At 54.4% G+C, this 230,686-nt stretch carries 198 protein-coding genes, 4 tRNA genes, 3 rRNA genes, 1 pseudogene, 1 riboswitch and 1 other annotated feature (2 of these 208 running past the window's edge); of the genes and pseudogenes, 122 read left to right on the forward strand and 84 right to left on the reverse strand.

Annotation, left to right across the window (positions count from 1 at the left end):
• Positions 1-196 carry the 3' end of a protein CreA gene (creA, locus tag ECL_RS03915; RefSeq protein WP_013095506.1) on the forward strand. 278 nt of this gene lie to the left of the window's left edge, so the window shows 196 of its 474 coding nt (coding positions 279-474); its start codon lies beyond the left edge, outside the window; the stop codon is at positions 194-196.
• Between the two features lie 45 nt (positions 197-241).
• Here creA and arcA read toward each other — a convergent pair whose 3' ends face one another.
• Positions 242-958 carry a two-component system response regulator ArcA gene (gene arcA / locus ECL_RS03920; RefSeq protein ID WP_003856501.1) on the reverse strand — a complete coding sequence of 239 codons (717 nt, stop codon included), beginning with the start codon at positions 956-958 and terminating at the stop codon, positions 242-244.
• Positions 959-1,053: 95 nt separating this feature from the next.
• On the opposite strand from arcA, the gene yjjY reads away from it, so the two are divergent.
• From yjjY to ECL_RS03955, 7 genes are all read left to right on the forward strand, one after another.
• Positions 1,054-1,194: a YjjY family protein gene (yjjY, locus tag ECL_RS03925; RefSeq protein WP_001541509.1), complete on the forward strand. Its 141-nt coding sequence runs from the start codon at positions 1,054-1,056 to the stop codon at positions 1,192-1,194.
• Positions 1,195-1,593: 399 nt separating this feature from the next.
• A complete protein-coding gene (locus ECL_RS03930) occupies positions 1,594-2,280 on the forward strand; it encodes a tRNA/rRNA methyltransferase (RefSeq protein ID WP_013095507.1) in 687 nt (228 codons plus the stop codon).
• A gap of 211 nt (positions 2,281-2,491) precedes the next feature.
• The gene (gene thrL / locus ECL_RS03935) at positions 2,492-2,560 is read left to right on the forward strand and encodes a thr operon leader peptide (protein WP_015572623.1); all 69 of its coding nucleotides are present in this window, start codon (positions 2,492-2,494) and stop codon (positions 2,558-2,560) included.
• Positions 2,499-2,616, forward strand: a sequence feature (Thr leader region). Its footprint overlaps the gene before it by 62 nt.
• Before the next feature lie 24 nt (positions 2,617-2,640).
• Positions 2,641-5,103 carry a bifunctional aspartate kinase/homoserine dehydrogenase I gene (gene thrA / locus ECL_RS03940; protein ID WP_013095509.1) on the forward strand — a complete coding sequence of 821 codons (2,463 nt, stop codon included), beginning with the start codon at positions 2,641-2,643 and terminating at the stop codon, positions 5,101-5,103.
• Position 5,104: 1 nt separating this feature from the next.
• Positions 5,105-6,034 (forward strand): homoserine kinase, encoded by a 930-nt coding sequence (gene thrB / locus ECL_RS03945; RefSeq protein ID WP_013095510.1) that lies wholly within the window; start codon positions 5,105-5,107, stop codon positions 6,032-6,034.
• Between the two features lie 3 nt (positions 6,035-6,037).
• Positions 6,038-7,324, forward strand: coding sequence for a threonine synthase (gene thrC / locus ECL_RS03950; protein ID WP_013095511.1), 1,287 nt, complete (start codon positions 6,038-6,040; stop codon positions 7,322-7,324).
• Positions 7,325-7,567: 243 nt separating this feature from the next.
• Entirely contained in the window at positions 7,568-7,861 is a 294-nt protein-coding gene (locus ECL_RS03955) for a DUF2502 domain-containing protein (RefSeq protein ID WP_013095512.1), read from the forward strand.
• A 32-nt stretch (positions 7,862-7,893) separates the two neighbouring features.
• Here the strand turns inward: ECL_RS03955 and yaaA are convergent, their stop codons facing one another.
• Both yaaA and ECL_RS03965 read right to left on the reverse strand, forming a co-directional pair.
• Positions 7,894-8,667 carry a peroxide stress protein YaaA gene (gene yaaA, locus ECL_RS03960; RefSeq protein WP_013095513.1) on the reverse strand — a complete coding sequence of 258 codons (774 nt, stop codon included), beginning with the start codon at positions 8,665-8,667 and terminating at the stop codon, positions 7,894-7,896.
• A gap of 66 nt (positions 8,668-8,733) precedes the next feature.
• Positions 8,734-10,164, reverse strand: coding sequence for an alanine/glycine:cation symporter family protein (locus tag ECL_RS03965; protein WP_013095514.1), 1,431 nt, complete (start codon positions 10,162-10,164; stop codon positions 8,734-8,736).
• Between the two features lie 262 nt (positions 10,165-10,426).
• On the opposite strand from ECL_RS03965, the gene tal reads away from it, so the two are divergent.
• From tal to ECL_RS03980, 3 genes are all read left to right on the forward strand, one after another.
• On the forward strand, positions 10,427-11,380 hold the full coding sequence (gene tal, locus ECL_RS03970; protein ID WP_013095515.1) for a transaldolase: 954 nt from the start codon (positions 10,427-10,429) through the stop codon (positions 11,378-11,380).
• Between the two features lie 110 nt (positions 11,381-11,490).
• Positions 11,491-12,078 carry a molybdopterin adenylyltransferase gene (gene mog / locus ECL_RS03975; protein WP_013095516.1) on the forward strand — a complete coding sequence of 196 codons (588 nt, stop codon included), beginning with the start codon at positions 11,491-11,493 and terminating at the stop codon, positions 12,076-12,078.
• A 122-nt stretch (positions 12,079-12,200) separates the two neighbouring features.
• Positions 12,201-13,523 (forward strand): MFS transporter, encoded by a 1,323-nt coding sequence (locus tag ECL_RS03980; RefSeq protein WP_013095517.1) that lies wholly within the window; start codon positions 12,201-12,203, stop codon positions 13,521-13,523.
• On the opposite strand, the gene satP is transcribed toward ECL_RS03980, so the two are convergent.
• Complete coding sequence (gene satP / locus ECL_RS03985) at positions 13,500-14,066, reverse strand: acetate uptake transporter (RefSeq protein WP_013095518.1); 567 nt, start codon at positions 14,064-14,066, stop codon at positions 13,500-13,502. The genes ECL_RS03980 and satP overlap by 24 nt on opposite strands.
• A 297-nt stretch (positions 14,067-14,363) precedes the next feature.
• Between satP and dnaK the strand changes: the two genes are divergently transcribed.
• From dnaK to nhaR, 4 genes are all read left to right on the forward strand, one after another.
• Positions 14,364-16,277 carry a molecular chaperone DnaK gene (dnaK, locus tag ECL_RS03990; RefSeq protein WP_013095521.1) on the forward strand — a complete coding sequence of 638 codons (1,914 nt, stop codon included), beginning with the start codon at positions 14,364-14,366 and terminating at the stop codon, positions 16,275-16,277.
• Positions 16,278-16,364: 87 nt separating this feature from the next.
• Positions 16,365-17,510, forward strand: coding sequence for a molecular chaperone DnaJ (gene dnaJ / locus ECL_RS03995; RefSeq protein WP_008502040.1), 1,146 nt, complete (start codon positions 16,365-16,367; stop codon positions 17,508-17,510).
• A 173-nt stretch (positions 17,511-17,683) separates the two neighbouring features.
• Positions 17,684-18,859: a Na+/H+ antiporter NhaA gene (nhaA, locus tag ECL_RS04000; RefSeq protein WP_013095522.1), complete on the forward strand. Its 1,176-nt coding sequence runs from the start codon at positions 17,684-17,686 to the stop codon at positions 18,857-18,859.
• Between the two features lie 56 nt (positions 18,860-18,915).
• The gene (nhaR, locus tag ECL_RS04005; RefSeq protein WP_013095523.1) at positions 18,916-19,815 is read left to right on the forward strand and encodes a transcriptional activator NhaR; all 900 of its coding nucleotides are present in this window, start codon (positions 18,916-18,918) and stop codon (positions 19,813-19,815) included.
• Between the two features lie 57 nt (positions 19,816-19,872).
• On the opposite strand, the gene rpsT is transcribed toward nhaR, so the two are convergent.
• A complete protein-coding gene (gene rpsT / locus ECL_RS04010) occupies positions 19,873-20,136 on the reverse strand; it encodes a 30S ribosomal protein S20 (protein ID WP_003856458.1) in 264 nt (87 codons plus the stop codon).
• Between the two features lie 101 nt (positions 20,137-20,237).
• Here rpsT and ECL_RS27630 point away from each other — a divergent pair.
• The 10 genes and pseudogenes from ECL_RS27630 to ECL_RS04060 all read left to right on the forward strand — a co-directional run bounded on the left by ECL_RS27630 (position 20,238) and on the right by ECL_RS04060 (position 32,517).
• Positions 20,238-20,456 (forward strand): annotated as a pseudogene (locus ECL_RS27630) (DUF2575 domain-containing protein).
• 7 nt (positions 20,457-20,463) lie between these two features.
• The gene (gene ribF / locus ECL_RS04020) at positions 20,464-21,390 is read left to right on the forward strand and encodes a bifunctional riboflavin kinase/FAD synthetase (RefSeq protein WP_020688470.1); all 927 of its coding nucleotides are present in this window, start codon (positions 20,464-20,466) and stop codon (positions 21,388-21,390) included.
• 45 nt (positions 21,391-21,435) lie between these two features.
• A complete protein-coding gene (gene ileS, locus ECL_RS04025; protein WP_013095526.1) occupies positions 21,436-24,252 on the forward strand; it encodes an isoleucine--tRNA ligase in 2,817 nt (938 codons plus the stop codon).
• Entirely contained in the window at positions 24,252-24,752 is a 501-nt protein-coding gene (lspA, locus tag ECL_RS04030) for a signal peptidase II (protein ID WP_013095527.1), read from the forward strand. The genes ileS and lspA overlap by 1 nt, the downstream gene beginning before the upstream one ends.
• 117 nt (positions 24,753-24,869) lie before the next feature.
• Positions 24,870-25,319 (forward strand): FKBP-type peptidyl-prolyl cis-trans isomerase, encoded by a 450-nt coding sequence (gene fkpB, locus ECL_RS04035; RefSeq protein WP_013095528.1) that lies wholly within the window; start codon positions 24,870-24,872, stop codon positions 25,317-25,319.
• Between the two features lies 1 nt (position 25,320).
• The gene (gene ispH / locus ECL_RS04040) at positions 25,321-26,271 is read left to right on the forward strand and encodes a 4-hydroxy-3-methylbut-2-enyl diphosphate reductase (protein ID WP_013095529.1); all 951 of its coding nucleotides are present in this window, start codon (positions 25,321-25,323) and stop codon (positions 26,269-26,271) included.
• Positions 26,272-26,476: 205 nt separating this feature from the next.
• A complete protein-coding gene (dapB, locus tag ECL_RS04045; RefSeq protein WP_013095530.1) occupies positions 26,477-27,298 on the forward strand; it encodes a 4-hydroxy-tetrahydrodipicolinate reductase in 822 nt (273 codons plus the stop codon).
• A 454-nt stretch (positions 27,299-27,752) separates the two neighbouring features.
• Entirely contained in the window at positions 27,753-28,901 is a 1,149-nt protein-coding gene (gene carA / locus ECL_RS04050) for a glutamine-hydrolyzing carbamoyl-phosphate synthase small subunit (RefSeq protein WP_023620045.1), read from the forward strand.
• An 18-nt stretch (positions 28,902-28,919) separates the two neighbouring features.
• Entirely contained in the window at positions 28,920-32,144 is a 3,225-nt protein-coding gene (gene carB / locus ECL_RS04055) for a carbamoyl-phosphate synthase large subunit (protein ID WP_013095532.1), read from the forward strand.
• A 139-nt stretch (positions 32,145-32,283) separates the two neighbouring features.
• Positions 32,284-32,517 carry a YgdI/YgdR family lipoprotein gene (locus tag ECL_RS04060; protein ID WP_013095533.1) on the forward strand — a complete coding sequence of 78 codons (234 nt, stop codon included), beginning with the start codon at positions 32,284-32,286 and terminating at the stop codon, positions 32,515-32,517.
• 47 nt (positions 32,518-32,564) lie between these two features.
• On the opposite strand, the gene ECL_RS04065 is transcribed toward ECL_RS04060, so the two are convergent.
• Complete coding sequence (locus tag ECL_RS04065; protein WP_013095534.1) at positions 32,565-35,108, reverse strand: autotransporter family protein; 2,544 nt, start codon at positions 35,106-35,108, stop codon at positions 32,565-32,567.
• Between the two features lie 746 nt (positions 35,109-35,854).
• Here ECL_RS04065 and kefF point away from each other — a divergent pair.
• From kefF to folA, 3 genes are all read left to right on the forward strand, one after another.
• A complete protein-coding gene (gene kefF / locus ECL_RS04070) occupies positions 35,855-36,385 on the forward strand; it encodes a glutathione-regulated potassium-efflux system oxidoreductase KefF (protein ID WP_013095536.1) in 531 nt (176 codons plus the stop codon).
• Positions 36,378-38,243: a glutathione-regulated potassium-efflux system protein KefC gene (kefC, locus tag ECL_RS04075; protein WP_013095537.1), complete on the forward strand. Its 1,866-nt coding sequence runs from the start codon at positions 36,378-36,380 to the stop codon at positions 38,241-38,243. Before kefF ends, kefC begins: the two co-directional genes overlap by 8 nt.
• Before the next feature lie 114 nt (positions 38,244-38,357).
• On the forward strand, positions 38,358-38,837 hold the full coding sequence (folA, locus tag ECL_RS04080; protein ID WP_008502023.1) for a type 3 dihydrofolate reductase: 480 nt from the start codon (positions 38,358-38,360) through the stop codon (positions 38,835-38,837).
• A 39-nt stretch (positions 38,838-38,876) separates the two neighbouring features.
• On the opposite strand, the gene apaH is transcribed toward folA, so the two are convergent.
• The 6 genes from apaH to lptD are packed head-to-tail and all read right to left on the reverse strand — an operon-like array spanning position 38,877 to position 45,606.
• The gene (gene apaH / locus ECL_RS04085) at positions 38,877-39,725 is read right to left on the reverse strand and encodes a bis(5'-nucleosyl)-tetraphosphatase (symmetrical) ApaH (protein ID WP_013095538.1); all 849 of its coding nucleotides are present in this window, start codon (positions 39,723-39,725) and stop codon (positions 38,877-38,879) included.
• 4 nt (positions 39,726-39,729) lie between these two features.
• Positions 39,730-40,107: a Co2+/Mg2+ efflux protein ApaG gene (apaG, locus tag ECL_RS04090; RefSeq protein ID WP_013095539.1), complete on the reverse strand. Its 378-nt coding sequence runs from the start codon at positions 40,105-40,107 to the stop codon at positions 39,730-39,732.
• Between the two features lie 3 nt (positions 40,108-40,110).
• Positions 40,111-40,932: a 16S rRNA (adenine(1518)-N(6)/adenine(1519)-N(6))-dimethyltransferase RsmA gene (gene rsmA / locus ECL_RS04095; RefSeq protein ID WP_013095540.1), complete on the reverse strand. Its 822-nt coding sequence runs from the start codon at positions 40,930-40,932 to the stop codon at positions 40,111-40,113.
• Positions 40,929-41,915, reverse strand: a complete 987-nt coding sequence (pdxA, locus tag ECL_RS04100) for a 4-hydroxythreonine-4-phosphate dehydrogenase PdxA (RefSeq protein WP_013095541.1) — start codon at positions 41,913-41,915, stop codon at positions 40,929-40,931. Before pdxA ends, rsmA begins: the two co-directional genes overlap by 4 nt.
• Complete coding sequence (gene surA / locus ECL_RS04105) at positions 41,915-43,201, reverse strand: peptidylprolyl isomerase SurA (RefSeq protein ID WP_013095542.1); 1,287 nt, start codon at positions 43,199-43,201, stop codon at positions 41,915-41,917. Before surA ends, pdxA begins: the two co-directional genes overlap by 1 nt.
• A gap of 53 nt (positions 43,202-43,254) precedes the next feature.
• Complete coding sequence (gene lptD, locus ECL_RS04110) at positions 43,255-45,606, reverse strand: LPS assembly protein LptD (protein ID WP_013095543.1); 2,352 nt, start codon at positions 45,604-45,606, stop codon at positions 43,255-43,257.
• A gap of 239 nt (positions 45,607-45,845) precedes the next feature.
• Here lptD and djlA point away from each other — a divergent pair, with 239 nt between their 5' ends.
• Complete coding sequence (djlA, locus tag ECL_RS04115) at positions 45,846-46,664, forward strand: co-chaperone DjlA (protein WP_013095544.1); 819 nt, start codon at positions 45,846-45,848, stop codon at positions 46,662-46,664.
• Positions 46,665-46,695: 31 nt separating this feature from the next.
• Here djlA and rluA read toward each other — a convergent pair whose 3' ends face one another.
• The 6 genes from rluA to araB form a co-directional block, all read right to left on the reverse strand.
• Positions 46,696-47,355, reverse strand: a complete 660-nt coding sequence (gene rluA, locus ECL_RS04120) for a bifunctional tRNA pseudouridine(32) synthase/23S rRNA pseudouridine(746) synthase RluA (protein WP_013095545.1) — start codon at positions 47,353-47,355, stop codon at positions 46,696-46,698.
• Between the two features lie 12 nt (positions 47,356-47,367).
• On the reverse strand, positions 47,368-50,274 hold the full coding sequence (gene rapA, locus ECL_RS04125) for an RNA polymerase-associated protein RapA (RefSeq protein ID WP_044158873.1): 2,907 nt from the start codon (positions 50,272-50,274) through the stop codon (positions 47,368-47,370).
• A gap of 128 nt (positions 50,275-50,402) precedes the next feature.
• Positions 50,403-52,760, reverse strand: a complete 2,358-nt coding sequence (gene polB, locus ECL_RS04130) for a DNA polymerase II (RefSeq protein ID WP_013095547.1) — start codon at positions 52,758-52,760, stop codon at positions 50,403-50,405.
• A gap of 74 nt (positions 52,761-52,834) precedes the next feature.
• Entirely contained in the window at positions 52,835-53,530 is a 696-nt protein-coding gene (gene araD, locus ECL_RS04135; RefSeq protein WP_013095548.1) for an L-ribulose-5-phosphate 4-epimerase, read from the reverse strand.
• An 86-nt stretch (positions 53,531-53,616) separates the two neighbouring features.
• The gene (araA, locus tag ECL_RS04140) at positions 53,617-55,119 is read right to left on the reverse strand and encodes an L-arabinose isomerase (RefSeq protein WP_013095549.1); all 1,503 of its coding nucleotides are present in this window, start codon (positions 55,117-55,119) and stop codon (positions 53,617-53,619) included.
• 10 nt (positions 55,120-55,129) lie between these two features.
• Entirely contained in the window at positions 55,130-56,839 is a 1,710-nt protein-coding gene (gene araB / locus ECL_RS04145) for a ribulokinase (protein WP_013095550.1), read from the reverse strand.
• A 336-nt stretch (positions 56,840-57,175) separates the two neighbouring features.
• Here araB and araC point away from each other — a divergent pair, with 336 nt between their 5' ends.
• Positions 57,176-58,021: an arabinose operon transcriptional regulator AraC gene (gene araC, locus ECL_RS04150; RefSeq protein WP_013095551.1), complete on the forward strand. Its 846-nt coding sequence runs from the start codon at positions 57,176-57,178 to the stop codon at positions 58,019-58,021.
• A gap of 128 nt (positions 58,022-58,149) precedes the next feature.
• Positions 58,150-58,917, forward strand: coding sequence for a DedA family protein (locus tag ECL_RS04155; protein ID WP_013095552.1), 768 nt, complete (start codon positions 58,150-58,152; stop codon positions 58,915-58,917).
• Here the strand turns inward: ECL_RS04155 and thiQ are convergent.
• From thiQ to sgrR, 4 genes are all read right to left on the reverse strand, one after another.
• On the reverse strand, positions 58,907-59,608 hold the full coding sequence (thiQ, locus tag ECL_RS04160; RefSeq protein ID WP_013095553.1) for a thiamine ABC transporter ATP-binding protein ThiQ: 702 nt from the start codon (positions 59,606-59,608) through the stop codon (positions 58,907-58,909). The two genes, ECL_RS04155 and thiQ, sit on opposite strands and share 11 nt — an antisense overlap.
• Positions 59,592-61,202 (reverse strand): thiamine/thiamine pyrophosphate ABC transporter permease ThiP, encoded by a 1,611-nt coding sequence (gene thiP, locus ECL_RS04165; RefSeq protein WP_013095554.1) that lies wholly within the window; start codon positions 61,200-61,202, stop codon positions 59,592-59,594. Before thiP ends, thiQ begins: the two co-directional genes overlap by 17 nt.
• Positions 61,178-62,161: a thiamine ABC transporter substrate binding subunit gene (gene thiB / locus ECL_RS04170; RefSeq protein WP_013095555.1), complete on the reverse strand. Its 984-nt coding sequence runs from the start codon at positions 62,159-62,161 to the stop codon at positions 61,178-61,180. Before thiB ends, thiP begins: the two co-directional genes overlap by 25 nt.
• Before the next feature lie 31 nt (positions 62,162-62,192).
• A riboswitch (TPP riboswitch) is annotated at positions 62,193-62,293 on the reverse strand.
• A gap of 36 nt (positions 62,294-62,329) precedes the next feature.
• Complete coding sequence (sgrR, locus tag ECL_RS04175; RefSeq protein WP_013095556.1) at positions 62,330-63,985, reverse strand: HTH-type transcriptional regulator SgrR; 1,656 nt, start codon at positions 63,983-63,985, stop codon at positions 62,330-62,332.
• 88 nt (positions 63,986-64,073) lie between these two features.
• Here sgrR and sgrT point away from each other — a divergent pair, with 88 nt between their 5' ends.
• From sgrT to ECL_RS04190, 3 genes are all read left to right on the forward strand, one after another.
• Positions 64,074-64,226, forward strand: coding sequence for a glucose uptake inhibitor SgrT (gene sgrT, locus ECL_RS04180; RefSeq protein ID WP_013095557.1), 153 nt, complete (start codon positions 64,074-64,076; stop codon positions 64,224-64,226).
• A 121-nt stretch (positions 64,227-64,347) separates the two neighbouring features.
• Positions 64,348-65,526, forward strand: a complete 1,179-nt coding sequence (locus tag ECL_RS04185) for a sugar efflux transporter (RefSeq protein WP_013095558.1) — start codon at positions 64,348-64,350, stop codon at positions 65,524-65,526.
• Positions 65,527-65,742: 216 nt separating this feature from the next.
• Complete coding sequence (locus ECL_RS04190; RefSeq protein WP_010427008.1) at positions 65,743-65,895, forward strand: Hok/Gef family protein; 153 nt, start codon at positions 65,743-65,745, stop codon at positions 65,893-65,895.
• A gap of 91 nt (positions 65,896-65,986) precedes the next feature.
• Here the strand turns inward: ECL_RS04190 and leuD are convergent, their stop codons facing one another.
• The 5 genes from leuD to leuL form a co-directional block, all read right to left on the reverse strand.
• Entirely contained in the window at positions 65,987-66,592 is a 606-nt protein-coding gene (leuD, locus tag ECL_RS04195; protein ID WP_013095559.1) for a 3-isopropylmalate dehydratase small subunit, read from the reverse strand.
• Positions 66,593-66,602: 10 nt separating this feature from the next.
• Positions 66,603-68,003 carry a 3-isopropylmalate dehydratase large subunit gene (gene leuC / locus ECL_RS04200; RefSeq protein WP_013095560.1) on the reverse strand — a complete coding sequence of 467 codons (1,401 nt, stop codon included), beginning with the start codon at positions 68,001-68,003 and terminating at the stop codon, positions 66,603-66,605.
• A 2-nt stretch (positions 68,004-68,005) separates the two neighbouring features.
• Positions 68,006-69,097, reverse strand: a complete 1,092-nt coding sequence (gene leuB, locus ECL_RS04205) for a 3-isopropylmalate dehydrogenase (RefSeq protein ID WP_013095561.1) — start codon at positions 69,095-69,097, stop codon at positions 68,006-68,008.
• Entirely contained in the window at positions 69,097-70,668 is a 1,572-nt protein-coding gene (gene leuA, locus ECL_RS04210) for a 2-isopropylmalate synthase (RefSeq protein WP_013095562.1), read from the reverse strand. Before leuA ends, leuB begins: the two co-directional genes overlap by 1 nt.
• A 91-nt stretch (positions 70,669-70,759) precedes the next feature.
• Positions 70,760-70,846 carry a leu operon leader peptide gene (gene leuL / locus ECL_RS27935; RefSeq protein ID WP_071830037.1) on the reverse strand — a complete coding sequence of 29 codons (87 nt, stop codon included), beginning with the start codon at positions 70,844-70,846 and terminating at the stop codon, positions 70,760-70,762.
• Between the two features lie 636 nt (positions 70,847-71,482).
• On the opposite strand from leuL, the gene leuO reads away from it, so the two are divergent.
• From leuO to mutT, 23 genes are all read left to right on the forward strand, one after another.
• The gene (gene leuO, locus ECL_RS04220) at positions 71,483-72,427 is read left to right on the forward strand and encodes a transcriptional regulator LeuO (protein ID WP_013095563.1); all 945 of its coding nucleotides are present in this window, start codon (positions 71,483-71,485) and stop codon (positions 72,425-72,427) included.
• Positions 72,428-72,806: 379 nt separating this feature from the next.
• Entirely contained in the window at positions 72,807-74,531 is a 1,725-nt protein-coding gene (ilvI, locus tag ECL_RS04225; protein ID WP_013095564.1) for an acetolactate synthase 3 large subunit, read from the forward strand.
• Between the two features lies 1 nt (position 74,532).
• Entirely contained in the window at positions 74,533-75,024 is a 492-nt protein-coding gene (gene ilvN, locus ECL_RS04230; RefSeq protein WP_008501994.1) for an acetolactate synthase small subunit, read from the forward strand.
• Positions 75,025-75,203: 179 nt separating this feature from the next.
• Positions 75,204-76,208, forward strand: a complete 1,005-nt coding sequence (cra, locus tag ECL_RS04235; RefSeq protein WP_013095565.1) for a catabolite repressor/activator — start codon at positions 75,204-75,206, stop codon at positions 76,206-76,208.
• 604 nt (positions 76,209-76,812) lie between these two features.
• Entirely contained in the window at positions 76,813-77,271 is a 459-nt protein-coding gene (gene mraZ / locus ECL_RS04240) for a division/cell wall cluster transcriptional repressor MraZ (protein WP_013095567.1), read from the forward strand.
• 2 nt (positions 77,272-77,273) lie between these two features.
• Positions 77,274-78,215, forward strand: a complete 942-nt coding sequence (rsmH, locus tag ECL_RS04245) for a 16S rRNA (cytosine(1402)-N(4))-methyltransferase RsmH (RefSeq protein ID WP_013095568.1) — start codon at positions 77,274-77,276, stop codon at positions 78,213-78,215.
• Positions 78,212-78,577, forward strand: coding sequence for a cell division protein FtsL (ftsL, locus tag ECL_RS04250; RefSeq protein WP_008501989.1), 366 nt, complete (start codon positions 78,212-78,214; stop codon positions 78,575-78,577). Before rsmH ends, ftsL begins: the two co-directional genes overlap by 4 nt.
• Positions 78,578-78,592: 15 nt before the next feature.
• Complete coding sequence (locus tag ECL_RS04255; RefSeq protein WP_013095569.1) at positions 78,593-80,359, forward strand: peptidoglycan glycosyltransferase FtsI; 1,767 nt, start codon at positions 78,593-78,595, stop codon at positions 80,357-80,359.
• Positions 80,346-81,833, forward strand: a complete 1,488-nt coding sequence (gene murE / locus ECL_RS04260) for a UDP-N-acetylmuramoyl-L-alanyl-D-glutamate--2,6-diaminopimelate ligase (protein WP_013095570.1) — start codon at positions 80,346-80,348, stop codon at positions 81,831-81,833. Before ECL_RS04255 ends, murE begins: the two co-directional genes overlap by 14 nt.
• Positions 81,830-83,188 (forward strand): UDP-N-acetylmuramoyl-tripeptide--D-alanyl-D-alanine ligase, encoded by a 1,359-nt coding sequence (gene murF, locus ECL_RS04265; RefSeq protein WP_013095571.1) that lies wholly within the window; start codon positions 81,830-81,832, stop codon positions 83,186-83,188. The genes murE and murF overlap by 4 nt, the downstream gene beginning before the upstream one ends.
• Positions 83,182-84,264 carry a phospho-N-acetylmuramoyl-pentapeptide-transferase gene (gene mraY, locus ECL_RS04270; protein ID WP_008501985.1) on the forward strand — a complete coding sequence of 361 codons (1,083 nt, stop codon included), beginning with the start codon at positions 83,182-83,184 and terminating at the stop codon, positions 84,262-84,264. The genes murF and mraY overlap by 7 nt, the downstream gene beginning before the upstream one ends.
• Before the next feature lie 2 nt (positions 84,265-84,266).
• The gene (gene murD / locus ECL_RS04275; protein WP_013095572.1) at positions 84,267-85,583 is read left to right on the forward strand and encodes a UDP-N-acetylmuramoyl-L-alanine--D-glutamate ligase; all 1,317 of its coding nucleotides are present in this window, start codon (positions 84,267-84,269) and stop codon (positions 85,581-85,583) included.
• Positions 85,583-86,827: a cell division protein FtsW gene (ftsW, locus tag ECL_RS04280; RefSeq protein WP_013095573.1), complete on the forward strand. Its 1,245-nt coding sequence runs from the start codon at positions 85,583-85,585 to the stop codon at positions 86,825-86,827. Before murD ends, ftsW begins: the two co-directional genes overlap by 1 nt.
• Positions 86,824-87,888 (forward strand): undecaprenyldiphospho-muramoylpentapeptide beta-N-acetylglucosaminyltransferase, encoded by a 1,065-nt coding sequence (gene murG / locus ECL_RS04285; RefSeq protein WP_013095574.1) that lies wholly within the window; start codon positions 86,824-86,826, stop codon positions 87,886-87,888. The genes ftsW and murG overlap by 4 nt, the downstream gene beginning before the upstream one ends.
• Positions 87,889-87,946: 58 nt before the next feature.
• Positions 87,947-89,422: a UDP-N-acetylmuramate--L-alanine ligase gene (murC, locus tag ECL_RS04290; protein ID WP_013095575.1), complete on the forward strand. Its 1,476-nt coding sequence runs from the start codon at positions 87,947-87,949 to the stop codon at positions 89,420-89,422.
• Positions 89,415-90,335 (forward strand): D-alanine--D-alanine ligase, encoded by a 921-nt coding sequence (locus ECL_RS04295; protein WP_013095576.1) that lies wholly within the window; start codon positions 89,415-89,417, stop codon positions 90,333-90,335. Before murC ends, ECL_RS04295 begins: the two co-directional genes overlap by 8 nt.
• Position 90,336: 1 nt before the next feature.
• Positions 90,337-91,179 (forward strand): cell division protein FtsQ, encoded by an 843-nt coding sequence (ftsQ, locus tag ECL_RS04300; RefSeq protein ID WP_013095577.1) that lies wholly within the window; start codon positions 90,337-90,339, stop codon positions 91,177-91,179.
• Complete coding sequence (gene ftsA / locus ECL_RS04305; RefSeq protein ID WP_006173845.1) at positions 91,176-92,432, forward strand: cell division protein FtsA; 1,257 nt, start codon at positions 91,176-91,178, stop codon at positions 92,430-92,432. Before ftsQ ends, ftsA begins: the two co-directional genes overlap by 4 nt.
• 63 nt (positions 92,433-92,495) lie before the next feature.
• Complete coding sequence (gene ftsZ / locus ECL_RS04310) at positions 92,496-93,647, forward strand: cell division protein FtsZ (protein ID WP_008501978.1); 1,152 nt, start codon at positions 92,496-92,498, stop codon at positions 93,645-93,647.
• Between the two features lie 101 nt (positions 93,648-93,748).
• Positions 93,749-94,666 (forward strand): UDP-3-O-acyl-N-acetylglucosamine deacetylase, encoded by a 918-nt coding sequence (gene lpxC / locus ECL_RS04315; protein ID WP_013095578.1) that lies wholly within the window; start codon positions 93,749-93,751, stop codon positions 94,664-94,666.
• A gap of 280 nt (positions 94,667-94,946) precedes the next feature.
• On the forward strand, positions 94,947-95,450 hold the full coding sequence (secM, locus tag ECL_RS04320; protein WP_013095579.1) for a secA translation cis-regulator SecM: 504 nt from the start codon (positions 94,947-94,949) through the stop codon (positions 95,448-95,450).
• 59 nt (positions 95,451-95,509) lie between these two features.
• Complete coding sequence (gene secA / locus ECL_RS04325) at positions 95,510-98,215, forward strand: preprotein translocase subunit SecA (protein ID WP_013095581.1); 2,706 nt, start codon at positions 95,510-95,512, stop codon at positions 98,213-98,215.
• A gap of 56 nt (positions 98,216-98,271) precedes the next feature.
• Positions 98,272-98,664, forward strand: a complete 393-nt coding sequence (gene mutT, locus ECL_RS04330; protein ID WP_013095582.1) for an 8-oxo-dGTP diphosphatase MutT — start codon at positions 98,272-98,274, stop codon at positions 98,662-98,664.
• Positions 98,665-98,698: 34 nt separating this feature from the next.
• Here mutT and yacG read toward each other — a convergent pair whose 3' ends face one another.
• From yacG to coaE, 3 genes are read right to left on the reverse strand one after another with little or no spacing between them, the layout of a single operon-like run.
• The gene (gene yacG / locus ECL_RS04335) at positions 98,699-98,893 is read right to left on the reverse strand and encodes a DNA gyrase inhibitor YacG (protein ID WP_003856332.1); all 195 of its coding nucleotides are present in this window, start codon (positions 98,891-98,893) and stop codon (positions 98,699-98,701) included.
• A 9-nt stretch (positions 98,894-98,902) separates the two neighbouring features.
• On the reverse strand, positions 98,903-99,646 hold the full coding sequence (gene zapD, locus ECL_RS04340; protein ID WP_013095583.1) for a cell division protein ZapD: 744 nt from the start codon (positions 99,644-99,646) through the stop codon (positions 98,903-98,905).
• Complete coding sequence (coaE, locus tag ECL_RS04345; RefSeq protein ID WP_013095584.1) at positions 99,646-100,266, reverse strand: dephospho-CoA kinase; 621 nt, start codon at positions 100,264-100,266, stop codon at positions 99,646-99,648. Before coaE ends, zapD begins: the two co-directional genes overlap by 1 nt.
• 228 nt (positions 100,267-100,494) lie before the next feature.
• On the opposite strand from coaE, the gene ECL_RS04350 reads away from it, so the two are divergent.
• Positions 100,495-101,538: a GMP reductase gene (locus ECL_RS04350; RefSeq protein WP_013095585.1), complete on the forward strand. Its 1,044-nt coding sequence runs from the start codon at positions 100,495-100,497 to the stop codon at positions 101,536-101,538.
• Between the two features lie 32 nt (positions 101,539-101,570).
• Here ECL_RS04350 and hofC read toward each other — a convergent pair whose 3' ends face one another.
• The 4 genes from hofC to nadC all read right to left on the reverse strand — a co-directional run bounded on the left by hofC (position 101,571) and on the right by nadC (position 105,647).
• Positions 101,571-102,755 (reverse strand): protein transport protein HofC, encoded by a 1,185-nt coding sequence (gene hofC, locus ECL_RS04355; RefSeq protein WP_013095586.1) that lies wholly within the window; start codon positions 102,753-102,755, stop codon positions 101,571-101,573.
• Positions 102,745-104,127, reverse strand: coding sequence for a type II secretion system protein GspE (gene gspE / locus ECL_RS04360; protein WP_013095587.1), 1,383 nt, complete (start codon positions 104,125-104,127; stop codon positions 102,745-102,747). The genes hofC and gspE overlap by 11 nt, the downstream gene beginning before the upstream one ends.
• A 12-nt stretch (positions 104,128-104,139) precedes the next feature.
• Positions 104,140-104,577, reverse strand: a complete 438-nt coding sequence (ppdD, locus tag ECL_RS04365; RefSeq protein ID WP_013095588.1) for a prepilin peptidase-dependent pilin — start codon at positions 104,575-104,577, stop codon at positions 104,140-104,142.
• A 176-nt stretch (positions 104,578-104,753) separates the two neighbouring features.
• Complete coding sequence (gene nadC / locus ECL_RS04370; protein WP_013095589.1) at positions 104,754-105,647, reverse strand: carboxylating nicotinate-nucleotide diphosphorylase; 894 nt, start codon at positions 105,645-105,647, stop codon at positions 104,754-104,756.
• 87 nt (positions 105,648-105,734) lie between these two features.
• On the opposite strand from nadC, the gene ampD reads away from it, so the two are divergent.
• Together ampD and ampE are read left to right on the forward strand one after the other, a co-directional pair.
• Positions 105,735-106,286 (forward strand): 1,6-anhydro-N-acetylmuramyl-L-alanine amidase AmpD, encoded by a 552-nt coding sequence (gene ampD / locus ECL_RS04375; protein WP_013095590.1) that lies wholly within the window; start codon positions 105,735-105,737, stop codon positions 106,284-106,286.
• A 9-nt stretch (positions 106,287-106,295) separates the two neighbouring features.
• A complete protein-coding gene (ampE, locus tag ECL_RS04380) occupies positions 106,296-107,150 on the forward strand; it encodes a beta-lactamase regulator AmpE (protein WP_013095591.1) in 855 nt (284 codons plus the stop codon).
• 18 nt (positions 107,151-107,168) lie between these two features.
• Here ampE and ECL_RS04385 read toward each other — a convergent pair whose 3' ends face one another.
• The 3 genes from ECL_RS04385 to aroP form a co-directional block, all read right to left on the reverse strand.
• Positions 107,169-108,119 (reverse strand): glycoside hydrolase family 43 protein, encoded by a 951-nt coding sequence (locus ECL_RS04385; protein WP_013095592.1) that lies wholly within the window; start codon positions 108,117-108,119, stop codon positions 107,169-107,171.
• Complete coding sequence (locus tag ECL_RS04390) at positions 108,112-109,524, reverse strand: glycoside-pentoside-hexuronide (GPH):cation symporter (RefSeq protein WP_013095593.1); 1,413 nt, start codon at positions 109,522-109,524, stop codon at positions 108,112-108,114. Before ECL_RS04390 ends, ECL_RS04385 begins: the two co-directional genes overlap by 8 nt.
• Positions 109,525-109,690: 166 nt before the next feature.
• Positions 109,691-111,061, reverse strand: a complete 1,371-nt coding sequence (gene aroP / locus ECL_RS04395) for an aromatic amino acid transporter AroP (RefSeq protein ID WP_013095594.1) — start codon at positions 111,059-111,061, stop codon at positions 109,691-109,693.
• A 537-nt stretch (positions 111,062-111,598) separates the two neighbouring features.
• On the opposite strand from aroP, the gene pdhR reads away from it, so the two are divergent.
• The 4 genes from pdhR (at position 111,599) to lpdA (ending at position 118,679) form a co-directional block, all read left to right on the forward strand.
• Complete coding sequence (pdhR, locus tag ECL_RS04400; protein ID WP_013095596.1) at positions 111,599-112,363, forward strand: pyruvate dehydrogenase complex transcriptional repressor PdhR; 765 nt, start codon at positions 111,599-111,601, stop codon at positions 112,361-112,363.
• 123 nt (positions 112,364-112,486) lie between these two features.
• Positions 112,487-115,150, forward strand: a complete 2,664-nt coding sequence (gene aceE, locus ECL_RS04405; RefSeq protein ID WP_013095597.1) for a pyruvate dehydrogenase (acetyl-transferring), homodimeric type — start codon at positions 112,487-112,489, stop codon at positions 115,148-115,150.
• A gap of 14 nt (positions 115,151-115,164) precedes the next feature.
• Positions 115,165-117,057, forward strand: coding sequence for a pyruvate dehydrogenase complex dihydrolipoyllysine-residue acetyltransferase (gene aceF, locus ECL_RS04410; RefSeq protein WP_013095598.1), 1,893 nt, complete (start codon positions 115,165-115,167; stop codon positions 117,055-117,057).
• 197 nt (positions 117,058-117,254) lie between these two features.
• Positions 117,255-118,679 (forward strand): dihydrolipoyl dehydrogenase, encoded by a 1,425-nt coding sequence (lpdA, locus tag ECL_RS04415; protein ID WP_014830669.1) that lies wholly within the window; start codon positions 117,255-117,257, stop codon positions 118,677-118,679.
• Between the two features lie 52 nt (positions 118,680-118,731).
• Here lpdA and ECL_RS04420 read toward each other — a convergent pair whose 3' ends face one another.
• Positions 118,732-119,523 carry a DUF2950 family protein gene (locus tag ECL_RS04420; protein WP_013095600.1) on the reverse strand — a complete coding sequence of 264 codons (792 nt, stop codon included), beginning with the start codon at positions 119,521-119,523 and terminating at the stop codon, positions 118,732-118,734.
• A 10-nt stretch (positions 119,524-119,533) separates the two neighbouring features.
• Entirely contained in the window at positions 119,534-121,078 is a 1,545-nt protein-coding gene (locus tag ECL_RS04425; protein WP_013095601.1) for a DUF3300 domain-containing protein, read from the reverse strand.
• Positions 121,079-121,498: 420 nt separating this feature from the next.
• Here ECL_RS04425 and acnB point away from each other — a divergent pair, with 420 nt between their 5' ends.
• Together acnB and yacL are read left to right on the forward strand one after the other, a co-directional pair.
• Positions 121,499-124,096 (forward strand): bifunctional aconitate hydratase 2/2-methylisocitrate dehydratase, encoded by a 2,598-nt coding sequence (gene acnB, locus ECL_RS04430; protein WP_013095602.1) that lies wholly within the window; start codon positions 121,499-121,501, stop codon positions 124,094-124,096.
• A gap of 189 nt (positions 124,097-124,285) precedes the next feature.
• Positions 124,286-124,648 carry a protein YacL gene (yacL, locus tag ECL_RS04435; RefSeq protein WP_013095603.1) on the forward strand — a complete coding sequence of 121 codons (363 nt, stop codon included), beginning with the start codon at positions 124,286-124,288 and terminating at the stop codon, positions 124,646-124,648.
• A 47-nt stretch (positions 124,649-124,695) separates the two neighbouring features.
• Here the strand turns inward: yacL and ECL_RS04440 are convergent, their stop codons facing one another.
• From ECL_RS04440 to ECL_RS04455, 4 genes are all read right to left on the reverse strand, one after another.
• Positions 124,696-125,667: a hypothetical protein gene (locus ECL_RS04440; RefSeq protein WP_013095604.1), complete on the reverse strand. Its 972-nt coding sequence runs from the start codon at positions 125,665-125,667 to the stop codon at positions 124,696-124,698.
• A gap of 18 nt (positions 125,668-125,685) precedes the next feature.
• The gene (locus ECL_RS04445; RefSeq protein WP_013095605.1) at positions 125,686-126,135 is read right to left on the reverse strand and encodes a lysozyme; all 450 of its coding nucleotides are present in this window, start codon (positions 126,133-126,135) and stop codon (positions 125,686-125,688) included.
• Positions 126,128-126,835: a DUF2589 domain-containing protein gene (locus ECL_RS04450; protein WP_013095606.1), complete on the reverse strand. Its 708-nt coding sequence runs from the start codon at positions 126,833-126,835 to the stop codon at positions 126,128-126,130. The genes ECL_RS04445 and ECL_RS04450 overlap by 8 nt, the downstream gene beginning before the upstream one ends.
• A 79-nt stretch (positions 126,836-126,914) precedes the next feature.
• The gene (locus tag ECL_RS04455) at positions 126,915-127,592 is read right to left on the reverse strand and encodes a DUF2589 domain-containing protein (RefSeq protein ID WP_013095607.1); all 678 of its coding nucleotides are present in this window, start codon (positions 127,590-127,592) and stop codon (positions 126,915-126,917) included.
• 310 nt (positions 127,593-127,902) lie between these two features.
• Between ECL_RS04455 and ECL_RS04460 the strand changes: the two genes are divergently transcribed.
• Entirely contained in the window at positions 127,903-128,523 is a 621-nt protein-coding gene (locus ECL_RS04460; RefSeq protein ID WP_013095608.1) for a LuxR C-terminal-related transcriptional regulator, read from the forward strand.
• 67 nt (positions 128,524-128,590) lie between these two features.
• On the opposite strand, the gene speD is transcribed toward ECL_RS04460, so the two are convergent.
• The 3 genes from speD to ECL_RS04475 all read right to left on the reverse strand — a co-directional run bounded on the left by speD (position 128,591) and on the right by ECL_RS04475 (position 130,717).
• Positions 128,591-129,385, reverse strand: coding sequence for an adenosylmethionine decarboxylase (gene speD / locus ECL_RS04465; protein WP_013095609.1), 795 nt, complete (start codon positions 129,383-129,385; stop codon positions 128,591-128,593).
• Positions 129,386-130,255 carry a polyamine aminopropyltransferase gene (gene speE, locus ECL_RS04470; protein WP_013095610.1) on the reverse strand — a complete coding sequence of 290 codons (870 nt, stop codon included), beginning with the start codon at positions 130,253-130,255 and terminating at the stop codon, positions 129,386-129,388.
• 114 nt (positions 130,256-130,369) lie between these two features.
• A complete protein-coding gene (locus tag ECL_RS04475; protein WP_014830675.1) occupies positions 130,370-130,717 on the reverse strand; it encodes a YacC family pilotin-like protein in 348 nt (115 codons plus the stop codon).
• A 145-nt stretch (positions 130,718-130,862) separates the two neighbouring features.
• Between ECL_RS04475 and cueO the strand changes: the two genes are divergently transcribed.
• Positions 130,863-132,422 carry a multicopper oxidase CueO gene (gene cueO, locus ECL_RS04480; protein ID WP_013095612.1) on the forward strand — a complete coding sequence of 520 codons (1,560 nt, stop codon included), beginning with the start codon at positions 130,863-130,865 and terminating at the stop codon, positions 132,420-132,422.
• A gap of 131 nt (positions 132,423-132,553) precedes the next feature.
• Here cueO and ECL_RS04485 read toward each other — a convergent pair whose 3' ends face one another.
• Positions 132,554-134,944 (reverse strand): glucose/quinate/shikimate family membrane-bound PQQ-dependent dehydrogenase, encoded by a 2,391-nt coding sequence (locus ECL_RS04485; protein WP_013095613.1) that lies wholly within the window; start codon positions 134,942-134,944, stop codon positions 132,554-132,556.
• A gap of 208 nt (positions 134,945-135,152) precedes the next feature.
• Here ECL_RS04485 and hpt point away from each other — a divergent pair, with 208 nt between their 5' ends.
• Positions 135,153-135,689, forward strand: a complete 537-nt coding sequence (gene hpt, locus ECL_RS04490) for a hypoxanthine phosphoribosyltransferase (RefSeq protein WP_013095614.1) — start codon at positions 135,153-135,155, stop codon at positions 135,687-135,689.
• 59 nt (positions 135,690-135,748) lie between these two features.
• On the opposite strand, the gene can is transcribed toward hpt, so the two are convergent.
• The gene (gene can / locus ECL_RS04495; RefSeq protein ID WP_013095615.1) at positions 135,749-136,411 is read right to left on the reverse strand and encodes a carbonate dehydratase; all 663 of its coding nucleotides are present in this window, start codon (positions 136,409-136,411) and stop codon (positions 135,749-135,751) included.
• Between the two features lie 107 nt (positions 136,412-136,518).
• Between can and ECL_RS04500 the strand changes: the two genes are divergently transcribed.
• The 4 genes from ECL_RS04500 to ECL_RS04515 all read left to right on the forward strand — a co-directional run bounded on the left by ECL_RS04500 (position 136,519) and on the right by ECL_RS04515 (position 140,067).
• Entirely contained in the window at positions 136,519-137,445 is a 927-nt protein-coding gene (locus tag ECL_RS04500; protein WP_013095616.1) for an ABC transporter ATP-binding protein, read from the forward strand.
• Positions 137,442-138,212 carry an ABC transporter permease gene (locus tag ECL_RS04505; RefSeq protein WP_013095617.1) on the forward strand — a complete coding sequence of 257 codons (771 nt, stop codon included), beginning with the start codon at positions 137,442-137,444 and terminating at the stop codon, positions 138,210-138,212. Before ECL_RS04500 ends, ECL_RS04505 begins: the two co-directional genes overlap by 4 nt.
• Before the next feature lie 103 nt (positions 138,213-138,315).
• Positions 138,316-138,756, forward strand: a complete 441-nt coding sequence (locus ECL_RS04510; RefSeq protein ID WP_013095618.1) for a PTS sugar transporter subunit IIA — start codon at positions 138,316-138,318, stop codon at positions 138,754-138,756.
• Positions 138,757-138,819: 63 nt separating this feature from the next.
• A complete protein-coding gene (locus ECL_RS04515; protein ID WP_044159517.1) occupies positions 138,820-140,067 on the forward strand; it encodes a polysaccharide deacetylase family protein in 1,248 nt (415 codons plus the stop codon).
• A 1-nt stretch (position 140,068) separates the two neighbouring features.
• Here the strand turns inward: ECL_RS04515 and ECL_RS04520 are convergent, their stop codons facing one another.
• The 16 genes from ECL_RS04520 to thpR form a co-directional block, all read right to left on the reverse strand.
• Positions 140,069-141,145 carry a fimbrial protein StkG gene (locus ECL_RS04520; RefSeq protein ID WP_013095620.1) on the reverse strand — a complete coding sequence of 359 codons (1,077 nt, stop codon included), beginning with the start codon at positions 141,143-141,145 and terminating at the stop codon, positions 140,069-140,071.
• Positions 141,146-141,169: 24 nt separating this feature from the next.
• On the reverse strand, positions 141,170-141,805 hold the full coding sequence (locus ECL_RS04525; protein ID WP_306497511.1) for a fimbrial-like protein: 636 nt from the start codon (positions 141,803-141,805) through the stop codon (positions 141,170-141,172).
• Positions 141,805-142,347 carry a fimbrial protein gene (locus ECL_RS04530; RefSeq protein WP_013095622.1) on the reverse strand — a complete coding sequence of 181 codons (543 nt, stop codon included), beginning with the start codon at positions 142,345-142,347 and terminating at the stop codon, positions 141,805-141,807. The genes ECL_RS04525 and ECL_RS04530 overlap by 1 nt, the downstream gene beginning before the upstream one ends.
• Before the next feature lie 24 nt (positions 142,348-142,371).
• Positions 142,372-142,950 carry a fimbrial protein gene (locus ECL_RS04535; protein WP_013095623.1) on the reverse strand — a complete coding sequence of 193 codons (579 nt, stop codon included), beginning with the start codon at positions 142,948-142,950 and terminating at the stop codon, positions 142,372-142,374.
• Positions 142,951-142,963: 13 nt separating this feature from the next.
• Positions 142,964-145,543: an outer membrane usher protein gene (locus ECL_RS04540; RefSeq protein WP_013095624.1), complete on the reverse strand. Its 2,580-nt coding sequence runs from the start codon at positions 145,541-145,543 to the stop codon at positions 142,964-142,966.
• 65 nt (positions 145,544-145,608) lie between these two features.
• Complete coding sequence (locus ECL_RS04545; protein ID WP_013095625.1) at positions 145,609-146,346, reverse strand: fimbrial chaperone; 738 nt, start codon at positions 146,344-146,346, stop codon at positions 145,609-145,611.
• Positions 146,347-146,408: 62 nt separating this feature from the next.
• Complete coding sequence (locus tag ECL_RS04550) at positions 146,409-146,996, reverse strand: fimbrial protein (RefSeq protein ID WP_013095626.1); 588 nt, start codon at positions 146,994-146,996, stop codon at positions 146,409-146,411.
• A 395-nt stretch (positions 146,997-147,391) separates the two neighbouring features.
• Positions 147,392-147,772, reverse strand: coding sequence for an aspartate 1-decarboxylase (gene panD / locus ECL_RS04555; protein WP_003856284.1), 381 nt, complete (start codon positions 147,770-147,772; stop codon positions 147,392-147,394).
• Positions 147,773-147,828: 56 nt separating this feature from the next.
• Positions 147,829-148,680: a pantoate--beta-alanine ligase gene (gene panC, locus ECL_RS04560; RefSeq protein WP_013095627.1), complete on the reverse strand. Its 852-nt coding sequence runs from the start codon at positions 148,678-148,680 to the stop codon at positions 147,829-147,831.
• A gap of 11 nt (positions 148,681-148,691) precedes the next feature.
• Entirely contained in the window at positions 148,692-149,483 is a 792-nt protein-coding gene (gene panB / locus ECL_RS04565; protein ID WP_013095628.1) for a 3-methyl-2-oxobutanoate hydroxymethyltransferase, read from the reverse strand.
• Between the two features lie 122 nt (positions 149,484-149,605).
• Positions 149,606-150,085, reverse strand: coding sequence for a 2-amino-4-hydroxy-6-hydroxymethyldihydropteridine diphosphokinase (folK, locus tag ECL_RS04570; protein WP_013095629.1), 480 nt, complete (start codon positions 150,083-150,085; stop codon positions 149,606-149,608).
• Complete coding sequence (gene pcnB / locus ECL_RS04575) at positions 150,082-151,479, reverse strand: polynucleotide adenylyltransferase PcnB (RefSeq protein ID WP_072193776.1); 1,398 nt, start codon at positions 151,477-151,479, stop codon at positions 150,082-150,084. Before pcnB ends, folK begins: the two co-directional genes overlap by 4 nt.
• 42 nt (positions 151,480-151,521) lie before the next feature.
• Positions 151,522-152,412 carry a tRNA glutamyl-Q(34) synthetase GluQRS gene (gene gluQRS / locus ECL_RS04580; RefSeq protein ID WP_013095631.1) on the reverse strand — a complete coding sequence of 297 codons (891 nt, stop codon included), beginning with the start codon at positions 152,410-152,412 and terminating at the stop codon, positions 151,522-151,524.
• 59 nt (positions 152,413-152,471) lie between these two features.
• Positions 152,472-152,927, reverse strand: coding sequence for an RNA polymerase-binding protein DksA (gene dksA / locus ECL_RS04585; RefSeq protein WP_013095632.1), 456 nt, complete (start codon positions 152,925-152,927; stop codon positions 152,472-152,474).
• A gap of 176 nt (positions 152,928-153,103) precedes the next feature.
• On the reverse strand, positions 153,104-153,808 hold the full coding sequence (sfsA, locus tag ECL_RS04590; protein WP_013095633.1) for a DNA/RNA nuclease SfsA: 705 nt from the start codon (positions 153,806-153,808) through the stop codon (positions 153,104-153,106).
• The gene (thpR, locus tag ECL_RS04595; protein WP_013095634.1) at positions 153,798-154,352 is read right to left on the reverse strand and encodes an RNA 2',3'-cyclic phosphodiesterase; all 555 of its coding nucleotides are present in this window, start codon (positions 154,350-154,352) and stop codon (positions 153,798-153,800) included. Before thpR ends, sfsA begins: the two co-directional genes overlap by 11 nt.
• A gap of 73 nt (positions 154,353-154,425) precedes the next feature.
• On the opposite strand from thpR, the gene hrpB reads away from it, so the two are divergent.
• The 6 genes from hrpB to fhuB all read left to right on the forward strand — a co-directional run bounded on the left by hrpB (position 154,426) and on the right by fhuB (position 165,722).
• Positions 154,426-156,855, forward strand: coding sequence for an ATP-dependent helicase HrpB (gene hrpB / locus ECL_RS04600; RefSeq protein WP_013095635.1), 2,430 nt, complete (start codon positions 154,426-154,428; stop codon positions 156,853-156,855).
• A 143-nt stretch (positions 156,856-156,998) separates the two neighbouring features.
• Entirely contained in the window at positions 156,999-159,524 is a 2,526-nt protein-coding gene (mrcB, locus tag ECL_RS04605; RefSeq protein WP_013095636.1) for a bifunctional glycosyl transferase/transpeptidase, read from the forward strand.
• A 231-nt stretch (positions 159,525-159,755) separates the two neighbouring features.
• Positions 159,756-162,005, forward strand: coding sequence for a ferrichrome porin FhuA (gene fhuA, locus ECL_RS04610; RefSeq protein WP_013095637.1), 2,250 nt, complete (start codon positions 159,756-159,758; stop codon positions 162,003-162,005).
• Positions 162,006-162,055: 50 nt separating this feature from the next.
• The gene (fhuC, locus tag ECL_RS04615) at positions 162,056-162,853 is read left to right on the forward strand and encodes a Fe3+-hydroxamate ABC transporter ATP-binding protein FhuC (protein ID WP_023620747.1); all 798 of its coding nucleotides are present in this window, start codon (positions 162,056-162,058) and stop codon (positions 162,851-162,853) included.
• Entirely contained in the window at positions 162,853-163,743 is an 891-nt protein-coding gene (gene fhuD, locus ECL_RS04620) for a Fe(3+)-hydroxamate ABC transporter substrate-binding protein FhuD (protein ID WP_013095639.1), read from the forward strand. The genes fhuC and fhuD overlap by 1 nt, the downstream gene beginning before the upstream one ends.
• Complete coding sequence (fhuB, locus tag ECL_RS04625; protein ID WP_013095640.1) at positions 163,740-165,722, forward strand: Fe(3+)-hydroxamate ABC transporter permease FhuB; 1,983 nt, start codon at positions 163,740-163,742, stop codon at positions 165,720-165,722. The genes fhuD and fhuB overlap by 4 nt, the downstream gene beginning before the upstream one ends.
• Before the next feature lie 95 nt (positions 165,723-165,817).
• Here the strand turns inward: fhuB and hemL are convergent, their stop codons facing one another.
• Positions 165,818-167,098: a glutamate-1-semialdehyde 2,1-aminomutase gene (hemL, locus tag ECL_RS04630; protein WP_013095641.1), complete on the reverse strand. Its 1,281-nt coding sequence runs from the start codon at positions 167,096-167,098 to the stop codon at positions 165,818-165,820.
• Positions 167,099-167,275: 177 nt separating this feature from the next.
• On the opposite strand from hemL, the gene clcA reads away from it, so the two are divergent.
• Together clcA and erpA are read left to right on the forward strand one after the other, a co-directional pair.
• A complete protein-coding gene (gene clcA, locus ECL_RS04635) occupies positions 167,276-168,676 on the forward strand; it encodes a H(+)/Cl(-) exchange transporter ClcA (protein WP_023620753.1) in 1,401 nt (466 codons plus the stop codon).
• A gap of 85 nt (positions 168,677-168,761) precedes the next feature.
• Positions 168,762-169,106, forward strand: a complete 345-nt coding sequence (gene erpA / locus ECL_RS04640; RefSeq protein WP_013095643.1) for an iron-sulfur cluster insertion protein ErpA — start codon at positions 168,762-168,764, stop codon at positions 169,104-169,106.
• 93 nt (positions 169,107-169,199) lie between these two features.
• Here the strand turns inward: erpA and ECL_RS04645 are convergent, their stop codons facing one another.
• From ECL_RS04645 to mtnN, 3 genes are read right to left on the reverse strand one after another with little or no spacing between them, the layout of a single operon-like run.
• Complete coding sequence (locus ECL_RS04645; protein WP_013095644.1) at positions 169,200-169,823, reverse strand: TRIC cation channel family protein; 624 nt, start codon at positions 169,821-169,823, stop codon at positions 169,200-169,202.
• A gap of 27 nt (positions 169,824-169,850) precedes the next feature.
• Positions 169,851-170,651, reverse strand: a complete 801-nt coding sequence (gene btuF, locus ECL_RS04650; protein ID WP_013095645.1) for a vitamin B12 ABC transporter substrate-binding protein BtuF — start codon at positions 170,649-170,651, stop codon at positions 169,851-169,853.
• On the reverse strand, positions 170,644-171,342 hold the full coding sequence (mtnN, locus tag ECL_RS04655; protein ID WP_013095646.1) for a 5'-methylthioadenosine/S-adenosylhomocysteine nucleosidase: 699 nt from the start codon (positions 171,340-171,342) through the stop codon (positions 170,644-170,646). Before mtnN ends, btuF begins: the two co-directional genes overlap by 8 nt.
• Before the next feature lie 82 nt (positions 171,343-171,424).
• Here mtnN and dgt point away from each other — a divergent pair, with 82 nt between their 5' ends.
• The 3 genes from dgt to cdaR all read left to right on the forward strand — a co-directional run bounded on the left by dgt (position 171,425) and on the right by cdaR (position 175,818).
• Positions 171,425-172,939 (forward strand): dGTPase, encoded by a 1,515-nt coding sequence (gene dgt, locus ECL_RS04660; protein ID WP_013095647.1) that lies wholly within the window; start codon positions 171,425-171,427, stop codon positions 172,937-172,939.
• A 131-nt stretch (positions 172,940-173,070) separates the two neighbouring features.
• The gene (degP, locus tag ECL_RS04665) at positions 173,071-174,507 is read left to right on the forward strand and encodes a serine endoprotease DegP (RefSeq protein ID WP_013095648.1); all 1,437 of its coding nucleotides are present in this window, start codon (positions 173,071-173,073) and stop codon (positions 174,505-174,507) included.
• Positions 174,508-174,660: 153 nt separating this feature from the next.
• Positions 174,661-175,818, forward strand: coding sequence for a DNA-binding transcriptional regulator CdaR (gene cdaR / locus ECL_RS04670; protein ID WP_013095649.1), 1,158 nt, complete (start codon positions 174,661-174,663; stop codon positions 175,816-175,818).
• A 104-nt stretch (positions 175,819-175,922) separates the two neighbouring features.
• Here cdaR and ECL_RS04675 read toward each other — a convergent pair whose 3' ends face one another.
• The 4 genes from ECL_RS04675 to map all read right to left on the reverse strand — a co-directional run bounded on the left by ECL_RS04675 (position 175,923) and on the right by map (position 180,814).
• Complete coding sequence (locus ECL_RS04675) at positions 175,923-176,312, reverse strand: DUF3461 family protein (protein ID WP_008501916.1); 390 nt, start codon at positions 176,310-176,312, stop codon at positions 175,923-175,925.
• 111 nt (positions 176,313-176,423) lie between these two features.
• Entirely contained in the window at positions 176,424-177,248 is an 825-nt protein-coding gene (gene dapD / locus ECL_RS04680; protein WP_013095650.1) for a 2,3,4,5-tetrahydropyridine-2,6-dicarboxylate N-succinyltransferase, read from the reverse strand.
• A 32-nt stretch (positions 177,249-177,280) separates the two neighbouring features.
• Positions 177,281-179,956 carry a bifunctional uridylyltransferase/uridylyl-removing protein GlnD gene (gene glnD, locus ECL_RS04685; protein ID WP_013095651.1) on the reverse strand — a complete coding sequence of 892 codons (2,676 nt, stop codon included), beginning with the start codon at positions 179,954-179,956 and terminating at the stop codon, positions 177,281-177,283.
• Positions 179,957-180,019: 63 nt separating this feature from the next.
• Positions 180,020-180,814, reverse strand: coding sequence for a type I methionyl aminopeptidase (gene map / locus ECL_RS04690; RefSeq protein WP_013095652.1), 795 nt, complete (start codon positions 180,812-180,814; stop codon positions 180,020-180,022).
• Positions 180,815-181,135: 321 nt separating this feature from the next.
• Here map and rpsB point away from each other — a divergent pair, with 321 nt between their 5' ends.
• From rpsB to tilS, 20 genes are all read left to right on the forward strand, one after another.
• Positions 181,136-181,861: a 30S ribosomal protein S2 gene (gene rpsB, locus ECL_RS04695; protein WP_013095653.1), complete on the forward strand. Its 726-nt coding sequence runs from the start codon at positions 181,136-181,138 to the stop codon at positions 181,859-181,861.
• A gap of 117 nt (positions 181,862-181,978) precedes the next feature.
• On the forward strand, positions 181,979-182,830 hold the full coding sequence (gene tsf / locus ECL_RS04700; protein WP_008501911.1) for a translation elongation factor Ts: 852 nt from the start codon (positions 181,979-181,981) through the stop codon (positions 182,828-182,830).
• A 151-nt stretch (positions 182,831-182,981) separates the two neighbouring features.
• A complete protein-coding gene (gene pyrH / locus ECL_RS04705) occupies positions 182,982-183,707 on the forward strand; it encodes a UMP kinase (protein WP_003856194.1) in 726 nt (241 codons plus the stop codon).
• Positions 183,708-183,874: 167 nt separating this feature from the next.
• The gene (frr, locus tag ECL_RS04710; RefSeq protein ID WP_008501909.1) at positions 183,875-184,432 is read left to right on the forward strand and encodes a ribosome recycling factor; all 558 of its coding nucleotides are present in this window, start codon (positions 183,875-183,877) and stop codon (positions 184,430-184,432) included.
• Between the two features lie 95 nt (positions 184,433-184,527).
• Positions 184,528-185,727, forward strand: a complete 1,200-nt coding sequence (gene ispC, locus ECL_RS04715; protein WP_013095654.1) for a 1-deoxy-D-xylulose-5-phosphate reductoisomerase — start codon at positions 184,528-184,530, stop codon at positions 185,725-185,727.
• A gap of 186 nt (positions 185,728-185,913) precedes the next feature.
• A complete protein-coding gene (gene ispU, locus ECL_RS04720) occupies positions 185,914-186,672 on the forward strand; it encodes a (2E,6E)-farnesyl-diphosphate-specific ditrans,polycis-undecaprenyl-diphosphate synthase (RefSeq protein ID WP_028028110.1) in 759 nt (252 codons plus the stop codon).
• Between the two features lie 12 nt (positions 186,673-186,684).
• Complete coding sequence (cdsA, locus tag ECL_RS04725) at positions 186,685-187,542, forward strand: phosphatidate cytidylyltransferase (protein WP_013095657.1); 858 nt, start codon at positions 186,685-186,687, stop codon at positions 187,540-187,542.
• An 11-nt stretch (positions 187,543-187,553) separates the two neighbouring features.
• The gene (gene rseP, locus ECL_RS04730; RefSeq protein ID WP_013095658.1) at positions 187,554-188,906 is read left to right on the forward strand and encodes a sigma E protease regulator RseP; all 1,353 of its coding nucleotides are present in this window, start codon (positions 187,554-187,556) and stop codon (positions 188,904-188,906) included.
• A gap of 31 nt (positions 188,907-188,937) precedes the next feature.
• Entirely contained in the window at positions 188,938-191,355 is a 2,418-nt protein-coding gene (bamA, locus tag ECL_RS04735) for an outer membrane protein assembly factor BamA (RefSeq protein ID WP_013095659.1), read from the forward strand.
• A gap of 122 nt (positions 191,356-191,477) precedes the next feature.
• The gene (gene skp, locus ECL_RS04740; RefSeq protein WP_013095660.1) at positions 191,478-191,972 is read left to right on the forward strand and encodes a molecular chaperone Skp; all 495 of its coding nucleotides are present in this window, start codon (positions 191,478-191,480) and stop codon (positions 191,970-191,972) included.
• A gap of 3 nt (positions 191,973-191,975) precedes the next feature.
• On the forward strand, positions 191,976-193,001 hold the full coding sequence (gene lpxD / locus ECL_RS04745; RefSeq protein ID WP_013095661.1) for a UDP-3-O-(3-hydroxymyristoyl)glucosamine N-acyltransferase: 1,026 nt from the start codon (positions 191,976-191,978) through the stop codon (positions 192,999-193,001).
• Positions 193,002-193,105: 104 nt separating this feature from the next.
• A complete protein-coding gene (fabZ, locus tag ECL_RS04750; protein WP_010426706.1) occupies positions 193,106-193,561 on the forward strand; it encodes a 3-hydroxyacyl-ACP dehydratase FabZ in 456 nt (151 codons plus the stop codon).
• Between the two features lie 3 nt (positions 193,562-193,564).
• Positions 193,565-194,353, forward strand: a complete 789-nt coding sequence (gene lpxA / locus ECL_RS04755) for an acyl-ACP--UDP-N-acetylglucosamine O-acyltransferase (RefSeq protein ID WP_013095662.1) — start codon at positions 193,565-193,567, stop codon at positions 194,351-194,353.
• A complete protein-coding gene (gene lpxB, locus ECL_RS04760) occupies positions 194,353-195,501 on the forward strand; it encodes a lipid-A-disaccharide synthase (RefSeq protein WP_013095663.1) in 1,149 nt (382 codons plus the stop codon). Before lpxA ends, lpxB begins: the two co-directional genes overlap by 1 nt.
• Positions 195,498-196,094, forward strand: coding sequence for a ribonuclease HII (gene rnhB / locus ECL_RS04765; RefSeq protein ID WP_013095664.1), 597 nt, complete (start codon positions 195,498-195,500; stop codon positions 196,092-196,094). Before lpxB ends, rnhB begins: the two co-directional genes overlap by 4 nt.
• A 38-nt stretch (positions 196,095-196,132) precedes the next feature.
• Complete coding sequence (gene dnaE, locus ECL_RS04770) at positions 196,133-199,615, forward strand: DNA polymerase III subunit alpha (RefSeq protein WP_013095665.1); 3,483 nt, start codon at positions 196,133-196,135, stop codon at positions 199,613-199,615.
• A gap of 12 nt (positions 199,616-199,627) precedes the next feature.
• A complete protein-coding gene (accA, locus tag ECL_RS04775) occupies positions 199,628-200,587 on the forward strand; it encodes an acetyl-CoA carboxylase carboxyl transferase subunit alpha (RefSeq protein WP_013095666.1) in 960 nt (319 codons plus the stop codon).
• Between the two features lie 100 nt (positions 200,588-200,687).
• The gene (locus tag ECL_RS04780; RefSeq protein WP_013095667.1) at positions 200,688-202,820 is read left to right on the forward strand and encodes a lysine decarboxylase LdcC; all 2,133 of its coding nucleotides are present in this window, start codon (positions 200,688-200,690) and stop codon (positions 202,818-202,820) included.
• 65 nt (positions 202,821-202,885) lie between these two features.
• On the forward strand, positions 202,886-203,275 hold the full coding sequence (locus tag ECL_RS04785) for a VOC family protein (protein ID WP_013095668.1): 390 nt from the start codon (positions 202,886-202,888) through the stop codon (positions 203,273-203,275).
• 58 nt (positions 203,276-203,333) lie between these two features.
• Entirely contained in the window at positions 203,334-204,620 is a 1,287-nt protein-coding gene (gene tilS, locus ECL_RS04790; protein ID WP_044158883.1) for a tRNA lysidine(34) synthetase TilS, read from the forward strand.
• A 28-nt stretch (positions 204,621-204,648) separates the two neighbouring features.
• Here tilS and rof read toward each other — a convergent pair whose 3' ends face one another.
• Both rof and ECL_RS04800 read right to left on the reverse strand, forming a co-directional pair.
• The gene (gene rof, locus ECL_RS04795; RefSeq protein WP_044158886.1) at positions 204,649-204,909 is read right to left on the reverse strand and encodes a Rho-binding antiterminator; all 261 of its coding nucleotides are present in this window, start codon (positions 204,907-204,909) and stop codon (positions 204,649-204,651) included.
• On the reverse strand, positions 204,896-205,096 hold the full coding sequence (locus ECL_RS04800) for a YaeP family protein (protein WP_008501889.1): 201 nt from the start codon (positions 205,094-205,096) through the stop codon (positions 204,896-204,898). Before ECL_RS04800 ends, rof begins: the two co-directional genes overlap by 14 nt.
• A gap of 196 nt (positions 205,097-205,292) precedes the next feature.
• Here ECL_RS04800 and ECL_RS04805 point away from each other — a divergent pair, with 196 nt between their 5' ends.
• Genes ECL_RS04805 through nlpE form a run of 3 tightly spaced genes read left to right on the forward strand, consistent with a single transcriptional unit; the run spans position 205,293 to position 206,989 of the window.
• Complete coding sequence (locus ECL_RS04805; RefSeq protein ID WP_013095672.1) at positions 205,293-205,838, forward strand: YaeQ family protein; 546 nt, start codon at positions 205,293-205,295, stop codon at positions 205,836-205,838.
• Positions 205,835-206,257 carry an alternative ribosome rescue aminoacyl-tRNA hydrolase ArfB gene (gene arfB, locus ECL_RS04810; protein WP_013095673.1) on the forward strand — a complete coding sequence of 141 codons (423 nt, stop codon included), beginning with the start codon at positions 205,835-205,837 and terminating at the stop codon, positions 206,255-206,257. Before ECL_RS04805 ends, arfB begins: the two co-directional genes overlap by 4 nt.
• 33 nt (positions 206,258-206,290) lie before the next feature.
• Complete coding sequence (nlpE, locus tag ECL_RS04815; RefSeq protein WP_013095674.1) at positions 206,291-206,989, forward strand: envelope stress response activation lipoprotein NlpE; 699 nt, start codon at positions 206,291-206,293, stop codon at positions 206,987-206,989.
• Between the two features lie 48 nt (positions 206,990-207,037).
• On the opposite strand, the gene proS is transcribed toward nlpE, so the two are convergent.
• The 6 genes from proS to metN form a co-directional block, all read right to left on the reverse strand.
• Positions 207,038-208,756, reverse strand: a complete 1,719-nt coding sequence (gene proS, locus ECL_RS04820) for a proline--tRNA ligase (protein WP_013095675.1) — start codon at positions 208,754-208,756, stop codon at positions 207,038-207,040.
• A gap of 111 nt (positions 208,757-208,867) precedes the next feature.
• Positions 208,868-209,575, reverse strand: coding sequence for a tRNA (N6-threonylcarbamoyladenosine(37)-N6)-methyltransferase TrmO (gene tsaA, locus ECL_RS04825; protein WP_013095676.1), 708 nt, complete (start codon positions 209,573-209,575; stop codon positions 208,868-208,870).
• Entirely contained in the window at positions 209,572-209,976 is a 405-nt protein-coding gene (rcsF, locus tag ECL_RS04830) for an Rcs stress response system protein RcsF (RefSeq protein WP_023621752.1), read from the reverse strand. Before rcsF ends, tsaA begins: the two co-directional genes overlap by 4 nt.
• 106 nt (positions 209,977-210,082) lie before the next feature.
• Positions 210,083-210,898: a methionine ABC transporter substrate-binding lipoprotein MetQ gene (metQ, locus tag ECL_RS04835; RefSeq protein WP_013095678.1), complete on the reverse strand. Its 816-nt coding sequence runs from the start codon at positions 210,896-210,898 to the stop codon at positions 210,083-210,085.
• A gap of 41 nt (positions 210,899-210,939) precedes the next feature.
• Entirely contained in the window at positions 210,940-211,593 is a 654-nt protein-coding gene (locus tag ECL_RS04840; protein WP_003856130.1) for a methionine ABC transporter permease MetI, read from the reverse strand.
• On the reverse strand, positions 211,586-212,617 hold the full coding sequence (metN, locus tag ECL_RS04845) for a methionine ABC transporter ATP-binding protein MetN (protein ID WP_013095679.1): 1,032 nt from the start codon (positions 212,615-212,617) through the stop codon (positions 211,586-211,588). The genes ECL_RS04840 and metN overlap by 8 nt, the downstream gene beginning before the upstream one ends.
• Before the next feature lie 188 nt (positions 212,618-212,805).
• Between metN and gmhB the strand changes: the two genes are divergently transcribed.
• The 8 genes from gmhB (at position 212,806) to dkgB (ending at position 219,896) form a co-directional block, all read left to right on the forward strand.
• On the forward strand, positions 212,806-213,372 hold the full coding sequence (gene gmhB, locus ECL_RS04850; RefSeq protein ID WP_013095680.1) for a D-glycero-beta-D-manno-heptose 1,7-bisphosphate 7-phosphatase: 567 nt from the start codon (positions 212,806-212,808) through the stop codon (positions 213,370-213,372).
• A 371-nt stretch (positions 213,373-213,743) separates the two neighbouring features.
• A 16S ribosomal RNA gene (locus ECL_RS04855) occupies positions 213,744-215,283 on the forward strand.
• 69 nt (positions 215,284-215,352) lie between these two features.
• Positions 215,353-215,429, forward strand: a tRNA-Ile gene (locus tag ECL_RS04860).
• 36 nt (positions 215,430-215,465) lie between these two features.
• Positions 215,466-215,541: transfer RNA gene (locus ECL_RS04865), tRNA-Ala, on the forward strand.
• A gap of 171 nt (positions 215,542-215,712) precedes the next feature.
• A 23S ribosomal RNA gene (locus tag ECL_RS04870) occupies positions 215,713-218,617 on the forward strand.
• A gap of 64 nt (positions 218,618-218,681) precedes the next feature.
• Positions 218,682-218,797, forward strand: a 5S ribosomal RNA gene (gene rrf, locus ECL_RS04875).
• The 16S, 23S and 5S rRNA genes sit together here with 3 tRNA genes alongside, the layout of an rRNA operon.
• A gap of 55 nt (positions 218,798-218,852) precedes the next feature.
• Positions 218,853-218,929 (forward strand) — tRNA-Asp (locus tag ECL_RS04880).
• 163 nt (positions 218,930-219,092) lie between these two features.
• Positions 219,093-219,896 carry a 2,5-didehydrogluconate reductase DkgB gene (gene dkgB / locus ECL_RS04885; RefSeq protein ID WP_013095681.1) on the forward strand — a complete coding sequence of 268 codons (804 nt, stop codon included), beginning with the start codon at positions 219,093-219,095 and terminating at the stop codon, positions 219,894-219,896.
• Between the two features lie 29 nt (positions 219,897-219,925).
• Here dkgB and yafC read toward each other — a convergent pair whose 3' ends face one another.
• Complete coding sequence (gene yafC, locus ECL_RS04890) at positions 219,926-220,831, reverse strand: DNA-binding transcriptional regulator YafC (RefSeq protein WP_013095682.1); 906 nt, start codon at positions 220,829-220,831, stop codon at positions 219,926-219,928.
• Positions 220,832-220,935: 104 nt separating this feature from the next.
• Between yafC and ECL_RS04895 the strand changes: the two genes are divergently transcribed.
• The 3 genes from ECL_RS04895 (at position 220,936) to ECL_RS04905 (ending at position 223,896) form a co-directional block, all read left to right on the forward strand.
• The gene (locus ECL_RS04895; RefSeq protein WP_013095683.1) at positions 220,936-222,111 is read left to right on the forward strand and encodes an MFS transporter; all 1,176 of its coding nucleotides are present in this window, start codon (positions 220,936-220,938) and stop codon (positions 222,109-222,111) included.
• A gap of 137 nt (positions 222,112-222,248) precedes the next feature.
• Positions 222,249-223,046 (forward strand): endonuclease/exonuclease/phosphatase family protein, encoded by a 798-nt coding sequence (locus ECL_RS04900; RefSeq protein ID WP_013095684.1) that lies wholly within the window; start codon positions 222,249-222,251, stop codon positions 223,044-223,046.
• Positions 223,047-223,122: 76 nt separating this feature from the next.
• Positions 223,123-223,896, forward strand: a complete 774-nt coding sequence (locus ECL_RS04905) for a class I SAM-dependent methyltransferase (RefSeq protein ID WP_013095685.1) — start codon at positions 223,123-223,125, stop codon at positions 223,894-223,896.
• A 50-nt stretch (positions 223,897-223,946) separates the two neighbouring features.
• On the opposite strand, the gene mltD is transcribed toward ECL_RS04905, so the two are convergent.
• Positions 223,947-225,311, reverse strand: a complete 1,365-nt coding sequence (mltD, locus tag ECL_RS04910) for a murein transglycosylase D (RefSeq protein WP_013095686.1) — start codon at positions 225,309-225,311, stop codon at positions 223,947-223,949.
• A gap of 68 nt (positions 225,312-225,379) precedes the next feature.
• On the reverse strand, positions 225,380-226,138 hold the full coding sequence (gloB, locus tag ECL_RS04915; protein ID WP_013095687.1) for a hydroxyacylglutathione hydrolase: 759 nt from the start codon (positions 226,136-226,138) through the stop codon (positions 225,380-225,382).
• Between the two features lie 32 nt (positions 226,139-226,170).
• Here gloB and ECL_RS04920 point away from each other — a divergent pair, with 32 nt between their 5' ends.
• Positions 226,171-226,887: a class I SAM-dependent methyltransferase gene (locus ECL_RS04920; RefSeq protein ID WP_013095688.1), complete on the forward strand. Its 717-nt coding sequence runs from the start codon at positions 226,171-226,173 to the stop codon at positions 226,885-226,887.
• Here the strand turns inward: ECL_RS04920 and rnhA are convergent, their stop codons facing one another.
• Positions 226,888-227,355: a ribonuclease HI gene (gene rnhA, locus ECL_RS04925; RefSeq protein ID WP_013095689.1), complete on the reverse strand. Its 468-nt coding sequence runs from the start codon at positions 227,353-227,355 to the stop codon at positions 226,888-226,890.
• 64 nt (positions 227,356-227,419) lie between these two features.
• Here rnhA and dnaQ point away from each other — a divergent pair, with 64 nt between their 5' ends.
• From dnaQ to ECL_RS04940, 3 genes are all read left to right on the forward strand, one after another.
• On the forward strand, positions 227,420-228,151 hold the full coding sequence (gene dnaQ, locus ECL_RS04930; RefSeq protein WP_013095690.1) for a DNA polymerase III subunit epsilon: 732 nt from the start codon (positions 227,420-227,422) through the stop codon (positions 228,149-228,151).
• Positions 228,152-228,281: 130 nt separating this feature from the next.
• Positions 228,282-228,358: transfer RNA gene (locus ECL_RS04935), tRNA-Asp, on the forward strand.
• Positions 228,359-228,836: 478 nt separating this feature from the next.
• Positions 228,837-230,686 carry the 5' portion of an Ig-like domain-containing protein gene (locus ECL_RS04940; protein WP_013095691.1) on the forward strand. It continues 616 nt past the right edge of the window, so 1,850 of the gene's 2,466 nt are visible here — the first part of the coding sequence; its start codon is at positions 228,837-228,839; its stop codon lies off the right edge, out of view.

A 230,686-nucleotide genomic window follows, 5' to 3' on the forward strand; every position in this document is an offset into this window, starting at 1 on the left:
AATCAAAAACGGCAAAGCGCAGGGGGATGTGGTGTTCCAGAAACGGACGTCGCTGGTCTTCAAAAAGCTGCAGGTGGTGCGTTTTTACGATGCTAAACGTAACACCCTGGCCTACCTTGCCTACTCCGACAAAGTGGTGGAAGGTTCACCGAAAAACGCGATTAGCGCGGTGCCGATTATGCCGTGGCGGGAATAAAAAAACGGCGCTTTCGCGCCGTTTTTTATGGTGTTGACTGCAGGATCACTCCTGCAGGTCACCGCAGAAACGATAGCCTTCGCCGTGAATTGTGGCGATGATTTCCGGCGTATCTGGCGTAGATTCGAAATGTTTACGAATACGACGGATGGTCACGTCTACAGTACGGTCGTGTGGCTTCAGCTCACGGCCGGTCATTTTCTTCAGCAGTTCTGCACGGGACTGAATTTTGCCCGGGTTTTCACAGAAGTGCAGCATCGCCCGGAATTCACTGCGCGGCAGTTTATACTGCTCACCGTTCGGGCTGATCAGTGAACGGCTATTGATATCAAGTTCCCAGCCGTTGAATTTGTAGCTGTCTACGCTACGACGCTCTTCGCTGACGGTGCCCAGGTTCATGGTGCGGGACAGCAGGTTGCGTGCACGAATGGTTAACTCGCGTGGGTTAAACGGTTTGGTGATGTAGTCATCCGCACCGATTTCCAGGCCAAGGATCTTATCAACTTCGTTATCACGGCCTGTCAGGAACATTAATGCGACGTTCGCCTGTTCACGCAGTTCGCGCGCCAGCAGAAGGCCGTTTTTACCTGGCAGATTGATATCCATAATGACCAGGTTGATATCATTTTCAGAAAGGATCTGATGCATCTCTGCGCCATCGGTCGCTTCAAAGACATCGTAGCCTTCTGCTTCGAAAATGCTCTTCAACGTGTTGCGTGTTACCAACTCGTCTTCAACGATAAGAATGTGCGGGGTCTGCATGTTTGCTACCTAAATTGCCAACTAAATCGAAACAGGAAGTACAAAAGTCCCTGACCTGCCTGATGCATGTCGCAAATTAACATGACCGGGCTAACGTGACTAAAGTACGTAATTGCGTTCTTGATGCACTTTCCATCAACGTCAACAACATCATTAGCTTGGTCGTGGGTACTTTCCCTTTGGACCCGACAGTGTCAAAAACGGCTGTCATCCTAACCATTTTAACAGCAACATAACAGGCTAAGTGACACCTGACACCCAATAAAACTACGCTTCGTTGACATATATCAAGTTCAATTGTAGCACGTTAACAGTTTGATGAAATCATCATAGCTAAATGCTAGCCTTTGTCACAATTTTTCAATAAACCAACTAGTTGCGGATCTTGATTGATAAACGTTACGAATCCAACTTAAATCGCGTATTCACCCTGTCATTATCATTATAAAACATAAGGATAATCAGGTTCTGTTAACATTCTAAATGATTGTTCAGCTACAAAATAGTTTAGCGCTTTTAATTTGTTATGAAACGCTATTTCGGTGATTTGTGTTGCAAAATTGTAAATTCGCGCCGCGTAATATGTTGACGCGCATCACATTAATCCCCGCTAACTGATTAAAAAGAGAGCATAAATGCATCTGTCGATTGTACTGGTTGCGCCAGCCAGAGCTGAAAATATAGGCGCTGCGGCGCGTGCCATGAAGACCATGGGGTTCACCGATTTGCGTATTGTGGACAGCGTCGCTCACCTGGAGCCCGCGGCGCGTTGGGTGGCGCACGGGTCGGGCGATATTCTTGATAATATAACCACTTACGACACGCTCGCCGACGCGCTGCACGATATTTCGTTTACCGTTGCCACCACGGCGCGCAGTCGGGCGAAGTTCCACTATTACGCCACGCCAGCGGAACTGGTACCGATGCTGAGCGAGAAAAGCCAGTGGCTGGAAAAAGCGGCGCTGGTGTTTGGGCGGGAAGATTCAGGATTAACAAACGACGAACTGGCGCTCGCGGATGTGCTGACGGGGGCTCCAATGGTCGCGGATTATCCGTCCCTGAATTTAGGCCAGGCGGTGATGGTCTATTGCTATCAATTAGCGTCCTTAATACAAATTCCTCAACCGCCAGCGGTGGGTACCGACGAAAACCAACTGGCCGCGCTGCGTACGCGCGTTGACAACCTGCTGATGCAACTTGGCGTGGCGGATGACCAAAAAATGGCTGACTGGCTGCAGCAGCGTCTTGGGCGCCTGGAGCAGCGCGATACGGCAATGCTGCACCGTTTGCTGCACGATATCGAAAAAAAATTAGCCGAGTAAAATGCTGCCATAAGTTTTTACTATGGCGTAAGCGTCTGACGTTAAGGGTTGCCTCTGGCGGAATCGGATGAAAATAAATCTGCACGCAGCGGGACGTAAGAAGGCGCTGAATTGTGATCAAATTAAAAATTCATTGACTTAAGGTGCCCGATCCTTTAACCCTAAAAGAATACAGCACAGACAGATAATAATGACAGAGTACACAACATCCATGAAACGCATCAGCATCACCACCATTACCACAACCATCATCATTACCACAGGTAACGATGCGGGCTGACGCGTACAGGAAAAACAGAAAAAAGCCCGCACCTGAACAGTGCGGGCTTTTTTTTCGGCTAAAGGAAACGAGGTAGAACCATGCGAGTGTTGAAGTTCGGCGGTACATCAGTGGCAAATGCAGAACGCTTTCTGCGTGTTGCCGATATCCTGGAGAGCAACGCCAGGCAGGGACAGGTCGCGACCGTTCTCTCTGCGCCGGCAAAAATCACTAACCACCTGGTGGCGATGATTGAAAAGACCATTGGCGGTCAGGATGCACTTCCGAACATTAGCGATGCCGAGCGTATCTTCGCCGAGCTGCTGCAGGGGCTGGCGGAGGCACAGCCAGGTTTCCCGCTCGTACAGCTGAAAGCCTTCGTAGAACAAGAATTTGCCCAGATTAAACATGTGCTGCACGGTATCAGCCTGCTGGGTCAGTGCCCGGACAGCATCAACGCGGCGTTGATTTGCCGCGGTGAGAAACTCTCTATCGCCATCATGGCGGGCCTGCTGGAAGCGCGCGGGCATCACGTCACGGTGATTGATCCGGTTGAAAAACTGCTGGCGGTGGGCCACTACCTCGAATCCACCGTTGATATTGCTGAATCAACCCGCCGCATCGCTGCGAGCAAAATTCCTTCTGACCATATGATCCTGATGGCGGGCTTCACCGCCGGCAATGAAAAGGGTGAACTGGTGGTGCTGGGCCGTAACGGCTCTGATTACTCTGCTGCTGTGCTGGCCGCCTGTTTACGCGCGGACTGTTGCGAGATCTGGACTGACGTTGACGGCGTATACACCTGCGACCCGCGCCAGGTACCGGACGCCAGGCTGCTGAAGTCGATGTCTTACCAGGAGGCGATGGAGCTTTCCTACTTCGGCGCGAAAGTGCTTCACCCTCGTACCATCTCCCCCATTGCCCAGTTCCAGATCCCTTGCCTGATTAAAAATACCGGTAACCCGCAAGCGCCTGGCACGCTGATTGGCGCCAGCACAGACGAAGATGGCCTGCCGGTGAAAGGTATCTCTAACCTCAACAACATGGCAATGTTCAGCGTCTCCGGGCCTGGTATGAAAGGGATGGTTGGCATGGCGGCGCGCGTGTTTGCCGCAATGTCACGCAATGGGATCTCTGTGGTGCTGATCACCCAGTCCTCATCGGAATACAGCATCAGCTTCTGCGTGCCGCAGGGTGACTGCCTGCGCGCCCGTCGTGCGCTGGAAGAAGAGTTCTATCTGGAGCTGAAAGAAGAGCTGCTGGAGCCGTTATCCATTCAGGAACGTCTTGCGGTTATCTCCGTGGTTGGCGACGGTATGCGCACGCTGCGCGGTATCTCCGCCAAGTTCTTTGCCGCGTTGGCGCGTGCCAATATTAATATCGTGGCGATTGCCCAGGGCTCATCCGAGCGTTCTATTTCGGTGGTGGTGGATAACGATGACGCGACTACCGGCGTACGCGTGGTTCATCAGATGCTGTTCAACACCGATCAGGTGATTGAGCTGTTCCTGATTGGCGTGGGCGGTGTTGGCGGTGCGCTGCTGGAGCAGGTGAAGCGTCAGCAGGAGTGGCTGAAGAAGAAGCATATCGATCTGCGCGTCTGCGGGATCGCCAACTCAAAAGCGCTGCTGACCAACGTTCACGGGCTGAACCTGGAAAACTGGCAGGCCGAGTTGAACGAGGCAAAAGAGCCGTTCAACCTGGGGCGTCTGATCCGTCTGGTGAAAGAGTATCACCTGCTGAACCCGGTGATTGTCGATTGTACCTCGAACCAGGCGGTTGCCGATCAGTACGCGGACTTCCTGCGCGAAGGCTTCCATGTGGTCACACCGAACAAAAAGGCCAACACCTCGTCGATGGATTACTATCACCAGCTGCGTCTGGCGGCGAGCAAATCGCGTCGCAAGTTCCTGTACGATACCAACGTGGGGGCGGGGCTGCCGGTTATCGAAAACCTGCAGAACCTGCTGAACGCGGGCGACGAACTGCAACGTTTCTCCGGCATTCTCTCCGGTTCGCTGTCCTTTATTTTCGGTAAGCTGGATGAAGGGATGAGCCTCTCAGAAGCAACCCGCGCCGCGCGTGAACTGGGCTACACCGAGCCGGATCCGCGTGACGATCTCTCCGGTATGGACGTGGCGCGCAAACTGCTTATTCTGGCGCGCGAAACGGGCCGTGAGCTGGAGCTTTCCGATATCGTGATAGAACCCGTGCTGCCGGCTGAATTTGACAGCAGCGGTGACGTCAGCGCCTTTATGGATAATTTACCGCAGCTGGATGACGCTTTTGCCGCACGCGTGGCGAAAGCCCGTGATGAAGGTAAGGTATTGCGCTATGTTGGCAACATTGAAGAAGATGGCGTGTGCCGGGTGAAGATTGCCGAAGTCGATGGCAACGATCCGTTGTACAAAGTCAAAAACGGCGAAAACGCCCTGGCGTTTTACAGCCACTATTATCAGCCATTGCCGCTGGTGCTTCGCGGCTATGGCGCAGGGAACGATGTTACGGCGGCGGGTGTGTTTGCCGATCTGCTGCGTACCCTGTCATGGAAGTTAGGAGTTTAACATGGTCAAAGTTTATGCCCCGGCTTCCAGCGCCAATATGAGCGTCGGGTTTGATGTGCTGGGTGCGGCGGTGACGCCGGTGGACGGTTCACTATTGGGCGATACGGTCACGGTGGAAGCGGCAGAAAGTTTCAGCCTGAATAACGTGGGACGTTTTGCCAGCAAGCTGCCGTCCGAACCGCGCGAGAATATTGTCTATCAGTGCTGGGAGCGTTTCTGTCAGGAGATCGGGAAAAACGTGCCGGTCGCCATGACGCTGGAAAAAAGTATGCCGATTGGCTCTGGCCTGGGATCAAGTGCCTGCTCTGTTGTGGCCGCGCTGGTGGCGATGAATGAGCACTGCGGCAAACCCCTGAACAATAGCCGTCTGCTGGGGTTAATGGGTGAGCTGGAAGGCCGCATCTCTGGCAGTATCCACTACGATAACGTCGCGCCGTGTTTCCTCGGCGGTATGCAGTTGATGATCGAAGAAAATGGCATCATCAGCCAGCAGGTGCCAGGGTTTGATGAGTGGCTGTGGGTGCTGGCCTACCCGGGTATCAAAGTGTCTACCGCGGAAGCGCGGGCGATCCTGCCTGCGCAGTATCGCCGTCAGGACTGCATCGCCCACGGGCGTCATCTGGCAGGCTTTATTCACGCCTGTTATACCCGTCAGCCACAGCTGGCGGCGAAATTGATGAAAGATGTGATTGCCGAACCGTATCGTACGAAGTTGCTGCCTGGCTTTAATGAGGCGCGACAGGCATCGCTTGATATTGGCGCGCAGGCGTGCGGCATCTCCGGCTCCGGCCCGACGCTGTTCGCCCTGTGCGATAAGCCAGACACCGCGCAGCGCGTGGCGGACTGGCTCTCTAAACACTACCTGCAAAATCAGGAAGGCTTTGTTCATATTTGCCGTCTGGACACGGCTGGCGCACGAGTACTGGGATAACGAATGAAACTCTACAATCTGAAAGATCATAACGAGCAGGTCAGCTTCGCGCAGGCGGTGACTCAGGGACTGGGCAAAAATCAGGGGCTGTTCTTCCCTCACGATCTCCCTGAATTCCAGCTGACCGACATTGATGAGCTGCTGAAGCAGGACTTTGTCACTCGCAGCACAAAAATTTTGTCTGCGTTTATCGGCGACGAAATCCCGCAGGAGTTGCTGGAAGAGCGCGTACGTGCGGCGTTCGCCTTCCCGGCACCGGTTCAGCAGGTTGAGCCGGATGTGGGCTGTCTGGAGCTGTTCCACGGCCCAACGCTGGCGTTTAAAGACTTCGGCGGCCGCTTTATGGCGCAGATGCTTACCCACATCAGCGGCGACAAGCCGGTCACCATTCTGACCGCCACCTCCGGGGATACCGGTGCCGCCGTGGCGCATGCTTTTTACGGTCTGAAGAACGTCCGCGTGGTGATCCTCTATCCGAAAGGCAAGATCAGCCCGCTCCAGGAAAAACTGTTCTGCACCCTCGGCGGTAACATTGAAACCGTGGCGGTAGATGGCGACTTCGATGCCTGTCAGGCGCTGGTGAAACAGGCCTTCGACGATGAAGAGCTGAAAGCCGCGCTGGGGCTCAACTCTGCTAACTCCATTAACATCAGCCGTCTGCTGGCGCAGATTTGCTACTACTTCGAAGCGGTTGCCCAACTGCCGCAAGAGGCGCGCAATCAGCTGGTGGTTTCGGTACCGAGCGGAAACTTTGGCGACCTGACCGCGGGCCTGCTGGCGAAATCCCTCGGGCTGCCGGTGAAACGCTTTATTGCGGCGACCAACGCCAACGACACCGTGCCACGCTTCCTGAAAGACGGTAAATGGGCGCCGAACGCGACTCAGGCGACGCTCTCTAACGCGATGGACGTGTCACAGCCAAACAACTGGCCGCGCGTGGAAGAGCTGTTCCGCCGTAAAGTGTGGCGTCTGGGCGATCTGGGCTATGCGGCGGTCACCGATGAAACCACCAAAAGCACTATGCGTGAGCTGAAAGCGGTGGGGTATACCTCTGAACCGCATGCGGCGATTGCTTACCGTGCGCTGCGCGACCAGCTGAATCCTGGCGAGTATGGCCTGTTCCTGGGGACGGCGCATCCGGCAAAATTCAAAGAGAGCGTGGAAGAGATTCTGGGTGAAACGCTGCCGCTGCCGAAAGAGCTGGCGGATCGCGCTGACCTGCCGCTGCTCTCTCATGAGCTGCCAGCGGATTTTGCCGCGCTGCGTAAGCTGATGATGACCCGAGCGTGATTTTTTGCCCGGTGGCGCTGCGCTTACCGGGCCTGCAACAATCTCAATCGTAGGCCGGGTAAGCGAAGCATCACCCGGCTTTTTTGTGAAGAAAATAAGGAGAAAAATAGCAGGGAAAAAGCAGAAATTCCCAATAAATGCGGTCACTTAGCGTTTAGGATTGCAGAGAATAACATCTCCGGTTCCCCTCACGTAATCTCCTTACATCGGCCCACGTTGGGCAAGAATCATAAGGAGTCACCGATGTCTAAACTGAAACCTGCGCTGATTGCGCTTTCACTGATGCTGGTCGCTCCCATGGCGGTACAGGCATCCGAAATCACCCTGGTTCCGGCGGTCAAACTGCAGATTGGCGATCGGGATAATAACGGCCATTACTGGGACGGCGGCCGCTGGCGCGACCATGACTGGTGGAAGGCGCATTATGAGTGGCGCGATAACCACTGGCGTCCACATGATGAGCATCGCGATCGTGACGATCGTCATGACCACCGCCACGACGATCACCGACCAGGCCCGGACTGGAAGCATCACTAATACAAACCCCGCCAGCAGGCGGGGTTGATTTTTTACTGTTCGTGACGCTTAAACACCAGTTCCCCTTTCCCTGACGCTTCCTCGTCAAAGAAATACCCCTCGCTGTTGAATCCGGTGAGCTGCTCTGGCTTCGTCAGGCGGTTTTGAATGATGTAGCGGCTCATCAGGCCACGCGCTTTTTTGGCATAAAAGCTGATGACCTTGAACTTGCCGTTTTTCTCATCAAGGAAGACCGGTTTAATAATTTCCGCATCGAGCTTCTTCGGCTTCACCGATTTGAAGTATTCATCGGAGGCGAGGTTAATCACCACGTTATCCCCCTGCGCGTGCAGGGCTGCGTTCAGCTTATCGGTGATAATGTCGCCCCAGAAATGGTACAGATCTTTGCCTTTGGCGTTTTCCAGGCGGATGCCCATCTCCAGACGATAGGGCTGCATCAGATCCAGCGGGCGCAGCACGCCGTACAGGCCTGAAAGCATACGCAGATGCTGCTGGGCAAAATCGAAATCGGCTTCGCTGAACTCTTCTGCCTGCAGGCCGGTATAGACATCGCCCTTGAAGGCCAGAAGCGCCTGGCGCGCATTCGCAGGAGTAAAGTCAGGATGCCACTCATGGAAGCGGGTCGCGTTGAGATCGGCGAGCTTATCACTGATGCTCATCAGCGAGGCGATTTGCGGCGCGGAGAGCTTACGCGCCTCGTGAATCAGCTGTTGCGAGTAGTCCAGCAGTTCAGGCTGGGTATAACGCTCGGTCGCGAGCGGGCTCTGGTAGTCGAGCGTTTTTGCAGGTGAAATCAGAATCAGCATATCCAGTCCTTGCAGGAAATTTAAGGCGACTTTAGCAAAAAATCGCCCTGAATTGATCGATAGCTGTTATTGCCGCGGCAAATCATCCCACGTGCCGGGCGCAATCTGCGACTTGATTTCGGGATAGCGCGAGGCGTCAAACACCGGCGGAACCCCCAGCTTGCGCTGGCGAAGGTAGTCCCGGGCGATGAGGGTGACTACGGGCGAGAGCAGCAAAATCGCCGTCAGGTTGGTGATCGCCATCAGCGCCATAATCACGTCCGCCAGTTGCCAGACCACCGGCATGCTGAGCAGAGAACCCACGATGACCATCAGCAACATGCCCAGGCGCAACAGGTTGAGCATGGGGCGAGAGTTGAGCTTCAGGAAAATGAGGTTGTTCTCGGCGTAAAGGTAATTGACGACCATCGAGCTGAAGGCGAACAACAGCAGAATGAGCGAAACAAATCCCGCTCCCCAGCCACCGGTAAGGTTCACCAGCGCCTGCTGAAGAAGCTGTATCCCGCCGGCTTCCGATGAGTGAGAGATCGGGCCTGCCAGCAGCAAGATCATGGCGCTGGAGGAGCAGATAATAATCGTGTCCGTGAAGACCCCAATCATTTGCACAATGCCTTGCGCGGCCGGGTGAGGGGGCCAGGAAGCCGCCGCCGCCGCGGCATTGGGGGTAGACCCCATTCCGGCTTCGTTAGAGAACATACCGCGCTGAAACACCGCCATCAGCGCCTGGCTAAAGGTATAGCCCAGCGCACCCGAAGCCGCTTCACGCCAGCCAAAGGCGCTGCTGAAAATGGTCGCAATCACATCCGGCACCTGGTCGATATGCAACGCAGCGACAAGCAGACTGGCCGCAACCCAGAGCAAGGCCATAATGGGAACCAGCCACTGCATCAGGCGGGCTGTACCCTTAAGACCGGTAGAGATGGTCAGCAGTATGCAGAGGGCTAACCCCGCGCCGGTGAGCCATTCCGGACAGGCGAAGGCATAGCGCAGGGCATGGGCGACAGAATTTGCCTGGACGGTGTTGAAAATCAGGCCATAGGTGACGAGTAAGAAAAGCGAGAACAGCACGCCCATCCAGCGCATTCCTAAGCCGCGCGCCATGTACCAGGCAGGGCCACCGCGAAACTGGCCATGATGATCTTTTTCTTTATAGAGCTGGGCGAGAGAGCATTCGGCAAAGGACGTTGCCATGCCGATAATTGCCGTCACCCACATCCAGAAAACCGCCCCCGGCCCACCGGCGCTGATAGCCAGCGCGACCCCCGCCAGGTTACCGCTGCCAAGCCTTGCCGCAAGGCTGGTGCACAGCGCCTGGAACGAGGTTAATCCACCGGGTTGTGGCGTGACGCTGTTTTTCAGACTTCTGCCAAATTTGCGGATATAACGAAACTGGATAAAACCGCTGCGTAACGTAAACCATATACCTGCTGCCAGAAGCAGGTATATCATTATCGAACCCCAGAGCACTTCGTTAATAAAGAAAAAGAAATCAGGCATTAACGTCCCTCATGTTGATGCCAGGGTAAGGATGTAAGCGCTACCACATATTGGGCGTACTGTTACGTAGCTGCCTCTTAATATTCCGAGTTTATCATACATTGGCTAAGCGCACTGTCTGCGGTTGCGCTACCCCTCTGGCGTGTTATCATCAGGGCAGACCGGTTACATCCCCCTAACAAGTAAACCTGTCATTTTTCCGCTGCAGGCATGCTGTCGGTAGCGTGAATTATCCAGGGCACGTTAAAAGAGAAACACTATCATGACGGATAAATTGACCTCCCTTCGTCAGTTCACCACTGTCGTAGCTGACACCGGAGATATCGCGGCAATGAAGCTGTACCAGCCGCAGGATGCCACAACTAACCCTTCTCTGATCCTTAACGCCGCGCAGATCCCTGAGTATCGCAAACTGATTGACGACGCTGTGACCTGGGCGAAAGCACAGAGCAACGACCGCGCGCAGCAGGTTGTGGATGCCACTGATAAACTGGCAGTGAACATCGGTCTGGAGATCCTTAAACTGGTTCCTGGCCGCATCTCTACCGAAGTGGATGCGCGTCTCTCCTACGACACCGAAGCGTCTATCGCGAAAGCCAAACGTCTGATCAAAATGTATAACGATGCGGGTATCAGCAATGACCGTATCCTGATCAAACTGGCTTCTACCTGGCAGGGTATCCGCGCTGCTGAACAGCTGGAAAAAGACGGTATCAACTGTAACCTGACGCTGCTGTTCTCTTTCGCGCAGGCGCGTGCATGTGCGGAAGCGGGCGTATACCTGATTTCTCCGTTCGTGGGTCGTATTCTGGACTGGTACAAAGCCAATACCGACAAGAAAGAGTACGCCGCGTCTGAAGACCCAGGCGTGATTTCCGTGACTGAAATCTACGAATACTACAAACAGCACGGTTATGAGACCGTTGTTATGGGCGCAAGCTTCCGTAACGTCGGCGAAATCATCGAACTGGCTGGCTGTGACCGCCTGACCATCGCACCAGCGCTGCTGAAAGAGCTGGCTGAAAGCGAAGGTACCATCGAGCGTAAACTGTCTTACACCGGTGAAGTGAAAGCGCGTCCAGAGCGTATCACTGAATCCGAGTTCCTGTGGCAGCACAACCAGGATCCAATGGCGGTAGACAAACTGGCTGACGGTATCCGTAAGTTTGCTATTGACCAGGAAAAACTGGAAAAAATGATCGGCGATCTGCTGTAATCATTCTGCGTGACCGGGCTCCCGGTCACGCGACTTCTTTCGTACTCTGTCTGAAATTCCCCTCTGCGTGTATCATTCCCTTTAATCAGTACTTTTTGAATGGAATGGATATGAATACCTTACGCATCGGCTTAGTGTCGATTTCTGACCGCGCCTCAAGCGGTGTCTATCAGGACAAAGGCATCCCTGCTCTTGAAGAGTGGCTGGGTAGCGCGCTGACCACCCCGTTTGAAATCCAGACCCGCCTGATCCCGGACGAACAGCCGATCATCGAGCAGACGTTGTGTGAGCTGGTGGACGAGATGAGCTGCCACCTGGTGTTGACCACCGGCGGAACCGGTCCTGCACGTCGTGATGTGACACCAGATGCTACGCTTGCTATAGCTGACCGTGAAATGCCGGGCTTTGGTGAACAGATGCGCCAGATTAGCCTGCACTTTGTTCCAACGGCGATCCTCTCCCGTCAGGTGGGGGTGATTCGCAAGCAGGCGCTGATCCTGAATCTGCCGGGCCAGCCTAAGTCGATCAAAGAGACGCTGGAAGGGTTAAAAGCGGATGATGGCAGCGTGATCGTCCATGGGATCTTTGCAAGTGTACCGTATTGTATACAGCTGCTGGACGGGCCGTATGTCGAAACCGACGACAAAGTAGTAGCAGCATTTCGTCCTAAAAGCGCACGCCGCGAAACAATCTCCTGAAAATAATCATTATGTGACATTAGCTGAAGCTGCTGTGGTGTGCTAAAAGTTTTACGGTATAGTAATTTTTTCTTTACGATAGCTGTAATAATAATTCCACAACACACGCTAAATGGTTCGCTATGTCACATAACACCCGACCTCTGAATCGACAGGACTACAAAACTCTTACGCTCGCGGCCCTGGGCGGCGCGCTGGAGTTTTACGATTTCATCATCTTTGTTTTCTTTGCCGCTGTGGTGGGGGAGTTGTTCTTCCCGGCGGATATCCCGGAATGGCTGCGTCAGGTGCAAACCTTCGGTATTTTTGCTGCCGGGTATCTGGCGCGTCCTCTTGGTGGGATTGTGATGGCGCACTTTGGCGATCTTGTCGGGCGCAAAAAGATGTTTACCCTCAGTATCCTGCTGATGGCCGTGCCGACGTTGGCCATTGGTCTGCTGCCAACCTACGCCTCGATGGGCATTCTCGCCCCGTTATTGTTGCTGCTGATGCGTATTCTTCAGGGGGCGGCCATCGGCGGTGAAGTGCCGGGGGCGTGGGTGTTTGTCGCGGAGCATGTTCCGGCACGCCGCATTGGTATCGCCTGCGGAACCTTAACCGCGGGGCTAACGGTGGGGATTTTGCTCGGTTCCGTGGTCGCGACAATTGTGAATACCAGCATGACGCAACAGGCCGTACACGACTGGGGCTGGCGTCTGCCGTTCCTGCTGGGCGGGGCGTTTGGCCTGGTGGCGATGTACCTGCGCCGTTGGCTCCAGGAGACACCGATTTTCCTCGAAATGCAGCAGCGCAAAGCGCTGGCACAAGAGTTGCCCGTTAAAGCCGTCGTGGTGCGTCATAAAAAAGCGGTGGTGGTGTCGATGCTGCTTACCTGGTTGCTCTCGGCAGGCATTGTGGTGGTGATTTTGATGTCGCCGGTCTGGCTGCAAAAGCAGTACGGCTTTGCCCCGGCGGTGACCTTACAGGCGAACAGTATCGCCACGGTTATGCTCTGCTTCGGCTGCCTGGCCGCCGGGCTGGCTGCGGATCGTTTCGGTGCCAGCGTAACCTTTATCGTTGGCAGCCTGTTACTGGCGGGCTCAAGCTGGGCGTTTTACCATCTGGCCGGTAGTCATCCTGAAGTGCTGTTCCTTTTATACGGCGTGGTAGGGCTGTGCGTTGGCGTGGTGGGGGCGGTGCCTTATGTGATGGTTCGGGCCTTCCCGCCAGAAGTCCGCTTCACCGGGATCTCATTCTCATACAATGTTTCATATGCCATCTTCGGTGGACTGACGCCGATTGCGGTTACGGTATTGATGGGCGTGTCACCGCTGGCACCTGCCTGGTATGTGCTGGCGTTGTCGCTGATGGGGCTGGTGTTGGGGATTTGGCTTCGCCAGATGGGGGAATGTCGTGCCCGCGAGGCGGACACGACAGAGGGATCAGTGTTTTTCACCAATCGGTAAAATGGTGCGGTCAAACTGCTCGTTCAGCACTTCACCCATTGCCAGGTAGATAGCGCTTGCGCCGCAAACCAGACCAATCCAGCCTGCAACGTGAACGATGCCTTCGTTGTCCACCAGATGACCAATCGCCAACAGGGCGAACAGCACGGTCAGGCTCAGGAAGACAAACTGCAGTGCGCGGTTACCCTTGAGGGTGCCAAAGAACATGAACAGGGTGAAGACACCCCACAGGCCCAGGTAAACGCCCAGGAAATGGGCGTTTGCCGCCTCTGCCAGGCCCATTTTAGGCATCAGCAGAATGGCGACCAGGGTCAGCCAGAAAGAACCGTAAGAGGTAAAGGCGGTTAAGCCGAAGGTATTGCCTTTCTTATATTCCAGCAGGCCCGCGAAGATTTGCGCGATACCGCCGTAAAAAATGCCCATCGCCAGGATAATGCCGTCCATCGGGAACATCCCGATGTTGTGCAGGTTCAGCAGAATGGTGGTCATGCCAAAACCCATCAGGCCCAGCGGAGCCGGATTAGCCAACTTAGTGTTGCCCATAAGTCCTCAAAAAAATCATCATTAATATGGTGAAATGGTTAAACCCGCGACAGTACTCCCTGAAGGGGCGCGGCATCATAATGGGCGCAAACGATGCCGTCTATGATCTCGTCAGGGTGAAATTAAAATTTTTTTTATCCTTCCCCCCTTGATGGATGACGTTGCGACCCCATCTTGTAAGCAACCGCAGTGTGTGGACCTGAAAAAAATCAAATGTGGGCAGTTGAAAAAGCACGTTCTGCCCTTATTACAGGTACACAACCACATGTTGACTGAATTTTTAGTGGAGACGTTTAGATGGGTAAAATTATTGGTATCGACCTGGGTACTACCAACTCTTGTGTAGCGATTATGGATGGCACTACTGCACGTGTGCTGGAAAACGCCGAGGGCGATCGCACCACGCCTTCTATCATTGCCTATACCCAGGATGGTGAAACTCTGGTTGGTCAGCCGGCTAAACGTCAGGCAGTGACGAACCCGCAAAACACCCTGTTTGCGATTAAACGCCTGATCGGCCGCCGCTTCCAGGACGAAGAAGTTCAGCGTGACGTTTCTATCATGCCTTACAAAATCATCGCAGCAGATAACGGCGATGCATGGCTTGATGTGAAAGGCACCAAAACAGCACCACCTCAGATCTCTGCTGAAGTGCTGAAAAAAATGAAGAAAACCGCAGAAGATTACCTGGGTGAGCCGGTAACTGAAGCAGTTATCACCGTTCCTGCGTACTTCAACGATGCTCAGCGTCAGGCAACCAAAGATGCTGGCCGTATCGCAGGTCTGGAAGTAAAACGTATCATCAACGAACCAACCGCTGCTGCTCTGGCTTACGGTCTGGATAAAGAAGTTGGCAACCGTACTATCGCGGTTTACGACCTGGGTGGTGGTACCTTCGATATCTCTATTATCGAAATTGACGAAGTAGACGGCGAAAAAACCTTCGAAGTTCTGGCAACCAACGGTGATACGCACCTGGGTGGTGAAGACTTCGATACCCGTCTGATCAACTATCTCGTTGACGAATTTAAGAAAGATCAGGGCATTGACCTGCGTAACGACCCGCTGGCTATGCAGCGCCTGAAAGAAGCCGCTGAGAAAGCGAAGATCGAACTCTCTTCCGCTCAGCAGACCGACGTGAACCTGCCGTACATTACTGCAGACGCGACCGGTCCTAAGCACATGAACATCAAAGTGACCCGTGCGAAACTGGAAAGCCTGGTAGAAGACCTGGTGAACCGTTCTATCGAGCCACTGAAAGTTGCACTGCAGGATGCTGGCCTGTCCGTGTCTGATATCAACGACGTTATCCTCGTTGGTGGCCAGACCCGTATGCCAATGGTTCAGAAGAAAGTGGCTGAATTCTTTGGTAAAGAACCACGTAAAGACGTTAACCCGGATGAAGCAGTGGCAATTGGTGCTGCGGTTCAGGGCGGCGTGCTGACCGGTGATGTTAAAGACGTTCTGCTGCTGGACGTTACCCCACTGTCTCTGGGTATCGAGACCATGGGTGGCGTAATGACGGCGCTGATCAGCAAAAACACCACCATCCCAACCAAGCACAGCCAGGTGTTCTCTACCGCTGAAGATAACCAGTCTGCGGTAACCATCCATGTGCTGCAGGGTGAGCGTAAGCGTGCGTCTGATAACAAATCTCTGGGTCAGTTCAACCTGGATGGTATTAACCCGGCACCACGCGGCATGCCGCAGATCGAAGTGACCTTCGATATCGATGCTGACGGTATTCTGCACGTTTCCGCGAAAGACAAAAACAGCGGTAAAGAGCAGAAGATCACCATTAAGGCCTCTTCCGGTCTGAACGAGGAAGAGATCCAGAAAATGGTTCGTGAAGCGGAAGCCAACGCGGAATCTGACCGTAAGTTCGAAGAACTGGTTCAGACCCGTAACCAGGGCGACCATCTGCTGCACAGCACCCGTAAGCAGGTTGAAGAAGCAGGCGATAAACTGCCAGCGGAAGACAAAACTGCTATCGAAGCTGCACTGAGCGCGCTGGAAACGTCTCTGAAAGGCGAAGACAAAGCGGATATCGAAGCGAAGATGCAGGAGCTGGCACAGGCTTCTCAGAAGCTGATGGAAATCGCTCAGCAGCAGCATGCGCAGCAGCAGGCAGGCGCTGACGCTTCGGCGAACAACGCGAAAGACGACGACGTTGTCGACGCTGAGTTCGAAGAAGTTAAAGACAAAAAATAATCGCCCTGATGCAGGGTAATTAATCGGCACGGGCGTAGGAGAACTCTCCACGCCCGTGCTCGCATGTTAAGGGGCTTAAAAAAACCAATGGCAAAGCAAGACTATTACGAGATTTTAGGCGTTCCGAAAACTGCGGAAGAGCGTGAAATCAAAAAGGCGTATAAGCGCCTGGCCATGAAATTCCACCCGGATCGCAACCAGGGTGACAAAGAGGCTGAAGCTAAATTTAAAGAGATCAAAGAAGCCTACGAAGTCCTGACCGATGCACAAAAACGTGCGGCCTATGACCAGTACGGTCACGCAGCCTTTGAACAGGGCGGCATGGGTGGCGGTGGATTCGGTGGCGGCGGCTTTGGCGGCGGCGCTGATTTCAGCGATATCTTTGGCGACGTTTTCGGCGATATCTTCGGTGGTGGCCGCGGTCGTCAACGCGCAGCGCGTGGTGCGGATCTGCGCTACAACATGGATCTGACGCTGGAAGAGGCTGTTCGCGGTGTCACCAAAGAGATCCGTATCCCGACGCTGGAAGAGTGTGACGTTTGCCATGGCAGCGGTGCGAAAGCGGGTACGCAGCCACAAACCTGTCCAACCTGTCACGGTTCCGGTCAGGTGCAGATGCGTCAGGGCTTTTTCGCCGTTCAGCAGGCATGTCCGCACTGTCATGGTCGTGGGACGCTGATTAAAGATCCATGCACCAAATGCCACGGCCACGGTCGCGTTGAGAAAACCAAAACCCTGTCCGTTAAAATCCCGGCTGGCGTAGATACGGGTGACCGCATCCGTCTGGCAGGTGAAGGCGAAGCAGGCGAGCACGGTGCACCAGCAGGCGATCTGTACGTTCAGGTTCAGGTGAAACAGCACGCTATCTTTGAGCGTGAAGGCAACAACCTCTACTGTGAAGTCCCGATCAACTTTGCTATGGCAGCGCTCGGTGGCGAAATAGAAGTGCCTACGCTGGATGGGCGCGTGAACCTGAAAATCCCAGGCGAAACGCAGACCGGTAAGCTGTTCCGCATGCGCGGTAAAGGCGTGAAATCCGTTCGCGGTGGTGCGCAGGGCGACCTGCTGTGCCGCGTGGTGGTTGAAACCCCGGTTGGCCTGAATGACAAGCAGAAACAGCTGTTAAAAGAGCTGCAGGAAAGCTTTGGCGGCCCGACGGGTGAGAAAAACAGCCCACGCTCCAAAAGCTTCTTCGATGGCGTCAAAAAATTCTTCGATGATTTGACCCGCTAAATCGTTAGCTGGTAACTATCCTTTAAAAACCCGGAAGCGATTCCGGGTTTTTTATTTCTTGTTCGAAAGCTCGGTTAAACTGAGTATATATTCAATATTAATCTGTTTTTACCGATTTGTTTGCGCTGATATTATGGTTTTATCGAGGTATTGTTGTAAAAGAGAGAATTAACGTGAAATTACTACACCGTTTTTTTAGCAGTGAAGCATCCGGCGGCGTGATCCTGATTATTGCTGCTGCGGCCGCGATGCTGCTCGCCAACATGGGCATGACGCGCGATCTCTATCACGCATTTCTGGAAACGCCCGTCGAGCTTAAGGTCGGCGCGCTGGAAATTAACAAGAACATGCTGCTGTGGATCAACGATGCGCTGATGGCGGTGTTCTTCCTGCTGGTGGGGCTTGAGGTGAAACGTGAGCTGGTGATGGGCTCGTTAGCCAGCCGCCAGCGTGCAGCGTTTCCGGTGATCGCCGCCATTGGCGGGATGGTTGTTCCGGCGCTGCTCTTCCTCGCGTTTGCCTGGCAGGATCCTGTCGCGCGTGACGGGTGGGCGATCCCGGCGGCAACGGATATCGCGTTTGCGCTTGGCGTTTTAGCGTTGCTCGGGAGCCGGGTTCCGGTTGCACTGAAAATCTTCCTGATGGCGCTGGCGATCATTGATGACCTGGGGGCTATCGTCATTATCGCGCTGTTCTACACCAGCGATCTGTCGATTCTGTCGCTGAGCGTGGCAGCAGGGGCGATTGCCGTTCTGGCGCTGTTGAACATTTTCAATGTCCGTCGCATTGGAATTTACATCCTTGTGGGGATGGTGTTGTGGACGGCGGTGCTGAAATCGGGTGTCCATGCCACGCTGGCCGGGGTGATCGTCGGCTTCTTTGTGCCGCTTAAGCCGCAGGAGGGTAAATCGCCGGCCAAACAACTGGAGCATGTGCTGCACCCGTGGGTCGCCTTTATGATCCTGCCACTGTTTGCGTTTGCCAACGCGGGCGTTTCTCTGGGAGGGGTTACGCTGGAGGGGCTCACTTCCGTGCTGCCGCTGGGTATTATTGCCGGGCTGTTTATTGGTAAACCGCTGGGGATCAGCCTGTTCTGCTGGCTGGCGCTGAAGCTTAAGCTGGCATCGTTGCCGAACGGCACAACATTTGGTCAGATTATGGCGGTCGGCGTGCTGTGCGGTATCGGATTTACCATGTCGATCTTTATCTCGACGCTGGCGTTTGGTGCAAACGCGCCTGAGCTGATTATCTGGGCAAAACTCGCCATTCTTATCGGTTCATTACTGGCCGCAGTTATTGGTTATACCTTATTGAAGGTGAAGTTGTCCGGGCAGGCCGTCCAGGCATAACGGAAAACCGGGAGGAGGTCATTCTTCTCCCGATACACTCAGGGAGAGAAGACGCGATGTCTCATTTGAATTACAACCATCTGTATTACTTCTGGCATGTTTACAAACAAGGCTCGGTGGTCGGGGCGGCAGAAGCTCTTTTTCTGACGCCACAAACTATCACCGGGCAAATCAAGGCTCTGGAAGAACGCCTGCAAGGCAAGCTGTTCAAGCGTAAAGGACGTGGCATAGAGCCAAGCGAGTTGGGTGAACTGGTTTTTCGCTATGCGGACAAGATGTTTACCCTGAGCCAGGAGATGCTGGATATTGTTAACTACCGCAAAGAGTCTAATTTGCTGTTTGACGTGGGCGTGGCGGATGCCCTCTCGAAACGGCTGGTGAGCGGCGTGCTGGATGCGGCGGTGGTTGAAGACGATCAAATCCATTTGCGCTGTTTTGAATCCACACACGAGATGCTGCTGGAGCAGTTGAGCCAGCATAAGCTGGATATGATTATCTCGGATTGCCCCATCGACTCCACGCAGCAGGAGGGGCTGTTCTCGGTCAAGATTGGTGAATGCGGGGTAAGCTTCTGGTGCATTAACCCGCCTCCGGAAAAACCGTTCCCTGCCTGTCTGGAAGACCGCCGCTTGCTGGTGCCGGGAAGGCGCTCCATGCTGGGGCGTAAGCTGCAGAACTGGTTTAACTCTCAGGGGCTAAACGTGGAGATCCTGGGTGAGTTCGATGATGCAGCACTGATGAAAGCGTTTGGTGAGGCGCACAACGCAATCTTTGTTGCGCCGACGCTGTACATGCACGATCTCTATTCGGATAACAAGATTACCGAGATTGGCAGAGTCGATAACGTCATGGAGGAGTACCACGCCATCTTCGCCGAAAGGATGATTCAACACCCGGCGGTGCAGCGTATCTGTAACCGCGACTATTCGGCGCTGTTTACCCCGCCAGCAAACTGAAGGTATAAAAAAACCCGCGTTAAGCGGGTTCTTTAAACAAGCAACAACAAGCGGCGATTAAGCCAGTTTGTTGATCTGCGCGGTCAGGTTTGCTTTATGACGCGCTGCTTTGTTTTTGTGGATCAGACCTTTAGCAGCCTGACGATCCACGATTGGTTGCATTTCGTTAAATGCGTTCTGCGCTGCAGCTTTGTCGCCAGCTTCGATTGCTGCGTATACTTTCTTGATGAAAGTACGCATCATAGAGCGACGGCTTGCGTTGTGCTTACGAGCCTTTTCAGACTGAACGGCACGTTTCTTAGCTGATTTGATATTAGCCAAGTCCAACTCCCAAATATGATCTATGTGGACAATTCAAAGGCCGAGGAATATGCCCTCTTTGCCTTCTTTTGTCAATGGATTTGTGCAAATAAGCGCCGTTAATTAGCGACGCTACGTTACGTAGTGATGGCGCAGGATTCTACCAGCTTGTCTTTCGTGAATACAGCTTTTCGGCATAAAAATCGCAGTTCCCGGACAGATTTTTTTGCTGTGAAAGGTCAGCATGATGAAATCATTACGGCTTTCTGTTTTGTGCAGACAATCGTCGGTTAACCTTAATCGCTGTACAAGGTATACTTTGGCGATTTTCACTGTTTTGAGCCAGACATGAAGCTGATACGCGGCATACATAATCTCAGCAAAGCCCCCCACGGGTGCGTGCTGACCATTGGTAATTTCGACGGCGTGCATCGTGGGCATCAGGCGCTGTTGCAGGGATTGCGTAAAGAAGGGGAGGCACGTGGCCTGCCCGTGGTAGTGATGATTTTCGAGCCGCAGCCGCTGGAACTGTTCGCGGGCGATAAATCGCCTGCCCGACTTACTCGCCTGCGCGAGAAGTTGCGCTATCTGGCACAGTCCGGTGTGGACTACGTATTGTGTGTCCGTTTTGATCGTCGTTTTGCCGCGCTGACAGCACAAAATTTCGTCAGCGACCTGTTGGTCAAGCGCCTTGGCGTGCAGTTTCTCGCCGTGGGTGATGATTTCCGCTTTGGCGCTGGTCGTCAGGGCGATTTCTTGCTATTACAGAAGGCTGGCCTGGAATATGGTTTTGACGTCACCAGCGCGATGACCTTTTGCGAAGGTGGCGTGCGCGTCAGCAGTACGGCGGTTCGTCAGGCGCTGGCCAATGATGAACTGGAGACCGCAGAGAATTTGCTGGGGCATCCGTTTACCATTTCTGGTCGTGTGGTTCATGGCGATGCGCTGGGCCGTACGATAGGTTTCCCGACGGCGAATATACCGCTGCGTCGTCAGGTCTCCCCGGTTAAAGGGGTATATGCGGTGGAAGTGGCTGGACTGGGCGAGAAACCTTTTTACGGTGTCGCCAATATTGGCACACGTCCTACGGTCGCCGGTGTGCGGCAGCAGCTGGAAGTGCATCTGCTGGACGTTGTAATGGACCTCTACGGTCGCCATATAGATGTCATACTGCGTAAAAAAATACGCAATGAGCAGCGATTTGCCTCGCTGGATGAACTAAAAGCGCAAATCGCGCGAGATGAATTAACGGCCCGCGAGTTTTTTGGGCTTTGAACCCGGCTTAAATGCCTACGTGATAAATACGGAACCGAGAATCTGATGAGTGACTATAAATCAACCCTGAATTTGCCGGAAACAGGGTTCCCGATGCGCGGCGATCTCGCCAAGCGCGAACCGGGAATGCTGGCGCGTTGGACCGATGATGACCTGTACGGCATCATTCGTGCAGCCAAGAAAGGCAAAAAAACCTTCATTCTGCATGATGGCCCTCCATATGCGAATGGCAGCATTCATATTGGTCACTCTGTTAACAAGATTCTGAAAGACATTATCGTGAAGTCCAAAGGACTCGCGGGATATGACTCGCCTTACGTTCCGGGTTGGGACTGCCACGGTCTGCCGATTGAACTGAAAGTTGAGCAGGAATTTGGTAAGCCGGGTGAGAAATTCACCGCGGCGGAATTCCGTGCGAAATGCCGTGAATACGCGGCCACTCAGGTTGACGGCCAGCGTGCAGACTTTATTCGTCTGGGCGTGCTGGGCGACTGGTCGCATCCGTACCTGACCATGGACTTCAAAACCGAAGCCAACATCATCCGTGCGCTGGGTAAAATCATCGGCAATGGCCACCTGCACAAAGGCGCGAAGCCGGTGCACTGGTGCGTGGACTGCCGTTCTGCGCTGGCAGAAGCAGAAGTTGAGTATTACGACAAAACCTCGCCTTCAATCGACGTGGCCTTCGAAGCGGTCGATCAGGATGCGATCAAAGGTAAATTCGGCCTGCCGGGCGTAAGCGGCCCGATCTCGCTGGTTATCTGGACCACCACCCCATGGACGCTGCCTGCTAACCGTGCAATCTCCCTCTCCGGTGAGTTCGAATATGCACTGGTTCAGATTGACGGTCAGGCGCTGATCCTGGCGAAAGATCTGGTGGAAAGCGTGCTGAAACGCGCTAACATCACCGACTACACCGTGCTGGGCACCGTGAAGGGCGACGCGCTTGAGCTGATGCGTTTCAAACACCCGTTCCTGGACTTCGACGTTCCGGCAATCCTGGGCGACCACGTGACGCTGGAAGCCGGTACCGGTGCAGTACATACCGCCGGTGGTCACGGTCCTGACGACTACAACATCAGCCTGAAATACGGTCTGGAAATCGCGAACCCGGTTGGTCCGGACGGCTCATACCTGCCTGGTACGTATCCATCGCTGGACGGTATCAACGTCTTCAAAGCGAACGACATCATCGTGGAGATGCTGCGTGAGCGCGGCGCGCTGTTGCACGTTGAGAAAATGCAGCACAGCTACCCGTGCTGCTGGCGTCACAAGACGCCGATCATCTTCCGTGCGACCCCACAGTGGTTCGTCAGCATGGATCAGAAAGGCCTGCGCGAGCAGTCTCTGAAAGAGATCAAAGGCGTGCAGTGGATCCCGGACTGGGGCCAGGCACGTATTGAATCCATGGTGGCTAACCGTCCTGACTGGTGTATCTCCCGTCAGCGTACCTGGGGCGTGCCGATGTCGCTGTTCGTGCATAAAGAGACGCACGAACTGCACCCGAACACGCTGGAACTGATGGAAGAAGTGGCGAAGCGTGTTGAAGTTGATGGCATTCAGGCGTGGTGGGATCTCGATGCCCGCGATATCCTGGGCGCTGACGCGGACAACTACGAGAAAGTGCCAGATACCCTGGACGTGTGGTTCGACTCCGGATCTACTCACGCCTCCGTGGTTGACGTGCGCCCTGAGTTTGCCGGTCATGCGGCTGATATGTATCTGGAAGGTTCTGACCAACACCGTGGCTGGTTCATGTCATCGCTGATGATCTCCACCGCCATGAAAGGTAAAGCACCTTACCGTCAGGTACTGACCCACGGTTTCACCGTTGATGGTCAGGGCCGTAAGATGTCCAAATCTATCGGTAATACCGTTTCTCCGCAGGACGTGATGAACAAACTGGGCGCAGACATTCTGCGTCTGTGGGTGGCATCTACTGACTATACCGGCGAAATGGCGGTATCAGATGAGATCCTGAAACGTGCTGCCGACAGCTATCGTCGTATCCGTAACACCGCGCGCTTCCTGCTGGCGAACCTGAATGGTTTCGATCCGGCAAAAGACATGGTGAAACCGGAAGAGATGGTGGTGCTGGATCGCTGGGCGGTGGGCTGTGCGAAAGCGGCGCAGGAAGATATCGTTAAGGCATATGAGTCTTACGATTTCCATGAAGTGGTGCAGCGCCTGATGCGCTTCTGCTCCATCGAGATGGGCTCGTTCTACCTCGACATCATCAAAGATCGCCAGTACACCGCGAAAGCGGACAGCGTGGCGCGTCGTAGCTGCCAGACTGCGCTGTATCACATCGCAGAAGCACTGGTGCGCTGGATGGCGCCAATTATGTCCTTCACCGCGGATGAAATCTGGGGCTACCTGCCAGGTGAGCGTGAGAAGTATGTCTTCACCGGCGAGTGGTATGAAGGTCTGTTCGATCTCTCCACTACCGAAGCGATGAACGATGCCTTCTGGGACGAGCTGCTGAAAGTGCGTGGCGAAGTGAACAAGGTCATTGAACAGGCGCGTGCTGACAAGAAAGTCGGTGGTTCTCTGGAAGCGGCAGTGACCCTGTACGCAGAACCTGAGCTGGCGGCCAAACTGACGGCGCTGGGCGATGAATTACGATTTGTCCTGTTGACCTCCGGTGCGAAAGTTGCGGATTATGCCGACGCTTCTGCTGATGCTCAGCAGAGCGAACTGCTTAAAGGACTGAAAGTCGCACTGAGCAAAGCCGAAGGTGAGAAGTGCCCGCGCTGCTGGCACTACACCACCGATGTCGGCCAGGTGGCGGAACACGCAGACATCTGCGGACGCTGTGTAAGCAACGTCGCCGGTGACGGCGAAAAACGTAAGTTTGCCTGATGAGTAAAACTCTCTGTTCAACAGGACTGCGCTGGCTGTGGCTGGTTGTGGTGGTGCTGATTATTGATCTGGGCAGCAAGTTCCTGATCCTCCAGAACTTTGCTCTGGGGGATACGGTTCCGCTGTTCCCGTCGCTTAACCTGCACTATGCGCGTAACTACGGTGCGGCGTTTAGCTTCCTTGCTGACAGCGGTGGCTGGCAGCGCTGGTTCTTTGCGGGTATTGCTATCGGTATCTGTGTGGTGCTGGCGGTGTTGATGTACCGTTCGAAAGCGACGCAAAAGCTGAACAACATCGCCTATGCGCTGATCATTGGCGGCGCGTTAGGTAACCTGTTCGATCGCCTGTGGCATGGCTTTGTGGTCGATATGATCGACTTCTACGTCGGCGACTGGCACTTTGCGACCTTTAACCTCGCCGATAGCGCAATTTGTATCGGTGCGGCGTTAATCGTGCTGGAAGGTTTCTTGCCGAAACCCGCCGCGAAAGAGCAGGCTTAATTGTAAATGCCGGGTGGCGCTGCGCTTACCCGGCCTACAGAATTTGTGGCCTCCCGTAGGCCCGGTAAGCGCAGCGCCACCGGGCAACAGGTGACCCAAAACAAGCGAGCAATTTGCATGTCTAAATCCGTACAAAGCAATAGCGCGGTTCTCGTTCACTTCACGCTGAAACTGGATGACGGCTCAACGGCCGAATCCACCCGCAATAACGGCAAACCAGCCCTGTTTCGTCTTGGCGATACGTCGTTATCTGAAGGTCTGGAGCAGCAGCTTCTGGGTCTGAAAGAGGGGGAGAAGAAGGCGTTTTCGCTGGAGCCGGATGCGGCGTTTGGCGTGCCAAGCCCGGATCTTATCCAGTACTTCTCTCGTCGTGAGTTTATGGATGCGGGCGAACCGGAAATCGGGGCGATTATGCTCTTTACCGCTATGGATGGCAGCGAAATGCCTGGCGTGATCCGCGAAATCAACGGCGACTCCATCACCGTAGATTTCAACCATCCTCTTGCCGGGCGCACCGTCCATTTTGATATTGAAGTGCTGGAGATCGATCCGGTACTGGAGGCCTGAAATGCAGATCCTGTTGGCTAACCCGCGCGGCTTCTGCGCCGGTGTAGACCGCGCTATCAGCATTGTTGAAAACGCGCTGGAGATTTACGGCGCGCCGATTTACGTGCGTCACGAAGTTGTACATAACCGTTACGTGGTCGACAGCCTGCGTGAACGCGGTGCAATCTTCATTGAGCAGATCAGCGAAGTGCCGGACGGCGCGATCCTGATTTTCTCCGCACACGGTGTCTCCCAGGCGGTACGTAACGAAGCGAAAAGCCGTGATTTGACGGTGTTCGACGCCACCTGTCCGTTGGTAACCAAAGTGCATATGGAAGTGGCGCGCGCCAGCCGTCGCGGTGAAGAGTCGATCCTGATTGGTCATGCGGGTCATCCGGAAGTCGAAGGCACCATGGGCCAGTACAGCAACCCGGAAGGGGGGATGTATCTGGTGGAGTCGCCGGAAGATGTTCTGACGCTGAACGTAAAAAACGAAGCCCGTCTGTCGTTCATGACGCAGACCACGCTTTCAGTTGATGATACGTCGGATGTGATTGACGCATTGCGCCAGCGTTTTCCGAAAATCGTCGGGCCGCGTAAAGATGATATCTGCTACGCAACCACTAACCGCCAGGAAGCAGTGCGTGCGCTGGCTGAGCAGGCGGACGTGGTGCTGGTGGTCGGCTCGAAAAACTCCTCTAACTCCAACCGTCTGGCCGAACTGGCGCAGCGCATGGGCAAGGCGGCGTTTCTGATTGACGACGCGACGGACATTCAGGAAGCGTGGGTGAAAAACGCGGCCTGTGTCGGTGTCACCGCAGGGGCTTCCGCACCGGATATCCTGGTGCAGAACGTGATCACCCGTCTGCAGGAACTGGGTGGTGGTGAAGCCGTTCCGCTGGAAGGCCGCGAAGAAAACATCGTCTTCGAAGTCCCGAAAGAGCTGCGTATTGATGCACGCGAAGTGGAATAATCCTTCTTCTGAGGAAAGGCCAGCACCTCCTGTGCTGGCCTTTTTTTTATCTGCTACTTTATCGTGACGACAAAATCATGTCTTTTACTGATATTTGAGTCCGTTTCACGTTAAATTCTAATTATCGGTGTTTTCAGTTGGCAGGCCTGACAAAGGCTGGTTAATCTGAAAACGGTTTACATCATTTTAACGTAAGAGAATAACTATGCATGATGCACAGATCCGTGTCGCTATTGCGGGCGCGGGTGGACGTATGGGTCGCCAGCTCATTCAGGCGGCACTTCAGATGGATGGCGTAGCGCTGGGCGCTGCACTGGAACGTGAAGGTTCATCGCTTCTTGGGGCCGATGCCGGTGAACTGGCAGGCGCGGGCAAGACGGGCGTTACCGTTCAAAGCAGCCTTGATGCGGTGAAAGATGATTTTGATGTGTTTATCGATTTCACCCGGCCAGAAGGCACACTGACCCATCTGGCATTTTGCCGTCAGCACGGCAAAGGCATGGTGATTGGCACCACCGGGTTTGATGAAGCCGGTAAACAAGCCATTCAGGATGCGTCACATGAGATTGCTATTGTCTTCGCTGCTAACTTTAGCGTGGGCGTCAACGTTATGCTTAAGCTGCTGGAGAAGGCCGCAAAAGTAATGGGCGATTATACCGACATTGAGATTGTCGAAGCTCACCACCGTTACAAGGTCGATGCTCCCTCCGGCACGGCGCTGGCAATGGGCGAAGCGATTGCGCATGCACTGGATAAAGATTTAAAAGACTGCGCGGTATATACCCGCGAAGGCCATACGGGCGAACGCGTCCCGGGAACGATTGGTTTCGCAACCGTGCGTGCGGGTGACATCGTCGGGGAACATACTGCGATGTTCGCCGATATTGGAGAACGTGTAGAGATCACGCATAAAGCATCCAGCCGCATGACATTTGCGAATGGTGCCGTTCGCTCCGCTTTGTGGCTGAAAGGCAAAGAAAATGGTCTTTTTGATATGCGTGATGTGCTCGATCTCAACAATTTGTAAGAGATATTACCCATCGTGATGTGGTTATTGCAGTCGTAACTTTTTGATTGCATAGGGCAATAATTTATTGCCCTTTTATTTTACCCATTCCATGTTTATTTTTGTCTTTTTTGGCTAAAAGTAGGTGTTATCCCGCCATTTTGTGTTGCTGGTATGTAAATTTTGACCGTTTGGTCCACTTTTTATTATCTGCGTACCAGAAATTCCAATAAACTTGCCACGCAAGCGTTTTCTGTCGTGATTTACCTGATCTTTTTGCCGCTTAACATCTTTTCAGGCCTCCAGGCTTGCAAAAGGATAATTAAAATATCCGTTTTGAGTTGACTTTTACCTGGCAAATCTCCAGAATGCCGCCGTTTGCCAAAAATCCGCTGGCAACACATTTGCATTGATTTATGACATGGTTGTGAATTAATATGCAAATAAAGTGAGTGAATATTCTCTGGAGGGTGTTTTGATTAAGTCAGCGCTATTGGTTCTGGAAGACGGAACCCAGTTTATCGGTCGGGCCATAGGGGCAACGGGTTCGGCGGTTGGGGAAGTCGTTTTCAATACTTCAATGACCGGTTATCAAGAAATCCTCACTGATCCTTCCTATTCTCGCCAAATCGTTACTCTTACTTATCCTCATATCGGCAATGTCGGCACCAATGCTGCTGACGAAGAATCTTCTCAGGTACATGCGCAAGGCCTGGTCATTCGCGACCTGCCGCTGATTGCCAGCAACTTCCGCAATACCGAAGACCTCTCTTCCTACCTGAAGCGCCATAACATTGTGGCGATTGCCGATATCGATACCCGTAAGTTAACGCGTCTGCTGCGCGAGAAGGGTGCACAGAACGGCTGCATCATCGCAGGGGACAATCTCGATGCGGCGCTGGCGCTGGAAAAAGCGAAAGCCTTCCCGGGCCTGAATGGCATGGACCTGGCGAAAGAAGTGACGACCACTGAAGCATACAGCTGGACGCAAGGTAGCTGGACGCTGTCAGATGACCTGCCGGAAGCGAAAAAAGAGAGCGAGCTGCCGTTCCACGTGGTTGCCTACGATTTCGGCGCCAAGCGCAATATCCTGCGCATGCTGGTTGATCGCGGCTGCCGTCTGACGGTGGTGCCGGCGAAAACCTCTGCCGAAGACGTACTGAAGATGAACCCGGATGGCATCTTCCTCTCTAACGGACCTGGCGACCCGGCACCGTGCGATTACGCTATCGATGCCATCAAGTCCTTCCTCGAAACCGATATTCCGGTATTCGGCATCTGCCTCGGCCATCAGCTGCTGGCGCTGGCGAGCGGGGCGAACACCATTAAGATGAAGTTCGGTCACCACGGTGGTAACCACCCGGTGAAAGACATTGACAACAACACGGTGATGATTACGGCACAGAACCACGGCTTCGCAGTAGACGAAGCGTCAATGCCGGCTAATCTGCGCGTGACGCACAAATCCCTGTTCGATGGCACCCTGCAGGGTATCCATCGTACCGATAAGCCAGCGTTCAGCTTCCAGGGACACCCGGAAGCCAGCCCGGGGCCGCACGATGCCGCACCGCTGTTCGATCACTTCATCGAACTTATCGAGCAATACCGTAAGACCGCTAAATAATCAGGAGCCGAGAAGACCATGCCAAAACGTACAGACATAAAAAGCATCCTGATCCTTGGCGCTGGCCCGATTGTTATCGGTCAGGCCTGTGAATTTGACTACTCCGGTGCACAGGCGTGTAAGGCCCTGCGCGAAGAGGGTTACCGCGTTATCCTGGTGAACTCTAACCCGGCGACCATCATGACCGACCCGGAAATGGCGGATGCAACCTACATCGAGCCAATTCACTGGGAAGTGGTACGTAAAATCATCGAGAAAGAGCGTCCGGATGCGGTTCTGCCGACCATGGGTGGCCAGACTGCGCTGAACTGTGCGCTGGAGCTGGAGCGTCAGGGCGTGCTGGAAGAGTTCGGCGTGACCATGATTGGTGCGACCGCCGACGCGATTGATAAAGCAGAAGACCGTCGTCGCTTCGACGTGGCGATGAAAAAAATCGGCCTCGACACCGCGCGTTCCGGTATCGCTCACAACATGGAAGAGGCGCTGGCCGTTGCGGCTGAAGTGGGTTATCCGTGCATCATCCGTCCTTCCTTCACCATGGGCGGCACCGGCGGCGGTATCGCCTACAACCGCGAAGAGTTTGAAGAGATTTGCGAGCGCGGCCTGGATCTCTCCCCAACCAAAGAGCTGCTGATTGATGAATCGCTGATTGGCTGGAAAGAGTACGAGATGGAAGTGGTGCGTGATAAAAACGACAACTGCATCATCGTCTGCTCCATCGAAAACTTCGATGCGATGGGTATCCACACCGGCGACTCCATTACCGTTGCGCCAGCGCAAACGCTGACCGACAAAGAGTACCAAATCATGCGTAACGCATCGATGGCGGTACTGCGTGAAATCGGCGTCGAAACCGGTGGTTCTAACGTGCAGTTCTCGGTGAACCCGAAAACCGGCCGTCTGATTGTTATCGAAATGAACCCGCGCGTGTCCCGCTCCTCCGCGCTGGCTTCTAAAGCGACCGGCTTCCCGATTGCGAAGGTGGCGGCGAAACTGGCGGTCGGTTACACCCTTGACGAGCTGATGAACGATATCACCGGGGGCCGCACGCCTGCGTCCTTCGAACCGTCTATCGACTACGTTGTGACCAAAATTCCACGCTTCAACTTCGAGAAATTCGCTGGCGCGAACGACCGTCTGACCACCCAGATGAAATCTGTGGGTGAAGTGATGGCGATTGGCCGCACGCAGCAGGAATCCCTGCAGAAAGCGCTGCGCGGCCTCGAAGTGGGCGCGACCGGCTTCGATCCTAAAGTGAGCCTGGACGACCCGGAAGCACTGACCAAAATCCGCCGCGAGCTGAAAGACGCGGGCGCAGAGCGTATCTGGTATATCGCCGACGCCTTCCGCGCAGGCTTGTCCGTGGACGGCGTGTTCAACCTGACCAACATCGACCGCTGGTTCCTGGTGCAAATTGAAGAGCTGGTGCGTCTGGAAGAGAAAGTGGCGGAGCTGGGCATCAATGGCCTGGATGCTGACTTCCTGCGCATGCTGAAACGCAAAGGCTTTGCCGACGCGCGTCTGGCAAAACTGGCCGGCGTGCGTGAAGCGGAAATCCGCAAGCTGCGCGACCAGTATGACCTGCACCCGGTCTACAAGCGTGTTGATACCTGTGCGGCAGAGTTCGCGACCGATACGGCTTACATGTACTCCACGTATGAAGACGAGTGTGAAGCGAATCCGTCTGTTGACCGCGACAAAATCATGGTACTGGGCGGTGGCCCAAACCGTATCGGCCAGGGCATCGAGTTTGACTACTGCTGCGTACACGCCTCTCTGGCGCTGCGCGAAGACGGTTACGAGACCATCATGGTCAACTGTAACCCGGAAACGGTCTCTACCGACTATGACACCTCTGACCGTCTCTACTTCGAACCGGTAACTCTGGAAGACGTGCTGGAAATCGTGCGCATCGAGAAGCCAAAAGGCGTGATCGTGCAGTACGGCGGCCAGACGCCGCTGAAACTGGCGCGCGCGCTCGAAGCCGCAGGTGTGCCGGTTATCGGTACCAGCCCGGATGCCATTGACCGTGCAGAAGACCGCGAGCGTTTCCAGCAGGCGGTTGACCGTCTGAAGCTGAAACAGCCGGCAAACGCCACCGTGACTGCGATTGAACAAGCGGTTGAGAAGGCGAAAGAGATTGGCTACCCGCTGGTGGTGCGTCCTTCTTACGTGCTGGGCGGCCGCGCGATGGAAATCGTCTACGACGAAGCTGACCTGCGTCGTTACTTCCAGACGGCAGTCAGCGTTTCCAACGATGCGCCGGTGCTGCTGGATCGCTTCCTCGACGATGCGGTTGAAGTGGATGTGGATGCTATCTGCGACGGTGAAATGGTGCTGATTGGCGGCATCATGGAGCACATCGAGCAGGCGGGCGTGCACTCAGGCGACTCCGCCTGTTCTCTGCCAGCGTACACCCTGAGCCAGGAAATTCAGGACGTGATGCGTCAGCAGGTGCAGAAACTGGCCTTCGAACTGCAGGTTCGCGGCCTGATGAACGTCCAGTTCGCCGTGAAAGACAACGAAGTCTACCTGATTGAAGTGAACCCGCGTGCGGCACGAACCGTACCGTTCGTCTCTAAAGCGACCGGTATTCCGCTGGCAAAAGTGGCGGCGCGCGTGATGGCCGGCCAGACGCTGGCTCAGCAGGGCGTCACAAAAGAGATTATCCCGCCGTACTACTCTGTAAAAGAGGTGGTGCTGCCGTTCAACAAATTCCCGGGCGTTGACCCGCTCTTAGGGCCAGAGATGCGCTCTACCGGGGAAGTGATGGGCGTGGGCCGCACCTTTGCAGAAGCGTTTGCTAAAGCGCAACTGGGCAGCAACTCCACCATGAAGAAATCTGGCCGTGCGCTGCTCTCTGTTCGCGAAGGTGATAAAGAGCGCGTGGTTGACCTTGCTGCCAAGCTACTGAAACAGGGCTTCGAGCTGGATGCAACCCACGGTACGGCGATTGTGCTGGGTGAAGCGGGAATCAACCCGCGCCTAGTGAACAAGGTGCATGAAGGTCGTCCGCACATTCAGGATCGCATTAAGAATGGCGAATACACCTATATCATCAACACCACTGCGGGCCGCCAGGCGATTGAAGACTCCAAGCTGATTCGCCGCAGCGCGCTGCAGTACAAAGTGCATTACGACACCACCCTGAACGGCGGTTTCGCAACAGCCATGGCGCTGAACGCGGATGCCACCGAGAAGGTGATTTCGGTCCAGGAAATGCACGCCCAGATTAACAAGTAAGACAAATTGCCCGGTACCGTTCGGTTACCGGGCATTCTTCCCCTCTTCAGAACCTTCTGGTTTTCCATCCGCATTCAGTCAGTTAGCCTAAAATGGTTAGGTCGATAATGAAATTCAACTGAGAGCAGGGGAAAACACCATGCAAAATAAACTACTGATCGCTTCCGTTCTGGCTGCCACTGCAATGTTCACCGTAGCGGGATGTTCATCTAATCAGGCGGTGAAAACCACCGATGGCCGCACCATCATTACGGACGGCAAACCGCAGGTGGATGACGATACCGGTCTGGTGTCGTATAAAAACGCGGAAACTGGTCAAACCGAGCAGATTAACCGTGACCAGGTTAAATCCATGGGTGAACTGGATAATTAAAAAAAGCAGTGGCATCCGCCACTGCTTTTTTGCTTGATGCGGATGGATTACCAGCGGTGGTTTAACAAAATATGACCGCCATAAGCGGCATAGTTGTTTTCACCCCATTCGCCGCTGGCGCGAAGTGAAATCGTCGTGGTTTCGTTAAGATTGCCGGTAATACCCAGCTCTACCTGACCACGATCCTCCGGCGTATCATTACTTACGGTTTCGTCGTTGAAGGCCAGATCGTTTTGACCTGCACCCTTCAGCCAGTTCACCGCAACGTATGGCTGCCAGGCCGTGACGTCCTTTTGCTGGAAATAGCTGGATTTCACACCCAGACGACCGAAGACGCTGTCGTTATCCAGAGTCGTCACCCGGACGCCATCGCGGTCCGTATGATTTTCCTGATCAAGATAGCTGTAGATCACCTGCGCCTGAGGCTCGATCTTCCAGGTACGCTCGTTTTCAGATGGGATAACCCACGCATGGCCGACTTCAACAGACGCGGCAAAACCTTCGCTGTTGTAATCCTCATCGTTGCGGTTGCTGGTCACTTTGTTGTTGTACCAGCTGTAAGCGGCCCAGGTATCAATGTAGCTGCCCAGGCGTAATTTCTGATCTTCCTGCCAGGTGGCGTAGAGCCCAACGTTGAAGCCATCGACTTTACCCTGTGCGTCACGCACGTTGTGTTTCGCATCTGAGTGGGTCTTCGCCTGGCCTGCACCGAACATGCCACCGGCACGCAGGATACCGCTGTCCATTGGCTTGCTGAGGAAATCGCTGCCGACTTGCAGAACGGTGGTCGTGGTGTCGTAGCTGACTTTATCGCCGCCTGCATCATTTTCATGGTAACGACCTTTAACATACATCCAGGTATTCAGATCGTCTTCGTTACGGAAAGTGAGCTGATCGCGATCGTCACGTTTGTGCAGGAACATACTCTGAGCCGCCAGATAGTTGCCTAAATACGCGCCCACTTCAGGTGCCATCACTTCTGGTGCTGGGGTATTGCCGCCGCCGTTATCGGTATTATTACCACCGTCGCCGTTATCATTGCCGCCGCTGTTGCCGCCATCGTCGGTATTGCTGCCATTGTCATTGTTACCGCCATTATCAGTGTTACCGCCATCGTCGGTATTGCCACCGTTGTCGGTGTTATCACCGTCATCGGTATCATCTGTTGGATCGACAGGTGGCGTGGCCTTCGATTCCAGGTACCAGTTCCCGTCACTATGCTGGTAAAGAGAGTATTCGTATGCGCCTGCCACAACCGGTTTGGCCAGCGTCAGCTGTGCTTCAGAGCTGCCGGCGACGCTGACAATCTCCATGCCGTTCACGGTCTGTGCGCCAAGTCCACCCATGTTGCTGACGGTCACACCGGACTGGCCAAAACTGCTGCCGGTTATTGTGAGATGATCGGTAGGTGCCGTGTCAGTACCCAGCTCGCTGTTTAACACAATCTGGCTACCTTCTGCGCCGGTATAGTCGCCATTGATGGTAAAGTCATTACCCACGCTGTGGTCGGCTGCACTGAGCAAAAGCGTGCCGCTGTTGGTCACGTTGCCGTTAATGGTATCAATGCCGACGTCTCTGAGGGTTGTGTTGCCCTCAATTGCATTCCACGCTGCCAGCGTACCGCCGCTGAGAATAGTGATGTTGTTGTAGACGGTTCCTGCGGTGGCAAACTTTGCCCCGTTCTGCACGGTGAGAGTGGCATTGCTGTTTTCAACACCTAACGTTGCGCCTGCCGCTACCAGCGTTGTGCCGTTTCGCAGGGTCGTATCGCCGGTATAGCTGTTGTTGCCGGTTAGCGTCAGCGTATTCGCATCAACTTTCTCTACGTTTCCGCTGCCGGTCATGTCGGTAGAAAACGTAAAATTGCCTCCCTGGTTAAAGATAACCGTACCATTGTTGGTTAGGCCGCCGCTGAGACTTGCCATACCTTCGCCATTGCCCAGCTGGAGCGTGGCTTCATTCGCCACCAGCGTATTGCCAGCATTGGAAACGGTACCCGCCAGGGTTAGGTTGCCGCTATTCACCTGCAGTGAATCACCGGCGCCAATGATGTCGACGTTACCCGTCAGCGTCCAGTCTTCACCGTTCATTTTGACAGAGGCGAAACCATCGCCTTCGTTCAGTCCGATAAAATTGCTGTCTTCTGTACCGGTGCCTACCAGGGTTAGGGTGTTACCTTTCGAGACTGTCGAAATAACGTCACCTGATAATGATGAGCCAGTATTAAGCACCAGGGTGTTATTTTTATCGCTGGCAAAAAATACTGCCGCATTTCCACCCCCGAGCGAACCGCTATTCGTAATATCAACTTTAGCGTTACCTGAGACATAAATACCGTTCTGCGTGCCTGTTATGGTACCGCTATTTGATATTTTGGAATTGCCATTTTTTAGCGCAATACCATCACCTTCCAGGCCATTGAATGTCCCTTCATTGTTAATTGCTGTAGCAACTTCAGTACTAAGCCCTGTATTGCCTTCGACTTTCCCCGTTGCTGTATTCGTAATATTTACCGTTGATGAATTTTCGCTAATGAAAATACCCGTCTGAACACCTTTTATATTACCTTCGTTGATTAAATTCCCCTGCATTGATTCGATGTTTACCGCATTTGCTTCAGTAGAAGAAATGGTTGCTCCAGTTTCATTCGTAATGATGACTCGTTGAGCGCCGGTGTTAATATCAAGACCGTTGGCCGCTCCAGATATATTACCTTTATTTGTTACTGATGTGACATCAATACCTGATACGGATACGGCTGCTTTATTGCTTGAGGAAGAAATCGTTACATCTTTATTGATAACATATTCGGTATCAGCGGAAAAATCTTGTGGGACGGAAGTGGACTGTTCAATAATTCCTGCTGAGGTTATTGCTGGTGTGAATGCCAATATGGCGGGGAACAGTCTTCCGAGCATTCTGGTTGTTCTGTTTAGTTCAATGCGTATATTACTCATGCACACATCCATTTGAATGAAAAGTTCGTGAAATGTTCAGGTTAATAATTGCGTATACTTTTCTGAAGAGCGGTTATCGCAAAACCATCTAAAATTATTATTTTTTCAATAGGTTATGTATACTTTGTTTTATTAAAAAGACGTTTTAAGAATGCTTAATATTTCAGCGTGGTAAATGTAAAATTGGTTAGATATTTTTGGCGGCTATGGATTCCTGTTTGTTCAAAGACGCACATATATGAACGATATTGATGACCAAAGAAGCAGTTACCATACTTGCGATTTGCCGACACCAGGCAATGGGAGACTTTCAGTGAGCGAGTTAAATGTCTACACTCACTGCTACCAGAGAGAACGGAACCGTAAAGACAGGCCAACTGATGATTCTGATAATTTATGCGCATCCCTATCCGCATCACTCCCATGCGAATAAGCGCATGCTTGAACAGGTAAGGACACTCGACAACATAGAGATACGTTCCCTCTATCAACTTTATCCTGATTTTAACATCGACATCGCCGCCGAACAGGAGGCGCTCACTCGCGCCGATTTGATCATCTGGCAACACCCAATGCAGTGGTACAGCACACCTCCGCTCCTCAAATTATGGATCGACAAAGTCTTTTCCCACGGCTGGGCGTATGGTCACAACGGGCATGCGCTGAAGGGAAAAAGCCTGATGTGGGCTGTGACCACCGGTGGTGGAGAAAGCCACTTCGATATTGGTTCTTTCCCGGGTTTTGAGGTGCTGGCACAACCGCTTCAGGCGACAGCACTCTACTGTGGTCTTACCTGGCTTCCTCCATTTGCTATGCACTGCACATTTGTTTGTGACGATGAGACGTTGCAGGCGCAGGCTCGTCATTATAAACAACGCTTACTTGAGTGGCAGGAGACGCATAATGGATAGCCATACGCTGATACAGGCGCTGATTTACCTTGGCGCGGCGGCGCTGATTGTGCCCGTGGCGGTTCGCCTGGGGCTGGGCTCCGTGCTGGGCTACCTGATCGCCGGGTGTGTTATCGGACCCTGGGGATTCCGCCTGGTCACCGACGCGGAGGCGATCCTGCATTTCGCCGAAATTGGTGTCGTGCTGATGCTGTTTGTCATTGGTCTGGAACTTGACCCGCAGCGTTTGTGGAAGCTGCGCGCCTCAGTGTTTGGCGGCGGGGCGCTACAAATGGCGGCCTGTGGTCTGCTGTTGGGCGGCTTCTGTATTCTGCTGGGAATGGACTGGAAAGTGGCAGAGCTTATTGGCATGACGCTGGCACTCTCTTCGACGGCGATTGCCATGCAGGCAATGAACGAGCGAAACCTGACCGTTTCTCAGATGGGGCGCAGTGCGTTTTCGGTGCTGCTGTTTCAGGATATCGCGGCCATTCCGCTGGTGGCGATGATCCCGCTGCTGGCCGCAAGTGGGGCCTCCACCACGCTCGGCGCTTTTGCCCTCTCTGCGTTGAAAGTGGTCGGTGCGCTGGCACTGGTTGTCTTGCTTGGCCGGTATGTAACACGTCCGCTGCTTCGATTCGTCGCCCGCTCCGGGTTGCGGGAAGTGTTCAGTGCCGTGGCGCTGTTCCTGGTGTTTGGTTTTGGTCTGCTGCTGGAGGAAGCCGGGCTGTCGATGGCGATGGGAGCCTTCCTCGCGGGCGTTCTGCTGGCCAGCTCAGAGTACCGACACGCGCTTGAAAGTGATATCGAGCCATTTAAAGGACTGCTGCTGGGGCTGTTTTTCATCGGGGTCGGGATGTCTATCGACTTTGGCACGCTGGTCACGCATCCACTACGGATCCTCATTCTGCTGGTCGGTTTCCTGGTCATCAAAATGGTGATGCTGTGGCTGATCGCCCGTCCGCTTAACGTGCCTGGCAGACAGCGTCTTTGGTTCGCCGTGCTACTCGGACAAGGAAGCGAATTCGCGTTTGTGGTTTTCGGCGCGGCGCAAATGGCCAATGTGCTCGATCCCGAGTGGGCGAAAGCGCTGACGCTGGCGGTCGCGCTGTCGATGGCGGCGACGCCGATCCTGCTGGTGCTGCTGACGCGTCTGGAAAAAACAGGCAGCGAACAGGAACGCGAAGCCGATGAGATCGATGAGGAACAGCCGCGGGTCATCATCGCCGGATTCGGTCGCTTTGGGCAGATCACCGGTCGTTTACTGCTCTCAAGCGGGGTAAAAATGGTCATCCTCGATCACGATCCGGACCATGTGGATACCCTGCGTAAGTTCGATATGAAAGTCTTTTACGGCGATGCAACGCGTGTCGATCTGCTGGAATCAGCCGGGGCAGCGAAAGCGGAAGTCCTCATCAACGCGATTGACGATCCCCAGACCAGTATGCAGCTGGTTGAGCTGGTGAAGGAGCATTTCCCGAACCTGACCATTATCTCCCGTGCGCGCGATGTGGATCACTATATCCAGCTGCGACAGGCGGGGGTGGACGCACCCGAGCGTGAAACCTTCGAAGGGGCGCTTAAGTCTGGCCGCATGGCGCTGGAAAGTCTGGGCCTGGGCGCGTATGAAGCGCGCGAGCGTGCGGATCTGTTCCGTCGCTTCAATACCGATATGGTGGAAGAGATGGTGGCGATGGCGGGCAGTACGGCCACAGAGCGTGCGGCGGTGTTTAAACGCACCAGTGCGATGCTGACAGAGATCATTAACGAGGATCGTAATCATCTGTCGCTGGTGCAGCGTCATGGCTGGCAGGGAACGGAGGAGGGCAAGCATACCGGCGATCCGGCGGACGAACCGGAGAGTAAACCTTCCGCGTGAAGTGGAGTTGCCAGCAATATTAAAAAATTTCTCGCTCTTTACCATGCCGCCAGTCGACGAAAGATTAAGCTTTCCGTATAGTGGCGGCAATTTTTTGCATCCGGGAAATTTTCAATGATCAGTCTGATTGCAGCGCTGGCGGTGGACCGTGTTATCGGTATGGAAAATGCCATGCCGTGGAACCTGCCTGCCGATCTCGCATGGTTTAAACGTACGACGTTAAACAAGCCGGTAGTGATGGGCCGCCTGACCTGGGAGTCGATTGGTCGTCCATTGCCGGGCCGTAAGAATATCGTGATCAGTAGCCAGCCAGGCACTGACGATCGCGTCGAATGGGTGAAATCCGTGGACGAGGCGATTGCCGCCTGCGGTAACGCCGAAGAGATCATGGTGATTGGTGGTGGGCGTGTATATGAGCAGTTCCTGCCAAAAGCGCAAAAGCTCTATCTGACGCATATTGATGCGGAAGTGGAAGGCGATACCCATTTCCCGGACTACGATCCGGACGAGTGGGAATCGGTATTCAGCGAATTTCACGACGCGGATGCGCAGAACTCACACAGCTACTGCTTCGAGATTCTGGAACGTCGCTAGTTGATAGACCCTCTCCCGGCCGGGAGAGGGAATTCACTCTCAGGAGGCGACTGCCTCGCCTTCCCCCAGGTCCAGCTGTCGGTTGGACGGCTGCACGAAGTATGTTTTATCTTCCCAGCGTAAGCAGGTTAAATCCCCGCCCCAGCAACAACCGGTATCAAGACCGTAGATCCCTTCCGGCGTGCCTTTCCCTTCTAGCGCGGCCCAGTGGCCAAACACCACGCTGTACTCACTGGTGACCGGTCCGGGGATCGCAAACCACGGTTTAAGCGGTGCAGGTGCGCTTTCCGGCGTCTCTTTTGAGTACATATCCAGTTGTCCGTTCGGGAAGCAGAAACGCATCCGTGTGAACGCGTTCGTGATAAAACGCAGACGCGCCAGACCGCTCAGATCTTCACTCCAGTGATTTGGCATGTCGCCGTACATGGCATCAAGAAAGAAGGGATAGGAATCGCTCGCCAGCACGGCTTCTACATCACGCGCGCAGGTTTTTGCCGTCTCAAGATCCCACTGTGGGGTGATCCCGGCGTGTGCCATGACCAGTTTTTTCTCTTCATCGATCTGCAACAGGGGCTGACGACGCAGCCAGTTGATCAGTTCGTCGGCGTCTGGCGCCTCCAGCAGCGGGGTGAGGCGATCTTTCGGCTTATTGCGGCTGATGCCGGCAAAGACGGCGAGCAGATGCAAATCATGGTTGCCCAGCACCATGCGAACGCTGTCGCCCAGCGATTTTACGAAGCGTAAAACCTCCAGGGAGCCTGGCCCACGCGCCACTAAATCGCCCGTCAGCCAGAGAATATCCCGTCCTGGCGTAAAGTCGACCTGTTTTAATAATGCGATCAGTTCATCGTAGCAACCGTGAACGTCGCCAATCAGATATGTAGACATTAGATTAATGAATGAGTGTTGTAACGGCGAGACGGAACACAGGAATAGCAACGCGGAACACATTGCCATCGACGTCGACCATTTCATAATGGCCTTGCATGGTACCCAGCGGTGTTTCAATTACTGCACCGCTGGTGTACTGATACTCTTCGCCAGGGGCGATGTGGGGCTGTTCACCAACCACACCTTCACCCTGAACTTCGATTTCACGGCCATTGCCGTTAGTGATAAGCCAGTAACGCCCGAGCAGTTGCACAGGCATCCGCCCCAGGTTGCGAATGGTCACGGTGTAGGCGAAAACAAAACGTTCTTCATCGGGTGAGGACTGCGACTCAACGTAAACGCTTTGTACCTGGACACAGACGCGGGGCGAATCAATCATGGCTTAACTCTCCTTCGGCGGCGCATTTTCGCTAATGTAATTAGCCAGTTTACAGTACTGCTCAACAGAGATGTTTTCTGCTCGCATTGCCGGGTCAATGCCCAGTTCGGCCAGCACGTCAACGGTGAACAGATTGCCGAGGCTATTACGGATCGTTTTACGGCGCTGGTTAAAGGCTTCTGTGGTGATGCGGCTCAGTACGCGCAGGTCTTTGACCGGGTATGGCATCGTTTTATGCGGCACAAGGCGCACAACCGCAGAGTCGACTTTTGGCGGCGGCGTGAAGGCAGACGGCGGCACTTCGAGTACCGGGATCACATTGCAGAAATATTGTGCCATCACGCTTAAACGACCATACGCTTTACTGTTCGGCCCTGCAACCAGACGGTTTACCACCTCTTTTTGCAACATGAAGTGCATGTCGGCAATGGCATCAGTATAGCTAAAGAGGTGGAACATCAGCGGCGTGGAGATGTTATAGGGCAGGTTACCGAATACGCGCAGCGGCTGACCCATTTTTTCCGACAGCTCGCCAAAATTCATGGTCATGGCATCTTGCTGATAAATCGTCAGCTTCGGCCCAAGGAACGGGTGCGTTTGCAGACGAGCAGCGAGATCGCGGTCGAGTTCGATAACGGTCAGTTCGTCCAGACGTTCGCCGACGGGTTCAGTCAGTGCTGCCAGACCGGGGCCGATTTCAACCATCGCCTGGCCTTTTTGCGGATTAATGGCCGAGACAATACTGTCGATCACGAACTGATCGTTGAGGAAGTTTTGCCCGAAGCGTTTACGGGCTAAGTGGCCCTGATGGACTCGATTAGTCATTGAGTATTAACAATCATTTTGATGGCGAGATTAAGCGCCGTAATAAAACTGCCGACATCCGCTTTTCCCTGGCCTGCCAGATCCAGCGCAGTACCGTGGTCAACGGACGTTCGAATAAAAGGTAAACCGAGGGTGATATTCACACCGCGGCCAAAGCCCTGGTATTTTAGCACGGGCAGGCCCTGATCGTGGTACATCGCGAGCACGGCATCGGCATTATCCAGGTATTTGGGCTGGAAAAGGGTATCGGCAGGCAATGGCCCACTCAGGTTCATCCCTTTCGCCCGCATTTCATTCAGCACCGGAATGATGGTGTCGATCTCTTCAGTCCCCATATGCCCGCCTTCCCCGGCGTGTGGGTTCAGGCCACAGACCAGAACGTGCGGCTGTTTAATGCCGAATTTGGTCTGCAGATCGTGATGCAGTATCCCGATGATCTCCCGTAGCAGTTCAGGGGTGATGGCGTCAGGAATGGCCTTAATCGGCAGATGAGTTGTTACCAGAGCCACCCGCATCGCTTCCGTCGCCAGCATCATCACCACTTTCGGGCTGTGCGATCGCTCTTCAAAAAACTCGGTATGTCCGGTGAACGGAATACCGGCTTCGTTAATCACCCCTTTATGCACGGGGCCCGTAATCAGGGCAGCAAATTCACCCTTTATGCAACCATCGCAGGCGCGCGCCAGGGTTTCGACAACATAGTGGCCGTTTTCAGTGCTGAGCTGACCCGGAATAACAGGAGTACGAAGAGGGACGGGAAGAAGCGTGAGCGTTCCGGCTTGCTGCGGTGCAGGCTGCTGGCCTTCAACGTAGGGGATAAGCGTTAAAGGCAGACCGAGCAGTGAAGCCCGGTCTTGTAACAGTGTTGCATCAGCACAGACGACCAGTTCCACCGGCCAGCTACGTTGGGCAAGCTGGACCACGAGGTCAGGCCCAATCCCGGCGGGTTCGCCGGGGGTGATCACAACACGATGCTGTTTCATTAGTTGCTCAGAACTTTCACGTAAGCGCTGGCGCGTTGTTCCTGCATCCAGGTTGCCGCTTCTTCAGAGAACTTACGGTTGAACAGCATACGATAGGCTCTGTCTTTCTGCGCTGCGTCGGTTTTATCAACGTTGCGGGTATCCAGCAGTTCGATCAGATGCCAGCCAAAGGAGGAGTGTACCGGCGCACTCATCTGGCCTTTGTTCAGCTTCATCAGCGCATCGCGGAATGCCGGATCGTAGATATCCGCCGCCGCCCAGCCCAGGTCGCCGCCCTGGTTAGCAGAGCCAGGATCCTGAGAGAACTCTTTTGCGGCATTCGCAAACGACGTTTTTCCGCTCTTAATGTCCGCAGCAATCTGTTGCAGCTTCGCACGCGCCTGATCGTCCGTCATGATCGGTGACGGTTTCAGCAGAATGTGGCGAGCATGAACTTCGGTGACGGAGATGTTCTGGCTCTGACCACGCAGATCGTTGACTTTCAGGATGTGGAAGCCAACACCTGAACGGATTGGACCCACGATGTCGCCTTTCTTCGCAGTGCTCAGCGCCTGGGCAAAGATGGATGGCAGTTCCTGAATACGTCCCCAGCCCATCTGGCCGCCTTTCAGCGCCTGTTGGTCTGCAGAGTAGGTAATGGCCAGCTTGCCAAAGTCACTGCCGTTACGTGCCTGCTCAACGATAGCGCGCGCCTGGCTTTCCGCTTCTGCGGCCTGGTCAGACGTTGGGTTCTCTGGCAGCGGGATCAGAATGTGGCTCAGGTTCAGCTCGGTGCTGGCATCGTTCTGGTTGCCCACCTGTTTTGCCAGCGCGTCGACTTCCTGCGGCAGGATGGTGACGCGGCGACGAACTTCATTGTTACGCACTTCTGAGATCAGCATCTCTTTACGGATCTGATTACGGTAGGTTGAATAGCTGATGCCATCATAGGCCAGACGACTACGCATCTGATCCAGGGTCATATTGTTCTGCTTAGCGATGTTAGCGATCGCCTGATCAAGCTGCTCGTCAGTGATCTTCACGCCCATTTTCTGACCCATTTGCAGGACAATCTGATCCATGATCAGACGTTCCAGGATCTGATGGCGCAGCGTTGCGTCATCCGGAAGTTGCTGACCCGCCTGGCCCGAATTGAGCTTCACAGATTTCATCAAACCGTCAACGTCACTTTCGAGCACGACACCGTTGTTAACCACAGCGGCGACCTTATCAACAACCTGGGGGGCCGCGAAGCTGGTATTCGCAACCATAGCGACACCGAGCAGCAGCGTTTTCCAGTTCTTCATACTTTTTCCATTTCAATTAACCGCAAAGCGGATTACGTTGCAAAACAAGCACATTACAAGGAACTGCGGTACGGCAGAATGTTCGAGCGCAGCATCTGCTGCGTGCCCAGGCCGTAGTTGGAGCTCAGGCCGCGCAATTCGACATTAAAGCCAATCACGTTATCGTATTTGCTCTGATTGTTTTGAGTATCCCAGCCGTTAAGCTTGCGTTCGTAGCCGACACGCAGCGCGTAACAGCAGGAGTTATATTGCAGACCAACCATCTGGTCAGCAGGCTTGTTGGCGTTAGTGTCAAAGTAGTATGCGCCCACAATTGACCAGCGGTCAGCGATTGGCCAACTGGCTGCACCACCCACCTGCGAAATCCCGTCTTTATACTGTTCACTGGTGGCATAGTTCGGCAATGTTGCCTGAATATATTCCGGGCTGGCGTAACGATAGGTCAACTGCACCATACGATCTTCATCGCGACGGTACTCGACGGCTGCACTGCTGGTCGCAATATTGTCGAGACGCGTGTCGTACTGCAGACCCCCGCGTAAGCCCCAGCGATCGGTCATGCGCCAGTAGGTATCGCCCGCCCACACCAGCGAACCTGTTTTGTTGTCTTTCTCCCAGTTGATATTGTCATCACCGGTACGAGACTCGGTGAAATAGTAGATTTGACCAACAGAAACGTTAAAACGTTCAACGGCAGATTCATCATAAACGCGCGTTGTGACGCCGGTCGTTAACTGGTTCGCGGAAGCAATACGGTCGAGACCGCCGTAGGTACGGTCACGGAACAGGCCGCTGTAGTCAGACTGCAGGAAAGCGGAGTCATAGTTCTGGATTTTGCTCTGATCGCGATAAGGCACGTACAAATACTGCATACGTGGCTCAAGCGTCTGCGTATACCCATCCGCCAGCAGACCCATATCGCGCTCGAAGATCAGCTTACCGTCCATTTTGAATTGTGGAAGAACGCGGTTCACGGATTCGTCAAGGTCGGTGCCATAACGGTTGTTATACCAGTCCACATTTTTCTGCTGGTAATGGGTCGCCATCAGCTTGGCTTCGGTATTCAGACTCGACCAGTTGTTCGACACCGGTAAATTGATCGTCGGTTCTAAATGAACACGCGTGGCTTCCGGCATGTCCGAGTTGGTATTGACGAAATGCACTGCCTGAGCGTAGACGCGCGTATCGAATGGACCAACATCGTTCTGATACCAGTTCACATCCAGCTGCGGTTCTGCACCGTAAGTGCTTCGCGTCTGGCTATCAAACACCTGGAACTGCTTCGTCGACACCGTAGCGTTGAAGTTCTGAATGGCATAGCCAACGCTGAACTTCTGCGTGGCGTAACCATCGGTACTGGAACCGTATTTGGAATCGAAGTCGTTGAAATAGTAAGGATCGCTGACTTTGGTGTAGTCGACGTTAAAACGCCAGACCTGGTCCATGACGCCAGCGTGACGCCAGAAGTACATCCAACGGTGTTTATCACCTTCTGTTGGGTGCTCATCCTGGAAGACCTTATCTGATGGCAGATAATCCAGTTCCATCAAACCGGTACCCGCCTGGGTCAGATAGCGGAACTCGTTTTCCCACATGACGTTGCCGCGCTTATGGATATAGTGCGGCGTGATCGTGGCGTCCATGTTGGGCGCGATGTTCCAGTAATACGGCAGATAGAACTCAAAATAGTTCGAGGTGCTGTATTTGGCATTTGGGATCAGGAAGCCTGAACGACGTTTGTCGCCCACGGGAAGTTGCAGGTACGGGCTATAGAAAACCGGCACCGGGCCGAGTTTAAACCGGGCGTTCCAGATTTCTGCGACCTGTTCTTCACGGTCGTGAATTACCTCACTTCCAACCACGCTCCAGGTATTCGAACCCGGCAGACAGGAGGTGAAGGAACCGTTTTCCAGAATCGTATAGCGGTTTTCACCGCGCTGTTTCATCAGATCTGCTTTACCACGCCCCTGACGACCCACCATCTGGTAATCACCTTCCCAGACGTTCGTATCTTTGGTGTTCAGGTTTGACCATGCTTTCGGACCTTTCAGGATGACCTGATTGTCGTCATAGTGCACATTACCCAGCGCATCCACCGTTCGTACCGGTTCGGCCGCACCTTCCGGCTGCTTCTGGTGCAACTGCACTTCATCTGCCTGCAGGCGGCTATTGCCCTGATTAATATCCACACTGCCCGTAAACGTGGCATTGTCAGGATAAGTTCCTTTTGAACTGTCGGCAGTAATGGTTACCGGCAAGCTATTTGTATCGCCACTCACCAGTGGGCGATTATAACTTGGGACGCCAAGCATACACTGCGAGGCAAGATCGGCCGCCAGCCCCTGTTGACTGTACAGGGCGGTGCCAATCATTGTGGCCAGGAGGGTGGGGATACGTTTTTTCATACGTTATATTTTAGTGTTCCGTCATCAGTGGCTACGGCTTACAAACGCTCAGAGACTATCTTACTCATCAGCGCAGTACCAGCGTTAATCCTGCCCGTTTGCGTGCCAGAGTGTTAGGCTCGCTATCGAATGACGAGTATGATAATGCAAATTATAGGCGATGTCCCTCAATTGACCGTGGCTCGACCACTGTAATGATGGCGTTGCGTCGACAAGGGACATGACTATCCGGGGAGTATATGCAGTATTGGGGTAAAATCATCGGCGTTGCGTTCGCCATCATCATGGGTGCCGGGTTTTGGGGCATCGTACTTGGCCTGATTATTGGCCATATGTTCGATAAGGCACGCAGCCGCAAAATGGCGTGGTTCGCCAACCAGCGCGAGCGTCAGTCCCTCTTTTTCTCCACCACCTTTGAGGTGATGGGGCACTTAACCAAATCAAAAGGGCGGGTGACGGAAGCCGATATCCAGATTGCCAGCGTATTTATGGACCGCATGAATCTGCACGGGGAATCTCGTGTGGCGGCGCAAAATGCGTTTCGCATCGGTAAATCGGATAACTATCCGCTGCGCGAAAAAATGCGTCAGTTCCGCAGTATCTGTTTCGGCCGTTTTGATTTAATTCGGATGTTTCTGGAGATCCAGATTCAGGCGGCGTTTGCCGACGGGTCTCTTCATCCTAATGAACGCGATGTGTTATACGTGATTGCCGAAGAGCTGGGGATCTCCCGCATGCAGTTCGACCAGTTCCTGCGCATGATGCAGGGCGGCGCACACTTTGGCGGTGGCTATCAACAGCATCAATCCTCTGGCGGCGGCTGGCAGCAGGCGCAGCGAGGCCCGACGCTGGAAGACGCCTGTAACGTGCTTGGCGTGAAACCTTCGGATGATGCGACAACCATCAAGCGTGCCTATCGTAAGCTGATGAGTGAACATCACCCGGATAAACTGGTCGCGAAGGGCTTACCGCCAGAGATGATGGAGATGGCGAAGCAAAAAGCGCAGGAAATCCAGAAAGCGTACGAGCTGATAAAAGAGCAGAAAAATTTCAAATAAAAAATGGCCCGACACAGTCGGGCCATTTTTTTTAGAAGTCCACCGGGGCTTTAAACGTCATTGCGTTGCCAAACGCCGGGTGGGTGATGGTGAGCGTCTGGGCATGAAGCTGCAAACGCGGCGCTGAAGCCAGCGCCTCCGGTGGTGCGTAAAAACGGTCTCCCAGAATCGGGTGCCCCAGCGCGAGCATATGCACACGAAGCTGATGTGAACGCCCGGTAATGGGCTTTAGCAGCACGCGCGCGGTGTTATCCGGCGCGTACTCCAGCACTTCATACTCGGTTTGCGCGGCCTTGCCCGTCTCATAGCACACCTTCTGCTTTGGCCGGTTTGGCCAGTCGCAAATCAGCGGCAGATCCACCAGCCCTTCCGTCTGCGCGGGATGGCCCCAGACGCGTGCGACATACTGCTTTTTCGGTTCACGCTCGCGGAACTGGCGTTTGAGTTCACGTTCAGCCGCTTTGTTCAGCGCCACCACAATCACGCCGCTGGTTGCCATGTCCAGGCGATGAACGGACTCCGCCTGGGGATAATCACGCTGAATACGTGTCATCACGCTGTCTTTGTGCTCATCCAGACGCCCCGGCACGGACAACAGGCCGCTTGGCTTGTTGACCACCATAATGTGCTCATCCTGATAAAGGATAACCAGCCACGGGTCTTGCGGCGGATTGTAAGGCTGCATCACCATCTTGTGCTCCGTTTACTGATGCGTCACAACGATAAGACGCAGGGCATCCAGACGCCAGCTTGCCTGATTCAGGCTTTCCAGCACCTGCTGACGGTTGCTCTCAATCGCGGTCAGTTCGTCATCACGGATGTTTGGGTTCACCGCTTTTAACGCTTCCAGACGAGACAGCTCTGCAGCCAGTTTCTCATCGGCTTCCTCGCGAGCGGCATCAATCAGCGTCCTGGCCGCTTTTTCGATCTGCGTTTCACCCAACTGCAGAATGGCGTGCACGTCCTGTTGTACGGCGTTGACCAGTTTGCTGCCCGTGTGGCGGTTTACTGCGCTCAGCTGGCGGTTGAAACTCTCGAATTCAACCTGTGCAGCCAGGTTGGTGCCGTTTTTATCCAGCAGCAGACGCACTGGCGTTGGCGGCAGGAAGCGGGTGAGCTGCAGCTGTTTCGGCGCTTGCGCTTCCACAACATAGATCAGCTCAACCAGCAGCGTACCAACGGGTAATGCTTTGTTTTTCAACAGGGAAATCGTGCTGCTACCCGTGTCGCCGGAAAGGATCAGGTCGAGGCCGTTGCGGATCAACGGGTGTTCCCAGGTGATGAACTGCGCGTCTTCGCGAGACAGCGCCACGTCACGCTCAAAGGTAATGGTGCAACCATCCTCTGGAAGACCCGGGAAATCCGGAACCAGCATATGATCGGATGGGGTCAGCACGATCATGTTCTCGCCGCGATCGTCCTGGTTAATCCCGACGATGTCGAACAGGTTCATGGCGAAGCTGATCAGGCTGGTGTCGTCATCCTGCTCTTCAATGCTTTCGGCAAGCGCCTGCGCTTTTTCGCCACCGTTGGAGTGGATTTCCAGCAGGCGGTCACGTCCCTGCTCCAGCTGCGCTTTCAGAGCCTCATGCTTTTCGCGACAGGATTTGATCAGCTCATCAAAACCGTCCGTATTTTCCGGCGCTGCCAGGTAACCGATCAGATCCGTATGCACCTGATCGTAAATGGTGCGTCCCGTCGGACAGGTATGTTCGAACGCGTCCAGACCTTCGTGGAACCAGCGTACCAGCACCGACTGAGCGGTTTTTTCCAGGTAAGGGACGTGGATCTGAATATCATGCGCCTGACCGATACGGTCCAGACGGCCGATACGCTGTTCCAGCAGGTCGGGGTTGAACGGCAGATCGAACATCACCAGGTTGCTGGCGAACTGGAAGTTACGCCCTTCAGAACCGATTTCAGAGCACAGCAGAACCTGTGCGCCGCTGTCTTCTTCACTGAACCAGGCCGCGGCGCGGTCACGCTCGACAATGGACATCCCCTCGTGGAACACGGCGGCTCGAATACCTTCGCGCTCGCGCAGAACCTGCTCCAGCTGCAGCGCGGTGGCCGCCTTGGCGCAGATCACCAGCACTTTCTGTGAACGATGAGCCGTTAAGTAACCCATCAGCCATTCAACACGCGGGTCGAAGTTCCACCAGGTTCCGGTATCGCCTTCAAATTCCTGATAAATCTGCTCCGGGTAGAGCATGTCGCGCGCACGTTCTTCCTGGCTTTTGCGCGCCCCCATAATGCCGGAGACTTTTATTGCCGTCTGATACTGCGTCGGCAGCGGCAGCTTGATGGTATGCAGTTCGCGTTTCGGGAAGCCCTTCACGCCGTTACGGGTGTTACGGAACAGCACGCGGCTGGTGCCGTGGCGGTCCATCAGCATATCGATCAGCTCTTTACGCGCGGATCCAGCGTTGTCGCTGTCACTGTTGGCTGCCTGCAGCAGCGGCTCAATATCCTGTTCGCCAATCAGATCGCTCAGGGTGTTGAGTTCGTCATTCGAGAGGCGTTTGCCCGCCAGCAGCATGGCGACAGCATCGGCAACCGGGCGGTAATTATTCTGTTCTTCGACAAACTGCTCAAAGTCATGGAAGCGGTTTGGATCGAGCAGGCGCAGACGGGCGAAGTGGCTCTCCAGCCCCAGCTGCTCCGGCGTTGCGGTCAGCAGCAGGACGCCCGGCACGCGCTCGGCAAGCTGTTCAATCGCCATGTATTCACGGCTCGGTGCCTCTTCGCTCCAGACCAGGTGGTGCGCTTCGTCGACCACCAGCAGATCCCACTCTGCGTCGCACAGATGCTCAAGACGCTGCTTGCTGCGGCGCACGAAGTCCAGGGAGCAGATGACCAGTTGTTCGGTTTCAAACGGGTTGTCTGCGTCATGCTGGGCTTCGGCGTAGCGCTCGTCGTCAAACAGCGAGAAACGAAGGTTAAAGCGGCGCAGCATCTCAACCAGCCACTGGTGTTGCAGCGTTTCCGGTACCACGATCAGCACGCGCTCGGCGGCGCCAGAGAGCAGTTGTTGATGCAGGATCATACCGGCTTCAATGGTTTTACCGAGGCCCACTTCGTCTGCCAGCAGTACGCGAGGCGCATGACGACGGCCAACGTCATGGGCGATATTCAGCTGATGAGGGATCAGGCTGGTGCGTTGACCACGCAGGCCGCTCCACGGCATGCGGTACTGTTCACTCTGGAATTTACGTGCGCGATAGCGCAGGGAGAAGCGATCCATACGGTCGATTTGCCCGGCAAACAGGCGATCCTGCGGCTTGCTGAAAACCAGTTTGCTGTCGAGCAGCACTTCACGCAGGATGACATTGCTCTCGTCAGTGTCGAGGCGAGTCCCAATGTAGGCGAGCAGACCATTCTCTTCTTTTACGTCTTCAACCTTAAGCTGCCAGCCGTCGTGGCTGGTCACGGTGTCACCTGGATTGAACATCACGCGGGTAACAGGGGAGTCATTGCGAGCGTACAGGCGGTTTTCACCGGTAGCAGGGAAAAGGAGGGTGACCATGCGTGCATCGACTGCAACCACGGTTCCCAATCCAAGTTCGCTTTCTGTATCGCTGATCCAGCGTTGACCAAGTGTAAAAGGCATATATGTTCGGCTCTAATCTTTAATTGCAGGCAATAGTTCAACCACAGTCAAAAAAGACGGTCATCGAAAAATGGGTCCGGGAGTGGAAAGGGCGCTATGGTACTGGATGGCAGCGATTTCGTCACGTGTCAAAATAGGCCAAGTTGCCCTGTCACTAGTGTAGCAAAATCGTCGTCAATGAACGGCAAAATTCCATCCGCGACGGGCTGAAGCTGGCGCGTCAGGTAGTGGTCGTAGTCCAGCGCAGAGTGTTGATAATCCACGGGCTCTGGCCCGTTTGTCGTCCAGACATACTTAATGGTGCCCCGGTTCTGATACTGCGGGGCGCGCCCCCGACGGACGTTCTCTTCATCCGCCAGACGCGCGGCGCGGACGTGTGGCGGAACGTTACGCTGATACTCGGCCAGCGGGCGGCGCAGGCGTTTGCGATACACCAGCTGGTTGTCGAGCTCGCCAGCCATCAGGCTGGCTATCGTCTCGCGGACGTAGTCCTGATAAGGCTCATTACGAAAGATCCGCAGATAGAGCGTTTGCTGGAACTGCTGAGCCAGCGGAGTCCAGTCTGTGCGTACCGTCTCCAGCCCTTTAAACACCATGCGTTGCTTTTCACCTTCCTGAATCAGTCCGGCGTAGCGTTTCTTGCTGCCCTGAGCGGTTCCACGGATAGTGGGCATTAAAAAGCGGCTGAAATGGGTTTCATACTCCAGCTCTAACGCACTGGTTAACCGCTCTTTTTGCAAATGCGCTTGCCACCAGTCGTTCACGAAGGCGACCAGCTGTTTGCCAATTCGCGCGGCTTCCTCTTCGGCGTGCGCGCCTTTCAACCAGACGAAGGTGGAGTCGGTATCGCCATAGATCACTTCATAGCCCTGGGATTCGATCAGCGCCTTTGTCTGGCGCATGATCTCATGCCCGCGCATGGTAATAGACGAGGCGAGACGCGGGTCGAAGAAGCGACAGGCGCTGGTGCCCAGCACACCGTAAAAGGCATTCATGATAATTTTCAGCGCCTGAGAAAGCGGCTTGTTGCCGTGGCGCTTGGCCTCGTCGCGCCCGTGCCAGATCTGTCCCACGATCTCCGGCAGGCAGTGTTTCTCCCGTGAGAAACGCGCCCCCAGAAACCCGTCGGTGCTGTGCATATCGTCCGGCTGCGCCATCCCCTCTACCAGCCCCACCGGATCAATCAAAAAGGTGCGGATAATCGAGGGGTAGAGGCTTTTGTAGTCCAGTACCAGCACGGAGTCATACAGTCCCGGCCGGGAATCCATCACGTAGCCGCCAGGGCTTGCCTGCGGCGGCACGTCCCCCAGGTTCGGTGCGACGTAGCCTGCCCGGTGCATGCGGGGAAAGTACAGATGGCTGAATGCCGCCACGGAACCGCCGTGCCGATCAGCGGCAAGACCATTTACTGTGGCGCGTTCCAGCAGAAAAGGCATGATCTCGGTTTTGTGGAAAATCTGCGTAACCAGCTCACAATCTTTCAGGTTATAGGTGGCAAGTGCCGGTTTGTCTTCGTTGAAGCGGCGGTCGATCTCATCCATTCGGTCCCACGGGTTATCGATGGATTTCCCTTCCCCCAGCAGCTCCTGCGCCACTGCCTCCAGCGAGAAGGAAGAAAAATTCCAGAATGCGGATTTCAGCGCCTCGATGCCGTCGATAATCAGGCGACCGTTGGCCTGCGCGAAGAAGACGCCGTTTTTGAAACCGTGCTCGCGCCATTCCAGTTCGCTATGACCCCGCCCAAGCATGAGCGGGATGCGGTAACGCTCGGCGTGTTTTTGCAGTACCCGCAGGTCGAACTGCACCACGTTCCAGCCGATCAGGACATCGGGATCGCGATCGGCAAACCACTGGTTCAGTTTTTCCAGCAGCTGTGGCCGACTGTTGACGTACTCCAGCCGGAAGTCCAGCGCGGAGGCATCGCCATTCGGTGGCCCGAGCATATAGACAACCCGGTCGCCGCAGCCTTCAAGACCAATACAGTACAGTTCACCGTGACGGGTGGTTTCGATGTCCAGTGAGACCCATTTCAACGGCGGACGGTAGTGCGGGTTGGGTTTCAGGCGGGCGTTAATCAGCCCGCCGTTGTGCGCTGTGCCATCAACCCAGACAGGGGCGGTAATAAACCGCTCCATCAGAAAACGTTCCGGGGGACGAATATCGGCCTCGTACAGGGTGACGCCCGCCTCGCGCAGCAGTTTTTCATAGCGCATCAACTGGCGATGGGCGCGACAATAGAGACCGTAAACCGGCTGGCGATGGAAATCTTTTAGCTCAAGTGGCGTGATGCGCCAGTTGTTTTCACCGCGCAGTAGCTGCTTTGCTTTGTCGATGTGGGCTTCAGGAATAAATGCCACGGACTCCTGTGGCGGCAGGGTAACGCGCAGCGGGCCGTTGTCCGTCGCCAGCCAGAACTCCACCTCTGTTCCCTGAGGCGTATCCCGCCAGTGTCGGGTCAGTAAAAAACCTTCTTGCGCCTGCGTCACGCCGTTATCCCATAAAACAAAACCAGGCCTGATTATAGCCTGGTTAGCGGTTTTATGCTGGGTTTATATACAGTTTATTGCCCGTAATAGGCTTTTGCACCGTGCTTGCGCAGGTAGTGTTTGTCCAGCAGCGTCTGTTGCATATCCGGCAACTGTGGTGCCAGTTGACGACAGAAGATGCCCATATAGGCCACCTCTTCCAGCACAATCGCGTTATGCACTGCATCTTCCGCATTTTTGCCCCACGCAAACGGGCCGTGAGAATGCACCAGCACCCCGGGCATCTGTGCTGCGTCGATTCCCTGTTTTTCAAAGGTTTCGACAATCACATTGCCGGTTTCCCACTCGTACTCGCCGTTGATTTCCGCATCGGTCATCAGGCGGGTGCAGGGGATGGTGCCGTAAAAGTAGTCTGCGTGCGTGGTACCGGTAGCCGGGATGGACTGGCCTGCCTGCGCCCAGATAGTCGCATGACGCGAGTGGGTATGCACAATGCCGCCGATGGTCGGAAATGCCTGATACAGCAGGCGATGGGTGGGGGTATCGGAGGAGGGTTTTTTCTTCCCTTCCACCACTTCACCGGTTGCAATGCTGACCACAACCATATCGTCAGCTGTCATCACCGTATAATCCACGCCGGAAGGCTTGATGACGAACACCCCTTTTTCGCGGTCAACGGCGCTGACGTTGCCCCAGGTTAGGGTCACCAGATTATGTTTAGGCAGCGCCAGGTTGGCTTCGAGTACCTGGCGTTTGAGATCTTCTAGCATTGTTGTCTCCCGCCGGATGGCGCTTTGCTTATCCGGCCTACACAATCGTAGGCCCGGTAAACGCAGTGCCACCGGGCACGTCGTACTTAACGTTTCGAACCGTAATAGACTTCATTCCAGCGCAGCGCGTCTTTAAACGCGGGCAGGCGGGTATCGTTATCGATCACGGTCAGTTCGATGTCGTGCAGTTCAGCGAACTGACGCATATCGTTGAGATCCAGCGCGTGACTGAAGACGGTATGGTGCGCGCCACCGGCGACGATCCAGGCTTCGGAGGCGGTTGGCAGATCGGGCTGCGCTTTCCACAGGGCGTTGGCGACCGGCAGTTTTGGCAGCGCGTGTGGCGTTTCAACCGCATCCACACAGTTCACCAGCAGGCGGAAACGATCGCCCAGGTCGATCAGGCTGGCGTTGATGGCCGGGCCGGTACGGGTGTTGAAGATTAAACGTGCCGGATCCGCTTTACCGCCAATGCCGAGGTGCTGCACGTCGAGGATCGGTTTCTCTTCAACGGCAATGGACGGGCACACTTCCAGCATGTGTGAACCGAGTACCAGGTCGTTGCCATTTTCGAAGTGGTAGGTGTAGTCCTCCATAAAGGAGGTGCCGCCCTGCAGACCGGTTGACATCACTTTCATGATGCGAAGCAGAGCGGCAGTTTTCCAGTCGCCTTCGCCCGCGAAGCCGTAGCCCTGCTGCATCAGACGTTGGACTGCCAAACCCGGCAGTTGTTTCAGACCATGGAGATCTTCAAATGTCGTGGTAAAGGCGTGGAAGCCACCCTGTTCCAGGAAGCGTTTCATCCCCAGTTCAATGCGCGCCGCGTCCAGCACGTTCTGGCGTTTGTCACCCTTCACCTGCGCCGCTGCAGTGAGGCGGTAGCTGCTTTCGTATTCGTCGACCAGCGCGCTCACGTCGCCATCGCCGATCTCATTGACGACCTGCACCAGGTCACCCACGGCCCAGGTGTTCACGGAAAAACCGAACTTGATCTGCGCGGCAACTTTATCACCGTCGGTGACTGCCACTTCACGCATGTTGTCGCCAAATCGCACCACTTTCAGATGGCGGGTATCCTGTTTGGAAACGGCCTGACGCATCCAGGAGCCGATGCGTTTCTGCGCATGTTGATCCTGCCAGTGTCCGGTCACTACGGCGTGCTGCTGACGCATACGGGCGCCGATGAAGCCGAACTCACGGCCGCCGTGTGCGGTCTGGTTCAGGTTCATAAAGTCCATATCAATGCTGTCCCATGGCAGGGAGGCGTTGAACTGGGTATGGAACTGCAGCAGCGGTTTGTTGAGGATAGACAGACCGTTGATCCACATTTTTGCGGGTGAGAAGGTGTGCAGCCACACCACCAGACCCGCGCATTTATCGTCGTAGTTTGCGTCACGGCAGATATGGGTGATCTCATCCGGCGTCGTGCCCAGCGGCTTCAGCACCAGTTTACATGGCAGTTTGGCCTCAGCATTCAGCGCGTTCACGACGTGTTCCGCATGTTTCGTCACCTGCTGCAACGCTTGCGGTCCGTACAAATGCTGGCTGCCAATCACAAACCACACTTCATAATTATTAAAAATGGTCATCGTCGTGTCCTTAATGGGTCAGGGTTGCCGTCGTGTCCGCGGTGTGTTTTGACGGGGCGGCGACAGGGAGATAGTGAAGTTCGGCGCTTTTTGCCCATTGCTGGTAGCGCTGATAAAGCTGTTCAAAGCGTTGCGCCTGTTGAGCACGCGGCTGAAGGGTGTTTTCGACCGCGCTTGCCATATGCTGCTGTGCAGCCGGAATATCGGCGTGAACGCCCGCGGCAACGGCGGCGAAAATGGCCGCGCCCAGCGCGCAGCATTGATCGGATGCGACAATCTGCAGCGGACGGTTCAGCACGTCGCAGCAGGCCTGCATGATCACCGGGTTTTTACGGGCGATACCGCCCAGCGCCATGACGTTATTGACGTCGATGCCCTGTTCGGTGAAGCACTCCATAATCGCGCGGGCACCAAAGGCGGTGGCTGCAATCAGGCCGCCAAACAGGGCCGGGGCATCGGTCGCCAGATTGAGATCGGTGATAACACCTTTAAGACGCTGGTTGGCAAATGGCGTACGGCGGCCGTTGAACCAGTCGAGCACCACCGGCAGGTGTTCAAGAGACGGATTTTTCGCCCATGCGGCGGTGAGCTGGGGCAGCAGCTGTTTCTTACTTTCGGCAATCTGGGTTTTCAGTTCCGGGTGCGCGGTCGCCAGCTGGTCCAGCGGCCAGCCCAGTACCCGACCAAACCAGGCGTAAATATCGCCAAACGCAGACTGCCCGGCTTCCAGACCGATAAAGTCCGGCACCACGCTGCCGTCGACCTGTCCGCAGATACCTTTCACTGCGCGGTCACCGACGCTGGCCTTATCCGCCGTCAGGATGTCGCAGGTGGAGGTGCCGATCACTTTCACCAGCGTATTGGGTTGGGCGCCAGCGCCCACCGCGCCCATATGGCAGTCAAACGCACCGCCGGAGATTGCCACGTTTTGCGGCAGGCCCAGGCGTGTTGCCCACTCTTCGCAGAGCGTGCCCACCGGAATATCGGCGGTAAAGGTGTCGGTAAAGAGCGGGTACTTCAGGCTCTTGTTGATAATCGGATCGAGTTCATCGAAGAAGGCTGCCGGTGGCAGACCGCCCCAGCTTTCATGCCATAGGGATTTATGCCCGGCGCTGCAGCGGCCGCGGCGAATATCCTGCGGGCGGGTGGTACCTGAGAGCAGGGCAGGAACCCAGTCACACAGTTCAATCCACGATGCGGCTGCCTGTGCAACCGCTGCGTCAGCGCGGGTGACATGCAGGATCTTGGCCCAGAACCATTCACTGGAATAAATTCCGCCGATGTAGCGCGAATAGTCGGTTTTGCCCGGCTGGTGGCACAACCGGGTGATGGCTTCGGCCTCTTCGACGGCGGTATGGTCTTTCCACAGCACAAACATGGCGTTCGGGTTGTCGGCGAACTCAGGACGTAGCGCGAGCACCCGGCCTTCCGCATCCACTGGCGCGGGGGTAGAACCGGTGCTGTCTACGCCGATCCCAACTACCTCTGCACGCTGGGCGTCAGTCAGTTCTGCCAGCACGGTTTTGATTGCCGCTTCCATCGACTCGATGTAGTCGCGTGGATGGTGACGGAACTGGTTGTTTGGCGCATCGCAGTAGCGCCCCTCTTGCCAGCGTGGGTACCACTCAACGCTGGTTGCTATCTCCTGGCCGGACGTACAGTCCACTGCCAGGGCGCGAACCGAGTCGCTGCCAAAATCGAGGCCAATCGCAATTGCCATGGTGTTGCTCCATCAGAAAACAGGTATGAGAGAACATTAGAGACTGGGGGCGAAAATCGTCAGGCAGGATCCGCTAATCTTATGGACTAAATTGCTGTTGAGATGGAAAGTGTGACGCCGTGCAAATATTCAATGTGGACATTTCTGCCGCACTTATAGACACTTTTGTTACTGCTTATCTGCCCACTCTGGCGGAGAAATCAGGGGGGAAGGCTGAAACATGGCGGACGTAAAAGAGACGTGATGCTTTTTGGATCTCGTCGCAGGCCATTTTTATACGGCTTTTAACGATATGGACAATTGGTTTCCTTCAGTACCGTTGGGAGAACTGAATCTATGGCCGAAACGCAAAACGATCCCTTACTGCCGGGTTATTCGTTTAACGCCCACCTGGTGGCGGGGCTGACCCCTATCGAGGCTGAGGGATATCTCGATTTTTACGTTGACCGTCCGCTTGGGATGAAAGGGTACATTCTGAACCTGACCGTGCGTGGGGAAGGGATAATCAAAAACAACGATCAGCAGTTCGTCTGTCGTCCCGGCGATATGCTGCTGTTTCCACCTGGCGAGATCCACCATTACGGGCGTCATCCGGATGCCAAAGAGTGGTATCACCAGTGGGTCTACTTCCGCCCCCGCGCCTACTGGCAGGAGTGGCTTTCGTGGCCAGCCATTTTTGCGCACACTGGTTTTTACCGCCCGGACGACGCTCATCTTGCTCAGTTCCGCGAGCTGTTTGCCCAGATCATAGAGGCAGGGCAGGCCGGTGGGCGCTACGCTGAGCTACTGGCAATTAATTTGCTTGAACAGGTGTTACTGCGCCGGATGGAGGCGATTAACGCGTCGCTTAATCCGCCGCTGGATAACCGTGTGCGTGATGCCTGCCAGTACATCAGCGACCACCTGGCCGACAGCCAGTTTGATATCGCCAGCGTGGCCCAGCATGTCTGTCTGTCGCCGTCGCGGCTATCGCATCTGTTCCGGCAGCAGTTGGGTGTCAGCGTGCTTAGCTGGCGCGAAGATCAGCGCATCAGCCAGGCGAAACTGCTGCTCAGCACCACCCGGATGCCCATTGCCACCGTAGGGCGCAATGTGGGCTTTGAAGATCAGCTCTATTTTTCCCGCGTATTTAAAAAATGTACTGGTGCCAGCCCCAGTGAATTCCGGGCGGGATGTGAATAAACGGTAAAAAAAGATAAACAAGCAGGTGAACAACGGAAGCAACCTGTAAACTATTCAGACAATTGTTGTCTTGACGCGGTGCAGGGCGCTAAGCAGAATCCCTGATTCGTTTTCTGACCGGAATAGTTATGCAGGCATTGCTGGAACATTTTATTACCCAGTCGGTTATGTATTCGCTTATCGCCGTTGCGCTGGTGGCGTTTCTGGAATCGCTGGCGCTGGTTGGGCTGATCCTGCCTGGTACGGTGATGATGGCGGCGTTGGGCGCGTTGATTGGCAGCGGTGAGGTCAATTTCTGGCAGGCATGGCTGGCCGGTATGATCGGCTGCTTACTGGGCGACTGGATCTCCTTCTGGCTGGGCTGGCGTTTCAAGAAGCCGCTGCACCGCTGGTCTTTCATGAAGAAGAACAAAGCGTTGCTGGATAAAACTGAGCATGCGTTGCATCAGCACAGCATGTTTACGATCCTCGTCGGACGCTTTGTCGGGCCAACGCGTCCGCTGGTGCCGATGGTCGCCGGGATGCTGGATCTGCCCGTCGCAAAATTCGTTTTGCCGAACATTATCGGCTGCGTCTTCTGGCCGCCGTTCTACTTCCTGCCGGGGATCCTGGCGGGGGCGGCAATTGATATTCCAGACGATGTGCAGAGCGGTGGCTTTAAATGGTTATTGCTGGCAACAGCGCTGCTGTTATGGCTCGCTGCATGGTTGTGCTGGCGGCTATGGCGCAGCGCGAAAGCGAATGTCGATCGTCTGACGCGCTATCTGCCTCGTTCGCGCTTGCTGTGGCTGGCGCCGCTGACGCTGGGCGTTGCCGTCGTGGCGCTGATCGCACTGATTCGCCATCCGCTGATGCCGGTGTACGGTGAGATCCTGTTGAAGGTGGTCAGCCGTTAAGGATCCCCAGCAGGTGCGACGCGCTTGCTTTGCCACTCATCAACTCTTCGGTTTCACCCTCCCACACGATACGACCCTCCGCGATCACCACCGATCGCGGGGCGATGCGTGCGGCATCTTCAATACTGTGTGACACCATCAGCATCGTCAGCTGCTGACGCTGGCAGACCTCCTGTACCAGGGCGAGCATCTCCTGGCGCAGCGCGGGATCGAGTGCAGAGAAGGGCTCATCCAGCAGCAGTATCGGCTGCTCGCGAACCAGACAGCGAGCCAGCGCCACGCGCTGACGTTGTCCGCCAGAGAGCTCTCCGGGGAGCCGGTCAATAAACGTGGTGATGCCCATCTGCCCGGCAATCTTTTCCAGCTTCTGGCGCTGCGCGTCGTTCAGTTTCAGCCCCGGATCCATACCCAGCGCGATGTTTTGCCGCACCATCAGATGGGTGAACAGGTTATTTTCCTGGAACAGCATCGAGACCGGACGCCTGGCGGGCGGGGTGTAGGTATGGTCGTTGTTTTCAATGATTATCGACCCGCTTGCCGGTTGCAGAAAACCGGCAATCAGATTGAGTAAGGTACTTTTCCCTGCCCCGCTTGGGCCAAGCACGGCAATCATCTCACCCGGGCGTACCGACAGGCTGAAACGCATAGGCAGGTGTTGGTAGAGCCAGGTGACATCAGTCAGTTTTAACATTGCGCCCCGGAAGTTTTTCGATAACGGTAAATAAGGCGAAGCACAGCAACAGCAGCAACAGCGCCGTGACGGCCCCCTCCTGACTGCGGTAGGAGCCGATCTGCTGATACAACCAGTATGGCAGCGTGCGGAAATCTTCATTGCCAAAGAGCGCCACCACACCAAAGTCACCAATGGAGAGCACACAAGCGAAGGCCAGCGCCTGAGCAAGCGGGCGTTTCAGCGCGCGCAGTTCAACCACCTTTAACCGGCGCCAGCCCTGTATACCAAGCGACTGACACAGCAAAGCGTAACGGCTGTTGACGTCGCGCATGGGGTTTTCCAGCACCTTCAGCGCATAGGGAATGGCCATCAGGGCGTTGGTAAAAATCACAATTCCGTCGGCGCTTTCCGGCAGACCAACCGTACTGTTGAACAATAAAAAGAAGCCGGTTGCCAGGACGATGCCCGGCATTGCGAGGATTAACATCCCCGTCAGCTCCAGCGCTTGTCCGGCTTTGCGCGCCTGGCGAGCATAAAGTTCGCGACTGCTCCACAGCAGCATCATGGTCAGCACGACACACAATAGCCCGGCAGCCAGTGCGATGCGCAAGGATGTCCAGGTCGCCTGCCAGAGGACGGGCTGTTGCAACACGGAGACGAGGTTAAGGTTAACGCCATCGACGATAACGGCCATCAGCGGCGGCAGAAGCAACAGCAGGGCCAGTACGATCAACATCACATCCGCGATTCGGCTGTGCAGGCTGTCCTGTGGATCGCGCCAGCCTGTAATCTGATGACTGCCCGGTGGAATGGCTTTGCTCAGACGCTGACTCAGCAGGACCAGCACAAGACAGCACAGCATCTGCACCAGAGCCAGAAGCGCAGCGCGGCCGGGGTCGTAGTCGTAACTCAGCGCCTGGTAAATCGCCAGTTCGATGGTGGTCGCCTGTGGTCCACCACCAAGAGAAAGCACGGTGGCGAAACTGGCAAAACAGAGCATGAAGATCAGCGCCGCAACCGGAGGGATTTGACGGCGCAGCCATGGCCATTCGACAAAGCGGAAGAATGACCAGCCGCGCATACCCAGCTGTGCTGCAAGCTGACGCTGCTCGCCGGGGATAGCCGCCAGCGCCTGTAAAAAAAGCCGGGTCGCCATGGGCATGTTGAAAAAGATGTGCGCCAGCAGAATACCTTTGAGTCCGTAAGGGGAGAAGGTCCACTCCAGACCAAGCAGGTTAAAGAGGGCGGCCAGCCAGCCCTGACGACCATACACGCTCAGGATCCCAAATACCGCCACCAGGACGGGCAGGATCAGCGTCATGGCACACAGTCTCAACAGCGCCTCCCTGCCGGGGAAGCGTCTGCGGTAGAGCGCCCGCGCAAGAAAAATGGCCGGGATCACCGACAGCAGGGCAGAGAGAAACGCCTGCCAGAAAGAGAACCGGATGACGTGCCAGAGATAGCTGTCGTGCCAGAGAGAGAGCAGATCACTCTCTGGCGCGTTAAACCACAATGCCAGAAAAGCACCCAGACTGACCGCCACCATCACTACAGCGGCGAGCAGTCCGGGAAATAACCAGCCGGGAATTAGCGGCTGACGGCGCGTTGCCATTCACTTACCCATGCTGCTCGCTGCGCGGCGACCTGCTGCGGCGTAAACTCCAGCGAGGTTTGCGGTTTGGTCAGTTGCTCAAAGCCCGCAGGTAGCGTCACGTTGGTCACCGGATACATCCAGTTACCCGTAGGGATCGCATTCTGGAACGCCGGGGAGACCATGAATTTCAGAAACTTCTCGGCCAGTTCCGGCTGCTTGCTGGCGGCAGTGCGGGCAGCCACTTCCACCTGCAGATAATGACCTTCAGCGAAATCAGCGGCGGCGTAGTTGTCTTTCTTCTCGGCGATAATGTGATAAGCCGGGGAGGTGGTGTAGCTCAGCACCAGGTCGCTCTCCCCTTTCAGGAACAGGCCATAGGCTTCGCTCCAGCCTTTGGTGACGGTCACGGTTTTGGCGGCCAGCTTCTGCCACGCCTCCGGCGTTTTATCACCGTATACCTTCTGCATCCACAGCAGCAGGCCCAGACCCGGTGTGCTGGTGCGCGGATCTTCATAAATCACGCGCCATTTCTGGTCGCTTTCCACCAGCTCCTTCAGGCTTTTCGGCGGGTTCTTCAGCTTGTTTTTGTCATAAACAAACGCAAAATATCCGTAATCGAACGGCACAAAGGTGTCGTTTTTCCAGCCGCCCGGCACGTTAACCGCATCTGCCGCTACGCCGCTTTTGGCGAACAGTTTCGTTTGCGAGGCCGCATCCAGCAGGTTGTTATCCAGGCCGAGTACCACGTCGGCCTTGCTGTTTTTACCTTCCATACGCAGACGGTTAAGCAGCGAGACGCCATCTTCCAGCGCCACGAATTTCAGTTCGCAGTTGCAGTCGGCTTCAAAGGCTTTTTTGACGACCGGGCCTGGGCCCCAGTCGGCAGAAAAGGAGTCGTAGGTGTAGACCGTCAGGACGGGTTTTGCGAAAGCAGGCAGCGCAAACAGCGCCAGCAGGGGAAGCACTTTTTTTAACACTTTGCACCTCAAGGTTGAGTGGCAAAGGATTTTGAGCGACAGCCTCAAATCCCTTCGCCGGCGTTATCCGGATCAGGTTCGACGGGTATTATCTCAGCGCACATCAGTGATGCAGCACCCCGTTGAGAACGGCGCTATTGTAATGATTTGGCGAATATTACGAAAGTGTTATGGCTCTGGTGGCGCAAACCAGGCGGATTTAAAATCAAACCAGCCCAGCGTATTCATCCGTAACCCCCGCATACTGCGCTGGCCCTGGATCATCAGCCAGTGGTGGATCAGCGGCACGATTGCCTGTTCGGCCAGCAGCGCCTGACACCAGGTGGCCAGGTTCATCTCACCCGCGCGCCACTGCGCCGCATCCTGCTGCCAGTCCCGATCGATACAGTGCTGGATCAGCGGGACTTCATACAGGTGTGAGAAGAGCGAGAAATCGAGCGGCAGGGTGAAGTTGGCGCTGTTCAGCCAGATATCGCTGGTCAGTTCCCCCTGGTGCCATTCGTCATAGTCCACTTCCCTGATGTCCAGCCGGACGCCTTCTGCGGCCAGCAGTCTGGTCATGATCCTGGCAATAAAACGGTGCTCCACATGCTCGCGGTAGTAGGTCAGGGTGACAGACTCCAGCCCTGCCGGTTTGTCACAGTGGGCAGGTCGGGCATGATGCCAGCGAGGAAGCAACCCGTACGCCGGAAACCAGTACGTCTGATACTGTTCTTCCGCATGGTAAATCAGATTGGAGGGAGATAAGACGTGGCTGATCCATTTGCGTACCGCCTGATTGGCCCCGCGGTGGGTGCGGCTGTCAAACAGCAGGTAGTAGCAGCCCTCCTCAAGGCGGCTTTCCACCGCCTTTTCGCCTGTTGTGGGGCCTTCAAGCGTCAGCCCGGCGCTGAGCTCTTCATTGAGATCCGGTAATACCCAGACGTTCACTTCGTCGATCAGCGCCCGGTAGCCAAAATAGTCATCAAACGCGCGAATTTTCAGCTGGTTATTGGTGTTACGCGACACGGCATAGGGCCCGGTGCCAATGGGCTGGCTGGCAAAATTGTGCAGCGATTCCCACTCTCCTGGCAAAATCATTGATGGGACATACCCCAGCAGCCAGGGGAGCCATTTATCCGGCTGAGACAGTTCAATATCCAGCGTCCAGGCGGTGGGGGAGTGAACGCGCGAGATATGCGAATAAAGCGGAAGCTTGCGGGCACGTTCCAGTGAGGCGATGACATCGCGCATTTCCAGCTCGCGGCCGTGGTGAAAGTGGATGCCGGGACGTAAGAAAAAGCGCCAGTGACGTGGGGAGAGTTGCTGCCAGTGGTGCGCAATATCAGCTTCCAGTTCCCCGTTTTCCTCATTTATTCGCGTCAGGCCGCTGAATATTTGTCGCGCCATATGGGTTTCTGAGCGGCGCAAGGCCGTGCCGGGGAGCAGATTCTTCATCGGGCGATAGTAGAGCACCCGCAGAATGTGGCGGCCCTGACGAAAACTCCGCCCAAGATGGGAGACCAGCATCTGACGCACTGCGGCTTTATCGCCAACCAGTTGCACCAGCTGATCGATTCTGTCCTGTTCCAGCAGGTCTTCCGCTCGCTGTTGCTGCAAGGCCAGCCCGGTATAGAGAAAGGTCAGGCGTGAGCGTTTGCCGCGTCCCGCTTCGGCTTCCCAGTTTAACCAGCCCTGTTGCTGCATGGTGTTAAGCAGCGTGCGCATATGACGTCGGGAGCAGTTAAGGAGTTCAGCCAGTTCGTTAAGCGTGGTCTCCTGCGATTGCCCTTCGCAGCACTGCCAGAGGCGGATGAATTGTTGTTGCAGACGACCAGAAGGCATAAAAGGGGAACTCCTGACAAAAAATCAGCAATTTATTAATCCCTATATTAAGCCAATAATGATTCCCGATGAAGTGAGGAGGTACATTATGAAGAGGTCTACCGCACGTCAGTTTTATCAGCAGTACTTTTCAGCGACAAAAGGAACGTCCTGGCTGGCCCGTCAGTGTGCTGAGCAACGGCTGAAAATGTTAGAAGAACTGATGCAGTGGGACGTTACGAAACCGACCTCTTCTCGCTAACTCGCCTCGATCATGTGTGACTGAGTATTGGTGCTTATCACCCGCCAGCAAAATGTTTTTTGCTGGCTTTTTTCGTTTATTCTTTCACCCAATTTCGATTCGCTTTCACAAGGACTTGCAGATGCTCTGGTTAATGACGATGGGGCGACGCCTGAACGGCGTGTATGCCGCTTTTATGCTGGTGGCCTTTATGATGGGCGTGGCGGGGGCGCTGCAGGCACCGACGCTGAGTCTTTTTCTCAGCCGGGAGGTGGGGGCGCAGCCGTTTTGGGTCGGCCTGTTTTATACCGTGAACGCCATCGCCGGGATCCTGGTGAGCCTGGGGCTGGCGAAACGATCCGACAGTCAGGGCGATCGCCGCAAGTTGATCCTCTTTTGTTGCGCCATGGCCGTGGGTAACGCGTTGCTGTTTGCCTTTAATCGTCACTACCTGACGCTGATCACCTGCGGCGTGCTGTTGGCCTCACTGGCGAACACAGCCATGCCGCAGCTGTTCGCGCTGGCCCGGGAATATGCCGACAACTCGGCGCGGGAAGTGGTGATGTTTAGCTCGGTGATGCGTGCGCAGCTCTCTCTTGCATGGGTCATTGGTCCGCCGTTGGCCTTTATGCTGGCGTTGAATTACGGTTTTACCGCCATGTTTTCCATCGCTGCGGGGATTTTTGCCATTAGCCTGGCACTGATTGCCTTCGTGCTGCCGTCAGTGGCGCGTGTCGAACAGACAGCGGATAAACCCATTACTCAGGTGAGCGGCTGGCAGGATAAAAACGTCCGTATGCTGTTTATCGCCTCCACGCTGATGTGGACCTGCAACACCATGTATATCATCGATATGCCGCTGTGGATCAGCAGCGATCTGGGTCTGCCGGATAAGCTCGCGGGGATCTTAATGGGGACGGCCGCCGGGCTGGAAATTCCGGCGATGATTCTGGCGGGATACTACGTCAAACATCTCGGGAAACGCCGGATGATGCTGATAGCCGTAGCGGCCGGAGTGCTTTTCTACCTGGGGCTGATTTTCTTCCATTCACGAGAGGCGTTGCTGGCGCTGCAGCTGTTTAATGCTGTGTTTATCGGGATCGTGGCCGGGATAGGGATGCTCTGGTTCCAGGATTTAATGCCCGGGCGGGCGGGGTCGGCGACCACACTCTTTACCAACAGTATCTCTACGGGGGTAATTCTGGCGGGGGTGATTCAGGGGGCGTTGTCGCAAAGCTATGGACATGGGTCGGTGTACTGGATGATTGCACTAACGTCGATTGTCACGCTGATGCTGACCTGGCGCGTAAAAGACGTCTGATTCTGGAAGGTGCCTTCACGAAATGAAACGATTTTCTGACAGAGTTTAAGAAGACACATAGAGTGCGTGGCGGGTGCTTGAGGCTGTTTGCCTCAGGCTTTCGCAAGAGGCAAACAGTGGAGAGTCCCACATCAAAAAACTGATGGGGAGACAAACTTCACAACCAACATTGCGAGGTTAGTCTCTTCATTGCCGAAAAGCAATAAGGAGGCTGGAATGCCAAAACGTACTCTGCTGTTAGGTTTGTTTCTGATCTGTACAACGCTGTTGATCTTCACCTGGATGGTGCGTGATTCACTGTGTGAACTGCATTTCAGACAGGAGAAAACCGAGCTGGCAGCAGTGTTGGCTTACGAAGCAAAACGTTAGCGGTATGGGCGGGGAAAGTTCCCCGCCTCTCCAGAGTGGTTGAGCCTCAACGCACCCTTATCAATGGCCCGCATCGTGCGGGCCATTGCCTTTAGCCCATAAACGCAGGCTGTTTTTTCTCGTACGCGGAGATGGCGTCTTCATGCTGAAGCGTCAGGCCAATGCTGTCCAGACCGTTCAGCATGCAGTGGCGACGAAAGGCATCGATGCTGAAGCTGTAGGTTTTATCTCCGGCTTTCACCACTTCCGCTTCCAGATCCACTTCAAACGACATGCCCGGATTTGCCTTAACCAGCGCGAACAATTCATCCACTTGCTCGTCACTCAGCGTCACCGGCAGCAGCTGGTTGTTAAAGCTGTTGCCGTAGAAGATATCCGCAAAGCTCGGGGCGATCACCACTTTAAAGCCGTAGTCGGTCAGCGCCCATGGTGCGTGCTCACGTGAGGAGCCGCAGCCAAAGTTTTCCCGTGCCAGCAGAATGGAGGCGCCTTTATATTCCGGGAAATTCAGCACAAATTCCGGGTCAGGTACCTGGCCTTTATCATCCAGAAAACGCCAGTCGTTAAACAGATGAGCACCAAATCCGGTGCGGGTGACCTTCTGCAAAAATTGCTTCGGGATGATCGCATCGGTATCGACGTTAGCGGCGTCCAGAGGGACAACCCGGCCTGTATGTTGGGTAAATTTCTCTGCCATGATTGTCTCCTTATTTCAGGCTGCGAATATCGGCGAAATGGCCGGTAACTGCCGCAGCGGCGGCCATCGCCGGGCTGACCAGGTGGGTGCGTCCACCGCGGCCCTGACGACCTTCAAAGTTACGGTTACTGGTGGAGGCACAACGTTCGCCCGGATTCAGGCGGTCATTGTTCATGGCCAGACACATGGAGCAGCCAGGCAAGCGCCACTCGAAGCCTGCTTCGATAAAGATCTTATCCAGGCCTTCGGCTTCCGCCTGCGCTTTTACCGGACCAGAGCCTGGTACAACCAGCGCCTGTACGCCGGGTGCCACTTTACGGCCTTTGGCGATCTCCGCCGCAGCGCGTAAATCTTCGATACGCGAGTTGGTGCAGGAGCCGATAAAGACTTTGTCGATGGTCACATCGGTCAACGGCACACCGGGTTTCAGACCCATATACGCCAGCGCTTTTTCAGCACTGGCGCGTTCGACCGGATCGGTAAATGAGGCCGGATCGGGAATGGTGTCATTCACGGAAATGACCTGACCCGGATTGGTTCCCCAGGTCACCTGCGGGGCAATCTCCTCCGCCTGCAGGGTAACAACGGTATCAAAAACCGCGTCATCATCGGTTTTCAGGGTTTTCCAGTACGCGACGGCGTCAGCGTAATCCTGACCTTTTGGTGCGTGCAGACGCCCTTTTACATAGTTGAAGGTGGTTTCATCCGGTGCCACCAGGCCTGCTTTGGCCCCCATCTCGATGGCCATATTGCACAGAGTCATACGACCTTCCATGCTCAGCGCCTGAATAGCGTCACCGCAGAACTCAACAACGTGCCCGGTGCCGCCGGCACTGCCCGTTTTACCGATGATGGCCAGCACGATGTCTTTCGCGGTGATCCCCGGCGCGGCTTTGCCTTTCACTTCAATCTTCATGGTTTTGGCTCGGCCCTGTTTAAGGGTCTGCGTAGCCAGAACATGCTCAACTTCAGAGGTGCCAATACCGAAGGCCAGTGCACCAAACGCGCCGTGCGTTGCGGTATGGGAGTCGCCGCAGACGATGGTCATGCCGGGCAGGGTGATCCCCTGCTCAGGTCCCATCACGTGAACGATACCCTGATACGGATGGTTCAGATCGTAGAGCTCGACGCCAAACTCGTTACAGTTCTTGATCAACTCCTGCATCTGGATACGCGCCATTTCGCCCGACGCATTGATATCTTTGGTCTGGGTGGAAACGTTGTGATCCATTGTCGCGAAGGTTTTACCCGGCTGACGTACCGGGCGTTTGTGCGCACGCAGCCCATCAAATGCCTGTGGGGAGGTCACTTCGTGTACCAGATGCCTGTCGATATAGAGCAGCGGGGTTTCGTTTGGTGCCTCATAGACAACGTGTGCATCAAACAATTTTTCATATAACGTCTTCGCCATGATTACACCCCTTCAGCGACATAGCGGGCAATGATGTCGCCCATTTCATCGGTACTGACTGCCGCCGTGCCGCGTGCTAAATCACCGGTACGGACGCCTTCTTCTAACGCGCGATTAATGGCGTTCTCAATTGCGGTTGCCGCATCGCCTGCATCCAGGCTGTAGCGCAGCAGCAGAGCCAGGGAGAGGATCTGCGCAATCGGGTTAGCAATGTTTTTACCTGCGATATCCGGCGCGGAGCCGCCAGCAGGCTCGTACAGGCCAAAGCCTTCTTCGTTCAGGCTCGCTGACGGCAGCATGCCCATGGAGCCGGTGATCATCGCGCACTCATCCGAGAGGATATCGCCGAACAGGTTGGAGCACAGCAGCACGTCAAACTGGGACGGATCTTTAATCAGCTGCATTGTCGCGTTGTCGATGTACATATGCGACAGCTCAACGTCAGGATAATGCTTAGCAACTTCGCTGACGATCTCACGCCATAAGATGGAAGACTGCAGCACATTCGCTTTGTCGATAGAGGTGACTTTATGGCGGCGTTTGCGTGCTGACTCAAAAGCGATATGGGCGATACGTTCAATTTCGAAACGGTGATAGACCTCGGTGTCGAACGCTTTTTCATGCTGACCGCTGCCTTCACGGCCTTTTGGCTGGCCGAAATAGATCCCGCCGGTCAGTTCACGCACGCACAGAATGTCGAAGCCGTTAGCGGCGATATCCGCGCGCAGCGGGCAGAACTCTTCCAGACCCTGATACAGCTTTGCCGGACGCAGGTTACTGAACAGCTTGAAATGTTTACGCAGCGGCAGCAACGCGCCGCGCTCTGGCTGCTCTGCGGGTGGCAGGTGTTCCCATTTCGGGCCACCCACGGAACCAAACAGGACGGCATCGGCGTTCTCGCAGCCCTCTACCGTTGCTTTTGGCAGCGGCGTACCGTGATTATCGATAGCAATACCGCCCACGTCGTAGTGGCTGGTGGTAATTTTCATCGCAAAACGCGAGCGAACGGCTTCCAGTACTTTCAGCGCCTGTGCCATCACTTCCGGGCCAATACCGTCACCCGGCAACACAGCAATATGGTAATTCTTCGACATTACACGGTTTCCTTGTTGTTCTCTTTATTCTGAGCTTTGCGTTGCAACTCTTTTTCGACTTCAGCGGCGCGCCAGATATTGTTCAGGACATGAACCATTGCTTTCGCAGAGGATTCGACGATATCGGTCGCCAGACCCACGCCGTGGAAGCGACGGCCGTTATAATTGACCACGATATCCACCTGACCGAGTGCATCTTTGCCATGGCCTTTGGCCGTCAGGTCATATTTGACCAGCTCCACGTCGTATTCGGTGACGCGGTTAATCGCCTGGTAGATAGCATCGACAGGACCATTGCCGTTTGCCGCTTCCGCTTTTATCTCATCCCCGCAGGCCAGCTTGATGGATGCCGTGGCGATATCGCTGGAGCCGGACTGCACGCTGAAGTAATCCAGACGGAAATGCTCTGGCTCTTCCTGCTGCTTATTAATGAAGGCCAGTGCTTCCAGGTCATAGTCGAACACCTGACCTTTTTTGTCGGCCAGCTTCAGGAACGCGTCGTACAGCTGATCCATGTTGTAATCGCTGTCCTTGTAACCCATCTCTTCCATACGATGTTTCACTGCCGCACGGCCGGAGCGGGAGGTCAGATTCAACTGAACCTGGTTCAGACCGATCGATTCCGGGGTCATGATTTCGTAGTTTTCGCGGTTTTTCAGTACGCCATCCTGGTGGATACCGGAAGAGTGCGCGAATGCGCCGGTACCGACAATCGCCTTGTTGGCGGGGATCGGCATGTTGCAAATCTGGCTGACGGTCTGGCTGGTACGCCAGATTTCATTGTGATTGATGCGGGTGTGCACGTTCATGATGTCTTTGCGCACTTTGATCGCCATGATCACTTCTTCCAGGGAACAGTTGCCTGCGCGTTCCCCGATACCGTTCATCGCACCTTCTACCTGACGGGCACCGGCGTGAACAGCGGCGATGGCGTTGCCGACGGCCAGGCCTAAATCGTCGTGGGTATGAACAGAGATAATTGCCTTATCAATGTTTGGTACACGATCATACAAGCCAGTAATGATGTTGGAGAACTCAAACGGCATGGTGTAGCCGACGGTGTCCGGGATGTTGATGGTTTTGGCCCCGGCATTAATGGCGGCTTCCACCACGCGTGCCAGATCCTCAATTGGCGTGCGGCCTGCGTCTTCACATGAGAATTCAACATCATCCGTGTAGTTGCGCGCGCGTTTGACCATGTAGACCGCGCGCTCAATCACCTCGTCGAGGGTGCTGCGCAACTTGGTGGCAATGTGCATGGGGGAGGTGGCAATAAAAGTATGAATACGGAATGCTTCAGCCACTTTCAGTGACTCGGCGGCAACGTCGATATCTTTCTCAACGCAGCGTGCCAGGCCACAGACGCGGCTGTTTTTGATGGTACGGGCGATGGTCTGTACCGATTCGAAATCACCTGGAGAAGAGACCGGGAAACCCACCTCCATCACGTCGACACCCATACGTTCGAGAGCCAGCGCAATCTGCAGCTTCTCTTTCACACTCAGGCTCGCCTGTAATGCCTGTTCACCGTCACGTAAAGTGGTATCAAAAATAATGACTTGCTGGCTCATGGGTTAGGTCCTTGTCAGTCTTAGGGCGCCTTGCTACGAGCATAAAAAAACCCGCGCAGTGGCGCGGGTTTTTAGTCTTACTGGTGACGATTCAACGCTGAATTTCGCCCGCCAGTCTACCGCGCACAGAGGATGCGTTTAGTAGTAGTAGACCAGTGAAACGAATGGTGCGAATCATGAATCGTGCTCCGTTAAATTCAATATGCTTTTAGTGGTACTGGATATGGGGGTTGATGTCAACCCCTGACAACAAAAACGACCCCGATCGCACGATGTTCCAGAGAATTTTATTTAGCTAATTGTGCTGGTTTTTATCTTTCATGCCTTTTGAAAAGTCTATTTTTGGACTGGAGATTCATCTCCGGAACGATTTAAATATAATTAGTATCAATTCAACATACGTCTGTAATGGATGAGCCCTGAGAAGAATTGTTTTTAATTTCATTGATTTATTAGTGCTGCAAATAAAAATGCAGTAAATAAAGCGTGAGCAATGATGCGAGTTTGTTAATTGTTTGGCATGGCTCACGTGAATAGTTTAATAATACTTAAGTTATCATTAACCGAAGGGCGATTGTGTATTTGTCTTGATTATGGTTTCATGCAAACCATAATGTCATTGATATCATTTATGCGGAATTTCATCTCACCATCAATGACCTGGGCGAAGTCACCCTTTTGATGATGCGCTCTTTATATTTTCCGAATTTTAAACAATTCTCTTTCGCTGGTTGTATCTGCATGGTAAATCATATTTTTCGAAATTATTACTGTAATTTGGCAAAGGGAGTTTAGCGTGACAGTGGAGCCAGGAGTGCCAGAAAATAATATTAATCAACCTCAGGGTTATAATGGGGTTAAACCTCAGTTACGCACCGTGGATCTCAATCTGTTGACCGTGTTTGACGCGGTGATGCAGGAACAGAATATCACGCGGGCAGCGCAGTCTCTGGGGATGTCGCAGCCTGCCGTCAGCAATGCGGTATCCCGGCTTAAAGTGATGTTTAATGACGAATTGTTTGTTCGTTATGGCAGGGGGATTCAACCCACGGCGCGTGCATTTCAGCTGTTTGGCTCTATCCGCCAGGCGTTACAGTTGGTGCAAAATGAGCTGCCGGGATCGGGTTTTGAGCCCTTAAGCAGTGAGCGTGTTTTCCATCTTTGTGTATGTAGCCCGTTAGATAATTATTTGACGTCCGTGATCTACAATAAAGTGGAAGAAATTGCGCCCAATATTCAACTGGTATTTAAATCTTCTCTTAATCAGAACACCGAACATCAGCTTCGGTATCAGGAAACAGAATTCGTTCTGGGATACGAAGAGTTCCGTCGTCCGGAATTTTCCTGTGTGCCTCTGTTTAAAGATGAAATGGTACTGGTCGCCAGCAAAAAACATCCACGAATGAATATGCCGCTGCGCGAAAGTGATGTTTATAACGAGCAGCATGCTGTTGTTGCCCTCGACCGATACGCCTCATTTAGTCTGCCGTGGTATGACACTGCGGATAAACAGGCGAGCGTGGCTTATCAGGGAATGGCCATGGTCAGCGTCTTAAATGTGGTTTCCCAGACCCATCTGGTCGCTATTGCCCCGCGTTGGCTGGCGGAGGAGTTTTCGGAACCCTTAAATCTGCAAATTCTGCCGTTGCCGCTCAAGCTCAATAGCCGTACCTGTTATCTTTCCTGGCATGAAGCCGCAGGCCGGGATAAAGGCCATCAGTGGATGGAAGAATTGCTTATTAGCATTTGCCGCCGATAAGTGCGTCAGGATAAATCACATCGGCGCGTGTGGTTTATCCTGCATATATTTTCATTTGCGGTATTTTGTGCTGTTGTTATTTTTTCTGGCTGCTGCCAGCCTCGCAAAAATAGATGATTTCCTGAAAGGTTGCGCTTTTCAGCGATGATTTATCACCTCACGAACGAATCACAGTGGAATTAACCATATCCTCCCTGTAACGCTGCTTTTTGTGCTTCTGACCCCGTTTGCCGCGTCCTGTTTGCTAATTGCCTGCCTCAAAACGAGCGGTTAAGGTAACGATCACTCTGCAATATATAAGATTGGTTCATCACGATCGTAAGACGGTGTGGAAATGAATTCTGCAGTCCGTCTATAACAAAATGCCTGGAGGCAAAGCATGGAGATGTTGTCTGGCGCGGAAATGGTCGTCCGATCGTTAATCGATCAGGGCGTTAAGCAGGTGTTCGGCTACCCTGGAGGCGCAGTTCTGGATATTTATGATGCGCTTCATACGGTAGGCGGCATTGACCATGTTTTGGTGCGCCACGAGCAGGCGGCGGTGCACATGGCTGACGGGCTGGCGCGTGCGACGGGTGAAGTGGGCGTGGTATTGGTCACCTCCGGCCCCGGCGCGACGAATGCCATTACCGGTATTGCGACAGCCTATATGGACTCCATCCCGCTGGTCATTCTATCCGGGCAGGTCGCAACGTCACTGATTGGCTACGATGCATTTCAGGAGTGCGACATGGTGGGCATTTCACGCCCCGTTGTGAAGCACAGTTTCCTGGTGAAGCAAACTGAAGACATTCCCGGCGTACTGAAAAAAGCCTTCTGGCTGGCAGCCAGTGGGCGGCCTGGTCCTGTGGTGGTCGATCTGCCTAAAGATATTCTTAACCCGGCAAACAAGCTGCCGTATGTCTGGCCGGAAACGGTAAGCATGCGCTCCTACAACCCAACGACACAGGGCCACAAAGGCCAGATCAAACGTGCATTACACACGCTTCTGGCTGCGAAAAAGCCGGTGGTCTATGTCGGAGGTGGCGCGGTTAACTCAGCCTGTGAAGCGCAACTGCGTGAGCTGATCGAAAAATTGAATCTTCCTGTCGCCTCGTCACTGATGGGACTGGGCGCCTTCCCGGCAACGCACCGCCAGGCTCTGGGTATGTTGGGGATGCACGGTACCTATGAAGCTAACATGACGATGCATCATTCGGATGTGATCTTTGCCGTTGGCGTGCGCTTTGACGATCGCACGACCAACAATCTGGCGAAGTACTGCCCGAACGCCACCGTGCTGCATATTGATATCGATCCTACGTCTATTTCGAAAACGGTGCCGGCGGATGTGCCGATCGTTGGGGATGCGCGACAGGTTCTGGAGCAAATGCTGGATCTGCTATCGCAGGAAACCCCTTCACAACCGTTGGATGAGATCCGCGACTGGTGGCAACAGATCGAGCAGTGGCGAGCACGTCAGTGTCTGAAATACGATACCCAAAGCGAAAACATTAAGCCGCAGGCGGTGATCGAAACCCTCTGGCGTCTGACGAAAGGTGAAGCCTATGTCACCTCTGATGTAGGTCAGCATCAGATGTTTGCCGCGCTTTATTATCCGTTTGATAAACCACGTCACTGGATCAACTCTGGTGGTCTGGGGACAATGGGCTTTGGGTTACCTGCCGCACTGGGGGTGAAGCTTGCGCTGCCGAATGAAACCGTCGTTTGCGTGACGGGAGACGGCAGCATTCAGATGAATATCCAGGAACTCTCCACCGCGTTGCAATATGAACTGCCGGTCCTGGTTCTGAACCTGAATAACGGTTATCTCGGTATGGTGAAGCAGTGGCAGGATATGATCTACTCTGGCCGCCATTCTCACTCCTACATGAAATCGCTGCCGGATTTTGTTCGTCTGGCCGAAGCCTATGGTCATGTCGGGATGCGGGTGACCGAGCCGGCAGAGCTGGAAGCGAAACTTGCTGAAGCGCTTGAACACGTCAAAAATAACCGCCTTGTTTTCATGGATGTCATTGTTGATGGTACAGAGCACGTTTATCCGATGCATATTCGCGGTGGTGGTATGGACGAAATGTGGTTAAGTAAAACGGAGAGAACCTGATATGCGCCGGATATTATCTGTATTACTGGAAAACGAGTCTGGCGCACTGTCACGCGTTATTGGACTCTTTGCACAACGCGGCTACAACATTGAGAGCCTGACCGTTGCCCCTACCGAGGATCCTACGCTGTCGCGCATGACGATTCAGACCGTCGGCGACGCCAAGGTGCTTGAGCAGATCGAGAAACAGTTACACAAACTTGTCGATGTTCTGCGCGTGAGCGAACTGGGGCAGGGGGCCTATGTAGAACGTGAAGTTATGCTGGTGAAAATTCAGGCCAGTGGTTACGGCCGTGAAGAGGTTAAACGCAACGCGGATATCTTCCGTGGGCAGATTATTGACGTTACCCCTTCTTTATATACGGTTCAACTGGTGGGAACGAGTGACAAGCTGGATGCATTCCTGGCGTCTGTAAGGGATGTGGCAAAAATTGTTGAAGTTGCGCGGTCGGGCGTTGTCGGTCTTTCGCGCGGCGAGAAAATCATGCGTTAGCAGGTAATAAGGTTCGCCTCTTTCAGCCCGGTCACCAAAGCCGGGCTTTTTTTTGCGTAATACGCCGATAACACAGATAAAAGCGGTTGCCGCGAAAGCTATTCTGCGTTTAGATGTTAAAAGATTCAACCATAACCTTGACAGGGCCATGGACTCTTTTCTTTTTTTAAGGGGCAATTGTGAAACTGGATGAAATCGCCCGGCTAGCCGGCGTGTCACGAACTACGGCCAGCTATGTGATTAACGGTAAAGCAAAGCAGTACCGTGTCAGCGACAAAACCGTTGAGAAAGTCATGGCGGTGGTTCGTGAGCACAACTACCACCCGAATGCTGTCGCAGCGGGCTTACGTGCCGGGCGCACCCGATCGATTGGTCTGGTGATCCCCGATCTGGAAAACACCAGCTACACCCGCATCGCTAACTATCTTGAACGTCAGGCTCGCCAGCGTGGCTATCAGCTCCTGATTGCCTGCTCTGAAGATCAGCCTGATAACGAAATGCGCTGTATTGAGCATCTGCTCCAGCGTCAGGTTGATGCGATCATCGTTTCGACCTCCTTGCCACCCGAGCATCCCTTCTATCAACGCTGGGCGAACGATCCGTTCCCAATCGTTGCACTGGATCGCGCCCTGGACAGAGAGCATTTTACCAGTGTCGTCGGTGCCGATCAGGATGACGCGGAAATGCTGGCCGCGGAGCTGAGAACCTTCCCGGCTGAAACCGTGCTCTATCTTGGGGCGTTGCCTGAGCTCTCTGTGAGTTTCCTGCGTGAGCAAGGCTTCAGAACGGCGTGGAAAGACGACCCGCGCGAGGTTCACTACCTTTATGCCAACAGTTATGAACGCGAAGCCGCTGCGCAGTTGTTCGAGAAATGGCTGGAGACGCACCCGATGCCTCAGGCGCTGTTCACCACTTCATTTGCGTTGCTGCAGGGGGTGATGGATGTCACTTTGCGTCGGGATGGTAAGCTGCCTTCCGATCTCGCTATCGCCACCTTCGGTGATAACGAACTGCTCGACTTCCTGCAATGTCCGGTCCTGGCCGTCGCGCAGCGCCATCGTGATGTGGCGGAGCGCGTGCTGGAGATCGTTCTCGCGAGCCTTGATGAACCACGTAAACCGAAGCCGGGGCTGACGCGCATCAAACGTAATCTCTACCGTCGCGGAATTTTAAGCCGCCATTAATAAAATGAGACGGGGCAGCGAAAACTGTCCCCTCTTTTTTCTGGATAATTCTGTCAAATAATTCCCGGAGAAAAATTAGGACGATTCCTTAGGAATCAGAACCTGCTATTTTTTTTATTCTTTCAGGCGTTTTAAAATGCCTTTGAAAGAACATTTATACGATTTATAAAGCCTGTCTTTGTATTGTTTTGTTACAAAGCTGCCCGGTCGATGAATATTCAGACGTTTTTCCCCTGCTCCAGCGTGCTTGCCTGCCAGCCGGTTCGTTCATTGCGCATTGTGGTGAATGTGGCGCTGTTATCCCCTGTGAATATGTCTTAAAATGCTGCCCGCGTCGCAAACTGACACTTTATATTTCGATGCGATGATATTGAGTGAGCCTTAACGCTAGTGTGCATATTCGGTTTTTTTCTTACAAATATTCATAACGTTAATTTTGCCTCGCCAGTTGTGCAGTTATTCACCAGGACTGTTTATCTCTGTAAATAGAGCCCTTTCGGGTTCGTATAGAGAGAGTCCTGGCTTGACAAGCTTTTCCCTCGCTCCGTAAACTCCTTCAGGTGGGAATTTGTGGGTTAAAGTGGTGAGGAGGGGTGAGACTGGCATGTTCCGTGGAGCAACGTTAGTCAATCTCGACAGTAAGGGGCGTTTATCGGTACCAACCCGATACCGCGACCAGCTGATCGAGAACGCTTCGGGTCAACTGGTTTGCACCATTGACATTAACTCCCCCTGCCTGCTGCTTTATCCTTTACCTGAATGGGAAATTATTGAGCAAAAGCTGTCGCGACTGTCGAGCATGAACCCACAGGAACGCCGCGTGCAGCGGTTGTTATTGGGGCATGCCAGTGAGTGTCAGATGGATAGTGCAGGGCGATTACTGATTGCGCCCGTGCTGCGGCAGCATGCCGGTCTGACCAAAGAAGTGATGCTGGTCGGTCAGTTCAACAAGTTTGAACTGTGGGACGAAACGACCTGGTATCAACAGGTCAAGGAAGATATCGACGCTGAGCAGTCTAATTCCGCTACCTTGTCGGAACGGCTGCAGGACTTGTCTCTATAAATATGATGGAAAATTATAAACATACAACGGTGTTGCTGGATGAGGCCGTCAACGGCCTGAATATTCGTCCGGACGGCATCTACATTGATGGCACTTTTGGTCGCGGTGGCCACTCGCGTTTGATCCTCTCCCAGCTTGGAGCGGAAGGACGTCTGCTGGCAATTGATCGCGATCCGCAGGCGATTGCTGTTGCGCAAACCATCGATGACCCACGCTTTTCCATCGTGCATGGACCTTTCTCTGCGCTGGCGGATTACGTTGCTGAGCGCGGCCTGACGGGCAAGATCGACGGGATTCTTCTCGATCTTGGCGTCTCTTCACCCCAACTTGATGATGCTGAACGCGGTTTCTCCTTTATGCGCGACGGCCCGCTGGACATGCGCATGGATCCCACGCGCGGTCAGTCTGCCGCCGAGTGGTTACAGACCGCAGATGAAGCCGATATCGCCTGGGTGATCAAAACCTTTGGCGAAGAACGTTTTGGCAAGCGTATCGCGCGCGCCATTGTTGAGCGCAATCGTATTGAGCCAATGACCCGCACGAAAGAGCTGGCCGAGGTGATTGCGGCGGCAACACCGGTGAAGGATAAACACAAACATCCCGCGACCCGTACCTTCCAGGCGGTTCGCATCTGGGTAAACAGTGAACTGGAGGAAATAGAGCTGGCGCTAAAAAGCTCGCTCGACGTGCTGGCCCCGGGAGGGCGGTTGTCCATCATCAGCTTCCATTCGCTGGAGGACCGTATTGTGAAACGCTTTATGCGTGAACAAAGCCGCGGTCCACAGGTGCCAGCAGGGCTGCCGATGACGGAAGAACAACTCAGGAAGTTGGGTGGCCGTCAGTTGCGAGCATTAGGCAAGTTGATGCCGGGCGAAGAAGAGGTGGCAGAGAATCCACGCGCCCGTAGTTCAGTGCTGCGTATTGCAGAGAGGACGAACGCATGATCGGCAGAGTGACAGAGACCCTAAGCAAAGTTAAGGATTCGTTAGGAAGCAACGAGCGCCATGCCTTGCCTGGCGTGATCGGCGACGATCTTTTGCGGTTTGGGAAGCTGCCACTCTGCTTGTTCATTTGCATCATTGTGACGGCAGTAACGGTGGTGACGACAGCCCACCACACACGTTTATTGACTGCGCAACGCGAGCAGATGGTACTGGAACGCGATGCGCTGGATATTGAATGGCGAAATCTGATCCTTGAAGAAAACGCCCTCGGCGATCACAGCCGGGTCGAGCGGATCGCAACAGAAAAGCTGCAATTGCAGCATGTTGATCCTTCCCAGGAAAATATCGTAGTACAAAAATAAGGGAAAACGCGACGCATGAGAGCAGCGGCAAAAACGCTAAAACCAAAACGTCAGGAAGAACAGGCCAACTTTATCAGTTGGCGTTTTGCGTTGCTTTGCGGCTGCATTTTACTCGCGCTGGGCTTCCTGCTGGGACGCGTGGCGTGGCTACAAATCATCGCGCCTGACATGCTGGTGCGCCAGGGCGATATGCGCTCTCTGCGCGTACAGGAAGTCTCCACATCTCGCGGGATGATCACTGATCGTTCCGGTCGTCCGCTGGCGGTGAGCGTACCGGTGAAGGCGATCTGGGCCGATCCGAAAGAGCTGCACGATGCCGGTGGTATCACGCTCGACAACCGCTGGAAAGCGCTGTCTGACGCCCTGAAAATGCCGCTGGATCAGCTTGCCTCTCGCGTTAACGCCAACCCGAAAGGGCGCTTTATCTATCTGGCGCGTCAGGTTAACCCTGACATGGCCGATTACATCAGAAAACTGAAGCTCCCGGGTATCCATCTGCACGAAGAGTCTCGCCGTTACTATCCTTCCGGCGAAGTAACCGCTCACCTCATTGGCTTTACCAACGTCGACAGCCAGGGGATTGAAGGGGTTGAAAAAAGCTTCGATAAGTGGCTTACCGGTCAGCCGGGTGAGCGAATCGTGCGTAAAGACCGCTATGGTCGCGTGATTGAAGATATCTCTTCCACAGACAGCCAGGCCGCGCATAACCTTGCGTTGAGCATTGATGAACGCCTGCAGGCGCTGGTGTATCGCGAGCTGAACAATGCCGTGGCCTTCAACAAGGCGGAGTCGGGCAGCGCCGTGCTGGTGGATGTCAGCACTGGCGAAGTGCTGGCGATGGCCAACAGCCCGTCCTACAACCCGAACAACTTTACCGGTACCGCAAAAGATGCAATGCGTAACCGGGCCATTACCGACGTGTTCGAACCTGGCTCCACGGTGAAGCCGATGGTGGTGATGACGGCGCTGCAACGCGGCATCGTCAATGAGAACACGGTTCTGAATACGATCCCTTACCGAATCAACGGCCACGAGATTAAAGACGTGGCGCGCTACAGCGAATTGACCCTGACCGGGGTATTACAGAAGTCGAGTAACGTCGGTGTTTCAAAACTGGCGTTAGCGATGCCGTCCTCAGCGTTAGTAGAGACTTACTCACGTTTTGGGCTAGGAAAGGCGACCAATTTGGGGTTGGTCGGAGAACGCAGTGGCTTATATCCTCAAAAACAACGGTGGTCTGACATAGAGAGGGCCACCTTCTCTTTCGGCTACGGGCTAATGGTAACCCCGTTACAGTTAGCGCGAGTCTACGCAACGATTGGCAGCTATGGCGTCTATCGCCCACTGTCGATTACCAAAGTTGATCCACCGGTTCCGGGCGAGCGTATCTTCCCGGAATCTATCGTTCGTACCGTTGTGCATATGATGGAAAGCGTGGCGCTACCTGGCGGTGGCGGCGTGAAGGCGGCGATCAAAGGCTATCGCATCGCCATTAAAACCGGTACGGCGAAAAAAGTGGGGCCAGACGGCCGCTACATCAACAAATACATTGCCTATACCGCAGGCGTTGCGCCTGCAAGCAATCCGCGTTTTGCGCTGGTGGTCGTCATTAACGATCCACAGGCGGGTAAATACTACGGCGGCGCCGTTTCAGCGCCTGTGTTCGGCGCCATCATGGGCGGCGTATTACGCACCATGAACGTTGAACCGGACGCGCTGGCAACGGGCGAAAAAAGTGAATTTGTAATTAATCAAGGCGAGGGTACAGGTGGCAGATCGTAATTTGCGCGACCTTCTCGCTCCGTGGGTGCCAAACGCACCTGAGCGAGCGCTACGGGAGATGGTACTGGACAGCCGTGTGGCTGCTTCCGGCGATCTTTTTGTGGCTGTAGTTGGTCATCAGGCGGACGGGCGTCGATATATCCCGCAGGCGATTGCGCAAGGTGTAGCTGCCATTATTGCTGAGGCTAAAGATGAGGCAACCGACGGTGAAATCCGTGAAATGCACGGTGTGCCGGTTATCTACCTTAGCCAGTTGAATGAGCGACTCTCCGCACTGGCGGGACGTTTTTATAACGAGCCTTCAGACCAGCTGCGTCTGGTGGGCGTGACGGGCACTAACGGTAAAACGACGACCACCCAATTGATGGCGCAATGGGCGCAACTGCTGGGAGAAACCGGCGCCGTAATGGGCACCGTGGGGAATGGGCTGCTGGGTAAAGTGAGCCCGACGGAAAACACCACCGGCTCCGCGGTTGACGTACAACATGTGATTGCCGGTCTGGCAGGGCAGGGTGCGACCTTTGCCGCGATGGAAGTCTCCTCTCATGGTCTGGTACAGCATCGTGTGGCGGCGTTGAAATTTGCCGCCTCCGTGTTCACGAACCTGAGTCGCGATCATCTTGATTATCATGGTGATATGGAGCATTACGAGGCCGCGAAATGGCTGCTCTTCTCCACGCATCACTATGGACAGGCCATCATCAACGCTGATGACGAAGTGGGGCGCCGCTGGCTTGCGAAGCTGCCGGATGCGGTTGCGGTGTCGATGGAAGACCATATCAATCCGAACTGCCATGGCCGCTGGCTGAAGGCGGTTGAGGTTAATTATCACGACAGCGGCGCGACGATTCGCTTTGCCTCTTCCTGGGGTGAAGGCGAAATTGAAAGCCGCCTGATGGGGGCGTTTAACGTCAGCAACCTCCTGCTGGCGCTGGCAACCCTGCTGGCGTTGGGCTATCCGATGGCCGAACTGCTCAACACCGCAGAGCGTCTGCAGCCCGTCTGTGGCCGTATGGAAGTGTTCAGTGCACCAGGTAAACCGACCGTTGTTGTCGATTATGCCCACACGCCGGATGCGCTGGAAAAAGCGCTTGAAGCGGCACGTCTGCACTGCGCCGGTAAGCTCTGGTGTGTGTTTGGCTGTGGGGGCGATCGTGACAAGGGCAAGCGTCCGTTGATGGGTGCCATCGCCGAACAGTTCGCGGATATTCCGGTTGTGACCGATGACAACCCGCGTACTGAAGAGCCGCGCGCCATTATCAACGATATCCTGGCCGGTATGCTGGACGCAGGACGTGCCCGCGTGGTGGAAGGCCGTGCGGAAGCCGTGACCAACGCCATCATGCAGGCGCAGGAGAACGACGTCGTGCTCCTGGCGGGTAAAGGCCATGAAGATTATCAGATTGTTGGCAATCGTCGTCTGGACTATTCGGACCGTGTAACGGCAGCGCGTCTGTTGGGAGTGGTGGCATGATCAGCTTAACGCTCGGCAAGGCGGCAACCCTCCTGCAGGGGACGTTACATGGTCAGGATCTGACCATCGACGCCGTGACGACAGATACCCGCAAAGTGACCGCCGGGTGCCTGTTTGTGGCGCTGAAGGGCGAACGTTTTGACGCCCACGATTTTGCTGAACAGGCGAAAGAGAATGGTGCGGGTGCGCTGCTAGTGAACCGCAAACTCGATATCGATTTACCGCAGATTGTGGTGAAGGATACGCGCCTTGCCTTCGGTGAGCTGGCAGCATGGGTTCGTCAGCAGGTGCCAGCTCGCGTTGTTGCTCTGACGGGGTCTTCGGGCAAAACGTCAGTAAAAGAGATGACGGCGGCGATCCTCAGTCAGTGCGGTAACACGCTTTACACCGCAGGCAATCTAAATAATGACATCGGCGTGCCGATGACATTGCTTCGCCTCACCAAAGAGCATGACTTTGCGGTGATTGAATTAGGGGCAAACCACCAGGGTGAAATTGCCTGGACGGTCAGCCTGACGCGTCCGGAGGCTGCGCTGGTGAACAACCTGGCCGCCGCGCATCTGGAAGGTTTCGGTTCACTTGAAGGCGTGGCGAAAGCCAAAGGTGAGATCTATACCGGCCTGCCGGATAACGGTATCGCCATTATGAATGCCGATAATAACGACTGGTTGAACTGGCAGAGCATCATCGGTTCACGTAAGACGTGGCGCTTCTCGCCTAATGCGGCAGACAGTGATTTTACCGCGACCCATATCCATGTGACCTCGCATGGTACGGAATTCACGCTCAATACCCCAACGGGAGGCATTGAGGTTCTGCTGCCGCTGCCGGGTCGCCATAACATCGCCAATGCGCTTGCTGCCGCGGCGCTGTCGATGGCCGTCGGCGCGACACATGACGCGATCAAGACTGGCCTTGCGAATTTAAAAGCCGTACCGGGACGTCTGTTCCCAGTCCAGCTTGCAGAAAACAAACTGCTGCTGGATGACTCCTACAACGCGAACGTCGGTTCGATGACGGCAGCCGTACAGGTGTTGTCCGAAATGCCAGGCTATCGCGTGATGGTGGTTGGCGATATGGCCGAGTTGGGCGATGAGAGCGAAGCCTGTCATATCCAGGTGGGTGAAGCCGCGAAAGCGGCCGGGCTGGATTGCGTACTGAGCGCAGGAAAACTGAGCCAGGCGATTAGCCATGCCAGCGGTGTTGGCGAACATTTTGCCGATAAAGCCGCACTGATTGAACGTCTGAAGACGTTGATTGCTGAAAAACAAATTGTGACTGTGTTAGTGAAAGGTTCACGTAGTGCCGCCATGGAAGAGGTAGTGCACGCATTACAGGAGAACGGGACATGTTAGTTTGGCTGGCCGAACATTTGGTCAAATATTACTCAGGCTTTAACGTCTTTTCTTATCTGACGTTTCGCGCCATCGTCAGCCTGCTGACTGCGCTGTTCATCTCGTTGTGGATGGGCCCGCGCATGATTGCCCGTCTGCAAAAACTCTCTTTCGGCCAGGTTGTGCGTAACGATGGTCCGGAATCGCACTTCAGCAAGCGCGGTACGCCAACCATGGGCGGGATTATGATCCTGACCGCGATCGTGGTTTCCGTGCTGCTGTGGGCCTATCCATCCAACCCGTACGTCTGGTGTGTGCTGACTGTGCTGGTGGGCTACGGAATCATTGGATTTGTTGATGATTACCGCAAAGTGGTACGTAAAGACACGAAAGGTCTGATCGCCCGCTGGAAATATTTCTGGATGTCGGTAATTGCGCTGGGCGTGGCCTTCGCGCTGTATCTGGCCGGAAAAGATACTCCCGCTACCGAGCTGGTGGTGCCGTTCTTTAAAGACGTCATGCCGCAACTGGGGCTGTTCTACATTCTGCTGGCGTACTTCGTGATTGTGGGCACCGGTAACGCGGTGAACCTGACCGATGGTCTGGATGGCCTGGCCATTATGCCAACGGTCTTCGTGGCCGCAGGTTTCGCGCTGGTGGCGTGGGCGACCGGCAACATGAACTTTGCCAACTATCTGCACATTCCTTATCTGCGTCACGCGGGCGAGCTGGTGATCGTCTGTACGGCCATTGTCGGGGCGGGGCTGGGCTTCCTGTGGTTCAACACCTATCCGGCCCAGGTCTTTATGGGTGACGTCGGTTCACTGGCTCTGGGCGGCGCGCTGGGTATTATTGCCGTGCTGCTGCGCCAGGAGTTCCTGCTGGTGATCATGGGCGGGGTATTCGTGGTTGAGACCCTGTCGGTGATCCTGCAGGTCGGTTCCTTTAAGCTGCGCGGCCAGCGCATCTTCCGTATGGCACCGATTCACCATCACTATGAACTGAAAGGCTGGCCAGAGCCGCGAGTCATTGTGCGCTTCTGGATTATTTCGCTGATGCTGGTGCTGATTGGCCTGGCAACGCTGAAGGTACGTTAATCATGGCAGATTACCAGGGCAAAAAAGTCGTTATCATCGGGTTGGGCCTTACTGGCCTGTCCTGCGTGGACTTTTTCCTTGCGCGCGGCGTGACGCCGCGGGTGATGGATACGCGTGTTTCTCCGCCGGGTCTGGACAAACTGCCGGAACAGGTTGAACGCCACCTTGGTGGTCTGAATGATGACTGGCTGCAGGCAGCCGATCTGATTGTGGCCAGCCCCGGTATGGCGCTGGCGCACCCTTCACTGAGCGCCGCAGCCGATGCGGGCGTTGAGATTGTCGGTGATATCGAGCTGTTCTGTCGCGAAGCGCAGGCGCCAGTTATCGCCATTACCGGCTCTAACGGAAAAAGCACCGTCACTACCCTGGTGGGTGAGATGGCGAAAGCGGCGGGCAAAAATGTCGGCGTTGGCGGCAACATTGGTTTGCCGGCACTGATGCTGCTGGACAAAGGCTGCGAGCTGTACGTACTGGAACTCTCCAGCTTCCAGCTGGAAACCACCTCCAGCCTGCATGCGGCCGCGGCCACAATCCTGAACGTGACCGAAGATCATATGGACAGGTATCCGTTTGGTCTACAGCAGTATCGCGCAGCCAAACTGCGTATATATGAAAATGCCAAAGTCTGCGTCGTTAACGCCGATGATGCCCTGACCATGCCGGTACGCGGTGCCGATGACCGCTGCATCAGCTTTGGTATCACCATGGGTGATTATCATCTGAACCGTCAGCTGGGTGAAACCTGGCTGCGGGTGAAAGGTGAGAAAGTGCTGAACGTGAAGGAGATGAAGCTTTCCGGTCAGCATAACTACACCAATGCGCTGGCGGCGCTGGCGCTGGCGGATGCCGTCGGTCTGCCACGCTCCTCCAGCCTGCAGGCGCTGACCACCTTTACGGGTCTGGCGCACCGTTTCCAGCTGGCGCTGGAGCATAACGGCGTACGCTGGATCAATGATTCCAAAGCCACCAACGTAGGCAGTACAGAGGCCGCGCTGAATGGTTTGCAGGTGGAAGGTACTCTGCATCTGCTGCTGGGTGGCGACGGTAAATCCGCCGATTTCACCTCTCTGAAGCAGTATCTCTCCGGCGATAACATCCGTCTCTACTGCTTTGGTCGTGATGGCAGGGAACTGGCGGAACTGCGTCCTGAGATCGCCGAGCAGACCGAAACCATGGAACAGGCAATGCGCCTGATTGCTCCTCGCGTGAAGCCGGGCGATATGGTGCTGCTCTCTCCGGCATGCGCCAGCCTTGATCAATTCAAGAATTTCGAACAGCGTGGTGATCTCTTTACCCGCCTGGCGAAGGAGTTAGGCTGATGCGTTTATCTCTCCCTCGCCTGAAAATGCCGCGCTTCCCAGGATTTGGTGTCCTGGTGTGGTTGTTTGCGGCACTGAAAGGCTGGGTGATGGGCTCTCGTCAGAAAGATAACGACAGCCTGATCATGTACGATCGCACGCTCTTCTGGCTCACCCTGGGGCTGGCGGCGGTCGGCTTTATTATGGTGACGTCAGCATCAATGCCCGTCGGGCAGCGACTGGCGAACGATCCTTTCCTGTTTGCCAAGCGTGATGGTCTGTACATCATCCTGGCGTTCTGTCTTGCGCTGATAACCTTACGTCTGCCAATGGCGTTCTGGCAGAGACACAGTACCGCGATGCTGATTGCCTCGATCATCATGCTGCTGATCGTGCTGGTGGTGGGGAGTTCCGTAAACGGGGCATCGCGCTGGATCGCCTTTGGTCCGCTGCGTATTCAGCCTGCAGAATTTACCAAATTGTCCCTGTTCTGCTACCTGGCGAACTACCTGGTGCGCAAAGTAGATGAAGTGCGTAACAACCTTCGCGGCTTCCTGAAACCGATGGGCGTGATTCTGGTGCTGGCGGTCTTACTGCTGGCGCAGCCTGACCTCGGTACCGTGGTGGTTCTGTTTGTGACAACGCTGGCGATGCTGTTCCTGGCGGGGGCGAAACTGTGGCAGTTCATCGCCATTATCGGGATGGGTATTTCAGCGGTTGTCCTGTTGATCCTTGCTGAACCATACCGTATCCGCCGCGTGACCTCGTTCTGGAACCCGTGGGAAGACCCGTTTGGCAGTGGCTATCAGCTGACGCAGTCACTCATGGCGTTTGGCCGCGGTGAAGTCTGGGGACAAGGCCTGGGCAACTCTGTTCAGAAACTGGAGTATTTACCCGAAGCGCATACTGACTTCATCTTCTCCATTATTGCGGAAGAACTGGGTTATATCGGTGTGGTATTAGCGCTATTAATGGTATTCTTCGTCGCTTTCCGCGCCATGTCGATTGGGCGGAAAGCGCTGGAGATCGATCACCGCTTCTCAGGTTTCTTAGCCTGTTCAATTGGTATCTGGTTTAGCTTCCAGGCATTGGTTAACGTCGGGGCCGCAGCGGGTATGCTGCCGACCAAGGGCCTGACGTTGCCGTTGATCAGTTATGGTGGTTCCAGTCTGTTGATCATGTCGACGGCCATCATGATGTTGTTACGTATAGATTATGAAACGCGTCTGGAAAAAGCCCAGGCGTTTACACGAGGTTCACGATGAATCAACCGAAGCGGTTAATGGTGATGGCAGGCGGTACCGGTGGACATGTGTTCCCGGGGCTGGCGGTTGCGCACCATTTAATGGATCAGGGCTGGCAGGTACGCTGGCTGGGAACCGCAGACCGCATGGAGGCCGACCTGGTACCGAAGCACGGTATTGAGATCGACTTTATTCGTATTTCTGGCCTTCGTGGCAAAGGCATTAAGGCCCAGCTTCTGGCGCCGGTACGCATTTTCAACGCATGGCGTCAGGCACGCAGCATCATGAAGCGCTTTCAGCCGGATGTGGTGCTGGGCATGGGCGGTTATGTTTCCGGTCCGGGTGGACTTGCCGCGTGGTCGTTGGGCATTCCCGTTGTACTGCATGAGCAGAATGGTATTGCCGGACTGACCAATAAGTGGCTGGCGAAAATCGCCACCAAAGTGATGCAGGCATTTCCTGGTGCGTTCCCGAAAGCGGACGTCGTCGGGAACCCGGTGCGTGTGGATGTGCTGGCGCTGCCGTTGCCGGATACCCGCATGGCTGGCCGTGAAGGCCCTGTTCGCGTGCTGGTCGTCGGCGGATCGCAGGGCGCACGCATCCTGAACCAGACGATGCCGCAGGTTGCCGCAAAGCTGGGTGATGCCGTGACCATCTGGCATCAAAGCGGAAAAGGCGCTCAGCAGACCGTTGAGCAGGCTTATGCGGCAGAAGGTCAGCCGCAGCACAAAGTGACGGAATTTATCGACGATATGGCGGCAGCGTACGCCTGGGCCGATGTCGTGGTGTGTCGCTCCGGTGCATTAACGGTGAGTGAAATTGCCGCCGCGGGTTTACCGGCTCTGTTTGTGCCGTTCCAGCACAAAGATCGTCAGCAGTACTGGAATGCGCTGCCGCTTGAAAAAGCCGGTGCCGCGAAAATATTCGAGCAGCCACAATTTACCGCCGATGCGGTCGCCACCACCCTGGCGGGCTGGAACCGGGAAACATTAATGGAGATGGCGCAACGCGCACGTGCGGCGGCCATTCCTGATGCAACGGAACGGGTGGCAAAAGAAGTGAGCCTGGCAGCCCAGGCTTAACCCTCGCAGCGCGTGTTGCGCTGCACGATTTTTTTAAGTAGTCGATGGCGTTTAGAGAATGAATACACAACAACTGGCAAAACTGCGTTCAATCGTGCCCGAGATGCGTCGCGTCCGGCACATTCACTTTGTTGGCATCGGTGGTGCTGGCATGGGCGGTATTGCCGAAGTGTTAGCTAACGAAGGCTATCAGATCAGCGGGTCTGACCTGGCGCCAAACCCTGTTACGCAGCAACTGGCGTCGCTTGGGGCGACTATCTATTTCAACCATCGCCCGGAAAACGTGCGCGATGCGAGTGTGGTGGTGGTATCCAGCGCCATCTCCTCTGATAACCCGGAAATCGTGGCCGCGCATGAAGCGCGTATTCCGGTGATCCGCCGCGCGGAAATGCTGGCAGAGCTGATGCGTTTCCGTCACGGGATTGCGATTGCCGGGACGCACGGTAAAACCACGACCACGGCGATGGTTTCCAGTATTTATGCCGAAGCGGGTCTCGACCCGACGTTCGTCAACGGCGGTCTGGTAAAAGCAGCAGGTGTGCATGCGCGTCTGGGCCACAGCCGTTATCTGATTGCGGAAGCGGATGAGAGCGATGCGTCGTTCCTGCATCTGCAGCCGATGGTGGCGATTGTCACTAACATCGAAGCTGACCACATGGATACCTACCAGGGCGACTTCGAGAACTTAAAGCAGACCTTTATCAACTTCCTGCATAACCTGCCGTTCTATGGACGCGCGGTAATGTGTGTGGACGATCCGGTCATTCGCGAGTTGTTGCCGCGGGTTGGTCGTCAGATCACCACCTATGGTTTCAGTGAAGACGCGGATGTTCGCGTGGAAGAGTACAAACAGATTGGTGCGCAGGGGCATTTCACCCTGGCGCGTCAGGACAAAGAGCTACTGCACGTGACGCTGAACGCACCAGGCCGTCATAACGCCCTGAACGCAGCCGCGGCGGTGGCCGTCGCGACGGAAGAAGGCATTGATGACGATGCGATCCTGCGTGCTCTGGAAAGCTTCCAGGGAACCGGGCGTCGTTTCGACTTCCTTGGCGAATTCCCGCTGGATGCGGTAAACGGTAAACCGGGTACTGCCATGCTGGTAGACGACTATGGCCACCATCCAACCGAAGTGGACGCGACCATTAAGGCCGCACGTGCGGGATGGCCAGAGAAGAACCTGGTGATGATCTTCCAGCCACACCGTTTTACGCGTACGCGCGATCTGTATGACGATTTCGCCAGCGTGCTGTCCCAGGTGGACACATTGCTGATGCTGGATGTTTATTCTGCAGGTGAAACGCCGATCCCAGGCGCGGACAGCCGTTCTCTGTGTCGAACCATTCGCGGACGCGGTAAAGTAGACCCTATTTTGGTTTCGGATCCTGCTCAGGTCGCCGAAATTCTGGCGCCGGTACTGACAGGTAACGATTTGATTCTGATTCAGGGCGCGGGAAATATCGGCAAAATCGCCCGTACCTTAGCTGAAATCAAACTGAAGCCGCAAACTCAGGAGGATGAGCATCATGGCTGATAAGATTGCTGTCCTGTCTGGCGGCACCTCCGCCGAGCGCGAGGTTTCCCTGAATTCAGGCGCTGCGGTACTGGCGGGCCTGCGTGAGGCTGGCGTTAATGCACATCTGGTCGATCCGAAAGAGGTCGATGTAACGCAGCTGAAAGCAATGGGCTTCGATAAAGTCTTTATTGCTCTGCACGGTCGTGGGGGAGAAGACGGTACCCTGCAAGGGTTGCTGGATCTCATCGGTATGCCCTACACCGGCAGCGGCGTGATGGCCTCCGCCATCTCAATGGATAAACTGCGCAGTAAGCTGCTGTGGCAGGGAGCGGGTTTGCCGGTTGCGCCGTGGGTTGCGTTGACGCGCCGCGAATTTGAAATGGGCCTTCAGGATAGCGTTAATGCACGCATTGCTGAGCTGGGCTTACCAGTTATTGTAAAGCCCAGCCGTGAAGGGTCGAGCGTTGGGATGTCCAAAGTTGATAAAGCTGACGATTTATCGTCTGCTTTAGCGGTGGCATTTCAACACGATGAAGAAGTTCTGATTGAAAAATGGCTCAGCGGACCGGAATTTACCGTGGCGATGCTTGGTGAAGAAATTTTACCGTCGATTCGCATCCAACCTGCTGGCGTCTTCTATGATTATGAGGCGAAGTATCTCTCTGACGAGACGCAATATTTCTGCCCTGCAGGTCTTGAAGCAGAACGTGAAGCGGATTTACAGTCCCTGGTGCTTAAAGCCTGGCATGTTCTTGGTTGCAGTGGCTGGGGACGCATTGATGTGATGCTCGACAGCGATGGGCAATTTTATTTACTGGAAGCAAATACCTCTCCAGGCATGACCAGCCACAGCCTTGTGCCGATGGCCGCGCGTCAGGCGGGGATGAGCTTCTCGCAGTTAGTCGTACGTATTCTGGACCAGGCGGGCTGATATGTCTCAGGCTGCATTGAACACGCGCAACCGCGATGACGAGGAAGAATATTCTTCTTCACGCCGGAGTAATGGAACGCGTCTTGCAGGGATTATTTTCCTGCTCGGGGTGCTGTGCACCGTGTTTATCAGCGGCTGGATGGTACTGGGCTGGATGGAAGATGCGCAGCGGTTGCCGCTGTCGAAGCTGGTGGTCACCGGTGAACGCCACTACACGCGTAACGATGATATTCGCCAGTCGATTCTGGCACTGGGGTCGCCTGGCACCTTTATGACGCAGGATGTCAACATTATCCAGAGTCAGATTGAACGTCTGCCCTGGATAAAACAGGCGAGTGTAAGAAAGCAATGGCCTGATGAATTGAAGATTCATCTGGTTGAATATGTGCCCATTGCGCGTTGGAATGATCAGCACATGGTTGACGTAGACGGAAATTCCTTCAGCGTCCCGGCCGATCGTGTCAACAAGCAAAATTTACCGATGTTGTATGGTCCTGAAGGCAGCGAAAACGAAGTGTTACAGGGTTTTCGCGAGATGGGGCAAGTGCTGGCGAAGGACAGGTTTACGTTAAAAGAAGCTGCGATGACGGCGCGCCGTTCGTGGCAGCTCACCTTAACGAATGGCATTAAGCTCAACCTTGGCCGCGGCGACACGATGAAGCGTCTGGCGCGTTTTGTAGAACTTTACCCGGTTTTACAGCAGCAGGCACAGACTGACGGCAAACGGATAAGCTACGTTGATTTGCGCTATGACTCAGGCGCAGCAGTCGGTTGGGTACCGGCTCCGGTCGAGGAACCTAATCAGCAACAGAATCAGGCACAGGTACAGGCAGAACAACAATGATCAAGGCGACGGACAGAAAACTGGTAGTTGGACTGGAGATTGGCACCGCGAAGGTTGCCGCTTTAGTAGGGGAAGTTCTGCCCGACGGTATGGTCAATATCATTGGCGTGGGCAGCTGCCCGTCCCGTGGTATGGATAAAGGTGGGGTAAACGATCTTGAGTCGGTGGTGAAATGCGTGCAGCGCGCCATCGATCAGGCTGAATTAATGGCAGATTGCCAGATTTCCTCTGTCTATCTGGCCCTCTCTGGTAAGCATATCAGCTGCCAGAACGAAATCGGCATGGTGCCCATTTCTGAAGAAGAAGTGACGCAGGAAGACGTTGAAAACGTAGTGCATACGGCGAAGTCCGTGCGCGTTCGCGATGAGCATCGCGTGCTGCACGTGATCCCGCAGGAATATGCGATCGACTACCAGGAAGGGATCAAGAACCCGGTTGGTCTGTCTGGCGTGCGTATGCAGGCAAAAGTGCACCTGATCACATGTCATAACGATATGGCGAAGAACATCGTAAAAGCCGTTGAACGTTGTGGCCTGAAAGTTGACCAACTTATTTTCGCCGGTCTGGCGGCAAGCTATTCCGTGCTGACCGAAGATGAACGTGAACTGGGCGTCTGTGTGGTCGATATTGGTGGTGGTACAATGGATATGGCCGTGTATACCGGCGGTGCCCTGCGCCACACCAAAGTGATCCCTTACGCGGGGAACGTGGTTACCAGCGATATTGCCTACGCGTTTGGTACGCCGCCAAGCGATGCAGAAGCGATTAAAGTGCGCCACGGTTGTGCGCTGGGGTCTATCGTTGGCAAAGATGAGAGCGTTGAAGTGCCAAGCGTGGGCGGTCGTCCGCCGCGTAGCCTGCAGCGCCAGACGTTGGCAGAGGTGATTGAGCCGCGCTATACCGAGCTGCTCAACCTGGTCAACGAAGAGATTTTGCAATTACAGGAACAGCTTCGCCAGCAGGGAGTAAAACATCATCTTGCGGCGGGGATTGTATTAACCGGCGGTGCAGCGCAAATTGAAGGTCTTGCGGCCTGTGCGCAGCGTGTGTTCCATACGCAGGTGCGTATTGGCGCACCGCTGAATATTACCGGTTTAACGGATTATGCCCAGGAGCCTTACTATTCAACGGCTGTGGGCCTGCTCCACTACGGGAAAGAATCCCATCTCAGTGGTGAAGCAGAAGTGGAAAAACGCGTCTCAGTGGGGTCGTGGGTCAAACGACTGAACAACTGGCTGCGAAAAGAGTTTTAATTTTTTTAAGAGACCGGAGAGAATTAACGGTCTCGGGCGACAGGCACAACGGAGAGAGAAATTATGTTTGAACCTATGGAACTGACCAACGACGCGGTGATTAAAGTCATCGGCGTCGGTGGCGGCGGCGGTAACGCCGTAGAGCATATGGTGCGCGAGCGCATTGAAGGTGTTGAATTCTTTGCGGTTAACACCGATGCACAGGCACTGCGTAAGACGGCAGTCGGCCAGACTATCCAGATCGGTGGTGGCATCACCAAAGGTCTGGGCGCAGGAGCTAACCCGGAAGTAGGTCGCAATGCGGCTGAAGAAGATCGTGAAGCGTTACGCGCTGCACTGGAAGGTGCGGACATGGTCTTCATCGCAGCAGGTATGGGTGGCGGTACAGGTACCGGCGCAGCACCTGTTGTGGCTGAAGTGGCTAAAGATTTAGGTATCCTGACCGTTGCTGTTGTGACCAAGCCTTTCAATTTTGAAGGCAAGAAACGTATGGCCTTCGCGGAGCAGGGTATCACCGAGCTGTCCAAGCATGTGGACTCGCTGATCACCATCCCGAACGACAAACTGCTGAAAGTGCTGGGTCGCGGTATCTCTCTGCTGGATGCCTTTGGCGCAGCAAACGACGTGCTGAAAGGCGCGGTTCAGGGTATCGCTGAACTGATTACCCGTCCTGGCCTGATGAACGTTGACTTTGCTGACGTTCGCACCGTGATGTCCGAAATGGGCTACGCGATGATGGGCTCCGGCGTGGCGAGCGGTGAAGACCGTGCGGAAGAAGCGGCTGAAATGGCTATCTCTTCTCCGCTGCTGGAAGATATCGATCTGTCGGGTGCGCGTGGCGTGCTGGTCAACATCACCGCTGGCTTTGACCTGCGTCTGGATGAGTTCGAAACCGTGGGTAACACCATCCGTGCGTTCGCCTCTGACAACGCGACCGTGGTAATCGGTACCTCCCTTGACCCGGAAATGAACGACGAGCTGCGTGTAACGGTTGTTGCTACCGGTATCGGTATGGACAAGCGTCCTGAAATCACTCTGGTGACGAACAAGCAGACTCAGCAACCGGTAATGGATCGTTACCAGCAGCACGGTATGTCTCCTCTGACTCAGGAGCAAAAACCGGCCGCGAAAGTGGTTAATGACCCAACGCCGCAAACGGCGAAAGAGCCAGATTATCTGGATATCCCGGCGTTCCTGCGTAAGCAAGCTGACTAAGAATTGGCTGGAATTTGGGGATTTCCGCTCTTTGTGCTAAACTGGCCCACCGTTAGTGATATACACTCTCGGTTGGATAGTTAATTTGGCGAGATTATACGATGATCAAACAAAGGACACTTAAACGTATCGTTCAGGCGACAGGTGTCGGTTTACATACCGGCAAGAAAGTCACCCTGACGTTACGCCCTGCGCCGGCCAATACCGGGGTCATCTATCGTCGCACCGACTTGAATCCACCGGTAGATTTTCCGGCCGATGCCAAATCTGTGCGTGATACTATGCTCTGTACTTGTCTGGTGAACGAGCATGACGTGCGGATTTCTACCGTAGAGCACCTGAACGCCGCCCTGGCGGGTCTGGGTATCGACAACATTATTGTTGAAGTCGATGCGCCAGAAATCCCGATTATGGATGGTAGTGCTGCTCCGTTCGTTTATCTGTTGCTGGATGCCGGCATCGAAGAACTGAACTGCGCGAAGAAATTTGTTCGCATCAAAGAGACCGTTCGCGTCGAAGATGGCGACAAGTGGGCTGAATTCAAACCGTACAATGGTTTCTCGTTGGACTTCACCATCGATTTTAACCATCCGGCGATTGATGCCAGTACCCAGCGCTATGCGATGAACTTCTCTGCTGATGCGTTTATGCGCCAGATCAGCCGTGCTCGTACTTTCGGCTTCATGCGTGATATCGAATATCTGCAGTCCCGCGGCCTGTGCCTGGGCGGCAGCTTCGATTGTGCCATCGTTGTTGACGATTATCGCGTACTGAACGAAGACGGTCTGCGTTTCGAAGATGAATTCGTTCGCCACAAAATGCTTGATGCAATTGGCGACCTGTTCATGTGTGGTCACAACATTATTGGTGCATTTACCGCGTTCAAATCCGGTCATGCGCTGAATAACAAACTCTTGCAGGCCGTCCTGGCAAAACAGGAAGCCTGGGAGTATGTGACCTTCGAAGACGAAGCTGAACTGCCGCTGGCCTTCAAAGCCCCTGGCCTGGTTCTGGCGTAACGGTTCAAGCCGTTTCGTAAAAAAATCGACTGGTTAACCTGGTACTCTCTCCGACCAGGGAAACCAGTCGTTTTTATTTTTACCTTTCTTCATTTTGCCCCAGCTTCCCCTTTCGCTTAGCAGGCGTAGAAAATCTGTGCGTTAGCTGCATTCTTGACCGTTTTTCCCCGCTGCAGTATGTCATTCCTGCTGCTGTGTATTGGCTTTAGTGGTAATATCTGGGCGCTTAAAAGAATAACTGAACTCAGCCTGTTTAAGACGGGCTTATGTGGTGGAGCAAGTGAGCGGAATTCTGACGCGCTGGCGACAATTTGGCAGACGTTACTTCTGGCCGCATCTCTTATTAGGGATGGTCGCGGCGAGTTTCGGCTTGCCTGCGCTCAGCAACAGCGCCGAAGCTGCCACACCGGCAAAGACGTCAACCACTAAACACGATCTCACCGCGCGCGTTAACTTCACCAATCTTGCGTGGCTTGAAGCCAGCCGCCGTCCTAACTTTTCGGTAGATTACTGGCAGCAGCACGCCATCCGCACGGTTATCCGCCATCTGTCATTTGCAATGGCGCCGCAGGCCATACCGGTTGCTGAAGAGACGCTGCCGGTTCAGGCGCAACACCTTGCGCTGCTGGATACGCTCAACGCGCTGTTGACGCAGGACAGCCAGCCAGCTGTTAGCGTTCCGCAGACAGCGCAATCCATCGTTGTTTCACCCGCCACATTCTCTGTCTCGACGTGGATAAGCCAGGTTCATGGCATCCGCGCCGGGCCTCAGCGCCTCAGTTAAATTAACCGTTTTCAATACCTTAATTTATCTGCCCGTTATGGGGCGTTTGAGAATTTATTATGCTAATCAAATTATTAACCAAAGTTTTTGGTAGTCGTAACGATCGTACCCTGCGCCGTATGCGCAAAGCTGTCGCTGTCATCAACGGTATGGAACCGGCGATGGAGAAGCTGTCTGATGACGAGCTGAAAGCGAAAACCGCAGAATTCCGCGCACGCCTGGAAAAAGGCGAAACCTTAGAAAGCCTGATCCCGGAAGCCTTCGCGGTTGTGCGTGAAGCGAGTAAACGTGTATTCGGCATGCGTCACTTCGACGTGCAGCTGCTGGGCGGTATGGTGCTTAACGAGCGCTGCATCGCGGAAATGCGTACAGGTGAAGGTAAAACCCTGACCGCGACGCTGCCTGCCTACCTGAACGCACTGACCGGCAAAGGCGTGCACGTCGTGACCGTCAACGACTATCTGGCACAGCGTGACGCCGAAAATAACCGTCCATTGTTCGAATTCCTGGGGATGACCGTCGGCATCAACATGTCCGGTCTCCCTGCGCCAGCCAAGCGCGAAGCGTATAACGCCGATATCACCTACGGTACCAACAACGAATACGGCTTCGACTACCTGCGTGACAACATGGCGTTCAGTCCTGAAGAACGTGTGCAGCGTAAATTGCACTATGCGCTGGTGGATGAGGTGGACTCCATTCTGATCGATGAAGCGCGTACCCCGCTGATCATCTCCGGCCCGGCCGAAGACAGCTCTGATATGTACCGTAAAGTCGACAAAATCATTCCGCACCTGCTGCGTCAGGAGAAAGAAGACTCCGATACCTTCCAGGGTGAAGGCCACTTCTCCGTTGATGAAAAAGCGCGCCAGGTCAACCTGACTGAACGTGGTCTGGTTAAAATTGAAGAGCTGTTAGTGGCTGAAGGCATCATGGAAGAGGGCGAGTCTCTTTACTCCCCGAGCAATATCATGCTGATGCACCACGTGACTGCCGCACTGCGCGCCCATGCGCTGTTCACTCGCGACGTCGACTACATCGTCAAAGACGGCGAAGTCATCATCGTTGATGAGCACACTGGCCGTACCATGCAGGGTCGTCGCTGGTCTGACGGTCTGCACCAGGCCGTTGAAGCCAAAGAAGGCGTGGATATTCAAAACGAAAACCAGACGCTGGCGTCTATTACCTTCCAGAACTACTTCCGTCTGTACGAGAAGCTTGCAGGGATGACCGGTACAGCAGATACCGAAGCGTTTGAATTCAGCTCCATCTACAAACTGGATACCGTTGTCGTTCCAACCAACCGTCCAATGATCCGTAAGGACATGCCGGACCTGGTCTACATGACCGAAGCGGAAAAAATTCAGGCAATCATCGAAGATATTCGCGAGCGTACAGCTAAAGGCCAGCCGGTTCTGGTGGGGACCATCTCCATCGAGAAATCCGAAGTGGTGTCTAATGAGCTGACCAAAGCGGGTATCAAGCACAACGTACTGAACGCCAAATTCCACGCCAAAGAAGCAGATATCGTTGCGCAGGCGGGTTATCCGGCGGCTGTGACCATCGCCACCAACATGGCGGGTCGTGGTACCGATATTATGCTGGGCGGTAGCTGGCAGGCCGAAGTGGCTGAGCTGGAAAACCCAACGCCGGAACAGATTGCGCAGATCAAAGCCGACTGGCAGGTGCGTCATGACGCGGTTCTGGCATCTGGTGGTCTGCACATCATTGGTACCGAGCGTCACGAATCACGTCGTATCGATAACCAGCTGCGTGGTCGTGCAGGTCGTCAGGGTGATGCCGGTTCTTCCCGCTTCTACCTGTCGATGGAAGATGCGCTGATGCGTATCTTCGCCTCTGACCGTGTTTCCGGCATGATGCGTAAGCTGGGGATGAAACCTGGTGAAGCCATTGAGCACCCATGGGTGACCAAAGCGATTGCCAACGCGCAGCGTAAAGTGGAAAGCCGCAACTTCGATATTCGTAAGCAGCTGCTGGAATATGACGACGTCGCCAACGATCAGCGTCGTGCTATCTATACCCAGCGTAACGAACTGCTGGACGTATCCGACGTGAGCGAAACCATCAACAGCATTCGTGAAGATGTGTTCAAAGCGACTATCGATGCGCACATTCCGCCTCAGTCTCTGGAAGAGATGTGGGATATCGAAGGCCTTCAGGAGCGCCTGAAAAACGACTTCGACCTCGACCTGCCAATCAAAGAGTGGCTGGATAAAGAGCCTGAGCTGCACGAAGAGACCCTGCGCGAGCGTATCTACGAAACCGCGCTGGAGGTATACAAGCGTAAGGAAGAGGTTGTTGGCGCTGAGATGATGCGTCACTTCGAAAAAGGGGTGATGCTGCAGACGCTGGACTCACTGTGGAAAGAGCACCTGGCGGCGATGGACTACCTGCGTCAGGGGATCCACCTGCGTGGCTATGCGCAGAAAGATCCTAAGCAGGAGTACAAGCGCGAATCCTTCTCGATGTTTGCCTCCATGCTGGAGTCGCTGAAATATGAAGTTATCAGCACCCTGAGCAAAGTGCAGGTGCGTATGCCGGAAGAAGTGGAAGCGATGGAGCAACAGCGTCGTGAGGAAGCCGAGCGTCTGGCACAGATGCAGCAGCTCAGCCACCAGACTGACGATAGCGAAGCCGCTGCGGCGATCGCCGCGCAAACTGGCGATCGCAAAGTGGGGCGTAACGATCCGTGCCCATGTGGTTCCGGTAAAAAATATAAGGCGTGCCACGGCCGTCTGAGCTAAGTTCATAAAAAACGAAAAGGCGCAGAAATCTGCGCCTTTTTTATGGAAGTGACAATATGAAAATACTGCAAATTGCTGTCGGGATTATTCGCAACCCGCAAAACCAAATCTTCATTACGCAACGTGCCGCTGATGCCCACATGGCAAACAAGTGGGAGTTTCCCGGCGGGAAAATCGAGTCCGGTGAGACGCCGGAGCAGGCGCTGGTGCGTGAGCTTCAGGAAGAGGTCGGCATTACTCCGATTGGCGCAACGCTGTTTGATAAGCTGGAATACCAGTTTCCGGATCGTCACATCACGCTGTGGTTCTGGCTTGTGGAAAGCTGGGAGGGGGAACCCTGGGGGAAAGAGGGGCAACCGGGTGGCTGGGTTTCGCTTCACGCGAGTGATGCCGAAAAATTTCCTCCGGCAAATGCACCCGTCATATCCCGGCTAACGGGCAACCTGTAGGCCTGCTAAGCGAAGCGCCAGCAGGCTTTGAACTCTACTGCTGGTTCTCGCTCCAGTCATCGCTGTCTGAGAGGTCGCCTTCACTTGGAATGCGTTTCTCTTCCGCCGCCCATTCGCCCAGGTCAATTAACTGACAGCGCTTACAGCAGAATGGGCGAAACGGACTCACCTCTCCCCAGACAACAGTTTTGCCACAGGTTGGGCAGTTTACGGTGGTTACATCAGACATAGGCACTCCTTAACAACAGGCCAGTTCAAAATCGAGGCGTTCCGGCACGGTGCCATTTTCACTATCCAGCGGCATAAAGCGAATCGCAAAACGACTCTTATGCCCGGAGATTTGCGGGTAAAGCTGTTCACCTAAAGAGAGGTTAAGACGCAGCAGATCCGCATCATCACCGTTGTCCTGGTAGAAACCGTTCAGGCTGGTTTGCTTGCGGAATGGCGCCGAGTTACGGATGAGATCGAGGATCAGGGATAACGTCTGATGCATCGGCTCCAGGCTGTCCAGCCAGCTTTTCACCTGTGCATCACGCTGGACCTGCGGCATATGCAACCACATATGCAGTGTCGGCAGGTCAAAGCTGCAGCAGCCGCCCGGGATACTCAGGCGCTGGCGCACCAGCCCGATTAAGCGGTCTTCACGCAAAAACTGCCCAACGCGGGGAGCGGCCATCAGCGTACTGCTGCTGTTTTTAAGCTGTTGACGGAGTGAATCAATGCGGCTCTGGTCAACGCCCGGTACTTCGGCCCAGGCCTGTAATTTACGCTGCTGGCGCTCCAGCTCTTTCAGTAGCTCGGTGCGAACGTCGCCTCGTTCAATTACATCCAGAAGATCGCCCACATTGCGGAAGAAGTGCAGCGCCGTCGCATGATCGTTGATGGGCAAATGTTGTGAGAGTTGTTGAATCAGAAATTCGATACGCAGCCAGGTACGCATTTTTTCGTTGAGCGGATGCTCAAAAAGGATGTGGGTCGACATTATGGTTTTTCCTGTGCAACGGCCTGCGCGGCATACGTCAGATACTGCGCGTGCAGGCGGGCAACATCCGATGCAATGGCATCTGGTGCGCCGTTATTATCAATAACATCATCCGCAACGGCAAGGCGCTGAGCGCGCGTGGCCTGAGCGGCAAGAATTTGTTCAGCCTGTTCGCGCGAGACATGGTCGCGCGCCACGGTGCGCTGGATTTGCGTTTCGGGTGAGACATCAATGACCAGTACCCGGTCCGCTTTATTGTGCAGTTGATTCTCTACCAGCAGCGGAACCACCCACAGAACATACGGCGAGCGGGCTGCGTCAATCTGACGCTGGGTTTCCTGGTGGATAATGGGGTGGAGCAGAGCATTAAGCCAGGCCTTTTCTGAAGAATCAGAAAAAATGCACTCACGAAGCTTGCGGCGATTTAGCGTGCCATCCGCGTTGATAATTGCCTGACCAAAATGTGCCTTAATGGCGTTTAGTGCGGGTGTATCTGGCTCTACCACCTGACGGGCAATGATATCGGCATCGATTATGGTGATACCCAGACGAGAAAATGCGTCCGCAACGGTACTTTTCCCGCTGCCGATGCCGCCGGTTAATGCGACGATATACCCCATTAAATCAAATCCTGGGAATTATTCATTATTAAAATCAGTTGGTTAAAATTCAAACGTGCGCCAGCCACTGTTTGGCTCTCTTTACCGGCTTTTTACCAGGTAAATTTATAGGATTGTAGCGTAAAAAAAGAGAATTTCGCAGTCTTGCGGAGCAGGTATTAGTGCGTATGATAACGTCACTGGAGTTGTGCTTTTAACATATTTGCCTCTAACCCCAGGAATCCGCACATGCGTATCGAAGAAGATCTGAAGTTAGGTTTCAAAGACGTTCTTATCCGCCCTAAACGCTCTACACTGAAAAGTCGCTCAGACGTTGAACTCGAACGTCAATTCACCTTTAAACATTCCGGTCAAACCTGGTCTGGCGTGCCGATCATCGCAGCCAATATGGATACGGTGGGAACCTTCGAGATGGCGACCGCGCTGGCGAAATTCGATATCCTTACCGCTGTGCATAAGCACTACAGCCCGGAAGAGTGGAATACCTTTATCGCCTCTGCATCGGACGATGTGGTGAAGCATGTCATGGTTTCCACCGGTACCTCCGATGCCGATTTCGAGAAGACCAAACAGATTCTTAACGCTAACCCGGCGCTCAATTTTGTCTGTATTGATGTGGCAAATGGTTACTCCGAGCACTTCGTGCAGTTTGTCAGCAAGGCGCGTGAGGCTTGGCCCACCAAAACCATTATCGCGGGCAACGTGGTAACCGGTGAAATGTGTGAAGAGCTGATCCTTTCCGGTGCAGACATCGTAAAAGTGGGCATTGGCCCGGGTTCCGTGTGTACCACGCGTGTGAAGACCGGTGTGGGTTACCCGCAACTTTCTGCGGTGATTGAGTGTGCTGATGCCGCGCACGGTCTGGGCGGCCAGATCATCAGCGACGGCGGTTGCACCATGCCGGGTGATGTCGCGAAAGCCTTTGGCGGCGGCGCGGATTTCGTGATGCTTGGCGGCATGCTGGCGGGTCATGAAGAGAGCGGCGGTACCGTGGTTGAAGAGAACGGCGAGAAGTTCATGCTGTTCTACGGCATGAGCTCAGAATCAGCAATGACTCGTCACGTAGGTGGCGTGGCAAAATACCGTGCTGCGGAAGGCAAAACCGTGAAGCTGCCCCTGCGTGGCCCGGTCGAAAACACGGCTCGTGACATCCTGGGCGGCCTGCGTTCCGCATGTACCTACGTTGGGGCATCCCGTCTGAAAGAGCTGACAAAACGTACGACGTTTATCCGCGTTCAGGAGCAGGAAAACCGCGTTTTCAATAGCCTGTAATGTTTCTGCTGGCGTATGTCCGTACGCCAGCGTTATCCCGCGCTCATTGCATCCCCGAGATGGAAAATGGGCAGATACATCGCCACCACCAGCGTACCGATAATCACCCCTGTCACAATCAGCAGCACTGGCTCCAGAAGCGCGGCCAGATTATCTGCCAGTTGAAAGGTTTGCTCCGTATGATGGCGGGCAAGGTTTTCCAGCATAATGTCGAGTGACCCAGATACCTCCCCGGTGCGTATGAGTTGAATGCACAGCGGGGTAAAGACGGCCGCTTTCTGAAATGAAGACCAGACGGTAAAGCCTTGTTCAATGTCCCCACGAACGCTGCGCAATATACCTTGCCAGTACCGGCTATCAACAGTTTCTTCTGCGCTCTGTAATCCCTGTAAAAAGGGGATGCCCGCCTGCTGGGTGAGTGACAGTACGGTAAAGATCTGCCCCAGTTTTTGCCCTCTTGCCAGCCTTCCCGTCACGGGAATATGCATCAGGATACGTTGCCAGCGCGGATCCCGTCGCAGCGCCCAGGCGATGGCCACGGGAATAAGCAACAGCACGAACAGGGCGATGGAGTATGTCTGGATAAACGCCGACAGGCCCATGACCATCTGTGTCAGCAGCGGCAGGGGAGTATTAAACGTTTTGTAGATGGCCGCGAACTCCGGCAAGACCAGAGTGACCATGGCCAGAACGACAAGAATGGCCAGCGCCAGGATGATCGTCGGATAGCGCAACGCCTTCTTCACTTTAGCCGTGAGTTGCTGCTGGGATTGTTGCTGCTGAGCGAGCTGGCGGCAGCACGTTTCCAGCTTCCCCGTTAGCTCCCCTGTTTTTACCATCGAGACATACAGCGGGCTAAATACCGCAGGCCATCGCTTCAGCGCCTCGGAAAAGGCGCATCCCTCGCTCAGATCATCATTCATGTTTTCCAGCAGCGCCTGCCAGTGTTTGACAGGATGCTGCTCGGCCAGCATTTGCAGACTTTGCGATAACGTCAGGCCAGCCTGCAACAGCGTGGCAAGCTGGCGAAACATCTCATAGCAATGCTGGGGTCGCCAGCGGTGCGTCAGCGAGCATCGGGTGAGCGAAAGTGGATGTAACTCTTTACGCATCAGCCTGACGAAGGCCGTTTCGCGATCTGCCGCCCACAGCACCCCACACAGAGATTCGCCTTCACTGGATAGCGCCCGCCAGCGCCAGAGATGATTAATACTCATTGGGCATTCCCAGCACGCGCAGCAACTCTTCGAGCGTGGTCAGACCTTGCTCTACGGCCAGACAACCCTGCTCAAATAACGATGTCATTCCCGCCTGACGGGCGCTGGCTTCGATGACCTCTATCGAGGCACCACTGGCGATGGCCTGCCGGAGCGTGGTGTCGATGGCGAGGACTTCAAAAATGGCGACGCGGCCATAAAAGCCGTGATAGCAGCGATCGCAGCCGCCAGGTTGCCAGCGAGGAAGCGGCCGGGGCCATACGGTGCGCGGTAATTCTGCGCGGCTGTTGGCTTCCTGCCGACAGTGAGGACACAGACGACGCACCAGCCGCTGGGCAATCACCAGCGAGAGTGCAGAGGAGATCATCCAGCGTGCAACCCCCATCTGCTGCAGGCGAATGACGGTTTCCGTCGTGGAGTTGGTGTGCAGCGTCGACAGCACCAGATGCCCGGTCTGTGCGGCGTTAATGGCAATCTCTGCCGTTTCACTATCGCGGATTTCGCCTACCATAATGATGTCCGGATCCTGACGCAGGAGCGCCCGCAGAACGCTCTGAAAGGTTAAGCCCGCACGGGGATTAATCTGCGTTTGGTTCAGCCCCGCAAGCGGGATCTCGATCGGATCTTCCACGCTGCAGATGTTAACGTCAGGGGTATTACGCGCCTGCAATGCGCTATAGAGCGTGACCGTTTTTCCGCTGCCAGTGGGGCCCGTGACCAAAATCAGCCCCTGCGGTTGATGGAGGATCTCGTTAAAGCGGGCCAGCTGTTTCGCACTCATTCCCAGTTTTTCGGGTTCCAGCGCCTGATGAACCTGATGCAGCAGGCGCAGCACAATTTTCTCTCCGCCGCTGCAGGGAAGCGTGGCGATGCGAAAAGAGACCGGCTCGCTTGCCAGTTCAATCGTAAATTGACCATCCTGCGGTAAACGGCGCTCCGCAATATCCAGTTGGCCCAGCACTTTTAAGCGAGCGGTGAGGGTATTTGCCACCGCTGCAGAAAGCGGTGGCAGCGGGCAAAGCACACCGTCAACACGCAAGCGGACCTGACAGATATCCCCCATCGGTTCGATATGAATGTCAGAAGCGCGCTGGTTGATCGCCTGCTGCAGGGTGTGGTTGAGAATATCCACCGTGTTATGCGGCGTTAAAACAACCGGGAGGTGTGATTGCGCGGTTAACTGCCGGTGTTTTTCCATGCGCTCCGCTGTCCAGCATTCAATATCAATACGTTTTTGCGTGGCGAAACGCAGCGCTTCCATCATTTCAGCGGCGGGATTTCCCACGACGGCGATGCTAATCATGTCGGCGTCGCTGGTCAGCAGCAAAGCATGGTGGCGCTGGCACAGGGTGACGAGTTGATCTGAATTCATTGTCCGCTCCTGTCAGTTACTGTCGAAACGGAAAACGTCTTCGCAGGCCTCTTTGAGCGTACCGTCGTTGCTGATATTGCAGCTACGTTTCCAGCCCGTCATACCGTTGCCACTACTCCATTGCGGCGTCACCACCACCTCAAGTCCGTTAAGGCTCTCCTGCCCGGTTAACGACACGACGCCCTGCGTCACGCTCATTCCCGAGACATAGCGTGTTGTCGTTGGAGAAGGGATACCGTTACTGCCGCCGTCGCAGCTCGTCACGCCGCCATGTTCCAGGGCACAAAGCTCAATCGCCGTGCGATAGGGCACGAACGTTTGCAGCATGTCGGTCAGGGCCGCTTTTCGCAGGTAGTTCTGGTAGGCGGGAATACCAATGGCGCTCAGGATGGCAATAATGCCGATTACCACCATCAGCTCAATGAGCGTGAAGCCTTGCTGTCTGTTCATATCTGCTCCTCAGGGTTAAGTGGCGCTACTCTGACAGCGGGGAAAAAAGCAGACGAGGGGCAAAAAATGGAACGTGAAGCGGCGTTCAGGGAATTTGTACTTACTTGCAGAGAAGAACAGAGAGATTGCGAGGAGGGCTGAAATTTCCCCTCTCCAGGCAGAGAGGGGGAACGACGTTATTTAAAGCGCATGGAGAGATCGAGGGCGCGAACGTGCTTGGTCAGCGCCCCGACAGAAATGTAGTCCACGCCGGTTTCGGCGAATTCACGAATCGTTTCGAAGGTGACGTTCCCTGAAACTTCGAGCTGTGCCTGGCCGTTGGTGAGCTTCACCGCCTCGCGCATCTGTGCTGTTTCAAAGTTATCGAGCATGATGATATCGGCACCGGCCTTGATGGCCTGCTCCAGCTCTTCGAGGTTTTCAACTTCCACTTCAACCGGCACATCCGGGTGCAGCCAGAAGGCTTTCTCCACCGCCTGACGCACGGAGCCAGAGGCAATAATGTGGTTCTCTTTAATCAGGAAGGCGTCGGACAACCCCAGACGGTGGTTGGCTCCCCCGCCACAAAGCACCGCGTACTTTAATGCCGTGCGCAGACCCGGCAGCGTTTTACGGGTGTCCAGCAGTTGCGTATGGGTACCGGCCAGCAGGTCAACGTAACGACGCACTTCGCTTGCCACTCCTGACAGAGTCTGCACAAAGTTAAGCGCGGTACGTTCACCGGTCAGCAGCACGCGGGACGGGCCTTCAAGCTCAAACAGCGGCTGGTTTGCGGTAATGGCGTCACCGTCTTCAACATGCCAGGTGATTTGCACCTCATCGCCAGCCAGTTGAGTAAAGACCTCTTCAACCCAGCGCTTGCCGCAAAACACGCCATCTTCACGGGTGATGATCACGGCGTGTGAGCGTGTCTCTTTCGGCAATAATTGTGCGGTAATATCGTTGTCCGCGCTGACGTCACCGCCCAGATCTTCTTTCAAAGCATGGGCAACGCTTGCCGGAATATCCATATTAATACGTTCCAGAAGCGCTTCACGTCGGTGGTCGGGGTTGTAGCGGCGAGGCGGCATGATAAAACTCCAAATTGGTAACGAATCATAATATTGAAACATGCTACTCTGAACCGAGTAACAGCACCATACATAAGGAGTTCCAGCATGTTGTTAGAAGACGGATGGCTGGTGGATGCGCGGCGTGTACCCTCGCCGCACCACGATGGCCGCCCGGAGGATGAAAAGCCCACACTGCTGGTGGTTCATAACATTAGTCTCCCGCCGGGTGAGTTTGGCGGTCCGTGGATCGATGCGTTATTCACGGGAACGATAGATCCCGATGCCCATCCTTTCTTTGCTGAGATTGCGCATCTGCGCGTATCGGTGCACTGCCTGATCCGTCGCGATGGCGAAGTGGTTCAGTATGTTCCTTTTGATAAGCGCGCCTGGCATGCGGGTGTCTCGATGTATCAGGGGCGCGAGCGTTGCAATGACTTCTCTATTGGGATTGAACTGGAAGGCACGGACACCACCCCTTATACCGATGCACAGTACCAGCGGTTGGCGGATATCACCCAAACGCTCATCAGGCTTTACCCTGCGATTGCAGAGAACATGACGGGACACTGTGATATCGCCCCGGCGCGAAAAACCGATCCTGGCCCTGCATTTGACTGGCCCCGGTTTCGCGCCATGCTTACCGCGTCGTCAGAATAAGGAGATAACATGACGTTGTTTACCATGCTGCTGGTCATCATCGCAGAACGCTTGTTCAAACTCGGTGAGCACTGGCATCTGGATCACCGGCTGGAGGTGCTTTTCCGCCGGATTAACCATTTTTCCATGCTGCGTACGCTGCTGATGACCGCGGGCGTGATGGTGATTACGTTCTTGCTGCTGCGCTCGTTATACGGCCTCTTTTTCAACGTGCCGCTACTGGTGGTGTGGATCCTGCTCGGCGTGCTGTGTATTGGCGCAGGCAAGGTGCGTATGCACTATCACGCTTATCTGAAAGCCGCTTCCCGTGATGATGCGCATGCACGTAGCGCCATGGCCACCGAGCTGACGATGATCCACGGCGTGCCGCCGGATTGCGATGAACGCGAGTTCCTGCGTGAACTGCAAAACGCGCTGCTGTGGATTAACTTCCGCTACTACCTGGCGCCGCTGTTCTGGTTTGTGGTGGGGGGCCCGTGGGGGCCGGTACTGCTGATGGGATATGCGTTCCTGCGCGCCTGGCAGACCTGGCTTGCCCGCTATCTCACCCCGCATGAACGTTTGCTCTCCGGCATTGATGCGATCCTGCACGTGCTCGACTGGCTTCCGGTTCGTCTGGTGGGTGTGGTCTACGCGCTTATTGGCCACGGCGAAAAAGCGCTCCCGGCGTGGTTCGCGTCGCTTGGCGACCGTCATACCTCGCAGTACCAGGTGCTGACACGCCTGGCGCAGTTCTCTCTGGCGCGTGAGCCGCATACCGACAAGATAGAAACGCCGAAAGCGGCGGTCTCGATGGCGAAGAAAACGTCGTTTGTGGTGGTCGTTATCGTAGCGTTGCTAACCATTTACGGCACGCTGGTCTGAACCCGCGTGCCGTAGCGGTTACGGTGTATCTGCAGGCGGGATGCCAAAATCAGGCATCCCGTTTTCGTGCCAGCGGACGAGCTTCAGGCGGGTATGACGATTGGGGTCATAAAGCGGATCGCCTTCAATTTCGGTGTAATTTCGCGCGTGATACACCAGCACATCTTCTCCTTCCGGCGTTTGTGTAAAGCTGTTATGGCCTGGCCCATACTGGCGGTTTTCGTAGCTGGTGACGAAGACCGGGCGCGAGGCCTTGTGCCAGTTCGCAGGATTTTGCGGATCGGCATTGATCTCTGTCCACAGCAGCCCCATGCAGTAGTTCTCGTCGGTCGCGCTGGCGGAATAGCTGATAAACAACTTGTCGCCGTGGAACAGCACCGCCGGGCCTTCGTTGACCCAGAAGCCGCGGCACTCCCAGTCATATTCCGGTTTACTGAGCATCACCGGCTCGCCTTTCAGCGTCCACGGGTTCTCCATTTCACATAAATAGAGATTGGAGTTGCCGGAGATATCCGGGGCTTTTTGCGCCCACAGATACCAGCGTTTCCCCTGATGCACGAACGTGGTCGCGTCCAGCGCAAAGGTGTCGAAGGGCGTTTTTACCTGGCCTTTTTCAGTCCACGTGCCGGTTAGCGGGTCGCGGTCGGCACACTCCAGCACAAACATGCGGTGCTGGAACATGCCCAGACCATCCAGCGCCTGGGTGTGCGCGGCGGCAAAATAGATGTACCACTTACCGTCGATATGATGCAGTTCCGGTGCCCAGATAAGCTGGCTCATTGGGCCGGTCTCCGGTTTGCGCCATACGACCACCTCGTCGGCACTGCGCAAACCTTCCAGCGACGCTGCCCGGCGGATCGCCAGCCTGTCGTATTGCGGCACGGAGGCGATAAAATAATATTGCCCTTCATGACGCAGAATGTACGGGTCAGCGCGTTGTTCTATAAACGGGTTAGGCCAGTTATTCATGCGGCGTTCCTTCTTTTGTTTCGGCTCTCGTTTCCTGCCAGGCGTTCAGTTCGCTGTAGTTGGTGCGGCGTTTCTCCAGGTCGAGCTGGATCTGTTTCATGGTTTCCCGATCCACTTTCAGCAGTCGCACTACGCCCGCAGTGATCAAATACCCCACGCCCGGGATCACGGTAAACAGCAGAACGATTCCGTTAATGGCCTCTGCACTTTGCGCTTTCGCACCGGCGTCGTAGCCATACCAGGAGAGCAGGAAGCCCACCATCGCGCCAGCAATCGCCAGCCCCAGCTTGAGGAAGAAGATATTGCCCGAGAAGCTGATCCCGGTGATGCGTTTACCGGTTTTCCACTCGCCATAGTCGTCCACATCGGCCATTAGCGACCAGTGCAGCGGAGATGGGATCTGGTGAAGAATGTTAAGCAGGAAGTAGAGCACCACGATGGTGACGGTCGCTTTCGGGTCGAAGAAATAGAACACACAGGAGAAAAGCGCCAGCACGATGTTGGTCCAGAAGAACACTTTCAGTTTACACCAGCGGTCGGTCAGCACTTTCGCCAGCATACTGCCGAGCATCATCCCCACCACGCCCAGGCTGATAAACAGGGTGGCAAAGTGAGTGCTCTGGCCCATTACCCAGGTGACGTAATACATGGTGGCCGCCATGCGGATAAAGCCCGGGCAGACGTTGCAGAGCGTCAGCAGCAGAATGCGTACCCACTGGTCGTTTTTCCATACGTCCTTCAGATCGTTTTTCAGCTCATCATGGGTCTGCACCGCCGGACGTACGCGCTCGCGCACGGTGGCGAAGCAGAACAGGAACATACAGGTACCAATCAGCGCCAGCACGGTCATCGCCATCTGGTAGCCTTTGGCTTTGTTATCGCCACCAAACCAGTCCGCCATCGGCAGGAGCGTGAGCGACAGTAAAAGCGTGGCAATACCCACCATCACAAAGCGATAGGACTGGCAGGCCACGCGCTCTTTTGGGTCATTGGTGATCACGCCGCCCAACGAGCAGTAGGGAATGTTGATGGCCGTATAGGTTAACGAGAGCAGGAAGTAGGTCACAAAGGCATAGATAACTTTGCTGTTATAGCTCCAGTCTGGCGTGGTGAACATCAGGATACTGAATAGCGCATAGGGGAACGCAATCCACAAAAGCCATGGACGAAACCGCCCATATTTACTGCGGGTACGGTCCGCGATGGCCCCCATGATCGGGTCCGTAACGGCATCAATGACGCGCACAGACAGCAGCAACACGCCGACCAGCGCAGGTGCCAGCCCAAAAATATCGGTATAAAAATAATTAACAAACAACATGATGGCGCCGAAGATGATGTTGCATCCTGCATCGCCCATCCCATAGCCGATCTTCTCTTTTACTGACAGTTTATTGTTATCCATTGACTGCTCTCCGGGTGACGGTATGGAGAGAATTATTTGCTGGCTAATCGATATATGCGTTGCAGTATCAGGGCGGTGATATGGATAAAGCGGCTGACGAGGTGAATTTGTGAGGAAGGTAACAAACGCTCAGCACCCGCGAAACGAGTGCTGAGCTGAGGGGCTATTAATGTGCTTTTACGGTTTTACCGTTTTTCTGTTTTACCAGATACCCCACGCCGAGGATCGCAATCCAGACCGGGATCAGGTAAACGGAAATCGCCATGCCTGGGGTGAGTAGCATAATCACCAGCACGCCCGCCATAAACAGCAGGCAAACCCAGTTACCCAGCGGATAGAGCAGGGCAGGGAAGCGGGTGGTTACGCCCTGCTGCTGTTTAGCGCGGCGGAACTTGATGTGCGCCAGGCTGATCATCGCCCAGTTAATCACCAGAGCCGAGACCACCAGGGCCATCAGCAGGCCAAACGCCGATTCGGGGGCCATGTAGTTAATCAGCACGCAAAGCGCCGTCACGATAGCCGAAACAATGATGGTATTGACCGGCACGCCGCGCTTATCGACGTTCAGCAGGGCTTTTGGTGCGTTACCCTGCTGCGCAAGGCCGAACAGCATGCGGCTGTTGCAGTACACGCAGCTGTTGTAAACGGAAAGCGCCGCCGTCAGCACGACGATATTGAGCGCATTCGCCACGAAGGTATCGCCCAGTTCGTGGAAGATAAGGACGAACGGGCTGGTGTCGGCCGTGACGCGTGTCCACGGCAGCAGCGAGAGTAGAACGGCCAGTGAACCCACATAGAAGATCAGAATTCGGTAGATAACCTGATTCGTCGCTTTCGGGATGCTTTGCTCCGGGTTGTCGGCTTCAGCGGCGGTGATCCCCACCAGCTCCAGCCCCCCGAAGGAAAACATAATAATGGCCATCATCATCACCAGACCGGTCATCCCGTGAGGCAGGAATCCACCTTGCTCCCAGAGGTTACGCACCGTGGCCTGTGGGCCACCGTTGCCGCTGAACAGCAGCCAGCCGCCAAAGATAATCATCGCCACCACGGCAATGACTTTGATGATGGCAAACCAGAACTCCATCTCACCGAACACTTTTACGTTGGTCAGGTTGATGGCGTTGATAATGACGAAGAACGCTGCCGCAGAAACCCAGGTTGGGATCTCGGGATACCAGAACTGAATGTATTTCCCCACGGCGGTCAGTTCTGCCATGGCCACCAGAACGTAAAGCACCCAGTAGTTCCAGCCGGAAGCGAAACCGGCAAAACTGCCCCAGTATTTGTAGGCAAAGTGACTGAACGAGCCTGCAACCGGCTCTTCAACGACCATTTCACCTAACTGGCGCATGATCAGAAACGCAATAAAACCTGCGATAGCGTAACCCAAAATAATGCCTGGACCGGCGGACTGGATGACGGATGCGCTTCCCAGAAACAGACCTGTGCCGATAGCACCACCCAATGCGATGAGCTGTATATGGCGGTTTTTAAGGCCGCGCTTTAGCTGATCGCCGTGCTGTTGAGCTTCCATTTGAAACCTCGTGTGTGGTTGTTATGTTCACGCTGTGCGTGTGTAATTATGAATATCCGTTTTCTGTATTTATTTCTTTACGGTTAATAAGACCGAAAAAAGCGGAGATGTCTTCCGTAAGCGCAAGAATAGTGGTAAGCGCCTGTGAATGCACCTGCTTTATGAAGGGCTGATGACGAGTTGAATAAAAAGAAAGCATTTGTAAATCGCACCGTTAATTCTTACTACCCCAACCTATAGAATAGAAATGCCTTAAAAGTGGGCGAATTTTCATTTTTTGCGTTGTTGAATCGCTTCAGATTGCAAAAACCCTCGTTTCATTATGGTTAAAACTCCCTCTTTGGTAGTAATCAACTCATTTGTGCAAAGTTACATTTCTGAAACGTTATTTCTGTAAGGTTGTTAAAATGTGCAGGGTTTACTGATTTCAATCAAAACCAATATGGACAGAAGGTGAATACTTTGTTACTTTAGCGATACGAACTTGAAATTGGTAAGACCAATTGACTCCGGGCAAAAAGGCGTAAGACAGGGAATATGGCCTACAGCAAAATTCGCCAACCAAAACTATCCGATGTGATTGAGCAGCAGCTGGAGTTTTTAATCCTCGAGGGGACACTGCGCCCGGGTGAGAAACTTCCGCCAGAACGCGAGCTGGCTAAACAGTTCGACGTATCCCGCCCCTCTCTGCGTGAGGCGATTCAACGCCTCGAAGCAAAGGGCTTGCTGCTTCGTCGCCAGGGCGGCGGAACCTTTGTTCAAAACAGCCTGTGGCAGAGCTTCAGCGATCCGCTGGTAGAACTTCTCTCTGACCACCCAGAATCCCAGTTTGATCTGCTTGAGACCCGTCACGCGCTTGAAGGTATCGCGGCCTATTACGCCGCCCTTCGCAGCACTGATGAAGATCGCGTGCGTATCCGCGAACTGCATCAGGCCATTGAACGGGCACAGCAGTCCGGCGACTTAGACGCCGAGTCCAATGCCGTCGTCCAGTATCAGATTGCCGTCACCGAAGCGGCACACAACGTTGTGCTCCTCCATCTGCTACGCTGCATGGAGCCGATGCTGGCCCAGAACGTTCGTCAAAATTTTGAATTGTTGTATGCCCGTCGGGACATGCTCCCGCTGGTAAGCAACCATCGCACCCGAGTATTCGAGGCGATAATGGCCGGGGAACCGGAGCAGGCGCGCGAAGCGTCGCACCGACATCTGGCTTTCATTGAGGAAATCTTGCTGGACCGCAGCCGAGAACAATCGCGTCGCGAACGTTCATTACGCCGCATACAGCAACGAAAGGATTAAGCGCCAGGTACTTTTAGAGCGCGGCAACTAAACGCAGAACCTGTCTTATTGTGTTTTCTGACGAAAATACAATGGGACAGGTTCCAGACAAATCAACGTATTAGATAGATAAGGAATACCCCCATGTCAGAACGTCTCCAAAATGACGTGGATCCGATCGAAACTCGCGACTGGCTACAGGCGATCGAATCGGTCATCCGTGAAGAAGGTGTTGAGCGCGCTCAGTATCTGATTGATCAGCTGCTTTCTGAAGCCCGCAAAGGCGGCGTGAAGGTTGCTTCAGGTGCAGGGGCTAGCAACTACGTAAACACGATTGCCGTTGAAGACGAACCGGAATACCCGGGCAATCTGGATCTGGAACGCCGTATCCGTTCTGCCATCCGCTGGAACGCCATCATGACCGTTCTGCGTGCGTCCAAGAAAGATCTGGAGCTGGGTGGCCACATGGCGTCCTTCCAGTCCTCTGCGACCGTTTACGAAGTGTGCTTCAACCACTTCTTCCGTGCTGCTAACGAGAAAGACGGCGGTGACCTGGTGTACTTCCAGGGCCACATCTCTCCGGGCATCTATGCACGTGCATTCCTGGAAGGTCGTCTGACTGAAGAGCAGATGAACAACTTCCGTCAGGAAGTTCACGGTAAAGGCCTGTCTTCTTACCCGCACCCTAAACTGATGCCTGAATTCTGGCAGTTCCCGACCGTATCCATGGGTCTGGGCCCAATTGGTGCAATCTATCAGGCGAAATTCCTGAAGTACCTGGAACACCGTGGTCTGAAAGATACCTCTGAGCAAACCGTTTACGCCTTCCTGGGCGACGGTGAGATGGATGAGCCAGAATCTAAAGGTGCGATCACCATCGCTACCCGTGAGAAGCTGGACAACCTGTGCTTCATCATCAACTGTAACCTGCAGCGTCTGGATGGTCCGGTAACCGGTAACGGTAAGATCATCAACGAACTGGAAGGCATCTTCGCAGGTGCTGGCTGGAACGTTATCAAAGTAATGTGGGGTTCCCGTTGGGACGAACTGCTGCGTAAAGACACCAGCGGTAAACTGATCCAGCTGATGAACGAAACCGTTGACGGTGACTACCAGACCTTCAAATCCAAAGACGGTGCCTACGTTCGTGAGCACTTCTTCGGCAAATATCCTGAAACCGCCGCACTGGTTGCAGACTGGACTGACGAGCAGATCTGGGCGCTGAACCGTGGTGGTCACGATCCGAAGAAAATCTACGCTGCACTGAAAAAAGCGCGCGAAACCAAAGGTAAAGCGACTGTAATCCTGGCCCACACCATCAAAGGTTACGGCATGGGTGATACCGCAGAAGGTAAAAACATCGCTCACCAGGTTAAGAAAATGAACATGGACGGCGTGCGCTATATCCGCGACCGTTTCAACGTGCCAGTGACCGATGAGCAGGTAGAAAACCTGTCTTACATCACCTTCCCGGAAGGTTCTGAAGAGTATAAGTACCTGCACGAACGTCGTCAGGCGCTGAAAGGCTACCTGCCAGCTCGTCAACCTAACTTCACCGAGAAACTGGAACTGCCAGCGCTGGAAGACTTCTCTCAGCTGCTGGAAGAGCAGAACAAAGAGATCTCCACCACTATCGCTTTCGTTCGTGCCCTGAACGTGATGCTGAAGAACAAGTCGATCAAAGATCGTCTGGTGCCAATCATCGCTGACGAAGCGCGTACTTTCGGTATGGAAGGTCTGTTCCGTCAGATCGGTATCTACAGCCCGAACGGCCAGCAGTACACCCCGCAGGACCGTGAGCAGGTTGCATACTACAAAGAAGACGAGAAAGGTCAGATCCTGCAGGAAGGTATCAACGAGCTGGGCGCAGGCGCATCCTGGCTGGCTGCTGCGACCTCCTACAGCACCAACAACCTGCCGATGATCCCGTTCTACATCTACTACTCCATGTTCGGGTTCCAGCGTATCGGTGACCTGTGCTGGCAGGCAGGCGACCAGCAGGCTCGCGGCTTCCTGATTGGTGGTACTTCCGGTCGTACGACCCTGAACGGTGAAGGTCTGCAGCACGAAGATGGCCACAGCCACATTCAGTCTCTGACTATCCCTAACTGTATCTCTTACGACCCGTCTTACGCGTACGAAGTGGCAGTCATCATGCATGATGGTCTGCAGCGCATGTACGGCGAAGCGCAAGAGAACATTTACTACTACATCACCACCCTGAACGAAAACTACCACATGCCGGCAATGCCAGCAGGTGCCGAGGAAGGTATCCGTAAAGGTATCTACAAACTCGAAACCATCGAAGGTAGCAAAGGTAAAGTTCAGCTGCTGGGCTCCGGTTCTATTCTGCGTCACGTTCGTGAAGCAGCGCAGATCCTGGCGAAAGACTACGGTGTGGGTTCCGACGTGTACAGCGTGACCTCCTTCACTGAACTGGCGCGTGATGGCCAGGATTGTGAGCGCTGGAACATGCTGCACCCAATGGAAACCCCACGCGTTCCGTACATCGCTCAGGTGATGAACGACGCGCCAGCGGTGGCGTCTACTGACTATATGAAACTGTTCGCTGAGCAGGTTCGTACTTACGTTCCAGCTGATGATTATCGCGTACTGGGTACTGACGGCTTCGGTCGTTCTGACAGCCGCGAAAACCTGCGTCACCACTTCGAAGTTGATGCTTCTTACGTGGTTGTAGCAGCACTGGGCGAACTGGCTAAACGTGGCGAAATCGATAAGAAAGTGGTTGCGGACGCAATTACCAAATTCAACATCGATGCAGAAAAAGTTAACCCGCGTCTGGCGTAAGAGGTAAAAGAATAATGGCTATCGAAATCAATGTACCGGACATCGGGGCTGATGAAGTTGAAATCACCGAGATCCTGGTCAAAGTAGGCGACAAAGTTGAAGCTGAACAGTCGCTGATCACCGTAGAAGGCGACAAAGCCTCTATGGAAGTCCCGTCTCCTCAGGCTGGCATCGTTAAAGAGATCAAAGTCTCTGTTGGCGATAAAACCGAGACTGGCAAACTGATCATGATTTTCGATTCCGCCGACGGTGCAGCAGCTGCTGCACCTGCGCAGGAAGAGAAGAAAGACGCTCCGGCCGCCGCTGCTCCAGCAGCTGCCGCGGCAGCGAAAGAAGTTAACGTGCCTGACATCGGCGGTGACGAAGTTGAAGTCACTGAAATCCTGGTGAAAGTGGGCGATACCGTTGCAGCTGAGCAGTCTCTGATCACCGTAGAAGGCGATAAAGCGTCTATGGAAGTGCCGGCGCCGTTCGCGGGCACCGTTAAAGAGATCAAGATCAACACCGGTGACAAAGTGTCTACCGGCTCTCTGATCATGATCTTCGAAGTGGCGGGTGCTGCACCTGCCGCTGCGCCAGCTCAGGCTGCAGCTCCGGCTCCAGCGGCTGCACCAGCAGCAGGCGGCGTGAAAGACGTTAACGTTCCTGACATCGGCGGTGACGAAGTCGAAGTGACCGAAGTGATGGTGAAAGTGGGCGACAAAGTTGCCGCTGAACAGTCACTGATCACCGTTGAAGGCGACAAAGCCTCTATGGAAGTGCCTGCGCCGTTCGCGGGTACCGTTAAAGAGATCAAAATCAGCACCGGCGACAAAGTCTCTACCGGCTCTCTGATCATGGTCTTCGAAGTGGAAGGCGCTGCGCCTGCAGCCGCTCCGGCTGCCGCGGCTGCTCCAGCACCGGCTGCTGCACCGGCTCAGGCTGCTAAACCAGCGGCACCTGCTGCAAAAGCGGAAAGCAAATCTGAGTTCGCTGAAAACGACGCTTACGTCCACGCGACCCCGCTGATTCGTCGCCTGGCGCGCGAATTCGGCGTGAACCTGGCGAAAGTGAAAGGGACTGGCCGTAAAGGTCGTATCCTGCGCGAAGACGTTCAGGCTTATGTGAAAGACGCGGTGAAACGCGCTGAAGCTGCACCAGCTGCAGCCGCAGGCGGCGGTATCCCGGGCATGCTGCCATGGCCGAAAGTGGACTTCAGCAAGTTCGGTGAAATTGAAGAAGTGGAACTGGGCCGCATCCAGAAAATCTCTGGTGCTAACCTGAGCCGTAACTGGGTCATGATCCCGCACGTTACGCACTTCGACAAAACCGATATCACCGATCTGGAAGCGTTCCGTAAACAGCAGAACGCCGAAGCTGAGAAGCGTAAACTGGACGTGAAATTCACCCCAGTGGTCTTCATCATGAAAGCCGTTGCCGCTGCCCTGGAGCAGATGCCACGCTTCAACAGCTCCCTGTCCGAAGATGGCCAGAAGCTGACGCTGAAGAAATACATCAACATCGGTGTTGCGGTTGATACGCCAAATGGTCTGGTTGTTCCGGTCTTCAAAGACGTGAATAAGAAGAGCATCACTGAGCTGTCCCGTGAACTGACCACCATCTCCAAAAAAGCGCGTGATGGTAAGCTGACTGCCGGCGAAATGCAGGGCGGTTGCTTCACTATCTCCAGCATCGGCGGCCTGGGTACTACCCACTTCGCACCGATTGTTAACGCGCCGGAAGTGGCTATCCTCGGTGTGTCCAAGTCCGCGATGGAGCCGGTGTGGAATGGCAAAGAGTTCGTGCCGCGTCTGATGATGCCAATCTCTCTGTCCTTCGACCACCGCGTGATCGACGGTGCTGATGGTGCGCGTTTCATCACCATCATCAACAACATGCTGAGTGACATTCGCCGCCTGGTGATGTAAGTGAAAAGCCGGCCAGTCGGCCGGCTTTTTTCTGTTAATCTCATGTGGTTTGTGAGGTTATTGGCGAAAGCGACAATTCGTGAGCCGTTTGTTGTTTCAAAATTGTTAACAATTTTGTAAACTGCGAGCGGATAGAACGTCCCGGTGGATGAAGGGCGACAAGTACCTGGACCGCCGGAAATCAATAAGAGGTCATGATGAGTACTGAAATCAAAACTCAGGTCGTGGTACTTGGGGCAGGTCCCGCAGGTTACTCTGCAGCCTTCCGTTGCGCTGATTTAGGTCTGGAAACCGTCATCGTAGAACGTTACAACACCCTTGGTGGTGTTTGTCTGAACGTAGGTTGTATCCCTTCTAAAGCGCTGCTGCACGTAGCGAAAGTTATCGAAGAAGCCAAAGCGCTGGCTGAACACGGTATCGTCTTCGGCGAGCCGAAAACCGATATTGATAAAATCCGTACCTGGAAAGAGAAAGTTATCACTCAGTTGACCGGTGGTCTGGCTGGCATGGCGAAAGGCCGTAAAGTGAAAGTGGTTAACGGTCTGGGTAAATTCACCGGCGCGAACACCCTTGAAGTGGAAGGCGAAAACGGCAAAACCGTAATCAACTTCGACAACGCGATCATCGCGGCGGGCTCTCGTCCAATCGAACTGCCATTCATTCCACATGAAGATCCACGCGTGTGGGATTCCACCGATGCCCTGGAACTGAAAACCGTTCCAAAACGTCTGCTGGTTATGGGCGGCGGTATCATCGGTCTGGAAATGGGTACCGTGTACCATGCGCTGGGTTCAGACATTGACGTGGTTGAAATGTTCGACCAGGTTATCCCGGCTGCGGATAAAGACATCGTTAAAGTCTTCACCAAGCGTATCAGCAAGAAATTCAACCTGATGCTGGAAACCAAAGTGACTGCCGTTGAAGCGAAAGAAGACGGTATTTACGTTTCCATGGAAGGTAAAAAAGCGCCATCCGAACCACAGCGTTACGACGCCGTGCTGGTGGCGATCGGCCGTGTGCCGAACGGTAAGAACCTCGACGCGGGCAAAGCTGGCGTGGAAGTGGACGACCGTGGCTTCATCCGCGTTGACAAGCAGCTGCGCACTAATGTGCCGCACATCTTTGCTATCGGCGATATCGTCGGTCAGCCAATGCTGGCGCACAAAGGTGTTCACGAAGGTCACGTTGCCGCTGAAGTTATCGCCGGCATGAAACACTACTTCGATCCGAAAGTGATCCCATCTATCGCGTACACCGAGCCAGAAGTGGCATGGGTCGGTCTGACCGAGAAAGAAGCGAAAGAGAAAGGCATCAGCTACGAAACCGCCACCTTCCCGTGGGCTGCTTCTGGCCGTGCTATCGCTTCCGACTGCGCAGACGGTATGACCAAACTGATCTTCGACAAAGAGACTCACCGCGTTATCGGTGGTGCGATTGTCGGTACCAACGGCGGCGAGCTGCTGGGTGAAATCGGTCTGGCGATCGAAATGGGTTGCGACGCGGAAGACATCGCGCTGACCATCCACGCTCACCCAACTCTGCACGAGTCCGTAGGTCTGGCGGCAGAAGTGTTTGAAGGTAGCATCACCGACCTGCCAAACGCGAAAGCGAAGAAGAAATAAGTTTCTTCAGACAAAAAAAGCGGCCTGTGGCCGCTTTTTTTATGTGCTGGATTCAGGGAGCCACAGGCTGCCAGGTTTTATCCGGGTTATAGGTAGTTAACGCCCGGGCTTTCTGCTCAGAGTCATTGCCGAGATCGGCCTGGTACACTTTGTCATCCTGGTTTATCACAAAGCTCATGACGCCTGTCTGGCCATAGCTGACGGGCCATGCCACCATCGCAAAGCCTTTCTCATCAGGCAGGATACGGAACCGATAGCCGTGATAGCCTGCACCGGGCTCTTTGGGGCTGAAGGCCGGCCCCAGCGGGCTGGGTGCTTCACCCGGCGAAACGGGCCAGTAGAGACCATCTTTTTTCCCTTCAGAGCTGACAATTTTCTGCGCGTATTTTTGATTCATGGCGAAATAGCTCTGCTGGGCATCCACATAGGCATGTAATGCTTCGATGGCGGCAAGCTCGTTACGCCCGATCTCGCGGGTCAGGATCTCCTCGGCGCCCTCCTTGATATCGAATTGCCATCCGGCAGCGGTTTTGACAACCGGGATGGGCAACTGCCAGTCGTTATTTCCGACGACCAGATGCGCCGTATTACCGTCGATAACCGTGTTGTGCCGCACCTTCCAGTCGCGGAGGAAACGATCGACGGCCTCAGGATCGACCCCTTCTGGCGGCAGAAAATCGCGCCAGTTCTCTCCAAGCAGATTGTTCATCGCCGTTTCATTCTGCTCACTGATGGCATGCGCCAGCGCATCGGTCGCCTGAGCGGGCGTGCTGAAGGATTGCTGTGCCATCGCAGCGGCGGACATCATGAACAACACCATTCCACAGACAAGATTCTTTTTCATGTTGGCTCCCTTAACGATGACGGAATTCACGGTGTTCAGCACGTCCGGCAGGGGCCTGACGCGGTTGCTGATGACGGGCAGCCAGTTGTCTGCTTTGCGCCCCCCGTTGCTGCTGGGCTTGCCAGTTGGCAGAGCGGCTGTCGTTACCGCTCAGCGCATTTGCGCGAGGCTGGCTGGTTCGCTGCGGGATATGGCGTTGCTGGGCTGGCTGCGCGATCCGTTTCTCCTGCCGCTGGGTTACGGCAGGGTGATTATCACGCTGCTGCGAGGTGGTTCGCTTTGCCGTTTGCGGTCTGGTGTCGTAGCCACGGTAGTTGTTGCGCTGGGATATCTGCTTCAGCTGTTCGCCTGAAGCCTGGCGCTGTGCATCTTTGGTTCCCGGACGCGCGGTTTGCGGGAAGGTTTTACCCGTCGATTTCTCCATCTGGCTCAGGGCCGCCTGACGCTGGCTGTCGCGGTTAACCGGTTTTTGCTGCGTAGAACTGAGCCCCGTTACCGTGTTAGTGGAATGGAAGCGGTTATTAAGCTGGCTGGTGGGGTAGGGCACACCTTCCCGATACGCCGGGTTATGCTGCCAGGTGCGGTTGGCATCCGTCAGGCGTTGACCACTGATTTTGTTGAAGTTCTCAACGTTAATATTGATATTGTTATCACCGTTGCGGTTATAGCCGCTGTGATTCCAGTCATCGTCATGATGGTGGTCCCAGTCGTCGTCATCATCCCAGTCGATGTTGCTGAAGATGGCGTAGGTTGTCGCCACACCCAGGCTGAAGCCTAAGCCTTTGACCAGACTATCCGTAAACTGCTCTCCCGGAGAAGGAGGAAGATAGGTGGGCGGGTAAGCCGTGTTTGGCCAGGTACCGTAAACGGTATTGGGGTTATAGGTGGGGACGTAAACGACCTGCGGATCCGCGGATTCAATTTTGATCACCGTCGGGGCAGGCGTGGTGGAAGTCGTCGATTCGCTGGTGGCCGATTTCGCCGGGGCAGGTTTCGTCACGGTGGTGACCGTCTGCTGAGGCGTCGATTGTAAGGCGCCGGTCTTTTGAGCCAGCGCGCGCAGGCGTTGGACGGAATCCATGACATCCTTCGGTTGCGCGAGAAACGCATCCCCCAGATTTTGTACCCACGGCGGGTTTTCACCCATCAGCGACATCAGTTGAGGAAACGCGACCAACGATTTTACGCTGGGATCCCAGGGCTGGCTTGCAACGGCCTGGATAGCGGCGTCTCCTTCCATTTTAGGGTTGTCTTTGGACCACTGCGCCGCCTGGATGACGTTGGCCGGATAGGTCGAGGCCATTAAAATTTGTGACAGCAGGGCATCCGGATAGAGCGCGATGGGAGCAACCCACTGATCGATTTGCGCGGCCGTATAGGCTGGGGCGACGACAGGGGCGGGTTGCGCTGCTGCAGGGGTTACCGGTTGTTGTGCGACGGGAGCGGGGACGACAGGCTCTGTCGCCCGACTTTTGACAAACATGACACCTGAGGCGGCAAACAGCCCGGCACTGCACAGAAGAACAAGCAGATGTGGTTTAAAGGGCAACTTCATAAAATGACTCCAACGAGACAAGCGCTGTGCCGTGAGGCGTTACGGTTGGCGTGAGTATTATTCACTCGCCTTTTACTGTTTTGACTTTTGTTGGGGAACAGCCGGTACGTCCGGATAAAGAGTGTGAGTATTTATTACACAATTATATGTGATAGCTGAAAAGCCGCTGGGATTTCAGAAGGCCGCTCTTGCGAGCGGACCGCAGCGAGTTGCCAAAATTCCCCCCGTCTGCCCTCTACACCATGCTTAACGATTCAGCAAATTTTTTAATGTTGCTTTTTTGTAAACGGATTAACACTGTGCAGAAATCCTGCTATGCTGCCCGACGCGGTATCGGGCATTTACCCTACAAACTGCTGTCTCACAGGAGCGTGAAGAGAACGCCCGCCGCATATGACAATGAGAGCGAGGAGAACCGTCGTGCTAGAAGAATACCGTAAGCACGTAGCAGAACGTGCCGCCGAGGGAATTGTACCCAAACCGTTAGATGCAACCCAAATGGCCGCGCTCGTCGAGCTGCTGAAGAACCCGCCTAAGGGCGAAGAAGAATTCCTGTTAGATCTGCTGATCAACCGCGTACCGCCTGGCGTAGATGAAGCTGCCTACGTAAAAGCCGGATTCCTTGCTGCTATCGCCAAAGGCGAAGCCACCTCCCCACTGGTTACTCCTGAAAAAGCCATTGAACTGCTCGGCACCATGCAGGGTGGTTATAACATTCATCCGCTGATTGACGCGCTGGATAACGACAAGCTGGCACCGATTGCCGCTAAAGCGCTCTCTTCAACGCTGCTGATGTTCGATAACTTCTACGATGTGGAAGAAAAAGCCAAAGCAGGCAACGTCTATGCGAAGCAGGTGATGCAGTCCTGGGCCGATGCCGAATGGTTCCTGAACCGTCCTGCGCTGGCTGAAAAAATTACCGTTACCGTATTCAAAGTCACGGGTGAAACCAACACCGATGACCTCTCTCCGGCACCGGATGCATGGTCTCGCCCGGATATCCCGCTGCACGCTCTGGCGATGCTGAAAAACGCCCGTGAAGGCATTGAGCCGGATCAGCCAGGCGTTGTCGGCCCGATCAAACAGATCGAAGCGTTGCAGAAAAAAGGGTTCCCGCTGGCTTACGTCGGTGACGTAGTCGGTACCGGTTCTTCCCGTAAATCCGCCACCAACTCCGTCCTGTGGTTTATGGGTGACGATATTCCGCATGTGCCGAACAAACGCGGTGGCGGCCTGTGCCTGGGCGGTAAGATTGCCCCAATCTTCTTCAACACCATGGAAGATGCTGGCGCACTGCCAATCGAAGTGGATGTCTCTAACCTGAACATGGGCGACGTGATTGACGTTTACCCGTATAAAGGTGAAGTCCGTAACCACGACACCAACGAGCTGCTGGCGAGCTTCGAGCTGAAAACCGACGTACTGATCGACGAAGTGCGTGCCGGTGGCCGTATCCCGCTGATCATCGGTCGTGGCCTGACCACCAAAGCGCGTGAAGCGCTGGGTCTGCCGCACTCAGACGTGTTCCGTCATGCGAAAGACGTAGCAGAAAGCAATCGTGGCTTCTCGCTGGCGCAGAAAATGGTTGGCCGCGCGTGCGGCGTGGCCGGTATCCGTCCTGGCGCTTACTGCGAGCCGAAGATGACCTCTGTGGGCTCTCAGGACACCACTGGCCCAATGACCCGTGACGAGCTGAAAGACCTGGCGTGCCTGGGCTTCTCGTCCGATCTGGTCATGCAGTCCTTCTGTCACACGGCGGCGTATCCGAAGCCGGTTGACGTAACCACGCACCACACGCTGCCAGACTTCATCATGAACCGTGGCGGCGTCTCCCTGCGTCCGGGCGACGGCGTTATCCACTCCTGGCTGAACCGTATGCTGCTGCCGGATACCGTGGGTACCGGCGGTGACTCCCATACCCGTTTCCCGATTGGTATCTCCTTCCCGGCGGGCTCCGGTCTGGTGGCGTTTGCCGCAGCGACCGGCGTGATGCCGCTGGATATGCCGGAATCGGTACTGGTGCGCTTCAAAGGTAAAATGCAGCCGGGTATCACCCTGCGCGACCTGGTTCACGCTATCCCGCTGTATGCCATCAAACAGGGCCTGCTGACCGTTGAGAAGAAAGGTAAGAAGAACATCTTCTCTGGCCGCATCCTGGAAATTGAAGGGCTGCCGGACCTCAAAGTTGAGCAGGCATTCGAGCTGACCGATGCGTCTGCAGAGCGTTCCGCCGCGGGTTGTACCATCAAGCTGAACAAAGAGCCGATCATTGAGTATCTGAACTCTAACATCGTCCTGCTGAAGTGGATGATTGCGGAAGGCTACGGCGACCGTCGTACGCTGGAGCGTCGTATTCAGGGGATGGAGAAATGGCTGGCGGATCCGCAGCTGCTGGAAGCCGATGCTGACGCAGAATATGCGGCGGTGATCGACATCGATCTGGCAGACATTAAAGAGCCAATTCTCTGTGCACCGAACGATCCTGACGATGCGCGTCTGCTGTCTGACGTGCAGGGCGATAAGATCGACGAAGTGTTCATCGGTTCCTGTATGACCAACATCGGTCACTTCCGTGCCGCGGGTAAACTGCTGGATACTCACAAAGGCCAGCTGCCAACCCGCCTGTGGGTAGCGCCACCAACCCGTATGGATGCGGCGCAGCTGACTGAAGAGGGTTACTACAGCGTGTTTGGTAAGAGCGGTGCGCGCATCGAAATCCCTGGCTGTTCCCTGTGTATGGGTAACCAGGCGCGCGTGGCAGACGGTGCGACGGTGGTCTCCACCTCTACCCGTAACTTCCCGAACCGTTTAGGTACCGGTGCGAACGTCTACCTGGCGTCTGCTGAGCTGGCGGCGGTTGCGGCGCTGATTGGCAAACTGCCAACGCCGGAAGAGTACCAGACCTTCGTTGCTCAGGTTGATAAGACGGCGGTGGATACCTATCGCTATCTGAACTTCGACCAGCTCTCTCAGTACACCGAGAAAGCTGACGGGGTGATCTTCCAGACGGCGGTATAAAAGCAAAACCGTCTCCACGAGACGGTTTTTAGTGTTTGCACCCTCTCCCATGGGAGAGGGCCGGGGTGAGGGCATCAGGCCGCAGGGCCTTGCTCTCACCTTTTTATTTTCATTCCTCCCACCTCACACGCTTTTTTTCTTCCTCTCTGCTGCGATAATTACCGTAATGGCTTTGCAGAGGAAAACACTATGGATTACGAATTTCTGCGCGACATCACCGGGGTGGTGAAAGTGCGTATGTCGATGGGCCACGAAGCCGTTGGACACTGGTTTAACGAAGAAGTGAAAGAAAATCTAGCGCTTCTTGATGAAGTTGAACAGGCGGCGAATACGATAAAAGGCAGTGAACGTTCCTGGCAACGTGCGGGTCATGAATACACGCTGTGGATGGATGGCGAAGAGGTGATGGTGCGGGCCAACCAGCTGGAATTCTCGGGCGACGAGATGGAAGAGGGGATGAGCTACTACGACGAAGAGAGCCTGTCGCTGTGCGGCGTGGAGGACTTTCTGCAGGTCGTGGCGGCGTACCGGGAGTTTATGAAACAGAAATAAATGAAATTCCCTCCGAAGCGTGTCGGAGGGAATTCGCTGGTATCGCTCTACAGCAAAAATCTCACAAAATTAGCGGTCGGGTTGGTCGCCGCAACGGGTGACGCCCCCCTGGCGCTGAACGACCACGCCTGACATTGGGAAACGCCTGGCATACCATCGTTGCGTACAAGGAATTGTACGCCGCCAGGGTTTTGCGGCGGATCGCCAGCCGGCATTCCGCAGGCTATCAGGAAATCAATGTCACTTTGTTTACTCCGCAGCTCCGCTACCCGCTGTTCCCAGCCCGCCGGGCGAACACCTTTCTGGGTAAAATAATCCAGACAGATATCAATGCTAAATGGCTTATCGTCAGCATAAGTATTGGTGAAGTAATCGGTGATGACGATCCCATGCACTGATTCTGCCGACACTTCACTGTTGCTGCCAATATGAATGATTTGACCATTCGGCAATTGGGCTGAAATATGACCTGGGAACGCGTGACCGTTCACCTGAGGAAAGAAATCAATTGTGGAAACGTAGCGTTTTGGCCACATCGTCAGAGATTTATCGCTACGGGTATTCTGCCCGCACAGCAGCCAATTCACAGCGTGAAAAACGGGATCGTGGCAGGGCGTCTTCTCACTCTCCTTATCGTCGCGGTAGAGGATGGCACATGTTCCCGCCAGAAACGTGATGGCAGAAGAGGGATCCCCGGAACGGGCCGGGAAGGCATCAATCAGCCTGTTAACGTAGTCGCTGACATGGTCCATGTAGAAGTCACCGAGTTGCATGAGTTCATCTTCACTGAGCACATTACTCCAGCGGGTATTCCAGAAAAATTCCGGAAGCGTGACAAAGGTATGGTCCCAGCTACCGGTGTCAGTTTCCAGCACCGCTTCGAGCTCAGCAATAACCTGGCTCAGACGAAACTCCATCCGCTCTTTGGCGTGAGTCAGAAGATCGTTATCCGCACTTCGCACGTCGTCTGCCTCGTGCGTAAAGGAGTCAGCACGCCAGGAAAGAATTCGAATTGTCATTTTACACCTCGTGATTGATCAGGATAAAAAAAGAGTTTTTTCAGCGTTACGACGTGCTGTCAGGCCCGCCAGGACCTGACCACCCGCATGGTTCCATTTCAGAAATTCGTCGGCGGCGCCGTTAACGTCTCCGCTGTTCACTTTGCGTAACAGGGTTGAACTCTTCAGATTGGCCGGGCCCAGATTGAAGGCGAAGCTCACCAGAGCATCGAACTGGTTCTGCGTCACCTCCACAGTCAGCATGTTGTTAACCTCGTGCTCAAAACGCTGCAGGTCATCACGAAGGAGCTGTTCTGCGGCTTCTGCGGTGATGGTCCGCGTGCCGCCTGGCGGGATCGGGTTTTCGACGTGACCATAACCGATAGTCGGAATACCGACTGCGTCTTTGTAGGTGGTTAAACGCAGGCCTTCGTACTGTTTGATAAGGGCAATGCCGCCATTGCCGGTTGTTTTCAAGGCATTACTCATGGCTATTCTCCTTTACGGGGACGGGGGTCATACGGTGGATAAATTCATCAAGCAGCCGCAGCACCGCTTCCGGCGGTTCCTGAGCGACAAAATCAATTTCAATATCAATGTTCTGGCTGTCCGTTTTGCCCTCATGGGGCTGGGGCGCCATCGTGACGTGGAAGTGACCCCGCTCTCCCTGTCCTGTCAGCGTGCTGATGGCTTCTGTGGCATCACCGCGAACGGTCAGGCGCATCTTCATTCTCTCCATTGACAGATTGCGCGGTGGAGCAAGTGTCACCAGCGGTACGTTCAATCGATGCCCGTCATCCAGCTGAAGCTCGGCATAGTCGGGTTTGTAGCTGCCGTCCGGGGCCTGCTCAAATAGCTGCGAGAGCACGGCAACGTACTGATGGGCCATATACTGGTTGGCGCTAAAGGCAGCGTGCTGGAGCCCTTGTACCAGGGCATCTAATCCCATCGCGTGGTTGCCCTTGTTGCCGGCAGGGGGGGGCGGCGTTCCGTCATCGCCCCCGCCGCCGCCTCCGTCATTGCTTCCGGCGTTCTCCTCCTCCCCGGCAGGAGAAGGAGACGGAGTTGCGGCAGAGGGGGGATCTGACGATACCGTCATCGGTTTATCTGCCGGGGGTTCGGTACTGGCTTCAGGCTTTACATCGCCGGGCGTTTTACGGCTGAACCAGAATCGACGTGAATCAGGCATATTTTTTCTCCATCAGGCAGGTGCCCGTTAACCGGACACCTGTTAGGGGTAATAAATGCGTTTGAATGCGTTGTACGGGTTAGCCGTTACCCCCCTGAGCAGGCGCGGCTGGGGCTGGGGCTGGTGCTGGTGCTGGTGTAATCAGACCTGAACTGTTGGTTGCAGGCAGCTCAGCGGGTTGATCTCCAGCGCGTTGTGCCGGTTTGGTAGCAGCATTGGTCAGATAATCGACCACGCGGCTAAGTGCTTCCGGCATCGGCTGACGTTTAACGGAGGTGTGGATGGAGTATTTGGCACGGGTATCGGTCGAACGGGTCTGTTCTGACTTATGGCTCACGCTGCCCTTGACGCTAACGGAGAATGGACCCCAGCCGATTTTGCCCTCCAGGGAGCCTTCCTGGCTGCTGCTTTCATTGCTGGCTGCGCTCTGATGGATCTCAAGCTCGAAGTCGATGGTCCCTTCTTCGATACAGATGATGGGGTGCACCACTGCCGCCAGCAGAGGAATACGCATGACTTTGGTTTGCGTACCGGTCGTCACGCCTTTCTCATCGACGAGGGTCTCCTCATAATCAAACTGTACCGAAACGGCTTTGCCATCTTTAATACAGACGCTTAATAAGAAATCGGTATAACTTTTGGCTGCCTGGGTTTGGGCTTTAATCATTGCCTGTAATGGCGCGGAAATCATACTGTCTAGCGGCAATGAACTAATAACTGAACCAATAAATCCGGCATCAACATTTGCATCTGGCATAATTCATTCCTCGATGTTTGGGGGGAGCAGAATATGTCTGCCCATTAATCATGGATATCGATTAAAAAAGCATCCATGCGCTTAAAGTTATGTTTTCGGAAATCATTGTGTCTGTATGGAATGGTCTGTATCGAAAGTTACATGGCGAAATGAGACGGGCTGTGCTTAATAAATTAAACCGGCATTACTCCTGCAATTGAAAGTTTCTCCTGGTGTTATTACTTTTCATCCCGCAGCAACCGTTGTTTAAGGTTTGTTTGAAGGGGTTAAGTGCCGCTAACAAGATAACGATTATTTAAGTGGGACGACAATGAATATACTTATTTATGATGAATTGCCGCTGTTCATTCATGGCATCCGATGCCGTTGGGCGGAACTTGCGCCCGCATTACACATCACAGCAGCACATACCGAAGATGAGGTCTGGAAAGGCTTAATAAAAGTCAGGACGGATGTTGTTATTCTGGATGCGGATTATGAAATAGAGAAAAAAAGAGCGTTATTAACCCAATTAAAATCGCAGGCGGACACTATTTTAGTGTTGATGAATTTTTCACGGTTGGATAATGTCAACCCGATTTATTTTCTGGAATGTGGTGCGGCAGGGATTTTAACCAAGAAAATGGAGTCGGAAGAGTTATTGCAGGCAATTGAATGGGTGCGGCAAGGGAGAATATATTTACCGGATAGTTGCCTGCGCGAACATAAATTAATACGCATGCAGAATTATCCATCCCCGCTGTGCACACTATCACCCCGACAACGTGAGATTCTGCATCTTGTTGTTCAGGGAAATAGCAATAAGCAAATTTGTCGTGTACTTGGGATTGCGGAAGGGACGGTTAAAAATCACCTTCACGCCCTGTTTCGTCAACTGGGAGTCAGAAACCGCACGGAAGCGGCGATGATACTGGCCCAAACGACTGTTTAGGAAAATAAGCAGCATGATAAAGAAGGAAAAATCATCACTTTTCCTTCTTTGTCTGCTTACCTGCGTCTTACACGGCCGGAATATTGCGGCCGTAGTAGATTTCGCGCATCTCTTTCCAGAGCAGGTCGGTAATGACCTTACGCTCTTCTTCGCTTAAATCTTCTGGCTTTGTGTGGAACATGTAGTGCTTAAGGTCAAACTCCTTAAGCAGCATCTTGGTGTGGAAGATGTTCTCCTGATACACGTTCACGTCCATCATGTCGTACAGCGATTTCATGTCCTCGGACATAAAGTTCTGAATGGAGTTGATCTCGTGATCGATAAAGTGCTTCATACCGTTGATATCGCGCGTAAAACCACGCACACGATAATCAATGGTGACGATATCGGATTCCAGCTGGTGAATTAAATAGTTCAGCGCGTTTAGCGGGGAGATCACGCCGCAGGTGGATACTTCGATATCGGCGCGGAACGTGCACAGGCCGCCTTCCGGGTGGCTCTCCGGGTAGGTGTGCACGCAGATATGGCTTTTATCGAGGTGGGCGACAACCACTTCAGGCAGCGGGCCCGGATGCTCGGTTTTGTCGATAAGCTTAGGATCGACCGGCTCTTCGCTGACCAGAATGGTCACGCTGGCGCCCTGAGGTTCATAATCCTGGCGGGCGATGTTCAGAATATTTGCGCCGATAATAGAGCAGGTTTCCGACAGGATCTCGGTCAGTCGGTTGGCATTGTAGAGTTCATCGATATAGGCGATGTAGCCATCGCGCTCTTCCGCTGTTTTGGCATAGCAGATATCGTAAATACAAAAACTCAGGCTTTTGGTCAGGTTGTTAAAGCCATGCAGTTTAAGCTTTTTCAATTAGTTCACCCCCTGGGAGGACAGTGCATCTTGCAGGTACTGCGGCAAGGCGAAGGCTGCGGTATGGACCGCCGGATTGTAGTAACGGCACTGGAGACCTGCCTGATGGAAGCGCGCCTGGATAATCTCCGTGGAGAGATGACGCAGGACGTCGTTATCCGTCGCCCAGGCAAAGGTCATGATCCCGCCGTAGTAGGTCGGAATGGCAGCCTGATAGAAGCTAACATCGCCAAAATAGGTGCTCAGTTTGCGGTGGCTGTCGAGCGCTTCATCCTGCTGCAGGAAGCAGACGCCATTTTGCGCCACGAAGATACCGCCAGGGTTCAGACAACGCTTGCAACCCTCGTAGAACGATGAGGTAAACAGCGAGGCTCCCGGGCCGATAGGGTCGGTACAGTCGGAGATAATGACGTCAAACGTCTGAGTTGTCTGGTTGACGAAGTTCACGCCATCGTCAATCACCAGCTTAAAGCGCGGATCGTCGTAGCTTCCCGCGTTATGGTTAGGCAGGTACTGACGACAGAATGAGACCACGCCCGCGTCGATCTCTACCATGGTGATGGTTTCAATGGACTGGTGGCGGGAGACTTCGCGCAGCATCGCCCCGTCGCCGCCGCCGATAATCAGCACGTGCTTCGCGTGGCCATGGGCCAGCAGCGGTACGTGGGTCATCATCTCATGATAGATAAACTCATCTCGCTCGGTGGTTTGCACCACGCCGTCCAGCGCCATTACGCGGCCAAAAGCGGCATTCTCGAAGATGATCAGATCCTGATGATCGGTTTTCTCATGATAAAGCACGTTATCAACGGCAAAGTACTGACCAAACTGGTCATGCAGTGTTTCATGCCACAACGTGTGGTCGGCCATACGCAGACTCCTCTTCGTTAACATCCGTTACACTCACGAAAAATGAGCGAAACATGATAGCTAACTATAACCGTGGTTGCACGGTTCCAGGCGAAACAAGAGGCGTCGGGAAGGTTATTTCACGTAGGCGAGCAGGCTAAGCGAATCGCGGGCCAGCGCTTTGCATTTTTTTGCCGTTGGGATGCCAATACCGCTTAAATCACGGTAACTGTCTTCACCGAGCGCTTTCATGTCGAAGCTGTCGTAGTTGCTGAGGTCCCATTGGTTCTGCTGGGCAAAAAAGACCAGTGCGCGACGAATTTGCCCGTTGGGTAAATTCTGGTAGCCACAATCATTTTTCAGGAACACAAAAACCGCCGTCAGATCGGCCATATCTTCCGCTTCATTTTCACTGAGCGCATAGCTGTTCGCACACATTGCCATCAGGCTGGTGAACAAAATTGTCCTGAAAAACGTCTTCATTGCTTCTACCACTGCATCACGGAAAATTAACGTTAGCATATTTGGTGCCAGTGCGACGATCTTTATTATTGCCGCGTAACTTGACCTTCCGGTAAGGGGAGGGTTTATGCTCAAAAGATCGTCTGCACGAAATAAGGAAATGAATATGCAACGTCGTGAATTTCTAAAATATTCCGTTGCGTTGGGGGTTGCCAGCGCATTACCACTGTGGAGTCGCGCGGTTCTGGCGGCTGACAGACCTGCCTTACCCATTCCTGATTTATTGACCGCCGATGCCCGTGGCCGTATCCAGCTGGTGGTTCAGTCCGGTAAAACGGCGTTTGGTAAAAATAACGCCACCACCTGGGGCTATAACGGCAATGTGCTTGGCCCGGCGTTGCAGTTGCGCAGAGGAAAAGCCGTCACCGTTGATATTCACAACACGCTGGCAGAAGAGACGACGCTGCACTGGCACGGGCTGGAAGTGCCGGGTGAGGTCGACGGCGGCCCGCAAGGGATTATAAAAGCGGGTGGGAAGCGTACCGTGACCTTTACCCCCGAGCAGCGGGCGGCGACCTGCTGGTTCCACCCGCATCAGCATGGTAAAACGGGCCATCAGGTGGCCATGGGGCTGGCAGGCCTGGTGCTGATTGAAGATGACGAAAGTCGCTTGCTGCGTCTGCCCAAACAGTGGGGTATCGACGATGTGCCGGTCATTGTGCAGGACAAAAAATTCTCCACAGACGGTCAGATTGATTATCAGCTGGATGTGATGACCGCGGCGGTAGGCTGGTTTGGCGATACGCTGCTGACCAATGGCGCGATCTACCCCCAGCACGCTGCACCAAAAGGCTGGCTGCGGTTACGTCTGCTCAACGGATGCAACGCGCGCTCGCTGAACTTTGCCACCAGCGATAATCGTCCGCTGTACGTCGTGGCGAGCGACGGAGGACTGCTGCCTGAGCCGGTCAAAGTGAATGAACTCCCTGTGCTGATGGGCGAGCGCTTTGAGGTGCTGGTGGACATCAGCGACGGTAAATCATTTGACCTGGTGACGCTCCCGGTCAGCCAGATGGGGATGGCCGTTGCGCCATTCGATAAGCCGCACCCGGTTTTACGTATTCAGCCGCTGCAGATCACCGCCTCCGGTACGCTGCCGGACACCTTAACCACGCTGCCGGCACTTCCGTCGCTGGATGGGCTTACGCAACGTAAGCTGCAGCTCTCCATGGATCCGATGCTCGACATGATGGGCATGCAGGCGCTGATGAAAAAGTATGGCGATCAGGCGATGGCGGGGATGCACCACGGGCAGATGATGGGCCATATGAACATGGATCACGGCAAGATGGGCGGTATGAATCACGGCGGTCACGGGTTTGATTTCCACAATGCCAATATGATCAACGGCAAAGCGTTCGATATGAATACGCCAATGTTTGCTGCTACAAAAGGGCAGTTTGAGCGCTGGGTGATTTCAGGCGAAGGCGACATGATGCTGCATCCGTTCCATATTCACGGCACCCAGTTCCGTATTCTTTCAGAGAACGGCAAAGCACCGGATGCGCATCGCGCGGGCTGGAAAGATACAGTGAGAGTGGAAGGCGGCGTCAGCGAGGTGCTGGTGAAGTTTGACCACGAGGCGCCAAAGGAGTTTGCCTATATGGCGCACTGTCATCTGCTGGAACACGAAGATACGGGGATGATGCTTGGTTTTACCGTATAAAAAAGCCGGGTGGCGGCTTCGCCTTACCCGGCCTACATTTCGCAGGTGCGGCCTGATGCCCTCACCCTGGCCCTCTCCCGGTGGGAGAGGGAACAAACATAAAAACGGCAACCGAGGTTGCCGTTTTGCATTTATTTTGCGTCATCCGGCAACGCATAGGCGACAATATAGTCGCCCATCTTCGTGCCAAACGAACCGTGACCGCCCGCAGAGATGACAACGTACTGCTTGCCATTCACTTCATAGGTCATCGGCGTTGCCTGCCCACCGGCTGGCAGACGGCCTTGCCACAGTTTCTCACCGTTGGTCATGTTGTACGCGCGCAGGTAGTTATCTGCGGTTGCCGCGATGAACAGCACGTTACCGGCGGTGGAAATTGGGCCACCCAGCATTGGCATACCCATGTTGAACGGCACCGGAACCGGCATCGGGAACGGCATGCTGTCCTGCGGGGTACCAATACGTTTTTTCCACACGATCTGGTTGGTTTTCAGATCCAGACCGGAGATATATCCCCAGGCAGGCTGTTTACACGGCAGACCAAACGGAGACAGGAACGGATTCAGGGTCACGCCAAACGGTACGCCATACTGCGGCTGAATACCGGCTTCGGTACCGCTGCCTTTCGCGTCTTTCGGCTGCTCCATCGGGTTACCCGGACCACGTGGGATCAGTTTAGAGACAAACGGCAGCGCCATCGGGTTGGCGATCGCTACCTGGCGGTTAGGGTCAACGGAGATCCCGCCCCATTCGAACATCCCAAGGTTACCCGGGAAGACCAGCGTGCCCTGCTCAGAAGGCGGGGTAAAGATGCCTTCATAGCGCAGCTGATGGAACATTACGCGGCACACCAGCTGGTCAAACATGGTGGCACCCCACATGTCTGCGCCGCTGAGGTCTTTCTTCGGACGGAAGCTCAGTTCGGAGAACGGCTGCGTTTTAGTGACGTAATCGCCTTTAGCCGCGCCCTGAGGAACCGGTTTTTCCGGTGCAGGCACAACCAGCTCGCCGTTACGACGGTCCAGTACGAAGATGTTACCGGTTTTCGCCGGAGCATAAATCACCGGAACGGTTTTGCCGTTAACGGTAATGTCCGCCAGCGTTGGCTGGGACGGCATATCCATATCCCACAGATCGTGGTGTACGGTCTGGTAGCTCCACGCCAGTTTACCGGTGGTCGCGTTCAGCGCCAGAATGGAGCTGGCATAACGTTCCTGCTCAGGGGTACGGTTACCGCCCCAGATATCAGGCGTGGTCACGCCCATTGGCAGGTAGACCAGATCCAGCTTCGCATCATACGCAGCCGGTGCCCAGGAGTTTGGCGAGTTGAAGGTAAAGGTGTGTTCATCAGACGGGATCGCATTAGGATCTTTCGCGCCCGGATCGAAGGCCCACAGCAGTTTACCGGTATTCACGTCGAAACCACGGATAACGCCAGAGGTTTCGCGGGTGGAGAAGTTATCCGTGACCGAACCAGCAATCACGATGGTTTTATCAGTGATGATTGGCGGTGAGGTGGGTTCATACAGACCCGGCGTGGTGTCCGGCATGTTGGTCTGCAGGTTCAGGATACCTTTGTTGGCGAAGGTTTCGCACAGCTTGCCCGTTTCGGCGTTAATCGCGAACAGGCGGCCATCGTTCACCGGCAGCATAATGCGGCGAGGACAGTCGGCAATGACGTCCGGGCTGGCATTATCCGCACGCGCTTCGTGGTAAGAGACACCGCGGCAGGTGATGTGCTGGAACGACGGGTTGGAGTTCAGCTGCGGATCGAAGTGCCATTTCTCTTTACCGGTGGCCGCGTCGAGCGCGAACAGACGCTGGTGCGCCGTACACAGATAAAGCATGTTGCCCACTTTAATTGGCGTCACTTCGTTGGTCAGTTCACCCGGATCGTTTGGCATCTTCAGATCGCCGGTACGGAATACCCAGGCTTCTTTCAGGTTTTTCACGTTGTCCGCGTTGATCTGCTTCAGCGGGGAGTAGCGCTGACCTTCCTGGTTACGGCCATACGCTGGCCAGTCGCCGTCAGCCACCTGCGAGATAGCCGCCGCAGGGGTGGATTCTGCATTCAGCGTACCGTTGATCTCCTGCGGGTCGTTAAAGCCGGCCCAGGTCAGGATACCGCCACTGATTAGCAGAGCGACAAGCAGCGCCGCAACGGCACCGCTGGAAGGCACAATCAGGCGACGCCAGACGAACGGCAGGATCAGCCAGATACCGAAGAAGACCAGAATGTCGCTGCGTGGCGTCAGTGCCCAGAAGTCGAACCCGACTTCCCAGACGCCCCAGATCATGGTTGCGAGGAGTAATGCCGCATAAAGCCACAGTGCGGATTGTTTTCTACGCCAGAGCAGAACAGTTACGCCAAGCATAACCAGGCCCGCAATGGGGTAGTACCAGGAGCCGCCAATTGCGACCAGCCAGACGCCACCGATTAACAGGTACAGGCCGCAGAAGGCGGCGAATAACGCTGTTAGTGTCACCAGTAGACGCGGCTGTTTAGAGTTTGTTTCAGCCATAGAAAGTGTACTCGTCAGTTTTTGTTAATAATTTGCTAGCAACTAATTATAGGTATTAACAAGTGTGATCGGAATCACAATATTTGCTTTTTATAACTCATACGCCAGGCTTAGCCATTTGCTGATATAATGGCTGGCTTGCGTATCGATGCCGGAATAACACTCATCCGCATTGAGAGATTTTCATTAAAATCATATGGTTAGTAATATGAAACATACTGTTGAAGTGATGATCCCGGAAGCCGAGATCAAAGCGCGTATCGCCGAACTGGGTCGTCAAATCACCGAACATTACAAGGACAGCGGCAGCGAAATGGTGCTGGTTGGTCTGTTGCGTGGCTCTTTCATGTTCATGGCAGACCTGTGCCGTGAAGTGCAGGTGTCACATGAGGTCGATTTTATGACCGCCTCCAGCTACGGCAGCGGCATGTCCACAACCCGTGATGTGAAAATCCTGAAAGATCTGGATGAAGATATTCGTGGCAAAGATGTGTTGATCGTCGAAGACATCATCGACTCCGGTAACACGCTTTCTAAAGTGCGCGAGATCCTGAGCCTGCGTGAGCCGAAATCCCTGGCCATCTGTACTCTGCTGGATAAACCAGACCGCCGTGAAGTGCAGGTACCGGTGGAGTTTGTTGGTTTCTCTATTCCGGACGAGTTCGTCGTCGGTTACGGTATTGACTACGCGCAGCGTTACCGCCATCTGCCGTATGTTGGGAAGGTTGTGCTTCTGGACGAGTAGTGCGGCCTGGTGCCCTCACCCCAGCCCTCTCCCACAGGGAGAGGGAGAAAATCCCCGCTTTATTTATGGTTCACATGCTTAAGCTTGAGGTTGGCAATGCCCGAACGGTAACGCTGCTCCAGCGTTTCGCGGTTGGTGGCGGTCACTTCCAGATTGCGCAGCAGGCCGTCGTGAATGCCGTACGCCCAGCCGTGGATAGAGACCTTCTGCCCGCGCTTCCACGCTGACTGCATGATCGTTGAATGACCCAGGTTATACACCTGCTCCATCACGTTCAGTTCACACAGCGTGTCCATCCGGCGCTCCTGCGGCATTTCACCCAGCAGTGAGCTATGTTTGAACCAGATATCGCGGATGTGCAGCAGCCAGTTATCGATGAGCCCCAGTTCCGGGTTTTCCACAGCGGCCTGCACGCCGCCGCAGCCGTAGTGACCGCAAATAATGATGTGCTCGACCTCCAGGACGTCTACGGCGTACTGAACGACAGACAGGCAGTTGAGATCGGTATGAATCACCAGGTTGGCAACGTTACGGTGAACAAACAGTTCGCCGGGCTCAAGGCCCGTCAGTCGCTCAGCCGGAACACGGCTGTCGGAACATCCAATCCAGAGAAAGCGTGGATTCTGCGCTTGCGCGAGCTTTCCAAAAAAACCGGGGTCTTCCTCCACCAGCATTTTTGACCATAGTGCATTGTTGCTGATGAGTGTATCTATGTTGTTCATGGAGGTTAGCGACCTGTAACCAAGTGATTGCGTTGCGCTACTATAGGGTAACCCGACTTTTAATGAAACCACACAACGTGTGTCAGAACCTAAGGTAAGTTTAATTCATGGCGATTGCACTGGAGCTTGAGCAGCTTAAAAAAACCTATCCGGGCGGCGTTCAGGCGCTACGCGGGATAGATCTCAAAGTAGAAGCGGGGGATTTCTATGCGCTTCTGGGGCCGAATGGCGCGGGGAAATCGACGACCATCGGCATTATCAGCTCGCTGGTCAATAAGACCTCTGGCCGGGTCTGCGTGTTTGGCTACGATCTGCAAAAAGATGTAGTCAACGCCAAACGTCAGCTCGGTCTGGTACCGCAGGAGTTCAACTTCAACCCGTTTGAGACGGTGCAGCAGATCGTCGTCAACCAGGCGGGCTACTACGGCGTTGAGCGAAAAGAAGCGTTAGCTCGCAGCGAAAAGTACCTGAAGCAGCTTGATCTATGGGAAAAACGTAACGAACGTGCGCGTATGCTGTCTGGCGGCATGAAGCGCCGTCTGATGATTGCCCGTGCGCTGATGCATGAGCCAAAACTGTTGATCCTCGACGAGCCCACCGCCGGGGTAGATATTGAGCTTCGTCGCTCAATGTGGGGGTTCCTGAAAGATCTCAACGACAAAGGCACCACCATTATTTTGACGACGCACTACCTTGAAGAAGCGGAAATGCTGTGCCGCAACATCGGCATCATTCAGAACGGCGAGCTGGTGGAAAACACCTCAATGAAGGATCTGCTCTCGAAGCTCAAATCAGAAACGTTCATTCTGGATCTGGCGGCAAAAAGCGCGCTGCCGAAGCTTGAAGGGTACCAGTATCGCCTGGTCGACACCTCCACGCTGGAGGTGGAAGTATTGCGGGAGCAGGGCATTAACAGCGTCTTCTCCCAGTTGAGTGCCCAGGGCATTCAAGTTTTAAGTATGCGTAACAAAGCGAACCGACTGGAAGAGCTGTTTGTCTCTCTGGTGCAGGATAAACAAGGAGACAAGGCATGACGCATCTATATTGGGTCGCGCTGAAAAGCATCTGGGCGAAAGAGATTAACCGCTTTATGCGCATCTGGGTACAAACCCTGGTGCCGCCGGTGATCACCATGACGCTCTATTTCATCATCTTCGGTAATCTGATTGGTTCCCGCATTGGTGAGATGCATGGCTTTACCTATATGCAGTTTATCGTTCCGGGTTTGATCATGATGGCGGTGATCACCAACGCCTATGCCAACGTGGCTTCGTCTTTCTTTAGCGCTAAGTTCCAGCGCAACATTGAGGAGCTGCTGGTGGCACCGGTGCCAACGCATGTGATCATCGCGGGTTACGTCGGCGGTGGTGTGGCGCGCGGCCTGTGCGTCGGGATACTGGTGACGGCTATCTCCTTGTTCTTCGTGCCGTTCCAGGTGCACTCCTGGCTGTTCGTAGGGCTGACGCTGCTGTTGACGGCGATCCTGTTTTCGCTTGCCGGTCTGCTGAACGCGGTGTTTGCCAAAACGTTTGACGATATCAGCCTGATCCCGACCTTTGTGCTGACGCCGCTGACCTATCTGGGTGGGGTGTTTTATTCCCTGACGCTGCTGCCGCCGTTCTGGCAGGCGTTGTCGCACCTGAACCCGATTGTCTACATGATCAGCGGTTTCCGCTTCGGCTTCCTCGGCATTACTGACGTACCACTGTTCACTACCGTTGCGGTGCTGGTGGTGTTTATCGTCGCCTTCTACCTGCTGTGCTGGTACTTAATCCAGCGCGGACGCGGACTGCGCAGCTAACCTTCCGCCCGGTGACTTTCTGGTTGCCGGGCCTTTTCTTTGACTGTTATCACCGTAAGCTAATCTTCACTTCGCTAAACTACTCGCCTGCTAAGAGAGAGTTATGCTGGGATGGGTCATTACCTGCCACGATGAACAGGCGCAGGAGATGTTGATAAAGCTTGAAGCCAGGTTTGGTCCACTGGCGCAGTGTCGTGCGGTGAATTACTGGCAAGGTCTGAGCACCAACATGCTGAGCCGGATGATGTGCGATGCCCTGCATGAAACCGACACTGGCGAAGGCGTTATCTTTCTCACCGATAAATCTGGCGCAGCGCCGTATCGCGCGGCTGCTCTGTTGAGCCACAAACACGACTGCTGCGAAGTGATCTCCGGTATTGATCTTCCCCTGCTTGAGTTAATGTATCCACGGCGTGAATTATTAAGCAGCGCAGAGTTTCGCGATGCCATCGTGGCGCAGGGTGAGCCGGGCGTCAGCAGCCTGTGGCATCAGCAGCAGAAAAATCCCCCCTTCGTTCTTCTTCACGACCTGTATAAGAATTAAACATTGGTATTGATGGTGCATTTGTTACAATGGCACCAGTTTATTCGTACCGATATCACATACATGTTCACGCGTATTTTGTTCCTGTGCCTGCTGGTTCTCTCTGGCGGGGCATCAGCCAGTTTATTAAGTCAGCAAGGTCTTCCAGCCCAGTACATGCAAACCACTGAAGATGCGGCTATCTGGGCGCAGGTGGGAAACGAGGTCGTTAACGTCGGCCATGTCAGAGCCGGACAGATCCTTGCCGTTGTGCCTACCGCTGCAGATTATTACGAGTTTCGCTTCGGCTTCGGGACGGGATTTATCGATAAAGGCCATCTGGAGCAGGTGCAGGGAAAGCAGCGCGTTGAGGACAGCCTTGGCGATCTTAATAAGCCGCTCAGTAATCAAAACCTGATCACCTGGAAAGACACGCCGGTGTACAACGCGCCGTCCAGCGGCAGTGCGCCATTCGGTACGCTGAGCGCCAATTTGCGGTATCCGGTTTTAAGCAAACTCAAAGACCGCTTAAACCAGACGTGGTTCCAGATCCGTATCGGTAATCGCCTGGCATGGATCAGCAGCCTGGACGCGCAGGAAGATAATGGCCTCCCGGTGCTGACCTACCATCATATTCTGCGTGATGAAGAGAACACGCGCTTCCGGCATACCTCTACTACCACCAGCGTGCGCGCGTTCAATAACCAGATGGCCTGGCTGCGTGACCAGGGGTATACCACCCTGACGATGTATCAGCTGGAAGGGTATGTGCGTAACAAACTGAACCTGCCGGCCAAATCGGTGGTGATTACGTTTGATGACGGGCTAAAGTCCGTAAGCCGCTATGCTTACCCGATTCTGAAAGAGTACGGGTTTAACGCCACGGCGTTTATCATCTCATCCCGCATTAAGCGACATCCGCAAAAGTGGGATCCGAAATCACTTCAATTTATGAGCGTTCAGGAGTTGAAGGGCATCCAGGACGTGTTTGACATTCAGTCCCACACGCACTTCCTGCACCGCGTGGATGGTAACAAGCATCCGATTCTACTGAGCCGCAGCTACCACGTGATTTTGTTTGATTTCGAACGCTCGCGCCGGGCGCTGGCGCAGTTTAACCCGCGCGTGCTGTATCTCTCTTATCCGTTTGGTGGCTATGACAATAAAGCCATAAAAGCCGCGAATGACGCCGGTTTTCACCTCGCAGTGACAACGGTAAAAGGGAAGGTCAAGCCGGGGGATAATCCGTTCTTACTGAAACGCCTGTACATCTTAAGAACGGATTCGCTGGAGACCATGTCGCGGCTGATCAGCAACCAGCCGCAGGGGTAAGCTATTCGTAAGTAAACTGCAGGGTGCCGATGGCGCTGAACGTGCCTGAAGTGACTTTTTCTGTATCAGACTTAACTAACCTGGCCGTAAGTAACCAACTGAATATCGTGAGGGTAGTATTATCTTGTGCGGTATAGCTGCTAGTTGAATTAGGCACTATCTGCCTGTTGTTCGGCCACTTCAGTAACACGCCCACGCCTTGTGCCGCGTTCGACGATGCGGTGTTGGCGAGTAATGAGCCATCGGTCCCGGTTGTTTTACTGGTGGTCAACGTCACGGTGACTTTACGGGTGTTGGTGCAATTCCCTGTCACCCCAAAATCGGCGTTTATGGTTTTATCGTTCTCGATATCGGATACACCATAATCCCCCAGGTCTACGGTTTTGGGAGCCGTGAGCGTGCAGGTGGGTTTTTCTATTGGTGTAATGAAGGCCATATTGGCTATGGTAATGGTCGGTTTGGGATGATCGTCTGGATCGGATCCCACCGGGTCTCCAATGGTAATTTTTCCAATTGTTCCACCAACCGGGCCAATAGATACTACGTTAGCAGGAATACCGGCAAACGTGGGAAGTTGGTAAAATTCGACCATGGCCCGCCAGGCGCGATTATCCAGCAGCTCATCCTGGTCATTCATGTGTAATGCAAGAAACCAGCTCGTACTGGGAGCGAAATAGGCCGTGGCGGTATTGTCTACTGTGCCAAAAGCCAGAGCATAGGCTATTCCGGTTACATTGGTTTTGAATAAAGCTTTACCATCAATACTGCCGACTAACAGACTGGCGTCTGCCAGGGTGAAAATGTTTTCGCCATGTTTTCCTATCGTGCATTTACTACTTAATCCGGGGCTCAGATTCAGGCGATATAGCGAGCTGATTTTTGTAGGAACAGCGACATTATCCACGATTTGCAGGGTCGGCTTTGCGCCATTATAGTCGCCGATGGACTGCGTGTCGCCAAATCGAAATTTACACTCAATATCTGCATGGGCGTAAAAAGCGTTCATGGTTAAAAACATAAATAAAATGATAAAACCGTTAAAACGTGGGGACACGGTTATCCCAGGACGCTGTGCCATAATTCTTCCTTTTAGCGTTGCCTGTTAGCGATATGTCACGCTGACTAATGCGCGCGCGGTCACTTTTCCTGCGCTGACCGGGCCGTAATTTTGGTAGCGGGCGTAAAAGTTATACGCTTTCAAATAGCTTTGTTGGTCTGATGGGGTCGCTATTTTGACCTCCACATCAGACTGCCCCTCGCTGTCGAGGACGTTTTGATTATTGGATTCAGAAAAAATAACAATCCCCACGTTTTCAGCGCCGCCAGCAAGGGCGGATGTTTCATTACTGAATATCTGTTTTGAAATCCCATCAATTTGGGCAGACTGCGGTTTAAAGGTAAAGTGCAGCGCTTGCCCGGATCCCGATTCATCCCCGCTGCAGTCCACAACCTGAATCATAAAGCGTGTTCCTCCCGCGGGGTCTGCTGGTTGAAGTCGATCGGTGCCCTCCGCGGTGTAAAACCACGGTTTCCCCACCGTTGGCAGCGTTACGTTTCCACTTTCTGGAATACTGACCTGACACGTATTGTTGATAATGTTTGCCGTCATATCCATTTCCAGGCTGGAGGCAAAACCCGCTGCGGGAAACCCCATGCAGAGGGCCAGCCATGACATCGCATTTCTTAAGATTAAGCGGGACTGGCACATCCTGTTTAAGCTACCTGTCTGAATAAACATTATTGATAGGTCACGGTAAACGTCACGGGCGCATTGACCGAACCTGTCGTCACGTCCGAAATCGTTTTACCTTTTGCAATGACGATGCGCGCATCCATTTCAAAATTCCCCGTCCCGTTAGACAGATTGATGACAGACGTCGGGACAGTGGCGCAGTTCAATATGGAGCCTGAGTCGACAGAGCCTTTCCAGATTTCAAAACCGACGTTATGCCCGGCTGCATATGCGTTACCAGTACACGACCCGCCTGCACCCGGCATGGCCTGAATGGCGGCGTTTTTTACCCCGGCACAGTTCGTGAAGGCGATTTTGAAGGTTTCTCGTCGGCTCTGGCTCACCAGGTCAGACTTAAACACATCGCCAAACGGCAAAATGTCAATGGGGGCTCCGCTGGCGTTTTGAATCTCCGCGTTACAGGTCCCGGCCTCAATGGTGGATGTAAACGTTGCCTGCACGCTCGTCGTCCCCGTAATCGCACTTAACGCAACGGAAGGCAGGGTGGCAGTCATTGCAAGCACCAGTAATGTCATTTTCATTTTCATATCAACGCTCCGCATTGCTGCCAGTTATTCATAGGTGAAATTAAACGTAGCGATACCGCTAAAATTGCCGGTCGTGCCCTGGCCGTTTGCGGTTTCCACCAGCGTTGCCAGAAGTGAAACTTCGCCAGCACTTATCTCTCCGCTCGACCAGACGAGGCGCTGTGTATCGGTGGATGAATTAATGACGAAGGGGGTATTCGGGGTGGCGGTACGGGAAATCGCCACGCCAATATTTTCCGCACTGCCGTCGCCGGAAAGTGAGTTCTTAATTGCCGTCGTCAGCGTGCTGGCGCTACCGCTGATGGTGGTTTTCAGCGATGCCAGACTCGGCGGGCATGAGACCATTTTGAGTTTAAAGTTGGTCGTGGCTTTGGCATTTTTCAGGATGATGTAATCCAGGCGCACCTTGCCGTTAGTCCCTATTGGGATCACATTGCTGGTGCCATCACCGCTGCCGCCTTCGATTTTCATATCGCAGGTGGTATCACGGATATTTGCGGTAAAGGTGATATCGAGATTATCGGCGTGTGTTTCCAGCGACAGCGCCATTAGCCCCGTGCTTAAAATAACTAACCCTGTTTTTTTCCAGGCTCTAAAAAGCATGTTTTAACTCCCTTTATAAGGCTGTGACGCGGCAGGTCTGGCCCGTCAGCAGCGTTGTCGGTCCAATCTTTCTCGCATCCGGTGGGATGTGGTAGGAGACGGTACAGGATGTGCCGGGCTCATTTCCCCAGACGATGTTTAACGTCCCTTTATCTTCAATTCCGCGGATCCAGGCCTGCCCGGCCTGACCCACGCTACCCACGGATACGCCTTGATCGGTTTGCACATCGGCGCCTAACGGGATAAACCCGCCATCGTCACGCATCAGTTCCATTAACACTGAGCGCCCCTGATCGGTTTCAAAGTTAACCAGCACAACGGCACCGCTACGGGGAACGGTGGTGGAGCGGGTATTTTTCACTTCCACGTCTGAGTGCATTTCACTGATATCTAGACCAACGCTGTTTTCACGGTAGGCGGACAGATAGGGCATAAGGGCATAGCCTGAGGCGCCGATTTCACCGTTACCGATAGAGACGCGGGCGCCTTCTGCCCCCTCAGCTTTAATTAAGGCAAGCGTATCGCTTTCGCTGATGCTGCCAGGGGCGAGTGTTACGCCACCGGAGTGCAGAACCATCCCGCCGCTATAGCTGGCAGAATATTGTCGTGTACCGTCATCTGAGGCGGAGACGGAAAGGCTTAGCGGTCCATGCGGGCCGTTGTAACTGCCGTACCCGCTTAACTGATTTAACGTATCGTCGTAACGCGTGGTGCTTTCGGTAATGCTGTAACTGAAACGGTTATCTTCGGTGTTGCCATTGGCGCTGGCGTTAAAGCTACTGCCGCCTTTTAAATCGCTGCCGATGCCTGTCGTGAGTGAGGAGAATCCACCCGCTCGCTTGCTGTTACCCATCAGCGTGTCGAATGGAATTGTGAGGTTCAGATAGACGCTGTCATCTTTTTCCCCAAACTCATTGTAGGTGCGCTGCACGGTGAGGCTATAACTTCCCCAGCTTAACGAATGACTATGGCCAACCGAGTATTGCGCCGACGAACTGCTTTCATTCCAGTAGTCCTGCCAGGTTGAGTTGACATACAGCGATCCCAAATCAAGATCGGCAATATTCAGCGGTTGGCTGATATTCACCTGGATCTGGTTTTTCATGCGCTGGAAGGTCTGATACACGTCGCTGTTGTTACGTTCCGGGTTACGCTCCCTGTCACGGTATTTGATCTCATTGGTCAACGAGGCCGCATCGTTCAGGCTGAGATAGTCAGAGGTCGAAAAACGGTAGGCGGCGACGTTGAAAGAGGTATTCGTGGCTTCCATGAGTTTGCTGTAGGAGATGCGATAACTTTCGCCCGTGAGATGTCGTAAGCCGTCTATCCGGGCATCCGAATGCGTGACATCAAGGGCGAATGCGCCGACTCCGGTATTCATGGCAATACCCAACAATGCGGCGTAGAAATCGCTATCGGTATATTCCAGGCCCGCATACCCCGTGAAGGTATTGGTTAAGCCATAGTAGCCCGTTGCATATCCCACCTTTGGTTTGTCACGCAGGCTGTCGTCACGCAGTTCACCCACGCCAACATCCCATCGGGAGTAGCCAGGACGAAGCATTTGTGCGACGGAAGAATAGGCGACTGAGAAGGAACGTTTGCTCCCATCCGTCTCTTCTACCGTGACGATGAGATCGCTACCGTAACCTGTTGTACTGAGGTCGGTGATTTCAAACGGTCCTGGGGGGACGGAGGTTTCGTAAATCGTATTGCCGCTTTGGGCGATCGTGACTTTGGCGTTGCTGTTTGCAACCCCTCGGATCACCGGCGCATAGGTCGATATACCATTTGGAAGCATACGGTCATCGTTATACAAACGCGCCCCGCGCAGGCTAATGGAATCGAAGGCGTCGCCACGGGTATAGGAATCGCCGGCGATAAACTGCGCTTTCAGCGGCGTGATATCACGCTGAAGATAGATATCCTGGCTGGCGTAATGGGTACCGGAATCCTGATCCCAGTTCAGGTTGCCTCGCGCCCGGAGTCGCCATGGCCCAAGGTTTGCCCCATAGCGCAGACCAGCATAGGCCGTATCAGTGCTGGAATCCGGCATGTCTGCGTGCCAGCCGTTAAGATCCCATGAGAGCATGGCCACCGGGATCCCGTCTTCCCACAGTGAAGGATCGACAAATCCCGCTGGACGCTGAATGACGAAAGCCTGAGGAATGGAAAGGTCTAACTCCTGTGTGGAGGGATCGTAAGCCACACGCGAGCCGGGATAGGCGTCTGGCATAGAGACACAGGTGTCAGCAGAATCCTCCTCAGGGTGTTTCAGTTGCTCGGTGGTGACATTTGCCTGCGTGAGTAGTTTCGGGGTGATGCAGGGAGTGGCGCGCGGTGTGCCATTCTCCTTAAACAGAAGATCCGTGGTAACGGAAGGTTTCCCGTTTACGATCATCTTCACCTTATAGGTTCCGGCAATAACAGGGTTGCCTTTTGAAAAACGACTGATATCAATGGATGCGCCAGTGTTATAAAGAAACTGCTCGTTAAACTGCACGTCTTCTTCGTTATTATTTTCAGCAGCAAATGCACATAACGGCAATACCGCACTTATCGATAAACATAGTAGCGAACGTCTAAAGTGCATGATGAACTCTGTCCCAGGGCAACGCTAATTATAGTTTTTGTGAATGTTCTGAAGCTGACAGGGAATCAATGCGGTATAGACTCATACTTATCAATTCCACCGAAATCATTAATGGCTTGCCAGGTTATTTTGCTATTTCCGGATGAAGTGTAATTTTTCACATTCATCGTCTGGCTTGAGAACGGTTCAATATAATGCGTTTCGATCTCGTAACTTTTACCGCCTGAAATAAGCGCCGCACTTGCCAGCGACACATAATAAGGCGAGTCATTTTTCGCACTTAAAACGATTTTTTGCCCTTGTCGGGTTTGGGACCACTTAAGATTTTTGGCCGCGTCTGTCGGTTCCCCTTTTAACCCAGTGGGACGGAAAAAGAGTTTAATACGGGTGCGGAAAGCAAGCTGAAGCATACTTTGGTTATCGCTCTCCTTAGCCTTCGGCGGAACTTCCAGAACGTTAAACCAGAACAGCGACTCTTTATCTTTTGGCAATGCCTGACCCAGCCAGGTGATTCTGACGGTTTGCCCTTTTTGCGGTTCAACACGCGAAACAGGCGGCGTCACAATAAAAGGCAGTTTCAGCTCCTGAGGGTTAGTGGTATCTCTTCCATCATCGAGCCAGGTCTGTACCAGCAGAGGCCGGGTGCCACGGTTATCCATTGACACCGTTACGTCTTTTGCCGATTCAGGATAAATGACACGGGTGCCGGAAATCACAATATCTGCACTGGCGTTAAGAGCAAACACGCTCATCGAGGCCAGCAGCAGGGCTTTTAGTCCGCTCTTAATATTCAGTACGTACATGTAAACTCTCAATAAATACGCAAAAATGTGCCCAACAGGGCACATTAACGGGAGGGATAAAATTATTCGTAGCTCATGGTGAAGTACGCGTTGGCGCTGACTTTACCTGACTGCACTGGGTTCGTGTCTTTCACCCAGTTGGAACCCGGAACGTATGCAACGCGGTAGAACAGCTTGCCGGAACCGGCGGTGAGATTGGCTTTCTGCGTATTATTAGCAGGCTGGCCGACCATAATACGAGAAGATTCGGTAGGGGCATTATTATACAAGGCAAGTGCAACGTTGGTTGCTGAGCCTGCTACGTTGGCGTCAGGTTCAATAGTACCGTTTGCAATGGCACCCATATTTTTTGACATAAAGCTTGCTGAAGCAGTCTTTAATGTTCCTGGGCAGTTGGTGAGCAGCAGTTCAAAATTCTTAGAGCCGACACCGGTATCGACGGTGGTTGATTCAACATCAGATTTTTTAACAACCGGTAAGGTAATAGTAATATTATTTTGTGATTCGCCATTGGCGGTGGAAATATTACACGTTGTGTCTGTTACCGCACCGTCAAAGGTGATTAAACCGATATCGGTGTCTGCTATTGCTGAAAAAGAACCCATTGCAAACAAAGTTACAGCTGAAGCTAATAACGTTTTTTTTAACATAATTTAAATTCCATTTAAAAACATTGTACAGATTTAATTTAAGCAAAATGATGATAGGGATCTATGAATGGGTTGGGTATTTAAAATTGCTAAAAGCCATTATTAGAAAAATTGAATGTTTGATAAGTTATTGAAAATGATCTTTAAATTTGTTTTGAATGAACGGAGAGAGACGATTTTTATTGCAGCCAAATTATATTGGATTGTTTAGATTATAAATGACAAAGATCATTCCTTTAATTATATCATTCAGAATAATGTTTTTTTTAAACCAAGAGAAACGCTGAGAGAGGAGAAAATAGGGGAAATAAATAGAGGAGAGGCTATGTATACAAAAAAAGGATGTTTTCTTTACCTTTGAGGAGCGGAACCTGAAGGCTCCGCTCCTGGCGGCATCAGGCAACCTGCACCGGAATCGCCTTCGCGGTGCGTTTCATCTCGTTGTCGCCTTCAAAATAGGCGACTTTAGGCTGCCAGCGGCGCGCCTCTTCGTCGGACATCATGACGAAGCTCGCGATGATCACAATATCCCCTACGTCTGCACAGTGCGCGGCGGCACCGTTAACGGAGATGATCTTAGACCCGCGCTCTGCGGCAATCGCGTAGGTGGAGAAGCGTTTGCCGTTGTTCACGTTCCAGATGTCAATCGCTTCGTTTTCAAGAATACCCGCCGCGTCGAGAAAATCCTGATCGATCGCGCAGGAGCCTTCATAGTGCAGGTCGGCCTGCGTGACTTTCACACGGTGAAGCTTACCTTGCAGCATTTTGCGAATCATTACGTGTACCTTTAATCATGCGTTAACCCCTCCTGTAAGAGGGGAGGGTAAGAAGGTTATGCCAGTTCAACCACTTTGTTGTCGATAAGGCGCGCCTGGCCGAGCCATGCAGCCACCAGAATAACCGCGCGCTTGCTGGCGTCGGTTAACTCAAGCAGCGTGTCAGCATCACGGATTTGAATATCGTCAGCGCGGAAGCCTTTATCGTTCAGCGCTTGTTCAGCCAGGGCCACGATCTCTTCAGCGGTCAACTCTTTCGCCGACAGTTGCTCTGCCATGGTATTCATGACTTTGCTTAATCCTGGGGCAATCTTACGCTGGTCAGCGGTCAGATAGCCGTTACGGGAGCTGAGCGCCAGACCGTCTTTGGCACGTACAATCGGCACGCCCACGATCTCGATATCATAACCCATGTCGGCAACCATCTTACGGATCAGAGCCAGCTGCTGGAAATCTTTCTCACCAAAGCAGGCAACGTCCGGCTGCACCAGATTGAACAGCTTGCTGACGATGGTAGACACGCCGCGGAAGTGGCCTGGACGGCTGGCCCCTTCGAGCATGGTCGAAATGCCCGGGACATCAACGTACGTGGACTCTTCCGTACCCTGAGGGTAGACATCTGCAGGTGCCGGCGCAAAGACGAAGTCCGCATGGCGCTTTTTCAGCTTCTCGCAATCTTCCTGCAGCGTACGAGGATAGCGCGCCAGGTCGTCCGCGCGGTCAAACTGCATCGGATTAACGAAGATACTGACCACCACGATATCTGCACGGGCTTTCGCTTCGTCGACCAGTTTCATATGGCCGTCATGCAGGTTACCCATGGTCGGGACCAGTGCGATACGTTTACCTTCCTGTCGTGCACGGCGAATATGCTGGCGAAGCAGCGGCAGGGTTTCAATGATTAGCACAACGAGACTCCTTAATGGAAACTGTGTTCTTCACCCGGGTAAACACCGGATTCGACGTCGGCAATATACTGCCTGACCGCGGCGCGCATGTCGCCCGCTTCAGTAAGGAAATTTTTGGCGAATTTCGGGATATGGCCGCCGGTGATGCCAAAGGCGTCGTGCATCACCAGAATCTGACCGTCGGTCACGTTGCCAGCCCCAATCCCGATGACCGGAATAGACAGCGCGTCGGTGATGCGTTTTGCCAGCTCAACCGGTACACATTCCAGCACCAGCAGCTGTGCGCCCGCCGCTTCCAGCGCGAGAGCATCGTCAAACAGCGCCTGCGCGGCATCACCGCGGCCCTGCACCTTGTAACCGCCAAAGATATTGACGGACTGTGGCGTAAGGCCCAAATGTCCGCACACCGGCACGGCGCGTTCGGTGAGCATTCTTACCGTCTCCACCAGCCAGGCGCCGCCTTCGATTTTGACCATATTAGCACCTGCGCGCATCACGGCCGCCGCATTGTCGAAAGCCTGCTCCGGCGTGGCGTAGGCCATAAACGGCAGATCGGAAAGCAGAAGGCAGGCAGGTGCACCACGGCGCACGGCTCGGGTGTGGTAAGCAATATCCTCGACCGTGACCGGCAGGGTAGAGTCATGTCCTTGTACCGTCATCCCTAACGAGTCCCCGACCAGCATGACGTTGATCCCCTCTTCGGCAAACAGTTTGGCGAAGCTGTAGTCATATGCGGTGATGGTGGCGAAGCGTCTCTTTTCCTGTTTGCATTTCTGCAGTAAGGAGATGGTGGTTGGTTTCATACTGTTTCCTGATAACCCAAAGCGAATCTTTGCGCATTCTAACAGTAACATTCGAGGGAACAATGATTTTAGGTCGTCTATTAGCCGCAATTATTTTGTGGCTAATGCGCGGGGGCACAGGCTTACCAGCGAGCGGGTTTTTCTGCGTGGAGGTTGTCCAGGATCTCCCTGAGCGGGATGCCGTCCGGGAAGGTGAGATCGGGGGCGACTTCAAACAGCGGCCAGAGCATAAATCCGCGATTTTTCATGTCGTAATGCGGCACCGTCAGGCGTGAAGTGTTAATCACCTCGTTGCCAAACAGCATGATGTCGAGGTCAAGGGTACGTGGCCCCCAGCGCTCTGCTTTACGCACGCGACCCTGTTGCAGCTCAATGCGCTGGGTGTTATCAAGCAACGTTTCGGCATCCAGCGCGGTGTCCAGCACCACGGCGGCATTCAGGTAATCAGGCTGATCCTGCGGGCCGAGCGGCGGTGTACGGTAAAACGAGGAGACCGCCACAATGCGGCTCTGGGGGATCTCACCCAGCGCCTGAACGGCAGCATTAACCTGCTCCAGAGGAGAGGCCAGATTGCTGCCGATAGCGATATACGCGAGGGTCATGCCGTGCCTTCGCGACGCGGTGCGCGCTTGCGCGGACGACGGTGACGACGACGCGGCGCCGGCTCTTCATCAAGGCCAGTGAGCATGTCTTTCTGCTCCGGCGGTGCGGAGACCTGGAACTCGGCCCACCACTGCGCCAGACGCTGCAGCTCCTGGTTGCGTTCAATTTCAGCACGCAGAGAGAGCAGATCAAAGGCCGCGCGGAACTTAGGATGCTCCATCAGCTTCCAGGCGCGTTTGCCCTGACGACGGGACATACGCAGCTGAAGCTGCCAGATATCGCGCACCAGCGTGGTAATACGTTTCGGAATGGCCAGCGTACGGCAGCCTTCGTCCAGTACGTCGTTTGCCGCCAGGGCAAAAGCGTCATAATAGGCGAGGCCGCTTTCCTGGGTAATGCGCTGAGCCGTTTCCAGCAGCGGATACCAGAACATCGCCGCAAACAGGAACGCCGGGTTCACGCGCATATCGTTGCGGATACGGGTGTCGGTATTCTTCAGCACCTGCGCAATCATGCGTTCCATTGGGCTGTCACCATTTTCGGTGAAGTAGCGGGTAATGGACGGGAATAACGGCTGGAAAAGGTTGTATTCGCGCAGCAGGTTATAGGTGGCAAATCCGTGACCGGCTTGCAGCAGTTTGAGCGCTTCTTCGAACAGGCGGGCTGGCGGTACGTCATTGATAAGCGTCGCCAGACGCGGGATCGGCTCTGCCGTCTCCGGGCTGATGCGCATATCCAGCTTGGCGGCGAAACGCACGGCGCGCAGCATACGCACCGGATCTTCGCGATACCGGGTTTCCGGCGTGCCGATCAGGCGAATCAGGCCCTCTTTCAGATCCTGCATGCCGCCGACGTAATCACGCACGGTGAAATCCGCCACGCTGTAGTAAAGGCTGTTGATGGTGAAATCGCGACGCTGGGCATCTTCTTCGATCGAACCGAAGATGTTGTCGCGCAGCAGCATACCGTTCTGGCCACGCTGGGAAGTTGTGCGATCGGATGCGCCCGCTTCGTGGTGACCACGGAACGTCGCCACCTCAATAATTTCCGGCCCAAACATGACGTGTGCCAGACGGAAACGGCGGCCAACGAGACGGCAATTGCGGAATAATTTACGCACCTGTTCGGGCGTGGCGCTGGTCGTCACGTCGAAATCTTTGGGTTTTTTGCCCAGCAGTAAATCACGTACTCCACCGCCAACGAGATAGGCCTCGTAGCCCGCTTTATTCAGACGATAGAGCACCTTGAGGGCATTTTCACTGATATCTTTGCGGGAAATATTGTGCTGCTCACGCGGGATAACCGACATCTGTGGTTGCGCAATAGCGTCATTCGCCATGCTCTCTTCGCGGCTTAGCACTTTACGGCAAAAATTAGCGACTCGGGTAAAAATGGTACACCTCGTAGTGTGTTTTGTTATGAAAAAAGCGGCTAATCATAGCTCAGCGCAACGCATTTGAGAATGCTGGATTTTTGGCACGCTCGTGAGCGACCAGGTGGCAACGGCCAGTTTCAGCAATTCGTCAATGGAAAGATCCTGCCATTCGTTGGTTACATTCTGGTTGAGAAATCGTAACGCGTCGATCAAAACGGGGCGCGGATCGCCCTCTGGCAGGGCGGGGGCGTGGTTTTGCTTCGACAGCTTATCGCCCCGCTCGTTGACGGCCAGCGGCAGATGAATGTAATCCGGTGCCGTCCAGCCAAACTGGTGATACAACGCTATTTGCCGCACCGTAGGTTCAACCAGATCGGCTCCGCGCACAATTTCGGTGACGCCCTGAAAGTGGTCATCCACCACCACCGCCAGGTTATAGGCAAACAGCCCGTCACGGCGGTGGATAATAAAATCTTCCCGTGCCAGCCGTTCATCCGCATGAATGTCGCCAGAGAGCAGGTCGTTAAAGTGGAGCACAGGGGCACGCTGGATCAGGCGAACGGCGGCGTTTTCCGGGCCGTGGTTGAGCGTGCGGCAGTGGCCGTCATAGACGCCCCCCACGCTCTGTATGCGCGCGCGGGTACAGGTGCAGTTATATGAGAGCCCTTGCTCAGCGAGCCAGGCCAGACGTTCCCGGTAGGCGTCGTGACGTGTTGATTGCCAGACAACGTCGCCGTCCCAGTGAAGACCGTAATGTTCCAGCTGACGCAGAATGGTGTCTGCTGCACCGGGAACTTCACGTGGAGGATCAATATCTTCAATGCGGACGAGCCATTTACCCAGGCGTGCGCGAGCCTGCAGGTAGCTGCCGAGAGCGGCAATTAACGAGCCGAAATGTAATTCACCGGAGGGGGATGGCGCGAAGCGCCCGATATAGTGAGATTCAGACATATCAACAGTAATAAGGCGGGAGAGACTCCCGCCTTTGGAGTGGGTAAACAGGACCGGGATTAACCCGCCATCTGTTTTTCGCGGATTTCTGCCAGCGTTTTACAGTCGATGCACAGATCGGCGGTCGGGCGCGCTTCCAGGCGACGAATGCCAATTTCAACACCACAGGATTCGCAGTAGCCAAAATCTTCGTCCTCGACCTTCTTCAGCGTTTTTTCGATCTTTTTGATCAGTTTGCGCTCGCGGTCACGGTTACGCAGTTCAAGGCTGAACTCTTCTTCCTGAGCGGCACGGTCTACCGGATCCGGGAAGTTAGCCGCTTCATCCTGCATATGACTAACGGTGCGATCGACTTCATCCCTGAGTTGATTACGCCATGCTTCAAGAATACGCTTGAAGTGCGACAGCTGGGCTTCATTCATATACTCTTCGCCCGGTTTCTCTTGATACGGCTCCACCCCAGCGATGGCGAGAATACTCAGGGACGATGTTTTACGGTTTTGCCCTTCTTGCATGTTGCTTCTCCTTAACACGCACTATCGATCCCCGTGTTGGGGGAAAAATCAGGTCGCTATAAATAGCAGATGCTTTTCCGTATGGCAATTATCTAAACGTAACACTTGACAAGCCTGTGAGGAAAAGCGTATTTGCGCACGCGGCCAGAACACTTATTCATCAATCGTCTATTCCCTTATAAGACAATGGGAAGAGAGGATCTCAGAGTCATATTATCGGCAGAAAGTTCCGCTTTATAAGCCAAAACCTCTACCCCCTGCTTTTGTGCCTCATTCAACAATTGCGCGTATTTAAGATCAATATGGCGGGCTGGAGAAAACCGTTCAATGGCTGAGTGCAAAACCGCAAACAGCAGTACGGCGCGTTTGCCCGCCGCCGCAACACTCATCAGCTCCCGCAGATGCTTTTGTCCCCGTAGCGTGACTGCATCCGGGAAATAGCCGTTTTCCTGATCCGCTAACGTGACTGATTTGACTTCAATATAGCACTCGGGACGGTCTTCCGCCTGTAACATAAAGTCAATTCTGCTGCCTTCATCGCCATATTTCACTTCAGATTTATGGGTGCCATAACCCACCAGTTCGGGAAGGGTTCCGTTAGTCAGAGCCTCCTTAACTAATTGATTCGCGCGCAGGGTGTTAACGCAAATAAAAGCCCCTTGTTGGGTTTGCGTCATTTCCCAGGTGTGAGGATATTTGCGTTTAGTATTTTCTGAAGTGGAATACCAGACCGTGTCACCCGGTGTCGCACATCCCGTCATTGCCCCGGTGTTGGGGCAGTGCAGCGTTAACGGCTCCCCTTCAGGGGTGACGACATCAGCGAGAAAACGCTTGTAGCGTTGAATAAGCGTGGCGTGTTGCAGTGCAGGACTAAACTTCATCAGAATTCCTTAGGGTATCGCCCAGCGTCCAGCGCTGGAGCGGCGTATAGCGGGTGCGTCCTTGTGAAAAAACAGATTCGTACAGCGCGAAAGAGGTCACCGGAAAGGCCCAGTGAAATCCCGGTGGCGGGATAGCAACGGCCTGACCGGCATCGCGCAGTAGGGTAATGTGAGGATGAAACGGCTGTGGGCTCTGGTAACACCCGCTGCGTGCCGCCTGGGCGCGCAGCATATTCGCAAGCTGTAATAATCCGCGCGGCGGCTGGCGCGTGCCCAGCCAGACGACGCGGGAGCGGAGCCACTGCCCCGCATCGTCAAGGGTCAGCGTAAATCCCGGCTGGGAAATCCGACCGGCCATCGCCGCCAGGGCGCGCTGTTTCTCGCCGCTGACGTCGCCCAGAAAAGCCAGCGTCAGGTGGAGGTTTGCCGCAGCAACCGGGCGGCCCGCTTCGGGCGGGAAGTGTTCGGCGCGCCAGCGAACAATTTGCCGTTGGATCGGCGCGGGAAGCTCAATGGCGAAAAACAGTCGTTTCGACTCAGACATACAGGGGACTCGGTAATGATATGCGCCGATGCTACAATGTACGCCGACTAATGTTAACCCTCTGGAGCTGTTAGTGTCCTCATTGCCGGTCGCCGTCGTCCTTCCTGAACTGCTCGCTGCCTTGCAGGATGCCCCGCAGGTTTTACTTAACGCCCCTACGGGTGCCGGTAAATCCACCTGGCTACCGCTGCACATTCTCAACGCAGGCATTATCAGCGGGAAGATTATCCTGCTGGAGCCGCGCAGGCTGGCTGCGCGCAACGTGGCGCAGCGCCTGGCGGAACTGCTGAATGAAAAACCGGGCGAGACGGTAGGCTACCGTATGCGCGCCGAAACCTGCGTCGGCCCGTCCACGCGGCTTGAAGTGGTGACCGAAGGGATCCTCACCCGTATGCTGCAAAACGATCCGGAACTGTCCGGCATCGGGCTGGTGATTCTGGATGAGTTCCACGAGCGCAGCCTGCAGGCGGATCTGGCGCTGGCGCTGTTGCTGGACGTCCAGCAGGGGTTACGGGACGATCTCCGACTACTCATCATGTCGGCCACGCTGGATAACGAGCGGCTACAGCAGACGTTACCGGATGCGCCGGTCATCACCTCCGAAGGGCGCGCGTTTCCGGTTGAGCGCCGCTATCAGCCGCTTCCTGCCCATCAGCGTTTCGATGAAGCGGTGGCGATCGCCACGGCTGATTTGCTTCGTCAGGAATCCGGTTCGCTGCTGCTGTTTTTGCCGGGCGTTGGTGAAATCCAGCGGGTGCAGGAGCAGCTTGCCGCCCGCGTGGGCAGCGACGTATTGCTTTGCCCGCTCTACGGCGCACTGTCGTTGAGTGACCAGCGCAAGGCGATACTTCCCGCGCCGACGGGGCAGCGTAAAGTGGTACTGGCCACCAATATTGCCGAAACCAGTCTGACCATTGAAGGCATTCGCCTGGTGGTGGACAGCGCCCAGGAGAGGGTAGCCAGTTTTGACCCGCGCACCGGGCTGACAAAGCTGCTGACGCAACGCATCAGCCAGGCGTCGATGGTTCAGCGAGCTGGCCGTGCCGGGCGTCTTGAGCCGGGCATCTGTTTACATCTCATCAGCGCAGAACAGGCCGAACGCGCGGCTGTGCAGAGCACGCCGGAAATTTTACAAAGCGATCTTTCGGGGCTGATCATGGAACTGTTGCAGTGGGGTTGCCCCGATCCCGCGCAGTTAACCTGGCTCAATGCGCCTCCCGCGGTAAACCTGGCGGCGGCGCGCGCGTTGCTGACCCAGCTAGGGGCGCTGGACGGCGAAAGGCTATCATCACGTGGGCAGAAAATGGCCGCGCTGGGTAACGATCCCCGGCTGGCGGGAATGCTGGTGGCCGCGCAGGGGGATGATGAAATTGCTACCGCGGCGAAACTGGCGGCTATCCTTGAGGAGCCGCCTCGTGGTGCAAATTGCGATCTGGCGCAGGCCTTTTCACGTAATCAGGGGAACTGGCAGCAGCGAGCGCAGCAGCTCTGTAAACGGCTTAACAGCCGTGGTGGTACGCCGGACGCTGACAGCATTGCGCCTCTCCTGGCGCAGGCATTTGCCGACAGGATTGCGCGTCGTCGCGGGCTGGATGGACGCTACCAGCTGGCAAACGGCATGGGGGCTATGCTGGACAGCGATGACGCCCTGACGCGCCATGAATGGCTGATTGCGCCGCTCTTATTGCAGGGTAGCCACTCGCCCGATGCCCGAATTTTGCAGGCCGTGGCTGTGGATATCGATGCCCTCACGCGCGCTTGTCCGCAGTTGCTTCAGCAGTCCGACATCGTCGAGTGGGATGATGCGCAGGGCACCCTGAAGGCATTTCGTCGTAGCCAGATAGGTAAACTGACCCTGGGGACGAAGCCGCTGGCAAAGCCATCGGAAGAGGAGTTGCACCAGGCAATGCTGAACGGTATTCGTGAAAAAGGTTTAGGTGTTCTGAACTGGACCCCGGAGGCCGAGCAGTACCGTATTCGTCTGCACTGCGCCGCGCGCTGGTTGCCCGAGTATGCCTGGCCGGCGGTGGATGATGACACGTTACTTGCGTCGCTGGAAAGCTGGCTTCTGCCGCAAATGAGCGGTGTACACTCGCTGCGGGCGTTAAAAGCGCTTGATGTTAAGGTCGCGTTACAGAATTTACTCGACTGGTCGTTACGTCAACGTCTGGATAGTGAACTGCCAGGGCATTACACTGTGCCGACCGGCAGCCGGATTGCCATTCGTTATCACGAGGATAATCCACCGGCGCTGGCGGTACGGATGCAGGAGATGTTTGGCGAGGCGACCACGCCATCCATTGCCGAAGGGCGCGTGCCCGTGGTGCTTGAGCTGTTGTCACCTGCGCATCGCCCGCTGCAGATTACCCGCGATCTGGGCGCATTCTGGGCGGGGAGCTACCGTGAAGTGCAAAAAGAGATGAAAGGGCGTTATCCCAAACATGTCTGGCCGGACGATCCGGCGAATACGGCACCGACACGGCGGACGAAGAAATATTCGTAAAGGGGAGTGCGGCCTGATGCCCTCACCCCGACCCTCTCCCACAGGGAGAGGGAGAAAAGCAATTTTGAGAGATTTCTTCTTTCACAGGTCAGTGGAAGAAATGAGAATCGGGCCTTTGCGCCTGAACGTTGCGGAGAAAAAGCATGGCGGGGAATGACCGCGAGCCAATTGGGCGTAAGGGAAAACCAACGCGTCCGGCCAAAGAAAAGGTGAGCCGTCGTCGCCTCAGAGATGAGGATTATGACGATGACTATGAAGACGATTATGAGGATGAAGAACCGATGCCGCGTAAAGGAAAAGGCAAAGGGCGTAAGCCTCGGGGTAAACGCGGCTGGTTCTGGCTGCTGCTGAAGCTGTTCATTGTTTTTGTTGTACTGATGGCGATCTACGGCGTTTATCTGGATCAGAAGATCCGCAGCCGTATCGACGGAAAAGTCTGGCAATTGCCGGCGGCAGTGTATGGCCGCATGGTGAACCTTGAGCCTGACATGTCGATCAGTAAGAACGAGATGGTGAAACTGCTGGAGGCCACCCAGTATCGTCAGGTGTCGAAAATGACGCGTCCTGGCGAATTTACCGTGCAGGCGAAAAGCATTGAGATGATCCGTCGTCCGTTCGATTTCCCGGACAGCAAAGAGGGGCAGGTGCGTGCGCGTCTGACCTTTGACGGCGATCGTCTGGAAACCATCGAGAACATGGATAACAACCGCCAGTTCGGTTTCTTCCGTCTCGATCCGCGTCTTATCACCATGCTCTCTTCGGCGAACGGTGAACAGCGTCTGTTCGTCGCCCGTAACGGTTTCCCGGACCTGCTGGTGGACACGCTGCTGGCAACCGAAGACCGTCACTTCTACGAGCACGATGGTATCAGCCTCTACTCCATTGGTCGTGCGGTGCTGGCCAACCTGACGGCGGGCCGTACGGTACAGGGGGCAAGTACGCTTACCCAGCAGCTGGTGAAGAACCTTTTCCTCTCCAGCGAGCGCTCTTACTGGCGTAAAGCCAACGAAGCGTACATGGCCGTGCTGATGGATGCGCGTTACAGCAAGGATCGTATCCTTGAGCTGTATATGAACGAGGTCTATCTCGGTCAGAGCGGTGATAACGAAATCCGCGGTTTCCCGCTGGCGAGCCTGTACTACTTTGGCCGTCCGGTGGAAGAGCTGAGCCTGGACCAGCAGGCGCTGCTGGTGGGTATGGTGAAAGGGGCGTCCATCTATAACCCGTGGCGTAACCCGAAACTGGCGCTGGAGCGTCGTAACCTGGTGCTGCGTCTGCTGCAACAACAGCAGGTGATTGACCAGGAGCTGTACGACATGCTGAGCGCACGTCCGCTTGGCGTCCAGCCGCGCGGCGGTGTGATTTCGCCTCAGCCTGCGTTTATGCAGCTGGTGCGTCAGGAGCTGCAGAGCAAGCTCGGTGATAAAGTGAAAGATCTCTCCGGCGTGAAGATCTTTACCACCTTTGACTCCGTGGCGCAGGATGCGGCAGAAAAAGCGGCCGTTGAGGGCATTCCGGCGCTGAAGAAACAGCGTAAGCTGAGCGATCTGGAAACCGCGATGGTGGTGGTTGACCGTAACACGGGTGAAGTCCGTGCGATGGTGGGCGGGGCTGAGCCGCAGTTTGCAGGTTACAACCGTGCTATGCAGGCGCGTCGTTCGATCGGTTCACTGGCGAAGCCAGCAACCTATCTCACTGCCCTGAGCCAGCCAAATCTGTATCGCCTGAATACCTGGATTGCCGACGCGCCGATCTCCCTGCGTCAGCCTAACGGCCAGGTCTGGTCACCGCAGAACGATGATAAACAGTTCAGCGGCCAGGTAATGCTGGTGGATGCGTTGACCCGCTCCATGAACGTGCCGACGGTAAACCTTGGGATGGCACTGGGTCTGCCTGCGATAGTTGATACCTGGCAGAAGCTGGGCGTCGCTAAAGATCAGCTGCACCCTGTGCCAGCCATGATCCTGGGGGCGTTAAACCTAACGCCAATCGAAGTGGCACAGGCGTTCCAGACCATTGCCAGCGGTGGTAACCGTGCACCGCTGTCAGCCCTGCGCTCGGTGATTGCCGAAGATGGCTCCGTGCTGTATCAGAGCTTCCCGCAGGCGGAACGCGCCGTTCCGGCGCAGGCAGCCTACATGACGCTGTGGACGATGCAGCAGGTTGTGCAGCGTGGTACCGGCCGTCAGCTGGGGGCGAAGTATCCGGGCCTGCATCTGGCGGGCAAAACCGGGACGACCAACAACAACGTCGATACCTGGTTTGCCGGTATCGATGGTCGTGAAGTGGTGATCACCTGGGTGGGCCGCGACAACAACCAGCCAACCAAACTGTATGGTGCGAGCGGGGCGATGTCGATTTACCAGCGTTATCTGGCGAATCAGTCTCCGGTGCCGCTAAACCTGGTTGCGCCGGAGGATATCGTGGATATGGGCGTGGACAGTTCCGGAAACTTTGTCTGTGGCGGCGGTATGCGTACCTTGCCTGTCTGGACAACGAACCCGGATTCCCTGTGCCAGCAGAGTCAGCCAGAGCAGCCGACGGGCAACCCGTTCGACCAGTCTTCTCAGCCTCAGCAGCCGCAGCAACAACAGCCGCAGCAGCAGAACGAGAAGAAAGACAGCGACGGTGTCGCGGGCTGGATTAGAGATATGTTCGGCGGTAACTAACCGTTCAAGGTCCCCCCGAAAGGGGGGATTTTTTTACCCGTTTTCCCCATTTTATTAACCCTCGTTTTAATTCTGATTAACCCTTCGTTTTCTCCTGGTTATTTCTTAAACCCTTAATTCTCGTAGGGCCGCTTCCTGCTTGCTATGCAGCCAACGTTTCGCCTATTATGCTGCGGTCATAATAATAATTCTCGTTTACGTTATCATTCACTTTTCTATCAGAGATACACCATGGCGCTTTCCAATACTGCTCAGCCAATTAACACGTCGCTGCGTAAAATCGCAGTTGTCGTAGCCACAGCGGTTGCCGGCATGTCTGCTTATACCCATGCTGCCGAAACCCCGAAAAAAGAAGAAACCATCACTGTCACTGCCGCTCCGGCTGCACAGGAAAGTGCCTGGGGGCCAGCTGCTACCATCGCAGCAAGACAATCCGCGACCGGGACCAAAACGGACACCCCCATTCAAAAGGTACCGCAATCTATTTCAGTGGTAACAGCCGAAGAGATGGCACTGCATCAACCGCGCTCGGTTAAAGAAGCATTGAGTTACACCCCTGGCGTTGCGGTAGGCACCCGTGGTGCATCAAACACCTATGACTACTTGATTATTCGCGGTTTTGCGGCCGATGGTCAGTCTCAAAATAACTACCTCGATGGCATGAAAATGCAGGGGAACTTCTATAACGACGCCGTTATTGATCCTTATATGCTGGAGCGCGCCGAGATCATGCGCGGTCCGGTTTCCGTTCTGTACGGCAAAAGCAGCCCTGGCGGTTTGCTGAACATGGTCAGTAAGCGCCCAACAACCGATCCCCTGAAAGAGATCCAGTTCAAAGTGGGCACGGATAGCCTGTTCCAGACCGGGTTTGACTTTAGCGATGCGATTGATGACGACGGTGTTTATTCTTATCGCTTAACGGGGGTTGCGCGTTCAAATAACGCTCAGCAGGAGCGTGCGAAAGAGCAGCGTTATGCTATCGCGCCATCTTTCTCATGGCGTCCGGATGATAAAACCACATTTACCTTCCTCTCTTATTTCCAGAACGAGCCTGAAACGGGTTACTACGGCTGGTTGCCAAAAGAGGGGACAGTGGAGCCACTGCCAAACGGTGAGCGTTTGCCGACTAACTTCAATGAAGGGGCGAAGAATAATACCTATTCCCGGAACCAGAAAATGGTGGGGTATAGCTTCGACCACGAATTTAACGATACCTTCACCGTGCGTCAGAATCTGCGCTTTGCCGAGAACAAAACTTCGCAAAACAGCGTTTACGGCTATGGCGTCTGCACCGATCCGGCAAATGCTGGCAACAAACAGTGTGCGGCGCTTGCGCCTGCTGATAAAGGCCATTATCTGGCGCGTAAATATGTTGTCGATAATGAGAAATTGCAGAACTTCACCGTTGATACCCAGTTGCAAAGCAAATTCTCTACCGGCGAGGTGGACCACATACTGCTGACTGGCGTTGACTTCATGCGTATGCGGAATGACATCAATTCCTGGTTTGGTTATGACGATTCTGTTCCGCTGCTGGATCTCTATAATCCTGTGAACAGCGATTTTGATTTCGGTTCAAAAGATCCGGCTAATTCAGGTCCTTATCAAATCCTTAATCGCCAGAAACAGACGGGTCTGTATGTTCAGGATCAGGCGCAGTGGGATAAAGTGCTGGTAACCTTGGGCGGTCGTTATGACTGGGCCGATCAGGAGTCCTATAACCGTGTGACCAATACCACCTCCAAACGTGATGATACCCAGTTCACCTGGCGTGGCGGTGTTAACTACCTGTTTGATAACGGTGTAACTCCTTACTTTAGCTACAGCGAATCGTTTGAACCGGCTTCGCAGACTGATGCACAGGGTAAACTGTTCTCGCCATCTAAAGGCAAGCAATACGAAGCGGGCGTGAAATACGTTCCGAGCGATCGTCCGATCGTTGTCACCGGTGCGTTGTACCAGCTGACCAAAACTAACAACCTGATGGCGGACCCGGCGGGTTCTTTCTTCTCGGTTGAAGGTGGTGAAATCCGTGCCCGTGGCGTAGAGCTGGAAGCGAAAGCAGCCCTCTCTGCGAGCGTTAACGTTGTTGGCTCCTATACCTACACCGATGCGGAATACACGACAGATACTAACTACAAAGGCAACACACCAGCCCAGGTGCCGAAACACATGGCATCTGTATGGGGTGATTACACAATGTATGATGGTCCGCTGTCTGGTCTGACGCTGGGCACCGGCGTGCGTTATACGGGCTCAAGCTATGGTGATCCGGCTAACTCCTTCAAAGTGGGCAGCTACACCGTCGTTGATGCGCTGGTCAGGTACGATCTGGCACGCGTTGGCATGGCGGGGTCAAACGTGGCGCTGCATGTGAACAATCTGTTCGATCGTGAGTACGTTGCCAGCTGCTTTAACACCTACGGTTGCTTCTGGGGTGCTGAGCGTCAGGTTGTGGCTACCGCGACCTTCCGCTTCTAATCTCTCTTCGGGCACGGTTCGCCGTGCCCTTTTTATTTAAGTTGGCTGATATGCAGGATAATAAAACGCAATCCGATACCACCTTTACGCTCAATCAACTCTCCTTTCGTGTTCCCGGGCGCACCTTGCTGCATCCGCTCTCGTTGACGTTCCCCGCAGGTAAAGTTACCGGCCTGATTGGTCACAATGGTTCCGGTAAATCGACGTTACTTAAAATGCTGGGCCGTCATCAGCCGCCTTCTGAAGGGGATATTTTGCTGGACGAACAGCCTCTGGAGAGCTGGAGCAGTAAAGCCTTTGCGCGCAAAGTCGCCTATCTGCCGCAGCAATTGCCTCAGGCAGAAGGGATGACGGTGCGTGAGCTGGTGGCGATCGGGCGTTATCCGTGGCATGGCGCACTCGGGCGCTTCGGTGTCGCCGACAGAGAGAAAGTGGAAGAAGCGATTGCGCTGGTGGGATTAAAGCCGCTGGCGCACCGTCTGGTCGACAGCCTTTCCGGGGGCGAACGTCAGCGCGCGTGGATTGCGATGCTGGTCGCGCAGGACAGCCGCTGCCTGCTGCTCGACGAACCCACTTCCGCACTGGATATCGCTCATCAGGTTGATGTTCTCGCGCTGGTTCATCGCCTGAGCCAGCAGCGTGGCCTGACGGTTATTGCGGTGCTGCACGATATCAACATGGCGGCGCGCTACTGTGATTATCTTGTCGCCCTTCGCGGCGGGGAGATGATTGCCGAGGGTTCGCCGTCTGAACTGATGCGGAGCGAAACGCTGGAACACATCTACGGTATTCCTATGGGGATCCTGCCTCATCCTGGCGGGGCTGCTCCGGTGAGCTTTGTTTACTGATGCTGAATTCTACCTTGTTGAGCCGCCGTCGCCTGCTGACGGCCATGGCACTTTCACCGCTGCTGTTAAAGATGAACCTCGCGCGGGCTGCTGCCGTCGATCCACACCGTATTGTGGCGCTGGAGTGGCTGCCTGTTGAACTGATGATGGCGCTGGGCGTCACGCCGTATGGCGTGGCCGATATTCCCAACTACCGGCTGTGGGTGAACGAGCCGGCGCTACCCGATTCGGTCATTGATATTGGTCTGCGTACGGAGCCTAATCTTGAGCTGCTGACGCAGATGAAGCCGTCATTTCTGTTCTGGTCCGCGGGTTATGGCCCGTCAGAAGAGACAATGGCGCGTATTGCCCCTGGGCGGGGATTCTCCTTCAGTGACGGTAAAAAACCGCTGACGATGGCGAAAAACTCCATCAACGAGATGGCGCATTTCCTCAACCGTGAGGCGGAAGCCAAACAACATTTCGCAGAGTTTGATGCTCTGATTGACGCCCTGAAGCCGCGTTTTGCCCATCGCGGAGACCGCCCGCTGCTGATGGTGACGCTGCTGGATGCGCGCCATATGCTGGTCTTCGGCAAAAACTGTCTGTTCCAGGAAGTGCTCGATAGCTTTGGCATTCCTAATGCCTGGGAAGGGGAGATGACCTTCTGGGGCAGCACCGCCGTCGGTATCGACCGTCTGGCGGCGTTCCGCGATGTGGATGTGCTGTGCTTCGATCACGGCAACGAGCGTGAAATGCAGGCGCTGATGGCGACACCGTTGTGGCAGGCGATGCCGTTCGTGCGTGAGCAACGCTTTACGCGTGCACCGGCGGTCTGGTTCTACGGCGCGACGCTGTCGGCCATGCACTTCGCCCGGGTGCTGGATAACGCGCTGGGGGGAAAAGCATGAGTACGCGTATTGCCCGTTTCCCGGCGCTGTTGCTGGCTCTGATTTTCCTGACTGCGCTGGCTTTGACCTGGTTTAACCTCTCGACCGCCTTACCGCGCGGGCAGTGGGGCGCGGCCCTGGCTGCGCCGGATATCGATAATATTCAGCAAATGCTGTTCCACTACAGCCTGCTGCCGCGTCTGGCGATTTCGCTGCTGGTCGGGGCCGGGTTAGGGCTGGTGGGCGTCCTGTTCCAGCAGGTTTTGCGTAACCCGCTGGCCGAGCCTACAACGCTTGGCGTCGCGACCGGTGCCCAGCTTGGGATCACGGTGACCACGCTGTGGGCACTGCCTGGCGCGTTAACCTCGCAGTTTGCCGCGCTTGCAGGCGCGTGCGTGGTAGGCGCGCTGGTCTTCGGCGTGGCGTGGGGGAAACGCCTCTCGCCAGTGACGCTGATCCTCGCAGGGCTGGTGGTGAGCCTCTACTGTGGGGCAATCAACCAGCTGCTGGTGCTGTTTCATCACGATCAGCTGCAAAGCATGTTCCTGTGGAGTACCGGCACGCTGACCCAGACCGACTGGAGTATTGTGCAGCGTCTGTGGCCGCAGCTTGTTGGCGGCGCCATGTTGACGCTGCTGTTGTTACGTCCGCTGACGCTGATGGGGCTGGATGACGGCGTAGCCCGTAATCTGGGGCTGGCGCTCTCCCTGGCGCGTCTGGCGGCGCTGACGCTGGCGATCGTCCTCAGCGCATTGCTGGTTAATGCGGTTGGGATTATCGGCTTTATCGGGCTGTTTGCCCCGCTGCTGGCAAAAATGCTCGGTGCGCGTCGCCTGCTGGCGCGACTGCTGCTGGCCCCACTGATTGGAGCGCTGATCCTCTGGCTTTCCGATCAAATCATTCTCTGGCTGGCGCGCGTCTGGATGGAAGTCTCTACCGGGTCGGTAACGGCACTGGTTGGCGCGCCGCTGTTGCTGTGGCTGTTGCCACGTCTGCGCAGTATGAGCGCTCCCGCGATGGACGCGGGGGATAAAGTTTATGCCGAGCGTCAGTCGGTGCTGTGGTTCAGCCTCGCCGGGCTGGCGGTGCTGATCATCGTCTCGTTTGTGGCGCTTGCTTTCGGGCGCGATGCGACGGGCTGGCACTGGGCAACGGGCGATTTGCTCCAGGAACTGCTGCAGTGGCGCTGGCCGCGGATCCTCTCGGCGTTGATTGCCGGGGTGATGCTGGCGGTCGCGGGCTGTATTATCCAGCGCCTGACCGGCAACCCGATGGCCAGCCCGGAAGTGCTGGGGATCAGTTCGGGAGCCGCGTTTGGCGTGGTGCTGATGCTGTTCCTTGTGCCGGGAAATGCCTTTGGCTGGCTGATGCCTGCCGGAAGCATCGGGGCGGCGGTGACGCTGATGATCATTCTGATTGCGTCAGGCCGCGGCGGGTTTTCGCCTCACCGGATGCTGCTGGCCGGGATGGCGCTCAGCACCGCCTTTACCATGCTGCTGATGATGTTGCAGGCGAGCGGCGATCCGCGGATGGCGAAGATCCTGACCTGGATCTCCGGCTCAACGTACAACGCCACCGGCAGTCAGGTGGTGCATTCCGGGATCGTGATGATCGTGCTGCTGGCGATTGTGCCTCTGTGCCGCCGCTGGATGACGATCCTGCCGCTGGGGGGCGAAACCGCACGTGCGGTCGGCATGGCGTTAACGCCAACGCGCGTCGCGCTGTTACTGCTGGCGGCGTGCCTGACGGCCACGGCCACCATGACCATTGGTCCACTGAGTTTTGTTGGGTTGATGGCGCCGCATATCGCCAGAATGATGGGATTCCGTCGGACGATGCCGCATATCGTGATGTCTGCCCTGACGGGCGGGGTGATGCTGGTGGTGGCGGACTGGTGCGGAAGAATGGTGCTGTTCCCGTATCAGATCCCGGCAGGTCTGCTGTCGACCTTTATCGGCGCGCCGTATTTTATTTATCTGTTGAGAAAGCAGAGTCGGTAATAAAAGTAAACGTCAATCCTAAGATTGACGTTTTAGGGTTTGCTCCCTCTCCCGGTGGGTTGAGGGGTGGGGTGAGGGCGTCACGCCGCACGTGCTTACAACTTCGCAAACACCTTACGCGCCGCGTCGATGGTGTTATTGATATCCTCTTCGCTGTGCGCCACGGACATAAAGCCAGCTTCAAAAGCAGACGGCGCCAGATAGACGCCTTCTTCCAGCATCAGGTGGAAGAAACGCTTGAAGCGTTCAACGTCGCACTTCACCACGTCCTGATAGCTTGTCACGGTTTGGGCTTCCGTGAAGAAGATCCCGAACATCCCGCCCACGTGGTTTACCACCAGCGGAATACCCGCCTCTTCAGCCGCTTCCAGCAGACCGTTTGCCAGCTGCGTCGTGCGCTCAGTCAGGGTTTCGTGAATGCCCGGCTGGGAGACTTCTGTCAGGCAGGCGAAGCCCGCCGCCATAGCAATCGGGTTACCGGAGAGCGTACCCGCCTGGTAAACCGGCCCCGTTGGTGCCAGGGCTTCCATCACATCCTTGCGCCCCCCGAATGCGCCCACTGGCATACCGCCGCCGATGATTTTGCCGAGACAGGTCAGATCCGGCTCTACGCCGTAATAAGACTGGGCACCCGCGAGCGCGACGCGGAAACCGGTCATCACTTCGTCGATAATCAGCAGCGCGCCAAATTCATCGCACAGGGCGCGCAGGCCCGGCAGGAAATCGGGCTGCGGTGGAATGCAGTTCATGTTGCCCGCAACCGGCTCAACGATGATGCAGGCGATCTCCTGTGGATACTGCTCGAATGCCGCACGAACGGTGTTCAGATCGTTATAGGTGCAGGTGAGGGTGTGTTTCGCGAAATCAACCGGTACGCCCGGGGAGTTTGGCTGACCAAGGGTCAGTGCGCCGGAACCCGCTTTCACCAGCAGGCAGTCCGCATGGCCGTGGTAGCAGCCTTCAAACTTGATGATTTTGTCGCGACCGGTAAAGCCGCGCGCCAGACGAATAGCGCTCATGGTGGCTTCGGTACCGGAGTTCACCATACGCACCATGTCCATGGTTGGCACCAGCTCGGTCACCAGCTCCGCCATTTTGACTTCCATCTCGGTAGGCGCGCCGAAGCTCAGGCCGCGCTGGGCCGCTTCAATCACCGCATTGCGGATGGCAGGGTGGTTGTGACCCAGCACCATCGGGCCCCAGGAGCCGACGTAATCGATATAGGCCTTGCCGTCGACATCAAACAGGTACGCGCCATCAGCACGTTCAATAAACAGCGGCGTTCCGCCTACGCCGGTAAAGGCGCGAACAGGCGAGTTCACGCCGCCCGGGATAAGCTCGCGGGCTGCACTGTAGAGGTTTTCAGACTTGCTCATGGCGTCGTTCCTGGTTCGTATAAAATGATTAAGCACACTATTCTAAGTGATCCGCGGAAGGTAATGAAATTTTTGCCCCCTTTCATTGCTAAACAATTTTTAAGTATTTTTCACGGGACGACCTGACGCACTCTGGTAAAATCCCTGCGGCGATTTGTATGACGAAAAGACATGGTAATGAAAGCAGACTCTCCCTCGTTTGAAGAACAACAGTTCCGACGCGCGCAACACCGGATCAGCATCCGGCGCTTGCTTAACCGCGATAAGACACCGCTGGCAATTTTACTGGCCGCCGCTGTAGTCGGTACGCTCGCCGGGCTGGCGGGCGTCGCCTTTGAAAAGGCAGTCAATGCGGTGCTGAACTGGCGTATTGGTACGGTGGCCGGTTTCGCCGACAAAGGATGGCTGGTCTGGGTCTGGGCGTTCGGGTTGTCCGCGCTATTTGCCATGGTGGGCTACTTTCTGGTGCGTAAATTTGCGCCGGAAGCGGGCGGTTCCGGGATCCCTGAAATTGAAGGCGCGCTGGAAGAGCTGCGTCCGGTGCGCTGGTGGCGCGTCATCCCGGTGAAGTTTATCGGCGGCATGGGAACGCTTGGTGCGGGTATGGTACTGGGCCGAGAGGGGCCAACCGTGCAGTTGGGCGGGAACGTCGGGCGCATGGTGGGGGATCTGTTCCGGATGCGCAGCGCGGAAGCGCGCCATACGCTGCTGGCGACAGGTGCCGCAGCGGGGCTTTCGGCGGCGTTTAACGCGCCGCTGGCGGGGATCCTGTTTATCATCGAAGAGATGCGCGCCCAGTTCCGTTACAACCTTATCTCGATCAAAGCGGTCTTTACCGGTGTGATCATGTCGAGCATTGTGTTTCGCATTTTCAATGGCGAAAGCCCGGTGATCGAAGTGGGCAAACTGACCAATGCGCCGGTCAACACGCTGTGGCTGTACCTGATCCTCGGCATGATATTCGGCATAGTCGGCCCGCTGTTTAACACTTTTATTCTGCGTATGCAGGATATGTTCCAGCGCATCCACGGCGGGAATACCACGAAGTGGGTGTTGATGGGCGGTCTGCTGGGCGGCCTGTGCGGCGTGCTGGGGTTCATTGAGCCGAACGCGGCGGGGGGCGGGTTCGGGCTGATCCCGATTGCGGCTGCGGGCAACTTCAGCGTGGGTCTGCTTCTGTTTATGTTTATTTCTCGCGTCATCACGACGGTGCTCTGTTTTTCCTCCGGTGCGCCTGGCGGTATCTTTGCCCCGATGCTGGCGCTGGGAACGCTGCTTGGTACTGCCTTTGGCATGGCCGCTGAGGTCAGTTTTCCGGCATACCATCTGGATGCGGGCACCTTTGCCGTTGCCGGAATGGGGGCGCTGCTGGCGGCCTCCCTGCGCGCGCCGCTGACCGGCATCGTGCTGGTGCTGGAGATGACGGATAATTACCAGCTCATTTTGCCAATGATCATTACCTGTCTCGGCGCGACACTATTAGCCCAATTCCTGGGTGGAAAACCGCTATACTCCACCATTCTTGCACGCACCCTGGCGAAGCAGGAGGCAGAACGGGCCGCAATGCAGAATACTTGAATGAATTACCAGGGTATTAGATAATGACAAAAAGAATTGGGTGAATTTTACCCAATTGCAGTAGCAGTATTCATGGGAGCATAAGATGAGTGATGACGTAGCGTTGCCGCTGGAGTTTACCGAAGCAGCAGCCAACAAAGTGAAAACCCTGATTGCCGACGAAGACAATCCGGATCTGAAACTGCGTGTCTATATTACCGGTGGCGGCTGCAGCGGCTTCCAGTATGGTTTTACCTTTGACGACCAGGTTAACGACGGCGATATGACTATCGAGAAACAGGGCGTCGCGCTGGTGGTTGACCCGATGAGCCTGCAATATCTGGTGGGCGGTTCGGTAGATTACACAGAAGGTCTGGAAGGTTCACGCTTTGTGGTGACGAACCCAAATGCCACCAGCACCTGCGGGTGTGGGTCTTCGTTCAGTATTTAAGCGGGGGCGGGCTGATGCCCTCACACCGGCCCTCTCCCACCGGGAGAGGGAGAAAAGATTAAAAACGGTAACCTTGCGGTTACCGTTTTGCGTTTATCTTCCATTCTCATCCAGCGCGAACGTCGGCAATTTAAGGTGCCAGCGTATCGCCGCCAGACGTATCGCCAGCGTCACCACCATTCCCAGCATGGCTGAATTTTCCAGCGGTATCGCAAAGGTATAGTACGCCGTGGCGTGTACAATCCCGCCAATAATGCAGGCCGTAGCATAGATTTCGGTACGCAGGATCATCGGCACTTCTCGTGCCAGAATATCGCGAATAATCCCGCCGCCTACGCCAGTCAGTACGCCCATGCAGATGGCAACCATGGGCCCTGTACCCGCATTAAAGGCTTTATTCACCCCAATGCCGACAAACACAGCCAGCCCGACGGCATCCAGCACCGGGAGGATCCATTTTGGTAAGCGGCGGGGCTGGCGAACCAGCACGATGGTTAACAGGCAGGTGACCATCGCCACCACCAGATCGGTGGGATCTTTCACCCAAAATACCGGGCCATTATCCAGCGCCATATCGCGGATCGTTCCACCGCCTACGGCGGTCACCACGCCAAGCACCAGCACGCCAAACGGATCCATGCGCAGCTTTCCGGCGAGCAGGACGCCGGAGATAGCAAAAACGGCTGTGCCAAGAATATCCAGCCAATAAACGAGCATCGTTAAATCCTCGAAGGGGGTCTTATGTTAATGACTCTCGGCCAGTGCGGCACAGAGTTGTTTTGCGGCGAGGATAATACGCGGGCTGGCGCGTTCAAACCAGTCGCTGGTGAGAGGGATCACCGGAATTTTTAGCTGGCTTTGCCAGAATTGTTCAATTTTAGGAATCTCGCTCGCATTTCCGACCACAACGATCGCCTGTGGTCGGCGAGCAAGAACCTGTTCCCGGCTGACCTGAGGCCACGGTATTCGGCTGGCCGCAAAGATATTTTCTCCGCCGCACACTTCCAGGACCTGATTCTGAATGGAGCCTTTCCCGGTGGTGAACAGCGGCTGGCTGCCAAACTGCAGAAAGATGCGCTTTTTAACGGGGGTATCGTATTTTGCTTTGAGTGCCGCATAGTCGCTGAGCAGTTGTTTTGCCGCATCCTCGGCCTTGGCCGGGGTTGGGCTGTAGGGCGCCAGAGCGCGTAACGCCTGCGCGACCTGCTCAATGCTCACGGCATCCACCCACATGACCTTGATCCCAAGCGACATCAGTTGATTAACCTGCCGCTCTGCATTGCCGCCACGCCAGGCGAGCACGAGATCGGGCTTAAGCGCCACGATGCGCTCAAGGTTCATCCCTTGCCAGGTTGCGACCTGTTCAATTTGTGCGGCCTGGGGTGGGTAATTGGAAAAGCTGCTTACACCAACCGGGGTGATACCGGCGGCAAACGCCAGTTCGGTGTTAGCGGGGGAGAGGGTAATCACACGCGGCGCGGCGCAGAGCCAGGCCGGTGCGAGCAGAAGCAGGGCGACCAGCGCCCTGATGGCATGTTTAGCCACGAGCCAGTTTCTGCACAAGGCTCTCCACCATCACGGTGGACTGTTTTGCCGCGACAACCAGGAATTCGTCGAAGCTGATATGAGACTGCTGATCGGCCACGTCAGAGATGGCGCGGACCACCACGAACGGGACGTTGAAATTATGGCAAACGTGGGCAATCGCGGTCGCTTCCATCTCAACGGCGATAGCCTGCGGGAAGTTGTGACGGATTTTTGCCAGGCCGACGGAGCCATTGATGAAGGCATCACCGCTCACAATCAGGCCGCGTACGGCGTTGAGGTTCAGCTCAGCAATGCACTCTTCTGCCGCCGCAACCAGCTTATCGTCGGCCTTAAAGCCAGCCGGGCAACCTGGAAGCTGACCGTATTCGTAGCCGAATGCGGTAACGTCTGCATCGTGGTAACGCGCTTCATCGGAGACGACGATATCACCCACTTTCAGGGTCGGTGCCAGACCGCCTGCAGAGCCGGTGTTAACGATCACGTCTGGCTTACAGCGCTCAAGCAACAGCGTTGCGCCCAGCGCAGCAGCAACCTTACCGATGCCTGATTTCAGCAGAGCCACGTCAACACCGTTCAGTTGACCGGTATAGATCTCACAACCCCCCAGAGAGAGAGTCTGACGGTTCTCAATTTTGTCACGCAGCAGCGTAACTTCTTCTTCCATTGCACCAATAATGCCGATTTTCATAGATTTACTCGCGATGTGCCTTGTTAAGATGCATAGTCTATCATGCGCTTAAGGGGAAACGCATTCTCACGCGGGGGAGCACATGTCACAGATCGATTTTCGCACCAAAATTAACTGGCACCGACGTTTCCGTTCGCCGCAGGGTGAAAAGAGCGAACATGAGATCCTGCGTATCTTCGAAAGCGATCGCGGGCGGATCATTAACTCGCCTGCCATTCGTCGTCTGCAGCAAAAGACCCAGGTGTTTCCGCTTGAGCGTAACGCTGCCGTGCGCACACGCCTTACCCACTCAATGGAAGTTCAGCAGGTGGGGCGCTACATTGCCAAAGAGATTTTAAGCCGTCTCAAAGAGCAGCGCTTGCTGGAAACCTACGGTCTGGATGAGTTGACCGGGCCCTTTGAGAGTATTGTTGAGATGGCCTGCCTGATGCACGACATCGGCAATCCCCCGTTTGGTCACTTTGGCGAGGCGGCGATCAACGACTGGTTCAGGCAGCGACTCTTCCCGTCGGATGCCGTCAGCCAGCCGCTCAGTGATGACCGCTGCGTGGTGCGGGATTTACGCCTGCGTGAAGGCGAAGACGGGCTAAACGATCTGCGTCGTAAAGTGCGTCAGGATCTCTGTCATTTTGAAGGCAATGCGCAGGGGATACGGCTGGTGCACTCCCTGATGCGCATGAATCTGACCTGGGCACAGGTGGGATGCATCCTCAAATATACCCGTCCCGCCTGGTGGATGGGCGAAACGCCCGCTTCGCACAGCTATCTGATGAAAAAGCCGGGCTATTACCTCTCCGAAGAGGCCTATATTGAGCGGTTACGTAAAGAACTTTCATTGACTGCAAATGGCCGCTTCCCGTTGACGTGGATTATGGAAGCCGCCGATGACATCTCCTATTGCGTTGCTGACCTGGAAGACGCGGTTGAAAAAAGAATATTTAGCGTCGAGGAGCTTTATCAGCATCTTTATGATGCATGGGGGAAACATGAAAAAGGTTCGCTGTTTGCCCAAGTGGTCGAAAATGCCTGGGAAAAATCGCGTGCAAATACATTAAGCCGGAGCACCGAAGATCAGTTCTTTATGTATTTGCGGGTCAATACATTAAATAAACTGGTGCCTTACGCCGCCTCGCGCTTTATTGATAATTTGCCGATGATTTTTAGCGGCGAGTTCAATCATGCCTTGCTGGAGGATGACAGTAGCTTCAGCCAGTTGCTTGAGTTATATAAACATGTCGCGATGCGTCATGTATTCAGCCACCCCGATGTCGAACAGTTAGAGCTGCAGGGATACCGGGTTATCAGCGGCTTACTGGAAATATATCGCCCTCTGCTGCAATTGTCGGTCGATGAATTCAGCGAGCTGGTGGAACAAGAGCGCGTGCGACGAATACCGATTGAGTCCCGGCTTTATCAGAAACTTTCTACCCGTCATCGTCTGGCTTACGTTGAAGCCATCGGCAAACTGGATCGCCACTCACCGCAGTGGCCGGTGCTCGAATATTATTATCGCTGTCGTCTCATCCAGGACTATATCAGCGGAATGACCGATTTGTATGCCTGGGATGAGTACCGCAAGCTGATGGCGGTGGAATAATCCCGGAGTTTTGTAAAGACGACCAATAAATTTTTACTTTTTCCATAAACTTATCGCCGGAACTAAGCGGTATAAAACGAATCTGAGTTACACAGCAATTTTGCGTTATCTGTAAATCGAGATTGAGAAACATGAAAAAAACCACATTAGCAATGAGTGCACTGGCTCTGAGTTTAGGTTTAGCGCTGTCTCCTCTGACTGCTACTGCAGCCGAGACCGCGTCATCGGCAGCAACCGCGCAGCAGATGCCAAGCCTGGCACCGATGCTCGAAAAAGTGATGCCATCGGTGGTGAGTATTAACGTTGAGGGCAGCACGACCGTCAATACGCCGCGTATGCCGCGTAACTTCCAGCAGTTCTTCGGCGATAACTCGCCGTTCTGCCAGGACGGTTCGCCATTCCAGAGTTCTCCGTTCTGTCAGGGCGGTGGCGCAGGGGATGACGGCCAGGGCGGCGGCCAGCAGCAGAAATTCATGGCGCTTGGCTCGGGGGTTATTATTGATGCCGCGAAAGGGTATGTCGTTACCAACAACCACGTGGTGGATAACGCCAACAGCATTAAGGTTCAGCTGAGCGACGGGCGTAAATTTGACGCCAAAGTGGTGGGCAAGGACCCACGCTCTGATATCGCACTGATCCAGATTCAGGATCCTAAAAACCTGACGGCGATTAAAATTGCCGACTCCGACGCGCTGCGTGTCGGTGACTACACCGTGGCCATCGGTAACCCGTTCGGTCTGGGCGAAACCGTGACCTCGGGGATTGTTTCAGCGCTGGGCCGTAGCGGTCTGAACGCGGAGAACTATGAAAACTTCATCCAGACGGATGCGGCGATCAACCGCGGTAACTCCGGCGGTGCGCTGGTGAACCTGAACGGTGAGCTGATTGGTATTAACACTGCCATCCTGGCACCGGACGGCGGCAACATCGGTATCGGTTTTGCTATCCCAAGTAATATGGTGAAAAACCTGACCGCGCAGATGGTGCAGTACGGCCAGGTGAAACGCGGTGAGCTGGGTATCATGGGTACTGAGCTGAACTCTGAGCTGGCGAAAGCGATGAAAGTTGACGCCCAGCGCGGCGCGTTCGTGAGCCAGGTTATGCCTAACTCCTCCGCAGCAAAAGCGGGGATTAAAGCCGGGGATGTGATCACCTCCCTGAACGGTAAACCGATCAGCAGCTTTGCCGCCCTGCGTGCCGAAGTGGGCTCAATGCCAATTGGCAGCAAAGTTACCCTTGGCCTGCTGCGTGACGGTAAGGCGGTTAACGTGAGTCTGGAGCTGCAGCAGAGCAGCCAGAATCAGGTTGATTCCAGCACCATCTTCAGCGGTATTGAAGGGGCGGAGATGAGCAACAAAGGTGCAGATAAAGGCGTGGTGGTGAATAACGTGAAAGCGAATTCCCCGGCAGCCCGTATCGGCCTGAAAAAAGGTGATGTGATTATGGGTGCTAACCAGCAGCCAGTGAAAAACATCGCTGAACTGCGTAAAATTCTCGACAGCAAACCATCCGTGCTGGCGCTGAATATTCAGCGTGGTGATACCTCTATCTACCTCCTGATGCAGTAAACCTCGTAAGCCCCTGCGTGATGTAAGCAGGGGCTTTTTTGTTTCTGTGACCCTTCCCACAAGTCCATACTTCACTGCCTGATTTTGTGCATTCGCACAATGCGACCGTAACCGAACTCCCCTATGCTTGAGCTCTGCTCACAGGAGGGTTACATGGCTGGCTGGCATCTTGATACCAAAATGGCGCAGGATATCGTGGCGCGCACCATGCGCATCATCGATACCAATATCAACGTAATGGATGCCCGCGGGCGCATTATTGGCAGCGGCGATCGCGAGCGTATTGGGGAATTGCACGAAGGTGCACTGCTGGTGCTTTCCCAGGGGCGGGTCGTGGATATCGATGATGCCGTGGCGAAACACCTGCACGGCGTCCGTCAGGGCATCAATTTACCGCTGCGTCTTGAAGGGGAAATTGTTGGCGTAATAGGCCTGACCGGTGAACCCGAATCACTGCGTAAATATGGCGAGCTGGTCTGCATGACGGCGGAGATGATGCTGGAGCAGTCGCGCCTGATGCACCTGCTGGCCCAGGACAGCCGTCTGCGCGAAGAGCTGGTGATGAATCTGATTCAGGCAGAGGAGCATACGCCTGCGCTGAGCGAGTGGGCGCAGCGTCTGGGTATTGACCTGAACCAACCGCGCGTCGTGGCGGTGATTGAGGTGGATAGCGGCCAGCTGGGGGTCGATAGCGCGATGGCTGAATTGCAGCAGCTACAAAACGCGCTGGCAACGCCGGAGCGCGACAATCTGGTGGCGATTGTATCCCTGACGGAAATGGTGGTGCTCAAGCCGGCGCTTAATGCGTTTGGTCGCTGGGATGCGGAAGATCACCGTCGTCGTGTGGAGCAGTTAATTTCCCGTATGAAAGAGAATGGTCAGCTGCGTTTTCGCGTCGCCCTGGGGAATTACTTTACCGGGCCTGGCAGTATCGCCCGCTCATGGCGTACGGCGCGTACCACGATGATGGTGGGTAAACAGCGAATGCCGGAAAGCCGCAGCTATTTTTATCAGGATCTGATGCTGCCGGTACTGCTCGACAGCCTGCGCGGTGGCTGGCAGGCCAATGAGCTGGCGCGTCCGCTCGCGCGCCTGAAAGCGATGGACAACAATGGCCTGCTGCGCCGGACGCTACAGGCGTGGTTCCGGCATAACGTGCAGCCGCTGGCGACGTCGAAAGCGCTGTTCATTCACCGCAACACGCTGGAGTATCGGCTCAACCGGATTTCGGAGCTGACAGGGCTGGATCTGGGAAGTTTTGACGACAGACTGCTGCTGTATGTGGCGTTACAGCTGGATGAACAGCGATGATGCTGTTTGCCGGGTGGCGGCTTCGCCTTACCCGGCCTACATGATGGTTTTCTCCCTCTCCCTGTGGGAGAGGGCCGGGGTGAGGGCATCAGGCCGCACCCAACTTATTTGTTACGCGTTAATTTCTCAAGATCCGCTTCAATCTCGCTGATCTTATTAGTCACAACGCTTTCAAGGTGACGCAGATCGTCAAGGATCTTACGCTTGAGATCGACTTCGGTACGGTCGCGCTGGCAGATCTGATCGAGTTCATCGATCACATAGCGCAGATTGGGGCTGATTTCCTGAACCTCTTTGTATCCCTGTCCTACACCGTCTGCGACGACGGTCTTACGCTGGCGTGGATATTTAAACTTCACGCTCTTGGCGAAAAACTCTCCTTTGTCCTTGTGAAAATAGATTTTTAAAATGTCGTTGTTGGCTTCCTGGCGAAGGCTGTAACGATCAATTTCATCAGGATTGGTAATGCCCAGACTTTTCAGATTATCGTACATAGCGGTACCCTTGATCTCAACATAACCTTTGAATAATTAACGAAAAAATCTATTTTCGCCACCCTCAGATATGAAAAAAGCGGGGTTGCCCCCGCTTTTTGTTATATCCGATTAATCGATGGTGCGCAGCAATTCGTTGATGCCCACTTTACCGCGGGTTTTCGCGTCCACTTTCTTCACGATAACCGCACAGTACAGGCTGTACTTACCATCTTTAGACGGCAGGTTGCCGGAAACAACCACGGAGCCTGCCGGAACACGGCCGTAATGGATTTCGCCGGTTTCACGGTCATAAATACGGGTGCTCTGACCGATGTAAACGCCCATAGAGATTACTGAGCCTTCTTCAACGATCACGCCTTCTACCACTTCAGAGCGCGCGCCGATGAAGCAATTGTCTTCGATGATGGTTGGGTTAGCCTGCAGGGGTTCCAGTACGCCACCGATGCCGACGCCGCCGGACAGGTGAACGTTTTTACCGATCTGCGCGCAGGAGCCCACGGTAGCCCAGGTATCCACCATGGTACCTTCGTCTACATAGGCACCGATGTTTACGTAGGATGGCATCAGTACGGTGTTACGGGCGATGAACGCGCCCTGACGCACCGCAGCAGGTGGCACTACGCGGAAGCCTTCTTTCTGGAAACGCGCTTCGTCGTAATCAGCGAATTTCATTGGCACTTTATCGAAGTAGCGGCTTTCAGCTCCGTCGATAACCTGGTTATCGTTGATACGGAAAGAGAGCAGCACGGCTTTCTTCAGCCATTGATGAGTGACCCACTGACCGTCGATTTTTTCTGCTACACGCAGCGCGCCGGAATCCAGCAGAGAAATCACCTGGTTAACCGCTTCGCGGGTAACGGTATCCACATTTGCCGGGGTAATCTCGGCGCGACGCTCAAAAGCGGACTCAATAACGTTCTGTAACTGCTGCATTGTTTACTCTTTCCATTTCACTAAAAAACACGTCACCCTTTATCGTTTGGATTGAGGGCTGCTGTCAACCGTTGTTGCACTTCAAGTTGCAGGTCATTATTAAGGGCACGCCGGTCCGCTGTTGCGATTATAAATAAATCTTCTACTCGCTCGCCAATGGTTGTAATTCGGGCCCCGTGAAGCGAAATTCCCAGATCGGCAAAGACCTGGCCGACGCGGGCGAGCAGACCTGGCTGATCCAGCGCAATGAGCTCCAGGAACGATTTACGATCGGTGTGGGTTGGCAGGAAATTGACCTCGGTATCGACGGTAAAGTGGCGCAGTTTAGCGGGCTGACGACGCGGCTGCGGCGGCTGCCAGCTGCGCTGAGTGATGGCCTGCTCCAGACCAAAACGTATCCCCTCATGACGATCCGACGACAGCGGGCTGCCGTCCGGCTCCAGCACAATAAAGGTGTCCATCGCCATGCCGTCCCGGGTGGTGAAAATCTGCGCGTCGTGCACGCTCAGGTTTCGTCTGTCCAGTTCAGCGCATACCGCAGCAAACAGATAAGGGCGGTCCGGGCTCCAGATAAAGATCTCGGTACCACCGCGCGTCGCCTGCGGGCTGAGCAGGATCATCGGCTGCGACAAATCATGCTGCAGCAGATGCCGCGCATGCCAGGCGAGCTGGTTTGGACTGTGACGGACAAAGTAGTTGGCACGACAGCGGGCCCAAATCTGATGCAACGCCTCTTCATCAATGTTGTCCATCCGCAGCAGGGCCAGAGCCTGCAACTGATGGTGGCGCACGCGCTCGCGCATGTCGGGCGTGTTTTGCATTCCGCGGCGCAGCTGTTTTTCGGTCGCAAAGTACAGTTCACGCAGCAGGCTCTGCTTCCAGCTGTTCCACAGCGTTTCGTTGGTGGCGCAGATATCGGCCACCGTCAGGCAGACCAGATAGCGCAGACGGTTTTCTGTTTGTACCTCTTCTGCAAACTGCTTGATCACTTCAGGGTCCTGAATGTCACGACGCTGTGCGGTGACCGACATCAGCAGGTGATGGCGCACCAGCCAGGCCACCAGCTGTGTTTCACGTGAGTTCAGACCGTGCAGTTCGGCAAATTTCAGCACGTCCTGCGCGCCGAGCACCGAGTGGTCACCGCCGCGACCTTTGGCGATATCGTGGAACAGGGCGGCAATCAGGATCAGCTCCGGATGGGTCAGCCGTGGCCACAGCTCAACGCACAGCGGGTGGCGGGAGCGCGTCTCTTCTTTCGCAAAACTCTCCAGCTTGAGCATGACGCGGATCGTGTGTTCATCCACCGTATAGGCATGGAACAGATCGAACTGCATCTGCCCGACAATGTGCGACCATTGCGGCATATAGGCCCACAGTACGCTGTGACGGTGCATTGGCAGCAGTCCGCGACTGACGGCGCCCGGATGGCGGAGCATGCTCAGGAACAGCGAACGCGCTTCCGGGATATAGCACAGCGGCTGCGTCAGATGGCGGCGCGCATGGCGCAAATGGCGCAGGGTGGTGGAGTAGATCCCGGTGATCGTGCTGTTGCGGACCATGGTATAGAACATCCGCAGGATCGCTTCCGGCTCGCGCATAAACAGCGTTTCGTCGCGCAGATCGATAAGCGTACCGCGTAGCTGAAACTCGTCATCAATGGGGCGCGGTTTTTCGTCGGCCGTCAGCGCCAGAATAGCTTCGTCGAACAGCTGCAATAGCATCTGGTTGAGTTCGGTAACGCGTCTGGTCACGCGGAAGAAATCCTTCATCATGTGCTCAACCGGTTCGTTACCCTCACCGCTGTAGTGAAGGCGCTGGGCCACGCTGAGCTGGCGGTCGAACAACAGACGGTTATCGTAGCGATTAAGTTCAAGATGAAGGGCAAAACGAATGCGCCACAGTAGATGCAGACACTCGTTGAGCTCGTTTCGCTCGGCCTCGGTTAAAAAGCCAAAACCCACCATTTCATCCAGCGAGGTGGCGCCAAAGTGGCGACGGGCTACCCACTGTAATGTGTGGATATCGCGCAGGCCGCCGGGGCTGCTTTTGATATCCGGTTCAAGGTTATAGCTTGTGCCGTGATAGCGCTGGTGGCGCTGATTTTGTTCCTCGACCTTAGCGGCGAAGAACTTTTCTGATGGCCAGAAGCCGTCGCTGAAAATGTGTTTTTGCAGTTCCAGGAACAGCGCGACGTCGCCGATCAGCAGGCGGGTTTCAATCAGGTTGGTGGCAACGGTCAGATCTGATAGTCCCTCCAGCAGGCACTCTTCCAGGGTGCGTACGCTGTGGCCGACTTCCAGTTTCACATCCCAGAGCAGCGTCAGCAATTCGCCAATCTTCTGCGCCTGTTCGTCCGGCAGCTTTTTGCGGCTTAAGATCAGCAGGTCAATATCGGAAAGCGGATGCAGCTCACCGCGGCCATAGCCCCCGACGGCAACCAGCGCCACGTCGCTGACCTGCCCGAACCCGTACTCAATCCACAGGCGTTGCAGAAGCTGGTCAATAAATTCGGTACGCGCTTCAATGAGCTGTTCGGCGGAAATGCCCGCATCAAACGCGCTTCCCAGCCAGCGCTGGAAGACATCCATATGGGCTTTGATGCCGGCACAGCTCAGCTCGTGCTGCGGCCAGACGCCCGGGTTATCGGGCTGGTCGGGGAGGGTGGGAAGTGCTGTGTTAGCATACTGTTCGGGTAATAGATTACTCATCGTGTGCCACCCATAAGAAAAAGCTATCGCCATTAAAAAAGCCGGCATTTGCCGGCTTTTTTATCATTCATCGTGCGTCAGTATTGCCGGGATGGTGTCATCCTTGCGCAACGTCATAATTTCGCAGCCGTTGTCTGTTACCACAATAGTATGCTCGTACTGTGCAGACAAGCTTCTGTCTTTGGTTTTCACCGTCCAGCCATCTTTCATGGTACGGATACGGTAGTCACCCGCGTTGACCATCGGCTCGATGGTGAAGGTCATCCCTTTTTGCAGCACCACGCCGCCGTCATCCGCATCGTAGTGCAGAACCTGCGGCTCTTCGTGGAAGACGCGGCCAATGCCGTGGCCACAATATTCGCGAACCACGGAGAAACCTTCCGCTTCGACAAACTTCTGGATAGCGGCACCAATGGTGCGCAGGCGAATGCCCGGTTTCACCATCTTCAGCGCCAGGTAGAGGCTCTCCTGCGTCACTTTACACAGGCGCTCACCCAGGATGGTTGGCTTGCCCACGATAAACATCTTCGAGGTGTCACCGTGGTAATCATCTTTAATGACGGTGACGTCGATGTTGACGATGTCGCCATCTTTCAGCAGTTTTTCGTCATCCGGAATACCGTGGCACACCACTTCATTTATAGAAATGCAGACGGATTTCGGGAAACCGTGGTAGCCGAGGCAGGCGGAGACCGCGTGCTGCTCGTTAACGATATAGTCGTTACAGATGCGGTCCAGTTCGCCGGTGCTGACGCCCGGTTTCACGAACGGCTCGATCATTTCCAGCACTTCCGCGGCCAGACGACCGGCGACGCGCATCTTTTCAATTTCTTCAGGGGTCTTAATAGAGATAGCCATGTAATCTGTCCATCGGTGTCGATTTTTTCGACAATACTAGTCTAAGTACCGTCAATGGTATCAGTCAGGCGCACCCCGTGCCAAACTGAGAATCATTAACAGCACACTACGCCAACAATTATTGGTTTCTGGTCGTGATTTGTGGTATAAAGCGCGCCGGACTTCCGATCCATCTCAGATACACAGGCTGGACGGGAGCGATATATCTCACTTTGTGTAACAACACACACGTATCGGCACATATTCCGGGGTGCCCTTCGGGGTCGGTAATATGGGATACGTGGAGGCATAACCCCAACTTTCAATATAGAGGTTTTAAACATGGCAACTGTTTCCATGCGCGACATGCTCAAGGCTGGTGTTCACTTCGGTCACCAGACCCGTTACTGGAACCCGAAAATGAAGCCTTTCATCTTCGGCGCGCGTAACAAAGTTCACATCATCAACCTTGAGAAAACTGTACCAATGTTCAACGAAGCCCTGGCTGAGCTGAACAAGATCGCTTCCCGTAAAGGTAAGATTCTGTTCGTTGGTACTAAGCGCGCTGCAAGCGAAGCTGTGAAAGATGCTGCTAACAGCTGCGACCAGTTCTTCGTGAACCATCGCTGGTTGGGCGGCATGCTGACCAACTGGAAAACTGTTCGTCAGTCCATCAAGCGCCTGAAAGATCTGGAAACCCAGTCTCAGGACGGTACTTTCGACAAGCTGACTAAGAAAGAAGCGCTGATGCGCACTCGTGAGCTGGACAAGCTGGAAAACAGCCTGGGCGGTATCAAAGATATGGGCGGCCTGCCAGACGCGCTGTTCGTAATCGATGCAGACCACGAGCACATCGCAATCAAAGAAGCTAACAACCTGGGTATCCCGGTATTCGCTATCGTTGATACCAACTCCGATCCGGACGGTGTTGACTTCGTTATCCCGGGTAACGACGACGCAATCCGTGCTGTTAGCCTGTACCTGAGCGCTGTAGCTGCTACCGTTCGTGAAGGCCGTTCCCAGGATCTGGCTTCTCAGGCGGAAGAAAGCTTCGTAGAAGCTGAATAATAAGGTTTCACCCCTTATTAGTACCGTGTATGAATAGGGGCCCATTATCGGCCCCTTTTTTCAATTTATACTGTTTGGCCGCAGGCCGGGCAGTTCACATCTCCCGAGGATTTAAGAATGGCTGAAATTACCGCATCCCTGGTAAAAGAGCTGCGCGAGCGTACTGGCGCAGGCATGATGGATTGCAAAAAAGCGCTGACTGAAGCGAACGGCGACATCGAGCTGGCAATCGAAAACATGCGTAAATCCGGTGCGATCAAAGCAGCTAAAAAAGCAGGCAACGTTGCTGCTGACGGCGTGATCATCACTAAAATCGACGGCAACTACGGCATCATTCTGGAAGTTAACTGCCAGACTGACTTCGTTGCTAAAGATGGTGGTTTCCAGGCATTTGCTAACAAAGTTCTGGACGCAGCTGTTGCTGGCAAAATCACTGACGTTGAAGTTCTGAAAGCACAGTTCGAAGAAGAACGTGTTGCGCTGGTCGCTAAAATCGGTGAGAACATCAACATCCGTCGCGTAGCTTCCCTGGAAGGCGACGTTCTGGGTTCTTACCAGCACGGTGCGCGTATCGGTGTTCTGGTTGCGGCTAAAGGCGCTGACGAAGAGCTGGTTAAACAGCTGGCAATGCACATCGCTGCAAGCAAACCAGAATTCGTTAAACCAGAAGACGTGTCTGCTGAAGTGGTAGAGAAAGAGTACCAGGTTCAGCTGGACATCGCGATGCAGTCTGGTAAGCCAAAAGAAATCGCAGAGAAAATGGTTGAAGGCCGCATGAAGAAATTCACCGGCGAAGTTTCTCTGACTGGCCAGCCTTTCGTTATGGATCCAAGCAAATCCGTTGCTCAGCTGCTGAAAGAGCACAACGCTGACGTAACTGGCTTCATCCGCTTCGAAGTGGGCGAAGGCATCGAGAAAGTTGAGACTGACTTCGCAGCAGAAGTTGCTGCAATGTCCAAGCAGTCTTAATGATGAAAAAGGAGCCGCCTGAGGGCGGCTTCTTTTTGTCACCCGTCAGACGAAAATCAGACAGGATCCCGTATCGCTGTGCTGGTATGCGACATACTATGTCGCCAGAATTAACCCCCATCTTAATCGTTGACAGTCTCAGGAAAGAAACATGGCTACCAATGCAAAACCCGTGTACAAACGCATTCTGCTTAAGCTGAGTGGCGAAGCGCTGCAGGGATCGGAAGGCTTCGGTATTGACGCAAGCATTCTCGACCGCATGGCACAGGAGATCAAAGAACTTGTCGAACTGGGTATTCAGGTCGGCGTGGTCATTGGCGGTGGCAACCTTTTCCGTGGTGCTGGTCTGGCGAAAGCGGGGATGAACCGCGTTGTGGGCGACCATATGGGTATGCTGGCAACCGTGATGAACGGTCTGGCAATGCGTGATGCGTTGCATCGTGCCTATGTGAATGCCCGCCTGATGTCCGCTATTCCTTTGAATGGCGTTTGCGATAACTACAGCTGGGCAGAAGCGATCAGCCTGCTGCGCAACAACCGCGTGGTGATCCTCTCCGCCGGTACGGGTAACCCGTTCTTTACAACCGATTCCGCTGCCTGCCTGCGCGGTATCGAAATCGAAGCCGACGTGGTGCTGAAAGCAACCAAAGTGGATGGCGTGTTTACCGCCGACCCGGCAAAAGATCCCTCTGCCACCATGTACGATCAGCTGTCCTACAGCGAAGTGCTGGAAAAGGAGCTGAAAGTGATGGATCTTGCCGCCTTCACGCTGGCTCGCGACCACAAACTGCCGATCCGTGTCTTCAATATGAATAAGCCTGGCGCACTGCGCCGCGTGGTCATGGGCGAAAAAGAAGGCACATTGATCACGGAATAATTTCCGTCGGCGATAAATACAGGTAAGATTCCGCTTTATTTTGAAGTGGTATCTTACCCGGACGCGCCATTGGCGTTGCCATGAATTAAACGCGACTATACTTAGCACACCTGTAGCACTGTGCTGGCGGATAGTCTGCCTGAGACAAGTTTTCAAGGATTCGTAACGTGATTAACGACATCAGAAAAGATGCTGAAGTACGCATGGAAAAATGCGTAGAAGCGTTCAAAACCCAAATCAGCAAAATCCGTACTGGCCGTGCTTCTCCAAGCCTGCTGGATGGCATCATCGTAGAGTACTACGGTACGCCTACCCCTCTGCGCCAGCTGGCGAGCGTGACCGTAGAAGATACCCGTACGCTGAAAATCAACGTGTTCGATCGCTCTATGGGCCCGGCGGTTGAGAAAGCGATCATGGCATCTGACCTCGGTCTGAACCCAAGCTCTGCGGGTGCTGATATCCGTGTTCCACTGCCTCCGCTGACCGAAGAGCGTCGTAAAGACCTGATCAAAGTGGTGCGTGGCGAAGCTGAGCAGGGTCGTGTTTCCGTGCGTAACGTCCGTCGCGACGCTAACGATAAAGTGAAAGCGCTGCTGAAAGAAAAAGAGATCAGTGAAGATGACGATCGTCGTTCACAGGACGACATTCAGAAAATGACTGACGCTGCCATCAAGAAAATTGATGCGGCGCTGGCAGATAAAGAAGCGGAACTGATGCAGTTCTGATTTCTGTCTTACACTGATAAACGCCGTTCAGAGGGACTTCGGGTCTTGCTGGCGGCGTTTTGCTTTTATCTGGTCTAACTTTTTTCGGGCATCTCATGAAGCATTTAACTCTCCTTGGCTCAACCGGATCTATCGGTTGCAGCACTCTCGACGTTGTACGCCACAACCCTGCGCTTTACACCGTGACAGCACTGGTGGCCGGGAAGAATGTGCAGCGAATGGTCGAGCAGTGTCTGGAGTTTACGCCCCGCTATGCGGTAATGGATGACGAAGAGAGCGCCCGCCAGCTGAAAGCCGCTCTGCAAGAGAAGGGCAGTCGTACTGAGGTTCTGAGCGGGCAGCAGGCTGCCTGTGAGATGGCCGCGCTGGATGAGGTCGATCAGGTGATGGCCGCCATTGTTGGCGCGGCCGGGTTGCTGCCGACGCTGGCCGCCATCGATGCCGGTAAAGATGTTCTGCTGGCGAATAAAGAGTCGCTGGTGACCTGCGGACGCCTGTTTATGGAGGCGGTTAAGCAGCGCGGAGCACGACTTTTGCCGGTCGACAGCGAGCACAACGCCATTTTTCAGAGTTTACCGCAACCTTTTCAGCAGAACCTGGGGTACGCTGACCTGGAGCAGAATGGGGTTGTATCGATTTTGCTTACCGGGTCTGGTGGCCCGTTCCGTGAAACGCCACTGTCTGAACTGAGCGCAATGACGCCGGATCAGGCGTGCCGTCATCCGAACTGGTCAATGGGGCGTAAGATCTCCGTTGACTCTGCCACTATGATGAACAAAGGTCTGGAATACATTGAAGCTCGCTGGCTGTTTAACGCGTCGGCGAAACAGATGGAAGTGCTGATCCACCCGCAATCGGTGATTCACTCGATGGTGCGCTATCAGGACGGCAGCGTGCTGGCACAGCTGGGAGAGCCGGATATGCGTACGCCAATTGCACATGCAATGTCATGGCCTGAACGCGTGAAATCTGGCGTGAAGCCACTCGATTTTTGCAAGCTGAGCTCCCTGACGTTCAGTGAACCTGACTACGATCGTTATCCGTGTCTTAAGCTTGCAATGAATGCCTTTGACCAGGGGCAGGCGGCGACGACGGCACTCAATGCAGCCAATGAAATTACCGTTGAAGCATTTCTGAATCAGCAGATCCGTTTCACCGATATCGCTATGCTGAATTTGTCGGTACTGGAGTTGATGGATCTGCGCGAACCTCAAAGCGTGGAAGAGGTGCTGGCGGTAGATGAGCAGGCTCGTATTATTGCGCGCAAACAGGTGACACGTCTCGCAAGCTGGTGATAAAGCAAGCACTAGTCGTCGTGCTATTTGTTAGCGTTGGGCTTCGGTGATATAGTCTGCGCCACCTGATCGCAGGTATTTGACTTTAAGTGGTCAGGTAAGCCGTGGTTTGACACGGCTTTTTTACGTATAGGCTTCAGTATTCCTGAGTACCGTTAAATCCTTTTCAGGGACTAAAAACGCGTTATGTTGTCTGCGAATCAACCAATAAGCGAAAACTTGCCAGCTCATGGCTGCCGTCATGTAGCAATCATCATGGATGGCAATGGCCGCTGGGCGAAAAGACAAGGGAAGATACGAGCCTTTGGGCATAAAGCTGGGGCGAAATCTGTTCGCCGCGCCGTCTCTTTTGCCGCCAATAACGGCATTGATGCGTTAACGCTCTATGCTTTTAGCAGTGAAAACTGGAATCGACCTGCGCAGGAAGTGACTGCGTTGATGGAACTGTTTGTGTGGGCGCTCGACAGCGAAGTAAAAAGCCTGCATCGCCACAACGTGCGCCTGCGTGTCATTGGCGAAACCAGTCGTTTTAACTCACGTTTGCAGGAACGGATTCGTAAAGCAGAAGCGCTGACTGAAAATAACACGGGTCTGACGCTGAATATCGCGGCGAATTACGGTGGACGCTGGGATATTATCCAGGGGGTTCGGCACCTGGCCGAACAGGTTCAGGAAGGGTTGTTGAGGCCCGACCAAATTGATGAAGACGCGCTGAGCAAGCAAATCTGCATGAATGAACTGGCACCTGTGGATTTGGTAATTAGGACAGGGGGAGAACATCGCATAAGTAACTTTTTGCTGTGGCAAATTGCCTATGCCGAACTTTACTTTACGGATGTGCTTTGGCCCGATTTTGATGAACAAGACTTTGAAGGTGCGCTGCATGCCTTTGCCAATCGAGAGCGTCGTTTCGGCGGCACCGAGCCTGGTGGCGACAAAGCCTGATGGGGGTAGCTTTTGCTGAAGTATCGCCTGATTTCCGCTTTTGTATTAATACCCATTGTCATTGCGGCGCTGTTTTTACTGCCCCCGGTGGGATTTGCTATTGTCACGCTGGTGGTGTGTATGCTGGCCGCGTGGGAATGGGGACAGTTTAGCGGCTTTACGTCGCGCAGTCAGCGGGTATGGCTGGCGGTACTCTGTGGCTTGATCCTGGCCCTGATGCTGTTTACCTTGCCGGAATATCACCATGATATTCACCAACCACTGGTTGCCGGGTCCCTGTGGGTATCGTTGGCCTGGTGGATCGCCGCCCTTGTTTTGGTGCTTTTTTATCCAGGCTCCGCGGCGTTATGGCGCAACTCAAAAGTGCTGCGCCTTATATTTGGTCTTCTTACCATCGTGCCTTTTTTCTGGGGCATGGTGGCCCTGCGCGCCTGGCACTACGACGAAAACCACTACAGCGGTGCGATTTGGCTGCTTTATGTGATGATTCTGGTCTGGGGGGCTGACTCTGGGGCCTATATGTTTGGTAAACTGTTCGGCAAACATAAACTGGCTCCGAAGGTGTCGCCTGGTAAAACCTGGCAAGGATTTATCGGCGGCCTGTTTACGGCAGCGATTATCTCCTGGGGCTATGGCGTCTGGGCGAATCTGGACATTGCACCGTCAATACTGCTGGTGTGTTCGATTTTTGCCGCGCTGGCCTCGGTACTCGGTGATTTAACCGAAAGTATGTTCAAGCGAGAAGCAGGGATTAAGGACAGTGGACACCTGATTCCAGGGCATGGCGGGATACTGGATCGCATTGACAGCCTGACAGCGGCTGTTCCCGTGTTTGCTTGTCTGCTTTTACTGGTATTCGGGACGATTTAACGGAAGGTTTTATGCTGAGCATTCTCTGGAATCTGGCGGCGTTCATTGTTGCACTGGGTGTACTGATTACCGTGCATGAATTTGGCCATTTCTGGGTTGCTCGCCGTTGCGGTGTGCGCGTAGAGCGGTTCTCCATCGGTTTTGGCAAATCACTCTGGACGCGTAATGACCGTCACGGCACGGAATTTGTCATCGCCCTTATCCCGCTCGGTGGCTACGTCAAAATGCTCGACGAACGTGTTGAGCCTGTGGCCCCTGAGCTTCGGCACAGCGCGTTTAACAACAAAACCGTTGGACAACGTGCCGCCATCATTGCTGCCGGACCGGTAGCCAATTTCATCTTTGCTATCTTCGCTTACTGGCTGGTGTTTATCATCGGCGTTCCGGGCGTGCGTCCGGTTGTCGGTGAAATCGCCCCCAATTCCATCGCGGCGAGTGCGCAAATTACGCCGGGGATGGAACTTAAAGCGATTGATGGTATCGAAACCCCTGATTGGGATGCCGTGCGACTGCAACTGGTAGCCAAAATCGGTGATGAGCAGACCACGGTCAGCGTGTCGCCGTTTGGTTCTGACCAGCGACAGAATAAAGTGCTGGATTTGCGTCACTGGAGTTTCGAGCCAGACAAAGAAGATCCCGTCTCTGCGCTGGGGATTCGCCCACGTGGTGCGCAGATCGAACCGATATTAGCCGAAGTTCAGGCAAATTCGGCGGCGAGCAAAGCGGGTTTGCAAGCTGGCGACAGGATCGTTAAAGTCGATGGTCAGCCATTAACACAGTGGATGACCTTTGTTACTCTGGTGCGCGATAATCCGGGTACGTCGCTCGCGCTGGAAGTTGAAAGGCAGGGTAGTCCACTCTCGCTGACGCTGATCCCGGATAGCAAATCGGTCGGCAAAAAGGCAGAAGGGTTTGCAGGCGTTGTGCCTAAAGTGATCCCGCTGCCTGATGAGTACAAGACAATACGCCAGTATGGGCCGTTTAGCGCCATCCTTGAAGCCACGGATAAAACATGGCAACTGATGAAGCTGACGGTAAACATGTTGGGGAAATTGATAACCGGTGATGTGAAACTGAACAACCTCAGTGGGCCAATTTCGATAGCTCAGGGGGCTGGGATGTCAGCGGAGTTCGGGGTGATTTACTATCTCATGTTTCTCGCGCTCATTAGCGTGAACCTTGGGATCATCAACCTGTTCCCGCTTCCCGTTTTAGACGGGGGTCATCTGCTGTTTTTAGCGATTGAAAAGCTAAAAGGCGGGCCGGTATCCGAGCGAGTTCAAGACTTTAGTTATCGCATTGGCTCGATTTTGCTGGTGCTGTTAATGGGGCTTGCACTTTTCAATGATTTCTCTCGGTTGTAAGAGAGTTAGTTAGGAAGAACGCATAATAACGATGGCGATGAAAAAGTTGCTCATAGCGTCGCTGCTGTTTAGCAGCGCCACCGTATACGGTGCTGACGGGTTCGTAGTGAAAGACATTCATTTCGAAGGCCTTCAGCGTGTCGCCGTTGGTGCGGCCCTCCTCAGTATGCCTGTGCGCCCCGGCGATACGGTTAATGATGATGACATCAGTAACACCATCCGTGCTCTGTTTGCCACCGGCAACTTTGAGGATGTCCGCGTCCTGCGCGATGGTGATACGCTGCTGGTTCAGGTAAAAGAACGTCCAACGATCGCCAGTATCACTTTCTCCGGTAACAAGTCGGTGAAAGATGACATGCTCAAGCAAAACCTTGAAGCATCCGGTGTTCGTGTGGGGGAATCTCTGGACCGCACCACCCTTTCAGACATTGAAAAAGGTCTGGAAGACTTCTATTACAGCGTCGGTAAGTACAGCGCCAGCGTGAAAGCGGTGGTGACTCCGCTGCCGCGTAACCGTGTTGACCTGAAGCTGGTCTTCCAGGAAGGCGTCTCGGCGAAGATCCAACAGATCAATATCGTCGGGAACCACGCGTTCACTACCGACGAACTGATCTCCACCTTCCAGCTGCGTGACGAAGTGCCGTGGTGGAACGTGGTGGGCGATCGCAAATACCAGAAACAGAAACTGGCGGGCGACCTCGAAACCCTGCGCAGCTACTATCTGGATCGCGGTTATGCCCGTTTCAACATCGACTCGACTCAGGTGAGTCTGACCCCGGACAAGAAAGGGATCTACATTACGATTAACATCACAGAAGGCGATCAGTACAAGCTTTCGGGTGTTGAAGTAAGTGGCAACCTGGCGGGGCATTCTGCCGAGATCGAATCGCTGACCAAAATTCAGCCGGGCGATCTGTACAGCGGTTCTAAAGTAACCAAAATGGAAGACGGCATTAAAAAGCTGCTCGGCCGTTATGGTTATGCCTATCCGCGTGTGCAAACTCAGCCGGAAATCAACGACGCGGATAAAACCGTTAAGCTTCACGTTAACGTTGATGCGGGCAACCGTTTCTACGTGCGTAAGATCCGCTTCGAAGGTAACGACACCTCCAAAGATTCTGTTCTGCGTCGCGAAATGCGCCAGATGGAAGGGGCATGGTTGGGTAGCGACCTCGTTGACCAGGGTAAAGAGCGTCTGAACCGTCTGGGCTATTTTGAAACGGTTGATACCGATACCCAGCGTGTGCCGGGCAGCCCGGACCAGGTTGATGTCGTGTACAAAGTGAAAGAGCGTAATACCGGTAGCTTTAACTTCGGTGTGGGCTACGGTACTGAAAGCGGCGTGAGCTTCCAGGTTGGCGTTCAGCAGGATAACTGGCTGGGTACGGGTTACTCGGTGGGTATCAACGGTACCAAAAACGACTACCAGACCTACTCTGAGTTCTCTGTCACTAACCCATACTTCACCGTTGACGGTGTGAGCCTGGGTGGTCGTATCTTCTATAACGACTTTAAAGCAGACGACGCGGATCTGTCCTCGTACACCAACAAGAGCTACGGTGTAGACGGTACGCTTGGATTCCCGGTTAACGAATACAACACCCTGCGTGCGGGCTTAGGTTACGTGCATAACGACCTGTCCAATATGCAACCGCAGGTGGCAATGTGGCGTTATCTCGACTCTATCGGCCAGTCGGCGAGCACCTCGAGCGATAACAACGGTTTTGCGGCGGATGACTTCACCTTCAACTACGGCTGGACGTATAACCGCCTTGACCGTGGTTACTTCCCAACGGAGGGCTCTCGTGTCAACCTGAATGGTAAAGTGACTATTCCTGGTTCTGATAACGAGTTCTACAAGTTAACGCTCGATACTGCCTCGTACTTCCCGATCGATGACGATCATAAGTGGGTGGTTCTGGGTCGTACCCGTTGGGGCTATGGCGATGGTTTAGGCGGCAAAGAGATGCCGTTCTATGAGAACTTCTACGCCGGTGGTTCCAGTACCGTTCGTGGCTTCCAGTCCAATAACATTGGTCCGAAAGCGGTTTATTACGGCGGTAATGACGAAGATAATTGCGCAAGCCGGGATCCAAAACAGGTTTGTAGCTCTGATGATGCGGTAGGCGGTAACGCCATGGCCGTGGCGAGCCTTGAGTTCATCACGCCAACGCCATTTATCAGTGATAAATACGCCAACTCAGTCCGTACGTCCTTCTTCTGGGATGCCGGTACCGTGTGGGATACCAACTGGGAGAACACTGCCCAGATGCGTGCGGCAGGTGTTCCAGACTACAGCGATCCGGGCAATATTCGCATGTCTGCAGGTATCGCATTACAATGGATGTCACCGCTGGGGCCGTTGGTCTTCTCTTACGCCCAGCCGTTTAAGAAATATGATGGAGATAAGTCGGAGCAATTCCAGTTTAACATTGGTAAAACCTGGTAATTCTCCGCTGCAAAGGAATGCGTTGGCAGTGTAGCGCTGACAACCGGCGATCGGTAAAACGATCGCCTTGCCACGCAAAGAACGGTACCTTCTGGTGCCAATGGGATGGTAAGGAGTTAATTGTGAAAAAGTGGTTATTAGCTGCAGGTCTCGGTTTAGCGATGGCAACTTCTGCTCAGGCAGCAGACAAAATTGCAATCGTCAACATGGGTAATTTGTTCCAGCAGGTTGCACAGAAAACTGGCGTTTCTGCGACTCTGGAAAACGAATTCAAAGGCCGTGCAAGCGAACTGCAGGGTATGGAAAACGATCTTCAGTCCAAAATGCAGCGTCTGCAGCGTGATGGTTCTACCATGAAATCAAGCGAGCGCAGCAAACTGGAAAAAGACGTAATGGCTCAGCGCCAGACGTTCTCCCAGAAAGCGCAGGCTTTCGAGCAGGATCGTCAGCGTCGTTCTAACGAAGAGCGTGGCAAGCTGGTGACTCGCATTCAGACTGCTGTTAAAGCAGTTGCTGCCGATCAGAACATCGATCTGGTTGTTGATGCGAACGCCGTTGCTTTCAACAGCAGCGATGTTAAAGACATCACCGCTGATGTTCTGAAACAGGTTAAATAAGTAATGCCTTCAATTCGACTGGCTGATTTAGCTCAGCAGTTGGATGCAGAATTACACGGTGATGGCGATATCGTCATCACCGCTGTTGCGTCCATGCAATCTGCTAAAGCTGGCAATATTACCTTCATGGTAAGCCCTAAGTACCGTGAACATCTGGCTCAATGCCAGGCGTCGGCTGTTGTTCTGACGCAGGACGATCTTCCGTTTGCCACTGGTGCGGCACTGGTAGTGAAAAATCCCTACCTGACGTATGCTCGCATGGCACAAATTCTTGATACCACGCCGCAGCCGGCGCAAAACATTGCTGCCAGTGCAGCAATCGATCCGACGGCTCAGCTGGGTAACAACGTAGCAGTCGGCGCAAATGCCGTGATCGAGTCTGGCGTCGTACTGGGCGATAACGTCGTCATCGGCCCGGGCTGCTTCGTTGGGAAAAACACAAAAATCGGCGCCGGGACCCGTTTGTGGGCCAATGTGTCCGTCTACCACGAAGTTGAAATCGGCGAAAATTGCCTCGTTCAGTCCAGCACAGTGATTGGTTCTGACGGTTTTGGCTACGCTAACGATCGTGGTAATTGGGTTAAGATCCCGCAACTTGGTCGCGTTATCATTGGCGATCGCGTTGAGATCGGAGCCTGTACCACCATTGACCGTGGTGCGCTTGACGATACCATTATCGGCAACGGTGTTATTATCGATAATCAGTGCCAGATTGCGCATAACGTTGTGATTGGCGACAATACCGCGGTTGCAGGTGGCGTCATCATGGCAGGCAGTCTGAAAATTGGCCGTTACTGCATGATTGGCGGTGCCAGCGTGATCAATGGTCATATGGAAATATGCGACAAGGTCACCGTGACGGGAATGGGCATGGTAATGCGTCCTATCACTGAGCCAGGCGTCTATTCCTCAGGCATCCCGCTGCAACCTAACAAGGTATGGCGTAAAACAGCAGCTCTGGTGATGAATATTGATGATATGAGCAAGCGACTCAAGTCCCTTGAGCGTAAGATCGATCAACAAGACTAAGCGTTCATCTTTTTAACGCTTAATTTCCCGGCCTGTCGGCTTTCTTTTAAACCGGCAGGCCGTGTTATTATTGCTAATCAGTACATTTTGACAGGAAGAGTATTTTGACTACCGACACTCATACTCTGCATATTGAAGAGATTTTAGAACTTCTGCCGCACCGTTACCCGTTTTTGCTGGTAGACCGTGTGCTGGATTTTGAAGAAGGTCGTTTTCTGCGCGCAGTGAAAAATGTCTCCGTTAACGAGCCATTCTTCCAGGGGCACTTCCCTGGTAAACCCATCTTCCCGGGTGTGTTGATCCTGGAAGCGATGGCACAAGCTACCGGTATTCTTGCGTTTAAAAGCGTAGGCAAACTGGAGCCGGGTGAACTGTACTACTTCGCGGGTATCGATGAAGCGCGCTTCAAGCGTCCTGTCGTGCCTGGTGATCAGATGATCATGGAAGTCACTTTTGAAAAAACGCGTCGTGGCCTGACTCGCTTTAAAGGCGTAGCGCTGGTTGACGGCAAAGTTGTTTGCGAAGCGACGATGATGTGTGCTCGTAGCCGGGAGTCCTGATACGTGATTGATAAATCTGCCTTTATTCATCCTACCGCTATTGTGGAAACCGGCGCCATTATTGGTGCTAATGTCCACATTGGCCCGTTCTGTATTGTTGGTCCCCATGTCGAAATTGGTGAGGGTACAGTACTGAAATCTCACGTTGTCGTGAATGGTCATACGACCATTGGCAGCAACAATGAGATCTATCAGTTCGCCTCCATCGGCGAAGTTAACCAGGATTTAAAATATGCTGGTGAGTCGACCCGTCTGGAAATTGGCGATCGTAACCGTATCCGCGAAAGCGTCACCATTCATCGTGGAACAGTACAGGGTGGTGGGTTGACGAAGGTGGGCAGCGATAACCTGTTTATGGTTAATGCGCACATCGCGCACGACTGTACCGTAGGTGACCGCTGTATTCTTGCCAACAACGCAACGCTGGCAGGACACGTATCGGTTGATGATTTCGCAATTATTGGCGGTATGACCGCAGTCCATCAGTTCTGCATCATTGGTGCACATGTGATGGTCGGCGGATGCTCCGGTGTGGCGCAGGACGTCCCACCGTATGTAATTGCGCAGGGCAACCATGCCACGCCATTCGGCGTGAACATCGAAGGACTCAAGCGTCGTGGCTTTAGTCGCGAAGCGATTACGGCTATCCGCAACGCGTATAAGTTACTGTACCGTAGCGGCAAAACGCTGGAAGAGGCGAAGCCGGAAATTGCCGAACTGGCGGAAAAGCACCCTGAAGTGAACGCGTTCATGGAATTCTTTGACCGTTCCACAAGGGGTCTGATTCGTTAATGGTCGACAGTCGTCCGCTTACGATAGCCCTGGTCGCCGGAGAAACCTCCGGCGATATTCTTGGTGCCGGTCTTATCCGCGCGCTTAAGGCTCGCGTACCTGATGCTCGCTTTGTTGGCGTTGCAGGCCCGCTAATGCAGGCTGAAGGCTGCGAAGCCTGGTACGAAATGGAAGAGCTGGCCGTGATGGGCATTGTTGAGGTGCTGGGGCGACTGCGTCGTCTGCTGCATATCCGCGCCGATCTTACCCGCCGCTTCACCGAGCTCAAACCCGATGTCTTTGTCGGTATCGATGCGCCTGACTTCAACATTACCCTCGAAGGGAATCTGAAAAAGCAGGGCATTAAAACCATTCACTACGTCAGTCCGTCCGTCTGGGCGTGGCGACAGAAACGCGTTTTCAAAATCGGACGGTCAACCAATCTGGTGCTGGCTTTCCTGCCTTTCGAAAAAGCGTTTTACGACAAATTTAACGTTCCGTGCCGTTTTATCGGGCATACCATGGCGGATGCGATGCCGCTGGATCCGGATAAAAACGCAGCGCGTGACGTGCTGGGGATCCCTCACGATGCGCACTGTCTGGCTCTTCTGCCGGGTAGCCGTGGCGCAGAAGTAGAGATGCTTAGCGCGGACTTCCTGAAAACCGCGCAAATTCTGCGCGATACCTATCCCGATCTCGAAGTGGTTGTGCCGCTGGTGAACGCCAAGCGCCGGGAGCAGTTTGAGCGTATCAAAGCCGAGGTTGCACCGGATCTTCACATCCATCTGCTGGATGGAAAAGGCCGTGAGGCGATGGTTGCGAGCGACGCCGCGCTGCTGGCCTCCGGTACGGCAGCCCTGGAGTGCATGCTGGCGAAATGTCCGATGGTGGTAGGCTATCGCATGAAACCGTTCACCTTCTGGCTGGCCAAACGCCTGGTGAAGACGGAGTACGTTTCGCTGCCAAACCTGCTCGCCGGGCGTGAACTGGTGAAAGAGCTTCTGCAGGACGAATGTCAGCCTCAGGCGCTGGCCGATGCGCTGCTACCGCTGCTTGCCAACGGCAAGACCAGCCACCAGATGCATGATACGTTCCGCGAACTGCATCAGCAGATCCGCTGTAATGCCGATGAGCAAGCGGCTGATGCGGTGCTGGAGTTAGCAAGATGATGGAATTTATTTATCCTCACACCCACCTTGTTGCGGGTGTGGACGAAGTGGGCCGTGGCCCGTTAGTGGGCGCTGTTGTGACCGCGGCGGTGATCCTCGATCCTGCCCGTCCGATTATCGGGTTGAATGACTCCAAAAAGCTTTCAGAAAAGCGCCGACTGGCGTTATTTGATGAGATTCAGGAAAAAGCATTAGCCTGGAGCCTTGGGCGTGCTGAACCGCATGAAATTGACGAGCTGAACATCCTGCATGCCACAATGCTGGCGATGCAGCGTGCGGTGGCGGGGCTGAAAATTGCCCCGGAGTATGTTCTTATTGACGGCAACCGTTGCCCTGCATTACCAGTGCCTTCCATGGCGGTAGTAAAAGGGGATAGCCGGGTCGCGGAAATCAGTGCGGCTTCTATTATTGCCAAAGTGACTCGCGATGCTGAAATGGCCGCGCTGGATCTCACTTACCCTCAGTATGGCTTCGCTCAGCATAAAGGGTATCCTACAGCCTTCCACCTGGAAAAGCTGGCTGAACATGGCGCAACCGAGCATCACCGGCGCAGTTTTGGCCCGGTGAAACGCGCGCTGGGACTGGTGTCCTGAATCAATACGCAAGCAATTAAGTAACGCGGAATCTGAAGATGGCTGAACCACGTTTCGTACACCTGCGGGTGCATAGCGACTACTCCATGATCGATGGGCTGGCGAAAACCGGGCCGCTGGTAAAAAAGGCGGCCTCACTGGGTATGCCTGCGCTGGCGATCACCGATTTTACCAACCTGTGTGGTCTGGTGAAGTTCTACGGAACGGCGCATGGTGCGGGGATGAAACCCATCGTCGGAGCTGATTTTCATGTGCAGAGCGAACTGCTCGGCGACGAAATGACGCAAATTTCCGTGTTAGCGATGAACAACACGGGTTATCAGAATCTCACCCTGCTTATCTCCAAAGCCTACCAGCGAGGCTACGGCGCCCTGGGGCCATGGATTGACCGGGACTGGCTGGCGGAGCTGAACGAAGGGCTATTGCTGATCTCCGGCGGCCGCATGGGTGATGTGGGCAAATGCCTGCTGCGCGGCAATAGTGCGCTGGTGGATCAGTGCGTATCATTCTATGAAGAGTACTTCCCGGATCGTTATTATCTGGAGCTGATCCGCACCGGTCGCCCGGATGAAGAGAGTTATCTCCATGCCGCTGTCGCGCTTGCGGAAGCGCGCGGGCTGCCCGTGGTGGCAACCAACGATGTACGCTTCCTTGAGGCCGGGGATTTCGACGCTCACGAGATTCGCGTGGCGATCCATGATGGCTTCACCCTCGACGATCCCAAGCGCCCGCGTAATTATTCTGCTCAGCAGTACATGCGCAGCGAAGAGGAGATGTGTGAACTCTTCTCTGACATCCCGGAAGCGCTGGAAAACAGCGTTGAAATCGCCAAGCGCTGTAACGTTACCGTGCGTTTGGGTGAGTATTTCCTGCCGCAGTTCCCGACCGGGGAAATGACCACGGAAGACTTCCTGGTCATGAAATCCAAAGAAGGTCTGGAAGAACGTCTTGAATTCCTTTTCCCGGATGAAGAAGAGCGTAAAAAACGCCGTCCGGAGTATGACGAGCGCCTGGATATCGAACTTCAGGTTATCAACCAGATGGGCTTCCCGGGCTACTTCCTGATCGTAATGGAGTTTATCCAGTGGTCGAAGGATAACGGCGTGCCGGTTGGTCCAGGACGTGGTTCCGGTGCCGGGTCACTGGTGGCCTATGCGCTTAAGATCACTGACCTCGATCCGCTGGAATTTGACCTGCTATTCGAACGTTTCCTTAACCCGGAACGTGTCTCCATGCCCGACTTCGACGTCGACTTCTGTATGGAAAAACGTGACCAGGTTATTGAGCACGTGGCGGATATGTATGGCCGTGACGCGGTTTCGCAGATCATTACCTTCGGTACGATGGCGGCGAAAGCGGTTATCCGCGACGTGGGCCGCGTGCTGGGGCATCCGTACGGCTTCGTCGATCGCATCTCTAAGCTGGTGCCGCCCGATCCGGGGATGACGCTGGCAAAAGCGTTTGAAGCCGAGCCGCAGCTGCCGGAAATCTACGAAGCTGACGAAGAAGTCAAAGCGCTGATTGACATGGCGCGTAAGCTGGAAGGCGTCACGCGTAACGCCGGTAAACACGCGGGTGGTGTGGTTATCGCCCCGACCAAAATTACCGACTTTGCGCCGCTCTATTGTGACGAAGCGGGGCAGCACCCGGTTACCCAGTTTGATAAGAACGACGTTGAATACGCCGGGCTGGTGAAGTTCGACTTCCTCGGTCTGCGTACGCTTACCATCATCAACTGGGCGCTGGAGATGATCAACGCCCGCCGCGAGAAGAACGGCGAGCCGCCGCTGGATATCGCGGCCATCCCGCTGGATGACAAGAAAAGTTTCGACATGCTGCAGCGCTCGGAGACCACCGCGGTCTTCCAGCTTGAATCCCGCGGCATGAAAGATCTGATTAAACGTCTGCAGCCTGACTGCTTCGAAGATATGATCGCACTGGTGGCGCTGTTCCGTCCGGGACCGCTGCAGTCGGGGATGGTAGATAACTTTATCGACCGTAAGCATGGTCGGGAAGAGATTTCCTACCCGGACGTTCAGTGGCAGCACGAAAGCCTGAAGCCGGTACTGGAGCCAACCTACGGCATCATCCTGTATCAGGAACAGGTCATGCAGATTGCTCAGGTGCTCTCCGGCTATACCCTCGGCGGCGCGGATATGCTGCGTCGTGCAATGGGTAAGAAAAAGCCGGAGGAGATGGCCAAGCAGCGCTCTATTTTTGAAGATGGCGCGAAGAAAAACGGCATTGACGGCGAGCTGGCAATGAAAATCTTCGACCTGGTGGAGAAATTCGCCGGGTACGGATTTAACAAATCGCACTCTGCCGCCTATGCTTTGGTGTCGTATCAAACCCTGTGGCTGAAGGCGCACTATCCCGCTGAATTTATGGCGGCGGTAATGACCGCCGATATGGATAACACCGAGAAGGTGGTTGGCCTGGTGGATGAGTGCTGGCGCATGGGACTGAAGATCCTGCCGCCGGACATTAACTCGGGTCTTTACCATTTCCACGTTAACGACGATGGAGAGATCGTGTACGGGATCGGCGCGATCAAAGGCGTAGGTGAAGGGCCGATCGAGGCAATCATCGAAGCGCGTAATAACGGTGGTTATTTCCGCGAGCTGTTTGATCTGTGCGCCCGTACCGATACCAAAAAACTGAACCGCCGCGTGCTGGAAAAACTGATCATGTCCGGTGCGTTCGACAGGCTGGGGCCGCACCGCGCCGCGCTGATGAACTCGCTTGGCGACGCGCTGAAAGCCGCGGATCAGCACGCAAAAGCGGAAGCCATTGGCCAGGCGGACATGTTCGGCGTGCTGGCGGAAGAGCCAGAGCAGATCGAGCAGTCTTACGCCAGCTGTCTGCCGTGGCCAGAACAGGTGGTGCTGGATGGTGAGCGTGAAACGTTAGGCTTGTACCTGACGGGGCACCCGATCAACCAGTACATCAAAGAAATTGAGCGCTATGTCGGAGGCTACAGGCTGAAAGACATGCATCCGACAGAACGTGGTAAAATCACCACGGCTGCGGGGCTCGTGATTGCTGCAAGGGTTATGGTCACCAAGCGCGGCAATCGTATCGGCATCTGTACCCTGGATGACCGTTCCGGGCGTCTGGAGGTGATGTTATTCACCGACGCGCTGGATAAATACCAGCAATTGCTGGAAAAAGACCGCATACTTATCGTCAGCGGACAGGTCAGCTTTGATGACTTCAGCGGGGGGCTTAAAATGACCGCCCGCGAAGTGATGGACATTGACGAAGCCCGGGAAAAATATGCTCGCGGGCTTGCTATCTCGCTGACGGACAGGCAAATTGATGACCAGCTTTTAAACCGACTCCGTCAGTCTCTGGAACCCCACCGCTCGGGGACAATTCCAGTACATCTCTACTATCAGAGGGCGGATGCACGTGCGCGGTTGCGCTTTGGTGCAACGTGGCGTGTCTCTCCGAGCGATCGTTTACTGAACGATCTCCGTGGCCTCATTGGTTCGGAGCAGGTGGAACTGGAGTTTGACTAATACAGGAATACTATGAGTCTGAATTTCCTTGATTTCGAACAGCCGATTGCTGAGCTGGAAGCGAAAATCGATTCTCTGACAGCGGTAAGCCGTCAGGATGAAAAACTGGATATTAACATCGACGAAGAAGTGCATCGTCTGCGCGAAAAAAGCGTAGAACTGACGCGCAAAATCTTTGCCGATCTCGGCGCATGGCAGATCGCCCAGTTGGCGCGTCACCCACAGCGTCCGTACACCCTGGATTATGTCCGCCTGGCGTTTGACGAATTTGACGAACTGGCAGGCGACCGCGCTTACGCTGACGATAAAGCTATCGTCGGCGGTATCGCTCGTCTGGATGGACGTCCGGTGATGATCATTGGCCATCAGAAAGGCCGTGAAACCAAAGAGAAGATCCGTCGTAACTTTGGTATGCCGGCACCAGAAGGCTACCGTAAAGCCCTGCGTCTGATGGAGATGGCTGAGCGTTTCAATATGCCCATCATCACCTTTATCGACACCCCGGGTGCTTACCCAGGCGTGGGCGCAGAAGAGCGCGGTCAGTCTGAAGCCATCGCACGTAACCTGCGTGAGATGTCTCGCCTGAAGGTGCCTGTCATCTGTACCGTCATCGGTGAAGGTGGTTCCGGTGGTGCGCTGGCGATTGGCGTGGGCGATAAAGTGAATATGCTGCAGTACAGCACCTATTCCGTTATCTCTCCGGAAGGGTGTGCCTCTATCCTGTGGAAGAGCGCCGATAAAGCGCCTCTGGCTGCAGAAGCGATGGGCATCATTGCCCCACGCCTGAAAGAGCTGAAGCTGATCGATACCGTCATCCCTGAACCTCTGGGTGGTGCGCATCGTAAGCCGGAAGTGATGGCCGCTTCCCTGAAAGCGCAGCTGCTGGCCGATCTGGCGGACCTGGATGTGCTGAGCAAAGAAGACCTGCTCAATCGTCGTTACCAGCGTTTGATGACCTACGGTTACGCGTAAGCTTCACAATTATCTGAAAAGCCGCACACTGTTGCGGCTTTTTTTATACCTGCGGTTTACCCTGGCTATGCTTAGCTAATGTTTTTTAAGGAGGAAGCCCGTGAATATTATTGCCATTATGGGGCCACACGGCGTCTTTTATAAAGATGAGCCCATCAAGGAGCTGGAGCAGGCCCTGCAGTCACGTGGCTATCAGCTGATCTGGCCGCACAACAGCGCTGACCTGCTGAAGTTCATTGAGCACAACCCGCGGATCTGTGGCGTGATCTTCGACTGGGATGAGTACGACCTGGAGCTGTGCAGCGATATCAACAAACTGAATGAATATCTCCCGCTGTATGCGTTTATCAATACCCACTCGACCATGGACGTCAGTGCCCAGGATATGCGGATGGCGCTGTGGTTTTTCGAATACTCACTCGGCGTGGCCGAAGATATTGCGGCCCGCATTCAGCAATATACCGGCGAGTATCTGGATAACATCACGCCACCGTTTACCCGGGCGCTGTTTACCTATGTGAAGGAAGGGAAGTACACCTTTTGCACGCCAGGTCATATGGCGGGGACGGCTTATCAAAAAAGCCCGGTTGGTTGCCTGTTCTATGATTTCTTCGGCGGCAACACCCTGAAAGCGGATGTATCGATTTCGGTTACCGAGCTTGGCTCATTGCTGGATCACACCGGTCCACATCTGGAAGCCGAAGAGTACATTGCCCGCACCTTTGGGGCCGAGCAGAGCTATATGGTGACCAACGGTACGTCGACGTCAAACAAAATCGTCGGCATGTATGCCGCCCCGGCCGGAAGTACGTTACTCATCGACCGTAACTGCCATAAGTCGCTGGCGCATCTGCTGATGATGAGCGATGTCGTGCCGCTCTGGCTGTCACCCACGCGTAACGCGCTGGGGATCCTGGGGGGAATTCCGCGCCGTGAATTCACCCATTCAGCCATAGAAAATAAGGTGGCGGCGATCCCCGGCGCAAGCTGGCCGATCCACGCAGTGATCACCAACTCCACCTATGACGGATTGCTGTATAACACCAACTGGATCAAACAGACGCTGGATGTCCCCTCGATCCACTTTGATTCCGCGTGGGTGCCTTATACCAATTTTCACCCCATCTACGCGGGTAAAAGTGGAATGAGTGGCGAACGTGTGCCGGACAAAGTGTTTTTCGAAACGCAATCGACGCACAAAATGCTGGCTGCGTTTTCCCAGGCCTCGCTTATCCATATCAAAGGTGAGTACGACGAAGAGACGTTTAACGAAGCGTTTATGATGCACACCACCACCTCACCAAGTTATCCGCTGGTGGCCTCCATTGAAACGGCTGCGGCGATGCTGCGCGGCAATCCGGGTAAACGTCTTATCAATCGCTCTGTGGAGCGCGCGCTGCATTTCCGCAAAGAGGTTCAGCGGTTAAAAGATGAGGCTGAGGGCTGGTTCTTTGATATCTGGCAGCCGGAAGAGATTGACGAGGCGGAGTGCTGGCCGGTCGCGCCGGGTGAAGAGTGGCACGGCTTCCGTGATGCCGATGCCGACCACATGTTCCTCGACCCGGTAAAAGTGACCATCCTGACGCCGGGGATGGATGAACAGGGCAACATGAGCGATGAAGGCATTCCGGCCGCGCTGGTGGCGAAATTCCTTGATGAGCGCGGCGTGGTGGTGGAGAAAACCGGACCGTATAACCTGTTGTTCCTGTTCAGCATTGGGATTGATAAAACCCGCGCGATGGGTCTGCTACGTGGGCTGATGGAGTTTAAGCGTGCGTACGATCTGAACCTGCGGGTGAAGAACATGCTGCCGGATCTCTATGCGGAGGATCCTGACTTTTATCGCAATATGCGTATACAGGATCTGGCCCAGGGGATCCACAAACTGATCCGCCAGCACGATCTGCCGCGCCTGATGCTGCAGGCATTTGACGTCTTGCCTGAGATGAAACTGACGCCGCATAAAGCCTGGCAGCGACAGGTGAAAGGGGAGGTAGAAACCGTTGAGCTGGAAAATCTGGTGGGACGCGTCTCGGCCAATATGATCCTGCCTTATCCGCCGGGCGTACCGCTGCTGATGCCGGGAGAGATGATCACCGAAGAGAGCCGTGCGGTGCTCGATTTTCTGCTGATGCTCTGTTCTGTGGGGCGTCACTACCCGGGCTTCGAGACGGATATCCACGGTGCGAAACGTGATGAAAATGGGGTTTACTGGGTGCGAGTCCTAAAATAAAGGTGGCTGCTTGCCAGGTGCGGGTTTTCGGTTGTAACGTTCAGGCATCATAAAAAGGAGAAGCTATGCTGGGTTTAAAACAGGTTCATCATATTGCGATCATTGCCACCGATTACGCCAAAAGTAAGGCCTTTTATTGCGACATTCTGGGCTTTACGCTGTTAAGCGAGGCCTATCGTGTGGAGCGCGACTCCTGGAAAGGCGATCTGGCGTTAAACGGGCAGTATGTGATTGAACTGTTCTCTTTTCCTTTCCCGCCTGCGCGTCCGTCCCGTCCGGAAGCCTGCGGCCTGCGCCATCTGGCTTTTAGCGTGGACGATCTTGACCGTGCGGTAAAACATCTTGAAGAGCATGGCGTGAAGTGCGAAGCGATTCGTGTCGATCCGTTTACCGACAAGCGTTTTACTTTTTTCAACGATCCGGACGGTCTTCCGCTGGAGCTTTACCAGCAGTAAGCGCCATCCTGTGTGATAATGCCCGCTCTGTTCGGGCATTTTTTATGTGTAATTCTCTATGACCCTACCCGCTATTGCGCAAGCCGTTTCACCGTACCGCCAGCTGCTGGTGGGATTTAGCGGTGGCCTGGATTCCACGGTGTTGCTCCATCGCCTCAAGCTCTGGCGCGATCAACAGCCTGACGTTCAGCTCCGGGCGATGCATATCCATCATGGGCTGAGTCCTCATGCCGACGTCTGGGTTGCGCATTGTGAAGCGGTGTGTTCCGCATGGGCGATCCCGCTTGAGATTAAACGGGTAGTGCTCAGAGATGAGGGGCTCGGTATTGAAGCGCACGCGCGTAAAGCGCGCTATGCCGCGTTTACCGCGGCATTACAGCCCGGCGAAGCGCTGGTCACGGCACAGCACCTTGACGACCAATGCGAAACCTTTTTGCTGGCGTTAAAACGGGGAAGTGGCCCGGCGGGGCTCTCCGCCATGCCTGAACGCTCTGATTTTGCCGGGACGCAATTATTGCGTCCGCTGCTTGGCGAGTCGCGCGCATCGCTGGAAGCCTGGGCGCAGCAATATCAGCTGAGCTGGATTGAAGATGAGAGCAATCAGGACGATGGCTACGATCGTAATTTCCTGCGTCTGCGTGTTTTGCCGTTACTGACCGCACGCTGGCCGCACTTTGCAGACGCAACAGCACGAAGCGCCCTGCTGTGTGCCGAACAGGAGAGCCTGCTGGATGAACTGCTGAGTGAAGAACTGGCTGAACTGATTTCGGTAAACGGGGCGTTGGCGATCGCACCGCTGGAAGCGATGAGTCCGGTTCGTCGGGCCGCGCTGCTGCGCCGTTGGCTGGCCTCTCACCGTGCAACGATGCCATCGCGTGCCATGCTGGGACGTATCTGGGACGAAGTCGCCCAGGCGCGGGAGGATGCAACGCCGTGCGTGCACCTGAACGGTTTTGACGTCAGGCGCTATAAAGGCCAGCTGTGGTGGGTGAAATCGACCCCCTCGCTTGCAGATGTGGTGCTCGGCTGGCCATCGCCTGCGAAACCGCTGCTGTTGCCCTGGGATATGGGAAGCTTGTCTCTGGAGACGCCAGGCCATGTGCGTTTACCGAAAGCCGAAGAACCGGTCACCGTGCGCTTTAAGGCCAGCGGTATGCTGCACATTGTCGGACGTAACGGTGGAAGGAAGCTCAAAAAAATCTGGCAGGAGTGCAATGTGCCGCCCTGGTTGCGCGATACCACGCCGTTACTTTTTTACGGTGAAACACTGATTGCGGCGGCAGGGGTATTCATTACAGAAGAGGGCTGGGCAGAATCGGGCGTGAGTCTGGAGTGGAAAACGTAACGGGCAGCCAGGCTGCCCGTTAGTGTCATCAGGATTCGCTCACCACGACGGTGCCGATTTGCGGGTGGCTGAAGCTGGCAATTTTGTCCAGGCGTAGCTCACGCGTCGCACCGGCGTCTTCCACTATCAGATATTCCACATTCTTACGTGAAACCAGGTCGCTGGCTTTCGCCTTCAACACTTCGCCATCTTTTAACTCCAGCGTCAGTATTAAATGATACTGGCAGGCGAGTTCGAGGTTGTCATAGTCATCACAATTGATGGGTTGATAAGTATCATTCATCGACATAATCGCTCACCAGTAAATTCGCCGCAGCATACGCTGCTTTTTCCCTGACCGATTCTGAAAGGCTCTCATCAGAGGCCACTTCATTAAGCACTTTCAATACACAGCCCAACGCATCCGGGACATATCCCAGATCTCCGCTGGCGATTTCCGCATACCGTTTGCGAATTAGCTCACAATAATTATTCACATCCCCTCCCGCCAGCGCACTGACTTACTGTGAGATATCATTAAGCCTACGAAGATAAACTCGGTTTAGCAAGGTGACTATACCATACTCATTTAAGCAATATCAGAGCCTTGATGGCGCCGTATTCATCACGGCGTAACAGCCTTTTGCTGCTGTTTTCGCTACAATGTGCGCCTGATTCGAAAGGAGTTATCCCATGGCGCTGAAAGCGACAATTTATAAAGCGGTGGTCAATGTGGCTGACCTTGACCGCAACCAGTTTCTGGATGCGTCACTGACGCTGGCGCGTCACCCCTCTGAAACCCAGGAGCGCATGATGCTGCGCCTGCTGGCGTGGATTAAATATGCCGACGAGCGTCTGCAGTTTACCCGTGGCTTAAGCGCAGAAGACGAGCCGGAAGCCTGGCTGCGTAACGATCATCTGGGTATCGATTTATGGATTGAACTTGGTCTGCCGGATGAGCGCCGCCTCAAAAAGGCGTGTACCCAGTCTGCGGAAGTGGCGCTATTCGCGTACAACCAACGCGCTGCGGAAATCTGGTGGCAGCAAAACAAGAGCAAGAGCGGTCAGTTTAAAAACCTTACGGTCTGGTATCTGGATGATGAACAACTGGCGCAGCTGAGCGAATTTGCCAGCCGGACGATGACTCTGCAGGCGACGATCCAGGACGGTGCAATCTGGCTTTCTGACTCTCAGAATAATCTGGAAATTCATCTGGCGGCGTGGCAGCCTGCTTCATGATCGTGTTGTCCCGAAACGTCAGCATCCCGGACAATGAGCTGGAGATCACCGCCATCCGTGCGCAGGGGGCGGGGGGACAGCACGTTAACAAGGCTTCAACCGCTATCCATTTGCGCTTTGACATTCGGGCCTCAAGCCTGCCAGAGTATTATAAGGAAAGTCTGCTCGCTGCCAGCCATCATCTGATCACCAGTGACGGTGTCATTGTGATCAAGGCGCAGGAGTACCGTAGCCAGGAGTTAAACCGGGAAGCGGCTATGGCCAGACTGGTGGCGGTGATAAAAGAATTAACTACGGTGCAAAAAAGCCGTCGGGCAACGCGGCCAACCCGCGCATCGAAAGAGCGTCGGTTGTCGTCAAAGGCTCAGAAATCCACAGTGAAAGCACTACGCGGTAAAGTTCGTCGCCCTTTGGATTGACGAAAAGGAACACTATTTCATAAGGAATTCATTGTGAAAAAAGCATTATGGTCAGCGTTGGCAGTGAGTACGCTCTTTGCGCTTTTCGGATGTAACAACCGTTCGGAAACGCAGGTCCTGCAGCCCACGCAGAATGAAGAGTTAAAGCCAATGCAGCAGAGCTGGCGCGGCGTACTGCCTTGTGCCGACTGTGAAGGTATTGAGACGTCGCTGTTCCTGCAAAAAGACGGTACGTGGGTCATGAATCAGCGGTATCAGGGCGCGAAAGAACCCTCCTCTTTTGCGACTTACGGGACATGGGCACGCACGGCCGAGAAACTGGTGTTGACCGATACGAGCGGCGAGAAAACGTATTTCCGCGCCAAAGGCGAGGGGATGGAGATGCTCGACCGTGAAGGCAACCCGATTGAATCCCAGTTCAACTACACGCTGGCTCCGGTGAAAGCGGCGCTGCCGGCCACGCCGATGCCGATGCGGGGCATGTATTTCTATATGGCTGATGCGGCCATCTTTACAGACTGCGCAACGGGTAAGAAAGTGAGCGTGGCGAACAATGCCCAGCTGGAACGGGATTATGCGGTCGCACGCGGAAATGACAGTAAGCCGGTATTATTGACGGTCGACGGTCACTTTACGCTGGAGCCAAACCCGGATAGCGGCGAGTTGGTGAAAACCCTTGTGGCAGATAAAGATGCGAAGTTCGCGGCAGGCAAAGACTGTAACAGTAAATAACGCTGGCTTTGCGCCATGAAAAAACCCCGCCTGAGCGGGGTTTTTTATTTAACCTTTGATGGCTTTTACCAGGTAATCAAGGATATCACCGGTCTTGATCATCTGTTTTTCGCCGCTACGACGGTATTTATATTCAATCTCGTCGCTGTCGAGGTTACGGTCACCGATAACGATGGTATGAGGAATACCAATCAGTTCCATATCAGCAAACATCACGCCCGGACGTTCTTTACGGTCGTCCATCAGCACTTCGATACCTTGCGCGCGCAGCTCTGCGTACAGTTTCTCAGCCAGCTCCTGCACACGGTAAGACTTGTGCATGTTCATTGGCAGGATCGCCACCTGGAACGGCGCGATGTTATCCGGCCAGACAATGCCACGCTCGTCGTAGTTCTGCTCAATCGCCGCAGCCACCACGCGCGTGACCCCGATACCGTAGCAACCCATGGTCAGGATCTGGTTACGGCCATCTTCACCCTGAACGGCAGCGTTCAGCGCACGGGAATATTTATCGCCCAGCTGGAAGATATGGCCCACTTCGATGCCGCGTTTAATCATCAGGGTGCCCTGGCCATCCGGGCTTGGATCGCCTGCAACAACGTTGCGAATATCCGCCACTTCTGGCGTTGCCACATCGCGATCCCAGTTGATGCCAAAGTAGTGTTTACCATCAATGTTAGCGCCTGCAGCGAAGTCGCTCATCGCCGCAACCGTGCGGTCAATCACAACAGGCACAGGCATATTCACCGGACCCAGAGAGCCTGGGCCTGCGTTTACGACGGCGCGGATTTCCGCTTCCGTTGCGAAGGTCAGTGGGCTGGCAACCTGTGGCAGCTTCTCAGCTTTCACTTCGTTCAGCTCGTGATCACCGCGTACCAGCAGGGCAACCAGCGGGTATGCACTGCCTTCTGTGGATTTCACCAGCAGCGTTTTAACGGTTTTTTCGATCGGCAGCGCAAACTGCTCAACCAGCTCGGCAATGGTTTTGGCATTTGGCGTGTCAACCAGCGTCATTTCCTGGGTTGCCGCGCCGCGTGGTTCTTTTGGTGCCAGAGCTTCAGCAAATTCAATGTTTGCCGCGTAGTCAGAGGAGTCAGAGAAGATCACATCGTCTTCACCGCTCTGCGCCAGAACCTGGAACTCATGGGACGCGCTACCACCGATAGAGCCGGTATCGGCCTGCACAGCACGGAAATCCAGACCCATGCGGGAGAAGATTTTGCTGTAAGCCTCGTACATTTTGTCGTAGGTCTCTTGCAGAGATTCATGAGAAGTATGGAAAGAGTAAGCATCTTTCATCAGGAATTCGCGAGAACGCATAACGCCGAAACGTGGGCGAACTTCGTCACGGAACTTGGTCTGGATCTGGAAGAAGTTCAGCGGCAGCTGTTTGTAAGAGCTCAGCTCATTGCGAATCAGATCGGTGATCACTTCTTCATGCGTCGGGCCGAGGACGAACGGACGCTCGCCACGGTCAACGAAGCGCAGCAGTTCAGGGCCATATTGCTCCCAACGGCCGCTCTCCTGCCACAGGTCAGCGGGCTGAACCACGGGCATGGACACCTCGATAGCACCGGCGTTATTCATCTCTTCACGCACGATGTTTTCGACTTTTTTCAGGACGCGCACGCCGGTCGGCAGCCAGGTGTACAACCCGGAGGCCAGCTTGCGGATCATCCCGGCGCGCAGCATCAGCTGATGGCTGATGACTTCGGCGTCGGCAGGTGTCTCCTTCAGTGTGGAGAGCAGATATTGGCTAGTACGCATGTTGTTACGGTTCCATTTCGACGATTGGAACAGGCTGAAACGCCAGCCTGACACAAAAAAGTGGTTTAGTTTACCAGTGTGGCAAAGATGCCAAAAGAGAGGAGAAGAAAATTACCTGGGTTCCAGGGCAAACACTTCAAAACCGGTCTCTGTCACGCGCCAGCGGACATTAAAATCCAGCAGCCATACGGCGTAGGTTTTCCCGGCTTCCTCTTCTTTACGGTAGGCTGGACGCGGATCCTGCGCCAGAACGTCTACGATAAAGTCCCGCAAACGGGGATAGCGCTTTTCCAGTTGGCCAATTTGCGTAAGCAGTTCTGGCGTAAAGTCAACAGGCATATCCGCCTGCGGTGCTTGCTGGGCGTAGCTGGCCCGGGCATCTGGCAACGCTTCGGCAAAAGGCAGATAGGGTTTAATGTCGATAACCGGGGTGCCATCAACCAGGTCAAGGCTGCCTAACTCCAGTATCACCTGATCTTTCTGACAGCGTATTCCTTTCAGTTCAACCAGCGACATGCCGATCGGGTTTGGACGAAAGGTTGAGCGAGTCGCGAATACCCCCATCCGGGCATTTCCGCCCAGACGAGGAGGGCGCACCGTAGGACGCCAGCCACCGTCCATCGTCTGGTGAAACACAAAAACAACCCATAAATGGCTGAACGCCTCAAGCCCGCGCACCGCATCGGCCTGATTATAGGGCGCAATCAAGTGAAGTTCACCGCTGCCGCTGGTGACCAGACCCGGCTGGCGTGGCACGGCAAACTTCTCTTTGTAAGGAGAGCGGATAACGCCTATCTGTTCGAAATGAAAGGCACTCATTTCGCCGAAATGGTCAGCGCCGAACCAATACACACCGCCTGACGATAGCAGCCTGGTGTCCCGCTGGTGACCTCACAGCTGTGCAACAGTACCGCGTTAGCTTTCATTTTGGCCGCGTTGATCTGCATACGTTTACGGGCTGTCGGAATGTTGGGTGGGGAGTCCTGATTGGTAGCCTGACAGGATTCACCGCTCACCTCACCGAGCTCACGGAAAGGCTTGCCCACGAGGTCGTCTGCTTTGGTAATGATACGTACCGGCGCAGGGCGAGGCGCTTTAGGTTTAACGGGCTCTGCTTTTGGCGGGGTTGCAGTGCTTTGAACGGGTTCAACTGGAGATCTGCTTAGCATAGAACAGCCGCTCAGCATCAGTGCTAAAAGACAGATCGGTAAAGCACGCATAATAATTCCTCAGTGGATAATCAAAACGTCAGATATTGAATCAGTTGACTGCACAAATGACAAGACGGGCAGAAGCCCGTCTTGATGATATTACACTGAGGTCAGATTACCAGCCTTTAACCGCGCCGCCGTTAAACACTTTGTTGGCTTCCTGGTAAACTTCTTCAGACTGATAAGCCTGAACGAATTTCTTCACGTTTTCCGCGTCTTTGTTGTCTTCACGGGTCACGATCAGGTTAACGTACGGGGAATCTTTGTCTTCCACAAAGATGCCGTCTTTTGCCGGGGTCAGGCCAATCTGGCTGGCGTAGGTAGTGTTGATAACAGCCAGGGCGATCTGCGCATCGTCCAGAGAGCGTGGCAGCTGTGGCGCTTCCAGCTCAACAATTTTCAGATTTTTCGGGTTCTCGGTCACGTCGAGAACGGTCGGCAGCAGGCCAACGCCGTCTTTCAGTTTAATCAGGCCCACTTTCTGCAGCAGCAGCAGGGAGCGGCCCAGGTTAGTTGGATCGTTTGGCACAGCAACCTGAGAGCCTGGCTGCAGTTCGTCCAGCGATTTAATCTTCTTGGAGTAGCCCGCGATTGGGTAAACGAAGGTGTTACCCACCGCAACCAGTTTGTAGCCGCGATCCTTAATCTGCTGATCCAGGTACGGTTTGTGCTGGAAGGCGTTGGCGTCAATATCGCCTTTGCTCAGCGCTTCGTTCGGCAGAACGTAATCGTTGAAGGTCACCAGCTCAACATCAAGGCCATACTTCTCTTTTGCCACTTTCTGAGCGGTTTCAGCAACCTGTTGTTCTGCACCCACGATAACGCCCACTTTAATGTGGTTTGGATCTTTTTCGTCCTGACCACAACCCACCAGTGCCAGAGAGCCGATCAGCGCGCCTGCTGCAGCAAAGGTCTTTAATTTAAACGCCATGTTTTTATCCTTAACTCGTCGAGTTTGTGTTGTGTGTAACGTTATTTGTGCGTAACAGCCCGGACGATGCGATCGCCAGAGAACTGGATGAGATAAACCAGTACAACCAGCAATACCAGAACGGTATTCATTACGGTAGCGTTATAACCAATATAGCCGTACTGGTAACCAATCTGGCCTAAACCGCCAGCGCCAACGGCACCGCCCATCGCGGAATAACCGACCAGGGTGATTAGCGTAATGGTTGCCGCATTCACCAGGCCTGGCAGTGCTTCCGGCAGCAGAACCTTGCGCACGATCTGCATCGGTGTGGCGCCCATTGCGCGGGAAGCTTCGATCAACCCGGTTGGAATTTCAAGCAGGGCGTTTTCCACCATACGCGCGATAAACGGCGCGGCGCCAACCGTCAGGGGAACAATGGCCGCCTGCAGACCAATAGAGGTGCCGACAATCACGCGGGTGAATGGAATCATCCATACCAGCAGAATAATAAACGGGATAGAACGGAAGATGTTCACCAGCGCAGAGAGCGTACGGTACAACTTCGCGTTCTCAATGATTTGACCCGGACGCGTCACGTACAGCAGTACGCCGACCGGCAGGCCAATCACAAAACCAAAGAAACCGGATACAAAGGTCATTGCCAGCGTTTCCCAAACGCCGCGAACCAGCAGCCACATCATCGGCTCAGACATAACCCAGTACCTCTATTTTTACGTGATGTTCTTGCAGCCAGGCAATTGCCGCCTGGGTTTCTTCTTGTGTGCCGTGCATTTCCGTCAGCATGATGCCGAACTTCACGCCACCGGCGTAATCCATCTGCGCGCTGATGATGTTGTTGTTCACATTGAAGCGGCGCGCGGTTTCGGAAAGCAGCGGGGCATCAACGGACTGACCGGTGAACTCCATTCGCAGCATCGGGACGCTGTCCGTCGTGGGTTCGGTTTTCAAACGTTCCAGATAATCTTCCGGAATATCCAGATGCAGTGTGGACTGAATAAATTGCTGCGCCAGCGGGGTCTTAGGATGTGAAAACACTTCACTTACCGTGTCCTGCTCAATCAGTTCACCGTTGCTGATCACGGCAACACAGTCACAGATGCGTTTCACGACATCCATCTCGTGGGTAATAAGGAGGATCGTCAGGCCGAGACGACGGTTAATGTCTTTCAGCAGTTCCAGAATAGAACGGGTGGTGGCCGGGTCTAATGCGCTGGTGGCTTCATCGCACAGCAGCACTTTGGGATTGCTTGCCAGCGCACGGGCAATGGCTACACGCTGTTTTTGTCCGCCAGACAGATTAGCCGGGTAGCTATCATGTTTATCATCCAGACCCACGAGATCCAGCAGCTCGGTTACGCGACGCTTAACCTCATCTTTAGGCGTGTTGTCGAGCTCCAGCGGTAAGGCGACGTTGCCGAACACCGTGCGTGACGCCAGCAGGTTAAAGTGCTGGAAGATCATGCCAATCTGGCGACGCGCTTTGGTCAGTTCTTTTTCTGAGAGCGCGGTCAGTTCTTGTCCGCCAACTTCTACGCTGCCCTGGGTTGGGCGCTCAAGCAGGTTAACACAACGGATCAGTGTACTTTTACCTGCACCCGATGCGCCAATGACGCCATAAATCTGACCAGCAGGAACATGCAGGCTGACATTGTTCAGCGCCTGAATGGTTCGGTTCCCCTGCTGGAACACTTTGGTGATATTGGAAAGTTTAATCATTAGATTATTTTTATCGTATGTAAGTTAGCCGTGGCATTTTCGTCTGCCAGATACGGGTGATGCCCGTAAACAAAACGGATGTTAAGGCATCCAGACGTCTAAATCAATCCAACTCTGTGCGATGAGCACTTTATTGCGCTGCGATTCATGAGATACTAGCTGAACACGCCTTTTTCAGGAGCAAACCGGTGGCAAAATCAGTACCCGCAATTTTTCTCGATCGTGATGGCACTATTAATGTGGATCACGGTTATGTTCACGAGATTGATGAGTTCGAATTTATCGAAGGCGTTATCGATGCCATGCGCCAGCTAAAAGAGATGGGCTATGCGCTGGTGGTTGTCACCAACCAGTCTGGTATTGCGCGTGGCAAATTTACCGAAGCGCAATTCGAAACGCTGACGGAATGGATGGACTGGTCTCTTGCCGACCGCGGTGTTGATCTTGATGGCATCTATTATTGTCCTCATCACCCGCAGGGAACGGTAGAAGAGTATCGCCAGACCTGTGATTGCCGTAAGCCGCACCCGGGGATGTTTATCTCGGCGCAGGAATTTCTGCATATTGATATGGCCGCTTCTTATATGGTGGGCGATAAAATGGAAGATATGCAGGCGGCAACCGCGGCGGGTGTGGGTACCAAAGTATTAGTTCGCACCGGCAAACCCGTGACGCCAGAAGCAGAGACTGCAGCGGATTGGGTGATTAATAGCCTGGCCGATCTGCCTGAAGCGATCAAAAAGCACCAAAAATAGGCTTTTTGGCGAAAAGATGAGCGGTTGAAATAAAAATGCATATTTCCGCTTGTCATTCCCCGGAGGCCCCCTATAATGCGCCTCCATCGACACGGCGGATGTGAATCACTCCACAAACAGCCCGGTCGGTTGAAGAGAAAAAATCCTGAAATTCAGGGTTGACTCTGAAAGAGGAAGGCGTAATATACGCCACCTCGCGACAGAGCGCTGAAGCGCGTCGCAACTGCTCTTTAACAATTTATCAGACAATCTGTGTGGGCACTCAAAGTGACATGGATTCTTAACGTCCTCGGACGAAAAATGAATACCAAGTCTCAACGAGTGAACACGTAATTCATTACGAAGTTTAATTCATTGAGCATCAAACTTTTAAATTGAAGAGTTTGATCATGGCTCAGATTGAACGCTGGCGGCAGGCCTAACACATGCAAGTCGAACGGTAGCACAGAGAGCTTGCTCTCGGGTGACGAGTGGCGGACGGGTGAGTAATGTCTGGGAAACTGCCTGATGGAGGGGGATAACTACTGGAAACGGTAGCTAATACCGCATAACGTCGCAAGACCAAAGAGGGGGACCTTCGGGCCTCTTGCCATCAGATGTGCCCAGATGGGATTAGCTAGTAGGTGGGGTAACGGCTCACCTAGGCGACGATCCCTAGCTGGTCTGAGAGGATGACCAGCCACACTGGAACTGAGACACGGTCCAGACTCCTACGGGAGGCAGCAGTGGGGAATATTGCACAATGGGCGCAAGCCTGATGCAGCCATGCCGCGTGTATGAAGAAGGCCTTCGGGTTGTAAAGTACTTTCAGCGGGGAGGAAGGTGTTGTGGTTAATAACCGCAGCAATTGACGTTACCCGCAGAAGAAGCACCGGCTAACTCCGTGCCAGCAGCCGCGGTAATACGGAGGGTGCAAGCGTTAATCGGAATTACTGGGCGTAAAGCGCACGCAGGCGGTCTGTCAAGTCGGATGTGAAATCCCCGGGCTCAACCTGGGAACTGCATTCGAAACTGGCAGGCTGGAGTCTTGTAGAGGGGGGTAGAATTCCAGGTGTAGCGGTGAAATGCGTAGAGATCTGGAGGAATACCGGTGGCGAAGGCGGCCCCCTGGACAAAGACTGACGCTCAGGTGCGAAAGCGTGGGGAGCAAACAGGATTAGATACCCTGGTAGTCCACGCCGTAAACGATGTCGATTTGGAGGTTGTGCCCTTGAGGCGTGGCTTCCGGAGCTAACGCGTTAAATCGACCGCCTGGGGAGTACGGCCGCAAGGTTAAAACTCAAATGAATTGACGGGGGCCCGCACAAGCGGTGGAGCATGTGGTTTAATTCGATGCAACGCGAAGAACCTTACCTGGTCTTGACATCCACAGAACTTTCCAGAGATGGATTGGTGCCTTCGGGAACTGTGAGACAGGTGCTGCATGGCTGTCGTCAGCTCGTGTTGTGAAATGTTGGGTTAAGTCCCGCAACGAGCGCAACCCTTATCCTTTGTTGCCAGCGGTCCGGCCGGGAACTCAAAGGAGACTGCCAGTGATAAACTGGAGGAAGGTGGGGATGACGTCAAGTCATCATGGCCCTTACGACCAGGGCTACACACGTGCTACAATGGCGCATACAAAGAGAAGCGACCTCGCGAGAGCAAGCGGACCTCATAAAGTGCGTCGTAGTCCGGATTGGAGTCTGCAACTCGACTCCATGAAGTCGGAATCGCTAGTAATCGTAGATCAGAATGCTACGGTGAATACGTTCCCGGGCCTTGTACACACCGCCCGTCACACCATGGGAGTGGGTTGCAAAAGAAGTAGGTAGCTTAACCTTCGGGAGGGCGCTTACCACTTTGTGATTCATGACTGGGGTGAAGTCGTAACAAGGTAACCGTAGGGGAACCTGCGGTTGGATCACCTCCTTACCTTAAAGAACCTGCCTTTGTAGTGCTCACACAGATTGTCTGATGAAAAACAGCAGTAAAAACCTCTACAGGCTTGTAGCTCAGGTGGTTAGAGCGCACCCCTGATAAGGGTGAGGTCGGTGGTTCAAGTCCACTCAGGCCTACCAAATTTGCACAGCAAATTTGAAGAGGTTGCAAACGATGGGGCTATAGCTCAGCTGGGAGAGCGCCTGCTTTGCACGCAGGAGGTCTGCGGTTCGATCCCGCATAGCTCCACCATCTTTTACTGCGAACACAAGAAAACTTCAGAGTGAACCTGAAAAGGTGCACTGCGAAGCTTTGCTCTTTAAAAATCTGGATCAAGCTGAAAATTGAAACGACACATCTTTAATGGTGTGTTCGAGTCTCTCAAATTTTCGCAATCAGAAGTGAAACATCTTCGGGTTGTGAGGTTAAGCGACTAAGCGTACACGGTGGATGCCCTGGCAGTCAGAGGCGATGAAGGACGTGCTAATCTGCAAAAAGCGCCGGCGAGGTGATATGAACCCTTGACCCGGCGATGTCCGAATGGGGAAACCCAGTGTGATTCGTCACACTATCGTTAACTGAATACATAGGTTAACGAGGCGAACCGGGGGAACTGAAACATCTAAGTACCCCGAGGAAAAGAAATCAACCGAGATTCCCCCAGTAGCGGCGAGCGAACGGGGAGCAGCCCAGAGTCTGAATCAGCTTGTGTGTTAGTGGAAGCGTCTGGAAAGTCGCACGGTACAGGGTGAAAGTCCCGTACACGAAAACACACAGGCTGTGAACTCGAAGAGTAGGGCGGGACACGTGGTATCCTGTCTGAATATGGGGGGACCATCCTCCAAGGCTAAATACTCCTGACTGACCGATAGTGAACCAGTACCGTGAGGGAAAGGCGAAAAGAACCCCGGCGAGGGGAGTGAAAAAGAACCTGAAACCGTGTACGTACAAGCAGTGGGAGCACCTTCGTGGTGTGACTGCGTACCTTTTGTATAATGGGTCAGCGACTTATATTCTGTAGCAAGGTTAACCGTATAGGGGAGCCGAAGGGAAACCGAGTCTTAACTGGGCGTTAAGTTGCAGGGTATAGACCCGAAACCCGGTGATCTAGCCATGGGCAGGTTGAAGGTTGGGTAACACTAACTGGAGGACCGAACCGACTAATGTTGAAAAATTAGCGGATGACCTGTGGCTGGGGGTGAAAGGCCAATCAAACCGGGAGATAGCTGGTTCTCCCCGAAAGCTATTTAGGTAGCGCCTCGTGAACTCATCTTCGGGGGTAGAGCACTGTTTCGGCTAGGGGGCCATCCCGGCTTACCAACCCGATGCAAACTACGAATACCGAAGAATGTTATCACGGGAGACACACGGCGGGTGCTAACGTCCGTCGTGAAGAGGGAAACAACCCAGACCGCCAGCTAAGGTCCCAAAGTCATGGTTAAGTGGGAAACGATGTGGGAAGGCCCAGACAGCCAGGATGTTGGCTTAGAAGCAGCCATCATTTAAAGAAAGCGTAATAGCTCACTGGTCGAGTCGGCCTGCGCGGAAGATGTAACGGGGCTAAACCATGCACCGAAGCTGCGGCAGCGACGCTTATGCGTTGTTGGGTAGGGGAGCGTTCTGTAAGCCGTTGAAGGTGGCCTGTGAGGGTTGCTGGAGGTATCAGAAGTGCGAATGCTGACATAAGTAACGATAAAGCGGGTGAAAAGCCCGCTCGCCGGAAGACCAAGGGTTCCTGTCCAACGTTAATCGGGGCAGGGTGAGTCGACCCCTAAGGCGAGGCCGAAAGGCGTAGTCGATGGGAAACAGGTTAATATTCCTGTACTTGGTGTTACTGCGAAGGGGGGACGGAGAAGGCTATGTTAGCCGGGCGACGGTTGTCCCGGTTTAAGCATGTAGGCGGAGGTTCCAGGTAAATCCGGTACCTTTTAACGCTGAGGTGTGATGACGAGGCACTACGGTGCTGAAGTAACAAATGCCCTGCTTCCAGGAAAAGCCTCTAAGCATCAGGTAACACGAAATCGTACCCCAAACCGACACAGGTGGTCAGGTAGAGAATACCAAGGCGCTTGAGAGAACTCGGGTGAAGGAACTAGGCAAAATGGTGCCGTAACTTCGGGAGAAGGCACGCTGATATGTAGGTGAAGCCCCTGCGGGTGGAGCTGAAATCAGTCGAAGATACCAGCTGGCTGCAACTGTTTATTAAAAACACAGCACTGTGCAAACACGAAAGTGGACGTATACGGTGTGACGCCTGCCCGGTGCCGGAAGGTTAATTGATGGGGTTAGCGGCAACGCGAAGCTCTTGATCGAAGCCCCGGTAAACGGCGGCCGTAACTATAACGGTCCTAAGGTAGCGAAATTCCTTGTCGGGTAAGTTCCGACCTGCACGAATGGCGTAATGATGGCCAGGCTGTCTCCACCCGAGACTCAGTGAAATTGAACTCGCTGTGAAGATGCAGTGTACCCGCGGCAAGACGGAAAGACCCCGTGAACCTTTACTATAGCTTGACACTGAACACTGGTCCTTGATGTGTAGGATAGGTGGGAGGCTTTGAAGCGTGGACGCCAGTCTGCGTGGAGCCGTCCTTGAAATACCACCCTTTAATGGCTGGTGTTCTAACGTAGACCCGTTACCCGGGTTGCGGACAGTGTCTGGTGGGTAGTTTGACTGGGGCGGTCTCCTCCCAAAGAGTAACGGAGGAGCACGAAGGTTAGCTAATCCTGGTCGGACATCAGGAGGTTAGTGCAATGGCATAAGCTAGCTTGACTGCGAGAGTGACGGCTCGAGCAGGTGCGAAAGCAGGTCATAGTGATCCGGTGGTTCTGAATGGAAGGGCCATCGCTCAACGGATAAAAGGTACTCCGGGGATAACAGGCTGATACCGCCCAAGAGTTCATATCGACGGCGGTGTTTGGCACCTCGATGTCGGCTCATCACATCCTGGGGCTGAAGTAGGTCCCAAGGGTATGGCTGTTCGCCATTTAAAGTGGTACGCGAGCTGGGTTTAGAACGTCGTGAGACAGTTCGGTCCCTATCTGCCGTGGGCGCTGGAGAATTGAGGGGGGCTGCTCCTAGTACGAGAGGACCGGAGTGGACGCATCACTGGTGTTCGGGTTGTCATGCCAATGGCACTGCCCGGTAGCTAAATGCGGAAGAGATAAGTGCTGAAAGCATCTAAGCACGAAACTTGCCCCGAGATGAGTTCTCCCTGAGACTTTAGGTCTCCTGAAGGAACGTTAAAGACGATGACGTTGATAGGTCGGGTGTGTAAGCGCAGCGATGCGTTGAGCTAACCGATACTAATGAACCGTGAGGCTTAACCTTACAACGCCGAAGATGTTTTGGCGAAGAGACAGATTTTCAGCCTGATACAGATTAACAGAATTTGCCTGGCGGCTTTAGCGCGGTGGTCCCACCTGACCCCATGCCGAACTCAGAAGTGAAACGCCGTAGCGCCGATGGTAGTGTGGGGTCTCCCCATGTGAGAGTAGGGAACTGCCAGGCATCAAATTAAGTAGTAAGCCGGTGCATAAATCCGGTGGTTACAGCAGTCTTCGGTGGAGCGGTAGTTCAGTCGGTTAGAATACCTGCCTGTCACGCAGGGGGTCGCGGGTTCGAGTCCCGTCCGTTCCGCCACTTATTAAAAGCCCTGAGTTAACGCTCAGGGCTTTTTTCTTATCTGCTTCCCAATTATTGCTAAATCAGCAAAAATCCTCTGCGTTTTACGACCTTTTTCAGCATAACGCCAGCAGCGATAATCTTCCTCAGTTAACGAACATTACGAATAACGAGGAATGACATGACTATCCCTGCATTAGGCCTGGGCACTTTCCGCCTGAAAGACGACGTTGTTATCGCATCGGTCAAAACCGCCCTTGAGCTTGGCTATCGCGCAATTGATACCGCGCAGATTTATGAAAATGAAGCTGCGGTTGGCCAGGCGATTGAAGAAAGCGGTGTACCGCGTAACGAACTGTTTATCACCACCAAAATCTGGATCGAGAATCTCAGTAAAGACAAGCTGATCCCAAGCCTGAAAGAGAGCCTGAAGAAGCTGCGTACTGACTATGTCGATCTGACCCTGATCCACTGGCCATCTCCGAATGATGCCGTTTCTGTAGAAGAATTCATGCAGGCGCTGCTGGAAGCGAAAGAGCAGGGCTTAACCCGTCAAATTGGTATTTCGAACTTCACCATTCCGTTGATGGAAAAAGCCATTGCTGCCGTTGGCGCAGAGAACATTGCGACCAACCAGATTGAGCTCTCCCCTTATCTGCAAAACCGCAACGTGGTGGCGTGGGCCAAACAGCACGGCATTCACATCACTTCTTATATGACGCTGGCATACGGTAAAGCGCTGAAAGATGAGGTCATTGCACGTATTGCAAATAAACATAACGCAACGGCTGCACAGGTGATCCTGGCCTGGGCGATGGGTGAAGGTTATGCCGTTATTCCATCTTCAACGAAGCGTGAAAACCTGGCCAGCAACCTGTTAGCTGTGGATCTCCAGCTGGATGACGAAGACAAAAAAGCGATCGCTGCCCTGGAGTGCAACGATCGCCTGGTGAGCCCGGAAGGTTTAGCGCCAGACTGGGATTAATATTGACCCGCCCTCTGTACGCTTAACCCTCACACAGCTCCTTCGGGAGCTGTTTTTATATGCTCGCTCAGAAAGTCGATAAAGGCACGGATACGCGTGCTCACCGCTCTGTCGCTGTAGTAAACCGCACTGAAGGGCATCTCTACCGGCAGACGCTTGTCCGCCATTAACTCCACGAGATCACCGCGCGCAATTTCTTTATCAATCATGTAATCAGACAAACAGGCGATCCCGTTTCCTTCAAGACACAGCTGCTTCAGCGTTTCCCCGCTGTTGGACGACAACCCGCAGGTGATCTCATGCAACTGACCGTCAGGGCAGGCGACAGGCCAGGTATTCAGTGATACCGGCTCGGTGAAACCCAGACACAGATGCTGCTTCAGCTCTTCAACGGTTTCAGGTTTGCCGTGTTCAGCGATGTATTGTGGTGAGGCGATGATTTTACGGTAGCTGGCAAACAGAGGACGCGCGCGCAGGCTTGAGTCCGTCAGGGTTCCCGCCCGGATCGCCACATCGACTTTACGTTCGATAAGATTGATAAAGGTCTCAGAGGAGACCAAAGAGAGCGTCATCTCAGGATAGCGTTCACGGAAAGGTTTAATCAGCGGCATCAGAAAGTGCAGAACTACCGGTGTGGCCGCATCAATACGCAATAGCCCACGCGGTGTGCTGCGCGTTTCCATGATCTCGGTCTCTGCTGCAGCCATCTCCTGTAAGACAGACTGCACCCGGCGGAAGTACCGTTCACCTTCTTCCGTCAGGCTCAACTGCCGCGTCGTGCGGTTGAGAAGACTCACCCCAAGCTTCATCTCAAGCTTTTTCACCGAGCGGCTTACAGCAGAGTTTGCCTGCCCTAACTGCTCTGCCGCGCGGCTAAAACTGCCACTTTCGACGACGGCGACAAAGATTGTTAGCTCTTCCGAGGTTGCTTTCATTGTTGCACCACCTGCAAAATTCTATTGAGATTTTGACCATTTTTGTTATTTAACCACTGGCGCATACTGCCTGTCATCTTAATCCTGATGATACGGAGTATTTTATGCCACTGGCGCTACTTGCCCTGACGATCAGTGCCTTTGCAATTGGCACGACCGAATTTGTTATCGTAGGACTGGTTCCTACCATCGCTAACCAGCTTGCTATCTCATTACCTTCAGCCGGGCTGTTGGTCTCCATCTATGCTTTGGGTGTCGCTGTCGGCGCGCCCGTCCTGACGGCGTTAACCGGGCGATTCCCGCGTAAGCAACTGTTGGTCGCGCTGATGGTGCTCTTCACGGCCGGCAATATACTGGCCTGGCAGGCGCCGGACTACACGACGCTGGTCATTGCCCGCCTGCTGACTGGCCTTGCTCATGGGGTGTTCTTCTCGATTGGCTCCACCATTGCAACCAGCCTGGTACCCAAAGAGAAAGCCGCATCAGCCATTGCTATTATGTTTGGCGGATTGACCGTCGCACTGGTCACCGGCGTACCATTAGGGACGTTCATCGGACAACATTTCGGCTGGCGTGAAACCTTCCTCGCCGTTTCTTTACTGGGCGTGATTGCACTGGTGGCCAGTCTGCTGCTGGTACCGTCGAATATTCCCGGCCGTACAAGTGCAAGACTGAGCGATCGGATTAAGGTGCTCACACATCCTCGTTTGCTGCTCATCTATGCCGTTACGGCGCTGGGCTACGGCGGCGTGTTCACTGCATTCACCTTCCTCGCTCCAATGATGCAGGATCTGGCCGGCTTCTCTCCTGCAGCGGTAAGCTGGATTTTACTGGGGTACGGTATCTCTGTGGCGATTGGCAACATCTGGGGAGGTAAGCTCGCGGATAAGCATGGTGCTGTACCAGCGCTTAAGTTTATCTTCGCGGCACTGGTGATTCTGCTGATGCTCTTCCAGTTCACGGCATCGATTCAGTACGCCGCGCTGGTAACGGTACTGGTCATGGGCATCTTTGCCTTTGGTAATGTACCCGGCCTGCAGGTCTACGTGGTACAAAAAGCCGAACGCTATACGCCAAATGCGGTGGATGTGGCTTCTGGTCTGAACATTGCCGCCTTCAACATTGGTATAGCGATCGGTTCTATCGTTGGCGGGCAGACGGTGGAGCACTTTGGATTAACCCAAACCCCGTGGATTGGTGCCGTTATTGTGCTCGTTGCCTTCCTGCTGATTGGTCTGAGCGGGCGCCTTGATAAACCCTCTCGCGTAGCGCTTGGTTAAACCTCAGTAAGTGCTTGCTTACAAAACTGGAAAGAGGTTTCTCAGTAATTGCGTTGAAAGTGTGACCTAAAATCCCTATAACATTAGAACCAGTCCGTTTTCCGGGCTGGTTCATGTTACAGAGGTTGTTTCCAAAAGTGCGAAAAAATACCTATGCCATGCGTTATGTTGCCGGAATGCCCGCGGAGAGGATCTTGCCTCCCGGGTCGTTTGCGAGCATCAGCCAGGCATTACCTGCCGGTACACCGTTAAGCAGCGATGAAAAAATTCGGGTGCTGGTATGGAATATCTTTAAACAGCAGCGTGCGGATTGGTTATCCGTCCTCAAGAACTTTGGTAAAGATGCCCATCTGGTTCTGCTGCAGGAGGCGCAAACCACGCCTGAGCTGGTAAGGTTTGCGACCACTAACTATCTCGCCGCCGACCAGGTGCCCGCATTTGTATTGCCGCAACATCCCTCTGGAGTGATGACCCTTTCTGCCGCGCATCCGGTTTACTGCTGCCCGCTGCGCGAACGCGAGCCTATCCTGCGACTGGCAAAATCGGCGCTGGTGACGGTCTACCCACTGCCTGACACGCGGCTGCTGATGGTCGTGAACATCCATGCGGTAAACTTCAGTCTGGGCGTGGATGTGTATAGTAAGCAGTTACTTCCTATTGGTGACCAGATAGCCCATCACAGTGGGCCTATTATTATGGCCGGGGATTTCAATGCCTGGAGCCGTCCACGCATGAACGCGCTGTATCGCTTTGCGCGGGAGATGTCGCTGCGTGAAGTTCGTTTTAGTGATGACCAGCGCAAGAAAGCGTTCGGTCGTCCTCTCGATTTCGTTTTCTATCGTGGTTTGAGCGTGCATGATGCCTCTGTTCTGGTCACTCGCGCCTCCGATCACAACCCGCTACTAGTGGAATTCAGTCCCGGCAAACCTGATTAACACGGTGAGTCAGGTCTGCCGTGGGGCAGGCCGGTTGAGTGCTGCCCTTTACTTTAACCAACGCAAGGACAGTACAATGACAACAACACACTCTCATCACGACAACGTCGAAAAACAGTTTGGTTCCCAGGCAAGCGCCTATCTGACCAGCGCCGTACATGCTTCCGGCCGCGATCTGGTGCGTCTCGGCGAGCGTCTCTCGGCGTTTCCGCAGGCGACGGTGCTGGATTTAGGCTGCGGAGCAGGGCATGCCAGCTTTACAGCAGCGCAGCATGTGGCTCAGGTTACGGCGTATGATTTATCCAGCCAGATGCTGGAGGTAGTGGCGGAGGCGGCAAAAGCCAAAGGGCTCAACAATGTCGATACGCGCCAGGGCTATGCCGAATCCTTACCTTTCGAAGAGGCGTCGTTTGACGTTGTTATCAGCCGTTACTCCGCGCACCACTGGCATGATGTCGGCCAGGCATTACGGGAAGTCAAACGCGTGCTGAAGCCGGGTGGAACCGTCATCATTATGGACGTCATGTCTCCGGGTCACCCTGTACGGAACATCTGGCTGCAGACGGTTGAAGCGCTGCGTGACACCTCGCACGTGCAGGATTATTCCAGTGGGGAGTGGTTAACGTTTATTACTGAGGCCGGTTTAATTTCACGTTCACTGATAACCGATCGCTTACCGCTGGAATTTAGTTCGTGGATCGCCCGTATGCGCACCCCGGACGCGTTAAGCCAGGCCATACGGTTGTATCAGGACAGTGCTTCCTCAGAGGTGAAGGCCTACTTTGAATTGCAGGATGACGGTTCGTTTACCAGCGATACCATCATGGTTGAAGCGCAAAAAGCGAAGTAAAAAAAAAGCACCGAGGGGAATCGGTGCCTTTTTATCTTTGTATCGTGTAATCAGGAGTCTGGCGTGGCGCTGTTTTTCACAAACAGTGTCAGCTGGTCGCCTGGTTGCAGATTGTCAGTATCATTATTCCAGCGCATCACATCCTTAATGTTCACGCCGTGTCGTTTTGCGATACTGGACAGTGAATCGCCTTTACGCACGCGATAGGTAATGCTATCGCTGTTATTGGCGAGACGCTGTGCGCTGCTACCCGCACCCACCGTCAGTGTCTGACCCACTCTCAGGCCTGAGCTGCGCAGGTTATTCCACTGCTGCAGATCTTTTGCTGTCACGCCAAGACGTGATGCAATGCCCGAAAGCGTATCACCGCTACGAACCTTATAGCTGCGGCTGTTGACTGATGATGCATCCGCAATCAGCGTTGACTGAACGGCGGCAATTTCACCAGACGCTAAAGACTCACGTAACTGTTCAGCATGTTTCTGCGGAACCATCACATACTGTGGGCCACTCGCCCCCAGCGTTGAGCCTTTAACACCCGCGTTAAAGGTTTTCAGTTTACTTACCGACATACCCGTCATATCGGCAACCTGTTGAATATCAACCGGGTTGCTGAGGCGAACGCGCGCCAGTGCACGACTTTCGTCTGGTGTTGGCAGTTGTACACCGTAACGCTTGCTGTTTTTGAGAATATCACTCAATGCCAGCATCTTCGGTACGTAAATCTTCGTTTCCTGTGGCAGTGAGAGCGACCAAAAATCGGTGGATTTACCCCGTGCTTTATTCGCTTTCATTGCCTTCAGTACACGACCTTCGCCACTATTATACGCCGCAACCGTTAACAACCAGTCGCCGTCAAACATCTTGTTCAGACGTTGCATCATGTCGAGAGCGGCTGTCGTGGAAGCGACAACATCGCGACGGGCATCATAGTTACGGGTCTGTTTCAAACCGTAATTTCGCCCGGTGCTCGGAATGATCTGCCAAATACCTGCGGCATTGGCACCAGACGTCGCGTGTGGGTCAAAAGCGCTCTCCACTATGGGTAGGAGTACCAGCTCCATAGGCATGTTACGTTTCTTAACTTGCCCGGCTATCCAGTACATATACGGCTCTGCCCGTAACGTTACATCGTGGAGATAGCTCTTATTTCTTAAATACTTCTGTTTCTGTTCGCGAATCCGGCTGTTTTCCGGAATTCCCATCTTTAGCTCGTCGCCAATAGAGGTCCACAAGTTTTGATCCTGCGCGAAAGATGTCCCATCGTCCAACCAACGCGCTGAGCTTGTAAACTTCCCTGCTTCCCCTTGACCAGCTGCAGAAAGGCTCTGTGCGTGCTGTTGTACGTTGCTGCCGTTCTGCGACTGGCAACCAACAAGCAGGACAGAGGCGAGTAAGATCGCTTTTGCCTTCATGTGTGTGTCAATAGTTGCTTAAAAGACGAGCGATGATAACGGCGAAATTTTGAAAAGGCAACCCGCAATTATCTGAAGTTATCTTTCTTTGACCTTAACCATGCAAATCGCTGTTCTGGTTGTTGCAATTTTGTTTCTTGGTTAATTTTATTAATTAAATCAATGTCATCTGTTCTAAGAAATAAATTAATTTTACGCTCGTTTTTCAGAATTACGGGTAGTGTTTTTTGGTTTTTTGCACGTAACTCCTTCACTTTCTGATAGTAATCCTGAATCTCACGATCCTCAGGTAAAATGCTGGCAGAAAACTTCATATTTCCTAATGTATACTCATGCGCGCAACAAATTACAGTATCGTCAGGCAGGGCATTAATTTTTTGTAAAGATTGATACATCTGGGTTGGCGTGCCTTCAAACAGTCTGCCACAGCCGCCAGAAAACAGCGTATCGCCACAAAACAGATAAGGTTTGCTGTAGAAACACAGATGTCCCAAAGTGTGACCTGGTGTAGCAAATACGGAAAACTCCCACTCACGTATGAGGATATTTTTGCCTTCTTCGACTACTTGCGTGATTCCCTTATCTTGTGCCTCTGCCGGTCCGTAAACCACCAGATGCGGGAACCGGGCGCGCAGCTCAGGCACACCGCCGGTATGATCGTGGTGATGGTGGGTCAGGAGGATGGCTTCAGGCTGCCAGCCGTTCTCTTTTATTGCCTGCAGAACCGGGGCGGCCTCTCCGGGGTCGACAATGACGCATCGACGCGCGTCATCGACTAAAACCCAGATGTAATTGTCCTCAAAGGCAGGAATACTGATAAGATTCATACATTACCTCTTATAGCGTGGCGGGTGTTTTGATGAAACCGGCAAGGATACCTCAGACTGTCGCAGCACCGGAACGTTGGGCGGAATTGCCCTGGGGTGAATACTATCGCGAAGCATTAGAACTACAGCTTAAGCCCTGGCTCGCGAAAATGTATGGCTTTCACCTGCTTAAGATTGGCAATCTCAGCGCGGAAATCAATACCGAAAGCTGCGCTATCTCACATCAGGTCCATGTCTCTCTCGGCGGATCGCCCGTTCAGGTGAAGGCAGACCCTTTACACCTGCCGTTTGCGGAAAAGTCGGTTGATGCGTGCCTGCTGGCGCATACGATACCCTGGTGCAGCGATCCTCATCGCATGCTGCGTGAAGCCGATCGCGTGCTGATAGATGACGGCTGGCTGGTGATAAGCGGGTTTAATCCGCTGAGCCTGATGGGGCTGCGCAAGCTGGTGCCCGTATTACGCCGCACTCCTCCTTATAACAGCCGGATGTTCACCATGATGCGCCAGCTGGACTGGCTTTCGCTGCTGAATTTTGAAGTACTCAGCTACGGCGGATTTCAGGTACTGCCCTGGGCCAGAAAAGGGGGCGTTTTGCTGAGTACCCATTTGCCCGCATTAGGCTGCATGCAGTTTATCGTTGCGCGTAAGCGAACCATTCCCCTGACGCTTAACCCGATGAAGCAGAGCAAAACCAAAACGCCGATCCGCCAGACCGTGGGGGCCACGCGGCAGTACAGAAAACCGTAATCAGGATTCAGGCTGATAGCCCGCGTCCTCATGTGCCGGGTTAGCGGCCGCCGTCCGCGCCAGTTCATCGCAGCGCTCGTTTTCCGGGTGGCCGGCATGGCCTTTTACCCATTCCCACTTAATATTATGCTGGCCCAGCGCCGCATCCAGCCGTTTCCAGAGATCGACATTCTTGACGGGCTTCTTATCTGCCGTCTTCCAGCCGCGTTTTTTCCAGTTGTGGATCCACTGGGTGATCCCCTGGCGCACGTACTGGCTGTCGGTACTGAGCACCACGTCACAATGTTCTTTTAAGGCTTCCAGCGCCACGATGGCCGCCATCAACTCCATGCGGTTGTTGGTGGTCAGGAAATACCCTTCACTAAAAGTTTTTTCGTGCTGACGATAGCGCATAATCGCGCCATAGCCGCCAGGCCCTGGGTTACCGAGACAAGATCCATCGGTGAAAATTTCTACCTGTTTACGCATCTCTGGTAGACTTCCTGTATTTGAAACGTTCAGTTAAACGATAAGTCTGACATAAATGACCGCTATGAGCACTGCAATTACTCGCCAGATTGTTCTTGATACCGAAACCACCGGTATGAACCAGATCGGCGCGCACTACGAAGGGCACAAGATCATTGAGATCGGTGCTGTTGAAGTGGTGAACCGTCGTCTGACGGGGAACAACTTCCACGTCTATCTCAAACCCGATCGGCTGGTGGATCCTGAAGCGTTCGGCGTTCATGGTATTGCCGATGAGTTCTTGCTGGATAAACCGACCTTCGCGGAGGTGGCGGACGAATTTCTGGACTACATTAAAGGCGCAGAGCTCGTCATTCACAACGCCTCGTTCGATATCGGCTTTATGGACTACGAGTTTAGTAAGCTCCAGCGCGATATCCCCAAAACGAACACCTTCTGCAAGGTTACTGACAGCCTGGCGCTGGCCAGGAAGATGTTCCCCGGCAAGCGTAACAGCCTCGATGCGCTCTGTTCACGTTATGAAATAGACAACACCAAGCGAACGCTGCACGGGGCATTGCTCGATGCCCAGATCCTGGCGGATGTCTATCTGGCGATGACCGGCGGTCAAACGTCAATGAAGTTCAGCATGGAGAATGAATCCCAGCAGACGCAGGGCGAAGCGGGAATTCAGCGTGTTGTTCGCCAGGCCAGCCGCTTGCGGGTTGTTTTAGCGAGTGATGAAGAGCTTCTCAACCACGAATCTCGTCTGGATCTGGTCCAGAAGAAGGGCGGAAGCTGTATGTGGCGTGCGTAAGGCATGCCAGAACGCCTGTAAAATCACCGTTCGGGTGATTTTTGCAGCAAACGATTCAAAACGTGAGAAAAAGCGTTGACGAGTTCAGAGGCAAACCGTAATATGCGCCTCGTTCCCAAGGGAACACAGCGGAGCGGTAGTTCAGTCGGTTAGAATACCTGCCTGTCACGCAGGGGGTCGCGGGTTCGAGTCCCGTCCGTTCCGCCACTATTCAGGCCCACGTTATTTATAACGTGGGCCTTTTTCATTTCTGCGTTTCCTCAATCCTGAATTTCTCTCGTCTACCCGGCCCGTTGCTGTCGTCACGCGGTGAACGGCTGAGTTCCTGTTTAATTTATTTTTAATTAAAAATCTCATTCTGTTATTTTTATTAAAATAATCAATTTGATTTATTATTCTTTTCGTGTAAGTTCTTAACCGTTAATTATTCTTTTCCTCCTCCTTCCTTGTTCACTCATTAATAGCTTTTTGATGTCAACTATTCCTAATGCGGCGTAGAGCGTTGCGTGGTTTTTTCCTACCCATATAAAGAGGTCAGACATGATAGTTTTAAGCATCATGTCGATGAACCCTGTGGACATGAATTATCTCAGAAAGGTTTCAACGTAAGGCAGCTCAGGGTGTATCAACAAAAAAGTTTATATATCCACAATTTAGTGAGTGAAATTCACCAAGGACTTTAAGTATGACGGACAATAAAGTCATTTTAGCGGTCAATAACGGAGACGGAAAAACTCGGTTGTTGACCGCAGATGCAGGCCGGACGGTTAAGGTAAAACTTATCCCCGGCAATAAATATTTATTGAAGAATATTAACGACGACTTCGCTCCAGAAAATATTACGCTGCAGCGCGTAGACAAGGCGCTGCACATTATCCAGGAAGGCGATACACAGCCAAGCATAATTATTGAAGATTACTTCAATGGTGATCCTAACAACCCGGTGCTGATGGGCATGGCGGAAGATGGATTACTCTACGCCTATGTTCCTCTGTCGGGCGAAAGCTACGACACCGGCTATCTGATGGCTGACGGCAGCATGTCTCCTGTGGCGTTAGGCGGAGAACCGTTAGGCGCGGGTGGGCCTCTTCTGACGGCACCGGATGACGACAACGACATGCTGTTTGGCATGCTGGGATGGTTTGCACTTGCGGCGGCGGGTGTAGGGGCTGCTTTCGCGCTGTCTGAGATGGACAAGGACGACGGCGATAACCACTCCACGCCTGATAAGCCGAGCATCGGCACCACAATGGATGATGAAGGCTCAATCAAAGGCCCGTTAAAATCAGGTGATACAACCGATGACTCAACGCCGACGCTGACCGGTAAAGGTAAGCCTGGTGACACCATCCATATCTACGATAACGACAAAGAGATCGGCTCCGTTATCGTCGATGATGAAGGCCAGTGGAGCTATACGCCTGATAAGCCACTGGGCGAAGGCGAGCACGAGCTGACCGTCGCGGAAAAAGATCCTGACGGCAACGCGAGTCCTCCATCAGACCCGATTGTCATCGTCGTTGATACGGTTGCGCCAAAAGCGCCGACGATTGAACACATCATGGACAAAGTGGGTAAAACCACCGGTGAAATTCATGATGATGCTTACACCGACGATCCTCAACCGGAAATGAGCGGCACCGGTGAAGCTGGCGCAACGATCGCAATTTACGATAACGGTAAAAAGATCGGCGAAACCACCGTTAACGAGGATGGCCGTTGGTATTTCAAACCGTCCGAAAACCTCACTGACGGTAGCCACAGCATCACGGTCAGCCAGACGGATAAAGCGGGTAACGTCAGCGAACCGTCTGATGAGCGTGATTTTATTGTATTGACTGAACCTCCGGGAAAAGCAGAAACGCCTGAGGTGATTGACAATACCGGTCCGGTAACCGGTCCGCTCAAACCGGGCGATGTGACGGATGACAGTCAGCCTTCTTTCAGTGGAGAGGGAACACCGGGCAATACCATCATTATCAAAGACAATGATAAAGAGATCGGCTCGGTTATCGTCGACGATGAAGGTAAATGGTCATTTACACCTAAGGATGAACTTGCCGAGGGTGAACATAATGTCGTGGTCGTTGAGGAAGATCCGCTCGGCAATGAAGGCGATCCTTCCGATCCGATTCAGATTATTGTGGATACCACGCCGCCAGCCAAACCGGATATGGCCGATGCCCAGGATAATACCGGGCCGATTACGGGCCAGCTGAAAGGCGGTGACGTCACGGATGAAACCCGTCCGGTATTCAGCGGTAAAGGCGAACCGGGCGACACCGTGACCATTTATGATGGTGACGAGGTGCTTGGCACAACCGTTATTGACGATAAAGGCAACTGGACGCTGAAACCAGAGAAACCGCTGGGTGAAGGCGATCACAGCATCACCGTTACGCAGACGGATAAGGCGGGCAATACCAGCGACCCCTCGGAAGCGCTGGAGTTTGAAGTTGACACTACCGCGCCTGATGCTTCAGCAAATGTTCTGAATATTACCGCCGTCGCGGATGACGTAGGCGATCGTCAGGG

Origin of the sequence: Enterobacter cloacae subsp. cloacae ATCC 13047 (assembly GCF_000025565.1) — a bacterium.
Taxonomy (GTDB): Bacteria; Pseudomonadota; Gammaproteobacteria; order Enterobacterales; family Enterobacteriaceae; genus Enterobacter; species Enterobacter cloacae.

Coding starts and splice junctions, on each gene's coding strand:
- arcA (WP_003856501.1), bottom strand. CDS start 958: ATGCAGACCCCGCACATTCTTATCGTTGAAGACGAGTTGGTAACACGC.
- ECL_RS03930 (WP_013095507.1), top strand. CDS start 1,594: ATGCATCTGTCGATTGTACTGGTTGCGCCAGCCAGAGCTGAAAATATA.
- thrA (WP_013095509.1), top strand. CDS start 2,641: ATGCGAGTGTTGAAGTTCGGCGGTACATCAGTGGCAAATGCAGAACGC.
- thrB (WP_013095510.1), top strand. CDS start 5,105: ATGGTCAAAGTTTATGCCCCGGCTTCCAGCGCCAATATGAGCGTCGGG.
- thrC (WP_013095511.1), top strand. CDS start 6,038: ATGAAACTCTACAATCTGAAAGATCATAACGAGCAGGTCAGCTTCGCG.
- ECL_RS03955 (WP_013095512.1), top strand. CDS start 7,568: ATGTCTAAACTGAAACCTGCGCTGATTGCGCTTTCACTGATGCTGGTC.
- yaaA (WP_013095513.1), bottom strand. CDS start 8,667: ATGCTGATTCTGATTTCACCTGCAAAAACGCTCGACTACCAGAGCCCG.
- ECL_RS03965 (WP_013095514.1), bottom strand. CDS start 10,164: ATGCCTGATTTCTTTTTCTTTATTAACGAAGTGCTCTGGGGTTCGATA.
- tal (WP_013095515.1), top strand. CDS start 10,427: ATGACGGATAAATTGACCTCCCTTCGTCAGTTCACCACTGTCGTAGCT.
- mog (WP_013095516.1), top strand. CDS start 11,491: ATGAATACCTTACGCATCGGCTTAGTGTCGATTTCTGACCGCGCCTCA.
- ECL_RS03980 (WP_013095517.1), top strand. CDS start 12,201: ATGTCACATAACACCCGACCTCTGAATCGACAGGACTACAAAACTCTT.
- satP (WP_013095518.1), bottom strand. CDS start 14,066: ATGGGCAACACTAAGTTGGCTAATCCGGCTCCGCTGGGCCTGATGGGT.
- dnaK (WP_013095521.1), top strand. CDS start 14,364: ATGGGTAAAATTATTGGTATCGACCTGGGTACTACCAACTCTTGTGTA.
- dnaJ (WP_008502040.1), top strand. CDS start 16,365: ATGGCAAAGCAAGACTATTACGAGATTTTAGGCGTTCCGAAAACTGCG.
- nhaR (WP_013095523.1), top strand. CDS start 18,916: ATGTCTCATTTGAATTACAACCATCTGTATTACTTCTGGCATGTTTAC.
- ribF (WP_020688470.1), top strand. CDS start 20,464: ATGAAGCTGATACGCGGCATACATAATCTCAGCAAAGCCCCCCACGGG.
- ileS (WP_013095526.1), top strand. CDS start 21,436: ATGAGTGACTATAAATCAACCCTGAATTTGCCGGAAACAGGGTTCCCG.
- lspA (WP_013095527.1), top strand. CDS start 24,252: ATGAGTAAAACTCTCTGTTCAACAGGACTGCGCTGGCTGTGGCTGGTT.
- fkpB (WP_013095528.1), top strand. CDS start 24,870: ATGTCTAAATCCGTACAAAGCAATAGCGCGGTTCTCGTTCACTTCACG.
- ispH (WP_013095529.1), top strand. CDS start 25,321: ATGCAGATCCTGTTGGCTAACCCGCGCGGCTTCTGCGCCGGTGTAGAC.
- dapB (WP_013095530.1), top strand. CDS start 26,477: ATGCATGATGCACAGATCCGTGTCGCTATTGCGGGCGCGGGTGGACGT.
- carB (WP_013095532.1), top strand. CDS start 28,920: ATGCCAAAACGTACAGACATAAAAAGCATCCTGATCCTTGGCGCTGGC.
- ECL_RS04060 (WP_013095533.1), top strand. CDS start 32,284: ATGCAAAATAAACTACTGATCGCTTCCGTTCTGGCTGCCACTGCAATG.
- ECL_RS04065 (WP_013095534.1), bottom strand. CDS start 35,108: ATGCAGGGGAATTTAATCAACGAAGGTAATATAAAAGGTGTTCAGACG.
- kefF (WP_013095536.1), top strand. CDS start 35,855: ATGATTCTGATAATTTATGCGCATCCCTATCCGCATCACTCCCATGCG.
- kefC (WP_013095537.1), top strand. CDS start 36,378: ATGGATAGCCATACGCTGATACAGGCGCTGATTTACCTTGGCGCGGCG.
- folA (WP_008502023.1), top strand. CDS start 38,358: ATGATCAGTCTGATTGCAGCGCTGGCGGTGGACCGTGTTATCGGTATG.
- apaH (WP_013095538.1), bottom strand. CDS start 39,725: ATGTCTACATATCTGATTGGCGACGTTCACGGTTGCTACGATGAACTG.
- apaG (WP_013095539.1), bottom strand. CDS start 40,107: ATGATTGATTCGCCCCGCGTCTGTGTCCAGGTACAAAGCGTTTACGTT.
- rsmA (WP_013095540.1), bottom strand. CDS start 40,932: ATGACTAATCGAGTCCATCAGGGCCACTTAGCCCGTAAACGCTTCGGG.
- pdxA (WP_013095541.1), bottom strand. CDS start 41,915: ATGAAACAGCATCGTGTTGTGATCACCCCCGGCGAACCCGCCGGGATT.
- surA (WP_013095542.1), bottom strand. CDS start 43,201: ATGAAGAACTGGAAAACGCTGCTGCTCGGTGTCGCTATGGTTGCGAAT.
- lptD (WP_013095543.1), bottom strand. CDS start 45,606: ATGAAAAAACGTATCCCCACCCTCCTGGCCACAATGATTGGCACCGCC.
- djlA (WP_013095544.1), top strand. CDS start 45,846: ATGCAGTATTGGGGTAAAATCATCGGCGTTGCGTTCGCCATCATCATG.
- rluA (WP_013095545.1), bottom strand. CDS start 47,355: ATGGTGATGCAGCCTTACAATCCGCCGCAAGACCCGTGGCTGGTTATC.
- rapA (WP_044158873.1), bottom strand. CDS start 50,274: ATGCCTTTTACACTTGGTCAACGCTGGATCAGCGATACAGAAAGCGAA.
- araD (WP_013095548.1), bottom strand. CDS start 53,530: ATGCTAGAAGATCTCAAACGCCAGGTACTCGAAGCCAACCTGGCGCTG.
- araA (WP_013095549.1), bottom strand. CDS start 55,119: ATGACCATTTTTAATAATTATGAAGTGTGGTTTGTGATTGGCAGCCAG.
- araB (WP_013095550.1), bottom strand. CDS start 56,839: ATGGCAATTGCGATTGGCCTCGATTTTGGCAGCGACTCGGTTCGCGCC.
- araC (WP_013095551.1), top strand. CDS start 57,176: ATGGCCGAAACGCAAAACGATCCCTTACTGCCGGGTTATTCGTTTAAC.
- ECL_RS04155 (WP_013095552.1), top strand. CDS start 58,150: ATGCAGGCATTGCTGGAACATTTTATTACCCAGTCGGTTATGTATTCG.
- thiQ (WP_013095553.1), bottom strand. CDS start 59,608: ATGTTAAAACTGACTGATGTCACCTGGCTCTACCAACACCTGCCTATG.
- thiP (WP_013095554.1), bottom strand. CDS start 61,202: ATGGCAACGCGCCGTCAGCCGCTAATTCCCGGCTGGTTATTTCCCGGA.
- sgrR (WP_013095556.1), bottom strand. CDS start 63,985: ATGCCTTCTGGTCGTCTGCAACAACAATTCATCCGCCTCTGGCAGTGC.
- sgrT (WP_013095557.1), top strand. CDS start 64,074: ATGAAGAGGTCTACCGCACGTCAGTTTTATCAGCAGTACTTTTCAGCG.
- ECL_RS04185 (WP_013095558.1), top strand. CDS start 64,348: ATGCTCTGGTTAATGACGATGGGGCGACGCCTGAACGGCGTGTATGCC.
- ECL_RS04190 (WP_010427008.1), top strand. CDS start 65,743: ATGCCAAAACGTACTCTGCTGTTAGGTTTGTTTCTGATCTGTACAACG.
- leuD (WP_013095559.1), bottom strand. CDS start 66,592: ATGGCAGAGAAATTTACCCAACATACAGGCCGGGTTGTCCCTCTGGAC.
- leuC (WP_013095560.1), bottom strand. CDS start 68,003: ATGGCGAAGACGTTATATGAAAAATTGTTTGATGCACACGTTGTCTAT.
- leuB (WP_013095561.1), bottom strand. CDS start 69,097: ATGTCGAAGAATTACCATATTGCTGTGTTGCCGGGTGACGGTATTGGC.
- leuA (WP_013095562.1), bottom strand. CDS start 70,668: ATGAGCCAGCAAGTCATTATTTTTGATACCACTTTACGTGACGGTGAA.
- leuL (WP_071830037.1), bottom strand. CDS start 70,846: ATGATTCGCACCATTCGTTTCACTGGTCTACTACTACTAAACGCATCC.
- ilvI (WP_013095564.1), top strand. CDS start 72,807: ATGGAGATGTTGTCTGGCGCGGAAATGGTCGTCCGATCGTTAATCGAT.
- ilvN (WP_008501994.1), top strand. CDS start 74,533: ATGCGCCGGATATTATCTGTATTACTGGAAAACGAGTCTGGCGCACTG.
- mraZ (WP_013095567.1), top strand. CDS start 76,813: ATGTTCCGTGGAGCAACGTTAGTCAATCTCGACAGTAAGGGGCGTTTA.
- rsmH (WP_013095568.1), top strand. CDS start 77,274: ATGATGGAAAATTATAAACATACAACGGTGTTGCTGGATGAGGCCGTC.
- ftsL (WP_008501989.1), top strand. CDS start 78,212: ATGATCGGCAGAGTGACAGAGACCCTAAGCAAAGTTAAGGATTCGTTA.
- ECL_RS04255 (WP_013095569.1), top strand. CDS start 78,593: ATGAGAGCAGCGGCAAAAACGCTAAAACCAAAACGTCAGGAAGAACAG.
- murF (WP_013095571.1), top strand. CDS start 81,830: ATGATCAGCTTAACGCTCGGCAAGGCGGCAACCCTCCTGCAGGGGACG.
- mraY (WP_008501985.1), top strand. CDS start 83,182: ATGTTAGTTTGGCTGGCCGAACATTTGGTCAAATATTACTCAGGCTTT.
- murD (WP_013095572.1), top strand. CDS start 84,267: ATGGCAGATTACCAGGGCAAAAAAGTCGTTATCATCGGGTTGGGCCTT.
- ftsW (WP_013095573.1), top strand. CDS start 85,583: ATGCGTTTATCTCTCCCTCGCCTGAAAATGCCGCGCTTCCCAGGATTT.
- murG (WP_013095574.1), top strand. CDS start 86,824: ATGAATCAACCGAAGCGGTTAATGGTGATGGCAGGCGGTACCGGTGGA.
- murC (WP_013095575.1), top strand. CDS start 87,947: ATGAATACACAACAACTGGCAAAACTGCGTTCAATCGTGCCCGAGATG.
- ECL_RS04295 (WP_013095576.1), top strand. CDS start 89,415: ATGGCTGATAAGATTGCTGTCCTGTCTGGCGGCACCTCCGCCGAGCGC.
- ftsQ (WP_013095577.1), top strand. CDS start 90,337: ATGTCTCAGGCTGCATTGAACACGCGCAACCGCGATGACGAGGAAGAA.
- ftsA (WP_006173845.1), top strand. CDS start 91,176: ATGATCAAGGCGACGGACAGAAAACTGGTAGTTGGACTGGAGATTGGC.
- ftsZ (WP_008501978.1), top strand. CDS start 92,496: ATGTTTGAACCTATGGAACTGACCAACGACGCGGTGATTAAAGTCATC.
- lpxC (WP_013095578.1), top strand. CDS start 93,749: ATGATCAAACAAAGGACACTTAAACGTATCGTTCAGGCGACAGGTGTC.
- secA (WP_013095581.1), top strand. CDS start 95,510: ATGCTAATCAAATTATTAACCAAAGTTTTTGGTAGTCGTAACGATCGT.
- mutT (WP_013095582.1), top strand. CDS start 98,272: ATGAAAATACTGCAAATTGCTGTCGGGATTATTCGCAACCCGCAAAAC.
- yacG (WP_003856332.1), bottom strand. CDS start 98,893: ATGTCTGATGTAACCACCGTAAACTGCCCAACCTGTGGCAAAACTGTT.
- zapD (WP_013095583.1), bottom strand. CDS start 99,646: ATGTCGACCCACATCCTTTTTGAGCATCCGCTCAACGAAAAAATGCGT.
- coaE (WP_013095584.1), bottom strand. CDS start 100,266: ATGGGGTATATCGTCGCATTAACCGGCGGCATCGGCAGCGGGAAAAGT.
- ECL_RS04350 (WP_013095585.1), top strand. CDS start 100,495: ATGCGTATCGAAGAAGATCTGAAGTTAGGTTTCAAAGACGTTCTTATC.
- hofC (WP_013095586.1), bottom strand. CDS start 102,755: ATGAGTATTAATCATCTCTGGCGCTGGCGGGCGCTATCCAGTGAAGGC.
- gspE (WP_013095587.1), bottom strand. CDS start 104,127: ATGAATTCAGATCAACTCGTCACCCTGTGCCAGCGCCACCATGCTTTG.
- ppdD (WP_013095588.1), bottom strand. CDS start 104,577: ATGAACAGACAGCAAGGCTTCACGCTCATTGAGCTGATGGTGGTAATC.
- nadC (WP_013095589.1), bottom strand. CDS start 105,647: ATGCCGCCTCGCCGCTACAACCCCGACCACCGACGTGAAGCGCTTCTG.
- ampD (WP_013095590.1), top strand. CDS start 105,735: ATGTTGTTAGAAGACGGATGGCTGGTGGATGCGCGGCGTGTACCCTCG.
- ampE (WP_013095591.1), top strand. CDS start 106,296: ATGACGTTGTTTACCATGCTGCTGGTCATCATCGCAGAACGCTTGTTC.
- ECL_RS04385 (WP_013095592.1), bottom strand. CDS start 108,119: ATGAATAACTGGCCTAACCCGTTTATAGAACAACGCGCTGACCCGTAC.
- ECL_RS04390 (WP_013095593.1), bottom strand. CDS start 109,524: ATGGATAACAATAAACTGTCAGTAAAAGAGAAGATCGGCTATGGGATG.
- aroP (WP_013095594.1), bottom strand. CDS start 111,061: ATGGAAGCTCAACAGCACGGCGATCAGCTAAAGCGCGGCCTTAAAAAC.
- pdhR (WP_013095596.1), top strand. CDS start 111,599: ATGGCCTACAGCAAAATTCGCCAACCAAAACTATCCGATGTGATTGAG.
- aceE (WP_013095597.1), top strand. CDS start 112,487: ATGTCAGAACGTCTCCAAAATGACGTGGATCCGATCGAAACTCGCGAC.
- aceF (WP_013095598.1), top strand. CDS start 115,165: ATGGCTATCGAAATCAATGTACCGGACATCGGGGCTGATGAAGTTGAA.
- lpdA (WP_014830669.1), top strand. CDS start 117,255: ATGAGTACTGAAATCAAAACTCAGGTCGTGGTACTTGGGGCAGGTCCC.
- ECL_RS04420 (WP_013095600.1), bottom strand. CDS start 119,523: ATGAAAAAGAATCTTGTCTGTGGAATGGTGTTGTTCATGATGTCCGCC.
- ECL_RS04425 (WP_013095601.1), bottom strand. CDS start 121,078: ATGAAGTTGCCCTTTAAACCACATCTGCTTGTTCTTCTGTGCAGTGCC.
- yacL (WP_013095603.1), top strand. CDS start 124,286: ATGGATTACGAATTTCTGCGCGACATCACCGGGGTGGTGAAAGTGCGT.
- ECL_RS04440 (WP_013095604.1), bottom strand. CDS start 125,667: ATGACAATTCGAATTCTTTCCTGGCGTGCTGACTCCTTTACGCACGAG.
- ECL_RS04445 (WP_013095605.1), bottom strand. CDS start 126,135: ATGAGTAATGCCTTGAAAACAACCGGCAATGGCGGCATTGCCCTTATC.
- ECL_RS04450 (WP_013095606.1), bottom strand. CDS start 126,835: ATGCCTGATTCACGTCGATTCTGGTTCAGCCGTAAAACGCCCGGCGAT.
- ECL_RS04455 (WP_013095607.1), bottom strand. CDS start 127,592: ATGCCAGATGCAAATGTTGATGCCGGATTTATTGGTTCAGTTATTAGT.
- ECL_RS04460 (WP_013095608.1), top strand. CDS start 127,903: ATGAATATACTTATTTATGATGAATTGCCGCTGTTCATTCATGGCATC.
- speE (WP_013095610.1), bottom strand. CDS start 130,255: ATGGCCGACCACACGTTGTGGCATGAAACACTGCATGACCAGTTTGGT.
- ECL_RS04475 (WP_014830675.1), bottom strand. CDS start 130,717: ATGAAGACGTTTTTCAGGACAATTTTGTTCACCAGCCTGATGGCAATG.
- cueO (WP_013095612.1), top strand. CDS start 130,863: ATGCAACGTCGTGAATTTCTAAAATATTCCGTTGCGTTGGGGGTTGCC.
- ECL_RS04485 (WP_013095613.1), bottom strand. CDS start 134,944: ATGGCTGAAACAAACTCTAAACAGCCGCGTCTACTGGTGACACTAACA.
- hpt (WP_013095614.1), top strand. CDS start 135,153: ATGAAACATACTGTTGAAGTGATGATCCCGGAAGCCGAGATCAAAGCG.
- can (WP_013095615.1), bottom strand. CDS start 136,411: ATGAACAACATAGATACACTCATCAGCAACAATGCACTATGGTCAAAA.
- ECL_RS04500 (WP_013095616.1), top strand. CDS start 136,519: ATGGCGATTGCACTGGAGCTTGAGCAGCTTAAAAAAACCTATCCGGGC.
- ECL_RS04505 (WP_013095617.1), top strand. CDS start 137,442: ATGACGCATCTATATTGGGTCGCGCTGAAAAGCATCTGGGCGAAAGAG.
- ECL_RS04510 (WP_013095618.1), top strand. CDS start 138,316: ATGCTGGGATGGGTCATTACCTGCCACGATGAACAGGCGCAGGAGATG.
- ECL_RS04515 (WP_044159517.1), top strand. CDS start 138,820: ATGTTCACGCGTATTTTGTTCCTGTGCCTGCTGGTTCTCTCTGGCGGG.
- ECL_RS04520 (WP_013095620.1), bottom strand. CDS start 141,145: ATGGCACAGCGTCCTGGGATAACCGTGTCCCCACGTTTTAACGGTTTT.
- ECL_RS04525 (WP_306497511.1), bottom strand. CDS start 141,805: ATGTTTATTCAGACAGGTAGCTTAAACAGGATGTGCCAGTCCCGCTTA.
- ECL_RS04530 (WP_013095622.1), bottom strand. CDS start 142,347: ATGAAAATGAAAATGACATTACTGGTGCTTGCAATGACTGCCACCCTG.
- ECL_RS04535 (WP_013095623.1), bottom strand. CDS start 142,950: ATGCTTTTTAGAGCCTGGAAAAAAACAGGGTTAGTTATTTTAAGCACG.
- ECL_RS04540 (WP_013095624.1), bottom strand. CDS start 145,543: ATGCACTTTAGACGTTCGCTACTATGTTTATCGATAAGTGCGGTATTG.
- ECL_RS04545 (WP_013095625.1), bottom strand. CDS start 146,346: ATGTACGTACTGAATATTAAGAGCGGACTAAAAGCCCTGCTGCTGGCC.
- ECL_RS04550 (WP_013095626.1), bottom strand. CDS start 146,996: ATGTTAAAAAAAACGTTATTAGCTTCAGCTGTAACTTTGTTTGCAATG.
- panD (WP_003856284.1), bottom strand. CDS start 147,772: ATGATTCGCAAAATGCTGCAAGGTAAGCTTCACCGTGTGAAAGTCACG.
- panB (WP_013095628.1), bottom strand. CDS start 149,483: ATGAAACCAACCACCATCTCCTTACTGCAGAAATGCAAACAGGAAAAG.
- folK (WP_013095629.1), bottom strand. CDS start 150,085: ATGACCCTCGCGTATATCGCTATCGGCAGCAATCTGGCCTCTCCTCTG.
- gluQRS (WP_013095631.1), bottom strand. CDS start 152,412: ATGTCTGAATCTCACTATATCGGGCGCTTCGCGCCATCCCCCTCCGGT.
- dksA (WP_013095632.1), bottom strand. CDS start 152,927: ATGCAAGAAGGGCAAAACCGTAAAACATCGTCCCTGAGTATTCTCGCC.
- sfsA (WP_013095633.1), bottom strand. CDS start 153,808: ATGAAGTTTAGTCCTGCACTGCAACACGCCACGCTTATTCAACGCTAC.
- thpR (WP_013095634.1), bottom strand. CDS start 154,352: ATGTCTGAGTCGAAACGACTGTTTTTCGCCATTGAGCTTCCCGCGCCG.
- mrcB (WP_013095636.1), top strand. CDS start 156,999: ATGGCGGGGAATGACCGCGAGCCAATTGGGCGTAAGGGAAAACCAACG.
- fhuA (WP_013095637.1), top strand. CDS start 159,756: ATGGCGCTTTCCAATACTGCTCAGCCAATTAACACGTCGCTGCGTAAA.
- fhuC (WP_023620747.1), top strand. CDS start 162,056: ATGCAGGATAATAAAACGCAATCCGATACCACCTTTACGCTCAATCAA.
- fhuD (WP_013095639.1), top strand. CDS start 162,853: ATGCTGAATTCTACCTTGTTGAGCCGCCGTCGCCTGCTGACGGCCATG.
- fhuB (WP_013095640.1), top strand. CDS start 163,740: ATGAGTACGCGTATTGCCCGTTTCCCGGCGCTGTTGCTGGCTCTGATT.
- hemL (WP_013095641.1), bottom strand. CDS start 167,098: ATGAGCAAGTCTGAAAACCTCTACAGTGCAGCCCGCGAGCTTATCCCG.
- clcA (WP_023620753.1), top strand. CDS start 167,276: ATGAAAGCAGACTCTCCCTCGTTTGAAGAACAACAGTTCCGACGCGCG.
- erpA (WP_013095643.1), top strand. CDS start 168,762: ATGAGTGATGACGTAGCGTTGCCGCTGGAGTTTACCGAAGCAGCAGCC.
- ECL_RS04645 (WP_013095644.1), bottom strand. CDS start 169,823: ATGCTCGTTTATTGGCTGGATATTCTTGGCACAGCCGTTTTTGCTATC.
- mtnN (WP_013095646.1), bottom strand. CDS start 171,342: ATGAAAATCGGCATTATTGGTGCAATGGAAGAAGAAGTTACGCTGCTG.
- dgt (WP_013095647.1), top strand. CDS start 171,425: ATGTCACAGATCGATTTTCGCACCAAAATTAACTGGCACCGACGTTTC.
- degP (WP_013095648.1), top strand. CDS start 173,071: ATGAAAAAAACCACATTAGCAATGAGTGCACTGGCTCTGAGTTTAGGT.
- cdaR (WP_013095649.1), top strand. CDS start 174,661: ATGGCTGGCTGGCATCTTGATACCAAAATGGCGCAGGATATCGTGGCG.
- ECL_RS04675 (WP_008501916.1), bottom strand. CDS start 176,312: ATGTACGATAATCTGAAAAGTCTGGGCATTACCAATCCTGATGAAATT.
- dapD (WP_013095650.1), bottom strand. CDS start 177,248: ATGCAGCAGTTACAGAACGTTATTGAGTCCGCTTTTGAGCGTCGCGCC.
- glnD (WP_013095651.1), bottom strand. CDS start 179,956: ATGAGTAATCTATTACCCGAACAGTATGCTAACACAGCACTTCCCACC.
- map (WP_013095652.1), bottom strand. CDS start 180,814: ATGGCTATCTCTATTAAGACCCCTGAAGAAATTGAAAAGATGCGCGTC.
- rpsB (WP_013095653.1), top strand. CDS start 181,136: ATGGCAACTGTTTCCATGCGCGACATGCTCAAGGCTGGTGTTCACTTC.
- tsf (WP_008501911.1), top strand. CDS start 181,979: ATGGCTGAAATTACCGCATCCCTGGTAAAAGAGCTGCGCGAGCGTACT.
- pyrH (WP_003856194.1), top strand. CDS start 182,982: ATGGCTACCAATGCAAAACCCGTGTACAAACGCATTCTGCTTAAGCTG.
- ispC (WP_013095654.1), top strand. CDS start 184,528: ATGAAGCATTTAACTCTCCTTGGCTCAACCGGATCTATCGGTTGCAGC.
- ispU (WP_028028110.1), top strand. CDS start 185,914: ATGTTGTCTGCGAATCAACCAATAAGCGAAAACTTGCCAGCTCATGGC.
- rseP (WP_013095658.1), top strand. CDS start 187,554: ATGCTGAGCATTCTCTGGAATCTGGCGGCGTTCATTGTTGCACTGGGT.
- bamA (WP_013095659.1), top strand. CDS start 188,938: ATGGCGATGAAAAAGTTGCTCATAGCGTCGCTGCTGTTTAGCAGCGCC.
- lpxD (WP_013095661.1), top strand. CDS start 191,976: ATGCCTTCAATTCGACTGGCTGATTTAGCTCAGCAGTTGGATGCAGAA.
- lpxB (WP_013095663.1), top strand. CDS start 194,353: ATGGTCGACAGTCGTCCGCTTACGATAGCCCTGGTCGCCGGAGAAACC.
- rnhB (WP_013095664.1), top strand. CDS start 195,498: ATGATGGAATTTATTTATCCTCACACCCACCTTGTTGCGGGTGTGGAC.
- dnaE (WP_013095665.1), top strand. CDS start 196,133: ATGGCTGAACCACGTTTCGTACACCTGCGGGTGCATAGCGACTACTCC.
- accA (WP_013095666.1), top strand. CDS start 199,628: ATGAGTCTGAATTTCCTTGATTTCGAACAGCCGATTGCTGAGCTGGAA.
- ECL_RS04785 (WP_013095668.1), top strand. CDS start 202,886: ATGCTGGGTTTAAAACAGGTTCATCATATTGCGATCATTGCCACCGAT.
- tilS (WP_044158883.1), top strand. CDS start 203,334: ATGACCCTACCCGCTATTGCGCAAGCCGTTTCACCGTACCGCCAGCTG.
- rof (WP_044158886.1), bottom strand. CDS start 204,909: ATGTCGATGAATGATACTTATCAACCCATCAATTGTGATGACTATGAC.
- ECL_RS04805 (WP_013095672.1), top strand. CDS start 205,293: ATGGCGCTGAAAGCGACAATTTATAAAGCGGTGGTCAATGTGGCTGAC.
- arfB (WP_013095673.1), top strand. CDS start 205,835: ATGATCGTGTTGTCCCGAAACGTCAGCATCCCGGACAATGAGCTGGAG.
- proS (WP_013095675.1), bottom strand. CDS start 208,756: ATGCGTACTAGCCAATATCTGCTCTCCACACTGAAGGAGACACCTGCC.
- tsaA (WP_013095676.1), bottom strand. CDS start 209,575: ATGAGTGCCTTTCATTTCGAACAGATAGGCGTTATCCGCTCTCCTTAC.
- rcsF (WP_023621752.1), bottom strand. CDS start 209,976: ATGCGTGCTTTACCGATCTGTCTTTTAGCACTGATGCTGAGCGGCTGT.
- metQ (WP_013095678.1), bottom strand. CDS start 210,898: ATGGCGTTTAAATTAAAGACCTTTGCTGCAGCAGGCGCGCTGATCGGC.
- ECL_RS04840 (WP_003856130.1), bottom strand. CDS start 211,593: ATGTCTGAGCCGATGATGTGGCTGCTGGTTCGCGGCGTTTGGGAAACG.
- metN (WP_013095679.1), bottom strand. CDS start 212,617: ATGATTAAACTTTCCAATATCACCAAAGTGTTCCAGCAGGGGAACCGA.
- dkgB (WP_013095681.1), top strand. CDS start 219,093: ATGACTATCCCTGCATTAGGCCTGGGCACTTTCCGCCTGAAAGACGAC.
- yafC (WP_013095682.1), bottom strand. CDS start 220,831: ATGAAAGCAACCTCGGAAGAGCTAACAATCTTTGTCGCCGTCGTCGAA.
- ECL_RS04895 (WP_013095683.1), top strand. CDS start 220,936: ATGCCACTGGCGCTACTTGCCCTGACGATCAGTGCCTTTGCAATTGGC.
- ECL_RS04905 (WP_013095685.1), top strand. CDS start 223,123: ATGACAACAACACACTCTCATCACGACAACGTCGAAAAACAGTTTGGT.
- mltD (WP_013095686.1), bottom strand. CDS start 225,311: ATGAAGGCAAAAGCGATCTTACTCGCCTCTGTCCTGCTTGTTGGTTGC.
- gloB (WP_013095687.1), bottom strand. CDS start 226,138: ATGAATCTTATCAGTATTCCTGCCTTTGAGGACAATTACATCTGGGTT.
- ECL_RS04920 (WP_013095688.1), top strand. CDS start 226,171: ATGAAACCGGCAAGGATACCTCAGACTGTCGCAGCACCGGAACGTTGG.
- rnhA (WP_013095689.1), bottom strand. CDS start 227,355: ATGCGTAAACAGGTAGAAATTTTCACCGATGGATCTTGTCTCGGTAAC.
- dnaQ (WP_013095690.1), top strand. CDS start 227,420: ATGAGCACTGCAATTACTCGCCAGATTGTTCTTGATACCGAAACCACC.